The sequence below is a fragment of the Providencia rettgeri genome, assembly GCF_001874625.1.
Lineage (GTDB): Bacteria > Pseudomonadota > Gammaproteobacteria > Enterobacterales > Enterobacteriaceae > Providencia > Providencia huashanensis.
The window spans coordinates 57,672-288,357 of record NZ_CP017671.1 but is presented as its reverse complement, the minus strand read 5'-3'; the positions used below and the strand labels follow the sequence as shown (position 1 = coordinate 288,357).

Sequence of the window (230,686 nt, the reverse complement as noted above, 5' to 3'; positions counted from 1 at the left end):
TTCCGCTTGCTTACCACCTTTCTCATAGGCCCAGTTAAAGAAGTCGAGCGTTGCTTTGCCCTTTTCAGCATTAGCTTGCTCTTTGTGTACTAAAATAAAAGTTGTCGATGTGATTGGCCATGCATTGGCACCATCACGGTTCGTGAGGTCTTGAGCAAAAGATTTAGACCAATCAACTTTTTTCGCTGCTGCGCTGAAACTTTCACCTGTTGGCGAGACTGCTTCGCCATCCGCAGATATCAGTTTAGTATAAGCAAGATTATTCTGTTTTGCGTAAGCATATTCCACATAACCAATAGAACCTGGCAGACGCTGAACAAATGCTGCAACGCCATCGTTACCTTTACCACCTACGCTATTTTTTGGCCAGTTAACTGTTGAGCCCGCACCAATATCTGATTTCCAGCTTGCACTAACTTTCGCTAAGTAGCTAGTGAATACGAAAGTGGTACCTGAGCCATCAGAACGTCTGACGACTGCGATAGTTTGGTCTGGTAGGCTAACATTTGGGTTTAACTTAGCAATAGCAGGGTCATTCCACTTAGTAATTTTACCTAAATAGATATCCCCTAAAGTGTTGCCATCTAAAGTCAGTTGCCCTGACTCAATGCCTTTTACGTTGACAGCCAGGACAACACCGCCAATGACTGTTGGGAACTGGAATAAACCATCTTTTTTCAGTTTTTCGTCAGTTAATGGCGCATCAGAGGCACCGAAATCAACGGTTTTTGCATTAATTTGTTTGACACCACCAGAAGAGCCAATCCCCTGATAGTTTACTTTATTACCTGTTTCTTTCTGATAAGAGTCTGCCCACTTTGCATAAACAGGAGCGGGGAAAGTCGCGCCAGCTCCGGTCAGGCTGGTAGCAGCAAAAGAAGACATTGCGGTCAAAGATAAAGTTGCTGCCATTACGCTTGCTAAGGTGGTACGCGTCATTTTCATAATCCCTCCGGGGATGTATAGAAACAATCAAGTATAAAATTGTTGGGTGTATGTCACGGTAGGAAAAATAGGACAATTTAGTTACGACAACATGTCGTTTTTATGACAGTTTTATGACAATTGCTGATTTTTTCGCTGGCGAGAAAACAAAATCGAAGAAAAATACAATTTTACAACTTAAGATTCAATTAGTTATAAAAACAAAACTTCAAAACTAATATCAAAAAGAAAAATGACAGACTGTCATAAAAGCGAAAAATATTTTTATCCTGCAACTATAAAATAATACTCAAAATAATTTGTGTTGCAGCTAGGCGGCCAGAGAGGATATCTCGGGGAGCATACATAAGTATGTGACCCGAGTAGCCGAACGCAGCCAACAACGCTGCGGCGCAAAGTGTGAAAAGTAAAGGAATAGCGCTAAATAGTTCAAGTTGTAGGTAGCCCCTAAAAAAGAGAGCCTCTTTTTCCTACTTGATACAAATAATACTCAAAACAATTTGTGTTGCAGCTAGGCGGCCAGAGAGGATATCTCGGGGAGCATACATAAGTATGTGACCCGAGTAGCCGAACGCAGCCAACAACGCTGCGGCGCAAAGTGTGAAAAGTAAAGGAATAGCGCTAAATAGTTCAAGTTGTAGGTAGCCCCTAAAAAAGAGAGCCTCTTTTTCCTACTTGATACAAATAATACTCAAAACAATTTGTGTTGCAGCTAGGCGGCCAGAGAGGATATCTCGGGGAGCATACATAAGTATGTGACCCGAGTAGCCGAACGCAGCCAACAACGCTGCGGCGCAAAGTGTGAAGAGTATTTAGTCTTCTTTCTCTTTAAGGGGAAGCAAAGCCCTAATCGCAAACCCACCGCGCTCACTCTTATGGATTTCAATGCTCCCTTCATGGGCATCGACAATCCGGCGAATAATCGCCAAGCCTAAACCAGTCCCTTTATTACTACGTGCTTTTTCGCCTTGTACAAAGGGTTGGAATAACCGGTGAATATCTTCTTCTTTGATACCTACACCATCATCTTCCACTTGGAACCAAACAGAATCTTCCGTTTTACCACTACTTACTTTAATCCAGCCATTACCATAACGATATGCGTTGACAATCATATTCGTGATAGCGCGTTTGATAGCTAACGGGTTACCATTTACTATCATTGAGCCCGGCTCCACAGCGCTGTTTCGATTTCACCGATCACATTGCTTTCTGAATTAACCGCTTCCATAAGGATTGAATTAAGGTCGCAGAATTCCATATCCATTTCTTGCCCTGTTTTCAGGTAGGACATAAATTGACCGATGATCGCATCACACTCTTCAATATCTTTATTGATAGACTCCGCAAGGTAGCTATCTTCTGGGCTCATCATTTCTGTTGCTAAACGAATACGAGTTAATGGCGTTCTTAAATCGTGGCTAACCCCTGCCATTAAAACAGTTCGGTCGTTTTCTAGCGTTTTGATTCCAGCGGCCATATGGTTAAAGGAACGAATTGCCGCCCTTACCTCAGTCGCGCCTTTTTCTTGCATGGGCGGTAAAATAACCCCTTTTCCAACCTCACCAGCATGGTATTCCAACTCAAGCAACGGCTTGTTCTGATAACGAATATACAGCCACACTCCGGCAAAAATTGTCAGGAAAATAGTCAGTGTATAACGGAAAACGAGGGAAAATTGATTTTGACCTATCTCAGTCAAGGGGACTCGCACCCAGATATCAGGTGCGAGGTAAGATGTCAGCCACAAAATCGGATATTCACGGCCTAATTCGAGGTGAACATTTGCCTTACCACCTAAATAATCCGACATGTGTTCGCTTAAAAAATCATACTCTTTCGCCCAATTCAACCCTTCTTCCATTGCAGCTGAATGAGCGTAAAAGGTAATACCTAATTCATTATAGATTTTTTTACGTAACGCGGGTGATACCCGCACCGAGGTCCCATCCTGTAGAACCATTTTCTCTGTCATCAACGTCCTAACTTCATAAGCCAGTACTTTGTTAAACTGTTGTAAGCTAGGCATCACAACAAAATTCAACACGACCATATAGCTGGTCACTAGGCTTGCGAATAACAACGCAACGAACAAAAATAACGAGCGAGAAAATGTACTACGTCGTGAGAACCTCAGTCGCTTCATGCTTTACTTCCATCTGGAACAAACACATAACCCAAGCCCCAAACTGTTTGAATATAGCGTGGATGGGCAGGGTCTTCTTCAACCATACGGCGTAAACGTGAAATTTGAACATCGATAGAACGTTCCATCGCACTGTATTCACGGCCTCGCGCTAAGCTCATTAACTTGTCACGAGATAATGGTTCCCTTGGATAAGAAACCAACACTTTTAATACCGCAAATTCACCACTAGTTAATGGCATATTTTCATCACCTTGGAACATTTCACGAGTTCCAAGATTTAACTTAAATTTACCAAATGTAATGACAGCATCATCTTGAGATGGCGCTCCCGGTAGTTCATTTGCTTGGCGACGAAGTACCGCACGGATACGAGCCAGTAATTCGCGTGGATTGAAAGGTTTTGGAATATAGTCATCAGCACCAATTTCTAAACCAACAATGCGGTCAACCTCTTCACCTTTCGCGGTAACCATAATAATAGGGATTGGGTTATTTTGACTGCGTAAACGACGACAAATTGATAACCCATCTTCACCCGGTAGCATTAAATCTAATACTATCAGATGAATTGATTCCCTCGTCAGGATTCTGTCCATTTGTTCAGCGTTTGCGGCACTTCTTACCTGAAAGCCTTGCTCTGTGAGGTAACGCTCTAGCAGTGCACGTAAACGCATATCATCATCGACGACAAGAACCTTATAACTTTCCTGCATTTTGTAGCCCTCAAGATGTGCATCTTTCAAATTATTTTTTTAATCAAAGTAAGCAAAAAAATATTAATGCCTACTAATTTACCACTAACATAGGATTTAATGAATCATTTTACACTTCAGATGCTTAGTGGACGATAACTTATTTCTAATATGAAATAGGTTACTTGCCCTCCTGGAGTATTTACTATTATCTCATCATCAACTCGTTTACCAATCAGGGCTCGCGCCACGGGAGAGTCGATTGAAATCCATTGTTTTGTAGGGTTAAACTCATCAGCCCCGACTATCCGGAATATTCTGATATTTTCATTTTCATCTTCAAGTTTAACCCAAGCACCAAAAAAGACACGGCCTTCTTGCCGAGGGTCAGGTTCGATTATCCTTAGTTGATCCAATCTTTTAGATAAAAACCGGATACGCCGATCAATTTCACGTAACCTTTTTTTACCGTATATGTACTCTGCGTTTTCTGAACGATCCCCTTGGGCTGCTGCTTCAGAAACAGATTGGGTTACTCTAGGCCGTTCTTCTTTCCACAGATACTTTAGCTCTTTGTCTAACGCATCCCAACCTTCGCGCGTAATTAAAAGACTTTTTGTCATAACCTTAAAATATTCGTCAATAGAGACAGTGATTATAATAATTTATAGAACATAATCTGAGACTTTCCTACCAATAGGCTTAAATTCAGTCTGGAAATTATGGCTATCACCAAGTATAACAGTGCAGTAAATTTTTTTAATTGTTCTTTCAGTAGGTATTTAAACACGACATGAATGAAACTCTAAGCCAAATCATCGCAGCAGAACTGCATGCCCAACCGAAACAGGTTTTTTCTGCCATCACCTTATTAGATGAAGGTAATACTGTCCCGTTTATCGCTCGTTACCGTAAAGAGGTTACCGGAGGGTTGGACGATACTCAGCTTCGCCAGCTAGAAAGCCGCTTAGGGTACTTACGCGAACTGAATGACCGTAAGCAAACCATTCTGAAATCGATTGAAGAGCAAGGGAAATTAACCCCAGAGCTTGCCTCTGCGATTGATACTACCCTCAATAAAACTGAACTTGAAGACCTGTATTTACCGTATAAACCGAAACGTCGTACCCGTGGGCAAATCGCCATTGAGGCAGGGCTTGAGCCATTAGCGGATACCTTGTGGACAGACCCAAGCCAGTCTCCTGAAGAACTAGCCCAAGCTTACATCGATGCAGATAAAGGCGTAGCGGATATAAAAGCAGCCTTAGATGGCGCACGTTATATTCTTATGGAGCGTTTTGCCGAAGATGCCGCCTTATTGGCCAAAGTTCGTGACTATATTTGGAAGAATGCCCACCTTGTTTCTGTTGTTGCAGAAGGTAAGCAAGAAGAAGGCGTTAAATTTAGTGACTACTTTGAGCACCAAGAGCCTGTAGCTCAAGTCCCCTCGCACCGTGCACTTGCTATGTTCCGTGGTCGTAATGAAGGTATTTTACAGCTGTCATTAAATTGTGACCCACAATTTGATGAGCCACCAAAAGAAAGTTACTGTGAAGAGATCATCACTCGCCACTTAGATGTACATTTGAATAACGCCCCAGCTGACCAATGGCGTAAAGCGGTGATCAGCTGGACATGGCGAGTCAAAGTGCTTCTGCACTTGGAAACGGAAGTAATGAGTTCTCTGCGCGAAAAAGCAGAAGAAGAGGCTATTAACGTTTTCGCCCGTAATCTCAGTGATTTGCTGATGGCCGCCCCCGCAGGCATGCGTGCAACTATGGGGCTCGATCCTGGCCTGCGTACAGGGGTAAAAGTCGCAGTAGTTGATGCAACAGGTAAACTGATTGCAACCGATACTATTTACCCACACACTGGCCAAGCGGCTAAAGCAGCAACGATTGTTGCCGCGCTGTGTCAAAAACATCATGTGGAACTCGTGGCAATCGGTAATGGGACTGCATCGCGAGAAACTGAACGCTTCTTTGCAGAAGTCCAAAAACAATACCCTGAAGTAACAGCCCAAAAAGTCATCGTCAGTGAAGCGGGGGCTTCGGTCTATTCCGCCTCTGAGCTTGCTGCGCTTGAATTCCCAACATTGGATGTATCTTTGCGTGGTGCCGTATCTATTGCACGCCGTCTACAAGATCCTCTCGCTGAACTGGTAAAAATTGACCCTAAATCTATCGGAGTTGGTCAATATCAACACGATGTTAGCCAAACTCAGTTGGCACGTAAACTCGATGCTGTGGTTGAAGATTGCGTAAACTCCGTTGGTGTCGACCTAAACACAGCTTCAGTTGCCTTACTGACTCGCGTTGCCGGTTTAAGCAAGATGATCGCCCAAAATGTGGTGGATTGGCGTGATGAAAATGGCCAATTTAATGATAGAAAGCAGTTACTGAAAGTCACGCGCCTTGGGCCAAAAGCATTTGAACAATGTGCAGGTTTCCTACGTATCACTAATGGTAAGAACCCATTGGATGCTTCGACCGTTCACCCTGAGTCTTACCCAATTGTTGAAAAAATCCTTGAGTCTGTCCGTCAACCACTAAAAGAAATTATGGGTAACTCACAAGTGCTTAATGCCTTAAGCCCACGTGATTTCACCACAGAACAATTTGGTGTCCCAACCGTCACGGATATCATTAAAGAATTAGAAAAACCGGGTCGTGACCCTCGCCCTGAGTTTAAAACGGCCACCTTTGCCGAAGGGGTTGAGACCATGAATGACCTTGTCTCTGGGATGGTCTTAGAGGGCGCAGTTACCAATGTAACCAACTTTGGCGCGTTTGTAGATATTGGTGTTCACCAAGATGGGCTCGTTCATATTTCTTCTCTATCAAATAGTTACGTTGAAGACCCTCACAAAGTGGTAAAAGCGGGTGATATCGTAAAAGTCAAAGTGCTAGATGTCGATATCGCACGTAAACGTATTGCGCTAACGATGCGTCTGGATGAGCAAGCTGGTGATACGAATAGCGCACCTCGTCGAGCAGCTCCAACGCAAGACAAAAACCCACGCAAAGCAGCACAACCAAGGGGTAATGCACGCCAAAACTCATCATCTTCTGGTAACAGTGCGATGAGCGATGCACTGGCTGCCGCATTTGGCAAAAAACGTTAATTACGTTAAATAGGCATCGCTATAAAATAATTGCGATGCCTATTATTTTTAATTAATTCACTTCACACTCGTTAATACACTTCAAAATACTCTTATACCCCAGCGTTTCAACAGCCCCACCGATTAAGAAAACAGGGCTAACTCAATGCTTCGTTGATCCACATCAAGTCAAATTGACGAAAAAAGAGGCTAAATAGAACAAAAGTAGATGATTATAATTCTCATTGTTAATTAGATTAATTTTTGTTGGGTTACGCTATCAAGTTATTGATACCCATATTTCTAGCAATAAGTATTGATATCATTATAAATTGAATTAATAGGAAGACACTATGGCTATACTTCCTCAATGCAGCTATAAAATAATTGGTTTTTCACCAGAGATAAGCCCCGCTTACCGACAAAAACTTCTTTCCCTTGGTTTGCTACCGGGTTCTGTATTTAAAGTCGTGCGCTTAGCGCCATTTGGTGACCCTGTGCAGATAGAAACGCATCGCGTGAGCTTAGTATTACGTAAAAAGGATCTCGCCCTGCTTAACCTTGATGAAGCGCCTACCGCTTAAGTATTCTTTTTATATTATTGGCAAACACTATGAAACGATTGACTATCGGCTTAATTGGCAACCCCAATGCAGGCAAAACGACCCTATTTAACCAGCTAACGGGCTCGAGACAACGCGTCGGTAACTGGGCAGGTGTCACGGTTGAACGCAAAGTTGGTCGCTTCCACACAGACGACCATAAGATTGAGCTTGTTGACCTTCCAGGGACTTATTCCCTCACCACAATTTCCGAGCAAACCTCACTAGATGAACAAATTGCCTGTTACTTTATCCTAAGTGGCGAAGCTGACATGCTAATCAATGTGGTGGATGCATCAAACCTAGAGCGCAACCTTTATCTTACATTACAGTTAGTTGAACTCGGTGTTCCTTGTATTGTTGCTCTTAATATGTTGGATATCGCACAAAGCCAACATATTGATATTGATATTGCTCAATTGGAGAAACAACTGGGTTGCCCTGTCATTCCAATGGTTTCAACACGTGCGACTGGTATTAATGAATTAAAGAAAACCATTGATACTCATCCACAAAATAGCCAAAAAGCCCTTGTCGAATATCCACCTCAATTATTACAAGCGGTAGACTCACTGTCAGATCAAATATCATCACAGCAATTTAGCCACCAACAACGCCGCTGGTTAGCATTACAAATCCTCGAAGGGGATATTTACAGCCGCCAACGTGCAGAAATAACAGAAGAGCAATTACTTTCGACACGCCAACAACTTAAAGAGAGTTTGAATGAAGAACCCGAGTTACTCATTGCAGACTCTCGCTATCAGTCTATTGCGACTATTTGCCATGCCGCTATTAATAATAGTGCTGCTGAACCCAACAAATTAACGCAATCACTGGATAGATTTATTCTCAGTCGCTGGCTTGGTGTCCCGATTTTCTTGTTTGTCATGTACCTGATGTTTGTATTAGCAATTAATATCGGAGGAGCACTACAACCTTTCTTCGAGGGGGCATCAGAAGCCATATTTATTCATGGTCTCCAGTGGCTGGGAGATTATTTGAGTTTCCCTGATTGGCTAACCATCTTCCTTGCCCAAGGTGTTGGTGGTGGTATTAATACCGTTTTACCACTCGTACCACAAATAGGGATGATGTACCTATTTCTTTCAATACTCGAAGACTCCGGCTATATGGCTCGTGCGGCATTTGTAATGGACCGGCTCATGCAAGCACTGGGCTTACCCGGCAAATCATTTGTGCCCTTAATTGTTGGCTTTGGCTGTAACGTTCCTTCCATTATGGGCGCACGTACTCTTGATGCACCGCGTGAAAGGCTGATTACTGTTCTAATGGCACCATTTATGTCTTGCGGCGCAAGGCTGGCAATTTTTGCAGTATTTGCCGCGGCCTTTTTCGGTAAAAACGGCGCTAGTGTTGTCTTTTCCCTGTATATTTTAGGGATTGTGGTCGCTATCCTGACAGGATTGCTACTCAAACACACTTTAATGCGCGGTGAAGCCTCCCCTTTCGTTATGGAATTACCGGTTTACCACGTTCCTCACGTCAAAACGTTACTGATCCAAACTTGGCAACGCTTGAAAGGCTTTGTGGTACGTGCTGGTAAGGTTATCGTCGTTGCCAGTATCTTTATCGGTGCATTAAACAGCTTCTCCTTCTCAGGTAAACCCGTTGATAATATTAATGATTCAGCACTGGCTTCGGTCAGTAAAGTTATCACGCCTGCATTACAGCCAATCGGCGTTCACGCGGACAACTGGCAAGCCACCGTCGGATTAATCACGGGAGCAATGGCCAAAGAAGTGGTCGTGGGTACATTAAATACCCTGTATACCGCCGAAGCGATCACCGCCGAACCATTTGATGCTGAATCTTTCAATTTGTGGGAAGAGTTAGAGGATGCGGTATCCGATACTTGGGATAGCTTAAAAGAAACCTTTACATTAAGTGCGCTATCGAACCCTATCGAAGCCAGTAAAGGGGACGGTGAGATGGAGTCAGGCTCTATGGGTACCATGGCAGCGAAATTTGGTTCTGGCATCGCGGCTTATAGTTATCTAATTTTTGTCTTGCTATATGTGCCTTGCGTATCTGTGATGGGAGCTATCGCTCGCGAAACCAATAAAAGCTGGATGAGTTTTTCCATTCTTTGGGGGCTCAATGTGGCCTATAGCCTTTCTGCGCTGTTTTACCAAATAGCGACATTTAGTGAGCACCCACAAAGTAGCTTAATAACTATCATTGCGGTAGTTGCTTTCAATCTTATTTTATTTATGTTCTTACGCCGTGTCCGTAGTCGGGTCACATTGAATATAAAAAGTAAAACTGCGGCGCAATGCTCTGGATGTTCAGGCAATGCCTGCCACTAAGGAATAACGTGATGGTCAGCTTGTTACAAGTTCGAGATTTAATCGCCTTATATGGGCAAGCTGACATCACTTTACTGAGTGAACGCCTCAATACCCCAATTCCGTTGGTTCAAGCCATGGCTGAAAAGCTAGTGAGTCTAGGCAAAATTGAAAAAGTCAATGTGAGTGCTTGTTTGACAGGTAGCAGTTGCAAGGGTTGCCCCGAAAGCACCGACTGTGCGCACTTTGTGTATAAGATAAAGTGAGGCACCTTGAAGGAATGTCATAAACCTGCAATTCTTTTTATCGCATAGTTGAATTCTTAAAAAACCAGACCTCTGCCGGAATATTGGGGTTTAGTTTGTGTCAATAAATCATTAACCATCATCGCTTCCTTTTGAAGTAAGGGGATAACATAAAGTGCTGTAATAAAAAGCCTGCTATGGAACTATAGTTAGCAGAATATACGCTTTAAAAACCCCCTTAATGACTGATGGTTCTATTTACTCTTCCAATCGGCTTTGAAAGTCACATAAATACTCACAAAACTCATCAGGATGTGAAATAAACGGGGCATGAGCGCTATTGCGCATAATCACAGACGGAGAGTGTGGATAAAGCTCGTCCAATACGGGCACCACTTTACGTGGGACAAGCCCGTCAAGATAACCATAAATGCGTAAGAATGGCACTGGCAGTTTTTTCAATTCCTCACGCAAATCTTCGGTACGTAATGACTCAAGCCCCGCATTTAGCGTTTCTACCGTCGGAATAGGCTGCTCGAGAACAACTGATTTTAGCAACTTTGCATCATTTCTTGCGCTTTCTGTCCCAAGCGTTTGCAGTGCTAGAAAACGTTCAACGGTGCGGTGGAAATCAGCGGCGAGCTGATGCTCAAAACCTAATAAAACCTCAGGTCTGATCCCCGCCCAGTCACTACCATCGGCTTTAAAACAAGGGGATGATGCTACTGTTATTAGCCCTGTCACTTCATAGGGATGGTCAAGAGCGATACGACTTGCCACCAGCCCCCCCAATGACCACCCTAACCAAATGGCATTTTTCGGAGCCTGTGCCCATAAAATATCCGCCATAGATTGAATACTCATTGGCGGAAAGTCTTGGCTACGACCGTAACCAGGTAAATCAACCAAGTGAATACGAAAATGCGAAGCGACCCGCGGAATAATGGTTTGCCAAACTTGCGCATTCAGCCCCCATCCGTGTAGTAACACAATATCTTGCTTTCCATCGCCAACGGTCTGCCAATATAACTTTGTCATGGTTACACTCTCTTCGTTCATTTCTTAGTCGAATATTTTTAACAGGACATTACCATGCTAACAATGGAAGGGGTCTGTTGGCTATGCCACCAATCACTAAAATTAAGTCATCAGGGCATTTGTTCATTTTGCCTCAAAGGGTTACCGAAAATGCCGGTGAGTTGCTCTCGTTGTGCTTTGCCCTGTGAGCTGCCTATTAATGAATGCGGTCGTTGCCTAAAGAGCCCCCCAGCTTGGCACCAGTTGATCACTGTAACACCGTATCAAGCCCCATTACGTAAACTCATTCATTGTTTTAAATTTAATAAACAGCCACAACTTGCCTTTTCCTTAGCCCGAATTTTTGTTTTATTTTGGCTCACTGGTTACCGCCATCATCAATGGCAAAAACCCGATTTAATCATGACTATTCCCTTACATCGCCGTCGGTTATGGTTTCGCGGCTTTGATCACATGGCCTTAATTGGTGAAATATTGTCCAGATGGTTAAATATTCCCTATTCACAAAATTCATTATTACGCAGTCATGATACACTGGCACAGATTACACTAAAAAGAGAGCATCGCCGAGCTAACCTTAAAGGTGCATTTACCTTAGAAACGTCAGTTTCAGGCCTACATGTCGCTATTATTGATGATGTTATTACCACAGGTTCTACAATGAACTCCGCAGCAAAATTGTTGATTTGTGCGGGTGCGCATACTGTTGATGCGTGGTCACTCTGTCGCACCTTGTAGGAAAGGGGTAAATGGGCGTATTATAACCAACTAAAGCAGTCAACTATTATTGAGCAAATGATTATGATTAATATTACTGAAGCAGCACAGGCTCATTTTGCCAAGTTGTTGGAAAATCAAGAGCCAGGAACCCAAATCCGTGTATTTGTCATCAACCCAGGTACACCAACAGCAGAATGCGGTGTGTCTTACTGCCCACCGGGTGCCGTTGAAGCAACAGATAAAGAACTGAAGTTCGAAAAGTTATCTGCTTATGTTGATGAAATTAGTGCCCCATTCTTGGACGATGCTGAAATTGATTTCGTCACTGACCAACTGGGTTCACAACTAACGTTAAAAGCACCAAACGCAAAAATGCGTAAAGTCTCTGATGATGCGCCATTAATTGAGCGTGTTGAGTATGTTTTACAATCACAAATAAACCCTCAATTAGCCAGCCATGGCGGCCGTGTTTCTCTGATGGAAATCACCGATGATGGTTTTGCTATCCTACAATTTGGTGGTGGTTGTAATGGTTGTTCTATGGTCGATGTCACCCTCAAAGAGGGTATCGAAAAAGAATTACTGAAAATGTTTGATGGTGAGTTAAAAGGCGTTAAAGACCTAACTGAGCACCAACGTGGCGAGCACTCTTTCTACTAATTGCCATTGATGTCTGGCACCTGTTTTTCTGCTTACAGGTGCCTAATTTTATCTTTTATGGGGGTTTCCCCACTATATTCGGTATTTTATGGACCATTTCGAGACACTAACACCCGAGCAAGCCTATCAACATTGGTTAGAAGGCACTGCTATACTTGTTGATGTACGTGATCCACAAAGCTTCCGTGCAGGCCATGCAAGTGGGGCTTATCACCTTACCAACGAGTCACTCAGTCAGTTTTTGGAACAAACGGATTATGAACAACCCGTCATGGTCATGTGTTACCACGGGCATAGCAGTCAAGGTGCTGCACAATATCTAATCAACATCGGCTATGAATCTGTTTACAGCATTAATGGCGGGTTTGAAGCTTGGTTAAGGGAATATCCACAAGCCGTCACGGCGCTCTAGATGAGAAAACGTATTCATGATCCACATCACTTCTTTTGCTAACCCGAGAATGGCGCAAGCATTTGTTGATTACATGGCAAGCCAAAATATTCATTTAAAAATGCAGCCATCGCAGGAGCAACCGCTATTTGAACTTTGGTTAGAAGATGACCAACATCTTTCTCAAGTACGCAAAGAACTCGATATCTTTTTACAAGACCCTAACCACCCCCGCTATCTAGAAGCTAGTTGGCATACCGGTAGTGCAGATACCCAATTTCAGTACCGAAATTACCTCACATGGAATTACCTAAAAGAGCAATCAGGCCCTTTAACTATCGCTGTTATTGTGTTGTCGATTATTGTATATCTTTGGGTAGAAATAACAGATGCGCGTGAAGTTTTACGTTACCTAGCTTGGCCAATTGGCGACCAACAATCTGAACTTTGGCGCTGGTTTAGCCCTGTATTGGTGCATTTTTCGTTATCGCACATTGGCTTCAACCTTGCATTATGGTGGTTCCTTGCTGGGCAAGTTGAACGAAAACTGGGAACAGGGAAACTCTTCACCATTCTATTGGTCTCAGCCTTATTCAGTAATTGGGGTCAATCACTATTTAGTGAAAATAATTTTGGCGGCTTATCTGGTGTGGTATATGCCTTGGTTAGCTACGTTTGGTTAACCGGCGAACGCCGGCCAGAAAGTGGTATCAGCATCCCACGGGGGCTAATGATATTTTCAATTATCTGGCTCTTTTTCGGTTACTTCGATATTTTAGGGATGCATATTGCCAATGCCGCACATACTTCAGGGTTAATTATCGGCTTATTGATGGGAGTATGGGATAATAGGCAAAGTTTCAAACACCAGAGCTCCAGATAAAACATTTTAATAATTAGAGGCCAACGCTGTGAAACAAACCCAGAGACATGATGCAATCGTTGAACTTGTGCGTCTTCAGGGATATGTCAGTACTGAAGAACTTGTCGAACATTTTGAGGTTAGCCCTCAAACCATCCGACGAGACCTCAATGACCTCGCTGAACAAAATAAAATTCAGCGGCACCATGGCGGCGCGGCACTACCTTCAAGTTCCGTAAATGCCGCTTATAACGACCGTAAAATTATGTGGTCAGATGAAAAAGCGCGTATTGCACAACATGTCGCTAGTCAAATCCCTGATGGCGCCACATTATTTATTGATATTGGTACGACGCCTGAAGCGGTCGCCCATGCGTTAGTGAATCATAAAAATTTGCGAGTAGTAACCAATAACTTGAACGTTGCTACTCTATTGATGCCAAAAGAAGACTTTCGCTTAATTTTAGCGGGAGGTGAAGTCCGTTCCCGTGATGGCGGAATTGTTGGTGAAGCCACGTTGGATTTTATCTCTCAATTTAGGTTGGACTATGGCATTCTTGGTATTAGTGGTATTGATATGGACGGCTCCTTGCTTGAGTTTGACTACCACGAAGTTCGTACCAAACGCGCAATTATTGAGAATTCACGCTGTGTCATGTTAGTCACCGACCACTCTAAGTTTGGCCGTAATGCGATGGTTAATCTCGGTAACATGAACTTAATCGATTACCTATTCACCGACAAACAACCACCTGATAGCATTCTCAAAGTGATTGAGCAACATAACGTCCAGCTCGAACTTTGCTAATCAAATCATTATGTTCATGATGGCAGCGCACCAGCCTGCCATCATGCTTCTGAATATCTGCCCCTCGCTTTAATTTTTTATATCCTCCGTTCCTTGTTCTTTTTCGCTCGAAACTCAAATTTCCCTTTGTAAATAACATTATTTTAAATGTGGGTATTGAAAAAAGTTTGTTACCAATATCACGCACTTGTTATTTTTTCTTCATTATTAGTTGGCATACTAATGGAATTTGATTACAATCAAATGAGCGAAAACGAACATTATTGAAAGTGTTTCGAACATCTCAGGGGGATGCATGGAAACTAAAGACTTGATTGTCATCGGCGGCGGGATCAACGGCGCTGGTATTGCAGCAGACGCTGCGGGTCGTGGATTATCGGTATTACTGCTCGAAGCTCAAGACTTAGCGAGTGCAACTTCATCTGCGAGTTCAAAACTGATCCACGGTGGCTTACGCTACCTTGAACATTACGAATTTAGGTTGGTAAGTGAAGCATTAGCAGAGCGTGAAGTGCTGCTACGCTTGGCTCCGCATATTGCTTTTCCAATGCGTTTCCGTTTACCTCACCAACCCCATTTACGCCCAGCTTGGATGATCCGTATTGGTTTATTTCTATATGACCATTTGGGAAAACGCGTCAGTTTACCAAGCAGTAAAAGTTTAAAATTCAACCAAAACTCCGTATTAAAATCTGAATTAACCAAAGGTTTTGAATATTCGGACTGTTGGGTTGATGATGCGCGTTTAGTTGTATTAAACGCTCAAGAAGTAGTACGTAAGAATGGTGAAGTTCGTACTCGCACAAAAGTAACTCGTGCTTATCGCGAAAATGGCCTATGGGTGGTTGAAGCTCAAGACTTACGTACTGGTGAGACCCACACATGGAAAGCTAAAGGGTTAGTAAACGCGACAGGACCTTGGGTAAAAGAGTTCTTCGATGATGGCTTGAAACTGAAATCACCCTACGGTATTCGTTTAATCAAGGGTAGCCACATTGTGGTTCCTCGTGCACACGACGAACCACAGGCATATATTTTACAAAACGAAGATAACCGTATTGTATTTGTGATCCCTTGGATGGATGAATTCTCAATCATTGGTACCACTGATGTGGAATACAAAGGTGATCCGAAAGATGTCAAAATCGATGAAAACGAAGTTAACTATTTACTGAAAGTATATAATGACCACTTCAAAAAACAGCTAACGGTTAGCGATATCGTTTGGGATTACTCAGGTGTTCGTCCACTATGTGATGACGAATCTGATTCACCACAAGCCATCACTCGTGACTACACATTAGATATTCACGATGAACAAGGCAAAGCCCCATTACTGTCTGTATTTGGTGGTAAATTAACGACTTATCGAAAATTAGCCGAAGCCGCTGTCAATAAGCTCGCCACCTACTACCCGAATGCAGGTAGCCCTTGGACTAAAAATGGTCAATTACCTGGCGGGGATATTGAAGGTTGCGACCGTGACGGCTATGCACGTGTACTGCGCCAACATTATCAATGGCTACCTGAAGGCTTAGCCCTGCGTTTTGCCAGAACTTACGGTAGCAACAGTAAATTAATCCTTGAAGGTGCGAATTCACTCAGTGATCTCGGTGACGCCTTTGGTGCCAATGTTTACGAGGCTGAATTACGTTATTTAGTTAAACATGAATGGGTAACTGAATTAGATGATGCTATCTGGCGCCGTACTAAGCTCGGTATGTGGCTAAATGATGAAGAAAAACAACGTATTGCACAGTGGTTATCAGAGCATTCGCTATCTGAGCGTGCTTCTGTATAACGGCAAAATATCATGACTCGCTAAACAATGTTTCCCTAGATTAGGGGCTTTTAGTTAAGTGACTTGTAAGGCCTGATTTTACTGTTCAACAGGGGTCAGGCCTTTTAATTTGGCGCTATATCACTGACAAGGTAACTTTGATGATACCTTACTACCTTAGTTCCCTCTCATTTATGCCATGTCATCCGCTTTTTGAAACCTAATCCTAATAAAGTACATATCCCTATTGAATCAAAATACCCCTTAAATTTTACTCGTCACATCTAGGCCTAACGTCATCTTACGGGACGCGCACGCATGCTGTTAGTTTAGTGCGTAAGCAACCGTGAGTTCACTTTGACCTCAACCCCATATCTGATAATCTGTGCTTATAAATATCTATTGATAGTTAAATATAATGATAAGTAAGTTTAAAAACCTAAAGTTCTTTGAAAACGAACCACTAGTTCATCATTTAAACTACACACTGACAGAAACCGAGGTGAAGAACATACTGAATGGTTGGCTACCCTTATGTATGGAAGATAAATGGCTCTCTTATAGTGAAGAGGGTTATGTTTATGTTCATCGAAGCTGGACTGGGCATTTGATGTATAAGTTTGCCATCCGCAATAATGTTATCAATAGTGTGGAAATTGCGATGGATGATTTTGTCGATATGACCAACGAAAGAAAAATAGAGGTTTTCTTATCGCTCTTACCCCATTTATCAAAAGAGCATTCAAATGACTGGTCGTAGTATGAGGTTTCTGTAAAGGCGCTGCGGCTCTATCTTAGCCCCTAGAGAGGGAGTGGTGAGAAATCAACGCGCCTAAAGTCGCCAACAAAATTGGACACTTTATCGCTAAACAGCTTATAATACCCATTCACCTTACCAAATTACTCAACTTAGTAGGTACGTCCCACGATGAATTAAGCACTGCCAGAAAATATTTTCCAATACTAATTTGGTATTCATTTTTCTGTTCCTGGCAGGCAACCACTTTCATCGACGCTTATTGATAAGTCAACAACGTTGTCTGTCCTCGCAATTTTGGAGGTGCATATGACTGTTGCTTGTCACTTTTCACAACTTAATATTGAATTTAACCAAACCGCCCTATTTCCCCCACTGAGCGGGACTTTATCTTGCCAAAAAAACGCCTTAATCGGGAATAATGGCACTGGTAAGTCGGTTTTAATGCGACTTCTTGCACAAACTCTCCCCCCAACACAAGGTAACGTGCACTGGAATATTCCCTTTCTCCACGTCGATCAGTTAACTCGATTAGCGGGTGATACATTGGTTGATGCTTTAGGCATCTCTGAGATTTATTATGCATTTGCCCGCATTGAATCAGGAAATGGCACCTTTGATGATTTCGAACAGGTTGAAGATAAATGGCATTTGCCATCTCAATGGGAAAATCTATTGGACTCAGCCAGACTACCCGTTTCCATGGAAACCCCTATTGCATCTTTAAGTGGTGGCGAACGCACACGTCTCGCCCTTTGCCGTGCTTTTTTGCAGAAAAATAGTTTTCTATTACTTGATGAACCCGATAATCACTTAGATGCGCAGAGTCGACAATGGCTAAGTGAAAAGTTATCTGAACATACCGCTGGGTGCTTAGTTATATCGCATAATCGGGCATTGCTCGGGGAGATGGACGCCACCTTTGAGCTAACCGCTAAAGGGTTGTATGAATATGGAGGGAATTATGACTTATACGACACTCAGAAAAACTTCGAAATAGCGGCAATTGATGCACAAGCCGAACGTTTAGAAAAACAAATTAATCAAGAGAAAAAACAACAACAGATCACATTGAAAAAAGCGGCTCAACGTAAAAAACAAGGAGAGAAGATTCGCTATGGTGGTTCTCAATCCTTGTTACTACTTGATATGCAGAAAAATCGTGCTGAAAAAAGACAGTCAAAAGTTGCCGACCGCCATCAGCGCGTCATGGATAACTTACAAAATCAGCAACAAGAAAACCATGAAAAAATTCGCCATATCAAACCGCAAAAAATGGCGATTAACTACCAAAGTGAGGGAAGAAAAGTAACCGTTTTCGCTTCTGAATTAATGTTACCTTATGGCCATTCATCACCACTTTCATTCACTATATACAGTGGAGAACACTGGCATATTCAGGGCAACAATGGTTGCGGGAAATCCACGTTACTCAAAGTATTAATGGGGTATCTTCCGGCGGTCTCAGGAGAATATCGTTTAAGTGGCACAGTGTGTTATTTAGATCAGCATTTGAGTTTACTGGATAAATCCTTGCCGGTTGGGGAAGCACTTCATCAATACCAACCATTATTCTCCGTTGAACAATGGCGCACACAGCTTGGTATGCTACGCATTCGAGGGGAGAAATCATTACAGCCACTAACACAACTTAGTGGCGGTGAACAATTGAAAGCCACCTTGTTAGCGCTCACTCATAGCCCTAATCCGCCGGCTATTTTGTTACTTGATGAACCCGATAACCATCTGGACTTGGACTCAAAACAGTTACTTGAGGACTTACTCAACGATTATCAAGGTAGTTTATTACTGGTTTCTCATGATGAAGCATTCATTGAACGGTGCAATATCACCAACACGTTAAATCTCTCTGATGATTAACACTATTGGCCACCATAACCCACGGTGGCCAATTTTTAACGAATAAAGGTGTTTTTTACTCGGCTAGACACCAAAAAATAGGGGACCCATAAGGCGCAGTAGAAACTCCCATTAATCGCTGTAATCACATTCGAATAATTAACTTCAATACCGAATGTATAGGGGAAAACAAAGCGAGCCACAATAATCATCACGGTATACAGTAACATGGTAATGATAAATAACCATTTCGCGCTTTTTTTCCATTTTGCTGCAGCAATAAATGTCCACAGAAATAAGGCTATCAAAACCCCATAGCCTGTTTGTAACAGGTAAAACCCTGTCGAAAAACCAGCAACGTAAAAGTCAGAATCAGCTTGTGTCGCTAATGGCCAAACGGTTTTTACTTGTGCAATATCTAACAATAACATCATGACCGTTTTGTATAACATGTAAAATAACCCTATAACGGGTAAAATCAACCATCCACTGACCCCTTGTAGTGGTTTTTTCGCAACCGTCTGAGAAACACCTTGTACTATTGGCTGCCCTATTTGAGTGGTTGATTGGTGCGTATCCATTCCGATAACCTTTATGAGTTTTGCATTTTTTGTTCAATAAATGCTTTGAGTATAATAGCCTGATTATGTTGCGTGTCTTTTGCACTGTATAATAACGTTAAACTCCCCTGCTTTGCTTGTGAAACTAACGGCTGCCATGCCGTTGTATGGTTTAATTCTTGCAGGTAGTGCTCGGTAAATTGTACAAATTGATCAGTGTGTTGATGAAACCATTTTCGCAATTCATTTGTTGGTGCGACATCTTTATTCCATTCATCATGCTGTAAGTCGGTTTTTTTGATCCCCCTTGGCCATAGCCGGTCAACGAGTACCCGGTAACCATCGTCATCTGCAACAGGGTCATAGACTCTTTTACACTTAATCATCATGCCTCCTGCTTAATAAATTATCGTTGAAACAACACAAACTAGTTCACAAACGTATTTTTAACGCGTCTTGATACTAAGAAATAGGGTATCCAAATAGCGCAACCAATTAAACCTCTGAATATATCCTTAATATCTGAGGCATCCACCGCTATACCTAACAAACTACTCGCTAATAGAATATCTGTGATGGTCAAAGCTAAGGAAAAAAGCTGGAAAAAAATATACACTTTAATCGTCAACATTTTCTTAGTAAAAAAGACATAGCAAAGAAAAAGTAAGACAGCATATAAAATAACGTTACCTAGCACTTCGAAGTAAATCAGCTCTTTAAATAACGGAATAAATGAATCGGATTGTGGGTTAGTTAGTTCATGCCAATATTCGATCACTTGGGCATTTTGGCTATAAATTACAAAAGGGAGCACAATAAGAGACAGCACGATCCCTAACATAGGCAAAATTAGCCACCCACCAATCCCTTTTAGTTCAGGGGTAGGTTTTGGCGGTGGTGTCGAAGTACTATCTGGTAAACTCCCATTTTCAATTTTCATCTACACGTCCTTATTAGAGATAACCATCATGTCATTACAAAAATAATAGACTTAAGTAAGATAGCATATTTAATTAATAAAAAATGAGTAACTAAATGCGCTTAATCACAATATATAGTGAATAAAGAAAAATCCTATAAGGTCTTAATAATGAAAACATTTTTAGTTAAACTCCCCCTACCCTCACATTATCTTTCTAGTGATTTCTTCGCCTTTCATCTTAGAGACCAACAAAATGTCGCAGAAATTGTTGAAGGAAATACCTTGCACAAAGGATTAATCTGGCAACAACAAGCTGCAAAATTAAATTTAATGATTAAAAATCAGCAAGCAACGCTATCACTGGAAATTGACTCACCAACCGTTATACCTCAAGAGTCTGAGCTTCATTCTCTCGCAAAACATTTATTAGGATTAAACCAACCAGTTGAACAGTTTGAAGCGCAATACATGACAGACCCAATAATTGGGAAACTGATTAAAAAACAACAGGGATTAAGAATTTATCAATCAGCTAATGCCTTTGAAGCCTTAGTTTGGGCTATTATTGGTCAACAAATCAGTGTTCATGCTGCAATTGCAATTCGCCGAAGATTTATCCAAGCAGTTGGGCTTCAACATACCTCAGGAATTTGGTGTTTTCCGGATGTACTGCAAGTTTCTCAAGTTAGTGACGATACCCTTCGCCAAGCAGGGTTTTCAATTGGTAAAGTCGTTGCTCTGAGAGCGCTTTGTGACGCAATAGAGAACCAACAAATTGACTTATCACAGCAAATAAACCATGAGAACGTAAATTTCATCACTGAACAACTATTACAAATTAAAGGTATTGGTCCTTGGACGGTTAGCTATGCACTCCTTCGTGGATTTAATTACTTAAATGGCTCTTTACATGGCGATGTTGCGGTCAGGCGTAATTTGCAAACGTTGCTGACTAAACAAGAGCCACCAACGGCTAAGGAAACAGAAAAATGGCTAACACAGTTTTCTCCTTGGCGAGCCCTTGTTGCCGCCCATTTGTGGCGTAGTCAATCTGCTGCGGGTTATTAACCCTCAGCTAAAAGTTAAGGTGATGACCTGATTTAATTCATTTTGGCCTTATGTTTTATTATCTGAATCGCTTAAATTTTATCAGGTAATAATTATGGATAATTTCAATGTGGGTGCAAACCATTTACATCATGTTCAAGGTGACAGGCTTTTTGACGATGAACTACCTAACGAAGCCGACGAAATATGGGGCCATATAAGAGAATGGTTCTCTCCCAAATTAGAACCCCTTGCATATGAATGCCTTAATGATTTTTATCATGTTGATCTATTAGTCACACCGCCTGAGCAACTTGAAAGCTTTTTGACATTAAAATCATTAGCTTCACAAGGGCATCAAAACAATTTTACGACAGAATATGTAAGGGGAATGGAGGCCGCTGAGTGCACTATAATAAACGCCACTCATGGTCTAGCTGAGTCTGTCCTCATACCATTAAGTGAACCTGAATATTTGGGGAGTTTGGCAGACTTTACAGCAAGAAGGTAATTCCTTTTCACTTATTAAATATTTTTCTTGGAAGGCCATACCGCTTTAAATTTAAGGTCATCCCCTGATTTGATTTCTTATAACTTTATATTTATATCGCCCAGAAATAACCAGTATTTATAAGGGGGTAACATTGAATAATTTTAGCATTGGTCATAATAACAACCAAATTAATAGTATTAACAATCATATAGGTACATTCCAATTAAATACTCTATGGCAAGCGATAGAAGAATGTTTTCCACCAGAAACTCATGAACGAGCAAATGAACACTTTAATAATCTTTTTTCGAATGCTAGGTTACAACCGAATGAGCAACTAGCAATTTTTTTGACATTACAATCATTAGCTTCACCCAGTACCCAAAGTAATTTTAGAATTGGCTATTATTCAGGAACAAATACCGTTACCTGCACCATAGATACTTTTCGTCAAAATGGTTCCATGTGCATGGATATACCATTAATTGAACGCGATTATCATGCTGAACATCTTAATTTTGCTTTAAATAGCTGGGTAAATAACGCGCCGATAGGAGAGAACCGAAATGAGGCTGCCGATATAATACGACGATGTTTTGCGCAAAATAGCGATAATATTGATTTATCAAACCAGAATATTAGTAGTTTACCCACTTTTCTACCGCCTAATTTGCGTTCGCTTAATGTGGCTAATAATCAGTTAACCTCCCTGCCCATATTTTCAGACTCACTAATAACATTAAATCTTTCTCATAACCAGCTAACGAGTTTGTCGAGTCTTCCTGAAGATTTAGAACGATTAAATATCGCTAATAACCAGTTAACCAACTTACCAAGACTTCCACTTTATATGGTTAGCTTACAGGCCAATAATAATCAATTAACCAACATGCCAATGCTGCCATACGCTTTATCTGATTTAAACGTATCGAATAATCAGCTGACTTACCTACAAACAAGCCAAACACCGCTAATAACCTTAGATATTTCTCATAACCAGTTTACTCAGCTTCCCTATCTACCCCCTACCCTAAGGGAACTGTATGCATCCCATAACCCATTAGTTAACAGCCCTATCATTCCTGCTGGTTTAGATTCTGATTTATAACGCAGTACCAGAAACAACAGATTTACTGAGCTATAAAGTCGATATCTGAAGGGGAAATTTAATCCTAAAGCCACGTTACTCTGACTGACTCGTAAACAGTCACGGTGCCACAAACACAGAAGCCCAACTCAGGCGAATTGGGCTTCTGATGACTAACAATAACGTTTTAGCGTAACCAGTTAGTTTTCACTAATTGTACAACTTCGTCACCACGACCAGTCATAATCGCTTTTAACATATACAAACTAAAACCTTTTGCTTCTTGAGCTTCAATTTCTGGCGGCATTGACAGTTCCTGCTTAGCAGTCAGTACATCAACTACCACCGGACCATCATGAGCAAATGCGTCTTTCAAGGCTCCCTCTAGGTCTTCGCTTTTTTCAACACGGATCCCTTTGATACCGGCAGCATTGGCAATAGCGGCAAAATTAGGGTTGTGTAGATCAGTCCCTGCGGTTAAGAAACCTGCAACCTTCATCTCCATCGCGACAAACCCAAGCACCCCATTATTATGGATAATAATCTTCACTGGCAGTTGCATTTGTGAAAGGGAAATAAAGTCCCCCATTAACATACTAAAACCACCATCGCCACACATCGCAACGACTTGGCGTTTCTTATCAACCGCCTGTGCACCAATAGCCTGTGGCATCGCATTCGCCATTGAACCATGGTTAAATGAGCCGATAAGACGACGCTTGCCATTCATTTTCAAATAACGCGCAGCCCAAACGGTTGGAGTGCCAACATCACAAGTGAAAATAGCATCTTCCGCAGCAAGCTCACTGATTTTTGTTGCCAAATATTGTGGGTGGATCAACCCCTCATGCCCCGGTTTAGCAAGGTCATCCAACCCTTTACGTGCCTCTGCATAATGTTTTAAAGCACCGTCGAGGTGTTTTGTTTCCTGCTTGGTCTGTAAATGAGGCTGTAACGCATCAAGTGTCGCTTTAATATCACCAATTAACCCCATATCAATATGGCAGTGTGACCCTAAGCTACCTGCATTAATATCAATTTGAATGATTTTTGCTTCATTGGGGTAGAAAGGACGGTAAGGGAATTGAGTTCCTAATAATACAACAGTATCCGCATTCATCATGGCGTGGTAACCTGATGAAAAGCCAATTAACCCAGTCATACCAACGCTATACGGGTTATTCCATTCAATATGTTCTTTACCTCGTAAAGCATGTACAACAGGAGCTTTCAGTGTTTCAGCTAACTTAACCACTTCATCATGAGCACCCGCGCAACCATTCCCACAAAACAGGGTCACATTCTTAGATTGATTAAGTACCTGAGCTAATTTTTCAATTTCACTACGCTGAGGCATGATTAACGGAGCTTGAGGCTGATACCATGTTTCTTTTGCGGTTTCAGGTGCATCTTTTAATGCTACATCACCGGGTATCACAACAACAGACACCCCTTTATTCAAAATCGCTTTACGCAGGGCAATCCCTAAAACCTGTGGAATTTGTTCTGGATTAGACACCATTTCACAGTAGTGGCTACATTCGCGGAACAGTTCTGTAGGATGCGTTTCTTGGAAATAATTACTGCCGATTTCACTTGATGGAATATGCGCTGCAATCGCCAATACTGGCACTCGATTACGATGACAGTCATACAACCCATTGATAAGGTGCATGTTACCTGGTCCACAGGAACCTGCACACACTGCCAAGTTTCCTGTCAACTGGGCCTCTGCCCCAGCGGCAAAAGCAGCAACCTCTTCATGGCGGGTTCCTAACCATTCGATAGCACCTTGACGGCGTAAGCTATCGGTTAAGCCATTCAATGAGTCTCCAGTAACGCCCCAAATACGTTTAACACCTGCATTATCAAGTACTTTTGCAATATAGGATGCAACACTCTGTTTTTTCATATCGGCACTCTTTTAAATCGCATGTTATACACAGCATATTTTTTCCTAAAATAAACTGCATATTATTGAGGTAAGCAACAAAGTCCTTCTTTATATTCTGCCACTCTCGTTTATAACTAAGCATACAAATGACTGACTATTTAATTGATTGTAACTAAGTCAATTCTGCATTCCTACTTGTCTAGCTGATTATAAAAAAGAACAACATAATCCACCGTTATTATCAAAAGAAGAAGGTACTGACAGCACAAATTAATTAGCGAAGGGTTACAATACACTTTCAAATAAATAATTCTTAGAGAGTATTATTTGCTTTTTTGCTACCCATCTATATATGACTATCAACAATAAAATAATGATTCAATTATTTAATATTAGCCACCGAAACTTACCCGTGAAAATAATGATTCTGATCAAAATAGTGCCATTTATCCGCTAGGCTTACGCTTAAACGACCCTCTATTTTTTCTAAAATAATAGCTGTAGCTGTATTTCTGAATAATTTTGAACCTAATAATTTATTGGAGTTTACAGGTGATGAAAGGTGGTCAGAAAAAACAACAAGCGCTTTACGATAAGCGGATTTTGACTTAAGTAGCATTGTCGCTTGCTCAATAACTCCTTGTATTTCTAAGCAATATGTATTCACATCAATACATAAACAATTATTTTTAATATTCAATTTATTATGAATGACAGTTGCTTGAGTCGATGAAAAAGGCTTAATCATTGTAGAGGCAAGGATAAGAACATCAATATCATCATCCTTGATAATTGGTTTTGCCGCATTAATTAACATCGTTAACGCGTTTTTATTTGATGAAAACATAATGTGAGATTTCTTTGAATGAAGATTTATCCGTCTCTGATTGTCTCTTCTTGCACTCAGGCATTCCTCTACAGTGCAATTATTTTTACTTATCAAGAATGGTCGATAGATATTAATTGCTGAAATTCTTATTGTACAATTCATGATGCCCTCCTATGATGCACTAATATTTATCATAGACGGCTTTTCTTATTTTAAAATACAACACGTTGATTAATATGGTTTTAATAGTATCACCAAGAGGCTATTTAGCCAGTAAACTATGACAATACAACAGTAACAATCATAAAATACACTTTATGAAATTAGCGCTTAGCTTCCCCTTAGTAACTAGCATAAAATACCTATATTTTACATTTAAGCGATATTAATGTAATATTACCCTCGGATTTTATAACTTAAGGTGATCTTCTTGCTGTATTTACAGGACAAACTCTCTCATTACTCTACCCACAAATTCCCTGCTTTAGGCCTGTTATTCAGCGCTACATTAAAATATTAAAAACTTATCTATTACTTAAACAACGACTATTCTAAATAATAAGGTTTTGCATTTTATTCAGATATGAAAACCCACATCTTAAATGCAGTTGTTTTGGTTGTTCACATTCAAATAAGAGGATGGTTTCATGAAATTCAAGAAGAAAAAAGAAAAACCGTTAAATATTAGTGATATTACAATAATTGATGACGGGAAACTTAAAAAAGCAATTACCGCCGCTTCGCTGGGTAATGCGATGGAATGGTTTGACTTTGGTGTTTACGGCTTCTTAGCCTATGTCTTAGGTAAGGTTTTCTTTCCGGACGCATCACCGAGCGTTCAGATGATTGCAGCATTAGCGACTTTCTCAGTACCTTTCTTAGTTAGGCCTTTAGGTGGGGTCGTATTCGGGATACTTGGCGACAAATACGGTCGTCAGAAAGTGCTTTCAATGACCATTATTATTATGGCTGTAAGTACCTTCTGTATTGGTTTAATTCCCGCTTATGAAACGATTGGTATCTGGGCACCCATACTGCTATTAATTGCTAAATTAGCTCAAGGTTTCTCTGTGGGTGGCGAATACTCCGGGGCCGCTATATTTGTTGCTGAATACTCACCCGACCGTAAACGTGGGTTTATGGGAAGCTGGTTAGATTTCGGTTCTATTGCTGGCTTCGTATTGGGTGCCGGTGTTGTGGTGCTTATTTCCAGTATCGTTGGTGAGGCTAACTTCCATGATTGGGGGTGGAGAATTCCATTCTTCTTAGCATTACCATTAGGGATCATCGGCCTTTATCTGCGCCATTCCCTTGAGGAAACGCCTGCATTCCAACAACATATCGAATCATTAGAGCAACAAGATAAAGCTAATATTCAAGATCCACCAAAAGTCTCCGTGCGTGAAGTTGCATCTAAGTACTGGAAAAGCTTACTTATTTGTGTTGGATTAGTGATAGCAACTAATGTAACTTATTATATGTTGCTTACCTACATGCCAAGTTATTTATCACATAACTTAAATTACTCGACTGACCATGGTGTACTCATCATCATTGCAATTATGATTGGTATGCTATTTGTTCAACCGATTATCGGTTTAACCAGTGATAAAATTGGCCGCCGCCCATTTGTTATCACTGGTAGCGTAGGGTTAATTCTTTTAGCCTATCCAGCGTTTATGTTAATAAATAGCGGTTCAGTTGGCTTAATTTTCCTTGGCTTATTAATTCTAGCTGTTTTACTGAACTGTTTTACTGGGGTTATGGCATCAATTTTACCGGCGATTTTCCCAACGAATATTCGTTACAGTGCCCTTGCCATCGCATTTAATATTTCCGTGTTAATTGCGGGTGCCACTCCAACCGTTGCGGCTTGGTTAGTTGAATCAACTACCGACTTGTATATGCCTGCTTATTACCTGATTGTAATCGCACTAATTGGCTTATACACCGGTATTCGAATGCCAGAAACAGCCAATAAACCATTGCGAGGGGCAACACCTGCGGCATCAGATAAAGCAGAAGCAAAAGAAATTTTAAGTGAGCACTTTGACAATATTGAGCAAAGAGTTGAAGATATTGATCAAGAAATTGCTGAGCTTGAGAAAAAACGCCAATCTTTAATCAACCAGCACCCTAAATTAGATTAAACACTGTAGGGCCTGAAATATGGCCCTTCTGCTTTTTAAACACAACGAATAAAACTGAATATCCCAAGGAGGGAGGCGATGGCAGCCAAACAAGTTTGTCATCTTATCTGGTTCCGCAATGATTTACGGGTCACTGATAACAAAGCACTATCCTCTGCTTGTGCGGACCCCCAAGCCAATGTTATCGCCCTCTTCACTGCCACGCCGGAACAATGGCAACAACACGATGTATCGCCAAGGCAAATTTCGTTTATCCACCAGCATCTCATTGAATTACAACGTTCTCTTGCCAAATTAGGTATCCCATTAGTTTGCCAAACGGTGGCGAATTTTATGGATGCGGCCGAGTGGGTATTAAACTATGCTAAAACTCAGCAAGCTGATGCCTTGTTCTTTAATCGCCAATATGAATGGAATGAAAAACAAAGGGATGACTGGCTGGTAAAAAATGCTCATGGAGTGCATATTCATGCTTTTGATGATTTTTTGTTATTGCCGCCGGGTTCTGTGACCAACCAAAAGGGGGAAATGTACCAAGTGTATACCCCTTTTCGTCGTGCCTTTCTCACCCAATTAACCACCACAGACTGCCGTTCATTGCGTGTACCAAACAAAAGAGCCGACTCTTTAAATATCAAAGAAACCGCCCCTTTATTCCCACATGAGCACATAGCGGTTTCCCAGCAATTCCCTATTGGTGAACAAGCCGCCTTAAAACAACTAAGACAGTTCTGTACTCAACACGTCACACGCTACCAGCAAGATAGAGATATCCCCTCTATTCACGGGACCAGCCAATTATCGCCATATCTTGCCATTGGTGTACTGTCACCTCGGCAGTGTTTTAACCGGTTACAAGCAGAAAACCCAGATGTTTTAGATTACCCTGATAGCGGTGCATTCACTTGGTTAAATGAATTGTTCTGGCGTGAATTTTATAGCCATTTACTCGTCGCATTTCCACATCTTTGTCGCTATCAGCCATTTATTCAATGGACTCAACATATTCATTGGAATAATTCATCAACTGATTTCGACGCATGGAAAACCGGAAAAACAGGTTATCCTATTGTTGACGCCGCCATGCGACAACTTAATGAAACTGGTTGGATGCATAATCGCTTGCGTATGATTGTCGCAAGCTTCTTAGTAAAGGATTTGCTTATCGACTGGCGCAAAGGTGAAAAATATTTCATCAGCCAACTGATTGATGGCAGCCTAGCCGCAAATAATGGTGGTTGGCAGTGGTCTGCATCAACGGGGGTCGACGCTTGCCCGTGGTTTCGTATTTTCAACCCAACAACCCAAGGGAAAAAGTTCGATGCCCAAGGGAAATTTATACGCCGCTGGCTGCCAGAGCTAAATAACGTACCCGATAAATATATTCATACCCCCCATGAATGGTCTCTAATCAACAATACACCTCTCGATTACCCAGAACCGATTGTTGACCATAAGCAAGCCCGTTTAGCCACTTTAGAAGCTTTTGAAGCAGGGAAACGTAATAGTCTAAAACAGTAGGCTGTTTAAAATACGATAAATCGCAAAGTTATTATTTGCGTTAGGGGATATCATACGGCGCTAACAATAAGGAGTATATATGAACGTTATCTTACAAGTTGATTTCCCCTACCAAGGGCCTTGGGGCGCAGAAATGACCATAGCAATGGATGAATTAGCCAATTCGATTAACCAAGAACCTGGCTTTGTATGGAAAATTTGGACAGAAAACCAGCAAACCCAACAAGCCGGTGGGGTTTATCTGTTTACTTCTGAGGCTGATGCCAAAGCTTACCTACAAAAACACAGCACACGCTTGAAATCATTTGGTATTCCTGAAGTTCGTGGTGAAATTTTTGCAGTAAATACTGCGCTTAGCCAATTGAACCAAGCACAGTTTATAAGCGAGTAATTATTTACTGGCGCTGAAATTCGAATAGCATCACATCTGAGGTAAATGAGCCATCTTCCTGAACCGCAAAATGGCTTTTTACCTCATGACTTAATGTTTTTTGATATTGACGGATCGCATTAACCAAAAGCTCTGGAGTTCGCATCCGCTCAACCCAACTGGTAAACTCCAGCGGCAAACGAAAACTTTTGACCCCACTGACGAACAACCCTGCGTTATTGAGCATACCAGACCATTCACCCGCCGAATAATCTCGAATATGTGAAGTATCACGGAGAACTTCAACCGTTTGCAGATAAATGTCTAACAACGGGTGCCCCGGAGAAACAACATCAATAAAAATGCCTTTTCCTGCAGGCTGTAAAACACGATGCACCTCACGCAGCGCTTTTTCTACGTCATGCCAATGGTGCGCTGAATAACGGCTAATCACCATATCAAACGAATTATCTTCAAATGGTAATGACTCCGCAGTCCCTTTGCATGTCGTAATATTGTTGAGCCCGCGTTCCTGTGCATTTTTAGCGACCACATTGAGCATCGAATCCGATAAGTCATAGGCAACCACTGACTTTACTAACTGAGCCGCATGAAAGCTGGCATGACCCGCACCACAACCTAGGTCAAGCACATGTGCCTGCTGACTCGCTTGCAGCAATTGCTGTAAAATCTGTAAGTCTTCACCCTGCGCATGAACTTGGCTGGTTAAATACGAATTAGCCTGCTCGTCAAATTGTTGGTAAACCGCTTGGTGGTGCGTTTTCATTTCACTTTCCCTAGGTCAAATTAACAATAACTCAATAAAAGCAGAAAATGATTGAAAAAGCACCTATTTATTCAACCAATAGTTTGGCAACAAGTAATGACTAAAAATCCCCTTCCCGTCGTTCCACTAAGGTTAAAATACTGTATAACGCCACCACAGTGTTGTCCTGATTAAAGACTTGCACATCCCATTCAACCACGCCATTTGGTGTATCTTCAGCAAGTTTTTGCGCTTTTTAATCTTTTTCTTGCATGTTAGGCGAACTTGGATCGTATCACCAATTTTAACAGGTTCAATAAAACGTAGGTTTTCCATTCCATAATTAGCGATGACAGGCCCAACACCCGCATCTACAAATAACCCTGCCGCAGCCGAAACAACAAAATACCCATGAGCGATGCGTTCACCAAATAAGGATTGTGCCGCACCAATTTTGTCGACGTGTACATAGAAATGGTCACCACTCAGGCAAGCAAAATGAGTAATATCCGCTTCTGTCACTGTGCGTCTTGCTGTTAGCAGCGTATCGCCAATCACGAGGTCCTCAAAGTGTTTGCGGAATGGATGCACTACGTCAGTAACGGTATCTGCGCCCCTAACCCATTGTTTTGTAATAGAAGTTAACATCGATGGGCTGCCCTGAATGGCTGTACGCTGCATATAGTGTTTCACTGCCCGAAGCCCGCCAAGCTCCTCACCACCACCCGCACGCCCAGGCCCACCATGTACCAATAAGGGGAGTGGAGAACCATGCCCTGTTGACTCCAACGCTGAAGCTTCATTTAAAATCAGCATCCGGCCGTGAGCCCTTGCGCTCATACGGATTACCGATTGAGCTACTTGCGGGTCTGCGGTCACTAATGTCCCCGCTAAGCTTCCTCCCCCTAAAATGGCTAATTGTACAGCCTGCTGAATATCATCATTGTCATAGCACATTAAGGTTGCGACTGGCCCAAAAGCCTCGGTTTCATGTACCGCATGGTGTTTAAAAGGTTCCGCACAATAGAGTAAAGTTGGTGGATAAAATGCCCCATTCTTGGGGTCTCCCCCCATAATATCCAGTTGATTAAACTGCCCACCACACAAAACTTCACAGCCGTTTTGACGCAAATAGTCGACTTTGTCTTGCACATCTTGGCGCTGTTCTAAGTTAATCAATGCCCCCATACGAACCCCTTCAACCGCAGGGTCACCCATCGTCGTGCTCGATAAACGCTTAAGTAGCGCTTGCTTGACATTTTCAAGCTGATTTTTGGGCACAATAACCCGACGAATAGCGGTGCATTTCTGCCCTGCTTTTGCCGTCATTTCACGAACTACTTCCTTAATAAATAAAGCAAATTCAGGTTGTTCCGGATGTACGTCATTCCCTAATACCGCGCAGTTTAGTGAGTCTGCCTCCATGGTGAATGGAACCGATTTCGCAATAATTGTGGGATGTGATTTTAGCTTCTGCCCTGTCGCCGCAGAACCGGTAAATGTCACGACATCTTCAAAATCAAGGTAGTCAAACATATTACCCACACCACCACAAACCAACTGGATCGCCCCTTCGGGAACCAGACCACTCTCAACCATTAGCTTCACCATCGCTTGAGTCACCTGCGCGGATGCTGTTGCAGGCTTGATAATCGCAGGCATACCAGCCAACCACGTTGGAGCCAGCTTTTCCAGCATCCCCCAGCAAGGGAAATTAAACGCATTGATATGCAAAGCAACCCCACGACGAGATGTCAAAATATGACGACCAATAAATTGCCCTTGTTTCGATAGCGGGATCATTTCATCTTCTGGCCAAATAGTATCATCTGGTAATTCACGGTTTGCTAACCCTGAATAGGAGAATAAAGTGGCAATCCCCCCTTCAATATCAACCCAACTATCCGCTTTCGTCGCCCCGGTTTGTGCTGAAATAGCATAGAGGTGTGCTTTATGTTCTAGCAGGTACTTCGCCAATGATTTGAGCATTTGACCACGTTGCTGAAATGTGAGTGCAGACAAGGTTTCACCACCCACTTTTCGACCATATTCTAAGCTATCCGCTAATGGCAGCCCCTCGGTCGTTACCGTATATAAGGTTTCATTCGTCAGAGCATGGTAAATTTTCCGCCCTTCCCCCTCACCTTGTACCCACTTCCCCATAATATAACTTGTTAAATGTGACATATTCCTCTCCAGAAATAAAAACACTAAATAATATTTGATTTCAAATATGTATCATAAATATAAGCATAGATGCCAATTTAAATTTAACAAATTAAAAACATTTCCGCATAAAAACCATCTTTCATATTAAAACCACATAAAACATACTGAATATAACCAACTGTTTATATTGATTTAATAATTATTAATTGTGAAGCGCATCGCAAAAGCAGGTTAATAAACATTGACCTTTTTGTTAACCATTTCTAGCATTAATGTTAAATAAATATGATTCATCATTCAAAAATTACATTTAATTTTCGAATCACTTAATGGAAAAATCAATGAGCGAGCAAAATCAGGCTAACTTCGAAGCCAAAATCGAAGCCGATATTTCCATCGAGCCCAAGGACTGGATGCCCGATGCTTATCGGCAGAACCTTATCCGCCAAATAGGCCAACATGCCCATTCGGAAGTGATTGGCATGTTACCGGAAGCAAATTGGTTAACACGCGCACCAACACTGCGCCGCAAAGCTATCTTACTGGCCAAAATTCAAGATGAAGCAGGGCATGGTCTATATCTGTATAGCGCAGCAGAAACCCTCGGTTGCTCTCGCCAAGACATTTACCAAAAACTACTTGATGAAAAAATGAAGTATTCCTCCATTTTCAATTACCCCACATTAAGCTGGGCTGACATTGGTGTAATTGGTTGGTTAGTCGATGGGGCAGCCATTGTAAACCAAGTGGCTCTGTGCCGCGCATCATATGGGCCATATGCACGCGCCATGGTGAAAATCTGTAAAGAAGAAAGTTTCCATCAACGTCAAGGTTATGAAGCAGTTATGGCGCTTGCACAAGGAAGTGAAGAACAAAAAGCAATGCTGCAAGATGCAATAAACCGCTTTTGGTGGCCTGTACTGACCATGTTTGGCCCAAATGATTCAGACTCACCGCATAGCGCACAAAGTATGGCTTGGAAAATCAAGCGCTTCAGTAATGATGAATTACGCCAAAAATTTGTGGATAACACAGTTCCGCAGGTTGAAGCACTCGGCATGACTATTCCTGACCCTGATTTGGTTTGGGATGAAGAACTTGGTCACTACCGATTTGGCGAAATTGACTGGGAAGAATTTTATCAAGTCATTAAAGGTAATGGCATTTGTAATCACGAACGTGTTGGTGCGAAACGCAAAGGATGGGAAGACGGTGCTTGGGTACGTGAAGGCGCAATGGCACATAGTCGCAAACAAAAAGCCGTTAAATCTGCCGCTTAACTCATTTAACCACTGACTGAAAAGGAAAACCCCATGAGCAATCAAGATTGGCCACTGTATGAAGTTTTTGTCCGTAGCAAACAAGGGCTTGCTCATCGCCACGTTGGTAGCTTACACGCGGCCGATGACCAAATGGCGCTGGAAAATGCCCGCGACGCCTACACAAGGCGCAGCGAGGGCTGTTCGATTTGGGTGGTAAAAGCTGCACATTTAATCGCCTCACAGCCCGAAGACAAGAGCACATTTTTTGACCCTGCAGATACCAAAGTCTATCGCCACCCAACTTTCTATACCATCCCTGATGGTATCAAAAACATGTAAGGAGCTTACGATGGATCAACAACAACAGCTCCACCACTACACATTAAGGCTCGGTGATACCCCATTAATTCTTGCACAGCGCCTATGCGAATGGTGTGGCCATGCCCCTGAAATTGAAATTGACCTTGCACTGTCTAATATCGGCTTAGACTTATTGGGGCAAGCTCGTCATTTTTTAAGTTATGCAGCGCAATTAAAAGGGGCCGGATATGATGAGGACACCCTCGCTTTTTTGCGTGATGAAAGGGAATTTAGCAACCTATTACTCGTCGAACAACCGAATAATGACTTTGCCGATACCCTAGTGCGCCAATTCTTTATAGATGCTTATCACGTTCCATTATATGAATCACTGATTCATAGCCACGATAAACAACTCTCAGCGATAGCTGAAAAATCCTTAAAAGAAGCCCTTTATCATTTACGTTTTAGCCGTAATTGGATGATCCGCTTAGGGGATGGTAGCGAAGAGAGTCACAGGAGAATTCAGCGCTCCGTTGATGAATTATGGCGCTTTACCGGTGAACTCTTCCATGCAGACGCTATTGAAGTTGCACTCAGCGAGGTGGGCATAGCCGTTGACCCACGCAGCCTAAAAGAAACTTGGCTAAATACGGTCAATGAAACATTTGCCGAGGCGACACTCAACATACCTGAAAAAGAGGCCTATCGCATCGGTGGTAAGCAAGGTAGCCACACTGAACACTTAGGCCTGTTATTAACACAGCTGCAATTTATGCAACGTGCTTACCCAAATAGCCAGTGGTGACGTGATGGAACAGAGACTGCAACCTAACCAGCTTCAATCCCCCCAAGTTCATGTGATCTGGCAACAGCTTCAGCAAATTCCTGATCCTGAGCTGCCAGCACTCTCTATTACTGATCTTGGCATGATCCGCAATGTGGTACCTAACAAACAAGGGTGGAAAGTTATTTTTACACCTACCTATTCTGGTTGCCCAGCAACTGAATTTTTAATCAATGAAATCAAAACGGTTCTTGGTAAAGCAGGGTTCCAAAATATCGATATTGAAGTGATGCTGACCCCAGCTTGGACAACTGACTGGATGAACCAAGACGCCAAAAGGCGCTTACGGGAATTCGGTATCGCACCCCCGCAAGGAACATCCTGTGAACACCCTGAACACAAAGGTGCTGTCTGTTGTCCACGCTGTGATAGCCAACAAACAGAAAAAATTAGTGAGTTTGGTTCAACAGCCTGCAAAGCATTGTATCGCTGCACTGAATGTTTAGAACCGTTTGATTACTTTAAATGTATTTAGGGGCACCCTCATGACTGTATTCCATCGTTTAAATATTGCCGCTATTGAACGTGACACCCCTGATGCTGTCGCAGTGACATTCAGTGTTCCTGATGCGTTACGCGAGCAATATCATTATCGACCAGGGCAACACCTGACTTTAAAAGCCTCCATTCAGGGGGAAAATTTACGCCGTTGTTATTCTATTTGTAGCTCACCCGATGAAAACACACTGAAAATTGGCGTTAAAGCGATCTACGAAGGTCGGTTTTCCAATTTTATCAACCAACATCTAACTGTCGGTGATAGCCTTGAGGTGATGATCCCTCAAGGGCAATTTGGCTATCAACCTGAGCCGAATACTCAGGCGCACTATCTTGCTATCGCTGCCGGTTCAGGGATCACCCCCCTACTTTCGATTATTAAAGCCACATTACAGACGGAAACCAAAAGTCACTTTGTGTTGATTTATGGTAACCGCAATAGCCGTTCGGTGATGTTTAAAGAAAGCATTGCAGACCTCAAAAACCGGTTTGCACAGCGTTTTCAAGTGCTTTACCTATTTAGCCAAGAGCAACAAGATAGCGAGTTATTAAGTGGACGCATCAGCCAACAGCAGCTCAATGCATTAGGTAAAACGTTATTGAACTTTCAACAATTTGACCGCGCTTTTATTTGTGGTCCAGAAAGTATGATGGATGAAGTACACGACACATTAATCAATTATGGTATGCCGAAAGAGTTTGTTCATACCGAGCGCTTTAATACATCCGGTATCAAATTCAAGCCGACCTCCGCCCTCGCCACCGAAACTCGTCAAGTCAGTATCCACCTTGATGGTCGCACAATGAACATCAGCATGGATAGCCAAGATGACAGCATTCTTGATGCCGCTTTACGCCAAGGAGCCGACTTGCCCTATGCCTGTAAAGGTGGGGTTTGCGCAACTTGTAAATGCAAATTGCGTGCAGGAGAAGTCGAAATGGGCGTCAATTATAGCTTAGAGCCCGACCAAATTTCTGATGGTTATATTCTTAGCTGCCAGTCTTGGCCTAAAGGAGATGGCGTCGTTCTGGATTTTGATGTGTAGGAGCCACAATGGAAAACCCTTGGATTTTATCTCACCAAAACAACCGGGTACTGACACTGACACTCAATCGGCCAGAAGTACGCAATGCATTAAGTACCGATTGTTTAGAACTCTTAGTGCAAAACTTAGAGCAAGCAGCAGCCAATGATGAGATTGGCGCGATCGTTATCACTGGGAATTCACGTTTTTTTGCTGCTGGCGCTGACCTTAAAGAATTACAGCAACAAACCGTTGCTAACGCTATCACTGATAGACGCCCCCAAGTATGGCAGCGGCTCTCAATGATATCAAAACCTATCATTACCGCTGCTAATGGTTACGCCTTAGGCGCTGGGTTTGAACTACTGCTTGCTAGCGACATCATTATTGCGGGGGAGTCCGCACGTTTCGGATTGCCTGAAATAACACTCGGTCTAATACCCGGTGCGGGAGGGACACAACGGCTGATCCGCTCCGTTGGTAAGTCTCTTGCCATGCAAATGGTACTCACAGGGGAGCCTATCAATGCAAAACACGCTCTTCAGGCAGGGCTAATTAGCGAAATTTGTGTGGATGAATTAGTTGTTGAACGAGCTCAGAAAATTGCGCAACGCATTGCAATACATGCACCTTTAGCGGTTCGGGCGGCAAAAGCTTCGCTAATTCATTCCCAAGAAAATCATTTGGCTGAAGGTTTACAACTTGAGCGTCAGTACTTTGTCGCCTTAGCCGGCACCGAAGATAGACGCGAAGGGATCGATGCATTCTTTGAAAAACGAAAACCTCAGTTTACAGGGAAATAATTATGACAAACCAAGCGATGATCCTCGCAACGCAAGAGAATGGGGTCCTCACTATTACATTAAACCGCCCCGATCGACTTAATAGCTTTAACGATGAAATGCATCGTCAGCTTAGTGATGCTATCAAGCTTGCGGAGCGAGATGAAACGATACGTTGTTTAGTGATCACCGGAGCTGGTAGAGGGTTTTGTGCTGGTCAAGACCTTAACGACCGGAACGTCAGCGTAGGTAACGAAACGCCTGACCTTGGTTTCTCCGTTGAAACCTACTATAACCCGTTAATCCGCCGTTTAACCTCTTTGCCAAAACCAATCATCTGCGCCGTTAACGGTGTTGCTGCGGGCGCAGGCGCTGCCATTGCCCTTGCAGGGGATATCGTAATTGCAGCAAAAAGTGCGAGTTTTATTCAATCATTCTGTCGCTTGGGGCTAGTTCCCGATTCTGGTGGAAGCTGGTTTTTGCCCCAACTTGCAGGCCATGCAAGAGCCATGGGAATGGCATTATTAGGCGATAAAATTAGTGCAGAGCAAGCCTTGCAGTGGGGAATGATTTGGCAAGTCACGGAAAACGAAGAGCTATCCGATACCGTAAACCAGTTGGCTATGCATTTAGCTACTCAACCGACTTACGGTTTAGGGTTAATCAAAAAAGCGATTTACGCCGCGGCAACCAATACCCTTGATGAACAACTTGACCTTGAGCGTGATTTACAACGCTTAGGGGGGCGTAGTGAAGACTACCGCGAAGGGGTCAGTGCCTTTTTAAATAAACGCGAACCGCAATTCAAAGGGAGATAACCATGACATTACCTTTGAATACTCGCATCCAGACTGTAGCCGTAATTGGCGCAGGCACCATGGGCATTGGTATTGCGCAAGTGGCAGCTACAGCAGGCTTAACTGTTTTACTGTTTGATGTTAACCAACAGGTATTAACCCAATCAATATCAGCAATGACCCAACGTTTACGCAAACGGGTTACCCAAGGGAAAGCTGAAGCCAAAGCGACAGAAAGCATCATCGAAAACATTACTGTGGTGCAAAATTTATCTCAATTAGCGAATGCGCAACTGGTCATTGAAGCTATCGCAGAAAAATTAGAGATAAAACAAGCTATTTTTAACGATTTAGAAGCTATTTGTAGCGAAAAAACTATATTTGCAAGTAATACCTCATCGCTCTCAATTACTGCCATTGCCAGTCAATTAAAGCACCCTGAACGCCTTGCTGGGCTGCATTTTTTTAACCCCGCCCCCGTGATGAAGTTAGTCGAAGTAGTTCGTGGGTTAGAAACATCAGACCACGTTATTTCACAATTAAAAATATTGACCCAGTCATTCGGTAAAGTCCCTGTTATTTGCCGTTCTACCCCTGGTTTTATTGTTAACCGAGTGGCAAGACCATTTTACGCAGAAACATTACGAGCCCTTGAAGAGCAAATTGGCAGCCCCGCAACGTTAGATTGCGCAATACGCGATGCAGGTGGATTTGCCATGGGGCCATTACAACTTACTGACTTAATCGGCCATGACATCAACTATGCGGTGACTGAATCGGTGTTTAAAGCCTTCGGCTATGACCCACGATTTCAAACCTCATTAATGCAGTTAGAATTAGTTCAGGCAGGGCATTTCGGTCGTAAATCAAAACAAGGTTTCTATCATTACGATGATAACAAACCGCAACCTAAGCCATTATTTGCAGCAAAAGCCCTTCTTGACCAACCACAACAGGTCAAAGTATGTGGGAATTGGCAAATATTTCCTGAATTTGTGCAGCTTTTATCTGAAAGTGGGATCTCACTCGAAGGATCAACACAACAGCAAGAACAATCCCCAACACTCATTGTTAATGACGTTATTATTATGTTAACAAATGGTGAATCAACATCATCTCATGCGCAAAAGTTGGGGCAAGCTGTCGTGCAATTTGATTTATCTGCTAATTACCTTGCCGCAACGGCAGTCACTCTCAGCTGTGCTGCACAAAATAACGTGCAACAAAACCAGCAAGCAATTGCATTTTTTCAATCGCTTGGGAAAAACGTGATTGTACTACCTGACTACCCTGCACTCTTAGCAATGAGAACTGTTGCGATGTTATGTAATGAAGCGCTGGATGTCGTCAATAAAGGGATAGCAACCACACTGGATACAGATAACGCCATGCGTTTTGGTGTGAATTACCCCAAAGGCCCTTTAGCTTGGGGAGCGCAACTTGGCTGGCAACGAGTATTAACAGTACTTGAGCACTTAACACAGTTTTATGGGGATAGCCGCTATCGGCCCAACCCATTATTAAGGCAGTTAGCTGTAGGCCATCAATCTTTATCTTTCAAGGAGTTGCTATGATTTCCGTACCAAATGTTACCCTTGCTCAACAATCAGCCCACATGATGTACAAAGATGACGCATGCGCAAAAGCTATGGGCATGTCTATTGAAAAAGTAGAGGAAGGTTTTGCGCAACTAAAAATGCCGATTACAGCACAAATGCTAAATGGCCATAAAACCTGTCACGGGGGACAACTCTTTAGCCTTGCAGATACCGCCTTCGCCTATGCCTGCAACAGCCAAGGGCACGCTGCTGTTGCCTCTATGTGCTCTATCGATTTCATTCGCCCCGGTTTTGAAGGTGATTTACTCACTGCAATAGCGCAAATGAAACATCAAGGTAAACAAAATGGCCTATATGAAGTTGAAATAGTCAACCAAGACGGCAAAACATTAGCCTTATTTCATGGTCGTTCACATCGGCTGGGGCACCGTCTAGTAGGAGAACCATCATGATTGACGCCTATATTTGCGACGGTGTTCGCACACCTATTGGCCGCTATGGTGGTGCGCTTGCATCATTACGCCCCGATGACCTCGCCACTGTGCCTCTCAAAGCATTAATGGCGCGGCACCCACAGCTAGATTGGTCACTAGTCGATGACATTATTTTAGGTTGCGCAAACCAAGCAGGGGAAGATAACCGCAATGTCGCGCGTATGGCCAGTTTACTGTCGGGCTTACCAGTTTCTGTTTCCGGTACCACCATTAACCGATTATGTGGTTCAGGCCTTGATGCTATTGCGTTTGCGGCAAGAAGTATCAAAGCGGGAGAGTCTGGTTTGATGATTGCAGGTGGCGTAGAGTCAATGAGCCGCGCCCCTTTCGTAATGGGAAAACACGAATCGGCTTTCTCACGACAAGCTCAAGTCTTTGATACGACAATTGGCTGGCGGTTTATTAACCCGTTAATGGAACAACAGTTTTCAACTGACTCTATGCCAGAAACAGCTGAAAACGTTGCTGAAACATATCAGATCAGCCGTGAGGACCAAGATGCTTTCGCCCTGCGCAGCCAACAACGTACTGAAGCCGCAAGAATCAAAGGTTTTTTTGCGCAAGAAATAACCCCTGTCACCGTTAAACAACGCAAAAATGAGTTACTTGTCACTGAAGACGAGCACCCTCGTGCGGAAACAACTTTTGAACAACTACAAAAACTAAAAACCCCTTTTCGTGAAAACGGAACGGTCACCGCGGGTAATGCTTCAGGGGTCAATGATGGTGCTGCTGCATTAATCATTGCATCCGAAAGCATTGCTAAGCAGCAAGGGCTTACCCCACGAGCACGCGTTATCGCGACGGCGACTTGTGGTGTTGAACCAAGGTTGATGGGAATTGGCCCACTTCCTGCTGCATTAAAAGCCCTAGAGGTTGCCAGTCTAAGTATAGAGCAAATGGATGTTATTGAATTAAACGAAGCCTTTGCAGCACAAGCACTGGCTGTCTTAAGGGGGTTAGGTTTACCTGACGATGCCCCACATGTTAACCCCAACGGTGGGGCGATATCCTTGGGTCACCCATTAGGTATGAGTGGTGCAAGGCTGGCCATTGCCGCTGTCAACGAACTCCATCGCAAACAAGGTCGCTACGGGTTGTGCACCATGTGCATTGGTGTTGGTCAAGGGATAGCTATGGTTATTGAACGAGTCTAAACAACGTCTTAATACCAATAAAAACAGCCTGAACCCTACACCTGCTCAGGCTAAAACCAGAAACAACATCAATGTGAACTGGTAAATATAATAATTATGAGGACTGGCAATTATGAGCATGATACAAGACAACATCGACCCAATCGAATTTGCCTCACGCGATGAAATCGAGTCATTACAGTATTCTCGGATGAAGTGGACACTCACTCACGCATATGAAAATGTGCCTATGTACCGTAAGAAATTCGACGATGCAGGGGTACATCCTGACGACTTTAAACAACTTAGTGATATCGAAAAATTCCCTTATACAACAAAGCAAGATTTACGTGAAAACTACCCATTTAGTACTTTCGCAGTGCCAATGGACCAAATTATTCGTATTCATGCATCCTCTGGCACGACAGGCCGCCCGACAGTTGTTGGCTATACCCAACGGGATATCGATAATTGGGCTGATTTAATTGCCCGTAGCCTACGCTCAGCGGGGACTGTTCGCGGTGATAAAGTTCATGTCGCCTATGGTTATGGTTTATTTACCGGTGGTCTAGGTGCTCACTATGGTGCAGAGCGCCTTGGTGCTGCGGTGATCCCAATGTCTGGTGGCCAAACAGAAAAGCAAGCGCAACTAATCGCCGATTTTAAGCCTGATGTCATTATGGTAACCCCATCGTATTGCTTAAGTATCATCGATGAGCTTGAAAAAATCATGGGTGGAGATGCTAGTAAGTGCTCACTTAGATTAGGTGTATTTGGTGCGGAACCTTGGACTGAATCACTACGCTCAGAAATTGAAACTCGCCTTGGGATCAAAGCATTAGATATTTATGGTTTATCAGAGGTCATGGGGCCAGGCGTAGCTATGGAGTGTGCTGACGCAGGTGCTAGCGGCCCAACCATCTGGGAAGACCATTTTTACCCAGAAATCATTTCCCCTGATACACTTAAAACACTGGGGGATGGTGAACATGGTGAGTTAGTGTTTACTACCCTGACAAAAGAGGCTATGCCTGTTATTCGCTATAGGACTCGTGACCTGACTCACTTAATGAGCGGGGTAAATCGTAATATGCGCCGTATTGGTAAAATCACTGGTCGCTCTGACGATATGATGATTATACGTGGCGTAAATGTCTTCCCTTCCCAAATTGAAGAACAAATTATGCAATTCAAAGAGCTATCTCCACATTACCAATTAGAAATTGGTCGCCAAGGTAATATGGATAATTTGTCAGTCCGTGTGGAGCTCAAGCACCCTGAGCAACTTACCTATGATGAGCGCTGCAATATTTGCCATCATTTAAAACATCGTATCAAATCGATGGTAGGGATTAGCACCCGGATCAGTATTGTCAATTGCGGTGATATCCCCCGCTCCCAAGGTAAAGCGGAGCGTGTTATTGATACTCGAATTGCGATTTAATTCAACTCATTAAGGCATATTGAAGTTAGCTTATTTGGTATGCCTTAATGCCAAAAAATAGCACTAATTAAAGGTAATGGAAGACAACTTTTAAATTTATGTCTACTATTCAGTAAGCCTTCTGATACATAAATTTTATAGATGAAATATAAATGGATAATAAACTCAGCCAATTTATACAACATGCCATAGAAAGCCAACCCATTAGCGGGACCTCTCTGATTAGTTCACTCTACGGTGATGCTTTACATCACCGCGGAGGCGAGGTGTGGTTAGGCAGTTTAACCAAACTATTAGAGCCGATGGGGTTTAGCGATCGCTTTGTTCGCACTTCTGTGTTTCGTTTACAAAAAGAAGGCTGGCTAGATGTTGAGAAAATTGGTCGCCGTAGCTACTACCGCATTTCTGAACGCGGGCAAAGCCGATTCCGCCGAGCAGAAAGTAAAATCTACCTTGCTGAACAGCCTGATTGGGATGGGAAATGGGAACTACTATTATTGGAAGCGGCTGATAAAGATGAAAAAAACAGGCTAAAAAAAGAACTTAGCTGGCTAGGGTTTGGCCAATTTAATACCTCTCTCATGGCAGCACCGAGCTGCGCACAAGCTGATGTTCCTTCTCTATTAAATGAGCTCAATGCCACTGAGCACGCCATCTATTTTCATGCAGATTACCCTTATAGCCGTTCAGAAAAAAACTTGAAAGAGTTAGTATCACAAGCTTGGTCTTTGCAAGAAATATCAGAGCATTACCACCAATTTATTTCATTATTTAGGCCCTTGGCACTACTCCTTAAAGAGAATACTGAGCCACAAATATCCCCAGAACATTGCTTCCAATTACGTTTGTTGTTAATTCACTTCTATCGCCGAGTCACACTAAAAGACCCTTTGTTGCCTGATGAACTGCTTCCAGCACAATGGGAGGGCCATATTGCTCGCCACCTTTGTACCAATATTTACCAACGAATTGACCAAGCCGCAACACAATATGTTTCAGAACGATGTGAAACCACGGTAGGGGAACTTCCTCAACCTTCGAGCGCCTACTATCGGCGTTTTGGCGGAGTTTTAAGAGATATCGCCGCCTAAACTTATATTAAAGGAGCCTATATGCCTTTTTATCAAATTGATGGTATTACACCTGTCGTCAGCACTGAAAGCTTTGTTCACCCTACCGCGGTTGTCATTGGTGACGTAATCATTGGCAAAAATGTCTATATCGGCCCCAATGCCAGCTTACGAGGTGATTTTGGCCGCTTGATCATTAAAGATGGTGCCAATATTCAAGATAATTGCATCATGCATGGGTTTCCACAGTACGAAACCATCGTCGAAGAAGAAGGGCACATCGGTCATGGTGCGGTTTTGCATGGTTGCCATATCAAACGTAACGCTTTAATCGGTATGAATAGCGTGATTATGGATGGAGCAGTAATTGGTGAAAACTCAATTGTGGGCGCCTGTGCCTTTGTAAAAGCTGAGGCCATATTTCCAGAAAATAGCTTGATTGTTGGAACGCCTGCCAAAGTGTTACGTGCGTTATCAGACAAAGAAATTGCTTGGAAAAGCAGTGGGACAAAAGATTACCAAAATTTAGTGATCCGCTGCCTAAGTACCTTTAAAGAAGTTGCCCCTTTACAGGAAGTTGAAACCAACCGTCCTAAACTTAGCTTTGAGAACATCATTCCCAAATCTCAGCTATAGAATGAAAAAGGAGCAAACCTATTTGCTCCCTCTTTTGGGCCAAAACCAGATAACATCACTTCGCTTTATTACCAAATGGGGGTTTAGCGAACCACACTGTAATAATCAATGCGATAAATACCCAGCCACATAACCAGAAAATTTCATTAGCCGCGATAATCAGCCCTTGGTTGGTAATTTCCTTCGCAATAAAACCGGATGTTTGTTCTGTACTGAGCCCATGAGCGGCCATACCTTGGTACATATCTAAAGATTCAGGGTTGTAATCCGTAATATGCTCTGTCAGTTGACTATGATGAAGGGCTTCTCTATCGCTCCACATAGTCGTAGTAATTGAAGTCCCAATCGACCCTGCTAAGGTACGGAAAAAGTTGGCTAAACTAGAGGCAGAGGCAAGTTTTTCCGGAGGTAACCCTGATAACGTCAATGTCGTCAACGGCATAAAGAAACAAGCTACGGCCATGCCTTGCACTAACTGCGGCCATACTACCGCAGAAAACCCCATGCTCGGTTCAAAAGTATACGCCCGCCAAAAAAAGCAAATCGCATAAAACACAAAACTAAAGGTGACTATCCAGCGAATATCGAGGAAATCGGAGAGTTTTGCGACTGGTGCCGAAAAAAGTACAGGAAGCAAGCCTATCGGTGCTAAAGCAAGCCCAGCCCATGTGGCGGTATAACCATAAACTTCCTGTAAAAGTTGCGGCAACAATACAATCGCCCCAAAATATGCCATATAGGCCAAGCTAACTGACACCGTCCCTATCGTAAAATTACGCGACTTAAAGAGAGATAGTTCAACAATTGGATTTTTATCTGTTAGCTCCCAAATCACTAAGAACACCAGTGCAATGGCTGAAATCACGCCTAATATGACAATTTCATTTGAAGCTAACCAACCTAGCTCCTTGCCTTTATCTAACAACACCTGTAAACAGCCTACACCTACCGATAACAATGCTAAGCCAATCACATTAAACGGCACTTTCACTATGGTTGATTCCATTCCTCTTAAGATGATAGAACCGACAATAATCACAAAAATACCGAGTGGTATATTCATGAAAAAGATCCAACCCCAGTGGAAATTATCACTGATATAGCCACCAAAAATAGGGCCGAATACCGGCGCTAAAATAATCGTCATTGACCAAAATGCCAATGCCATATTTTGCATTTTAGGTGGATAACAACGCATGATCAGGCTTTGTGACAGTGGGATAACCGGCCCAGCAACCGCACCTTGTAAAACACGATACAGAATCAGCATTCCTAAACTATCAGAGAAACCACAAAGCAATGAAAATAAAGTAAAAAGTGCGGTTGCCCATAAGAAAACCCGTATTTCTCCAAAACGCTTGGCAAGGTAACCGGAAATAGCGATAGAAATTGCATTCGATACCCCAAAAGAAGTGATGACCCATGTCCCTTGAGACACGGAAACACCAAGATTACCGGCAATCGTTGGGATAGCGACGTTAGCAATTGTTGAGTCGAGAACCTGCATAAAAGTCGCAAGGGATAACGCAATGGTTGCCCATACCAGCTTCGCCCCCTTCAGCGGTTGAATATCTGCCACAATAGCTCCTTTCAGGCTAATCTGCGTTATTCGTAATAATGGTGTCGATTATCTGGTCAACATCATTAAGTTTTAAGACCAGCGCATCACTTTCAAATGCAGGTGTTGTGCGCTGAACTTCCGCTAAAACTGGGCCACTTTGGTCTTTAATATCAATAGTTACATTCATTGATAAGCCAATACGAAGTGGGTATTTTGCCACTTGTTCAGGGTCTAATTCGATACGTACGGGCAAACGTTGAACAACTTTGATCCAGTTACCCGTCGCATTTTGTGCAGGTAATAAAGAAAATGCACTCCCTGTCCCCATGTCTAGCCCCACAACGGTGCCACTGTACACAATATCTTCGCCATAAAAGTCACTATTAATAGTCGCAGATTGACCAATACGCGCTTTCTCTAACTGGGTTTCTTTAAAGTTGGCATCTACCCACACAGGCTGAACAGGGACAATTGCCATTAATGAGCTTTGTGGGCTAACTTGGGAACCCACTTGGACATTACGCCGCGAAACGTACCCTGTCATTGGGCTTTTAATTTCTGTCCGCTGCAAATTAATCCATGCACTGCGCACGCTATCAGCCGCTTGTAAAATTGCAGGTTGCTTTTTCAACTCGGTGTTGCGTAACAAAGCGCGATTTGCATTATATTGTTGAATGGAAATATCGAGCGCGGCTTGCGCAAGCTGTACGGCTTCTTGGGAGTGTTGTAAATCTTCTTTTGAGATCGTCCCACTACGCCCTAACGCTGCTCTGCGCTGATAGTCTTGTTGGGCTTGCGCAAGTGTCACCCGATTTTTTTGGATTTGTGCCTGATATTCATCGCCATTGATATATAACTCTTTGGTTTTGCGCACAGTAGTGGCAAGGTCATGTTTCGCTTGTTCGTAGGATAGTTGCGCATTGGTTTTGTCTAACACCACCAATACATCCCCAGCTTTAACTAAGTCGGTATTTTCGAAATTAACTTGGGTAACATTCCCTGTTGTTTGCGCAACAATGGGGATTTGTAGGCCTGAAACATAAGCATCATCGGTATATTCTTGAAAACGTAAAATGAGAAACCAATAAATACCATAAGCAACAAATAATAGAATGATAATAATTGTAGCAATAAGCATCCATATTTTTCTGCGCTTTTCATTTGTCGTTTTTTGATTATTTATTTCTGTCTGTGGCGATTGGATCATAATAAGTCTCAAATTCCAAATTCAATATTATGTTTTACTCTATATTTACGGAGTATATATAATAAAGCAATAGACAACACGTGCATTAAAATTAAAACCATTCCAAAATAAAAGTTAACATCATGATATTTAGACATAAAAAACACAACCCCATAGTATATGAGATTAATTAAAAACTATAAATCAATCTAATTAAACTAATCTTAATTAGATTGATTAATTTTATAAACATAACTGCACTAACTATTTTATATAAAAATAAAGTTAATTGCACCGACAAATAAAATAACTTAACCTATAATTAATCTTCTTTTTTAGATTAGATAAATACTCAATAGTAAAAATATATTGTGGTTACATTGAATAATAATCGTTTAATCACGACTTAGCCTCTGTAATATCCTCTTGCCCTTACAGATTCGTATATTCTGTTTTTCCCTTCCGTCAAGAACCATAAAGCGCTCACCCTTTGCTGCGGTACTCGTGAAATCATTGTTCTCTTTTTTCGTCACAAACACTCCGTCTACTGTACATTTACTTATCACAAATTTCCCTAACCCAATGTTAAATATTAATTTTATGTTAAGGCTGAAACATCAATGAGCTGTACAAGTTAAGAGTAAGTAAAAAAACTTATTCGAGATCAAATATTGACTATAAATTAGCTAGGCAATTATTTATTTTTGATATGTTTTAGTGATAGTATCCGCAAACAATATAATTATCATTCTCATTTATATTTACAGGGATAATCATGACTTCGAACTATCACTACTCTTTTATTGCCGCAGGGGTTTGTGCGGCATTAGCCACGTTTAATGCTACAGCAGCAGATAACAATTCAGATACCATGGTCGTCAGTGCTTCAGGCTACTCACAACAATTACGTGATGCCCCTGCCAGTGTGACCGTAATCAGCGCAAAACAATTGCAAAATAAACCGGTACGTGATTTAGCTGACGCCGTAAAAGATGTTGAAGGTGTCAGTGTAGTTGGTGCCGCTAATAAACAAGATATTAATATTCGAGGCTTACCCGGCGAGTATACGTTGATCCTTGTGGATGGTCGTCGCCAAAATAGCCGTGAATCGCGTCCAAATGGTAGCGGTGGTTTTGAAGCTGGCTTTATGCCACCAGTGGAAGCGATTGAGCGTATCGAAGTCATCCGCGGACCAATGTCCTCTCTGTATGGCTCCGATGCAATGGGTGGTGTGATTAATATCATCACCAAAAAAGTGACCAATGAGTGGCACGGTAGCGTCACCGCAGGTACCATTATCCAAGAAAATAGTGATAGTGGTAATTCGACTGACGGTAACTTCTACCTGTCGGGGCCATTAATTCAAGATAAATTAGGCTTGCAGTTATATGGTGGTGGTAATTATCGCCAAGAAGATAAAATTTTAGAAGGCCATCATCAGCGCGATAACCGTAGCTTAACCGCAAAATTAACCTTCACTCCACAAGAAAACCAAACCTTCTTACTTGAAGCAGGTCGCAGCACCCAAGAAAAAACCTCTACACCAGGTAAATCAGTTGGTGAGTATGAAATTCGTGGTGGTGATAAACAATATAACTCAAAAGACGAATGGCATAATGATCGCAACCATGCCGCCCTTACTTATAAAGGCGAATGGGATACTTTCCATACCGAATTGAGTGGTTTACCAAGAACAAACCAAACGTAAAATCAAGTCTCAAGATCGCAATAAAACAACAGGCTACTGGGAAGGTGGCTATGAAGCTCGTGTGCCTGAAATTACTAATACGGTCGTTGATGGAAAAGTGGTCGCTTTCTTGCCAGATAACATTCTTACTGTCGGTGGACAGTATCAATATTCCAAGCTAAAGGACAGTTCTTTAGTCGGAAAAGGCATTATGGAAAAAACCAGTATGTCGGTCGATCAGTCGGCTCTGTTTGTTGAAAATGAATTCACCGCAACTGACGATCTGATCCTCACCGGAGGGCTGCGTTTGGATCACCATGAAACTTATGGTAACCACTGGAACCCTCGGGGTTATGCCGTTTACTATTTAACGGATGAAATTACCATCAAAGGTGGTGTTTCATCTGCATTTCGCGCCCCAACGTTACGTGAAATCAGCAAAGGCTATGGTACCTCAACCCAAGGTGGTAACGGCATTATCTACGGTAACCCAGACCTAAAGCCTGAAAAAAGTATCAGCGAAGAAATCAGTATTGCTTATGATCATGAATCTGGTTTTAATGCCAGCTTAACGCTGTTTAATACTGATTTTAAAAATAAACTCACTAGCTATTCATTGAACAAACCTGATCCTGCACACCCTAAACTTACGTTATACACTTACGATAACGTCGGTAAAGCCAATACCAAAGGGGTTGAAGTTGCAACAGGTATTCCAATTGCCCAAGATTGGAAATTGAGCTTAAACTACACCTATACGGATTCAGAACGTAAAAGTGATGATGAAAAATTAGGTAACGGTATTTCACTCAAGGGCTATGCATTGGATAAAACGCCAAAACATATGGCTAACGCAAAATTGGACTGGCAGTACAGCGAAGATTTAAGCCTATATACCCGTGCACGCTATGAAGGCAAACAAATATGGGCAGCACAACGTAATGGTTCTAAGTACCCGCGTTATCGTAGCGGTTACACCACTATGGATGTCGGTGCAACTTACCAATTGTTTAAAAATACTAAGCTTAATTTTGCTGTGTTAAATATTGGTAATGAAAAAGGCCCTGCGATTGATAAAAATTATGGCAACTGGGACGTCGAAGACGGACGCCGTTATTGGGCAAACGTCAACGTCAGTTTCTAAGCGCTTATCTTGTTAATTTTTGACGGCTACCTTAATTGAGGTAGCCTCTTTAACTTAAAAAACCATGAATAAACTGTTAATTTCCAGCTTACTACTGTGTATGACAAGTTCCGCATTAGCACGCCCTAGCCAAACTATCCCTAGTATGGATGAGCGAGTCAGCCAGTTTTACGATATTCAACAAACGGATATGGCATATGGTGACCGCGCATTACGTATCTATAGCGCTGTACCTTATCACTCCACGGTCAAGCGCCCTGTACTGTACATGCTTGATGGCAATGGCCTATACCCCAAAGCGGTTAATCGCGCAGTTGAAAAGCTGCCAGCGGATAAACTACCGATTATTATAGGCCTTGGCTACCCTGTCGACGAAGCATTTCCCAAAGCGTGGCGAACTCTCGACTACACCCCACCCGTTTCAGGTGACGATTTTAAACAAGGTGGCGGTTCCCCTGCGCTATACCAATTTTTAACTCACACAATCCGTCCATGGGTTGAGCAACAGTTTCCTATTGATAAAAGCAAGCAAACCCTATTTGGCCATTCATTTGGTGGGTTATTTACCTTAATGGCTTATCAGCAGCAGCCTAATGATTTTCAATTCTACATCACGGCTAGCCCGTCTCTTTGGTGGGGCAAAGGGGAAATGGTCGATTTAGCAAAACTGACGCGCCCACAAGCCGCTGCGCCGCTTTTCGTCACATTAGGAGGATTGGAAGAAAGCCCTGATTTATCTAAGCTCAGTCAAGAGCAAATACAGAATTATCAAGAACGTAAAAGCTGGATCAACGCTCGCCAAGTGTGTGAGGAAATACAAAACCAGCAAAGAACCTGTGAATTTACCTTATTTGATGGAAAAACCCACGGTTCGGTGATCCCCGATGCTATTGATAAAGCACTCGAAGTTGCTAGCCAATAGCCGTTAATTAATGGGTTTTAGTAAGTCACTGTATAATTCTGTTAAAACCCCTTTTTCTGCGAATTCCTTACGGATCCATTGAGTCACAAGCCCAGTCGCTGAGTGCTGTGTCGCTAATAACATATGTGAATCCTGCCGCGGGTTTTGTATGTTTTTAGTGACTAACCGGCCAGTCTTTACATGTTCTTTCACCATATAATCAGGCAAAAAGCCAATCCCTTCCCCTAATATCTGACATTGGCATTTAGTATTGAAATCAGGAACTTGTATGGCTTCTTGCCCATGAAGCAGCCATCCTACACGTTTATTAATGGTATGCGCGGTGTCTTCGACCATAATATTGGGATACAGACGCAACTGGCTTTCAGCAATCGGTTCAGGCATTAATGCCAAAGGGTGCGTGGCAGCGATAGCGAATTGCCAATGGATGGCGCCAATTTCAGTGTAATCAATCCCCCCGCCATCCATCAGTGTTCCCGGAGCCCCAATCGCAATATCGGCATGGTTATTAATAATCGCATCCCACACACCATTATACACTTCGGTTGTCACCGTAATATGGCAAGTAGCAAACTGTTTTTTTAATATTTGCAGTAACTTAGCGGTATGGTAAGGCGTATATAATAACTGGTTAATACAAATACGAACTCGCGCTTCAATCCCCTGTTCAATGGAATAAATACTTTTTTGAATTAAATGAAAGTTATTCAGTAGGTCAGTTGCTTTACGATAAAAATAATAGCCAGCTTCTGTCAGCTCAATATTCCGCGTATTACGAATAAATAACGCGACATCCAAATAGGTTTCAATACGTTTAATCGTGTAACTCACCGCAGAGGTTGTCACCCCTAACTCCTCTGCCGCCTTACTAAAACTGGCAAATTTTGCTGCTGTCGTGTAAGTCAGTAAATTTTCTTCAGTGAAAATTGAGTTCATCGTTGTATTCCCAAATTGAACAAAAATAAACCAAACTGTTTTTTTTAAACTCTTAGCACTCAAAATATGACGACTATCTGTGAATAAAATTCAACAGGCTGAATAATAGACTATTTTTCGACCATATATTTATAGCTTAACAGAATTATTCATAACGAGAAGAGGTTTAATTCTATTTAGCTTTTTTAAATACAAAAGCACATTTTTAAATGTGGCTATTAATATTCAAAATACTTAATATTATTGAATTAAATACTCAAACCAAGTATTAACATTCAATGTTAAAATGATCAAACAATTCACAATCTTAACAAATTTAATACTTTCAAGTTGATGTCCATCACAGAACTGATCAAATCATTATTAGCCTGTTTAATTAACAAAAAAAATCACACTATTTTGGCTATAAAACACCCAAAACACATCAAAAAACGATGAAAAATAATGCTTACACGCACAAAAAAGGCTTATTGTTGAATTGAATTCAATAATCGAGTGCTTAATTGATGAATTAAATTTAAACGGATTCTTTTTATTAATGACAATTGCTATGCTTTGGACATCATAAATAATCTTTAAATTGTCTTTATCTATGTTGGTGATAACAATAAACCAACCTAAGGGGAAAATGATGACCTCCAATACTCTCGCTCACGAATTTTTAACTGCAGCTGAACAAGGACAATTAGAATTATTAAAAAATTGCCTTGAAAAAGGTGTGGATATTAACACCACCAACCGTCAAGGCCGCACTGCTATCGTCAATGCTAGCCTGAATAAACATTATGAATGTGTTTCTTTTCTGATTAGTGCAGGTGCTGACATTAATAAACAGGACCAAACTTGTTTTAACCCTTTTTTATTAAGCTGTTTAAATGATGATTTAACATTATTGCGCCTTGTATTACCTGCAAAACCAAATTTAGATTTATTGACCCGCTTTGGTGGCGTTGGAATTACCCCAGCAAGCGAAAAAGGGCATGTAGATATTGTTCGTGAGTTACTCGAAAAAACTGATATCAATGTAAACCATACCAACTTCGTCGGTTGGACACCATTACTTGAAGCAATCGTTTTAAATGATGGTGGCGAAAAGCAACAACAAATTGTCAAATTACTATTAGACCACGGCGCAAACCCGCATATGACCGATAAATATGGTAAAAAGCCGTTAGAGCTGGCTCGTGAAAAAGGCTATAACGAAATAGCTGAATTATTGATTGCCGCGGGGGCATAATCGAACCGTCCCGATCAGGAGGCATGTGAACGCATCCATATCTCATCGGCAAAGGTTATACGGGCTTACGGCTGATACACATTTTCTTCAGGTTTTACATCAGCCGCAGCTTACAGGAAAAGTAGAGCAGGTTTTCAATAAAGCGATAAATATCTCAATAGGCAATATTCTTTATACTTTATTAAGCTCTCAGTTAGACAATGCACCAAATAGTTGCCGATTAATAAATAAAGACTTTTCTCTTTTAACCTTAAAAGTAGGAGACCCAATTTATTTTTCAGATAATGAAATGGTTATTGGTGAAAATTATTTAATTTCATTTTCGTTATGTAAAAAATGGCAATCACCCATTATTATTTTTGATTATAAAAAATTAACTAACCCAGATTATTTATTATATATAGCAAACCAAATAAAAAGTTTGGACATAATTTTAAATCATAATGTGGATTCCCTATTTAATTATCAGGGAGATAACGTCTTTTATCTATCAATAGCTAAACAACTGGCTCAGTTACGGTTAAAACTGATTGAATTATTGATTAATAAAGACCAACAAAAATTACCCCATATCATTCGCCAATTTGTTGGCTTAGGTATCGGGTTAACACCATCCAGTGATGACTATTTAGTTGGGTTAATGGCATTTTTATTGTTAAAGGAGCACCCTGCTTTTGCTTTTTATCCTGGGTTTTATCAAGGGATTATTCAAAGCAAAAGCCAAACAACGCCTATAAGTGCCATAACCCTAGAGAAAGCCTTAAACCAAGAATATCGTGAAAATATGCAGCAATTAATTCAAATGTTAGTTGATGCGAAAGAGACAAATATTTATCCACAATTTTTAGAGATTTTAAATATCGGGTCAAGTTCTGGCAGCGACATGCTATTTGGCTTACGTGATGCCCTGTATCTCACCCATTATTTCGGAGAAAACTATGTCGACTAAAGTTGTCATAAAAAAGAATACTTATTTTGATTCCGTGTCACTGATGTCTATTTCAACAAAGGCCAATCAACTTGATAATGTTGAACAAGCCTTTGTTGCGATGGCAACAGAAATGAATAAAGGCGTACTCAGAAATTTAGGGCTATTAACCCCTGAATTGGAAGAGGCTAAAAATGGCGATTTAATGATTGTCATTAAAGGGCCAAGCGATGATGCTAACGATGCTACATTAATTGCCATTGAAGACTTATTTAATAAAAAAAACCAAGGTGGTGGCCAACACGAAGCCAAATATGCCACGGTTAATTCTGCGAAAACCCACATCCCCGATACTAACCTTGCGGTAATCTCTGTGAATGGCCAATTTGCCGCCCGTGAAGCCCGCATTGCATTAGAAAACGACCTCAACGTGATGTTATTTTCTGACAACGTTTCAATTGAAGATGAATTAGCACTCAAACAACTCGCTAGCAAGAAAGGTCTACTCATGATGGGCCCAGACTGCGGAACCGCAATTATCAATGGCACTGCATTGTGTTTTGGTAATAGCGTTCGCCGTGGCAGCATTGGGATCATCGGTGCATCCGGTACTGGTAGCCAAGAGCTTAGCGTTCGTATTCATGAATTTGGTGCAGGTGTTTCTCAACTAATTGGTACCGGTGGCCGCGATTTAAGTGAGAAAATTGGCGGGATCATGATGATTGATGCCCTAAAGATGTTAGATGCCGATGATGAAACCCAAGTTATTGCCCTCATTTCTAAGCCACCAGCCGCCGCTGTTGCAAAGAAAGTACTAGAACAAGCTGAAAAATGCCACAAACCAGTCGTTGTTTGTTTCTTAGGTAGCCAGCCTCTACCAGAAGATAAACCTGGGCTAACGTTTGCACAAAGCACCAAAGAGGCGGCACTAAAAGCAGTGCTATTAACGGGTATTCGTAAAGAAGATTTAGATTTACATTCTCTAAACTGGCCTTTAATTGAAGAAGTCAGAGCGAAGCTCAAACCTGAGCAAAAATATATACGTGGCTTATTCTGTGGCGGAACGCTATGCGATGAAGCGATGTTTGCCGCTTTGGAAAAATACGATGATGTTTACAGCAATATTCAACCAAACCCTGACTACCGCCTGAAAGACTTAAATCAAAGTATCGCTCACACTTTCCTCGACTTTGGTGATGATGATTTCACTAATGGTAAACCTCACCCAATGATCGACCCGACCAACCGTATCGAACGCTTATTACAAGAAGCTCGCGACCCTGAGGTCGGCGTGATTATGATGGACTTTGTTTTAGGCTTCGGTTCTCACGAAGACCCCGTTGGCGTCATGATTGATGCTATCAAAGAAGCTAAAAACATCGCTAAACAAGATGGTCGTGAACTTGAAATTTTAGGCTATGTACTCGGTACGGACCAAGATACTCCATCCATGGATGCACAAGTCAAAATGCTGACAGATGCAGGGGTCATCTGGGCAAGTAGCAGCACCAATACGGGTTTATTAGGACGTGAGTTTGTGTGGAAAGGGGAGAACGCATAATGACTTCATTATTTAAACAACCGCTAAATGTTATCAACGTTGGCATCGAGATGTTCAGTGATGACCTGAAAAAACAACATGTTCCAGTCACTCACCTAAATTGGACGCCTCCAGGACAAGGGAACGTGGCAGTGATCCGCGCCCTCGACCAAATTGAAGGTAATGCGGCATTACAAGAAAAAATTGCAGCGGCTAACGCACAAGCCCTTGAGCGCATTATTCAATCCCAACCAGTATTAGTTGGCTATGACCAAGCGATTAATGTGGTACCGGGCATGACTAAAAACACTATCCTACACGCCGGTCCACCCGTTGCTTGGAAAGACATGTGTGGAGCTATGAAAGGGGCAGTTACTGGTGCGCTGGTCTTTGAAGGGCTCGCGAAAGATTTAGCCGATGCAGAGCGCGTAGCGGCATCTGGTGAGGTTATTTTCTCCCCTTGCCATGAACACGACTGTGTTGGGTCAATGGCTGGGGTAACGTCTGCATCTATGTTTATGCATATCGTTGAAAACAAAACCTATGGCAACCGCGCATTCACCAACCTCAGTGAACAAATGGCGAAAATCCTACGCATGGGTGCCAATGACCAAAGCGTTATTGACCGTTTAAATTGGATGCGTGATGTATTAGGGCCAATGCTACGCGACGCAATGAAAATTGTAGGTGAAATTGACCTGCGTTTAATGCTAGCCCAAGCCTTACACATGGGGGATGAGTGCCATAACCGTAATAACGCTGGTACCACCTTACTGATCCAAGCATTAACGACAGGAATTATTCAAACTGATTTCTCTGTCGCACAACAAAAAGAAGTGTTTGATTTTGTGGCAAGTAGTGATTACTTCTCCGGCCCAACTTGGATGGCAATGTGTAAAGCGTCAATGGATGCAGCACATGGTATTGAATACAGTACCGTTGTCACCACCATGGCTCGTAATGGTTATGAATTTGGTTTACGTATCAGCGGATTACCGGGTCAGTGGTTTACAGGGCCTTCACAGCAAGTTATCGGCCCAATGTTTGCAGGTTATAAGCCTGAGGATTCTGGCTTAGATATTGGTGACTCGGCAATCACAGAAACCTACGGTATTGGGGGCTTTGCAATGGCAACCGCACCTGCCATCGTTGCGCTGGTTGGTGGTACGGTAGAAGAGGCGGTAGATTTCTCACGTCAAATGCGCGAAATCACACTTGGTGAAAACCCGAATGTGACTATTCCATTACTCGGCTTTATGGGTATCCCGACAGCCATCGATATTACCAAAGTTTCAGCCAGCGGTATTTTACCTGTTATCAACACAGCAATTGCCCACAAAGATGCAGGTATCGGTATGATTGGAGCAGGTATTGTTCACCCGCCATTTGATTGCTTTGAAAAAGCCATGTTGGCCTACGCACAGAAATATGCTTAGTTTTCAATCATAAAAAAGACGCCCAACTTCGGTTGGGCAATAAAAATAAAACAAATACCCTGAATATTCAGCAACACAGATAAACTGCAACTTTGAATATCATGATATACACCCTCTAGCGTGTATACCCTAAATAATTTGAGTTGCAGCAAGGCGGCAAACGAAGATATCCCAAGGAGCATACTCATGTATGTGACTTAGATAGCTAAGAGCAGCCAACACAGCTGTGGCTCAAAGTATGACGGGTATACAGGGGAATACTATATGAGTATATTTAATATAAAGTGGAAACGTGGGGACTTGGCTGCCTATTTTGGCTTAATGACCAATAACTTAACTAACCTACTCACCATGATGGGCTTATTAATTTTCGTTGTTGGTATCCCATCTGAACTTGTTTATGGTCGCATTGCACCCGCTTTTGGTCTCGCCGTTTTACTTGCCAGTATTAGCTATGCTTACTTTGGCCAGCAAATGATCAAACAAACAGGGCGCAGCGATGTAACCGCTCTGCCATCAGGGCCAAGTGCACCTTCTATCTTTACCGTGACCTTCTTAGTCATTATGCCGGTGTACCAAACCACGCAGAATGCTGAGTTTGCCATCCAAATCGCATTGGTTTGGTGTTTCGTTGAATCAATGATCCTCGTTGGTGGCTCATTCTTAGGCGAAACTATCCGTAAAATGATCCCTCGTACGGTGCTGTTATCTTGTCTTTCTGGGCTTGGGCTATTATTGCTAGCAATGAACCCAATGCTGCAAGCCTTTGAAGCACCAACCGTTTCATTTATTGTTTTATTATTAATTTTCATTAACTGGTTTGGTAAAAAGCCTATCTTTGCACGTATTCCTACCGGTTTATTATTGCTTATCGCGGGAACAGTACTTGCGTGGGCTTCTGGGCTGCAAAGTGCAGAGGCAATAAAAGACTCTATGGCGTCATTCGGCTTTAACCCTCCAGGGATTCATATTGACAGCTTCTTCCAAGGCTTACCGCATGCACTTCCATATTTAGCTTCTGCGGTACCATTGGGCTTAGCAAACTATATCTTTGACCTTGAAAACATTGAAAGTGCTCACGCTGCAGGTGATGAATACAATACCCGTAAGGTTATGTTAGCTAACGGCTTATCTTCAACTGTTGGCTGCTTCATGGGTAACCCATTCCCAGTCACTGTTTATGTTGGGCATGCTGGCTGGAAAGCAATGGGGGCCAGTGTTGGTTATACGCTAGCATCAGGTATCACCATGTTTATTGTCCCATTGTTTGGTATCGGTGCATTCATGCTCGCTATCATTCCAATGACAGCTATCGTACCAATATTGGTGTTTATCGGTGTTGTCACTGCCAACCAAGTGGTACGAGAAACACCGAAGATTGAAGTGCCTGTTATCTTTATCTGTCTATTCCCATGGATTGCTAACTGGGCGCTCACTATGGTCAACAGTGTGATGGGGGCCGCAGGGACGTCAGCAAGTGCAATAGGCGTTGAAACATTACTACACAAAGGTGTTTATTATCAAGGCCTTGTACACTTAGGTAACGGTGCGCCATTGGCAAGTATGCTATGGGGTTGTATCGCTATCTTCGCTATCCTCAACCAACCACTACGTGGGGCAATTGCTGCGGCAGCTGGCGCAATATTAGTATTCTTTGGAATTATTCACTCCCCAGCAGTAGGAATTGCAACCGGTTCAACCTTGATGTTTGTTTACGCTTACCTCATGATGGCAGCTTTATTTGTACTCAAATATTTTTTAGATAGCCGTAAATCGGTGGAAGAACAACAAGCTGAACAATCTGAGAAACTCAGTAAGTCAGTGTAATCAAACCAACCTTTTATAGCCGGTGTCTACAGTACACCGGCTGTGAGCTAAATCTCTGTATCAGGAAACATTAACAATGAAAGAACTCGTGGTTGTTGCCATCGGGGGCAACAGTATTATCAAAGATAACAACAGCCAGTCTATCGAAGCTCAAGAAAAAGCCGTTCAAGAAGTGGCACTGCATATTAGTGACATGCTTGAGGGCAACTACAACATTGTTTTGACCCATGGAAATGGACCCCAAGTTGGATTAGACCTACGCCGCGCTGAAATAGCCCATGAAACAGAAGGTTTGCCGTTAACCCCCCTTGCTAACTGCGTCGCTGATACTCAAGGTGGCATTGGCTATTTAGTTCAGCAGGCACTCACTAACGTGCTAGCGAAACGTCACAATCGCCAAGCTATTACAGTTGTTACACAAGTTGAAGTCGATAAGAACGACCCTAACTTTAGCGCCCCAACCAAGCCAATTGGTGCATTTTTTACAGAACAACAGGCTAAAGAATTACAACAAGCGAACCCGAGCTGGCATTTTGTCGAAGATTCCGGTCGAGGCTATCGCCGAGTAGTCGCATCTCCAGAACCAAAACGTGTGGTTGAATCAAAAGCGATCCGTACCTTAACGGAACATGACTACGTAGTGGTTGCAGCTGGAGGCGGTGGCATTCCTGTTATTCAAAATGGCGATGGTGGCTACCAAAGCGTTGATGCAGTGATAGATAAAGACCTCTCCACGACATTACTGGCGAAAGAATTAAATGCCGATATTTTGATTATTACTACCGGTGTCGAAAAAGTCTGCATTCACTTCGGTAAACCAGAGCAAAAAGCTCTTGGTGAAACGACCACTAGCGACATGCAACGCTATATGGAAGAAGGCCATTTCCCCGCAGGCAGTATGTTACCGAAAATCGAAGCGAGCCTGTCATTTATTGCCAATGGCGGTAAACGTGTGATTATCACCACACCAGAAAAACTACCGGAAGCCTTACGAGGTGAGACGGGAACCCATATCATCCAAGGGTAAGGGTTATTTACAACGTACCATTATTTTGGAACGCTAGAGTTTCTCGTTAATGTCTCAATATCACCCCCAGATCGCAAAATAGCGATCTGGATGGTGAACTGCTGATCAAAAACTGGAAATTCGACTCTATTTCATGATCACAAGGAGTTTCTATGAAAGCAGACCAATCATCCGGCAGAAGAGAGTTCCTTTCCACTAGCGCCAAAGTCGCCGCTGCTTGTACCCTTTTTGGTACCGTATCAGGTATTGCATCCGCGCAAAATCAACCCACAATGTCATCCGATATTACTCGCATTACCGACAGCCATTATTACCTTGACGATGTATTACTCGAAACAGGCTTTAATTTCCGCGATACTACGGTGATTGGCACTAAAACCGCATTGCAAACGGTTGAAATCGATCAAGGTAAAATTGTCGCCATTTTACCGAATAAACAACATGCTAATCACCAGCTAAATGCTTATAACGCTCAAGGCAAATTGATGCTACCGGCGTTTCGCGATATGCATATCCACCTTGATAAAACCTTCTATGGCGGGCCATGGCAAGCGCCACAGTCACGTGAAGGTAAAACAATTATGGATATGATCACCCTAGAGCAGAAACTGTTACCTGAACTGCAACCCTTCACCGAAGAAAGAGCCAATGCGCTGATCACGTTGATCCAATCCCATGGATCAACCATTGCCAGAAGCCATTGTAATATCGAACCCGTTTCTGGGTTAAAAAATTTAGAAACCCTACAAAAAGTACTTAATGAACACCAACAAGATTTAACTTGTGAAATTGTCGCTTTCCCACAGCATGGGTTATTGTTGTCAAAATCAGAACCCTTAATGCGCGAAGCCATGCAAGCTGGCGCCCATTATGTGGGAGGCTTAGACCCCACTAACGTTGATGGGGCAATGGAAAAATCTCTCGATACGATGTTCCAAATCGCTCTCGATTATAATAAAGGCGTAGACATTCATTTACATGAAACCAGCCCTGCGGGTTTTGCTGCCATCGAGTATATGATCAAAACAGTGAATGAAAACCCAAGTTTGCGCGGTAAAGTAACGATTAGCCATGCCTTTGCTCTTGCAACACTGAGCCCAGAACAAGCCGAAAAAACCGCAAGGCAACTGGCGGAACAACAAATTACTATCGCCTCAACAGTACCGATAGGTACATTACATATGCCATTGAAAATATTAAATAATAATGGCGTATTTGTGATGACCGGAACAGACAGCGTTATCGACCATTGGTCACCGTTTGGGCTGGGTGATATGCTCGAAAAAGCCAACTTGTATGCTCAGTTGTATACTCGCCCAGATGAACTGGCACTGTCTCGCGCTTTAGCAATTGCGACAGGGAATATTTTGCCATTAAATACCAAAGGCCAGCAAATTTGGCCCACCAAAGGCGATGATGCTAGCTTTGTTCTCGTCGACGCATCTTGCTCAGCTGAGGCCGTTGCGCGAATTTCACCAAGGCATGCCTCTTTCCATAAAGGCAAACTCGCCTACGGCACAATGCAAAAATCGATAGCTTAATGTCAGTTCATTGAACTAGCGCCGCATGGCGCTAGCTTCAGGCTGGCTTTGCAGTATATCGGCTAACCGAGGCAAAAATTAAACCCAGTAAACCTTGATTATCTACAGTTTGTAATACTGTAATCGGTTTTGCCATTGGCTCAGGAATACCGACTCGTAAACGTAACGCATCATAATAATAGCTTTTTCCACGTAATGCCCCTTGCAGCTCAATACCCACTTGTTTTTTCTCGTAGGTTACTAGGCTTTTATCTAATAGCCATGCAACGGTTAACACATCGTGAACCCAACACCCCGCCAGCTGACGCGTAGCCCGGGAATAATCAATCCACGGGCGCATAGTATTAACAAGAAATTGGCTCAATGTGGATTGAAGTACAGAAAACTTATCGAGGTCACTCTGTACCATCTGTGTTTGTACCGTAACATCCATTGGCACTAAAGTAATATTGGCACCACTATTCAAAACCGCATGGGCCGCCTCTGGGTCTAGCCCAAAATTGGTATCTTTAATATAACCAGGGACATTAAATACCGCTCCCATAATAACAATTTCAGCCACTTTCTCTGCCATTTCAGGGAACAATTGCATGGCCATGGCGATATTGGTTAAAGGACCAATCGCAATAATAGTGACCTGATGCGGGTTCTGACACACCCGCTCACCAATACGCCACGCAGCTTCTGGTGCTGATTTAGGTAAAGCAGGCACAGGGGGAAGGTTATCCCACAAATAGTTAAGTTGCGCCCGCTGTGCGCCATTATCTAATAATTCGCGCCATGGTCCGCTAGCTTCAATTAGTGCCGATGACGCCCCGCGGTAAACAGGAATGTCCTCATTCAGCGAGTTGACTAAATGGCTGGCCACATTAAAACCAACCTCACTAGGCGTATTCCCTGAAACGGTTGTGATCATCTCTAGTTGAATTTCTGGCGCTGCTATCGCAAGTGCAAGAGCAAGCCCATCATCAACATTCGCGCCTGCAACGCCGTTTCCCGGGTCACAATCAATAATTACACGCATAAATTTCCCTGAAATAATACATTATCAGCACCCGCAGGAGTGCCCAATTTGTAGCTCAAAATCCACCTCACAAATGGCTTCTTTATTTGGCCAGTTTTGTAGAATCTGTATCGCTTTTTCTGCTATTTTATCAACAGGTTGTCGAACAGTCGTGAGTGTAGGAACAGTATACTCCGATTGCACAGTACCATTAAAACACACCAGAGCAATGTCCTCTGGTACCCGCAGTTTTAGTTCAGCTAAGGCTTTCAAACAACCAAAAGCTTGTAACTCATTGGTTGCAAAAATGGCCTCAGGGAACCCTATTTTCTGCATTTGATAGATAGCTTGGTAACCCCAATCACGCGTATATTGCCCTGCAATAACCCATTTTTGCTGTATTTCAAGGTTGGCTTCTACCAAAGCGTTTTCCCAACCACTTAACCGGTCTTGGGTATTAAGCATTTCAATGGGCCCACAAATAATGCCAATATCTTTAAAACCATGCTCAATGAGATGGCGAGTGATTTTATAGGCTGCCAACTTTTCATTGACTTGAAGAGCACTGACGCCTTCGGTAGGGTCGACCCTATCTAACATCACACAAGGGGTACCCGAAGATTGGATCAGGTCAATGTACGGATGACGGTCAACACTGGTATAAATCAACCCTTCGACTTGGCGTAAAAGTAGGTTGTTAATCAGTTCTTTTTCACGCACACGGGAATCCCCTGCATCCCCTAATAACAAGACATGACCATGCTTGAAAGCTTCACGTTGCAATGCATGTGCAATAGAAGCCAAAAAAGGGTTAGAGATATCAGGGATCACCAACCCATAGGTTTGTGTACTGCCAGACGCCAGTGCTTTAGCGATACCATTCGGGCGATACCCCGTTTTTTTTATCGCCGCTAACACCTTCTGTTTCGTCGCCTCAGCAACAGGACGGGGACCGTTATTAATCACATAACTGACCACTGCAACAGAAGTTCCGGCTTCGCGGGCAACATCTACCCGCGTCACTTTACGATAGTTCACATCAGGCACGCAGCAATTCCTTTTTCACTTACTATTATCTTACGAAAGAATAGCAGCCACTCTGGTTTTTATATACCACCTGCGTTCACTTATATTGCATCTTCTGGCAAGTTAAGGTCACGGCCTCGCGTTTCTGGTGCAAAAAATGTGGTAACTAGACCAATACATGCCATCCCCATAAAATAAATAGCAATTGGCCACCAATGCCCAGTCCAAGATAATAACGCTGAGGCGACAAGCGGTGCTGTTCCCCCCGACAAAATAGAACCAAGCTCCTTAGCAAAGGCCATTTTTGTATAGCGATTACGTACCCCAAATAGCTCTACACCCCATGCCGCTTGCACGCCAAAAATCCCCAGAGATGCTAACCCCATTCCAACAATAATCGTTGGGATCACAACCAGCGGTTCCCGTGAATCCAGTAGCATAAAGGCGGGGACTGCATACAACATTAACAATAAGCAGAACCAGCGGTAAATAATACGGCGACCAAATCGGTCAGATAACCAGCCGGCAAAAGGGATAATGGCAAAACCGAGGATCGAGGCAATTAAAACCGCAGTTGTCGGTACCGATTTATCCACCAACAATATTTTGGTGACATAACCAATAATAAAACCTTGGGCTAGGTAAGACGGCCCATTTTCGCCAATCCGTAAGCCAACCATGGTCCAAAATGCACGCGTTCTCTGCCAAAAGGTACGGTTATCAACAGGGTGACTTACAGCATCAGACGCCAACGCTTGGCGACGCTCCTCTGCCAGTTGGGCTTTTTGCCGTTCAAATACAGGGGTTTCACGCATATGTTGGCGAATAAATAACGCTGCCAGCGCGATCAAAATACTACCAAGGAACGGAATACGCCATCCCCATGACATGAGGCTTTCTTTATCTAACTGTAAGACTATCAACCAAATCATTGAAGCCAGTAATGTTCCGCTGTTTGAACCTAGGGCAATAATCGAAGAGACTAACCCACGCCGCTTGACCGGAGCGTACTCCCCGAGCATCACAGTTCCACCAGATAGCTCAGCCCCAGCGCCAAGTCCTTGAGCAAACCGTAAAATAACCAAACAAACCGGCGCCCAAACACCAATCTGCGCGTGACTTGGAATTGCGCCAATTAGGGTTGTAGATATCCCCATCAGTGCAATGGTAATCACCATCACCATTTTTCTACCATGTTTATCACCTAGCCAGCCGAAAAATAATGCACCGATTGGGCGAGCGATAAACCCAACAGAATACGCGGCAAAACTGGATAACAGTGCCATAACCGGCGTCGCATCAGGGAAGAAAACATCACCGAAAATAATACCTGCTGCTAAACCATAGAGAGCAAAATCGGCATATTCCATGGTTGTCCCTAACCAACAGGAAAAAATCGCTCGGCGAAAATCTTTTTTCCCTTCAGGCGTATTTAACCGCTCTTGTGCGGCTTGTTGGTTAGCCTCGGTATTTAAATGTGTTGCCATAGTCATAAACCCTTGGTATTGGCGCAAAGCCTATTTGTAAAATAATCTAACTGGTATTTTTATTTACTTAAAGGATAGTCTACGCGCGTAGAATTAAGCAAACGAGGGAATGTTATTTTGTGAGCATTATCACTTGATGATAGAAATATGAAATTTATATGACTGAAAATAAAAGAAGAAATTTTGGGGGAAAACATAAAGAATCAGAAAATGTAAAATACCTCGATGTTAGTTATATTGATTACGGAAATAGAAAAGCCACTATTTATATGTAAGTGGCTTTTCATCTTCATTTCACGCTCAATAGGTAATTAACAATATCGCGTAAATAGCGCCATTTCATCCAGATTTCGTCTAGAAGGGGCAAACCAGTGTATCGCTCAATTTCCGTTATCAATTCCAGCATTTCTAATGAGTCAATATGCAGATCTTCGATAATACTTGAATCCATCGTAACCCGTAATTTAATACCTGAATAAGCCCGCAGCGCATAAATAGTATTTTCTAACCATTGTTGGTGAACTTGACTCATTGTGATCCACCTTTAGTCGCCGCGTTCTGATAGCCAATAATACCATTTAGAGGTTTCATCTGTTCTTCCGTTGCAACAGCATAACGCTCTTTTTCCGCTTGGCCTCGCGTCAGTGCACCACGCTCAGTTAATGTCACTAGCGACCCCGCATTAGGGAGATGTGAGCTAGTATCCACAACGACTTTTGTTGCTTCACGTTCACCACGATAAACCTCTTTATCTGACTGATTACGAGTCAGTGCTCCATTCGCCGTTAAAGTCACTGGTTTTTGTGCATCAGGCTTTTTCAGCACCCAATGATTATTTTCATCTTTCTGGTAACGGTTAACCGTAAAATCATTTTTTGGCTGAGTGTTAATGAAAAACTCCGTTGTTTTTGGCTTCGCCTCAATGGATTTTTCCCCTGATGGCAAACGAGACTCTTCCAAAGCTTCAGTCCTAATCAAGTGAGAGCTATCCTGTGGCTCCAAAGAGGTATTATTCAACGGTGATACCTTATTAGATGCCGTAACTGGCTTTTCAATAATAGGCTGTTTTACTTCAGTATTTTCCTGGTTTTTAGCATTGTCCATATCATAATCCACATCGGGCTCTTGTACTGGCTGGCTGAATACAACACGTGTTAGTGGTTTTTTCGATGGTGGTAATGCCGAATCCTTATCATTTGTAGCCTGTGTAGGCTCCTGAAACGATGTGTTACTTACTCCAGGTTCTTGATGACTTATCTGACTAATATTTTCGCTAAATGGAGAGCCTAAGTGATAGTGATATTCTGTATTATAACTATTTGTTATCTTGGATGATGGAGCACCCATTTTTTCTGTTGGATTATACATGCCATCAATAACGTCATCCTCTGTTTTCACTGATGGTGTTGCTGATTTTACAGGCTCACTCAATGCCATTTTTATTTTTAATGGGCTAATAATTTCTATCTTTTGTTCAATATAACGAAATAAATTATTTAAATGCTGATATTTATCACCATATTTTTTCTGTTCAAGGTTACTGTACTCCTTTATAGTATTTTCGATATCCCTTCCTTTTTGTATATTTAAATCACTCACCAAAAAGCTATCCGTTGAACGGCTATTAATCACCTCGTCAGAAAAAAACGCACTAAGTTGGTGTTTAATTGCAGAGTCAACATATTTTTCTTGATAACAAATAGCTAATTTCTCCAGTGTAATATTATCCGATAAGAATTTATCTAACTGTTTATCTAAATTTCCCTGTGTTTTTTTTAGCGTAACCTCAATATTCTCATCCGTATTTAAATCTTGTATTCCATCTATTTCTTTAATTAATTTTGCGGCTGCAGAAACTAATGCTGAGGGGAGTTCTTCAGGAGCAAATAACGTTAATGTCACTAGAGCCGTTTCTGGACGAAGGTTTAACTCTTGCTGAGTTGTACTGCCATGGTTACCTGCTCCTAAAACTTTCGCCACCATATTACGAGTAATGTTACTGTTAGACTTAATAACTAGCTGTGTTATATTGTCTATTTGCTGTTGGTGGTTATTGCTGTGTAAGTCACCAACATTACCAGAAATATTCATTTCGTTCTTAATATTATTTTTAGGTAAAACACTTTCGGCATCTAATGAATGAACATTATTTAAATTAGAAGCGAATACATTACCATCTTTAATAACGGAATTATGATGAAAAGAATTAGAGATATTATGAATCCCAGAGTTATTCTGAGTACTAATCATAGTTAGTCCTTATGATAATTAATATTTTTAATTTATACCAAGAAAGATCACATACTGATAAAACCACTATTATATTGGTTTAAATCTTTTATTAATTGAACTAGCAACTGAGTTAATGTATCAAAGTGGCTATTATCTTGACGGAATGTTTCTAATAAACGTGAAACAGAGTTATTAATCACATTTTTTTGTGCGTCAATCGCTGTTTGCATACTTTGTACGCTCTGTGCAAGCAAATTTACGCCTTTACTTGCCCACCCATCACCAGAAGAATCAATATCATAGATTGATTTCATAATTTCGCGTAGTGGCTTCAGGTCTGGATAAATTCGAATAACTTTACTATCATCAGAACCTCTTGTTTCGACTTTAAATCCCTGGCCGTCCAGTTTCTTTTTCCAAAATTCAAAAACAGGCTCACTATATTTGATTTCATAGATTTTTTCGGCGCTAGTTTCTGGCTTAGACCAATCTTCATAGTATTTAATGTTTGCCGCATCAGAATCTTTAATTGACGGTTTATTTCCTCTTACTTTTTTATGGTCGGTATAAGGCTCAAAAAGCTCATCTAGCCTATTTAATAAAGCTGTTCTTTGCAGTTTTATCTTTCCACTGTCTCCTGCTTTAATATATTCGGGTATTTTACCTAATGCCGTATTCACACCTTGCATATATTTTGTGGTTGCTTTTATTATTTCACCAAATTCTTTTTGGTAACCTTTATGAATATTATCAATCATGCCACTAATGGCACCAATGTGCTTTCTACCATCGTCAATCGGGGGTAATGTATTCGATGATTTCTTTCGCATCATCGTTGCGCCACTAGGTTCAAGTTCAAACTCTTCGTTTAAGCCTAATAGTACTCTCGACGCCTTATCTCCCGATATTTTTAACTCACGCAATAACGTTTTTACTTGCTCAGTGATTTGAGCAAGTTGGTTTGATTCTACTTGGGTGCGCACTGCAGGGCTTGGTACTTCATAACCCAACTGTTGAAAATAACTGTCCACTTGCTGGTAAATATCGGCATTCGGGTCAATAAGAATACCCGACCCAATAGGCGGGAAATCCATTTCTACAAAAGGCTTAACATAGGAAACTTGAGAATTGGCTAATACAGTTGAGAATATTACCTCCATTATTAGCTCCTATTAGCCTTTTACCACAGCTTGGAATGTGCGTATATTGCCATCGCGAACATCTCTTAGCGTCTCATTCATTTTCTTCAGCAATTCACCACTTTCACTAATCGCTTTATCCGCATTTTCAGACACTTTACGCGCAGCGGATGAAATGTCTTGCTCTATCATCGCGTTAGCACTTTGGGCTTTTGCTTCTGCCTGTGATGTTGATGCCGCCATATTCCCCGCACTATCGGATAAACGAGCGCCTTGCTCTGCAACACCACGCTTTATACTCTCTTTAGTAGCAATATTATTGTGTTCGTTAAGCTGATTTTGACCATAAGCTTTCGTACTGTTGGCGGCATCTTGACCATTTTTAGCGACTAATGCTTTTTGCCCCATTGTGGCTTGATCAGTTAGTTCAATAGACAATCCATCCTTGCCTTTTAACACAGCTCCACCATTGGTTTTACCCGTTAATGCATATGCTTGACCATTTAGCTGCGATAACCTGTCACCTGCATTGATATTGTTAATACCTGATTTTAAATTCGTATTAATTGATTTACTCTGGGTATGTAGCGATTTTGCTTGGAATGCTGCCCCTGCGCCACTCACGCCTAAAGAAACACTAAAATTGATAATAGCGCCTTCCATCATTTTTTTGCCTTCTTTAATTGTGGATGCGGCTGCTGCTTCTACCATTTTGCCACTCAACACATTAAAAGCGGTGCTTATTTGACGGTCAGAAATTTTTATCTCAGAGGCAACTTTACGAATAAGTTTTGATATTTCTACAATAATGTCACTACTTATAATTCCAAGAAATTGACGAGGCTTGGCTAAATCAACTTGCCCAATTGCCTTTTGCTCTGCTTGTTCAAAAATACGTTGCAATTCATTCGCAATTTTCGGTTGTAATAGGCTTGAGATCTGCTCAATATTTTCCATTTCTTGCACATCAAGGCTTGAAAGCGCATATATTAATTGCTCTGGCTTCATCTGCCCAATTACAGGTAGATTTAATATTGGCTTTTCAGATAGTTCATTCTCAATAAGTGATGGTAAATTAGACAAGCTGATTTCCTGACTTCCTCCTACCAACGTTGATGTAGGTATCTCTTTAGAGTTAGTTATTCCTCCAGTATTGAAGATAGTTTTATTTGAAATCGCTGGTTGCATAGTAATGGCTGTCATTTTAATTACTCCTTAATTTACGCATAACGCGCTGTTTTCATCATATCGACTTTGTTTTGGCTAGATTGCTGAAGACCGTTAAGCATGGTTGTGAACATTTCATCAAACTGTTCATAATTCTTTGACATGGCTTTAATTAACTGATTTAGCAACTCAGTAATGGCTTCTATCGCCGCATTGTTTAGCATCATCCCTGCAAGCATCTCCTTCATTTTTTCCCCCATAGATGCTGCATGTAAATTGAGTCCTCCTGTTGTTGCTGCACTGGCTACGGTTAGCGCAGCACCCGAGCCTTTTGCTACGACTTCCACTTTTGCCATCGCCACACTTTGATTCTTCACTTTCTCGATTTTTTGGGCTTTATCTATTGTTTTTTCAACAGTTTTTACCGTATCTTTCACATCATCAACTTTGTCAGCTAACTTAGTGAGTTTGCTTAATTTCGCAACGCTACCTGCACCATCCGCAACAGAATCACTCACTTTTACCATTTGCCCACCAATGGAGACTAAGTCTGAGGATTTCTCAGCTTTAGCCACCACTTGGCTAATCGCTTTGGTGACATGTTTTGCCTCATCAAACTTATCCGATAACTTAGCCAACTTAGATAGTTTCACCATACTGTCTGCGCTATCAGCAACTGAATCACTTACTTTGGCAGTATTATTTGCAATATTCCCTAATGCATTCGTTAGGTTTTTAGGCATTGCTTTAATAGTATTTTTTAGCAATGTCCCCACGTTTTTCATTAATAATTTAGCGGCACTTTTCACTGTGTTAACAATGTTTTTTATCATCGACCCCATTGAAATTAATGAGACAGCTAAGAACGCTACCGCGGCAACAATCATTCCAACAATGCTGCCGATCTGCTGCGCTTTATCTTTATCAACACCAAACTCAATCAGCATATCGGTTACTACAGAAGAAATTTCAGTTGCCAGCATTTGCATTAAGCTGCCATGTCCCGTTTCCTCCAGAACAATATCTGCAACTGACATCGCAATCCCAATGGCGGCAATAGCAAGCGTCAACGGTGCAGCAGCACCAAAAGTTGCCACCGTAGCAATCACTGAAACAGCCAATAAGACATAACTGAAAATTTTACTCGCACAAGAAGCGGCTTTATTTGATTCTGCCGCTTTACGTTCAGCTTCCGCGGCCTCTTTGGCTTTTTTCTCTGAGTCTTTCCGAGAGGCTTCATTGATTTTCATCATGACCTCTTCTTGCTCTTTCATGCTACGAATAGAGTCTTCGTTCATCGCTTTTTTAAGCTGGGCCGTTAGCATGGTTAAAAGTGCTAACGTGTTCTCCCATTTATCACCATCAATGTCAGGTCTGCGGGGCGCATTTTCAAAGAACTGGTTTAGCTTATGGCTATCTTCCTGTGCAATTTCCGCCTGTTTTGTTACCGACTCAGCTGTTGCCAGTACTTGAATATTTAATAGGTTGATTTGGTGATTTAGCGTGGCTATTGATTGGTTTAACTGTTGCTTATCTGCTAATAATTTATTGCTTTGGCTGGTTAACCCTTCAATTGTCTGAGTTAAAGATTGCTTTGCCTGTGACAATTTATTCAATGCTTCAATATCTTCTGCATCGGTGGAGTTGACTGGAGGTATGGTAATTAACTCATTGATTTCAGCTAATTGTTCCTGTGCAGTTTGTAGCTTAAGGCCAGCCTGTTCGAACTGTTCTTGTAAAGAATCAGATTGTCTGTTTAAGCTATTTAACTCCGCTCGCAGTGTTTTATCTTCTTTTTGCTGCTCCTCAAATTGGTCATGCAAGCGACTCAATGCATCGGTGTTTTTCTTAAAAGTATCTAAAAGGATATTACCTTGTTCTCTGATTGATTCAGACTCTACATTCAGTAGCTTTATTTTGTTACTCAACTCACTAATATTCCCTTCGTGCAACAATTGGCGTATTGTTGAAAAAGTTTCTATCAGTAACGACTTTGCATTAAAGCTTTTTTCTTGCTGAGGCGAATTTGCCCCTTGCGGGTTTGCTGTTTTAGCCATCGCCCGCATTTTTGGTGCATTTAATTGTGGCGAATTTTCAGCACGAGAACGTTTCATTTGTTCTGTTGAAGCTAATGCCCCGCAGGCTTCTTCTAAGACTAGAACTGATTTCGTGATATCTTCCGTCAAAGCTAACGGGTTCTCACCCTTCAGAAAAGTGTGAATATTTTTTATTCGTTCGCTATTTCCGCTATTTGAAATATCAACCATTTTTATATCCTTAAGTATTAGAGCTTGGGTCCTTGGGCTCTACTGTTGCAAGATTTTTCTTTAATGCCGTTAAATAAGCCTGTGATTTGTTTTGTAAATCAACATCAGTACTGCTTTCCAATACACTTTCAAAGCAATGCAGTGCCGCACTACTTTTCTTCATCATTAAATTACACTGCCCCGCATGGAATAACGGCCTGTAGTCGTCTTTGGCAAGAACAAACGCTAAAGCATACAATTCAGTGGCCTTGTCATAACGTTTCGTTAATTGATAAACTGCAGCAAGCCCCATGACATAATCTGTATTATAAAAATCATAAATACTTAAAAAGCGGAAAAAAGTTTCAGCCTCTTTTAATTTTCCTTGCTGATAAAATTCGTAAGCATAGGAATAGATACCGTCCATTGTACTTTGTGGGATACCATGGATATCTTTATAAGTCGCACCATCCATTAGTGCTGTTGTGATATTTCCGAGCAATTCGTCCATATCAATATTTTGTGATTCTTCATATTGGGTATTATTCATTTATTTACCTTTGCATTAATATTGAATATATGATGCATTTTTACTTTTGCATCATAATTAATCAGATTTTTTTTGGCTTTAAAAAAACGATTTATTCTATGAATTATTTAATTTCATTCGAGAAAATTATAAATCAATGTCTTTCCTTCCCCATTAATTCATTCAAAGCTTCATCCACATCTATTCCCATTTTCACTAATTCGACCCTAATTAACCAAGATATAATTTGCATGATTTCCTCTAACCCATTTTCATCTATAAAACTGTCTTTCTTATATAACCGCCAAATGTTCCTTGCTAAAGGAATATCCCTAACAACTGGGACACCTTGTTGCTCAGCATATTTAATAATAGCTTTAGCTTGCATACCTCGACTTTTTGACAGTAAAAAGGGTAATGGAGCAATATCTGAATCATAATAAATTAACATTGCAATATGAGTGGGGTTGGCCATAACAAATGTCGAATTACGGACATTAGATTTAACTTCTTCTGATAACAACTCTTGATGCAACCCTCTACGTGCACTTTTAATATGAGGGTCCCCTTCGTTATCTTTATACTCTTTTTTAACCTCTTGTTTTTCCATCTTTAAGTTTTTAATAAATAAGAAAAACTCAGTGATCATATCCACTAAAATAATCAACAATGCAACAGACAAAAATACCACAATAAATGTAGTCGATAAGCTTGCCCATTGATGGATCATCCCATCGATGACAGTACGATAAAGCATAAAAATATCGTGCCGCCAAAGATAAAAAAAGACCACTGCAGATACAATAAATACAATTAAATATAAAAATGCTTTGATCAGTTCTTTTAGTGAGTTCAAAGAAAATATTTTTTTTAAGCCCGCGATAGGATTTAATTTAGTAAAATCAAGCTTTATTGCTTCTGTTGCGAGCCTAAAACGGCTTTGTAATAATGAAATTATTGTTCCCGCTAAAAAACATGCTAGTAAAATAGGTAATAAAACACCAATAAAAATAACAAAAAACTCCCAGAGTAAAGTATCGATATTAATATTCGACGGTGATTGTAGTATTTTCCTCATTAAAAATGCCAAGTCTTCTAAACTTGTCATTCCATCGAATACAAAAGCACTTACGACTAATACAATCGCTGCTACTGAATCTTTACTTTTATAACTTTGCCCTTTTTTAGCGGAGTCTTTAATTTTTTTGTCAGTAGGCTTCTCTGTTTTCTCTGCCATAATTTTTCACCATAGTTCTTAGCCTAATTAAAATTAATCAGCAAGAAAAACACTTTGTAATGGTGACAATGAAATCATATTTACTAATATATCTGGCACTTCATTTTGAAAATAAAGTAAGAATACAATAAATGCAATTATTGATTTTATTGCCAATGATAATGAAAACGCATTTAATTGAGGACAAAAGCGGGAGTATAAACCTAGTGCAACCTCTGTAATAAATAAAGTTACAATAATCGGCGCAGCTAAAATAACACCTTTTAATACCATGTTATTCAACCATTCCCCCAGAGGCAGACTATTAAAAGAGGAAAACCCTTGCCCCAATGGCAGCAAATGATAACTTTGTGCAAAAATTACAGAAAGTTGATACATCCCTCCTTGCGCTAAAAATACCATACAAACAATGTAACTCAAGAAAACAGCAAGTTCAGACGCTTCCGTCCCACTTGCAGGGTCAACAATACTGCTAATGGTTTCACCACGCTGAGTGTCAATTAGCTCACCAATCACACTTGCGATCATAAAAGGTAAACCTAAGATGAAAGCCAATATTAAACCGACTACGATTTCATATAAAAAAATTTCAGCTAAATTTGTTTGATCCCATTGAATATTTGCCCCTGCAAAAAATGGCCATAACCCCAATGCAATATACATAACTACACAGTTTTTGATGACCCCTCCATTTAATAGCTTATTGCTAAAAAAAGGCAAAAAGAACATCACGGGCGCTATTCGTAACCATGCTAATGCTAGTTTTATGAGTTCTTGCTGAAACAAAAAAAACAAATATGATGCCAGCGAAACTAACTCTTGGCTCATTAGAGTAACCCTACCGCAGGAATCGCAATGGTAATTGCCTCTATTGTATAATTTATTACCTTATCGGCTAACCACCCGGAGATCATAAATAACGAACCAAATACAGCTAATAGCTTAACGCCAAAAGGTAGCGTTTGTTCTTGCAGTTGGGTCACGGTTTGTATTAACCCTACTAATAACCCGACAACCGTCGCAACAATGACAGGGATTGCTGATAAAACAACAATTAATAACATTGCTTTATTACTGATATATACAATTTCATCCATATCAATATCCCACGTCAATGCTGTGCAAGTTCAAAATATTGCATTACCAACCCTTTGGAAATTAACGTCCATCCGTCAATAGCAACAAACAAAATTAATTTCACAGGAACTGAAATAGTTACAGGGCTCATCATCATCATTCCCAATGCTAATAGAATGCTGGAAATAACTAAGTCGATAACAACAAATGGTAAGTACACATAGAAGCCAATTTCAAATGCAGATTTAATTTCACTTAACGCATAAGCAGGTAATAATGAAAATAATGTTGGTTCGGCTTCTGCTTTACTAATTTCGTCTTCAGTACGCCCCTGTTGAAGGGATTCGAAAAAAGTCACTAATTGTGGGTCAGAATACTTTTGCAAATACGTTTTATAGCGTCCTAGCCCGTCATCAACAAAGTTATCAATCGATTCAACATTACTAAAGTCGACGCTTTCTTGGCGCATATAGTTATTCACGTCCTGCAATACTGGCATCATCACAAATAGAGATAATAATAGAGCAATTGCATTCAATACCATGGTCGAAGGAACTTGCTGTACACCCATTGCATTACGAACCATAATTAATACAATCGATATTTTTAAATAGCACGTTCCTGCGGCAATAATAAAGGGTAATAATGTTGAAAATGCAACTAATGCTAATAAAGGGATTTCTTGTGGTACCGTTGGCATATTAAACCCTTGAGTCACCTAGGCTAATTATGCGAGTGATTTCCAAACCTAATTCACTATCATCACCTAAGTAAATAAGCTCACCTTCAGCAACGAGTTGCTTATTTGCATAGACTTTAACTTCGCGTTCTTTATTTTCCCCAATAGAAAAAATAGAACCTGGTTGGATATTATTAAGCTCAGTAACCGCAATATCACTATGACCTAATACAAATGTAAGTTTGACATTCATATCTGCTAAATTAAATGGGCGTTCAATTTCATCTTGATATTCTTCTGTCGGTTGGGTATCTGTACCGTCTTCTTGTAATAATATTTCTTCAATCATAAATAAGCCTTCTTCTTGTTTTTGGAACCGAGCAAATACACGCCCAGCGACCAACATGTGCAACTGTAGTTGCTGAATATAAAGTGCGTCTCCCAGTGCTAATGAACGCAGTAATGAGAGGCTAATATAACTGCCCCCTAACACCCAATCAGCGAGGAGTGAGAGGTTTTCCAAACCACCATTTGCTTGCTCACGTACTGCCAAACCGTCAATTGGAGCACAAAGAAAAGCCTTTCCAAGATGCTTTTCTTTCACAGACAAACTAAACTGGTTAATCGCGTTACCATCAATAACTTCAACCGATTGGTAATTAAACTGGCTATCAAAAAAGCATTTGTCCTTATTTTCGAAAGCAAAAATGTCACAGAGCATTTGGCTACTTAATGAACTCCATGCATAATGTGCCAAGTCAGGCCAGCGATACCGGCACCAATCCTCAACATGCGTCAACACATTCACCTGTTGCATTTCCTTCTGTAAACACACATTGAAATAACGCTGCTGTGAATGTGTACCGTGGGTAACCACCTCGACTTGGTATTGTTGCTGCCAAGTTTTTAACTGCCTTTCTCGCTGACTGACTCGCCGAATTTTCAACATATTTAATCTTCTTCTTGCTGATGCTGTTCCTGCTGACGCTGTTTTTGCTGTTGGTCATGCTGACCGCGTTCTTGTTCTTGGCGGAAATAAATATTTTTTTCACTACTTAATAAATGTTTATTGTCCTGCAACACATGCTGTACCTCGCGGCTATAGGTAGAGGCAATAACATCTGTTTTTGTCGCTAATTCAAACGTTACCGACGGTGCATTCTTCCATTGCTGAAAGGTATAAGTTAAGGTTCGCGGTGAACTCTCATTCACTTGAGCATTCTTAATTGCATTACTATGCTCAATCCATTGTTCCACCTTTTGCGCGGTCGAAGACAGCTCGCTAGCTGGGGTCCCCACGGCAACCTGAGCCTGTGGCGCCATCGCAACTTCAACAGGCATCGGGCTATTTCGAGCTATATTAGCGCCATCATTATTTGTGTTCTCTTGCAAAACGGACTGGTTTTTCTCACTTTTCGTCAGAATTTGCATAAAACGCTCTGTGGATATTCCTGCATGCTCATCAACACTCGGTTGGTGACCTTCTAGCATTGTTTCTAAGGCCGCTACCCCATGCTCATTACTGCTTTGCCCCTCACTACTTGTCTGTATTGACTCTGGTGACCCCATCATTTTTTCAGCGGTAATCACCTCTGAGATAAATGGCTTTTCGGGGGACAACAGGGTAGAAAAAACATGCTGTTGACCTTTATTCGCAACTGAAGCTTTCACATCATTTTCATTGTTGAATAAATTTAACACCGGTTGTTCAGTAGCCTCACCTTCCATTGCGCCGGATGAACGCAATAAGCTATTCGGCTTTAACACTGCATCAGAATTGTGTGTATGAAGAATTGGCATACCACTCATATTGATTAACGGAATATCATCATCTAACAGCGTATAATCTTCTAAATCGTCTTGAACATCGCCTAGAATCAATGTGCTATCTTCCTCATTCCCCTCTAATAACAACGGGTTAGACTCACCGTTAAGTAACCATGTGCCATCTATCTCTAATTGGGGAGTAAAATGTTCTACAATCAGCGCTTCCACTTGCAATACATTCTGCGGTTCAGTTTCCAACATCATGTGGTCTGTATTTTGGGGTAAATAGCGTAAAGGCATAGAAACGACCGGCTCCGCAATCCCCATAGAAGCAGTATATTGCCCCCCAAAACATAGGGTATTACTCGCAAAATCGGATTGTGTTTTTGGTTTAAGTAATGTCTTTTGTGCAAAAACATTTGCGACTTTCTTAGCGAGTCGCTGAAAAGAAAGAGCATTTACGTTTTCTTTACCTTGTTGGTTATAGCCATGTGTTGGTTTTACGATTGCTCCAACTAGCTCAGTGGTATTATTGATTACTTTTTCACTCGAAAGTGATTTAATTGCTGACATGAACAAATAGCTCCTCTATTTCATGTTGCTGCTGACGCTCTGATTTTAAACATTGTTTAGTACGTTGCTGTTTGAGATATTTTTGGAATTTTTCACACTTGTTGTGTAACAAAAGTGCCTGTGCTTTTATTTGTTCTGCTAATTGTTGGTATTTTTCTATTTGTACCGACATGCTGTCGATTTGATATTCAAATTGCGCAATATTTGCCAAAACTGCAGCTTTGAGGCGTTGGCGTTCCCAAAATGCAATCGGTTTTAGTTCTTGAGAATTTTCATATAAAATAACTTGTGCCGCTAAAATTCTGACCCGCTCCTGAACTTCGGAAATATTTTGCTGTAATTCATAGATAGCTAAGTTTATTTTTCCTTGTTCTTGCCGTGTTTTATCTAAGCGGCGCTCAGTGAGAAGTAATAAGTTTTTAACACTCATGACACTAATCGATTGAGTTGCGTCAATATATCTTCAGAACTTTCAGGCTGTTCCATCCCTTGTTTTAAAAACATTTCAATATCCGTTTGCTTTGCTAGTACCCTATCGTTATCCACATTTTCCCCTTCACGGTATTCACCTAAATCTAAATACAACTGAAGTTGCTCAAGTTTCCCAAGCATTTCACGTACTTCGCCCGCGGCTTTTCTATGCTCTGGTGAAGTGACTTTGGGGAAAACACGGCTGATACTTTGCAAAATATCAATGGCGGGATAATGACCCCGGCCAGCAAGTTTATGACTAAGATAAATATGTCCATCGAGGATTGAGCGAATTTCGTCACCAATAGGATCAGCCTCATCTTCACTCTCAAGCAAAACCGTATAAAAAGCCGTAATGGCACCTTGTTTCAAACGCCCGGGACGTTCGAGTAACATGGGTAATTGCTCAAATACAGAGGCAGGGTATCCACGCCTTGCCGGTAATTCCCCCGTTGCCAATGCAACATCTCGTAACGCCCTTGCGTAGCGTGTCATGGAATCAACATATAGCAACACGTTACGCCCTAAATCACGGTAATACTCCGCAATAGTCGTCGCTAATAATGCGGCATTGCAACGCTCTATTGGCGGACTATCCGATGTGGCATACACTAAAATAGTTTGTGCAGCATGAGGGGAATGCTTCAATTCCTCTATAAACTCAATAACTTCTCGACCTCGTTCCCCAATTAAAGCCACCACATGAATATCCGCACTAGCATGGTTAATGATCATATTCATCAATGACGTTTTTCCACTTCCCGCCGCAGCGAAAATACCAATTCTCTGCCCTAAACCACAGGTCAATAGCCCATCTATTGCACGGACACCTGTCATTAAAGGCTCATCAATTGGACGCCGTTGTGTAACGTTAGCCGGTGGACTATCAATCCGTTGCAAACGGTTATCAAGATAAGAAACTTCATCAGCATTCTCAGTTAATTGTCCAACTTGCTCACCCGCCGCATTAAAAATTTTCCCTGCCAACGATTCATTCACAGAAAAAACAAATGGGTAGCCACTTGGGCGAATAACCACCTCACGCGTTAAACCTTGAATACGCCCAATTAAACTTAATACAGTTAAACCTTCTTTAAAGCCCACAACTTGGGCTTTCGCAATAATCTCTGGATGCGAAATAGACCGTTCGATAAAACAAATTTCACCAATAAACACCCCTTGTAGGGGTGCTTCAATTAGGCATCCATGAATGCGCGCAGGATGCGCGCAGATATCAAAGAGTTTCATTTTTTATCTTGATAATTTAGGCTGAAAGTTGATCACGCAATACATTTGCGCGCTCAAAAAACTCTTCAAAACTATTTGAAAATAATGACATTTCATTCAAAGCTGAATTTTTTAAAACTGCAGATAAAATAAGCGTGTCATCAACCAAATTTAAAGCAGGCTGACCAACTTGGAAATTATTAGGCGGATACTCCATCATAGATTTCAATAATAAACCGCTCACCGAATCTAAACGGCTATAATTACACTCTGATAAAGCACACCAAATAATAATATCGTCCGATGTTAGGTCAATATTAATTGCCGGTGAATCATTCATTTCTAATTGAATATTCGAGTGGCAATCTAATTGGGTATTAATTAAATCATCACGTCCCATTTCACCTAAATATTCATTTAGTACTTCTACAAAACGGTATTTCATATTTTTATTCCTTATGTTTATTTGATAATGTTTTACTATCGGTAATTGCTATTGGTTATATTGTATTAATAACGTTAACTTTTACGGTCTCAGAAACTTCATTGAAAGAGAGCACTTCCAATTCAGGGAATCGAGCCTCTAGGATTTTTTTAACAAAACGGCGAATATCAACTGGCACTAACATGCTGATATCTCTAACAGACAAGTAGCTATTTTCTAACGCTAGCTCAGCTGCTTGAATCAACGCATTACTGGTTTCTGGTTCAAGGTGTAAATACACCCCTCCAGATGATTGGCGAATTCCTTGGCGGATCGTGTCTTCAGTCACTGAATTGACCATTAATACATTTAAACGCCCCTCGACGGCAAAACGCGAAGAGATATAACGCGCCATACCACTGCGAATATGCTCAACTAACATCAAACTATCTTTTTCTTTAGGTACCCATTGCACCAAATTTTCAATAATGAGCTTCATGTTCCGTACTGATATTTTTTCCATCAATAAACGCTGGAAAACCTCTGTAACCTTCTGTACTGTTACATGGCGATAACACTCTTTCAGTAGTTCAGGGTATTTTCTCTCAAGGTCGTCAAGTAGGTTTTTAGTTTCTTGGATACCAAAAAATTCATTAATATGACGCAGCATCAAGGTACTAACACAATCAATCATTTCCGTAATATCATCACGGCTATATAACCCTAGTTGTTCAATGCTTTGTTTCTCTTGGTCCGCAACCCAATGGCTCGTAACACCATATTCATCAGTGTACTTGGTTAATTCGATTCCAAGATGCTCCAACTCATCAGTTTGTGTTAATAGGCGATGACCATGAAAATAAATATCGTATTCACCCGCTTTAACTTCATTAATTAAAACCACAATTTTATTTTCGGGTACAATAGGAGAGTAATTAATCGCAATATCAGGAATACGATACCCATAACGAATAAACACATCTTTTTTCATTCGCGTTAGAAAACGATGTTCTTCTAAATGCGTTTTATAATCCTGATTAACAGAAATAATAATGGGTAGTGTTTCAGGAATATATTCTTCCTCAAATTCTTGATTTGCACGCTGAGTTTCCCCTTCGGTCACTTCAGGATTAACACACTGACTTTCTTGTTGGGTCTCATGAGTTTTCTTCTTACGGTTTTTGTAATGACGAACACCAAACAACCCAAAAAGAAGAGCAGAAAGAAGTAAAAATATACTCGTCGGGAAGCCCGGCAAAAAGCCCATGAAAAATACAATTAAACCAGTAATTAAAATAGTAAAATTGTTGGCAAATAGCTCAGAGACAATGTTTTCCCCTAAGTTTTTATCATTGCCCCCTACACGAGTGACAATAAAGCCCGCACTAATAGAGATCAGCAGCGCTGGAATTTGTGCAACTAAACCATCACCTATCGTTAATAATGAAAAAGTATTTAAGGCCGTTGATACATCCATACCTTGCTGGGCTGTACCAACAGAGATACCACCAATTAAGTTTACAAAAATGATAACAATACCGGCGATAGCATCCCCTTTAATAAACTTCATTGCACCATCGAATGAACCAAATAACTGGCTTTCTTTTTCTAAATCGCCTCGTTTCTCTTTAACGGTTGCCTCATCGATAACACCTGCACGTAAATCTGCATCAATACTCATTTGTTTACCAGGCATCGCATCCAAAGAAAAGCGAGCGGCAACTTCAGCAATACGTTCAGAACCTTTGGTAATAACGATAAATTGTACGATAGTCACAATGGCAAAAACCACCATCCCAACGACTAAGTTATCTTGAATAACAAACTCACCAAACGTGGCAATAATATCCCCAGCATCCGCCTCTAATAGAATCAAACGACTAGTACTAATTGATAGCGCCAATCTAAATAATGTACTTATTAATAATATGGATGGAAATGATTGAAAATTCAGTACCCGTGTAATATAGAAAGAGCTCATAAAAATGAGGACTGAAATCATAATATTTAAGCCAATTAATAAATCGACCAATATTGTAGGTAATGGAATAATTAACATCGCAATTACCATCACCATAATAACCAATACCATTAACTCTGGCCGTTGGCGGATTTGTAATAAAAATCCAGTTATGCTTTTCATAGAGTTATTTATTTCCTATTTTTATTTTTTGATAATTTCTTGTGCCACAATGTCATTCATTTGTTTTTTTAAATGTTCCAATATTTCATCCCTTGATTCCAATATAGGAAATACCGAAATCGGAATAGTAGAAAAGGCCAAAAATACTAATTGCAAAAACCTTGCTCGCGTCTCTGTGTGCATGAACCGTAATTCTTTATTCACAAATATGACAATTTGCTCTTCAAAATCAGCTAGCCCACGAATACCGCTAATAAATATTTGGCTGAGGGATTTCTCTAACACCAATTTTTGGTTATCTATTTGATAACGAAAAAAATCCGCTTGAAAAATTTTCTGGCTAAAGATGCAATCAAGAGATTGCAGTTCACGTAAACGACCAACTCGAATAAAAAAATTACCAAATTCACTGATATTCACATCACCAAGCGGCAATGCTTGTAGATCACACGCTAAAGCTCGAGCCAAATAACGCATCATATTTTCCCGCTCTTGGAGTTCCATGACTTCAACCCATTGTTCATATAAATATACGACAGGGCCGTCATAACCAATGAATTCACGGTAAACACTACGCAAGTTCCCTGCGCTTTGTTTCAATTTTTGAGCAAATGCCTTGGCAAGTAATGCCACGTTAGCGCCAGCTTGTGCACTACGCGCATTTTCTTCATTCAATAATTGCTCATAAAGTGTTTCGAGATATGCTATTTGCTCATTTTTAAACTTTTTGCGATGAATTAATGAAGCAAGCGCCATTAATAAATCACTAGGATCTGGAAAAAATTGCAATAATAAAGTGCGTAATTGCCGAGGATTCATTAACTGCTTATTTAGCAGAGCCTCAATTTGGGTAATTTTTCCATCTGCATTGCTATCTAAAATACGCTCAGCAAAGCGCATCCATTCTTCTTCAGGGTCTTTACGAGAACTTCCTCTGCGAATATGGCTTGCCGCTAACATGGCCATTGAGGCATATTCGCTGCTGCTGTCAATGACCCCTAACCCTCGGGTTACCTCGTCACTGTCGTCAGTATTACTCTTCGCTGACGCCCTGCTTTTATCTTGCGTACCAACCGAAAAACGGTTGCTATAGTTCAGTGGCGTTATTGCCATGACTCGCTCATATACTGTTGGAGAAATTGTACCGTGCCATGCAACTGACTATTGTGCTGTGTAATACGCGTTTTTTCTGAAAACTGACGCCCATCCCAAGCTTCGTTTTCATCTAATAAACGCGGTTGGATCAAAAACAACCTTACCATTTTTTGCTGATTAACTGACGAGCTACTAAATAAGCCGCCAACAAAAGGAATATCGCCTAGTCCAGGAATTTTGCTTTCATTTTCAATATATTGTTCACGCGTATAACCACCGATAAGTAAACTGCTGTCTTTCGCGATACGAGCAACAGTATTAATGGTCGTGCGGTTAATCGATGGCAACCCCTCAACACTTGAAGCTTTACCATCACTTCCATGACTTTGTGCACCGTCTTCAATGTTAACTTCCATTTCGACCTGATGACCCGCAGAAATACGAGGCATCACACTGATCATGGTTCCGTAAGTCACTTGCTCTAATGTCGCAATGCGCTCACCTTGTAACTTAGCGTAAAAACTGGTGTTGTTATCGAATAAAGCAGGAATGTTTTCTTGAGTCAGTAAAACAGGACGTGACACAATATGCCCATTTCCCTTTTTACTTAATGCATCAATCTGTAATAAAAAATCTTGGCTATTTGATAGTGTGCTACGGTTAAATGCGACAGCCCCTCGACCCGCTTTAAAGGTGCCAACTTCCCAATTCACCCCCAAGTTGTCTAACTCTGATCGTGTTATGTCAATAATCCACAAAGATAATTCGACTTGTCGACGACGAGTATCTAAGGTCCTAACCAGTTGCCTAACATAGTTAATTTGTTCTTGGCTACCTTTGACAATCAAACTATTGCTATCAGAGTGCGCCACCAGCGAGAGTACATTTCTCCCTGACGAGCTTTTCACTATCACTTGTTTCTGTGATGGAACACTTTCACCAATAGGAGCATCTAATAATTCATCAATTGAATCTTCTACTGAGTTCAATTTGGCTGGCTGAACATTAATCGTTTCTTCAACGGTGTTTCCGTTATCTTTAAATAAAGCTGAAATGACCGTTAACATGCCAGGTACCGTTGTACTTTGGCCGCGCGATGTATAGCTTCGGTCAGTAACTGAGGCATGTTTTAAAGAGATAACCACAACCTCACTGCCCACTTGTTCTTCTTGTTGAATCTGCTTATCTAAATACAGTGCCGCAGCCTTAATTAGCTCAACATATAAAGGCGGCCCCGAAACAAACAATAAGCTATCACCTCCTTGAGTACGAACAGGAAAGCGTTCATCATAAATGCCATTACGTTGAATATAATTGAGAACCTGCCCACTACTAACACCATGAGTCGGTATAATCGTACTGCGCATTTCACTATTATCGTAAACATAAATACTGGCACCATCGTCATACCACACTAATGCAATACGGCGAGTTAATGCTTTGAACATCTCATCCGCATTGGCTAGATTAAAATTGCCCGTTACTTTTTTCTGTGCCGCTAATTTACTTAAAATAATAGGCTTGTTTAATTGCTCAGCGACCGCCTCAAAAACTTTGCCAATAGCAATATTATTTGCAACAAATGTGTCATGGTTTTTTTCTTGAGCTACAGGTTGTGCAACAAAAATTTCAGACTGAGCTGAATAACCACTCATCGATAATAAAAGGAGTGCCAGTAATACCACTCCTCTTTTGTTACTGCTCATATAAATTGTCTCCAAGATGTCTTATTTCTGAAGGGGTAAGTCCCAACTCTTTTTTAAGATCATTGGTGAAGTGTGAGGCAGAGCAGTAACCCGCTTCTAATCCCACATCCAAAATTGAGCTTTCACTTTCAATTAATTGCAAAATAGCGTTTGCCATGCGAACACTCATAATCTTTCGCTTCGCTGTTTTATTAAAGTTTTCTCGATAAAGCTGTCTAAAATAAGAGGCTGAAACTCCATAACGAGCACAAAGCTGATTAATATTGGCATTTTTATCACTCTGCGCTGCAGAAAGAATAAATCGCATCATTCCGTAGGCTTCATATTTACGCAATATATTGCACCAAAACTCAAATTCAGGTTGCTCTCTAATGACTAAATCGATGACAACATTTTTAACTGATATGGTTGTAAAAAACTCTTCATCCAATGGAATATATTCTTGTACTATTTCATTACTAGAACCACATTTCGCTTTCTTAGAAAGGAAAGATTGCTTTGTTGCAGTATCAATAACAGCAAGAATTTCAACTAACTCTGATAACTCTATTGAGTAAATATCCCAGTTTGGGTTGTTATTAGTACTCAACACTGCATCATTGGCGATAAATATAGCGTTTTTTTCAAATTGAATATTTAAGTTTGAATATGGAGATTTATAACAAAAAGTCGCTGCTCCCTCAGAGGGAACTGCCAAAATCAGTTTATCCTGCAAAGAAAAACAGAGATCCCCATGTTTCAATAATGCAGCAATGTCTTTCTTTAGCATTATATAAGCCCTTTCTATTGATTAATATTTAGAATCAGGGTGCGGGATGCTCGCACAAAACACAAAGGAATAAAGCAGAATACTTCATACTTTGCCTCCTCACCCCTTAGTGTAAATGAATAAGATCTATTCAGCTGACTGAATAATATTTTCACTGTTTAATACGTTTAAATAATTTTATTGAGATTACATGTATGACAGACATAAATAACCGCACTTACATTATGAGGATCGCCAGTGGTGAAATGTGCGATCAGGAAATAATAATAAATTTAGATGCTAACTTGATTATTATTGGTGAGGATAATGATTACAAAACTAATATTTCTGATGAAGGGTTCACGAGTTACTCGATACCCAGCCATCAGGAAGCTTTTACCTTCTCAATCATTTCCTATGAAGACCAGATCGCGATTGACCTTCATACTAAAAATCAAAGTAAAATCATCCCAATCAATCTGCATGAGACTGTTTTAAAAGAGCTATTTCCTTTTGCGATTAAACGTATCGATACACCTTGGGAGCTCCCTCTTATGGAGGAAACTATTCCAGACAGTACTATTAAAACAGAAAAAATGAGGCATAAATTTAAAAAATCGCCATACGCCAGCAAAATAATAATCGGTATATCAATAATCACACTGGCATTTATCGGTTTCATGTCTATTCCCTATAATTCCGAAACAACAAAAACAATAGTAGAGAAAAAAAGACACGCTATTGAAGAGTTGATTAATGGAAACCATTACCCAGTCGTGGTCACTGAAGGCAAAAAAGATGAAATGCTGGTTTTAGTTAAAACTCAAAGGGATTTGGATTGGAGCATGCAACGTTTATTAAAATCTAAGTATCGAAACCAATTTAAAATTAATAAAATCAGTCATATCGAATATGAAATAGAAAATAAAATAGCAGAATTCATTCCTAATCTGTTAAAAATAAACATTGATAACCCATGTAACCCTACTATAAAACTATTAAATGGAAAAATATCAAGTAAAGAAACCGAATTTATTAACCAAACATTTTCAAGTTATTTTCAATGTTATAGTAAAAGTGAATTTAAAAATCTAAGCATCGCTGAATTAATAAAAAAATCCGAACTAGGATTAACAGAAAGTAATGTTCAATGGCATAAAATAACTGAAAACAATAAAACAATTTTTATTATTAAAGATAGCTTGAATGATAAACAAACTATTTCATTAATAACTTTTGCAAGTTCGTTTTATCAGCAATGGGGAGAAAGACAAATTCAATTTTCTATTTCATTAGCCAATAATGAATTAACAGGCAAGTCTTTTATCACAAAATCCAATGGTTATATTTTATTAGGTAACAACCATTGGTTATTCAATTCAAATAGATTTTAATATTAACAAAAAAGAGGAAATATTATGTCAACTAATGGTATGGCTGTAGATGCAAAGGGTAATTCAACTACGGGAGAATGGGTCTCATCGACTTTCGAAACCACCGACCCTATAAATAGTAAATATGGGATGATGTACCGTGCTTCCGCTGGCGTCAGTGCAAGAACAAAAGTGATTGCAGACGAATTACATACTATGCTTAATGATGGCAATCTTGAAGTAGATAACCCACTAGTGCTCGGTAAAATTACCGCATTAAGTGGTAACTATAATATGGCACGTCAATTACAAAGCAACGTCATGAAATCAATTAAAGACGCCGCTCAAGCAATCATTCGTAACGTTTAATAAGCATATAAGGGGCTGTTATGTACAGTACCCTTATTTTCTATAGGATAAATTTATGATTACCCCAATATCACTTTCTACATTGCCTAATATTACCGATGATATTAAAACAGCAGTACCTATAGGTTCATTTGAAGACAAAATAAAACAATTATTTTCAGAATATACAGCAGCAGTTAGTAATGAAAAAGCCAATTTAATTAATCAAGCTAATAATACAGATGTCAGTAATCCAACTAAATTACTTGAAATTCAAAATCAAGTCGGTAATTACAATTTAGCCATGAGCATGGTGAGTACACTAACACATAAGAGTGTTTCCGCGATTGATACGGTATTAAAAGCACAATAAACCATGAATATTTTAAAGAAACTACTGTTAATTAGCTTTGTAGGTTTATTACTGGGGTGTGATAACCAATTACTACTCAGTAACTTAAGCCAACGGCAAAGCAACGAGGTGCTAGCGATCTTGCAGGAGCATGGCGTTGAAGCTCACCGTAAACACGATAATAAAACAGGGGACTCCATCCAAGTCTCCCCCGACAACTTCGTGATTGCTGTCGACTTATTGCGCCAGTATAACTTGCCATCAAAAGACCCAGTCGAAATTATTCAAGCCTTTCCTGGTGATTCACTGGTCGCTTCTCCGCAAGCAGAGCGAACACGTTTACTTTCTTTGATTGAACAACGCCTTGAACAATCATTACTGTCTATTCCACAAGTCGTCAATGCCAGAGTACATGTCAGCTACCCATTAAATGGCAATGGTTCGGCTAAACAAGTACAAAAAATATCAAGTCTGGTGACATATTCAGGGAATGAAGACCCCAAGATGATGATGAATAAGATCAAACTGTTTTTAAACAGTAGCTTTGCAGAAACCACTTACGATAATGTTTCTGTGGTGATTGTTAACCGACCACCATTGCAATACCAAATTAAATCAGAACCGACAGGTTTAATTAACCCAATCATTCTGGGTGCCATTATTAGCATTATCGTTTTATTGTTTGGCTTATTAGTTTTTATCTGGAAGCGCCAAGCAAATAAAAAAGCCCCCATAAAAATGGTTGAGAATGCGCCCAATGCAGAGACTAAATAAACTCCTTATTCAACAGCAAGATATTTTTCTTGCACCTGGTAGCTATTTCCACTCGGAATTTAATGGTGATTTTTATCATCAATTACCCGTTTTATTACAGGAGCAGCATAACCACAAACTGATAGAACAATACGCATTACCCAGCGCAAACCCTCGTACTCCCTTATTGCCTAACGTACTATCCATACACTGGAAGCAATTACCCATTGTGGCAGTGCACATTGGAGGGGTAATGCAAACTGAGTCTCAGCAACAATCAAGGAAATTACCAAATAGTGAAACATTACGCCGATATTTCCGCAGGCCATTAAATGCCCAAGATATATTAAACAATAATGCACCTACCGCATTAATTGCATTAGGTGCTGCAAAGGTTTTATCGAGTTTAGCCCCTTTTGGCAGCGCTTATATCCTACGTGCTAAGTATATGTTTAATCGTGAAATTCAACAAATGATCCCAGCACATAGAGAAACAATGTTGCCTTGGAATATCATTGAAGAAATATGCCATTATATTAATAGAAACAAAAACAATGAAAATACCGCCATCAGTTAAAGAGACTTCACAAGAAAGAGTGTTAATTAAAAAACGAGCTTTAAGTGCCTCTCAATACCAAAAAAATGTAATTCAATATGCTCAATCTAAGGCAAATGATTACTACCAGCAGGCAGTAAGTGAAAAAGAAAGCATATACCAAACCGCTTATCAGCAAGGTTATAATGATGGTGCTAAACAATTACTTGCCGATTTCATTGAAAGCCTTAATAACAGCGAAATCGCATTACAAAAACGACTTAGCCAAAGTGCAGAACAACTTGAAACGTTACTCGTTAAATTGTTTAGTGACCCACGCATAAAGGATATTGTGGCAGATTATTTTCTTCATCAACAGGAAAACCCTTGTAATATAAACCTACACCTTCCCGCTGATATGCAACCCTTTTTGAAAGAGCAGCATTCTGGAATACAAGTTCAAACAAATACAAGTAGCGCAACCATTGCATTAGAGGTAGATAATAAAATTTGTTATTTTTCGCCATCAATTGCTGCCAAAAATACGTTACCGCAAATTTTTTCTGTCGCTAACCGCTGCCTAATTATAGAAAAACGGAAAAAAGCGTATCAAGCGCTAATTACATTATTGAACATTCATCGAGGCGAACATGACTCTATTAGTAAATAATCTAAACTCATCACCACTGTTGACGTTAACGCCAGAACTTACTTTGTCATCGAAGCAAGACATTCAACAAAAAATGACAGCGGCGTCAAACCCAACCTCTTCATATACTTTAAATGATAAAAAAACTACGGCTATCCCCATGTCATCGGAGGCAAAAATGAAAATTGATCTTTTCATTAATCAATTAGAACAAAAAGATAGCGAGAAAGAGTTCTTTGCCTACTTTTTTAAGACCATGATCCACTTAAGTAAAAATGAAAAAGAAGAGTTTATTGCTGGAGCTTCTCAAGCCCTTTCATCACGCCCAGATGAAAAAGTCCCGTCACTTAGTGACCGATTTAATAAAGCTTTAAAGCGTTATATCTCAATCAGCCTGATGAGTGCACCTATATCAGAACAACTAAACCGTAATATTGGTCAGATAAAATTAGAAACTGATGATGAGGATGATGTTGAGATCATTTAATTTTACCGCCCCCATCAATTTCAATTGTTGGGGGTATTATCAATCATTAATAAATTTCGTCTTAATTTTTAATAAAAAACATACGACCTGAACTCGCCCAACAAAAAAATAAAAAATATCACTATTTTTTTGATATATATCCCCACCATAAATGCCTTAAATTTACCCTGTTGTCATAATATGTCTTAATATAAAAAAACGACCTTATTTTTATGTAACATCATTTTTTTATATTGAAGCATATATTATCGCTAGTTAGGGTAGATATGACTTATTATCAATTTATTAATTATGGAAAAATGTATGAGTAGTGTTGATTACAATGAAATCGAGCCAACGGTCTTATTAGCTGAACAAGTCGTTTATGACCCATTAAAAAGAACCCTTTCACGAGGGAAAATATCCGCTAATCTTACCGAAAACGAGTCTTGTTTATTAAAAATATTATTAACTAAGACAAGCAACAAGAGAGAAGTTATGTATGAAATTTGGGAGAAAAGAGGAACTATTGTGACTGAAAGTAGCTATTACAAGCTAGTTAGGCAATTACGCCAATCTTTTAAAAAGGTTGAGTTAGACGAAAATTTGATTATGACCTTACCTAGAATTGGCATTTTATATACTGGGGAAAAATCAGAGATGCCTATTTTATCAAAATACAATTTAGGAAACACATTATATTCTTATATTAAATGTTTCTTCCAGAAAGTCTTTGTCCGTTCATTCCAATAAGTTGAGTTATTATCATGCTAATTATTAAAGCATTAAGAAAAGCATATAAGTCTCTGTTACCTATATTATTTATTAGCACATTGTTAGGCTGTAGCTATTTTCCTAAAAACTTTCTAAGCAACACAGACCACCAATTACAAGGGGAGATTTATTCACAGTCAATCATTCCTGAAAATTCAGAAATTACTTTATCTATCAGCCCAATAGATACATTAGCATCACCAAAAGAGAGTTTATTAAACTATCAACTACACACCAATGAAGCGAGCAAGGTCATTAGTTTCAAACTCGATTTACTTGAGGAGTTTGTTAATAATGCTCCAAATTTAGGCATTAGCATCCGAGTTGAAAAAAATGGTGAGTTAATCTTGATGAACAATAAAGTAACAGAATTACCTAGGAATTTGTCAGAAAAAATCACACTTTCAGTATCATCAACAAAATAAGTATATAAATAATAATTCAATTAAAATTCCGTGACGAGTTTATACAAAAAACAATATCATTAATGAAATAACCGCTCAAATAAAACCATAAAATAAATTAATTATCACTCTATGACGTTTATTTTAGCCCCAAGGATGGAGCTAGGTATTTCCATTGAAATACACCATAAACATATTCTTAATTTATTCTATTCGGAGCTATTTGATGAAAACCGGAGCACGGGCCCCTATTCCTAAACATTACAAAATAATAACTTGGCTAAATATTATTAGCCAAATTAGTTTTCCTTTGGCCTGTACCTTCACCCCGATTATGGCGAGTAGTTCAAATAACAATAACGTTAAATGGTTGCCAAACACCGCCTCTCTAAACTACCGTCAAACCCAACCCTATGTTTTAAAAGAGGGAGAAAGCACGGCGACCATCGCTAAACACTATAATATGTCCGTGGATTCACTAAGGAAATTGAATCAATTCCGTACCTTCGCCCATTCATTTGAACAATTAAAGCCGGGTGATGAATTAGATATCCCCATGGCTCCCCTCCCAACAATCCAGTGGGATGATATAAAACAGCCCCAACCGGCAGCAACGCCAACCCCCGAAGAAATGAAGTTCGCTCAATTCACCACTCAAGCGGGTAAATTTCTCTCAAATAAACCCAGTGTAGATTCAGCCGAAAAGCTAGCTCGCAATATGGCGATGTCAACAGCAAGTGATTCTATTCAACAATGGCTAAATCGAACTGGCAACGCTCAAGTTCGGCTCGAGGCAGACAAGGATTTTTCACTCAGCAAGATTCACGCATTGGCCTCAACATTAACTATTATTTAGGAAAAACGTGAAAACAACATATTGACTCAGAAGCTGTTAGTAAGCTTCGTTCATTAGTTGGCAGTCGCTACGATTTTGTTAACCGAAATAATAATATCATTCTACAATATCAAAAAAATGATGTGATCCACCTGTCATTCACTGATGTTATCACTGGTTTTGCGGGAGAGAAAAAACCTTTATCTTTCAATGTGAATAGCAAGAATGGCTTCGATCACGTCAAATCGTCAGCCCCTCAAGTCGTTGCAGCCGTCGGTCAAATTATTGATGAAAAAAATGGCAAATACAGCATCATAAAGCCCGACTATAAATTTGAAGTTAATAAAGATGATAGCAATAATAAATGTAAAGCGAATTTGGATATCTTTAGAAACCCGCGACATTTTATGATCCAGCCAATCACTAAACTGGATATAGGCAGTAAAAAATTACTGACGCCACTGCGTATTAACCATACCGTTGAACACGTCAAAAATAATGCAGATAATGTTGATTTTCATAACTATTTTGAATTTACCACGTCAGAACGATATAAATTCAATAGTATCGAGAGAAAATACTCTGTACTAAGTAATTGTTTACGCAGTGAGTATGGAACGGGGAATCTAAAAACTCATTTGAAATTTGGTGATAAATCAGCAACTGTTAACGAAATAGAGTTTTATTGGGAAGGAGGAAACCGATATCCTCATAAACCTAGTATTTAAATAACAACTTGATTTAACCACTAAGCCAGTTGCTAAACTCAACTGGCTTTTTATTGAGTCTCACTGCGTTTTCCCTTCGCATATCAAAGGAAAATCATCTGCTGAACTTTCAACCGCACGCTTAGCTAGGCTCTCCAAGGAAGCAAATAATTGCTGCGCTTCCAGTTCAGATAGATCAGCGGCTAAGTAGTCATTCCACTTATCTAACTTATCATTCAATTCACCCACGATAGTGTGACCAAGTGGCGTCAACGATATATGGTAAGCCCGTTTATCAGTTTGGCTATTGGTTTTCACTATCCAGCCTTTGTCTAAAAACTTACCGATCCCTCGCGTTGTTACCGATTTATCCACCACCATCGCTTTCGAAATTTGTTCTAGTGTAGAGGCATCATATTGATGAACATGTAAAATCATCAAACATTCAATCGCATTGAGCCCATAAGGCTCCCCCATCCATTTCATATAATGGTGAGCCGCTCGACTGATCACCCCAAATACCCGAGCCTGTTCTGTACGCATAAAACCCTCTTTAGTTGATTTTATCAACTAATTAGTCGATAATCACACCGCAATTGGTTGATTTTATCAACTACTAACCCATTTAACACGCCAAATTTATCGATAATCTATGCCACATAATACAAATTTACTGCTTCGCTTAGGGTTTAACCCTATGCGCTTTCGTTTTGCTATCATTACCGCTTGCGCATCGATTGCCGCCCTTTTTATTGCACAATATTTACAACTTGTTCACCCACAATGGGCCGCTATGACCGTCTGGGCCTCAGCACAACCTTGGCGTGAAAACCTACTGGAAAAAAGTTGGTGGCGTTTCGCGGGAACCGTGATAGGCGTATTAGCTGGGGTGGTATTAATTCAACTACATCTCATCAACCCCTTATTGTTTATCGTAGGATTAGCTATGTGGTTAGGTGCATGTAGTGGCATAGGCCAACTACAAAAAGGCTTCGTGGCCTATGGCACCTTTTTGGCAGGTTACTCTGCGGTGATGGTCAGTATGCTCAGTGTTCACAGCACCGATGACTTGTTTATGGTAGCTTGGGATAGATTGTGGACAATCCTTGTCGGAGTGCTTTCAGCGGTGGTATTCAATTTTTTGTTTACCCCAAAACGTGAACAAGAACCTGTGATTACCCTTAAAAACCAAATTGATACGCAGTTTTATCAAGTTATGCACCAAGCGATCGAGAAAAAAAAGCCTATCAAACAACAGGATATTGAACAACTGTGGCAGGCAATGGTGAGCTATGAAGATATTTTAGAAGCTAACCGTATTGGCTGGCGTTATCACCGTAAACAGGTCGCCAAAGCACGGCAAAAACTCATTTCCCAAAGCCAGATATTGCTACACTTAGAACAATTTCAATCCATGCCATCTTTCTATTTCCCATCACAGGAGCCCACGGATACCCAATGGAAACATATTTTATCTTTGTGCCCGAATGGTGCGCTCAAAACACTGCTAATCCCCCTTTACTACGCAATGTTAGGTAAATCAATCAAACGCACGAATCAAAATGACCCGCTAAAACTTCATCAAAATAAGATTTCTGCTTGGCATGCTTTTACGCGTTCCTTTGTTACCATAGGTGCCGTGGGGGTTTTGTGGCTATGGACACAATGGCAAGCTTTAGCCTATCTCACACTCGGTCTTTCCGTAATGTTAGCACTGTTTGCTTCTATCGATTACCCAGCAAAGTTTATGAAATACATCTTTACCGGGCAATTTTTTGGCGCGATTGTCGCATTAATTTGCACTTGGTGTTTATGGCCTTTCGCCTCATCATCATGGCAGATGACATTGTTAATCATCCCAGTAATCATCAGTGGCGTTGTGATTTATTCACACAATAAATTAATTCTGATCGCATTTGACTACATCATGGTTTCGCTGATTTTACTACAACCTAGCTACCCATTTCCCCTCACATTTACGCAAAATGTGGGTAATGCCATCGCAGTGGTATCCGGCCCGCTCGTCGCGATGGCGGCTTTTGCTTGGATTTTCCCAACCAACCCTAAAAAACGTTACCAGCAATTAATTCATCTCTCAGAACAGCAATTTAAGCAAGGGATAAATTTGCTATTAAAAGGCAACAAACCCTCAACAACCCAGATAATGCATCGCTTACTTAGCGGGTTATTACTAGCAAGGAAAAATAAACAACCTTTTACCTCTACAATACATTTTTTTGAAATCAACCATGGTATTTGGCTAAATTTATTTATCCTTAACAAAAAATTTGCCCATTCTCCATCCAAGAAACGTGCATTACTTGTCCTTGAAAAACGAATACAGCAAAATCGCTTAGAACCTAATAAGCTAAACCAACTTATTAATCGGTTACAAAACCAAAATAAGCCGATTAAAGAACTTGAACAATTGAAAGAATACTTAATCAAGAAAAACTCAATGCATTGTTTTCTCTCTCCCCCTGAAGGAGGTTAGAGATTAGCGACTAAAAGGGACAATATGATTCTCTGGGCTAGGTTTTAAAAAACAAATCAGTACAAGTACGATGATAGCAATGACGAAAATAAGACTAAATCCATCAATAAACGAGCCAACATATGATTCTCGATTAATTAACGATACTATAGACATAGTATTATTTTCAGTACTTAGCATTTGTTCACCTGTTTGAATAAACGCAGTTTTATGGCCAAAATGCTCATCAAAAGAAATACGTAAATACGTATTCATTAATGCCCCAGCAAGCCCGGGCATTAGTACTCTTGCAATTGAAACATAAGCACCTAAATGCAGCGCAAATTGCGGTTGCATATTCACGACAAATAACGAAATTAACCCGATTAATACTAAACATTCACCAACGGATTGTATGATCATTAACGGAATAAATTCATGTATACGCCATTGGTAATCAATTTGCATACCGAGCAGGCAACTATAACCCATTAATACAACACCAAGCGTCATTAGTAATCGGCCATCAACCCGCTTAGCAAACCAAACGGCAATTGGGCTAAAAATTAAATAAGCGATAAACGCAATATTCGTGACTTCACCAATTTGGAATGGTTTTAACCCCCCCACAGACGATAAAAATGAAGGAATAAATAGGGAATTAGTCAACATTAAGAAACCGTACAAACAAGAAATAATAAAACAAATACACAAATTTCGATTAGCTAACCAATTGGGATGAGCAAAGGTCTGCTCAAAATATAATGCTCGCACGATAAAAATAGTAAACAGTGAAGCACTCCCGATAAGACAAGAAATAATAAAGCCGGAATCCCCCCAACCCAACATCTCACCTTGTACAACACCTATATATAATAAAACCAAACTTAGAATTTTAAGGAGCATTCCTCCCCAATCTGTTTTCTCAAAAAGCCCATAATTTATTTCACTTAGCGGTAATCCTTTCCATGCGAATATGCATATCATTGCAGCAAACAATGCGCATCCCCAATACAGCCACTGCCAGCCAATAACCTCAATAAATGACCCAGAAACACCAACCCCCGCATCCATTCCTAAAGAAACCCTTAAGCTGTAAGCGGCCATGACAATCAACCAGACATTAGGTTGTAAATTTCTTAGTGCTAAAGAAATTGTCATTGGCAAATAAACACCTAAGCTCAAACCAATAATAAAATGAATAACTAGTAATTCTGTAAACCCATAATTTCCTCCAATAATAGGAAAAACAACAAAAACACCCAGTAAAATAGCACTTGTTGCCATCAATATCCTTTCAGCGCCTAAAATAACCATAAACCAAGGGGTTAATGTCATACTGGTTAATTGAGCTGCATTTAAAGCAATGTTTAACCAACTCCCCTCCTGAACACCAAGCGCAAAAACCCCCCGTAAATCACCTAATGAAAGGGAAAACATACGAGTAAATAATGTCGATAAAATAGCGCCAAGAAAAACAGAAACTACAGCTAATAAAGGTTTTGTTTCCTTTGCACCGTGAAATAAGCTTAAGAACATCTTATTTACCTTTTCTAGCCATACTTTGTGTATCAATATCCACAACTACTGACATACCTGGACGCAACCTATCTAAATGATTTTGTTCAGATAAAAAACTAATATAAACCGGTATACGTTGAACAACCTTAGTAAAATTCCCACTACTGTTATCCGCGGGAATTAATGCGGATTCCCCACTGCTTTGCGCTCCAATATCGCGCACAACACCTTTAAAAGTGGAATCTGGAAAAGCATCAACCATGATAGATACCGCTTGCCCCGCATAGACATTTTTCAGTTGTGTCTCTTTTAAGTTTGCAATGATATAAGGCTGCTTATTAGGTGTGACAGTAACAATCTCTGTGCCGGGTGTAACAAGGCTACCAATATTCAATTTAACTTTATTTAATTGCCCATCAAATGGAGCGGTAATAGTGGCATAAGAAGTTTGAGTCTCCGCTTGTTTTAAATTCGCAAAGGTAATATCCCGTTCTGCGACCCGTATTGATTCTTGCTGGCTTAATATATGTAACGATTGTTTGGCTTGTTCCCATTCCGCTTTCGCTGCTTGTTCTAATTTCATTAAGCGTTGTAGATCTGAATTGGCATCCAAATAATTTTGTTGGGTAATTGCGCCACTTTTAATTAATGCTTTACGTAGCAATGGGCTCCGCTTCATTTGCTGAACTTCAATACTCGCAGCTTGGTAACGGCTAAATAACATTTGAACAGTCAGGTCTTGCTCTTTAATTTCATCCGCTAGATTGCTGAGATTTTGTTGAGCCTTTTGGTAATTAGCTTGCGCTATTTGCTGCTTGAAATGCTCTTCTTGATTATTAATTTCTGCGATAACGTCACCACGCTTAACCAATTGATAATCATCAACTAAAATACGAGAAACATACCCTGTCATACGCGACTTTAAGATAGCTGAATCTGCTTTAATATAAGCATTATTTGATTCTTGGTAACGTTTAGTTCCCTGCCATTGGTCCCAATTCAAGGTTGCAAAAAAGATCAAAAAACCAATGCATAACACACTAAGCCACGGTGTTAAGGAAATGATTCTTTTTGATAATGTTTTAGATTCATTTGTCGTCATTTTATTAACCTCAATGCGGCCTAACAGTATGTTAAGCATTGCCGACTGGATGAATAATATTGATAATCTAACATTGTTAGGTTTATAAAATATGTTAAACTAACATTGTTAGATAATAAAGAACAAAATGAGAATTATTTATGAGAACGCCAAAAATCACACGTTTACAGGTACTTGAAACAGCCTTAACACTGCTTGAAACTGAGGGGATTGAAGGGTTAACCATGCGAAAACTTGCCGATGCCATAGGTATTAAGGCAGCTTCGTTATACTGGCATTTCAGTAATAAACAAGCCTTGCTTGAAGGAATGGCTGATCACATTGTCGCGACAGTGGCGATTAATTTTCAATATAAACAAGATTGGAAAGCGAATCTGATTACGCTCACATCTCAACTAAGAGATGCATTATTACAACATCGAGACGGCGCCCGTGTTTTTGCTGGAACCTATGTTATTTCCGATAACGTATTACGCATTAATAACGCGTTGATTAAAACATTTGTGCAATCAGGGGTTTCTGCCAATCAAGCCGCTAGCAGCACCATGACTGTTTTCTATTTTATTTTAGGTTGCTGTATTGAACAGCAAGCCGCTATTTTTTCTGCTGATAGCGATTTAATTAATAAAGAGTCTGAGTTTAATCAGTTGTCGCAAGACAAATTCCCCTACACATGGGAAGCAAAAGAAATGCTATTTTCTAACAACTACGACCAGCGATTTATTGATGGGCTAAATCTTATTATCAATGGGTTAGAGAAAATAAGCACCAAAGGCTAACAAACTCTCAGTATTCTAGAGCTTATTTAAGGCCTAGTCGTTTTGCTAATCGGTGTAAGTTGGCAATATCTAAAGAGAGCTCCCTTGCACAAGCAGACCAGTTTTGATGGTTTTGCTCTAATACCTGTGTGATCAGTTTGCGCTGAAAATCATCTGTCGCATCGCGTAAATTTTTTATCGTTGGAATTGCTAATGGAGCCGTAGTTGTTAATTCATGGTCATGGTAATCAAATGTGAAATGTTGTGGCTGTAAAATAATATCGCCAGTCTCACTTGATGCACGAGTCAAAACTATCGCACGATGTATCGCATGCTCTAGTTCACGGACATTGCCCGGCCATGAATAGTTAAGTAAATACTGCTGCAATGGCGAACTCAATACCACACTAGACAACCCAAATCGCAGCCGATACTGTTCACAAAAATAGCCTGCTAATAACATAATATCTTCGCCGCGCTCTTTTAGAGGCGGCACAAATAATGGGAATACACTTAAACGATGAAATAAATCTGCACGGAACCTTCCTGCCAAAACTTCTTCACGTAAATCTCTGTTCGTTGCAGCTAATACACGCACATTTACCCGTAAACTACTGTCATCCCCCACTCTTTGTATATCACCATATTGTAAAACTCGCAGTAATTTAGCTTGCAATGATGGTGACAATTCACCAATTTCATCTAAGAATAGAGTGCCATTATCGGCCATTTCAAATTTGCCCCTGCGGTGGGTAATTGCCCCCGTAAAAGCCCCCTTTACATGCCCAAATAATTCACTTTCTGCAACACTTTCTGGTAATGCCGCACAATTTAAATAAATTAATGGATGGTCAGCACGAAGGGATTTTTCATGGATGGATTTTACAACGAGTTCTTTGCCTGTTCCGGTTTCTCCCCCCACTAAAACATTTAATTCAGAGGTCGCAACAATCTCAATTTCTTTCTTCAACTGTTGCATACGGATTGATAAACCAATAATTTCAGTCTGACCTGTCGGTTTAAATAAAGCGGGCTGGCTGGGGAGTATATTTTGCTTTTCAAGCTGTTCAATCAGCAATGCATTATTTAATGCTCCTGCGGTTAGTGCGCTAACCAATCTTAACGCTTCATCACTAAATGCATCGAATTGGTCTGGCTCCATACCATCTAACGTCAACGCACCAATTAAATTTTGCCCTGCATACAAAGGTAAGCCGACACAAGCATGAACTTTAAGGTGTTGATGATGCGGTATTAGCCCATCGTAGGGGTCTGGAAGTTGGCTGTCGGCAGGAAAACGTACGACATCTCCGGCCCTTGCAATGGCTTCAAGGCGTGGGTGAGCGTCTAATAAAAACCGCCGCCCTAAAACATCAGGCATTAACCCATCAATAGCCAACGGAATAAATTGACCCGATTCATAACGCAACAAAGCACAGGCGTCACATTTTAGTGATTGCCTTAATGTGGTGATCAGGCGCTGAAAGCGGTCTGAATGCTCGATGCCACTTTGTAACTCTATTGCGATTTTTGCCAAGGCCTCTACGGAAAACCCCATCATGCATCCTTATAGTCAATTTGACTAAGATTATAGTCATAATGACAACTCTAAGTATAGTCATTATGACCTATATTTAATTCTCAAAACACAAAAAACGCATAAAATCAATAAATTATATTATTGGCATGAATATTGATTATGTATCTCTATATACCGAAAATATAGGGAAAATTAAGATGGCTATTCATGTAAAAAATAATATTCAATGGGTTGGGCAACGTGATTGGGAAGTACGAGACTTTCATGGAACTGAATACAAAACACTGAAGGGAAGCAGCTATAATAGCTATTTGATTTGTGAAGGAAAAAATGTACTCATTGATACCGTCGACCATAAATTTAGCCGTGAATTTGTTCGTAATCTCCGTGCACAAATAGATTTAAACACGATTGATTATATTGTGATTAACCATGCAGAGGAAGACCATGCGGGTGCATTGACTGAACTGATGAGCTATATCCCTCGCACTCCTATCTACTGTACCGCCAATGCCATAGACTCAATCAATGGTCACCATCATCACCCAGAGTGGAATTTCCAAATTGTTAAAACCGGTGACACCCTCGATATTGGCAATAATAAGCAATTAATTTTTATTGAAACGCCAATGCTGCATTGGCCAGATAGCATGATGACTTATCTTACTGAAGATGCAGTACTTTTTAGTAACGATGCTTTCGGACAGCATTATTGTGATGAACGCTTGTTTAATGATGAAGTTGACCAAAATGAACTTTTTGAACAATGTCAGCGTTATTACGCCAATATCCTGACGCCATTTAGCCGTCTTGTCACACCAAAAGTGAACGAAATTTTAGGCTTTAACCTACCCGTCGATATGATTGCAACCTCTCATGGTGTTGTATGGCGCGATAACCCAACACAAATTATTGAATTATATTTAAAATGGGCTGCAGACTACCAAGAAGATCGCATTACTATTTTCTACGATACGATGTCTAATAATACGCGTTTAATGGCAGATGCAATTGCCCAAGGCATCAATGAAGCAGATCCGAACGTTGCAGTTAAAATATTCAATGTCGCTCGCAGTGATAAAAATGACATTATTACTCATGTATTTAGGTCTAAAGGTACACTAGTCGGTACCTCAACGATGAATAATGTCATGATGCCTAAAATTGCAGGAATGCTAGAGGAACTTACGGGTTTACGTTTCTTAAATAAAAAGGCCGCGGCTTTTGGTAGTTTTGGGTGGAATGGCGGCGCTGTTGACCGCGTGCAAACTCGTTTAATGGATGCTGGCTTTAATACCGCCTTGTCTTTAAAAGCCAAATGGAAACCAGATACAAAAACGTTAGATGACTGCCGTGCATATGGACGAGATATTGCTCGTCAATGGGCGCTGTCAGCTTAAAACCGACTCACAATAACAACCTCAAGGCTGTATTATTTTTAAAGGACCCCAACATGCAATTAAGAGATAAAACACTCGGACAATTGGCGTTATCTATTCCAAGAGCCTCATCATTTTTTCGCCAATATAATATGGATTTTTGTTGTGGTGGAAAGCAAACACTAAGCCGTTCCGCGGAAAAGTTAAATTTAGATATTGAGCTGTTAGAAAACCAATTAGCTGAATTATCTACAGAGACATTAGAAAAAGATTGGCGAGAAGCACCACTTAGTGAAATTATTGATTTCATTGTTGTTCGTTATCATAACAGGCATAGAGAACAGTTACCCGAGCTCATATTACAAGCGCAAAAAGTAGAACGAGTTCATGCCAACAAACCCACGGTACCCAATGGGTTATCCAAATACTTAGAAGCTCTACTTGAAGAGCTTGCAAGTCATATGATGAAAGAAGAACGTATTTTATTTCCAATGATCAAAAATGGATTAGGGCAAAATGCAGCTGGCCCCATTAGTGTTATGGAGCAAGAACATGATGACGCTGGCGATTTATTAGAAGCGATAAAAAGCATTACTCATAATGTAACGCCACCACCAGAAGCCTGTACGACTTGGCGCGTTTTATATAATGGTATTAATGAACTAATCGATGATTTAATGAACCATATTAATTTAGAAAATAATTTATTATTCCCTAGAGCATTAGCTGGAAATTAAAATTATCGTCATAGCATATCGCTACTCAGCAGTGAGTAGCGATGGTTTTACGACGGCCAAAGCCCCTCAGATTCAATCGCTAACGAAACGATATCATAGGTATTTTTATTCCATTTATTTTCTGTACAAGTGAAAACGAGTTCAGTTGGAGGAACAAAGCCCGTTTTGGCATCAACCCCTTTTGAACCAAAAACAAAGGCGAGCAAAGCCGTAAATGGTGCTGAGTTTACGGCCAAATCAGTGAGATCTAATTTGATTTTTTTTATTTCCTCGTCATTATCAAAATAGCCCGTAGCATAAATATAAATAGTACTTTGTTTTTCTGAGGCGTGGTTAATACTCGGTAATAAGAAATCAATTTTTTTCGCAGTAAATCGATATTGTTTTAACATAGATAATATCCATCTTGATGAGATAATAATTACCACCAATTTAAAAAGTATATCTATATATAATGAATAAGTTTCTTATATTCAAACATATCAATTAACACAAACTATAAAATTATATAACAGCACTGTTATATAATTAAAAAGAGTTACCTAATAAAATAGGTAACTCTTTATTTAGAAATGACTAATGATTTTATTTATAGTGTTGCTTGATTTGTTGCGAAATAGCCAATCCACGCCTTGCTTCTTTTTCCGCGATTTCCACCGATAAACCAATATAGGATCTTGGGTCCAACATGGCTTTGATTTCGTCATCACTGAACGCTGCGGTGATCACACTATTTTTAGTCAGGTTGGTATAAAAATCTTCACCATCAGCTGCCGTCTTAATCGCTTCTTCGTATAACAGTGCGTGAGCTTTATCTTTACCTAATTTTTCTGCCATCTTCATCATGACGTACTCAGTATTATCTAATCCTTTATTTCTAAGTACGTTATGTAGCATTCTGTCCTCATGAGGAACGATGGTTCTAGACAGCTCTTCCGTCCTTAAGAGAATTTCTGTCGTCAATTCTAAAGCTTCTTCTATTAGCCCATCGAATAACATATAGGAACTACTGTCCCCTTCATATGGTCTTACTGCAGAATACATTCCTACACTTGGTAAGGAATAAAGTTTCTGCGAATTAGCAATAATTCCCTTGGCTAATTTTGGGTTAATTTTATGGGGCATCGTACTACTGCCAACGGTACCCTTAGTAAACCCTTCAGAAACTTCCGCTATTTCTTCTAAGGTTGTGCTATAAACTTCTTCGCCGATTTTATGACAAATGTTAGCCATCAGTGCCAAATTCGCCATATATTCTAATTTATGGGTACTGAGGTTTCTTGATGGCACTTCCATCGCTTCCATTCCAGTTAATTCAGCGACTCTTTTTTGCACTGCCATGCCAACTTCTGGCATCGAGTTAAATGCACCAACCGCCCCTCCCATCATAATGGTGAATACGCGTTTTTCACATTCTTGCATGCGCTGATAACAATCAATGAAATCACTGATCCAAACTGAAACCTTATAGCCATAGGTAATCGGAATAGCATGACGCCCATGAGTTCTTCCTGGCATGACCATATGTTTGGTTCTTTCGGCTAAATTCGATAAGTTCTCAATAATTTCGCTCAGCAACAACATAAATTTGTTGTGTACTGTTTTCATCATATACAGCTGTGAACTTTGCTGAATATTCTGCGTAGTAATACCGTAGTGAATGTATTTACCACTTTCTTCTGAGCAGGCGTTCACGAGTACCTTCAAAAAAGGTACAAAGCCATGGCCAATTTTTTGGTAAATACGGTTCATTTCTTCAAAATCAATATTCTCTATAACCGCTTTTTCTTTTATTTCATCTGCCGCAGACTGGGGAATAAACCCCAACTCTGCTTGCGCTTGAGCTAACATTGATTCAAACATTAACCAAGTTTTATATTTCGCTTCATTAGATAGCAGATCTTTTATACCACGGTCATCAATTGTTTTACTTTTAGAATCGTATAATGCTCTCATTTTGTGTCCCTTCTCTATTTCTTCATTGCTTCATCAACAGCATTGCGAACAAACTCAACCTTCGGTCCATAAACAACGTGGACATGGTTTGCCGATGGAAAGAAGAATGCGGTACATCCTGATTCCAACATTAAATCTTTATTGATTTTATTGACTTCTGCGACATCGATACGCATACGGGTAATACAGTTATCTACGTTACGAATATTTTGTTTACCGCCTAAAGCTTCAACCAGAATTTCCGCAATTTCCCCATAACGCTTTTCTTTAATTAATGTATTTTTCAAGTTACTCGATTCTTCACGTCCTGGCGTTTTAATATCAAATTTGATAATCGCCCAGTAGAAGATGAAATAAGTGACAACCGCTAAACAGCTCCCGATGATGACTAAGAATATCCAATTAGTGTGCTCGTACAGCAATCCAAAGATAGTAAAATCGAATACTGTTCCTCGAATATAACCAATAGCGACTCCAGCCAAAGACAGTAATACCGCGCCGATACCTACAATGATGGCGTAAATTAAATACAGTAAAGGTGCAATAAATACGAAAGTAAATTCGAGTGGTTCAGTCACGTTTCCGAGCATCGCAGTTAATACCATCGTAACTAACATGGATTTCACTTCTGCACGGTTTTCTTTTTTCGATGTTTTATAAATCGCTAATGCGATCGCTGGGAACAAGAACAAGGTCACTAACATTTGCTGCTGTGCCATAAAGCGAGTCAAGCTTGGCATCATAGCCCAATATTCACTGTCAGGGCCTTGTTTAAATAAGACTTCTGTTAATGCAGGAACAACACCGACAAAGGTTTGTCCATCAATAACATACGTACCACCCGCTTCTGTAAATCTAAATAATACGTTCCAAACGTGGTGTAAACCAAAAGGAATAAATAAACGCTCACCACCCGCAGTAAAGAACGGACCTACTGGGCTTAAAAAGACGGCTGATAGTTTCATTAATCCCATAACTAACACTTCCCAGATGAAAGGAAGTGTCGCACCAACTATGATCATCAAGCCAATCATAATGATGGAAACAGATTTCTTACCTGAGAAAAATGCAAATGCGGTTGGTAGTTCAAGGTTATAGTATTTTTCGGTTGCCCATGATGCAATTAACCCTGTAATGATCCCCCCCGCAGCACTGATATTTAAGGTTTGTATGCCAAGTACTTTTATCTGCCCCACTTGACTCATGATTGCTGCATCAGCAAGTTTACCTGTTAGAACTAACCAGATATTCATGGTAATCAACAAGGTCAAGTAACCGACTACGGAGGCAAAAACCGCAATCCCCTTATCTCTTTGGTTCATACCATAAGCAACCCCCATGGCGAACAAAAGAGGAATATTATCGAAAATTACCCCTGCAATAGAACGAATACTGATGAGTAATGCGTTAACAGTTTCATTTCCAAGGAATGGAAAACGCGCGATCATATAGGTTTGAACTAACGCGCCACTGATGCCCAATATCATACCAATAGGTGCTAAAACACCGATCGGAAGGAGTAATGTTCTCCCAAAGCGTTGAACAGATTCACCAAACTTTCTTCTGGCCATACTTTTTCCTTATGACTTCTATTATTAGAATTAAAGGCATACTAGCTCGGGGGTTTTATAAAAGAAATGATGTCTCGGTTTTAAAGATTATCTTAGGTCATAATTTATGACCTAGGTCATTTTGAAACGACACTTTTTAAAAGCGTGTTAAGTGAAAATTAAAACTAAGTGGAGCAGTAACTAAAGTAAGCTTTCTAGTTCATTAATCAGTAAATCGACGAGAATAAAAAAACCAATTCTCGATTTTGTGTCATCGCGCTTAGTGTCATAACTATCAGCAAAGCAGAAAAGCGAGTTATCAGTATAGGTGGTTAACTCATTCGTATTAAATGCAGTCATACTAATGATATTCGCCCCTTTTAACTGAACAATTTTAGCCGTTTCAATAATTTTTTTAGTCCCACCAGATAAAGAAATAAATATCACGGTATCATCTTTGCTGACTAACCGAGTGAAGGAATCAGAAAGATTGTAGTCATTGATAAAAAAGCAGTGTAAACCGAGTGCAAAAAGTAAATGCTCAAGGTAGTAGCCAACCGCTTTGCTTGTCCCTCTTGCAACAATAAAAATATTTCTAGAGCCATGCAGAATCTTAGCGCAATCCTTAATTTGTTCTTCATTTATTAAGGTAAAGCTCTTATTAATATTCTTTTCTAACTGTTTTTTATACGATGATATATTTACTTTTTCTATTTTATTTTGCTCTAAAATAGAGTTGTTAATTTGAAACTTAAGCTCTTTGAACCCACTAAACCCTAATTTTTGGGATAAATTAATAATTACCGTTTTTGATACAAAGGTTTTAGCAACTAATTCATTGATATTTAAATAAGGGATATCCGCTATATTATCTGTAAGATATTTTAATACTTTCTTTTCGCTAATGGTTAAATTATCGTAATTTTTCAAAAAATCTAGCATACCCCCTCCTATCAATGTGATGAGTTAACCCATCATATTATTGACCCAAAAATAACTTTAGTCAGTCACATTAAATCAATGTAGGTGCTCAATCCGCCGATTATACGATAGATCATAGTGCGATGGGGGAGTTAAAGAGAGTTTTTTGTGAGTTAGCCCGACAATTTAATGAAAGCAAAAAAATTACCTATCTTTTGCTTAGTATCGATGAATGAACATAAGCAAAAAATAGGTAAAAAATAAATAATAATGTGTCTTTTTAGCCCGTCTGACTACTGGCATTCCGCCGTTAAAGTTCTTACTGGCGAATCTGCAGTAACTGCAATCGTGTCTAATGCAGAATAGTTAATGGTACACTGACCCGATTGACCACCCCATTTAACGTTAATACGACCAGTGTTTGGTAACCCACTCATGTAAAGTTGGCCATTTGAACCCACAATTCCGGTATTGATATCGTTTTCATCGTCTTCTGATACTAACGTCGCGATCGCCCCAAAAGGTGGGATTTTCCCCGTGGCTTTCAGATTAATAATCGCTTGATAACCAATTTTGGTTTTAAACTTACGCTTAATAACCGCCCCTTCCGTTGGATATACCATCATCGAGGTGTCTTTAAAGGTCGTATCATCCGGTAATGTGTTCACATTAACCGCAATTTGGTTAGCCGTGTTACTGGATAACTGAGGAATAATGGCATTCCCAAAGCGGTCAAATTGCGCGCCAGAGGATAATGACGCCCCTTTTGCCCCCTCTGCGGTGATAATCGCAATCGTATCCCCCACGTTTGGCGACAATGTGATCCCATCTGAATGCGCAACTACACCGCCACTTAGGGTACCGTTCATTGAGCGGCTCATATCTGAATAGCTGTAACCGGCTGATAATGTTGCGTTGTTCGCGGAGTAAGTCCCATTCAGGCTTCCCCCGTAGTTGTTATTGTAACTGTCATAGTTCTGGTAGATACCATAACTAAAGCGACTCTTCATCGCGCTACCAGTTAACCCTGCTTGATGACGAGTTTCACCGTGCTGATCTACACTGACCCCATAACGCGCGCTCATGGTTTGTGCCATTTCACTGTTCGTCAATAAGCTGAGCGGCACAGACACATCAAAGGAAACCACGCGGTTCTCAGGCCAAGTATTGTTATAGCTCTTCACGCGGTCAACCATATAACTGAGACTATAAGAAACCCCTTTATAGTTATTGTTATAAGACACCCCAACCGAGGTATTTGAGTTTTGGCCGCCCCAATAAGTATTTTTTGACGCTCTTAAAGAAAGGGAACCATAAGAGTCAAAAGATTGGTTAATTGAGGTTTGGAAACTATAACGTTGACGCGCTCCCGTCCAAGGCGCTAAGTCATCTTTAATCGCATAACCGGCATTATTGTAATCTGAGAACGAATAGAAGTTCTCAGAGGTATAACGTAATGCCGTTAAGTCAAATGAGGTCCCCGTTGACAACAAACTTTTTGAGTAACGGATACGATAGGATTGCCCTTTGAGGCTTTTCCCTGAAAACCGAGCATCCGAGTGGGTAATATCGGTAGATAACGCCCCTAATACACCCAACGATAAGCCGACCCCACCCACAAAGGAGTTATACCCATTAGAAACTAACACCCCACCATAAGTGGTAATGTTATGTGGTAGCCCGATGCTGAAGGAACCAAGCGTAAAGTTTTTCCGCTCAGAGTCCACGGCAATTCCGCCATTGTAACGACCCGCGGAAATTTCATAATTATAAGCGCCTTGGCGCTCCATCATTGGCAGCGAGGAATAAGCCTGAGTGAAAACGGTTTGTTTGCCATTTTCTTCTTCAACCGTGACTTCCATATCCCCGGCTAAGCCGCTGGCAGGGATGTCACGAATAATAAAACGCCCTGGCGCCACAAAAGTTTGGTAGACCACACTGCCGTTCTGGCGCACAGTGACAGTCGCATTGGTGTTCGCCACCCCTTCCACTATAGGTGCAAACCCTTGCATGCTGCTAGGGTCAAGCTGAGGGTTTGATTTTAGCGTGGCGCCTTTCATAGGAATGGCGTCAAAAATATTCCCACCGGTCGAGATTTCCCCGGCTTTTAGCGTTGATTTAATCGCATTAATGGTGCGATAGATATAAGTATTGGAAAAGTTGGAGTCACTTGTGCTGGAAGACCCACTGCTTTTACTGTAGTTATATAAATAGCTCGTTCTTAGGCGCCATGGCCCCATGTTGATCCCTGCATTGATATTACTAAACAGAGAATCACTGGTACCTGCTTTTTGGTGATATTTGCCCAGTTGGCGGTTATTACTGTAGTTAAAGACATAGTCCATCACTAACGCGGTAACACCATCATCGCGTAATTCAGGCGGTACATAGCCAGCAAAGTTTGGCACCATGGCAATTTGAGGTACGGATAAATTCACCGTCAGCGTTTGTACATCAAAGGTGATGGCAGCATCGGCAATGTAACTGGATAAGTTTTCAATCTTCGTGTCTTCACTCAAATCTCTTAACTTGGGCAGAGATGCCGTATTAACACCCAGTTTTTTCAGTTCGCCGACTGTAAAGACGGGGGCAACATGACCATCTTGCTGTTTTTCAAATGCGAGATTAAATTCCCCTGACGGGATCATGTTAACATTAACGACCACGTCATAGACGCCGGGCGTTAATGTATTGTTATCTGCAAAGTCATTTAAATCGAGTTGAGAAACGTCTATCCCACTGCCGTGCATTAATAGGCCGGGGTCAAAATACGATTCGGCATGCATAAAAGAGGGGGCCATTGCATAGCAACAAATAAAGACCTCTAATGCAATTAATTTTATTTTCATCCCTTTCACTGCATCACCTTTCGTTATTTATTCTTGTTATTTATGTTTCAATCGATGTTTATTCTATGGATTGAGGAGGTAACTCCATTAAATTTTCATCGGTAAATCGCCATTCGATTTTTCCAGCCTTCGAATTAGGTAATGTAATGTCTTTGGTTGAAAAAGGCGTTAATGTTATTTCCCTACCTTCATTTTTGATACTATTTCCAGCCACTTTTAAATAATCAAATGATAGATAGAACGGGGTTGGATTTTCAATCTGTAATAAATTACCTTTGCGAGTTATCTTAACTTTTTTCGCTAATTCAGCTGTCTTAAGTTCTTCAATCGCTTTAGGGCGATAGATTAATTTAAAATAGAAATTCGGGATAATATTCAATTGGACGCTATTTTCTTTTTTATTTTTCCCTTCATCAGGAATAGCTCTAATCCCAATCCAATACAAACTTTCTCTATCTTTTGGTATATCAGTATTATTAATTTGATTACTAATTCGACGGATATTCCATGAGGTTTGAGTATTAGGGTCCATTTTCTTTAGCGGAGGTAAGATAATAAATGGAACTTGCTCATTTTTATTTTCACTTTTAGGAAGTAAGGTCGCTTCATCAATATTAGCAACCCAAGCTTCCATTAAATAGCTATTGGGGTTTGCATTAGTCATATCAACACTAATACCGCCTGAGTTGCTTTCATTATAAACATAACGCTTTAGTACAAAGTCAAATCCTGTTGAGTTATCCGCCGATGCAATTAGTGGATAAAGTAGAATAATAAACCAAAAGGACCATACGCTATTTTTAATCATGTTGAGTACCCTTTAAGATGAGTGGTTTTGCTTTTGTTTCTCCACCATAATCATTGATTATGCTCCACTCTAACTTTGATATTTTTCTATTTGTATTTAATTCAACTGTTGAGAATGGGGCTACCATTGGTGCTCTATCACTATCATAATCGATGTTATCCATCTTTATATTTACTAAGGTATAGTAATAAGGAGATGGGTTTTTAATTACAATTTTCTTTCCTACCTGAGTTGCTGTTAGTTTATTAATGTAATCATTAACATGACCATTAATTCCATTTGGACGGTAGAACATCTTTATTACAATTTTTGTTGATAAGTTGAATCTTGTGTTCACCTTATCACTATCATCATTATTCCTTTGTTGTGTCTCAGGAATAAAATTAGACATGAGATAAAATAAGGACTCTCTATCATTAGGTAAATCGCCTAATGATTTTGGTATGATTTTCAATGCGTTATTTGAATTTTCTTTTAGTGTTACAATTGGAGGTATGACTGTGAAATTTTCACTAGCCTCACCCTCCTTTTCTAAGGTTGAAAAAATTAAGCTTTGTACCAGATATTTTTTTCCACCACTATTATGTGCTGTAATACTTTGACTTTTATCATTCTGAGTAAAGATAACCCTTGAATGGTCGAGTGAAACCGCAGCAAATGAAGCTTGTGATACAAAAACTATGCCTAATAAGGCTTGTATTATCTTTTTCATTTAAACTTCCGCTATATTATTAATCGGCATAATAGCCAATAGTTAATGTTGCAGAGAAATCACCATCGCTAGGGTTACAATTGCTTTCAGCGCAACGTAATTTGGCTGTCACCATTTTTGTTTCACTGACACTTTGAATATTATCCCAAATTATTGAGGCTGCATCTGGCTTTAATAATGAGCTCTGATTAACATCAATAACCCGATTTCCTTCTAATAACTGAACACCAATGACACCATTTGGGTCATCATTGAAGAAGTTTTTGCTGCCATTTAATGTATTACCTGATGCTAAATAAACCGCCGCCGTTTTTTGATCCGTCGTAGTACAATTTCTTAAACCAATCGAGAAATTCTTTGCCACTGTATCCTTTTTAATTTCACTGACGGTTGTGACACCAGATGCATTACCAAATATAATTTCATTTGGGACATCGATTTCACAGGTCTTAGCTAAAAATAAAACAGAAAATTGGTATTCTACTTTGTAATCATCTGCCGCCATCACGGGGTAATGCATGAGGAGCATTAAAAAAGTCAGTAACCCCTGTTTTATTTTTTTCATGGCTCTTAATCCTGATAATATTCAAAAGTAACCGCAGCATTAGCATCGCCTGGCTTAACGTTATTCTCTCGTTTGACAAGGCTAACTTGGTAATTCACAACAATTGAATCGCTGGTTGTGGAAGGAAATGTGGAAATCCCTTCATCTTTCACCGCCTGACAATTTTGGTTGTTATTGTCGCAGGATTCAAGTAAAAAACCCGTTTTAGTTGTATCTGCTAATCCAAAAAAAATACCATTATTAAATGTTGTTGATGCGGCCGATTTAGATTTTATTTTAATTTTCTTTTCAGTACCTGCCGGGAAATTCTGACAAGTAATGGTATAAGAAAAACTTTCAGTTTTTATCGGTTGATTAATTGGGCTTTCGTCAACATCAGATGCTGTTAGCATTCCACTTTTATTAAAATCAATATATTTATCTAACTCACTGTTATCATCAAACTCACAAGTTCCTTTTATGATTTTGGTTTTGAACTGTATTTGCCCATTCTGAGCAATAATTGAGCCTGAGAATACAATGACACTTAGCGCTAATATCCCTTTACTCAACAGTCCCATGATATTCATTGTATCCTCCAAGGTCGTTGATAACAGCCCACTTAACAGCACCCACTTTTGATTGAGAAACAAAGTTCATTTCAGCAAATGGGGCAATAACATTATTTTGTTTATTAAGCTTAATCGCTTTGTTATTAACAGATAAACCAGCCAAATTGATATAGTAAGGCGAGTTATTGACTACCTTAACGCCATTGGAGGTACTTTTAGTTTTGATGCCTTTAAATGCTTCTTCTTGCTGCATCGGCAGATTAGCCGGTCGATAGAAAATTTTAATAACACTTTCTAACCCGACTTTTACCCCATCCGCTTTATCGGATTCAGGGACATTTCTTGAGTGAAAGTAATACATACTTTCACGATCTTTTGGAAACTTGTGTGTGAGCGCTTTTATTTTAATAATATTACGTTGTTTTGGCGCTAATTTAAAAATAGAAGGTGTAATGACAAAGTAACCTTCAGAAGGTGTTTTGCTGTCTAATTTTTGTGTAATAAAACTGGCGACTAAATACGATTTACTGTCTTCATTTCGTGCAGTAATTGCAGCAGAGTTTGTTGCTTCATCAATAACAATACGCGTTTGACTTAAACCGACACCCGCTTGAGAAGAAAACGAAAAAGCAAATAAGATAAAAAGTAAGGATTTTAATTTTAGCATTCTTTTTTCTCTTATAATTTGCAGGCAGCAATAAATCACTGCCTGCTTTACTAGCTAAATTAACGCACGACGGTGATTAGTCGTATGCTACGCTGAATGTTACTGGCACATTTAAGTTTTGTGCGACAGCATCAGAAGCCGTTGCGTACAGACCAGCAACAACTGGGATGATGTAGTCATTTTTACCGGTTACTTTCAGGTCAGTAATTTCGGTTGCAATGTTAGGTTTAACTTCAGTTTTTGCTTTACCAGCAGCTAATTTAACACCGATTTGTGATGCTTGAGCGTCAGCAAACATATCTGAGTGACCAGTTAATGCTTCACCAGTTGCTAAGATAGAAACAGTCGTTGCATCAGCAGCTTGGTTTGTAGAATCGTCATAAACTTTAGTACAGTTATTTAAAACTAAGTTAAAGTTTGCTTCAGATAATGCTTTAGTAGTGTCTAGGTTTTCAGTTGAGTGTGTACCTAAGCTAACTAAATCTTTAGAAGCGCTGATATCACAAGTTGCAGCAACTAAACGTGCATTAAAGTTAACAGTTGCATCTTGTGCAGCAAAAGCTTGAGAAGAAAGAGTAGCAACCGCGAATGCACCAACTAAAGCAAGTTTATTCAATTTCATAATAATCATTCCTAAGTATGTGAGAACGCCTTAATTTAAAGATTAAATTAATGGGTATATAAATTTTAGAATTACAGATTAAGTTTTTATTTTATTAATGTAGATTTAATATGATTTATCTCATTATTAAACCCAAACAAATAAATATATTTATTCGGCCATTTAATAAAAATTAAACTAGCTTATAAGTAAAAACTTAACTTTAAAATATCTTCATGTCTATTTAATTAACTCTTGTCTACCAGAGTTCGTGGATAATATTAATTCTACTCATATAGGTTGTCAAACCGGTGGGAAATCCATTTTTATGGTTTTTAAATAGTTTTCAAATTGTTATTTTCAATTGATATCAATAGGTTATGTTTTTTATATGTAGCTTAACTAATATTTCGAGTGGCATTTCAGTGTTATATGCCAAGAGTGCGTTCATTGTTGAGTTTATTCAGACATAAATGCTAAAATTAATATTTGTACATAATTTGTCGCTAAAAATAACACATGAGATGCGTATGCAGGCTAAATGTTACGAATAACTACGAGGTGTGATAAAAATACCTTTTATTGATTTTCTATTAACACTTAAATTAATCTTGATCATTTTTAATACTCATCCATCCGCTTGTTATTAAATCAAGCATCATTTAATAACTTAAGAATACTCTGATGCATTTAAGATTCAACGTATAAATTCTTTATTCTGTCATTCAATCTAAAGATATTCATACTAGATAAGCACTCTGATAGCTTTGCCACCTATTTTATCGGTGATCCAAACAAGCCTACTCCTTAAGAACCCACCTGCTTAACTGGCTTCTCAGGTTGATAAATTTTTTAGCGCTCTTCGAACTTTCGGCCAATACCCTCCGACGTACTAAATAAAGACAATTTTAGCTATTTAACTAAAAGAAGGGAGAGGTGAGATATGACATACTATATAGAAGGTGGAAGGTCAGTTGATAATGCTTAAACAAAAGAGCCGTAATTCACGGCTCTTTGATGATAAAATCAATTTTTAAATATAGAGTTAACCGAACAATTAAAACTTGAGTAGTTTTACTGCGTCATCAATGTCAATTTCATCTTCAGAGAAAGTTAACGTCGTACCATGTAACGTATGAATATCCAATTTTTTTAGTGAACGCATTTCACCCGGCTGAGTAGCAGATTTTGGCTTGATACTATTCATCAATGCACCGACAGATAACACAGTATTTTCTTTATCAATACGGGTATCCGCAGGAACTTCCTCGCTATAAACTCGATAAGACTTGATGGAGGTTATTTTAATGCGCTCACCCGCAATATATACATATTTGCTCTCAGGTATAACTTTTACCGAATAAGCAGATAACCCTTTTGTATTCGTGGTAGGTTCAAAAGTCACTAAAGCATCTTTCTTAATTAAGTCAGGATTGGCAACTTTAACCACATGAAAATAACGGTTATCGCCATTTTCATCTTTGATAAATCCAAAACCTTTATCTTCAAACCATGTTGTGATTGTTCCATTCATTGCCATTACCACCTAGTTAATCATTTATTGACTCAGTTTTTACAATGCGCAGTATAGAGCACAATACATGTGTAAACTACGGCTTTGCTTTTAGTCTGAGTGATAAATTTACGTGATGCAAGTGGCAAGCATTCGCCTGCCGACTAAAAATTGGTTATTATCAACCGCTATTTTTTGTTGGAAAGGCTAATGACTGAAATCATCGATACCTTTATTGCGCCGCCCTGTCACGATAAGATAGAAATTGTCTATCAGGATGAGTACCTTGTTCTTATTAATAAACCAAGTGGTTTGCTAAGCCTTTCAGGAAAAAACCCACAAAACTTAGATTCTGTGCACTACCGCTTAGCGCAAATATTTCCAAATTGCACCTTAGTGCACCGCCTCGATTTTGGCACCTCGGGGTTAATGGTTGTAGCGCGAAATAAACAGATAAACGCGGCACTTAACCAGCAATTTAGCCAAAGATCCGTGACGAAAAAATACCATGCACTCCTTTGTGAGCACTTAAATAATAACCATGGAGTAATAGACGCCGCAATCGCCAAAAAGCCTGAGCTTTTCCCTCGAATGTCCATTTGTGAACACCAAGGCAAGCCCGCGCGGTCGGCTTATCAAGTTATCGAACGCTTGACTCACACACTCGACAATGGAGCAACATTGCCATTAACTCGAGTACTATTAACCCCCGAAACGGGCCGAACCCATCAACTCCGTATTCACTGCCAACTATTAGGCCACCCTATTTTAGGGTGTGACTTATATGGTGGCTGCCTACTTGCCAATACAGAACATGCTCTGCGCTTAATGTTGCATGCGAGTGAACTGCATTTTATCCACCCAATTAGCAAGGAACGGGTCAAAGCATACAGCACGAGCCCCTTTTAAAAAGCAGTTAAATCATACTAATGTGGCAACTTAAAACATGGAAAAGTATTACCACATCAAATCATCGGGCACCTTAAAGTCAGCATATGGGTCGTCTTCATCTTGCTGCTCTTGGCTTAATGCATTGTTTAATACAATGCAATCTGCCTCTCTTTGTATGATTTTATCGGCTACACTCGCAGGAATAATGGCATATTCACATACATCCGTGTTATCAATTAGTAAGCGTGCAATTGCGAGACGACCATTAATCAGCTGAGTTTGAGTGGTTTTATCTACAACGATTTGTTTTATTACATTATTATCTGTGAAATTAAAGTTAATATCGCCCTTTGCAATATTAATCCTATTCATTTCAATCAATTGTTTCACTTGCGCCTTATATTCTTTTGCTAACAACGCTTGTTTCTGTTGCTCATTTAGCTGTTTATCACGCTCTAGTTGTGCCTTTTTATTTTCCTCAACAGCCTCTCTGGCTTCGCGAGCTTGGACCCGTGACTTTTTTGTTGTTCTTTGGACTTTGGCCATTTTCTTGCTTGTCACCAATCCCGCTTTTAACATTTGCTCTTGTAAGGTAAGTTTTGCCATCTTTGCCTCTAAATCTATCAGATAATTATGTGATTATACCTGTAGCTGCTGAGACCTGATAGGTTTTGAGCTTCATTGGTGGAGAAATTATGTGATGATATTTAAGAAAATATAATAACGATGACAATTCAAAATTTGGTGTATTTAACTTATTTTGTCTAATCCAAAATGTGTCTATAAAAAATTATTTTCTTATACACACAATTTACTCAGTAACCATAGGGAGTTGACGAGAAAAGTTAGAGGCTTTCATCAACATAAAAACCTCTCTACTTTAATTGCTACGGAGTGGACATAATAATGGTCGCTGCTGAACTAAACTGGCCTTCTATCAATTCATTTGGAGATAAATTAGGTTTTTTAACTAGCGTAAACATTAATGTATCTCTACCATGCCCATTTTCTATTTTTGAATCGAAGTGCCCATTCATAGGGGAAACTCTTTGCCCTTGATGATAAATCTCAACACCCAATCCAGGCATAATAGGACCTTGGCTACCAATATCTCCAGTTCTAACAAGTAAAGCATCAGATGAAAAAGTCGACGTTTCTCCGCTAATAATCATCTTTATTGGCGCTGTCAGATTATTATCTTCGCAACTATAAGTGATTTCTGCGTTACGTTGAAAACGGCTTGCACTCCCCACCGTTGAAATACCCGATGCATTTACTGTTTCAAAATCAACAATGATGATTTGGTTATCATTAATATCACATGTACCTGTTCCAACAACCACGTCGTTACCTGCATAAAAATTCCATTTAAAATAAGCGTGGTCAATATGCTGATTACTATTTACAAATGTCGCATATTTATGGAGATCTAATGTCATCAGCAAATCGCCTTTTCTAACCAATACTGATGGCGTTGGTTTAACATTTACCTGTAAATATAATTTAATTTGTAAAGGTTCACTTGCTGTAGTTAAACGAAATACTTGAATTTCTTTACCGCTAAATGGTGCTAAATAATAAGCACCGCGCACGACGACACCCGCTTTTAATTCAGGGTTATTCTTAAATACAGGGCCAAGGTCAGCACCAGTCACATTTAAATAATCGACATAAGCATTGGGGGCTTCATTACGGCAGGTCATAAAATCACTCACATCCGCGAATTCATTTATACGATTAGGTACAGCAAAAATATCATTATCGAGAGGAACATCATAAATGCTTTGCGTTCCCCCACCAACTTCTTGTCCCCCATTAGTTTTACACTGGAATGCAAAAATGGCCGGAGAAAATAATAAGGTTGCGAGAAGTAATATTAATATCTTCATTGTTACTGATACCTTAATCATAAATTAAACTAAAAACAGCGGTTGCAGTAAAATGGCCAAACGCAATACTTTTATTTTTTATTGCGTCGGGTTCCCCTTGTACATTTGCATTAAAACTTAAAATATTCGTACCATTCTCTAGATTGTATGCAGATGTCGAACTATTAATGGGGATTTTTTTACCACTATATTCTAAGATTTCAATTCCGATCCCCGAAGCCATGCTGCCAGAATCTAATGCAAGAAGGCCAGGTAAATGAGTATTTTCGCTTCCTGTAAATTTAACGGTCACTGTTTTAAAAATACTATTATCACAATCATCTAAATGAATATTAAAATTTTCAAGTGGCGTTTTTTGGTTAATATAGAGGTACTTATTAACGATAGTACCAAAGTCCACAATGATATTTTCATCACCAGGCCTTACTGTACAAGCTTCAGCGACAAGCTGCCCTCGTATTTTAATTTCACCTATTTGGCCATTTTTGGCATGGCTCGGTAACGAAAAAAATAACAAACTAAATAGCATGGAGAGTATTATTTTTTTAAATTTATAAAAATTGAAATTTAAGTTATTCATATAAATACCTTCAATGCTATATCAGACAATCTATTAAGATTATTCATACGTTATTTGAAAAGAAATAACACTTCGATAAGCCCCTGCTTGTAATTTCTCTGCAATTCTTACGGGTGCTACATAATAAGTTAAAATATTTTGCCCCGTAGAAATAAGCTCAGGTTCACTATACTCACCAAAAGCAATTTCTTTCCCTTTAGGATTAGTTATCTGTAATCCAAGTCCATTCACACCTTCAACTTTCGCTATGTTCGGCCTAAAAGGAACAACTGGCGTGATAAACCTAATTTTCATGCCAGGCTGAGAAATACTCCATGTAACATTACCTGATTTATTGTTTCGCAAAACAGTTGGGGTTTCGATACAATCCAATAATTCGATGTTTATCGGTGTCTTGTGGCCTTGAGCCCCAATTGTTTTTAATGATGCCGTTTCAATGTTACCTAAATCAACAGATTGAAATGCAGAATCCATCGATAAATGGCAGGCGCTTTCCGTTAACGAGCCATAAACGAAAATTTTGCCATTTGCACCTTCAACATCCCAATTTCCTGTCGTGTTATAAAAGGCATTATTTGATGCCGCATATATAACAGATGAATGAAATATGAGAGATAATCCAAAGAGTAGGGAAAAGCTTTTTTGATTAATCATCATTTTCCTCTCTATTTATTTTCAGGAACAACCTGACATGTGTTTGCTTGGCATTTAAATTGAAGTTTTGGTCGGCCGCCATAATCATTTATATAGGTCAATACTGGGTTTGATCCCACAGTAGAACTTGGAACCCCTAATTTTTCTTCACTAAATGGTGCAACCATAACTGCCTTAAAATTCTGATTTACTGGTGAATCTTTACGTTCAGCTGCACCAATAATCGTGATATAAAAGGGAGTTGGATTTTTAATGATATATTGGTCACCTTGCTTAATAAGCTGTGTTTTTTCTTGCCAAGGGTTATTCAGCATTTCTGTTTCACTTAGCATGATACTTTTAGGGCGATAAAATAATTTAATTTTGCTTTGTAACGCCAATTGCAAAACATTCGGCTTATCACTTTTTGGTGGGATCTCCCTTAAATTAAAGTAATAAACACTTTCTCTGTCCTGAGGTAACTGACTAATTTCAGGGAGCGCTTCAATACGGACTTGGCTTGATTTTTCGGGTTCAACTCTTTGCACCGGAGGTAATACTGCAAACGGTGAAGTAATTTTTACCCCTTGAATATTTTCAACCCACCCTTGAGCCAAATAAGGCAGTTGATTATTTTTATTAGTAATAGTAATTGAAACGCTTTTTTGATCGCCATTAAAAATAACTCGGGTTCTATCTAAAGCAATTGCCGAGAATGCGCTTCCGCTAACTAAACAACTTAGTAAAATAGTACTGATATATAAATTAGTTAATTTTTTCATAGCAATCACTCATCTACAGATTATTATCTGCTTCATTACGTTTATTTGATAATGGTTTACAAGGAATAAATAATCCTTGATGAATTGTTTCTAAATTTTCTGGAAAATTAATTTCACATTGTGCTTCGCCACCCCAATGAATAATCATGACTTCATTTGGGTTGATACCACTAACATAGGCATATCCATTATCGGTGACTATTCCCGTTTCTTTTCCTTTCAAATTCGTAATCTGAGCACCAAATGGCGGTGCAGAACCGTCAGACATACGCATTGAAAGCATCATCTTTTCACCAGACAGTACATTAAATTTGCGATAGCCAATCGCACCTTCTGTTAATGTCGCTTGAACAATAGAATCCGTTACTTCGGCATTATTCGGTAATGCGTTTAAATCAACTTTAACTTTACTGCGGTAGTAACTATTTAAGTCAGGAACAACCACTTTACCAAATGCATTTGATGCAATAGGGATACCTCGGTCTGATACAGGGATCTTAGCCACACCATCGGTGTCAATCAGTAAACGAGTTCCGCCAATATTTGAGACTCGGTGAGCATCCGCACCATTTAAAGTCATGGTAAACCCGCCTTGTGCCCCTACCCCAAATGACGTGTAATTATTGTGAATATAGCTGGCATTTGCAGTTAACTTAGTATTATCACCATAATGGGTAATATAGGTGCTTGCGGTTCCACCTTTGTTGGTCGAACCTGCACTGACTTGATAATTGGTTCTATCGGACAATTTGTCATAATAGGTTGCTCGATTAACGGTATCATCACGTGTTGCTTGCAATGAATAACCAATATTTGCACCATTTCCCCAAGGCATTGACGCTGAGATATACAGGCCATCATCATTTGTTTCATTATATTTATTGCGATAAGCCGATAACGAAATATTAATGTTCTTCAGGCTTCCCCAATCTAAGGTTTTTGTCACCATTAAATTGTAGCGATTACTTTCTGGCTTATCCCAATAAGTCTGGTGCGAGTAGTTTAAATAAGCTGTAATTCTCGATTCCCTAAAGTTTTTATTTAAAGAAATCACATACATTTCTTTATTACTACCTTGACGCTCACCTGAATCTTTAACCGTTAAAAAATCGGTTACAGTCATAAAGCTGCGTTCTGAGAATCGGTAACCCGCGAATTGAACTTGGCTATCATAGTCATCAAAACGTTTTGAATAGTTTATTCGATAAGAATTACCCGTGAGTTTTTTATCATTAGGAATATTTGCAATTGAATGCGTAATATCGAAAGATAAGGCACCAAATGCCAGTAAGTCTCGGCCTACACCCACGTTGAATGCATTATAGTCTTGGCTATTTAATGAGCCTGCAAGCAATGACCAACCATTAGTGACACCCCACGACATTTCACCACTCGCAAATGTATCTCCATTGACATGATGATCCATATCCGTTGGACGACCCATCGCTAATTTATATCGAATACTACCTGGTCGAGTTAAATAAGGGATATTGGCTGTTTCAACCTGATATTCTTGAACCGAACCATCCTGCTCTTCGATTCGAACATCCAGTTTTCCCGTCGTCGCATCACTTAAATTTTGGATACGGAAAGGACCCGCAGCGACTTGTTCTTGATAAATAATCCGCCCTTGTTGGCTAACAATCACCGTCGCATTTGTCGTCGCAACACCCGTTATTTCAGGTGCATAGCCACGTAAATTAGGCGGCAACATTAAGATATCAGAGCGTAAGCCAATACCTGTAAATCGAAAACTGTCGAATAAATCCGTGTTAAAATAGTCCTCACCTAAGGTCAATTTCGCTTTAATACTGGTTAACGCTTTATAGGCGTATAGTCGGCTCCATTGAAAATCATGCTCATTTTTACTGTTCGAGCCATTTTCTCGTTGAGCACGTCCCTGCCAATCTCCCCTGAAACGCCATGCACCAAGGTTCACACCTGCGACACCATTTGCTGTCACATTATAGTTGCTATTGTTATCATGAGGCTTATTCGCTCTTGCGTTTATATTGTAGTCTAAAATAGCCCCTGAAACCCCTTCATCCCACAGAGAGGGCGGGTCCCAATTAGCTGTTCTATATTCAAGGTAGGCTTGAGGTATACTCAGATACAATGTTGAGTCAGATAAATCCCCTCGAGCTTGAAAGCCGGGTAAGCTGGATAAATCAAGACACTCATTATTATGCCACCACGTAATTTGCTTCAACGAACTGGCTGTTAACCCTAGCTGTTGGACTTGTTCTGGTGTGATACAAACGAGGCTATCTTCAGGGTCATTCTCTGGCGCATAGAATGAAAACCGTTGCTCAGGTAAAGTTTCTTTATTGACTTGTACTTTGAGGGGATAGGTGCCAGGCATAATATAGCCAGCACGTGAAAATTGCTTAATATCAATGTTTTTTTTGTCTTCTAAATCAAATAACGCCGTATTAAATTGTATAGTATCAGCAGCATATAACTGAGCGGATAATGTTCCAAATGTAATCATTATCGTTGTCGTTATTATGTTTATTTTGTGTTGTTTAAAAAACATAAAAAACATCCCTAAAACACCAATATAATTTCTTAGAATTAATAATAATCGACCTTGAACCTTAATAAGGTTTGGTAATTACCCGCTTTAACAGGATGATAATTGGTGACTAATTGCATTTGATATTTCAGGATCATTGTCCCTGGCGTAATTCCTAATACAGGTAATGGCTTTCCTGGTGTAATGGAATATCCAGATATATCATGCAATGCCAATTGCACTCCTTTTGCTTCACCCGAGAGTGTGAAAAAATCACCTTCAGATGGGCCATCAAAAGTGACTTCGAGTGAATTCCATTCGTTATTATCTTTCGAATATTTTTCCCAACGACAATCAATGAGCTTAATATTGAATTCTTTTATGGGGCCTTTCCCAACTTCACGAATATAGCTTGTTGGAAGCACCCCCATATTAATGGTCTGATCCCTAGACCCAATATCTATTGCGCAGGCAGTATCGACTATTTCGCCATTCATCGTGACTTTTCCCCATCCATGAGATGATGCTGCCATTTGTGGCGAAAGAAATAATGTTAGAAGAAATAGAGAAGATGCTTTTCTTCGCAAATAGATAAATCCTTTCACTTTAACCTCTGACTTAGTTTGGTGATTAATAGAGGAACACAAAGGTATTCCTCTTAAACTAATCAATTAGTTATAAGTTAAGGTAAAGTTAGTTACGCCTTCAAATTTACCTAATGGAATTTTATCAACCGCAACATTCGCACCTTGTACATAAGCGCTATAACGCAATGTATTATCACCCGCTTGTAATTGGTGTTCTTGAGCTGTTGCAACTCCCATATCTAATGCTGCACCATTAGTATCCGTTAATTGAATACCTACGTTGCCAGCAATAGTTGGGTCTGTTGCATCTAAACCTGTTACACCCAATAATTTAGAGTTGAAAGCAGCGCTAGAACCAGAGAATGTGATACTCACTTTATCGTTGTACACTTTGTCATCTGCATCTTTCGGGAATACACAGTCTTCCAATTCAATATTGAATTGTTTAGCGCTAGAAGTACCACCATTCGCTAAAATAGAGTTAGCGATTTGGCCTAACCATACTGTTTGGTCAATAGAATCTGAACTAATTGAGCAAGGTGCATCGATAATTTCACCTTTAAAGGTGACTTTACCATGTCCTTGGTCAGCCAGTGCTGGAGATGCAATAGCGGCAGAAACTAGTGCGGCTAAAAATACTTTTTTCATTTGAACCTCATTTATATATAACAACGTGATGATTACCCGACATGATGTAGGGCATAGTTAGAATTTATTATTTTTAAAATAACTATTTGCTGTATAAAGAATTTAAAATAACTTCTGTTTGTCGATTAAAAATATAATGGTAGTTATCCTTTCCATCGGACAAACACTCACTATTATGAATAAATGAATTAGCACTAGGATGTTTTTCATTTATTTTCAATGATACACTTTCAAAAAATGCACTCGGGCTGATTTCTAGATAGAATAAAATTGAAAATAGCATTCCACAGTTAATGCTACATATTCCTCTTTCATAACGAGATATTTGTTGTTGTGATATCTTTAATTTTTTAGCTAACTCACTACCACTAAGCCCTTTCTCCTTTCTAAGATAGGATAATTCCATGCCAATTTGTTCGGTTAGTATTTTCTGAAAGCTATCTATACTGGTCTTTAATTTATTACTTTTCATATCTCACCAATAAAGCCTTGTGTAATGTGGCAAAACAATCAGAGCTGCTCATAAAACAAACAATTCATTTTTTACATGAAAAAAAACGCAACAAAATAAATCAAAATGTTGCGTTAAATAAGTTTTAGACAAATTGTTTTTTATATAAGAATCGTCAGAATTAAAATCTTTAATATATCTACTAAACTGGTAGAGTTAGATTATTTGACTGGTTGGTTTTATTGCATATAAAAATCATGAATGATAACTTTTTGTTGTTAATGACAATTTTTTACATTAATTAATAATTACCTCTAAAATGCATTACAGTAACAGAATTTTATGCTATTTGATTTTGGTTAGCCTGATAATTATACTTATTAGGTAATTTAAACATTTTGATTTATTATGTTGCGTTGTAGCTTGATTTTTATAGGCATTTTATTCATTCAGTTGATTATCATCGATAATTGATTAATTTTCTTATTACATACTGCGTCAACACATCAAAAACCACAAACTATAGATTTTTAATCTTACAAAAACAAAAAATATAAATTTATCATCTAAAAAACCTCGCTTATAACACGCCATTTAACAGAGAAACTTTATTAGACAATCCAAAATAGACTATCACTGTAAAAGAAATGATTAAAATATGATAACAATTAGTTAACAACGCAAGCGGGTTACTGATACCCTTAATTGGAGTAATTAAATTATGATAATTCAAAAAAAAGAATAGATGAAATTATTAACTAATTTTATTTTTAGAGGTTGGAAAATAAGTCATTTGAACATCTTATTTATGGCTTTAAAAATAATTTTTGCCCTTAATATGCATAAGAATACCTCAGCTTTATCATATCAATTGCCTAAATAACTGAGGTATTCTTGGTGTTTAGTTCATATTATTATGTTTAATGTTAGCTTTATGTTGACACAAGTCATTAAATTGCTTATTTATTCGACCAAATACCGCTAAATCTTTTTTCATTACTAGCAGTATAAATGACAGTATGAGCGATATTTCGATGCCCTAAATAGTCTTGGATTAATCGTGTATCCCTACCTAAATCAGCTAATGCATAACCACATGCGTGCCTTAGCATATGAGGATGAAGCTTTACAGGAAGCCCTGCTATTTTTCCATACTGTTCAAATAAACGATAAATTTGATAACGAGAAATTTGGCTTCCTTTCTGTGAAATGAATAAACAATCTGATCCTGCTGTTTTCCAAGAGTTTCGTTCAACTAGCCATTTTTCAATCACAGTAAACTCTTCGGGAATTATAGGCTGTACGGTAGACAACCCTCCTTTTAGTCTCCTAATAAATATCACTTTCTGCACCAAATCAATATCAGACATTGTGATATGAGTGAGCTCACTCACTCTTAGCCCATGCAAAAAGCTCATTAATAACAAACAATAGTCGCGATTAGGATAGCGACCTTGCTTTGTAGCCTCCAATAAAGAATTAACTTCTGTACGTGTAATAAATTTACGTTTAGTCATTATGATCTCATCTATACCTCGTTATATTTCGCTATATACCAACGATAAATTAACTAAAAATAATAATTTTTTAGAAAATTAAATATAATATGTCAGAAAGGGCAGTGATGATACCGCAATGCAAGCACTTAATCATGATGTCACTAAGACATAAAAGAATAAAATACGATGGATAGTTGAGTGATAAGTTGATTTATAAGGTAGTTATGTTGTTTTCATCACATGGATGATGAACGATAAAGGTAACTTCAAAGGGGCATTAGCCAGCATCTCTTTTCCCTCTCTTTCCCGCAATAGTGTATACTTGCCCACAATAAAATTTATCCACGGTTAATAAATAATGAAAGAAATCGAAAAAACACAAATTAAGCTTCTTAGCGACCGTTTAGACCTTATTCGTCACCAAATGACCAGTATGCAATTGACGAATGAAGCAGAAAAATACGCCGAGCTAGAGAAAGAAAAAGCGACGCTGGAAATTGAAATCGCTCGTCTAAAAGAGGTACGTAACAAAAAATTAAGTAAAGAAGCGCAAAAATTGGTTGATATGCCATTCAAACGCCCTATTACGAAGAAAGAACAAGCTGATCTTGGTAAGCTGAAAAAAACCGTGCGAGGGCTGGTCATTGTCCATCCCATGACGGCATTAGGTCGTGAAATGGGGCTGGATGGTATGACTGGTTTTTCTAAGACTGACTTCTAGTGAGAGAAGCCCCTCTTTAACATACTTTGCCAATTTATGATTTACTGCCTAAGCGCTCTAACTCTGAACGTAATACAGCAGTAGATAAACTCTATTTTCATGCTAAAGATATCAATTGAAGTCAATGACTCAGTCGTTAAAATCACCCTCAATAAGCTTAAGTATTATCATTGGGCGAATATACATGTCATGTAACTTCATTGATAATCGAGTAAACAATGTAAACTCTAATAGTTAACCGCTATAGCAAAATTCATCATAGCTAGTAGTAACGGCAATTATCATACTCTACGAAAAATGAAAAGAAGAGAATTTAAATAGAGAAACTATTAAACCCGAATAAAACTCATATAAAATCTAAGCTTTATGTTATAGAGGACTACATTAATTCTAAAAACATCTATAACTCTTTCATTCTATTTAACACTCTAAAATGTAAAATGTATATACTATTATGTTAGTTAAAAAGACAAACGATACTAAGAATAATCTTACCCTAATATAAAATCAAAATAACCCTAACGTTATAGTTTTTACTGTAATTAATTTAAAATGTAACAATATTATTATGAAACAAAATATAATAAATACGTACTTATATGTAACAAAATGTTTTTTATTTAATACGTAAGTTGTAATGTAAATAAATAAATTATAGTCCTGCTCGAAATTAACAACATAATATCGAATCAAAAAAAAACCATAAAATCATATTGTTATGTTCTTTAAATAGTAGTTAAAGTCACATTTTGATCCGAATAACCGATCAATAACAGCATTTTGATAGGGTTAGCCTATCAAAGTTAACTAATCGATCGATATAAACATCTTTAAATAAATAAAAATAAAAGCTAGATTAAATGAAAATTAAATCAGTAAGAAATTATAACTTCACTAGTTTAATTAAATAAATTATTGAGGAATTTATTATGATTAGCACCCAAAAAAATTTCATTGTAAAAAATATAAACCTAGAAATTGGTGATTTTATAAGAAAAACCAGACTTAAAAATGGATTAACTGGTGCACAATTAGGTAAATTAGTAGGAGTAAGTCAACAGCAAATATCACGATATGAACGAGGTTCAAATGGCCTATCATTACCAGATTTGATATTTATTTTATCAATTATGAATGCATCATTTTCAGATTTTGTTTCATACTCATCCTATTTGAAATGAGAGAAATAAAATTTTAGTAATGAGTAAACACTACATTATCAAATAATAATACATTATTCATATTCCTGTATAATAAAGAAATTTATATAGCAAAAACTCTTTCTTATACAGATATACTTATCTGTGTTAGTCAATGAAATTAATATAATTCCATTCTCAAAAACATAAATATTAACATCTTAACAATGATATTAGGAAATAGTATGAAACATAACAAATATATGTCTGTATTAGTAGCAGCAATGTTAACAACGTCATTTGCTTCAATTGCAGATACTAATACTGGTACTGTTACTTTCAAAGGTGAAGTTCGCGATACGCCTTGTAACTTAGATGCAGGACAAGGTGGTACTGCTACAATTGTTGATTTTGGCCAACTATCATTAAGTCAATTAAATGATGGAGATTCAAAGTATAAAAACTTCGATTTAAATCTGAAAGGCTGTAAATTAACATCAATTGATAACAGCGATCCACAAAATCCAACTACAGTAACTAAAACAGCAACTATTACTTTTGATGGTGTAAGTAAAATTGCAGGTCAAAATCTTTTAGCAACTACAGGCAGTGCTGCAAACGTTGCTGTAGGTATTAAAGATATTACTTTTGGTACTCCTGCTAACTTAAATTTGCGCGATGGTGACAATACATTAACTTACTCTGCTTTTGTTAAAAAAGCAGGTGCTGCTGCTGTAACAGCGGGCGATTTCACAACTATTTCTACTTTCGAAATCGCATACCAGTAAGTTATATACACTCCTTCACTATTATGTGGAGGAGTATATTACCTGAAAAAGAATATTATTATGAAAAACTTGTTAATTATTGCCACTTTTTTTGCTCATTTTTTTAGCATTCCAGCATTTGCAGCAATGAATTGGGGACAAGCAACAGTTAAAGGTGAAATATTAGCCTCGGGTTGTTCAATGCAACTAACAAGTAAAGATCAAATTATTCAATTTGGTGATTACCCTTTAAGTAGAATTAAAGATAAAAAGATAATCAAACCATTTAAAATAATATTAAAAAACTGTCAGCTATCAAATTCTTATTTTGAGAATGAGAAATCACCTATAAGAATAAAATTTTCAGGTTCAGTAACAAGCAACTTTAATGGATTTAAATTTAATGATGCCGATGGTTTGGCTATTTATATATTAAACGGAAATAACATTGTCAAGCCTAATGAATATTATCCCATTTATGATTTAAAAAGAGTTGCAGGCAAAACGAAATCAGTCAATGAACAACAATTAAACTTTTTATCTGAAATTGTTGTTGATGATGGGCTTAGGCCACAAGTAGGAGAATTTTCAAGTATCATTACATTTGATATTGATTACTATTAATTTAATGAGTATTTACGATGTTATCAATAAAAGAAAAAATGACCATTTTAATGGTGTCGATGCTTTTTTTTAACAAAGTATCCTATTCTGTAGAGTTCAATACAGATATACTTGATAGCACAGATAAAGCGAATATTGACGTATCAAGGTTTCAAAATCCAAATTTTATTCTTCCTGGAACTTATTTTTTTAATATAATTATTAATAGTACTCAATTAACTCAATCGGCCTCTCCTATTAAAATTATAGCTAATGATAATGATGATTCTGTGAGTGATATATGTATTGATAAAGACTATATTAATAGTTTAGGCCTTAAAGAAAAATATGTGAAAGAACTGACCTATTGGAATAACGGGGAATGTATTAATTTCTTGGCTTTGAAGGGTGTTAGTGTTACTCCTAATTTACCTGAGGGAACGGTAATCATAAATATACCTCAATTATATTTAGAGTATATGGATGTAAACTGGTTACCCAAAACCCTTTGGGATGAAGGGATCAGCGGGTTATTATTAGATTACAATGCCAACTATCAATATAGCGATAATGACAGTTTAAAAAATCAAATTGCATCGATCAGTGGATATCTTGGTGCTAATATGGGTGCTTGGCGTTTACGAAGTGAATATTATGGTAATTATCAAAGACAAGAGTCAAATAGCCAAACATCAACAATTCGTAATTTTTTATTTAATGCAATTTATTTATATAGAAATATTAAAGCATTAGATGCTAAATTAGTCGTGGGTGAAAGTACAACACCATCACAGATACTAGAACCTTTTAGATTTACAGGATTATCTTTATTTACAAACGATTCAATGTTACCTCCTAGACTAAGAGGATATGCTCCTGAAATTACAGGAATAGCTAAAACTAATTCTCGCGTTGTTATTACTCAATTAGGAAGGGTAATATATGATGGCAATGTACCTGCTGGTCCATTTAAAATTCAATCATTGAATAGTGGTACTCGTGGTGAATTACACGTAAAAATTATTGAGCAAGATGGATCTGAACAACAGTTTATTGTTAATAGTTCCAATGTGCCTTATTTAACTCGTCCTGGAACTACTCGATATAATGTAACTGCAGGGCAACCAATTAAACGAGACCATTCAGTATATAGAGGTGTTTTTTTCTTCAGAGGAGAAGTCTCACATGGTTTAAATAATAATTGGTCATTAAATGCAGCCTCAGATATAAGCCAAGGTTATCAACAAGTTTCATTAGGCTTTGGCCGATTTATGAATCAGTTTGGTGCTTTATCTGTAAATATAGCTCGCTCTTTTTCGCAGTTAGATCATGATAGTCCATCAGGTAACTCATATAGTATTAATTACTCTAAAACTTTTGATGATTACGATATGGATCTAACTTTTGCGGGGTATCGTTTTACTGATAGAAAATTTTATACTATGTCTCAATATTTAGATTTAAGAAATAATAAATTTATTGATAATGAAAAAGAACGCTATCAAATAAGTCTTTCAAAGCGTCTAGGTGAATTTAATATAAATTTAAATTATCAATTACAACAGTATTGGGATCGAGGTCAAACTCATCAATACGGCCTAAATATAGGTAAAAGCGTTAATATTCCTTATTTAAATTTACAAGGAGGAAGTATAACGCTATCAGCAAATAGAAGTTATTACCAAAATAAATATGATGACCAAATTAGCTTGATGCTTTCAGTTCCATTTGGCAAGCAGTTCTACACTTTTGACACAATGAAATATAATGACACCTATAATTCGCGTGTTTCTGTATCTACCTTAACTGAGGATAATGATTACTATAACTTAAGCGCATCAACAAGTTATGGTAAGGATGCTAAAAAACAAAGTACGCTAGCTGGTATGTATGATTTATCAACTCGTTATGCGTCTTTAAATAGTAATATTTCAATCTCAGATAAAGGTGATTCTAGCTTAGGTATGGGGTTAAATGGTGGTGTAACATTAACACAGCATGGTATTGCTTTACATAGCTCATCATATTCATCTGCAGCTAGGTTAATGATAGATACAAATAATATCGCTGATGTTCCTTTAAATAATGGTTCAACAGTAACAAATGGAATAGGGATCGGAGTTATTCCGAATATGACCAGCTATTACAAAAATAGCTATAATGTTGATATGAGTAAATTACCAGATAATATTGAGTCATCAAATACGATATATGATATTGCATTAACAGAAGGTGCAATTGGATACAGAAAAATAAGTGCAGATAAGGGATTCAAATTATTTGCAACTATTAAAATGGCAGATAATTCAGGTTCTCCTCCATTTGGTGCTCAAGTACTAAATGAAAAAGGTAGAGAAGTCGGGATAATTAGCGATAACGGATTAGTATGGTTAACAGCTGTTCAATCTGAAGAAAGGCTAAATATCAATTGGTCTAATAAAAATCAGTGTAATACAACATTACCCAATTTAGATAATGCAAACCAAATTATTTTAATTTGCAAAAAGTAGAGAATTTTATGAAAAATAAATTTTTATTACTTCCGCTATTATTGGTAGCACAAAATAGCATAGCGGCAGTATCTCTTGATAGAACCAGAGCAATAGTAGAAGGTGATTCTACCCCTGTAATTATTAATATCGAAAACCAGAGTGACACCTTGCCATATTTAGCTCAAGCTTGGATTGACGATAAAGATGGAAATAAAATTACAACAGGACCATTAATTGCGACACCGTTAGTTCAGCGCTTAGAACCGAATATAAAAAGCATGATTAGAATTTCAACTACGGATGTATCTAAATTACCTAAAGATAGAGAGTCCATTTATTATTTTAATTTAAGAGAGATACCACCGAAAAGCGATAAGCCAAACGTAATGCAAGTTGCATTACAATCAAGAATTAAATTATTTTATCGCCCAGAGCCTATTTTAGATAAAGCAAAAACTGATTGGGCCTTAGATCTAGAGCTGAATACAGTAAATGATGGGTATATTATTAAAAATACCTCTCCATTTTATTTAACGGTCATTGGGTTAGCGGGTGACAAAAACAAATCTGAAAATGGCGCATTTGATTCATTTATGATTGACCCTTTTGGAAGTCATCAAGTTAAAAGTACACATTTCCAGAAACCGTACTTAACCTACATAAATGATTACGGTGGTAGACCAACTGTTTCCTTTAACTGCAAATCATCAGTATGCAAAGCTGATAGTCAACAATAGCCAGTTATAAAATGAGGGTACAATGAAATATTTTTCTGTAGTATTTTTCTCACTTTTTATTTCATTAAGCAGTGTAGCTAGTCAATATGATGAAAATCGTTCTTTTCCATCACATGATGTAACATCGGCTATTAAAATGGATAGTTTAAGTGGAAAACTGCATTTTAAAGTAGGATTAATGTACTCTCCGTGCGTTATTTTGGATGATGAATATAATAACGATATTTTTTTTATTGAACTAGAACAATGTTTAGTAAATAATCAAAATATTAAAATACCTTTACAAGCCAAGGCTAAATTGATCGAAAAAAACAACATAACAACTACAGTATATGATATTTATCATCCACTTTATTCTGGTAAAAACATACTTTATATACAAAATAAAAATACTAAAGGCAGCTCAGCTATCATGGAGTTAAATTATGATTAAATTCATATTTTCCATATTAATTATTACTATGACTCCTATTGCTTTTTCGAGTGATTTGCTTATTAATTTCAATGGAAATCTAATTGATAAAAAATGTGAAATTAAACAGTCAGAGATAACCATTCAATTCATTCCTTATTCACTAGGTTATATTGAGGTTAATGGCAATATTTCAGATAAAAAACCATTAAAAATTGAATTTGAAAACTGTACGCCTACTATGATGGATAAAATAATAAAAATTTCATTATCTTCTACAAATATATATAAACAAAATGGAATTGATTATTTAACAACACAAGGAGGAACAGGTCTAATCGTTGGTCTTGAGAGCCTTGATGGCGAACTAATTTCGTTTAATCAACCACTTGAGGTTAGAGTGAGTTCAGAAAATAAAGCAGAGTTAGTACTGAATACATATCTAAAAAAAGGTGACGTTGCTAGACCAGGAACCGTACATGGAACTGCAAGCATTATGGTTAATTATAACTAATAATAGGAAGTTATATAATGAAAATAAGAAAGTCGCTCTTATTATTATTACTTTTTTCTAGAGTAGTAACTGCTGCTGATTTTAATAATGGCCGTGCTGATGTAAAAATTAATATTACAGCAACTATAGTTGCTCCTGTTTGTACTATTTTAGGTGAAAATAATGAATCACCATTATTTATAAATTTTGATAATGTTGACTTCTCTGAAGTTGAAAATGGAACAGCCTATAAGGATATTCAGTTAAAATATAACTGTACAGGAAGTTCAGTTCCAGCTAATAAAGTTATGAACTTGTATCTATATCCAACTAAATATGGTGTCTATACACAAGTTGGTAACAACGTATTACGAACATCAAAGAATGGACTGGGAATCTCTTTAACCAAGAGTAATGCTAATCTTGATTTAAATAAATGGATTCCTTTTGGTAGTAATGAGCTACAAGGCTCATTTATCCTTCGAGCTTCGTTAATTACCCCCAATAAATTACTATTAACGGAAGGTAGCTTCGATAGTACTGTTGCTATCCTAATGAGTTATTTATAATTTGGATTATATTTTATGATGAAAACCGTTTTTTATTTGTTACCTGCTTCACTACTGGCTATTTCTAGTATTAGCAATGCTGGTGATCCAGATGACTGGACAGTCATGGGGTATAGTGGTACTCAATTTACAGCTGATACAACTTGGACGGGCGCTAACTTTAATGGTGTCAATTTAACGTTAAGAGCTAAGCTAAGTAGTATGGGAGGAAAAATGACTGAGTATGCATGGGGATCTCGTGCATGTCCTCCATACGGGAATTCACCTAATTCAACTAATATGCAATATGTGATTGCACCAAATACAGTGGATTATGTAGATCCTATTACCAATGAAAAATTTACTTTTAGAATTTTATTACCCCAATCATTAGGTACAATCAATGGATATCCAAATACACAATATGCACAGATAGGGCAAAGCTCAGGTAATGTTGGCCGTGCAACCTGTTCGCGAACCCCTTATACGCCACAATCATTTAGTGGAGAAACTCCTATTACATTAATCAGTAATACTAATCTCCCAATTAGAAATACACCGCATATTATTAAAGTAAACACGACTTTATTTGGTGTCAGAAACCCAAATATACCAGCTAAATGGTTAAGTTCTGTTGCGCTTATCCAACCTAAAAACTCAGCTGTACTTACTTTTAATGTAACCGTTATTAATACTTGTCGTGTAGATAAGACTCAACTAGATTTTAATTTTGGTTCTTTACCACAATCAATAGCTGATGGAGTAAATCTAACTAAAAGTGTAACCGTTAGCTGTACTTATCCTGGAAATATTAAAGTAACTTACCAGCCCTCAAAACCTATTGATAGTGCAAATCCAACTCGTACAAGTTTAGATTTAGGAAATGTGTCATCTGGTTGGTACGGTGAGTTGGCAGTTGATGGTAAAAAGCAATTAATCACGACACTTCAAAGTATTACTAATAAAACACTAGATATAGGAATTACATTAGGAAAAAGTAGATCCAATGTATCTTTTGGCAACATCAGTGGTGGTGGGGTCTTAATTTTTGAGTATATTTAATATTAACTTATTTAACATACTTTAATTTTTAAATAATTAAAAATATGCAGAAGTATATAATACAAGTGTTTTTAGATAAAAATCGAACCTGTAGATAATTTTATATCAGCATAGTTCACTTTTATGGTAAATTCATGCCTGTTAAATACCCAAAAAAAATTACCCGATGATTTTTTAATCGGGTAACGAACAACACTATTTAATAATTCTATCATGTTCGTAGTATAAATTTCTTTACGTATATCGATAAGTTAATAAAACAGGATTCTTAAATTAGGGCGGTGTTAGTTATAAGCCCCTCTATTTTGTGTGTTTATATTTAATATTATTTATCAAATATATCTAAATCTGCATTGAATTTAAAGGATTTAATTGCCTTCAATGGAGGTATATTGAACTTGAATGGCTATTACAGGAGTCGTATTTAATAGGTAATGACGTTGATATTAAATGGGTTTACTTAGTTGGATAAATAGCATTGCCCTCATTAATGCCCTCAAGACAAAAATCATACCTAAATTCATAATCTGATTAAGAGGTTAATGAGTGAGTTGTGGGTATGGTTATTATACAAAAACAATATTTTTAACTAACTCACATCTAGTAATCATAACCCATCATAATACACAGTAGATTATACGTTTCAAAAAATCATATAATCTACCTGCATACTCACTATTTTTCTCTTAATAGTATTTCGGTTATTTCATTCGCTCTTTAAACGAAGCCTATTAAGGTTATCGCCTCGCTCAGACGAGGCGCTTGCTTATGAAAACATACATGGCCAGTTGGTTATAATAATTCTCTATACTTTTCTCAAGATTTTCATGGCGCGATAGGAATATTATCCTAAAAAAATTGCCAATACCAATCCATGATAGTACCTAACAACTACTTATAAATAGGAAAGTAAGCACTAGGAAGTTCAACAAAATAGAACTTTTTGGTATTTAACCTTATTTTTTATTGTATTGTGACTCTTAAAATCCCTGCTCCTTGAAATGAGCCTGTTTTGGTTTTATCGTCAGGGTGAAATGTTGAATTAATAAGGTAGTCTTTTTTCCCTGTGACTTTCTCCTCACTGATTGTTTTTCCATCGCTAAATTGTAACTCACAATCTCCTTCACCACATTTAGTGAAGTTAGCACTTTTCCCTGTGGGTTTATTTGTCCCAATTAATTCCATTTTTACTGGCGTTGATGCACTGCAAGAGATACTGTAATTTGTTACGTTACTTTTATAGCTAGACTCATCCCCTAATGTAATATCATGAGTTAATTGCAGTTGGTTACTGTTGAAATCACACTTAGATTTTACATCAATAATTAATGTAAATGAATCACGTCGGCCAAGGCCTCCTACGATTAAATTGGGCACATCTGCTGAGGGGCCTTTCTCTTCAGGAGTTGTAAATTTATTTTCTTCAAACGCATAGTAATAGGCCACGGGAACCCTATAGATCCCTGGAGCGAGGTTACCTTGCGATAAGGTTGCTGTTATTCTTGCACTACGCCAATGAAAGTCTACAGGTATCATTGAGCCAAGAGTCCAACAGCCCCCGACATCGGTCTTAATTGTAATTTGGTTTATCTTGGAAATATATCCTGAAATTTGCGACTGTGCTGGATAAGTCCAACTGTTATAAGAGTCGATATTCAATGAAATAGGGACATTATTTACGTACACTCTATTTTGCATAATAAGCCAAGCGGTTTTTTCTTGGGTTGCACTTAATTTGTCATTAGTTCCTTTACATCTTGTATAGACACTTCTTGCATTATAAAGGCCATTCAGCCCACCAGACATTATTGATGATGCAGAGGTAGTCATATCATTATAATTAATCAACATATCGTTTGTTTTTACTGGACTTGTCATTGTCCAAATAAAATGGCGATAATCCCCAGCAATACTGGTGACAGGGAAAAATAATATGTTTAATAAAATTAAGATAAAAAAATGAGGTTTAAGTATCATGTCAATTCCAAGTCATTATTAATTGTAGGTGATGACTATTTTTGCAGTAGATTCAAATTTACCCGGTGCTAAATTACTAGTATTTAATGCATAGGGAACTGCAGTTATAGAAAAGATCCCATTTTTTTGACCTTTTCCACTTAATCCATTAATAATTTCATTTCCTAGGCTGTTTATATTGTTTCCAATAATAAGCGGGTAAGTATTATTAACTGAATTTCCTTGATATAAAGCAATCCCTAACCCTGTATTTCCTTTAGTATTTAATACATTATTAGGCGCATTCGCTAATTTATCACCGACAACATTGATATAAGGCTTTCCTTGGTAATATTGGCAATCAATAGATATTTCTTTAGTGATTGAGTTATCATGGTTATTAACTTTATCTATTTGTACGGTTTTAAAGTTAAAAATAATTTTTTCATTCTTATTAATAATACAAGGTGGTACTTTGACAGTACCTGATATTTTTATTGGAACATCAACAGCAAGGGAAGAGAAGGTGCAGAAATAAAGTATACCAACCCAGAATTTAAAATATTTTTTAATGATATCCATTATTCATACTCCACAGTAAAGGTTACTGAGGCTAAAAAATCACCTGTCTTTGCATCTCCGGATTTAGGCTTACGAACAAAAACACCAAAATTAAGTTCTTGTGTATTTCCTACTTCAGGCACGATACCAAAGTTAATTTGTTGATTCCAAACAATTAAAGAATCATCTTTATCTGTTATCCCCAATAAAACACCGCTATCACCCTGCGTATTTAAAAAAGAATCACCATCAATATTGGTTAATTTATTACTTTTCCATGTTAACTTGATTATTTTTTTTAAATCTGTTTCGCTGCATTTTTCAATAAAAATTGAAAAAGGTTCTGTTGCGCTCGGTATTCCTTCATTAATTGTCTTTAAGCGTAGGTTATAAATTTTTATTTTTTGATTTAAAGATTCGGTTGTAACTTGACAAGCTGTATTGACAAGCTCACCGCGAAACTCCATATCAAGTCCTTCCTCGCTATAAGCTAATGCAGGGAAAGTGAATAACAAGAGATAAAATACCCAATTCAATCGGCTTTTTCTATTCATAGCTCACCTCAAATCTTAAGGTATTGTGGTAATCAATTTGCTGTGGTAAGGCTATTTTATTATCACCGTTTGTTAAATAAGTGAGATAGCTTGGGTAAAATAACGATTTTTCGGTATCGTAAAATTGTAAGGTGACAGGGGTATGTACAGCTGAATTGATTAAATTAAGATCATCAAATGCACTACCAGCACCACAATTTGTCAGCGTGACCTCTTTTGCACCGCGTATACTTAGGTTACAAGCTGTATTCATCAATTGCGCGTATACTTGAATCTGGCCGTAACTGATTGAGTTAGTTGGCAAGCTAGCAGCGACATGTTTTATGCTAGAAAGAAAACACAGTACTATCATGATAATAAACAGTCCTAGAGGTGTTTTTCGCGGGCTGCTCATGTTTGTTTTCCTTATTAATATGCTAGCTTTCACTCAATGTTACTCCTCTCCAGAAACAGTACAGATTGAACCTTGGCATTGAAATACGAGCGTAGGTTTACCACCATAATCATTAATATAAGTTAGATAAGGCGTTGATAATGATGGTGATATAATGTCGTGGTCAGATTTTGGTGGCACCATGACAACATTAAACGCATTTTTTTCTGCTTGATTTTTGCTATTGCCAAAGCCAATCACAGTTAAGTTGAATGGGGTGGTATTATTGAGACGATAGCCATTAGCGATTTTTGTTAAAGTGACTTTATGTGCCCACTTAGTTTCTGATTCCGATAAAATGCTTTTTGGGCGATAAAATAATTTCACTCGGGATTGCAATGCGATTTGCAATATATTTCCGTCATTCGATTTAGGTGGCACTTCGCGTAAGTTAAAATAAAAAACAGATTCTCTATCTTGCGGTAATTTGCTCAGCTCAGGCGTGGTGCTTAAACGGACCAAACTGTTACTCGTCGGCTCAATGCGCTGTAATGGCGGTGTCGCTAAAATTGCGCCTTTAGTCAATTTATTCCCTTCAATATCTTCAATCCAGCTTTGTGCAAGATAAGCTTCTTCTGGATTATCATTTGTAATGGTGACATTAATTGATTTATCGGATGCAGGAAAAATAATTCGTGTCCTATCCAATGTCACAGCGCTGTGTGCGCTAACGGATAAAAATACTGTCGTAAGCAGAAAAAAGGGAAATACCCACGAACGTAAAAACAAACTCAACATAATAAACCTCATAAATAAATTAAATGTGTGCAGCTAATCCGAATGGTTTTAAATAGATTCGAATAGTTATTTCTTTATTGATACACAGGGCAGTAACAACATATTGGTTGATGTATCTAAATTTTCAGGAAGTGACAATTGGCACTGTGCTTGCCCTCCCCAATAAACAAGTAAATTTTCCTTAGGCGATATTCCCACTAACCAAGTCACACCATCTTCCCCGACAATGCCTAATTCAAGGTTATTGTGGTTGCGAACACTGGCACCAAATGGCGGCGTTTTATCATTGCCCAATGATAAAATAGCGAAGAGTTTTTCTCCTTTCATTACGGATAAACTCCGGTAGCCAATCGCACCTTTTGTGAGAGTGATGTCCGTTGATGCCCCCAACGTTTCTAAATTATCGGGCAATTTACTGGTATTAATTGATGCGTTAGCTTTACGGTAACTGCTAACATTAGGGATAACAGCTAAACCGAATCGATTCGTTTTTATCGTGCCATTATCGAGTGGCACATCACCAACACCGGGAGTTTCAATCATTAATCGAGTATCTCCACTTGAACCTCGGTGCAGTGCAGCACCATGTGAAGTCGCGGTTATCCCACTATTAATAGACAGACCAACACTGCGATATTGTTGAGGGACATAGCTTGCATTTGCTGAAATATTAGCTTGGGAGAGATCTCGGGAGTAATAACCACTGATGCTCGATTCGCTATCATATAATTGCCCATGGTTATAACCCACAGTGACATTGTAGCTATCACGATCGTTATAGCCGCTATAACTAGCGCTATGGTTATGTTGGTTATACTCTCCCGTCTTAGTATAAGATTCAGACAATGACACACTGTGACCGTTATAAAGTGGAATACTTAAATAAAGGTTCACTGCATCATCTTTATAGCCACTGTCTCGCTCAGTGCGAATTGCAGATAACGATATCGTCGCATCTTGCTGGGAAAGTGCAGGAAGACTGATATTGGTACTTGCATATAAGCCATATTGCATTTGTGATTTGTCATGCCAATACGTGCTATATTGATAATTCAGTGAAAAATTAAAATTATCGAAATATTTATTCAAATAGATTTGATAATTTTCTTTTGGTGCACGAGAGACATAACCTGAACTGACTTCATCCATAAATTGGCTGAGTGTTCGGTAGTTTTTATCTGCGAAGCGATAACCCGCAAAGGTAATATCTGTGCGTAATGCATCAAAAGATTTTGAGTAATTTAACCTATATGAGCGGCCTTGCAGGGTTTCTTGAGTAAAGCGTGCAACTGACTGTGTCACATCGAATGACAGTGCCCCAAACGCGAATAGGTCTCGCCCAATACCAATAGCAGCGGTTTGGTAATCAGTATTAAGTTGGGAGCCACCATAAAGTGACCATTCATTTGATAAACCATATGATAATTCCCCACCTGCAACAGGGTTTCCTGTTAGCTGATGACCGCTAAGTCGCGTTTTACCTGCAACAAATTTATAAATGAGTCGCCCTGGACGGGTTAAATAAGGTAGTGAGGCCGTATTTAAACTGAATTTCTTTTCTTCACCGTTTTCTTCACGGACGGTGATATCCAAAACCCCACGAACTCCACTATCCAGTGTTTGGATACGGAATGGCCCAGGTGGTACGGTTGTTTCTAACAGAACACGTTCTTTGCTGCGAACAATAACTGTTGCATTGGTATTTGCAACCCCAATAATTTCTGGGGCGTATCCCACCAGTTTCGGGGGTAGCATACGGTCATCACTTTCTAATGAAAGTCCGGTGTATTGCCAAGACTCAAAGACGTTAGAATAAAAATAGTTTTCACCTAACGTCAAAATAGCCGATAAAGACTTAATAGAAGTAAATGCATACAAGCGACTAAAATCAAATTGCTTTGTTTCTTGTGATGATTGGCGATTTCCTTGCTGCTTCTGGTAAGTGCCATTATAATCACCGCGAAAACGCCAAGCGCCTAAATTTATGCCAGCGGTTCCACTCGTCGAAGCATAAGTGCGTTTGCTTCCTGTATTTTCTTTTGTGACAGAAATGTTTGCACTGTAGTCGATTAAGGCACCATTAACACCCTCTTCCCATAATGCAGGTGGCACCCAGTCAGGATCACGATATTCCATCCAAAACTGAGGGATTGTCATTTTTAAGGATAATGTTGCGAGTTCAATTTTTAGTTGGACTCCTGTTAGGGCTGATAAATTCAAGCACTGGTCATTATTCGAAAGATGGACTTTTTCTTTTGCTGTCTCTTTTAGCCCAATGAGATCAAGCAAATCAGCAGGTAGACACGTTGTTTGTAGCAAGGTTTGCTCGGGGGTGCTTTGTTCAAAAACCGTAATATCCCGAGGTGCGCCTAAACGCTGCCCATTAACAAAAATAGTTAGGACATAATTATCTGGGGGGACATACCCCGCGACAGCAAATTGGCTCATATCGACGTTTTGGAGATCTTCAGCATCTAATACATCCGTATTAAACTCTGAGGCATAAGCAGTCAACGTGCTAAAGTTTAATGCCACTAAGATGGCCAGCCCAACTTTACAATATGTGAACTTCATGCTTATACCACTCCGAGAACAACAAGAAATACTAGCCAATGCAATAGGATTGACTGTTTTTATCTTTGTTTTATTGATAATCGATGAAAAAACGAATTAACCCTTGATAACGGCCTGCTTGGAGAGGCTTTCCCGTTAGCTCAAGTTGTAAAAAATAGCGAAGCACAAGTGATTGTCCTGCCTTACCTTGTCTTAATACGCTGCCGAATAGTGAATAGCTTTCCCCAGGGATTAAGGCTTGCATTGTGCTGTCAAGAACAGAAACGCCTAGTCCTTCAGAGGGGCCTTGTAAGACAAAAGCATTCATCTGGTTTGCACGATGGCCATCAAAACGTATTACCCATGTTTTGCTATCAAGAGAGGAAAACAGGCTACCGCAATTACTTAATTCAATCTCAAAAAGCTGGTTGCGTTCTTCTCGGGATACCTTTGTTGATAATAAATTCAATGCTAATGATGAAAAATTTACCGTTTGAAAACGATCTTTCATCATAATCGAACAAGGTGTCGCTATAACGCTGCCAATCATCTGAGTCGTTCCTTCATGTCGTACCCCTATGTCCTTTTCTGCAAATACGGTGAAGCATCCACAAAAATAGATGAGTAGAACAGGCACAAATTTTCGAATATCAAATAGATAAGTAAGCACTTTGTTTTCCTTTATATGCATTAAGTAGCCGCCAAAAATTGGCGGCTATTCAAAGTGCTTACTGATAAGTAATACGGAAGTTTGAAACAGCGGTAAATTTACCTTCTGCAACATCTTTAGTTTTATCAATTGCTTTAGCTAATGCTTTGAAAGATAAAGTCACATCGCCATCAGTGTTACCGGTAGGTAATACATCTTTTGCAACACCAAATTTGAAGCCATCAATCACGATACCTAAGTTATTTGCGTTACCTGTTGATGTAGAAAGCATTTCACCGCCATTCACATAGTTTTGGCCAGTAAATACTAAGTCCATGGTTTTAACACCAGCAGCATTACCGCTTTCGCTATCAACTTCGCCGAAATTAGCGAAATCACAACCAGTTAATTTAATATCAAAGTTTGCTTCTGCCGCTTTACCGCTTTGTAAGGCTTTGCGAGATAATTGGCCGAAATCAACAGTTTGTTTTAATGATGATTGTTGGATGTTACATGGTGTATTCACAACTGAACCAACAAAATCAATTGTTCCTGTGTTATCAGCCATTGAGCTAAATGGAATAACAGATGCAGCAAATACAGTAGCAACAGCTAATTGAGATAATTTCATTATTATTTCCTTAATATGTAAATAGATTTAATATATTGAACGCTTACTAATATCAAATGACAAAGTCACTCATAAAATGGGAAAGGTTTCCCTTGCCTAGACTTAAAGAAAAGGCGACTAATAAATAGAAGGCTAACCTTCTAATTTAAATTTTTTAATTAAAATTGTTTCTAATGGTAACTTATTTTTAATTTTTCTTATTTAATCAGAACGATCAGCCATTACCTTGAAAAGTAATTCCGACCAATTTCTATCTAATGCAATTAAAAAATTTCAACATCTCGACACTAATTATTGTAATACCAAGTTCATAGAGAGAAACCTGCTGCTAACTTAAATGAACTAGATAACCAACTTGATTGAAGAATAATGATTTTTTACGGGTATACCTTAAAAACAAACCAATATATTTTCGTAAATAGCCTTTAATTTTCATTGTAATAGGCTCCAATTCATTAAGCTTTAACACATGGTGTTGTATGATTTTTATTCATCAAAAAAATAGCTAACATCAACATTAAAATAAATTGAAATAATCATTATTTTTGATGTTGATATATCACTTTGACCATTCTCATACCGAGATAATTGTTGTTGCGATATGCCAATAACCTTAGCTAAATTAGAGCCACTTAAGTTATATTTCAATCTAAGTTTTTTTATTTTTTTTCCAATGTTTTTTGATACGACATTAACTATGTTATCTCTATCACTTAGAATAGAAAGTGAATTGAAAATTTCATTTCTCATTAAAGCACCATTGACGTTGACGTATTAAATGAAATAAGACACCAATCGTTTAACTCAATATAGGATACAAAAAATCTGAGTTAAACCAAAACAAAAAAATAAATTAATTATTTAAAAAAATTAGCTACAAAGTTAATAGGTATTTTTTTACTAATTAAGGTTGTTAAAAATAAAAAGGTATAAAAAAACAATTATTAAACAACAATATACAAATAACCATGTTAAATTTTTGTTAATAAAACCCTCAGGCTTTACTTACGCTAAATATTGTAAGGAATTGTAACTCCAATAAAAATAAGTCGCTATATGGCTAGTTATTTAGTGATTATTTAAATGTAGCCACCACTTTTTCTAGTTTTGGGTCGAGTATTCAATGTATTAATTTGGTTAAATGTAATGTTCTCTTTCAATGAAAGTACCAATGATTTTGTCAATCATTTCAACAGTTCTTGAATACCTCTATATTTTTCTGTTCAGCCTTTTTATCTTGTTTCTTAAGTTCAAATTTTGATGTTTTATTCCCTGTGTAAATCGTTTACCAATCGAGTGAGTTTCCCTTGGTAATAACTGGTATGCTAGGTAATTATCGGTACACCAAAACTGAATATCAAACTTAGAAAGCCACCTTAATAATTTTTGCTGGCTCTTACGGCTCCTTGAGCCCAAGACATGCGCCACTATATGTTTTAACTGAAGTGACCAGACATACCATAACCATCGTTGCCGCTGCTACAATAGCCATAAGAGTTTTATTTAATTTCACTGGGTAAATCCTCAACTAAGTCGTAATTTAAAGAAAAAATTAAAAAGAAGCCCTGTGATTAAATATTAATAACAATAGAATTAAATTTTAGATACGAACTATAGCTAAATTTACCTAGATAAAACCACTATATATTTATGAATACGGTAATTAAATCTTTTTGTCTTTTGAACTCTAGCTCACATAAATACTATAATTACTCACATAGGCTGTAAAGCAGGAGAAATCTATCGAATATACCAAGTTTAATAGTCAGTTATTTCTTGTCATATTTATTCATACTACAATTATTTTTACCCGATAAAAATCAATAGGTTAAAAATAATGTGTTATTAATTCATACTTAACAACATTTCTTTCACATACATCAACCATTACTTTTTTGCAATTACTTACACTTGTTACGCGTGTTAATAATTTCATCTAACTAAACCGCCCCCTTAAATCTCCAGACAGTTGGTGTCATTTGACTTATTGATAATCTTAATACTCGTTTTTAGGCTAGTTCTTGAAAAATGAGATGAACGCATCCCAACTATTTGAGAGCGGTGAAGGGTTCGGCTGATGAGGTGAAGATCCTCACACACTTCTGACATCATTGTGCCCAGTACGAAATGAATAAAGCTCCCTAATGACTAGAGGGCCCACAACATGAAATCCCCCGTTGTCGCCGATATCGCAAAACATCTTATACAGGTTCACTTCATTGAAGAACATATAGGTGAAGTTATCGATAAATAAAGCACGGTACCCTGTTGGAACACTTTAGCAATCATAAGCCTAGCCTTATCGGTACTGATGGGCTAACCAGCTTTCCTGATGCTATTAACTGTATCTATCCTCAAACGAAAGTTCAGTTGTGCGTCATTCACAAAATCCGCAACTCAATAACCTGATTTACGCTTTCCTTACTGATTGGTTTTCTATGGTCATTACGGCCTATAAACACAAGCTCATAACACTCTGATAGTAATTTGAGTGAATTAAATAGCTCGATAACCTGCTTTGATAACGGTACAACATGCGGTCGCTTTATTTTCATTACTTCAGCTGGTATCTCCCAAACCCCTTTTTCTAAATCAATATCCTGCCAACGAGCAAAGCGGAGTTCTTGCGTTCTAACAGCCGTTAGCAAAATAATTTCAGTCGCTGTTTTGGTGATGATACTGCCAGTGTAACCAGCTAAATCTTTTAGGAAATATGGCAGTTCTTGATTTGTTAAGAATGGGAAGTGTTGCTTTTTAGGTGGAGTTAGAGCAGAAGCCAGATCAGGAGCTGGGCTATATTGCGCTCGACCCATAATAATGGCATAGCGAAAGACCTCACCGCAGCGCTGGCGGACTTTGCGCATCTTCTCTAAGGCTCCGCGTTTTTCCATCTTATGTAAGGTTTCAAGTAGCTCTAGGGGTTTAATCTCTGCTATCGGATGCTCACCAATATAAGGAAAGATATCCTTTTCAATAGTATCAATAATTTCATCACGATAACGTAGTGACCAGAGATCTGCTTTAGAAGTGTGCCATTCACGAGCTACTGCTTCAAAGGTACTTTCAGAGGCTAAATGTTTTTATTTACTTGAACTTTATTTTGAACCAGCAATTTTTTCGTGCATCAGCTAATGAAACTAGTGTGTCCCCCCTCCATCGGTCATTTTATAGGGGGTTACCATTGGCCTTGAGGCCGCTACCTGGCAGGCGTAAAGCTTCATTGTGGGGGCATCCAAAAATAGGGGAAAATTATGCCCCCAATTTTGCCCCCAAACAGGGGTAGAAACCAGTAAACAAGGGGAGAATCAGACAGACTTCGAGATGATTAATCTTATTGATTTAAAAGGGAAATATAGACTTTGGGAGAAATTTAGAAACTGCGTTTGGCGGAAGATCACAGGAGTCGAACCTGCCCGGGACTGCTGGCAGCCCCAACTGGATTTGAAATCCAGCCGCCTCACCGGAGACGACGATCTTCCTCTATAATCTATAGATTGGAGCATGATTATAGACTGAATCCATTATTTTCTAAAGCATTGAAACTGCAACTATCACCTTTATTGATAAAAGCTAATAAAAACCCCACTTATTGATAAGCGCTGATAAGAAAAAACGTTATCTTGATATTGAGGTTTACATTTCTGCCCCCATATACTTTCTTATATTCATAATGGTGCGCTAATTTTATGCCCCATACACCAATCGTATTTGGGTATAAATTCACCATTTAACTTTTATTGTCAACACAGTAAGCCTTGGCCTACGAGCACAAGCCTGCAATCACAGGATGTTTTATGACAAATGCATTATTAACCGATTCTGCCCTACCTCGCTTTTCTACTATAGAGCCTGCACATGTTTTTCCTGCTGTCGAGCACGTACTCACCGAGTACCGTCAAACAGTTGAAAACCTCCTTGATGCCACAGACCAATATACTTGGGATAACCTGTGCCAACCGTTAGAAGAAGCCAGCGATAAACTCTCCAGAGTTTGGTCGCCAGTGAGCCACCTGCATTCGGTAAAAAATAGCCCTGAGTTGCGTGAAGCCTATGAACAATGTTTACCGCTGCTGTCTGAATTCAGTACGTGGATGGGTCAGCACGAACCTTTATATCAAGCCTATAAATCATTAAAAGAAGGCGCTGAATTTAACTCACTCAGCCAATCACAGCGGAAATCTATCGAGAATACTTTACGTGATTTCGAGCTATCTGGAATTGGCTTACCCTCTGAAAAACAGCAACGTTATGGTGAAATTGTTGCGCGTTTGTCAGAGATTGCCTCTAAATTTAGCAATAATGTGCTTGATGCCACCATGGGGTGGACGAAACTCATTAAAGATGAAAAAGAATTAGCGGGTATGCCAGAAAGCGCCATCGCGGCAGCTAAAGCCATGGCAGAAGCCAAAGGTGAAGAAGGTTATCTATTAACCCTCGATATGCCAAGCTACCTACCTGTCATGACTTACGCCGACAACGCAGAATTGCGCCGTGAAATGAGCCATGCATATAGCACTCGTGCTTCAGACCAAGGGCCAAATGCCGGTAAATGGGATAACAGCGAACTCATTGATGAGTTAATGGCATTACGCCATGAACTTGCTCAATTATTAGGTTTTAAAAACTACGCTGATAAATCTCTGGCAACAAAAATGGCAGAATCACCAGAGCAAGTATTAGGCTTCTTAAATGACTTAGCACAACGCGCCCACCAGCAAGGTAAAGATGAACTTGCTGAATTAACCGCCTTTGCAAAACAGCATTATGGTGTCGATACCCTAGAGTCTTGGGACTTAGCGTATTATAGCGAAAAGCAGAAACAGCATAAATTCTCATTAAGTGATGAGCAACTACGCCCTTATTTCCCGGAGCAACGTGTCCTTAATGGCTTATTTGAAGTCGTTCACCGTATTTATGGGTTAACGGCAAAAGAACGCAATGATGTAGAAACATGGCATAAAGATGTGCGTTTCTTTGAGTTATACGATGATACCAATACTTTACGCGGTAGCTTCTACCTAGACCTCTATGCACGTGAACACAAACGTGGTGGAGCTTGGATGGACGACTGCATGGGCCGTATGGTGCATAAAGATGGTTCATTACAAAACCCAGTTGCTTATCTAACCTGTAACTTCAACAAACCATTAGGTGATAAGCCAGCACTCTTTACCCATGATGAGGTGATCACACTATTCCACGAGTTTGGTCATGGCTTACATCATATGTTAACGAAGATTGATGTTGCTGATGTTGCAGGGATCAATGGGGTACCATGGGATGCGGTAGAACTACCAAGTCAGTTTATGGAAAACTGGTGCTGGGAACCTGAAGCACTCGAGTTTATTTCAGGGCATTATGAAACAGGCGAACCATTACCTGCAGAAATGCTAAGTAGCATGCTGGCTGCGAAAAACTACCAATCTGCAATGTTTGTGCTACGCCAATTAGAGTTTGGTTTATTTGATTTCACCTTGCATGCTGAATATGACCCAGCTAAAGGGGCTCAAGTTATGCCAACCTTATACGCCATTAAAGATAAAGTCGCGGTAGTGCCTTCACCTAAATGGGCACGCTTCCCGCATGCCTTCAGCCATATCTTCGCAGGGGGTTATGCTGCGGGTTATTACAGCTATTTATGGGCAGATGTTTTAGCCGCAGATGCATATTCGCGTTTCAGTGAAGAAGGTATTTTTAATCGCCAAACTGGTCAGTCATTCCTTGACAATATTTTAAGCCGCGGCGGCTCTGAAGAACCAATGGCGCTATTTGAGCGCTTCCGTGGCCGTAAACCAGAACTAGACGCGATGTTAAAGAGCTATGGTATTCATGGCTAATAGCACTGCGATCCAATTGATCTGTGAAGAGGGTGCCGATCGCGGCGCCCTTTCCCAACTTTCTGAAAAATGGCAGCTTTCTCATACCCCTAACGCGGTGATGGCTCTGGTACTAACCCCTGAAAACTTACAACTACGTAAACTGGATGAACCCAAACTCGGGGGGATTTTTGTGGATTTTGTGTCAGGAGCCATGGCTCATCGACGAAAGTTTGGTGGTGGTCGTGGTGAAGCTGTCGCCAAAGCTGTTGGAATTAAAAAAGATTATCTTCCTGACGTGATAGATGCGACGGCTGGCCTTGGCCGTGATGCCTTTGTTTTAGCCTCTCTAGGCTGCCGTGTCCGTATGTTAGAACGCCACCCTGTTGTGGCTGCATTATTAGATGATGGCCTACAGCGAGGCTATCAAGACGCTGAAATTGGAGAGTGGTTAAAAGAGCGTATGTCTTTGATCCATGCTTCTAGCATTACCGCTTTAAAAGAAGTGACTCACGCACCCGATGTTATTTACCTTGATCCAATGTATCCACATCGGCAAAAAAGCGCTTTAGTTAAGAAAGAAATGCGAGTGTTTCAGTCATTGGTAGGGGCTGATGATGATGCGGATTCCTTACTCGCACCAGCTATCGCCTTAGCAAAACGAAGAGTGGTTGTTAAACGCCCTGATTACGCAGAGCCCCTAGCGGGACAAAAAGCGCCTTCAGCAATTACGACAAAAAGCCATCGATTTGATATATATCCGTGCATTAAAAATAGTGACTAAAACGTAACGGCGAAGGGCGTATGTACAGGTGAAATTATCAATATAATACAGCCGCCCTTTCGCGTACGTTTACAGGTCAGAGAATTACAACACACCCTGCCCAAGCATTGCATCTGCGACTTTCACGAAGCCTGCGATGTTAGCGCCTTGAACATAGTTTGTTTGTTTCTCCTCACCCCCAAATTCAACACAGTGTTGGTGAATATCCAGCATGATGTGATGTAAGCGAGCATCTACTTTTTCAGCTTTCCAACTGAGACGAGCCGCATTTTGCGCCATTTCTAAACCTGACGTTGCCACCCCACCCGCATTCGCGGCTTTACCTGGCGCAAACAAAACACCCGCTTCTAGGAACAACTCCGTTGCCGGAATGGTTGTTGGCATATTCGCCCCTTCTGCGACTGCTTTGACCCCATTTTTAATCAACACTTTTGCAGCATCAATATCTAGCTCATTTTGTGTTGCACAAGGTAACGCAATATCCACTGGCACATTCCACGGTTGCTGACCCGCTAAGTAAGTTAAACCAAACTCTTTGGCATACTCTTCAATGCGACCATAGTTATTTTTGATTTCTTCTAAACGAGCCAGTTTTTCTGTTGTGAAACCAGCTTCATCCACCACAGTACCGCCTGAATCAGAAGCTGTGACAACTTTAGCACCCAGTTCCATGCATTTATCAATCGTATACTGTGCTACGTTACCTGAACCAGAAACAGCAACTCGCATACCATCAAAACCTAAGCCATGGCGTTTTAACATCGCATTAGTAAAGTAAACTAAACCATAGCCAGTCGCTTCTGGGCGGATCAAACTCCCACCGAAAGACAGACCTTTACCCGTAAATACACAAGAGGTGTCGTTAGACAGTTTTTTCATCATACCGGTCATGAAACCGACTTCACGTCCACCCACACCAATGTCCCCAGCAGGTACGTCAGTGTTTGAGCCAATATGGCGATATAATTCAGTCATCAAGGCTTGGCAAAAACGCATCACTTCACCATGGCTTTTCCCTTTAGGATCGAAGTCAGACCCCCCTTTACCTCCGCCCATCGGTAATGTTGTTAACGCATTCTTCAGTGTTTGCTCAAAGCCTAAGAACTTCAGAATTGATAAGTTAACGGATGGGTGAAAGCGCATTCCACCTTTGAATGGCCCAATGGCTGAACTGAATTGAACACGCCAAGCACGGTTCACTTGCACTTTGCCGTGGTCATCAACCCAACATACGCGGAACTGAATAACGCGCTCAGGTTCAACGAAGCGTTCAAGTAATGCTTGGTCACGATACTTTGCATTTTGTTCTAAAAAAGGCCAAAGAGAAGTGAATACTTCCCGCACAGCTTGTAAAAACTCAGGCTGTGAAGGATCTCTTTTTTGGACAGACTCCAAGAACGAAGATAGTGATTGTGTCATCTATGTCTTCCTTTTTAACATGTAGTTGTTGTGATGTGCCTCACTCTTTCTTGTCATTATTTTTAGGAAATGTGAGGTTGATTTGTGTTTGCCTATTGAATATATCATTAGTTTGTATTCTAAATTCAAGGTTTTTTTTCACTGTAATGCAAAATAAATCGCTTGACCTGCCAATAACCACCTCGAAGTACATATTTTGTAACAAAAAAAACGCCTGCATAAGCAAGCGTTTTTAGTGAATAATTTTTCTAATTTAGCGATGTGACTTATTCTTCATCGTCATTTAATGGCACAATCAACATATCCACATGAACTGTATTGATTAGCTGACGAGCAGATGACATTAACTTGCTCCAGAAATCTTGGTGATGACCACAGACGACTAAATCCATATTATATTTTTTAATCGCATCAACCAGTACTTGGCCTAAATCACCACTACCGCTAAGAGTTTCTTGGATTTCATAATCTGCACCTGCAGACAAGTCCTTCAGAGCGTTACGAGTTTCATCCGTAATACGCTGTTGCATGTCACCAAGGTTGACATCAATAAGACCTGTGTAGAGGTCCGAATAGTTCACATCAACATGGATCATGGATACTTTGGCCCCGTAAGGTTTTGCCATAGAGACAGCCTTATCCAGTAATACTTTACTTTCAGGTGATAAATCTACCGCCACAAGAATATGTTTGTAAGCCATAAGTAAACTCCTTCCAAATGCTGATTATCCAGTGGTTATGCCTTCACCACATCTTTATGAATACTATACCTGCAAATTGTGATTATTAAGTGTTGCTTTGATCACATCTAAGCAGATTAACCTTTAAATCATCAGTTCATATAACATTTTATAAAACAATAACATCATTCATTCAATATTAATATATTTGCCTAAACAATTTGAGCTAAGGATACACTAAAATTGCGTAAAACATTCTCCCATGCTCTTTTATATTTTAGACGAACATACATAGAAACTACTGACAATTTTCTCAATATAAACAAATAGTCATCATAATTTTGTGCCCGCTGCACTTTTTTTAAGCAAGAATATATCCTACAATAAAAAAACTTAGTTTAAGTGCAACGTTTTGCTGTATTTCCTTTGTGACAATTGCAGTGAGCTAGGCGCAGTTGAACTTTGCTGGTCACTTCTCATTAATACAAGGCATGAAAATCAATAGCATTACGGTAAAGCGATAGCTTTGCTGCTGAGAGAACCAATCAAAAGGTCAATAGCCCCTAGGTTCTAAGGAGGGGATTATGTTCAGTATGATTGCATTGTTTTGGGCATTATGTATTTTATGTATCTTGAATATGATGCGGTATTTTTCTTCAATTCGTGTTTTATTGTCCATTTTAAGGGATTCAGACCCTCTGCTCTACCAATCCGTTGATGGTAATGGGTTTTTTACCACCCATGGTCAACTGAACAAACAGCTGCGATTGGTTAGGTACATCAATAATAAACAATATATTGACCACTACGACCCAGAAGTCATTTTACGCTGTGAGCGAATTCGTAAGCAATTTATGATGATAAGTAGACTTAGCATTCTTGTTGCTGTAAGCCTAATCTACTTATTAGTGACAGGTTAATAATATTCACCCACCTAACGATAAAAAAAGAGTGATGGCCGTAAGGCCATCACTCTTTCGTATATTTATATTACTATGTTCATGTAACGTTTAAAGGCCCCATACAAACGATATGAAGCCAAGTTAAGCGCTGTTAGATAAACAGCAATGATAGCCAGTACAAACCGCCAGATAACACAATTGAGACAGGCAGAGTCAGTAGCCACGCTAAAGCAATGCTCTTGATGGTTTTAGTTTGCACACCACCACCGTCGACAACCATGGTACCAGCGACTGCTGAAGATAAAACTTGCGTCGTTGAAACAGGCATCCCAGTGTAACTTGCAACACCGATGGAAACCGCCGCCGTGACTTGCGCGGAAACACCTTGCGCATAAGTCATGCCTTTCTTACCAATTTTCTCACCAATGGTAACAGCAACGCGCTGCCAACCAAACATGGTACCTAACGATAACGCTAAGGCAACAGCAATGATGATCCAAAGTGGCGCATACTCAACGGTATACAGCAAGTCATTACTCAATTTTTTCAGTAAACTCGCATCTTTCGAACTCGTTTCTGGTAACTTAGCAACAGCATTTGCGGTATCAGAGATACACATCAATAAACGACGTGCATGATTACGTTGATCAGGCGTTAGCTCTTCATAGCTTTGAATGCCATCCAGCATGGTTTGCGCTTGATTTAAAATCGCACCAGTACGGGAACTATCACAGTGGAATTCACCACCGGGCTCATCGCTGCTTTCAGCCACCACAGGGGCATTTTCTATCGCATGGTTTAACGCTGGTTTATGTGTTTCATAGTATTGTTGCAGGTGGACAACCGCATCATGCGTTTTAGCGATATCATAGCCGTTTGAATTCATATTCATCACGAAGCCCGCTGGCGCAACACCAATTAGCACCAGCATGATAAGACCGATGCCTTTTTGGCCATCGTTCGCACCATGGGAGAAACTGACACCAACCGCAGATAAAATCAATGCAGTACGCGTCCAAAATGGTGGCTTACGCTTCCCATCTTTTTTCTCACGTTCTGCTGGGGTTAAGTGAATTCGACGACGTTTCTTTGTGCCACTCCAATAACGGCGCAAAAAGAAAATCATCAAACCAGCTATCACAAAACCAATTGCGGGAGATAAAATCAATGACATGAAAATACTGATCATTTTCGGTACGTTCAAGGCATCAACTACAGATGAATCAGTTACAATCGCGTTGGTTAAACCCACCCCGATAATCGCCCCGATCAGCGTATGTGAACTTGAAGCAGGGATACCTAAGTACCACGTTCCAAGGTTCCAAATGATTGCAGCCAGAAGCAATGAAAAAACCATTGCAAGGCCGTGAGCTGAGCTCACATTAAGCAAGAGGTCTGTTGGTAAGAGGTGGACAATTGCATACGCAACGCTCAACCCTCCCAGCAAGACACCGAAAAAGTTAAAAACCCCTGCCATGACAACTGCGAACTGAGCCCGCATTGCTCTGGTATAAATAACCGTTGCTACCGCGTTAGCGGTGTCATGGAAGCCATTTATAGCCTCATAGAACAGCACAAATAACAGTGCTAGAACTAATAATAGACCTGTATGAAATTCTAAACCTGTAAAAAGATGTAGCATAGACGTTAAGCCATTATATGTTGGACATGAACGCGGCGCATTATCAGTGACAAACGCTGGCGGTGGAAGCAAAATCTAACCTTTTTTTGATTTAACTACCCATCAAAAAAGTACCTCATAGTAATTACCCCATATATTTCAATAGATTGGCTTAAACAAATTTATTCTGAATTTTTGCAACTTTTTAACGATGTTTCCAGAAAATAATCATCATTTGCTATTTTTTGCCGAATTTCTCTAATTATAATACGTCCTACATACTTTTCATCAGTTCTACCTCAAAGCTTTACATTACAATCATGACAAGATGACGTAAAATATCTATGTTCATAATGTAATTATGCTTAAAATCAAATATATAGAGAACCTTATTGTGAAAAATATTGACGTTATTATTTTAGGTGCAGGTGCAGCAGGTTTATTTTGTGCCTCACTCGCTGGCAAACGAGGCTTAAATACGCTGGTGCTTGATAACGGAAAAAAACTCGGCAGAAAAATATTGATGTCCGGGGGTGGCAGGTGCAATTTTACAAACATGTACACAGAACATAGCAATTACCTTTCAAGTAACCCTCACTTTTGTAAGTCAGCACTTGCTCGCTACACACAATGGGATTTTATTGCCTTGGTCGCAAAATATAATATTGCTTACCATGAAAAAACATTAGGGCAGCTTTTTTGTGATAATAGCGCACAAGATATCGTCGATATGCTAAAAACTGAATGTGATTTACCAAATGTGGCTATCAAGCTACGCAGTGAAGTCACCGCCGTCGAAAAAACAGATAATGGTTTCTTAGTTACTATCAACGGGGAAAATGTGAGTGCCCACTCACTCGTTGTTGCAACCGGAGGGTTATCTATGCCCGGTCTCGGTGCAACACCCTTTGGTTATCGTCTCGCAGAACAGTTTGGGCATACCATTATTCCTACACGCGCAGCATTAGTGCCCTTTACTTTACACAAGCCACTGTTAGAAGCATTACAAGTACTTTCAGGTATATCCGTTCCTGCTGAGGTTACAGCAATGGATGGGACCGTATTTAAAGAAAATATCTTGTTTACCCACCGTGGTCTCTCTGGGCCTGCAATTTTGCAAATTTCTAGTTACTGGCTTCCTGGCGAGTATGTAAGTATTAACTTACTTCCTAACCTTTCATTAACTGACTTTATTATGGTGGAAAAACAAAAACACCCTAACCAATCACTTAAAAATACACTGGCTAAATTATTACCAAAACGGTTAATCGAGGTATTACAGGCGCTAGGGCAAATCCCTGAGTGTCCACTAAAGCAACTTAATCACCCTCAGGTTGAAGCACTACATAACACCTTACATCAATGGCAGGTACAACCTAATGGAACTGAAGGCTATCGTACCGCTGAAGTTACACTTGGTGGAGTGGATACACATGAAATTTCATCTAAAACGATGGAATCGCTTAAAGTATCTGGCTTGTATTTTATTGGTGAAGTCATGGATGTGACGGGTTGGTTAGGCGGCTATAATTTCCAGTGGGCATGGAGTTCAGCAGCAGCATGCGCTGAAAATTTACCTTAAGATGAACACATAAAAATACGGTCATCCGAATTGGTGAGCGTGATATTGCTCACCATCAACCAAAACAATCTGCTCATTGCTTGATTAAAGCCATCACCGAAAAGTCCCAAGCGCGGCCGAGGTCATGGTCGAATTAAAATAAGCAATCATCTCGGAAGACAGAACCGCCGTACACTTAACCCCCAATTTAAATTTTTCGAAATTGAAATTTATAATTAGATAGCTCTAATAATTCTAAACGCTTTAAGGTGGTTAGGTTACGCCATAGAACTCGGGTTTTTAATTCTCACTATACTCAATCAGCACTGTCTAAGACAGCCAATAAAGCCCTTACTTAACAAAGAACCATATTCATAACTATCCTTGAGATTTTCCCATGAAACTCTTTTTTAACCTTTCATGTTAGGAAGTCATGTAAAAAACCATTATCTATATTATTCCTTTATTATATATAACCTAAAGACAGTTCTATAAGTTTAGATATTTTTTTATATTCAAACTTTCGTTCATTACTTGGGTGCTTAACCAGCTTTAAACTCACAGCGGTTGAACTATTAAAAATGTGTAATCTACACATACAGTAAAAAACCATTTACACCCTATTTAAATTATAAATAAGAGTGAGATTTCTAGACATTAACTTATTATCAATAATATTTAGTTAGTTTAAAATATGTTTTTTAGATATTAAATTTATATTTTTTATATTAAATGGCCCCTTTCGGGGCTATCGGTGTCATTATAAAATACTGAGATAGTATTATCGAGTTAGAGTAATTCGAGTGCGCGATTTTAACATTTCATTTTGATCCTCTACTTTGTTTTCATCAAGTGCTTTTCTAGTTGCCTCAATAATAAAGGAACTAAGAGATAAGGAAGTATATCCGTTTTTTTTAAAGTATTGATATTTTTCTATATATTCAATTGGAATATTGATTAACTTTGCTTTTTTTAACATAAAATCACCATTGCGTTGATTTATAACCTTGTATGTATCTGTGTAGAAATGTGACTAACATCATCTAAATTTAAGGTGAAACAATATAAAACGATTAACAGTTCTAAACAAAAAATAAAAAGTAACAAATATTAAATATCAATATTATTCATACATTTAGGAGAAGCTATCCATCTTCCCTAAAATCAACCGAATAGCTAGATTAGATACACACATTACCATAACTGGCTTTACATCTAACTCACTTTTAAAAATAGACCTCAGCCATTAGCAGCAATCATTAAATTATCTTTCATATCATAAACGAATAGTTAGTGTGCTTGATTTAATATTATAAATATATTTATAACCACTATAGAAATATTGATTTATATCCGAACCCCTTATCGGATATCAATACCGGTTCATTACCCGCACGGATAGCCCATTTATCAGGCACAGGCCCTCACAAGGTTCCTGCCTTTAGTGCTCCTTTCTGCGGTTTCCTATCTCTCTTAAGATTTCATTAAAGATACGGTCGAAACTATTTCTCATAGTATTAGTTTTTGACTCACTAACTATCTCACCTTTTGGTAAAAAATCGGCTGAGTCAAAATCTATCACAAAGAACTCGCCATTATTATATATGATGTTCCCCTTATTTATGTCGTTATGTGAGATCCCATGACTTTGCAATAAAGAAGATAGTTTCTCAGATGGTTTACTCGTTTTAATTGCCGTCTCTATTTCTTCTAATAACACAGGGTTAGATAAGTCTTTAATACTACTTAATACATACCCATCTATTTTCTTCAATTTCACTGACACCGTTGCAGAACCATCTTTGTATGGAGTAACTCTTACTGTACCTGAACCTTTTCCATAATACCGATTAAATCCTTCTGCATTTTTTTTTGCTGAAGAGAGCCTACTTTTGTGAGTCTTATTAATTCTGCTCTTATAGATTTTGCTAACAAACCCATCCCCTATATCATAAACCTCACTTAAACTTCCTGTACCAATGACTACTGGTTGTATCTTAGATTGGTTTTTTATATGAGACATTGCCACTTTTTCTGGCATGCCAACACTTTCCATCATATTTTCTAGAGGCGTATTTATATAATTAAATCCTCGTTCCCTACTAAAACAAACAGGGGTTATTTTCTTACTACCAAATATTTTTTTACCCGTAACCATAAACTGTGGCTCATCTATCCAACCCTGTGAGCTAATTAACTTGAAATAAACATTATCGTATTTTAGATAAAGTGTCCCTTTTTCCGACTCATATAATCCAGGATTAGTTTCAGATGGTTTAATCCCTCGGATTCGTCTTTCGGGGACCCCATTATTCCTGTTCTCATTAAGCTTGCTTATCAGCCCGTCAGAAAAATGTAAGCACGAAGAACCCGGTGATCGCCCCAGTCGACATGGTGAGTAGTTTACGGATAATTTCTTCTTTTCATTGACAATGAAATATCTTTTACCGAACCGAGACACCTTTATGTCAGCACTGTCAGTTTTTATAACACCACTTAAACTCGCACTCCTTCCATTTTCTGGGATGTAACGATAGAACTCATAACCAATTTTTATTGCATGAAAGGATCCTGCAGATGTTTGACTTGTTACGGTATAGATACCATGCTGATTTGGGCTTATTGAAACCAGTGTTTTTTTGTCTATGCTCCCATTTAATAGTTTACCTATCCTAAATGGGAAGTAAACTTTTTCACCTGATGTTTTAATGTACTTGGGAGTTCTTACCCATTGCTTATTTTTCAAAGAGTAAGATATTCTTCGGTGCTTACCATCGATATTAGTAAAATATCTACCATTTTTAATAATAAACTCTCTGTCAGTCCCTTTAATATTAACTGACAATTTGTTATTTTTAAAAGATAAGCCCTCAGGCACCCTTAACTGACCTTCAATTGTTTGTCCTTTTGAATCTTTTGGGGAGATAGCTACGATGCTTTTACCCAAAGTAATAAGTTGGTCATTTACTTCAAATAAATCATCCGTATTCAGTTGTTTATTATCGATGCTATCCGCTATCATTCTGAATAGAGCCCCACCCAATCTTTGTGTAACCACAAGTGGCTGACTACCAGGTAGCAATGCTGTAATTGCCGATATCGTTTTGTCTACCTTTGAGGTTATCGATAAAAGATTTACCCTTTCTTCTGGGGTTGGGCATCCGTAATTATTATTATAATAATGAATAACCTGAGATTCCTTTGCAAGTTCACTTACTGGGTTCCTTAAAGTTTCACCAATCTGTCTGAATACATCTGGGCGGGATAAGTTTTGTCTTTTTTCAAAACACGAAGAATCCAACTTTACGGTTTTAACATCATCAGGTTCAGGTGGAGGGGTCGTCGTTTTCTGTTTAAAAACCGCATATCTAGATGACCGATTTTTTATAGGCAGCTTTTTTTCTTTATCTTGATATCCTGCTGCAGGTAATACACTGGCCTCTTGGATGGTCTCCCAGAAGTGATTACTGTTAGCCGATTGCTCAACATTTTCAGACATTGAAGGTTTCATTTCGCTCTCGGATACCGTTGTTGGGCTAGTTGCAACAACAGGGGTATAGGTTAACTGAACTTCGGTTAGCAACATTAGCAGTGGGGCTGCTATACCCTGTCGCGGATTTGTAGTCTGATACGATGATCTGCTCAACTGTTCATGAGAATTGACAACTCTGCTAATACTTCGTCCTAAAAGGTGTGTTTCATCCGGAATGGCTGAATGGTCAGAGTTTATGCCCCGAGTCTGTTCTATAGGGTTCATCCTAAAACTATTGTGCAGCTTATTCTGATAAGCTCCTGCTGTAACTCTGTACTGCAACGCTGATATTGGCATAATTAGTCCTTTTAATTAAAACGGCGTGCTTATCGGTATTTACGATTTTTGATTGCAGCCCCAAGGCATACGTTTTTAATATCCTTTGAGAAATTTATAGGCAGCATGACGATTACAGATTGGTGAATAATAGACATCTACTGTCTCCCTATTTTTATCAATCACACGGTAAAGATAAAAGCATTTACCCGTTATCCTTCATATAGGTTTTATTAAGTTGCCATAAAAAGACAGTACAAATAAATTGATATGTTTTGATGATATCGTTCCAATCACATATTTAATCTAAAACTTATCATGAAAAGCCAGTGGAATGTCTATAGACCCTATATATTTAAGATAATAATTTATAGTGAAATATTTTTTGCTAATCAGAAAGTTAATTAATATTATATTTTTATACTAAAAAATAAAACTGGCTGAAATATAAATAAATATAATTCAGGGTATTACCTTATATCTTAAATTCTAAAACGCTTCAAAATACGCTTCTATTTTTATCATTGTAGAGGTTATATGAAACTCCCAGCTCCATTCATAGCCCAAGAAAACATAAAACAGATAACTTCACTAACCGATAGAGTGCTCCTTGATATTAATGGTACCCCAGCGTGGGTGGGGAACTATGCTTATGGTATGTGCTTAGCGATAGATACTGGCTTACAAAATATAAATACAAAATGGCTAATGCATGTTTGTTTATGGCTGGCATCTAAGTGCAGTTTTACTGATGATAGCCTTATTTTAGAATCTAACCGTTTATATTTACTACGTCATTACAGCAAAGAACTAAATCATCAGCAGTATAAAAAGCTAATATATCAACAGACTAAACTAGTTAAATGGCTATTTAAACACTATACAAACACGATATTAACCGATAATTAGAACTAATATAATGATAAGAATATTATTTGTTTTTATAACAATAGCTGCCTTACATTGCTATGGGGCTTTAGCATCGACAATACCATGGAAAAATGACTCACTTTTTTTTATTTCGAGTAGAGGAAGTAAGCTTTCAGAAGTCCTACGTGATTTCGGAGCAAATTATAATATTCCTGTAATTGTGAGTAATCAAATAGATGATATTTTTGTCGGGACCATCCCTAAAATGCTCCCTGAATTAGCATTAAATAAGATTTCTCGTATGCATAAGCTCGCTTGGTACTATGATGGACAAGCACTTTATTTCTACAAAGCTCAAGAAGTAAGCTCCGAACTTATAGCTCCAACTTATTTAAATATAAATACTTTTATTCAGCAATTAAAAAACAGTAATATATTAGGTCAACCTTACTGCCAAGCTAGTATTATTTCTGCATCTAATACCCTACAAATACAAGGTGTTCCCATATGTATTCAACGCATTGAGGCAATGGCAACCCGTATTGATGCACAAAAATTAAATCAAGACCAAAACCAAGAAGAGATCCGTGTATTTCCTCTCAAGTACGCTAATGCAGCGGATGGAAATTATGAATATCGAGGCCAAAAAATTATTGTCCCCGGCATTATTAGTGTCCTAAAAGATATGGCTCAGGGCCGAACATTACCATTATTACAAAACCAAGGGCAACCATCTCCAACAGATAGCAATCTTCCTATGTTTTCTGTAGATCAAAGACAAAATGCAATTATTATTCGTGATAGAAAACTAACAATGCCACGCTATGCCTCACTCATAACTCAATTAGATAAAAAACCAGTTATTATCGAAATATCAGTGCTCATTGTTGATGTTAATGCCGAAGACTTAAGTACATTGGGCATTGATTGGTCAGCATCCGCCCAAATTGGCGGTGGAAATATAAGCTTAAATAATAACGGAATACCTGATACCAGCAGCTTCTCTTCTATCGTTTCTAATACTAGTAATTTTATGATTAAACTCAATGCACTTCAGCAAAATGCTAAAGCACAAATATTATCTCGCCCTTCAATTGTAACATTAGATAATAACCAAGCTGTTCTAGATAGGAGTATCACATTCCATACAAAACTCATAGCTGACAATACAGCAAAATTGGACTCGATATCAACAGGCTCATTATTACGGGTAACACCTCGGCTAATTGAAGAGCAGGGAAAAAAAGAAATCATGCTAACCCTATCAATTCAAGATGGTAGGCAAATCCATTCAACTAGTGAATTAGAACCACTACCTCAAACACTAAGTTCTGAAGTTTCTACCCAAACTCTTTTGCAAGCTGGGCAAAGCTTATTATTAGGTGGTTTTGTACAAGATGAGCATAGTGAGGGTGAACGCAGAATCCCATTGCTTAGTGATATTCCTATTATTGGAGGTTTATTTAACTCTTCTCAAAAAAATAATCGTAGCACAATACGCTTGTTTCTTATTAAAGCACAGCCAGCCAACCTATACCAATGATGAAACCTCTTTATAAATTAAAATGGCTAAGTGGAATATTAGCGGGTCGAGAATTAGCACTCCCACTCGGTGAAATTCGCTTAGGGGGAGAAACACCTGATATCGCCTTACCACTAGAGTTAAATGCGGAAACACTATTGATCGTGAATGAACAAGGCATTCGCTTGTCTCAGCCTGTTCCCCTTTGGGTAGATGGGTTGCCTTGGGAAACTAATGAGCTATTGCCTCAAAAAAGAGTGATAGACCTCGCTGGATTAGTCTTTATATTTGGAGATATAGAACAACCATTACCAACATTAGCAATTCCGCTAAGAAGAAATAAAAATAAAACTCACGTTGTTACACTAACAATAGCCATCATTTTTTTATTCTTAGTACTCCTTGCTATAGGGATCTCAACTGACATATCTCCAGAAAATGAGGAGCCATTTGATAAAGTTATTTGGTTAGAGCAACAAATGAAACAACCAGATCACCTAGGTTTGCAAGCAAGCTTTGATAATAATGGCATAATTCATCTCAGCGGCGTATCAGTTTCAAAAAATACGATTTATCAACTACAAGAGCAATTCGCCCAATTTGGTTTCTCCTTTTATAATAAAAGCATCGATGTTAGCACACTACATAACCTAGTTCGTCAAACACTAGAAATGAATGGTTATCATGATATTGATATTACTCAAGGTAATAGCTTAGATAGCGTGAAAATTTATGGTGATATTCAATTTGATAATCATTGGCAGCAAACACAAGCTCAAATAAATCAAATTAGTTTATTAAAAAGTTGGGTTGTCATTAATGACCGCTCAGAAGAATTTAAAAAAACACTCCATTTTCTTGATTCAGAATCACTTTTAGAGGGACTGAATATTTCAATTGAAAATAATAAATTATTAGTTAGCGGAAAAGTTCCAGATAAAGATTTAGAAAAATTAAATATTATCATTAGTGATTTCAATAAGTCACAAAAAACAAGAATGAAAATAAACTATCAAAACATTCCTAACAAAAATATTATTGATGAATTTTTACCTGGGAAAATTATAAGTATTGGAGGTAATGATGAATATATTTACCTACAACTATCTAACAATATGAGACTATATAAAGGAAGTATTTTACCAAATGGCTATAAGGTGTATTCTCTCAGTATGAATACTCTAATGTTAATATATAAACAAAATTTTTTATCAATTCCAATTAACCTTTAAATATAAAAAAATGTCACAGTTAACGAGTTTAGAACGTAAATTAAAACAAGATAAATCAGGTGGTTATCGTGATGGCCTATTATTCAGAATCAATGCTTCTAAAGAAGACCTGACTAATAGACTGAATGAAACAAACAATTCAATATTGAGAGAGAAAATATACCATATCTTAAACTCTCATTACCAAGTAGAAGAAATCATTGTCATAATATGGAAACGCTATCATCCGGAGGTACTGAATGTATATTGATTTAGCTGAATTAGTTACTAGTGCAATTAGCCATATAGGGCGTGAAGATATACTTCAAAATAATAAAATTGATAACCACTCTGCAATCACTATTAGTTTACATGAGATGCCTGACATTAATATATTCACGGTAGATGAGATGCCCATGATATGGTCAGTATTAAGCCCCAAAGATGAGCTGAATACTGCTTTACATAGTGAAATAATATTGTCAAAATTAATGGATAATACTAACCAATATTTTTACTTTGGGCAGCCTGCCTTATTAAATATTAATGACTATATAGAATTGAGAGCTGTTTTTTCACCTTTTGCTTTAAAAAATGGAGAATCCGCAGCAGATGCAATAAATACTTTCGTCTCTTTCATGAGTAAAATTATTAATTTATGTAAACAGTAAAACAAAATAGAAATTTCATTATAACTTCGCCCGTTTTTTATATTTAAAATATAAAAATACATTTAAAATGATAAATGATTAGTCGATAAATCATTTATCATTTATCATTTATCATTTATCATTTACATATTAATTTAAATAAATAAAAATTAGCAATAAAGAGATATTTGCTCTAATAAAATATGCTTATCTTTCTCAGACCATTCACCAATTTTAACTTTGCTCTCTAAGTACTGGCAAGCATCATAAATACCATTTATACCTGTCAACGCTGCGCACCCTTTTATTGAATGCAATACTGCTAAAATTTTATTTCCCTGTTTTTCATGCCATGCAATTTCAATTTGCGTTGAAAACTGTTCAAATGTTGATTTAAACCTAGACCTCAAATCATCACATTCATTGATATTAATTATGGCATCATTTTTTCTTTTATTTTGAGCTAATTCAATCCCCCTTCCCAACTGAATCATAATAACTTTTTCAATAAGATCAGACAATCTATCAATATTAAATGGCTTCAATAAACAATCATTAAACTTCACATTTGTATTATCATTATACTGTATACCTCTATCCCCCGCTGTTGTGGCAATAATAGGAGTGTCATTGTCTAATATTTCATTTTCTAATGTTCTCCAACGTAAAAGCGTTTCAAACCCATTTTGCATTGGCATATTCAAATCCATTAGAACCATGTCATAAATGTTTTTTTTGCCTAAATCAATAGCTATAGAACCAGAACTTGCTAAATCTACTTGATGCCCCATATTTTCCAATATTATTTTTATTATATTTTGATTCAGGGAAACATCATCAACAACCAAAATTTTTAATGACCATAAAGTAGAAGACGCTAAGTTATGTTGCTTCCCTTTATGTTTCCTATTAAATCCAGATGAATTATTACAAAAAAAGCCAGATGGGACATTAAAATCTGAATAGTCTAATAACTTGCTCTTTCCTAAGTTCAGATTAATTTCCCATAAACGTAATTGTTGACCAAAGCCAATATATTTTATAGCTGATGAATTAAACACTTTCCTTAAACACTCATCGCTTTTCATTGGAATATATAATTTAAAATGAGTTCCTTTCCCTAACTGACTTTGTATTTTTATTTTACCATTCATTAGCTTAATAAGATTTGCTGATATGCTTAACCCTAACCCACTGCCATTTTCATTTAAATTCACCTTAAAGAATGGTTTAAATATTTTATTTTGTTGGCTGATATCAATACCTATTCCAGTATCAATAATATCGAAAACTAAATTAGATTTATCTATACCTACTTTAATCTTTATAGAACCTTCAGTTGTAAATTTAATCGCATTTCCAATTAGATTAATAAGTATTTGCATTAAACTTATTTGGCTTACCCTTACCTTTTTAGGAGTATCTGGATAAATATACGTTGATAACGCTAATCCTTTTCTTTTTGCCTCAAAACTAACAATGACCATGACCTTATCAATAAGCTCAAATAAATCAACCAATTCATAACCTAAGTTATAGTTTATCTCTTTAAAATTGAATGAATTATTAATAACATCTAGCATATAATCAGCAGATGTACGCATGATTGCTAATAAATTTTGTTGCTGATGTGTTGGTGATGTCTGTTGCAATAACTCTAAAGCACCAATAATACCATTCATCGGGGTTCTTATTTCATGAATAATACTTTCGCTTATTTCAGCCATATGATCTTTTTTCATTGGTTTACCTATAATTTTACAGACAGAGATTATAAAAATATCATCTAATAATCTATAGCCCTGAGATATTCAGTCAGAATTAATTTTTCTCCCATACATTTTTGGTATAATACAAAACAATAAATCATTCACAAATACAAATAGTAACAAAACAAAATTAAATAATATGTCACCCGCCAGATAATTTTCTTGATAAATATCATTCCTTGTAAAAAAATGAAATTATCAATAAGTATACAACATGAATTTTAATTATGATTAAATTTAAAAAAGCAACAAAAAAAGTAATATTTGAATATACTTGAAATATCACTAATATAACTTATCAATATAGAAATGATAAAATTAATTTCGTAATTACTTTATTGAAACACACAAAACAATTACTATATTTAACTGTTAACTATAATTACATTCACCTCATAAACATTTTAATCAGGATAATATCACAAATAAAACATGGAATTATTTCTAGCATAAATAAAAATACGATATTTATATTAATATACAGTTACACTTTAGCGTAACCAACCATATAAATTAACAACTTATCCATAAAAAATAAACATTGAACAATGGTGAGGGAACTAAAAGCCTTATAAACTCAGGCTTTTACCTTATACTCAAAAACAGCATCCAACCTCATAATATCATTCACATGATATTTCTGGAATTTTTAGATGCCTTTATTAGACCAGCCATTACAATTGATTCTTATATTATTTATGCTATCTATTTTTCCTTTAGCTCTCGTATTAGGTTCGTCATTCCTAAAAATAGCGATTGTATTTTCTTTACTGCGTAATGCATTAGGTATCCAGCAAACACCACCAAATATCGCAATCTATGGCTTAGCACTCGTCTTAACCTTATTTACAATGGCCCCTATTATTCTTGCTATCCAAAGTAATTTAATTAATGAGCCTATAGAAATAGAATCACCGCTATTTATTCAGAAAGTTGAAAGAAATATATTATTACCTTATAGAGAGTTTCTTAAAAAAAATACAGACCCTGAACAACAATTTTTTTTTGCCAATATCGGTCATCAAATTTGGCCTGAAAAGGATCATGATAAAATTCCAGATGAATCTTTACTTATCCTACTCCCCGCTTTTACCGTTAGCCAACTTATTGAAGCCTTTAAAATAGGTTTATTGTTATTCCTACCGTTCATTGCAATCGACTTAATTGTTTCCAATGTATTACTCGCAATGGGAATGATGATGGTTTCGCCGATGACAATATCTATGCCCTTAAAACTATTAATTTTTGTATTGATGGGGGGCTGGGAAAAATTACTTAGGCAACTGATTCTTTCATTTTCGTAACACTAAGGCCATAAATAATGAGTGAAACTATGGTAATCCAATTAGCAAAACAAATGATGTGGCTTGTTTTACTTTTATCTTTACCTGTCGTCGTCGTCGCATCATGTGTGGGAATTTTAATTAGTTTGTTACAAGCATTAACCCAAATACAAGAACAGACAATTCAATTTCTTGTCAAGTTAATTGCTGTTTCTATTACACTTGCAATCAGCTATCGCTGGATGGGTGACGTAATTCTTACTTATGCAGATCAAGTTTTTGACATGATACTTCATATGAGGGAGTAAGCTCTTGACCATCTGGATTGAATACCTACCCATCCTTGGACTAAGCATGTTACGCTGCTTAGGTGTTTTTCTTCTTGTTCCTTTGCTGAATAGCTCTAACCTAGGCGGTACTTTAGTTAGGAACTCACTACTTTTAGTGATTATATTACCTATTGCTTATATGTACCCCAATTGGACCCAATCTAACCTTAATATTAGTGGATACTTATGGTTAATTATTAGTGAGGTGAGCATTGGGTTAATACTCGGTTTTTGTGCTGCAATTCCCTTTTGGGCAATGGATGCAGCAGGAACAATAATAGATACCATGCGCGGTTCTTCAATGGCAAGTATCATTAACCCATTATTAGGGCAACAATCCTCGCTATTTGGAGTGTTATTTAGCCAAGTATTTAATGTTATTTTTCTTATTAGTGGAGGTTTTAACCAACTAATAGCGGCTATCTATAATTCCTATATTTCTATCCCACCAGCCAGTACATTAAATTATCATATTGATGCTTTTTCTTTTATCTCCAGTTTATGGCAACTCATGTATGAACTAGGTATTCGCTTTGCAATGCCAGCCATAGTCGTCATCGTCTTAGTTGATATGGCTTTAGGGTTAATTAACCGCTCAGCGCAACAACTTAATGTTTTCTTCTTAGCGATGCCAATCAAAAGTGCATTCTCCTTATTAATGCTGATTATCTGCTTCAGTTTTGCGTTCCAACATTTATTGGCCTATAGCCTAGACTATTTGAATATCAGCCTAAATTTATGGGACTTTTTCAATGAGTGAGAAAACAGAAAAGCCCACATCGAAGAAAATCAAAGATGCGCGAAAAAAAGGCCAAGTAGCGAAAAGTAATGAAATAACCAGCGGTATGCAGCTAGTCATTTTACTGACTTATTTTAGTTTTGAAGGCCCTGAACTTTGGAATGCCTTAAAATTGATGATTAATACTAATATTAATTTTATTAACAATGATAGTCATTTAGCGATTGGCCAGTGGCTAAATACTTTCTCTTCTATCGTGATCCGTTTTACTGGTGGTTTAGCCGGCGTTATCATATTGACGTCTGTTTTTACCATAATGGCTCAAGTTGGGCCATTATTGGCAACAGAAGCGTTAACACCATCATTTAAAAAACTCAATATATTATCTAATTCAAAACAGATGTTCTCAATGCAGAATCTATTTGAATTTGTTAAATCTATATTTAAAACAGTAACACTAGCACTTATTTTTTACTTGTTACTAGCTCAAAACACTAATTCAATACAGTTTTTACCTTTGAACCCTGTTATTAATGGCGTTATTTTATGTATTCATTTACTTTACTGGATGATTTTAACTCTAATTGGATTCTATATTATATTTGGTATTGCTGACTTCGCATTTCAGAGATATAACAACACCAAGAAATTGATGATGTCTATTGATGAAATTAAAAAAGAATATAAAAATAGTGAAGGTAACCCTGAATTAAAAAGCAAACGGAAAGCAATACACCGAGAAATTCAAAGTGGGAGCTTATCTAAAAATGTCGCTAAATCAACGGTCGTGATTAAGAACCCAACACATGTTGCAGTATGTCTGTATTATAAAATTAATGAAACACCATTACCGAAAGTCATTGAAGTCGGCTTTAATAGCCGAGCCTTAAATATTATTAGGTTTGCAGAGAAATCAGGAGTACCTATTGTAGAGAGTATTGATTTAGCCCGTGCATTAGCGAAGAAAACCTCAGTAGGTCATTATATTCACCCAAGCTTATTTGAACCTGTCGCTAATATTTTGCGTATGGTTATGAATTTAAGCTATGAAAAAGAAAACCCCAAAAATGAAGATTAAACTCATTCTTTTAATAATACCGTGTATGGCGCTAATCGCTTGTACTACCGTAAAAAAAGAGCCTAATAATGAGCGTCCATTAATTGATGATAACATATTGAATTTAAACAATAAAAATACAGAAAACACTTTAACCTGGAGTGAGTTTTTTGACGAAATCTCTTCCAACTCCGAATTGAAAATTATGGAGTCAAATTTAGATGAATATAATAATAGCCTTGAAAATAAAATAAACAATACATTGATTAATAAAGAAAAAAACATCGAAAATATAAATCTAAATAAGGTTTCAGAGGAGAGAAATGATATATATAAATTTAATGAAGATGACGAAGCAGATGAATTACTTGATATTGAACCAATATCAGAAAATAACACTAATATAGCAAATAAATTAATTTCATTATTTTTATCATCACCGCCCACAGACAATCATCATTTATCACCTGATGATGAAATTTAATTTATTGACTGCTTGTTAGCCTATTGCCTCAACAAGCAGTCAAGCTTAACCTGCCACTATAAAATCAATTAGCATAATGTATCTATTCTAACCGCTAATCGTTCCCCTATGCGTAATAGTGTACCAAAAGCAAAAATACGATGACCAACTTTTAATGAAACAGGTGTATTATATTGTTTTTCACTTTCAAATAAGTACCCCGGCCGGATCTGGCTTAGCTCATTAATTGAAATATTCAAATTAGCAACTTCCACTGAAACAGGAATCAATGTATTTGAAATTTGATTATCTGTATTGGCTAAGCTATCTGTAGGTATATCAATCCAGTCATCAAAAGTATCCATTAATGTCTCCACGCTAAATATGCCTGACTCGCCATCTTGACAAACAATGGCAAGTGGACGATGAGTAAAAAGAAAAAACTCTCCACGGGTAATCTCTGCTTGCTGTTGAAGCACCAGCGCATTACCTTCTTGTATAGAATATATTTGCTGACTATTTAATAAACACCAACCCGCCACTAACTTTGCCCCAATCATAATTGGCGAGCTTATTTCTTGTTCATCAGTTATCGAACCGTTCTCTATGAGTACCTCTAACCAGCTATCAGGGGCTTCAATAACGTGAAAATTAAGTATTCTATTATGATGTTTCGCACACAACTGCCACCCCACGCCTTGCGGTAAAGAGCCCGTGCTTATCTGTTTAACTGTTGGCCACTGAAAATCATCAATATCAATGCATGCCTTGAGAGTATCTATTGTCCATATCGCGAGTACGTCCTTAAACTCATCAGAAACCATAGAAAATGATGGAATAGCAAGTACTGGACTAACCCATTGACACCATTCATTTTCATCTACCCAAAAATCAATAGAATTACCATTTATACAAGTTGTCAGTAACAAACCGATTGCCAAATTCCGATGCTCAAATGTTAAAGATAGAGTTCCTTCATCGCCGATTAATTGACAACCTGTACCTACTGCACGAATAAGTTTTGTTGTTCTATTATTAATTTCAGGTATCGGCATGATTAACCTTTAAAAAAATCGAGCAATTAAATTTTATCGAAAGCCCCCTTTTTATTTGCTCAATAATTTTATTCAACTCTTGATTATATAAAGAAGTATTCAAATAAAGACAAATAGATATACCTACCTCATTATAATCAGCCTCAATAATCATCCCTGCTAATGGGCCATTTGTTAAACACCACTTTAATTGATTATTTTGATTGTTAGAACAATTCAACGATAATTTTTTCAGTAACTGCTCACATAATTCAGCGCTATTTGACACATCAATATAACTTAAACACTTTCGTTCTTGTGTTATATCATTATTATTGACCCCTCCTTTTATTGGAATAGTCAATAATTCTTCAAACTGATGTTGAGCATCTTGGTGAGATGCCGTATCGTCCATACCATTATTTAATATAATAACATTGCGGCGTGATGACATTACTTTAGTACACATAGTTTATTCCATTAGGAGTTTTAGTTTTTCTTGCTCGATTATATTTTCTTGTAATAAACTTAATTGTTGTTCTTTTTCTATCTGTAATTCACTGTATATTCTTTTAGCCATACTACTTTTTTGTAGAATTGCCTGATCTTGCAGGTAATAATTTGTCAACGTAGTGCGATACTCTCTAATAGCACTGGGTGTCAGTAATTGTTCATGTGAACCATAATGTTTCCATTGCTCACAGAGTTCCTCCCTGAGTTTCATCAAACTTTCATTAACCTGAATTTGCTCACTTATCTGTTGATTTAATTGCGTTAAAATAGAACGAAGTCGCGTTTCACGGCGCTTTTTTAAAGCAAATAAAGCCGTTAAGGTTGTTTGATAATTTTGCATAACATATCCAGTGTATCTTGGAACTTAACCCGCTCATCGGTTGGTTGGCAAAGAAACTCCCTGATTATTGGCCTTTTCATTAATGCTTCATCGGATTCAGGGTCTTGCCCTGTTTGATACTCACCAACACGGACTAACAGTTCAATGTCTTTCCAAGCAGCTTGTAATTTTCTCAATTTCCCTGCATTTTTACGGTGCTGCTCACTGGTAACCTGCCCCATAACTCGGCTAATACTCGCATTGATGTCAATCGCAGGGTAATGATTTTCCTGCGCTAGTTTTCGTGAAAGAACTATATGTCCATCTAGAATTGAACGAACCTCATCTGAAACGGGCTCATTCATGTTATCGCCCTCAACAAGGACAGTATAAATAGCGGTAATACTTCCTGATTCAGCTCGCCCAGCTCGCTCTAATAGACGGGGTAATTGAGCATAAAAACTGGGGGGATATCCACCCGATGTAGCGCACTCCCCCGCAGCAAGCCCTATTTCCCTTGATGCGCGGGCAAAACGTGTTAATGAATCCATCATTAACAACACATTTTTCCCTTGGTCGCGAAAATATTCAGCGATTGTTGTTGCCGTATATGCAGCTTTCAAACGCTCTAGCGCAGATCTATCAGAGGTCGCAATAACTATCACACAACGCTTCAATGCTTGCGGGGTTAAAGTGTGCTCTAAAAACTCACGAACTTCTCGTCCCCTTTCACCAATCAAAGCCAATACAATAATGTCAGACTCACACCCTTCACTAATCATGCCTAACAAGGTACTTTTGCCACACCCTGCCGCCGCAAAAATACCTATTCGCTGCCCTATCCCACAAGTCAATAACCCGTCAATCGCACGCACACCTAATGGCAAGTGCGTGTCAATAATTTGCCGAAGGAGAGGATTGGGTACATCAGCGTTCAGAGTTCGATACTCTCCATATTGAGGTAGATTGGAGTGATCAAGCGGTCGACCTAAACCATCAAGTACACGGCCAAGCAAAAAGTCACCAACACAAATTTGGTAACAATGCCCTGTAGGAATAACATCCGACCCAACGGTAACTCCCAGAGGCTCAGAAAAAGGGGATAACAATGCATAATCACCATCAATAGAAACGACCTCAGCATCAATACCGCTAGGTTTTAAGTGGCAAAACTCAGCAAGGCTGACACCTGGTAATGATGCACGTAACAATGTTGGGCCAATTTTAACGATTTTCCCCGTTAGTCGAACACTTAAGCTTTCGCTATTTACAGGGAACTTTAAACGTTCAAACAATGTATTATAAATAATATTATAATCGGGCTGACGCATTACTCATGTTCCCCAATAAGATCAATATTACCAATAATACGTAGTTCAGCATCTTCACCAATCTCTTGGAATGAGAGTACCTTTAACCCATAAAACTCCCGTTCAATAACTTTACGGAGGAAACGCCTCACATCAATTGTCGTTATTAGCACATTTTGAGTTTGATAATTATTCTGAGTCACCTCTTTAATCTTTTCTATTAGCCTTTCACTAAAGTTAGGCTCTAATGAAGAATAAGAACCTGAAGCAGTTTGCCGAATAGCTTCACGAATATGATTCTCAATATTATCACCAATAACCCAACCACTGATCCACGGCTGCCCTATACTATGTCTAGCGATAATATGCCTACGTAAGCCAATTCGCACATACTCAGTTATCATGACAGGGTCTTTTTCTCGAGGGCTCCACTCAATCAATGACTCAAAGATTGTGCGTAGATCACGAATAGATATATTTTCTAAAACTAAACGCTGAAGTATATCTGCAATACGCCCAATAGGTAATTGCCTCTGTATTTCCTTAACTAAATCAGCATATTTCCCTTCCATTGCATCCATCAGAAAACGTGTTTCCTGCACACCTATAAATTCTTTTGCATTGCGGTCGACTACAATTGATAAACAATGAATAATTGTCGCTTCATCTTGATAAAGCGTAATATTCATGGCTGATAATACGTCTTTATTATCAGGTGAAACCCACTGTAATGATTGATTACCACCGAACGATAGTTTATCTCTCTGTTTAGCTTGGGTAATATCTGGTGAACTAATATCGGCTAACATCAGGCCTTTAGGTAAAATGATATCGAGGACAACCTCCTGATATAATAAAATCTTTAAAGAACCAGAGGGTAAATTATTATCTACTTGTAAATTAATCTCCGGCAAAGGGATACCAATTTGCTCAAACTTTTGGAAACGGAAGATATCAATTTGAGAAGCCAATATATTCTTATTGCAACAATCTTTAGCCATCCGGATAATTAATGGGGTTGAACCGGGGCTGATAGTTTGGTTAGCTGAACTACCACTTAAATCTGAATTGATATATTCATCCTGTTCTGTCGCCGTTCTTTTTTTAGTAAAAAATGAAATTGCAAAGACAATAGCTGATAGAATAAAGAAATAAACCGTTGGGAAACCAGGTAAAAAACCAAATACCAGTAAAATAGCACAAGTTAATACGACTGCTTGCGATTGCTTACTTATTTGCATAACCAAATCACCCGCAAGGTTATTTTTTTCTTCTCCAGATATACGGGTCACAATAATCCCAGCAGTAATCGATATTAATAAAGCAGGTATTTGGCTGATCAAACCGTCACCAATAGAAAGAATCGCATAAGTAGAAAATGCAGTACTAGCACTCATATCATGCACCATCACACCAACAGCTGTTCCTCCTAATATATTCACCAATATAATGATAATACCCGCGATAGCATCGCCCTTAACAAATTTCATAGCACCATCCATAGCACCAAAAAGCTGACTTTCTTTTTGGACTAAACCGCGTAACCTTCGTGCCTCATCGGCATCAATAGTGCCTGCACGTAAATCACCATCAATACTCATTTGTTTACCTGGCATTGCATCCAATGAAAAACGAGCACTAACTTCGGCAACACGCTCAGAGCCTTTAGTTATCACGATAAACTGCACGATAGTAATGATCATAAAAACAATAAGCCCTACGCCTAAATTACCACCAACAGCAAATTTACCAAATGTATCAATAATATCGCCGGCGTCTGCTTGTAAGAGGATCAGCCTAGTCGTGCTAATTGTTAAAGATAAGCGATACAAAGTGGTAATTAATAACACCGCAGGAAAAGTCGAGAATTCTAATGGGCTTTTAATATAAATGGCCATCATCATTAAGAGAATGGATATCATTAGGTTCAGTGCAATAAGGAAATCAATTAGCCCTGTTGGTAACGGGATAATCATCATAAATATAGCGACTAACAACAAAATAACGAGAAAAATATCTTGTCGGCGAGAAATAACGATTAAAAATTGCCTAATAAATTCCATTATTTTAATCCGATAGCCTCATCAAGTAAGCGTTGCATTGTTTTAAAACAATAAACCCAATGAGAAATAGAGCTCGTTGTATTTAATTTACAACTTAGCATTTGATAACCTCCCCCTACCCAAGGACGTAATAATGTCCCCTTAGTCCTCGCAGGGATGCATTGTGTTAATAATTTCTCTAATATATTTTCTTGATAAACAAGCTCTACCTTTTTACCTACGGTAAGAATGATATTATTGTTGATATATTCAATATAAAAACGATAACATGGATGTAAAAACTCCATTTTTGCAGAAATACCATCACTAGGTAATTCAACCAGCTGCAAAAACCTTTCTAACCACCGTTTTGTTTGTAATTCCATCTACATTCTTAAAAAGAAATTTAAAATAAAGGTATTTTTCATTATGATTAACATATTCTAATAAAACTTAGATAGATATAATCAGGTATTTACCTGATAAAAACGAAAAAAGTCACTATTCTAATTCATTTAATTGTTGTAAGTATTCAATAAATACACTAATAACCATTTCTCGTTGGTCGTAATCCGAAAAGCAGTCATCCGGTAATAATTTGATTAACTCCATTAATCCTCTAGCATATTTATACTGTTTTTCTGATGTCTGTAAACTAATTTTACTTTCTAGCCAATCAGAATATAACCAAGATTGTTGTACTATTTCCAATAATAAGCAGGTCACATGCTTATCTGTTATATTTGGTAAATCTAGGGAGTTTGCTAAATGTTTGCTTTGTACTTCGATAGTTAAAAACTGCAATAACCATTTTAAATCAGTAATCACTGCCGCTAGGCGAATATCCGTTGCCTTATAACCTGCTGAGAGCTCAAAAGATAAAGTACGAATAAGTGTTCTTAGCTGTTGTTGACTACCTTCAAATTGACTAAATTGTTTAAACCAATAAAGCAATTCAGGTTGGTTACTTGTTGCTTGCTGATATAAAAAACGTAATTCACCTAATGCTTGTGGGGTAACAGCACCGCACTCTAAATGCGTAAATAGTTTTAAAACCCACTCATTATCTCCTGCCATCACTTTTTCTAGTGTTTGTTTCAGTACATGGCTAGAGGATTGATCATTTTCTTTTTCATTTAACATACTAGCAAGTAGCAAAATACATTCGGCAGTATCTAAATGATGCCGTTGAAAACTATTCAGAAGGTCGTCAATCTCTTCAACCTTAGTTACTCCGCCAATTCGATGGCGCAACTCTCCCACACTTGTAGGGTCTGAATCCTCTAAGTTTTTGGCTAGACGCTGCAACATGCTGCGGGTTGGACGTTCAGATACTCTAGGGTTATGACCACCTCTCATTCGCACAAAGTTGCCAATGGCTAACCCAATATTTCCTTGGGTTTCTTGTATCAAATAACCATCAGAGAGATAACTATCAAGTTCAGGAACTTCTGTATTCAATTGATTTTGCGCTATTTCAAGAGCTGATTGTGCAGGGATGACTTGCGTCACTAATTTTCTTTGTTCATTTTGGCGCGTCAACTCAATATTTTGTTGGGCCAATTGCTGGTTTTTCACTAAAGAGAGTCGCGGGTCTATAGATTCTACTTTAACAGACATTACATGTTTCCTCTTCAGCTAATAACAAATGTGCACAAATTGATTCTAATTGTTCTTTCAGATTAATATGGAGATTAAATAAAGATGATGAAAGCAATGCCTCATCTTTGTCTTTCGTCTCATCAACTTGAATATGTAGCCACGGGTAACCAGAAAAAAGCTTTATTAATTTATTGTACTGACTAGGATGAATATAAAGCGTTGCTGACTTTTCATTCTTTATTTCCTCTAGTTTAGCGCGAAGCTGATTGAACAATAACCCAGTACTATCATTTTCAATAAAAAACATATCAAGCACGCTAACTAGCACTTCCCTTAAACGTGGTTCCAAGCACATTAAAATGTTTTGTTCTAGTTGATGTTCTGACACTAACCACTCAATAGACTCAGTAGCAATCTTCTGCCTAATCAATGGAGCTTCCTCTTCCAATAAAGCCATGCCTTCTTGATAAGCTAGTTCTCGTAAGCTCTGACATTCCTGTTTTGTTTCATCTAGATATTTTTGAGACTCTTGATAGATAATTTGAGCTTTTTGTTGGGCTATTTCTATAATATTGTTTGCAGAAAAACAGTTTATTAACTCCTCTGTCGGAATAATAGGCCCAAATACAGGTAAGTCAGGCAATGAAATTACAGGAACTGAAATCACCTTCATAAAAAACGCCCAATACGTAATAGCCAAGGAAAAATACTACCAAGACGGGGGGCTTCTTGGGGCGGGTAATTTGGAAAGGTTGTTTTCAACGCGTGATAGACCACACAATCGGTTTTCTCTGCATACCACCAACTTAGTCCTATCCCTTGGGCTTTCTCGATGAAATCCTCTTCAGAATAAATAACCTGAGAAGGAGAATGATAGAAGGTCCCTATTGCCAATAGCTGCTCACAACCCTGCTCACCGAAAATATCCGTCAAACGGCAACGATATCGACGAAGTACCAGATAATCAGGGCAAGCTAATACCAGAATCCCCATCGCAAGAAACAACTTCATTAAACGTGTTTCTAATGCCAAAATTTGATACTGACGTGGTTCAAGCTGCTTTAATATAGGAGAAAAAGATAAGTCTTTGCGGCGAAGAATCATGTTATCTATTGCGCCTTGGCAAGATGGAGATTGCTGATACACCTGTTGCCATTGAGATAACTCGAATGCTCTCCACCAAGATGCATGCATCCATTTACCTGGACGCCATACCAACTCATGTAATCGTTGTTGTTCAACCTCAATAATATTATTCATATATTAGGTCTATTTCTTAATACAATTAATAATACAATAGCACTGGTCATTATGGCTGCCACAACTATCCAGAGAAGGTACTTTCGCCATTCCCAGCCATTTTTGGTCTTATCCAGAAACTTCGCCTGTTTATGTCGATAATCAGCCATTTGCATAACGATACTGATATTTTCTACTGTTAAATTTGAGATGGATTTTTGGACCATTCTACGAATTTCTGGCTCTCTACTTTGCATATTGATACCCGGCGCATGCTTAATAAATATTGAAGCGGTAGGCGGCGGTATTTCACGACGATTTACATTGGTACTTTCCGATATAGCAACTTGAGCAATAATAATCCCATCCATACTCAGTAGCATTTTTTCTATATTTTGTTCTTTTAAATAAGTTATTTTTGCCTGTTCTTGTGCTGGAGAAGTGACTAACTGCCCCGGAGGAAATAAATCAGCAATATTTTCTGTTCGTTTATTAGGTAGACCTTGCTGGCGTAATACTTCAACTGCATTGGCAAAATCATCTTTTTCTACATTAATAGTAACGCCGCTTCCCTTAATAATGCTTTTTTCTGCATCAATATTTCTCAGCATCAATAAAGCAATCATCTGATTTGCTTCTTCTTCAGATAAGTCACTATAAAGCTCAACTTTACAACCCGTTAAAAAAAATAAAATTAACACGATAGAACTAAAACGAATAAAAAACTTCATTATTGCATACTTACCAGTTTATTAATTCCTTGAGATAGCTGCCCTGTCACTTTTGCAATTAAATCCACTTCCACCATAGCATTTTTAAGAAAAGATTGTGCCGTTAACATAGTTGCCGGGTTATTCAGAACATCGACAGTTGCTCGTGCATTATTAATTGTATTTGAAATTGACAATGATTTATCTTGTAATGAAGCGATTATCATCTCTTCTGGGTTAAGTGTGGGTTGTTCAAAAAGCATATTTGTAAATAAATCGACATCCTCAGCTCGTTCAATGGAGGGGAGTTTTTCTGTTAATGTTTGTACACCGACAGTAGATACAGATGTAATATCCATCATATTAATATCCTATTTTTAATATATTATGAGTATAACAATCAATTATTGCTTATTGTTATATATTCAATAAATTGCTTTAGTAGCTCTGCTTCTGGAGACTTATCACTCTGTAATTTTTCTTCGGCAAGATATAAATTATTCATTCCAATAAGTATGGTTGCATCAATAATATTACAGGCACTTTCATTTTCCGTCAGATATGGCAATACATGACGAATAGCTTCAGCTTGAATATAAAGCCCATTATTTACAGCCGCTAATCCACTTTCAATAATAAGTTGCCTCATACTGAAATCTAATAAATTCATATCTTCTGAATTATCCCTGACAACATATCTTTCACTGCCCGCATAATCGCACTTTCATAACTCACAAAAACAGAATATTGTTGTATCGCAAATTGTGCCTGTAACATCCTTGCTGGGTCATTAAGGTCAGCTGCAGTCACCTTTGATTGCACTTCATTACCCGCTTTATCAACGAGTTGCGAAAGTTGGTTAGTAATCGCTTCTATGTCCATAGTTACTCCCTCGTGTTATAGCTGTTTATTTGAAGCGAACGATTGCGAAATTGCTTTGGACTACAATTTATGTAACGACGGAATCTATCCGTAAAATGAGCATGACTTGAAAACCCGCATTCTATGGCAATATCAATGACTCTCATGGATGTTGTACTTAACAGTTTCTTTGCATGTTTTATCCGTCGCTCCAACAACCAGCGTTTAGCTGTTTGACCATATGTACATAAAAATAACTCATTAAACTTACGCACAGGTAAATCAAATTCCTGAGCTAAGCGAACAACGGACCACTGACGCATAAAATGGTTTTCAATAAAACTACAAAAGTCTTTATTACCTGAAATATATTTATAAAGTAGAGAGGAAAAATATACGTTATCTAACCCTAAACAATAAGTATAAGCAAAGTGTAAAAAATTATCCTCTGAAAGCTGCAATAGATAGGTAAAAACATCCAATACATTCCTTTCTGCTCGAATAATTCTAATGGGTTCAATTGAATAAGTTATTTTTTCTTGAGGAAGCAATAGGTTAATTATTTCAGGGTAAACCTTATGTAAACTGCTCGAATCAAAGTCTACAGATAATAGCTGATTCTTTAATATCGACTCTACTATAATTGCCTCATCATTGGTAATGACTAAACAATTTTCTGGGAATGTATAGGTTTTTCCATTCAAAGATAACTGACCTGAGTTTTTGCTGATAATAAACTTTATCGCAGACATACATTACCCTTATTAATAAAAAGACATTCGTTTATTTTCTAGTAAAAACGCATGAGAAAATATAAGGTATTAACCTGACATCATTGTTCCTCATTAAAACAATAATTAAGCATATAAATTACATATAACATCATAATTGTAAAATCAAAAATGATAGTTTCCATGTAAATTTGAAAAAATTCAAAATTAAAATATTTATTATCTAACCTCTAAATTAAGAAATTTTTATATTTTAACTTTAACAAAAAGGGTAATAACATGGTTTATATAGATTTCGATCAAAACGGGTATTATGAAGGTCAAAATAGCTATTATACACCAACCACTCCCTCAACAGGTGATGTGATAGTAAATAATGGTGATAATGGCATTCAAAATAATAACAATAACAGTATTCAAAATAATAATTATCGAAGTGCCATGACAAATCATTCTCTTATGGGAACAGCCATGGTCACAATGGAAAACATTATGTTGTTATTTACTGAATTAGCAAATTCTAAATTTGAAGCCATGTCAAAGAAAACAGAAGTTTCTCGTGATGCACAAGATATGGCGAATCGAGTTGACCGTATTATTGCTGATTTAGATAAACCAGACTCTACTGGAGAGCTTCCACCTGATGTCATTCATTATATGCGCGTTAACAATATCATGATTGATGGCAACCAAAATATTGATGACTTTATGCAAGGAAAAAATGGCAAATTAGATAAAGGTGACCTCACTGCCGTTAAATCAGCTTTAGAATCAGCTTCCGGTCGTGCTTCTGATTTTGTTCAACAAAGCCAACTTAAACTACAGCAACTCATGCAAAACTTTAATACCGCAGTCACAATGGCAAACAGTATCCAAAGCATGAATGCTGAATCAACTAAATCAATCGCTCAATCTATTCGTTAACAGCCTAAAAATAAATTGATAGCTATCTATAAAACCAAATATCGTAGGATTAAAGATGCAACAATTAGATCAATTTCAAAGCATGCTTAACGAACTGCAACGTTGCAGAATAAATGTTAAAAAGCAAATTAATGAATTCAAAGTACTACAGAATGAAATTAGCGAGTTACATAAAAAAGCAGATAAGGACCCAATTGCTTTACGTAAGTTAGCGAAATTTAATGATGTAATGCAAAGTGATATTGGAGCAGAAAAAATCATTAAAAAATCAGAAGAAGTAAAACTGATTTTTAATCAATTAAGCAAACAATTTAAACAACTTTCTGTTGAAAATACGGGTCAAAACAGAGACCTTTTTTCACCAGAAAAAAACAAAAGTGTAGTTAAAAAACAGTATCGTACTTTCGTCTAATTAACGTTTTGATACTTTTATCATCATGAGATTTATATGCCAAAAACAGTTAGCACTCTGTCACAAAATGAAAATAGCGACAATTTGCAGCATTTTTTAGCGCGTGGTGGTTCTTTAAAACTAATTGCTGGCTTAGATAGCCAGCAATTAGAACGACTCTATGCATATGCCAACCAATTGTTTAATGCCAATGATTTTTCCGCTGCACGCAATATTTATTATCTATTAACTTGTTTAGAACAATGGAACCCCGAAAATTTACTTGCTCTAGGGTTATGCCATCAACGTTTAGGTGAACATGAAAATGCCATAAATAACTTCGTAAGTGCAGGGACGATTAAAATAGATGACCCTCGCCCTGCCTTTTTTACAGGCCTCAGTTATCACTTACTGGGTAATACTGAATACGCAAATAAAGCATTTCATGCTGCCATTCGCTGGTGTAATGACTTAAAAGAGTATCAAGAAATCAAACAAAGTGCTCAAAAAATGCTAAATCCAATATCGGAGATATCACAATGACAATGCTTCTTGAGCGTTCTCTTTATCGAACAGATATATCTACAGAAAATAGGTTACATGATATATCGACCACTTTACCTAAAAGTACTCATCAGACAACCCCTTTGCAATTTGGTGAGTTAAATAATGTTGCTACAGCGCAAAATACACCAATGATAAAACTGGCAACTCCACGAGCCAGTAAAGAAGAGGTTTCTCAAACACAAGCTGCTTCTGATCTAGAAGAGGTATTCCAAACATTACAGCAGCTCTCTCCTGATAATGAAAGAAATAATACATCTAACCCTATGCTAAATATGTCTTTAGCCAAAATTGAAGGGTTACCAATGAACTCAATGTTTGCCGCATCATTACTACTCGTTGGTCAGGTTTTAGGGGACATTGCCTCAACTAAAGGGGAAATGCTTGAAATTCTGGCTAAAAAACAAGACATGCTACGAATGGAAGAAGTCAAAAATATTCGCGAGCAAATGGAAAAAGCCGTTGAACAACAAGATAAAGCCAGAAAAGCCGGTGTTTTTGGTGTTATTTTTGACTGGGTTATTGCCGCAGTAGAAGTTGTCGTCGGTGTGACCAAAATGGTTGGTGGCTTCTTATCAGGTAATGCCATGATGGCTGCAAGTGGAAGCATGGACTTCATGGCTGGGCTTGCAGGTATTGGCAAAGCGGTAGCCAATACCATGGCGCTGATAGACCCCAATAACGCTGAAAAATATCATGCTGCGGCCAACAAGTTTGCTATCACACAGATGTCATTTGAACTTATGGGGGCGGCTATTGATATTACCAGTGCAGTGCGTAATGTAATCGCGACTAAAATTGTTCCAAAAGTGGCAACTCAAGTCTTAAAAGAAGGAGCAGGAGAAGCACTAAATGTGGCAATAAAAGAAGGCAGTCAAACAGCCATTAAAGGGATAGCTAAATCAGTTGGCCAAGAAGTCAGTACGCAAATTGGTAATCAAATTATCAATCAACTAGGGAAGCAAGCTGCTGAAAAAGCAGGGAAAACAATATTTAATAAAATGATTGATTCATTTTCACAAAAAGCAATAGAAGAACTTGTCACTAAATCCGTTGAAAAAGCGGCAAAGAAAGCAGCTAAAAAAGTGGCTAAAGATGGAATAGAACTAACCACAGAGCAATTGATTAGCAATACTACCAGACAAATACAAAAAGATGTTTTAAAAGCCGTCAGTAAAGCATCAGTATCTCGCGTTGATATGTTTTTGCAAACATCCCGAGGTGTGATATCAGGCGCACAGCAAGTAACGATGGGGTCTTTAGAAATCCAAAAGGCAAAATTACAAAAACAAATTGACCAATTAATGCTAGATCAAACTTGGCTGCAAAATATGTTTGAATTCTTTGAAAGAGAAAAAGAAGAAACCGTAAAAAAAGTACGCTCATTGCAAGAAGACAAAGCCGCTGTAGTTCAAGATGGTACTAAATTACTAAGTACGATAGCATCAACCCAAGCACATATCGCTTCTTCAATGGTTTAATGCTATGCATACCACTTCAATAACTCATGAGCACCCGAATAGTGAATTTATTGATTATTTTTCAACGAAAAGAGAGGAAAATCAATCAAACGCAATATTCGTTTCTAACGGGAGCTTATTAGCACCTTTACTTAGAAACTTAAGCGAAAAACCATTAAGTTCAGAACTTATCGAGGTGGCACTGAGTGAAGTCGCTATTGCATTAAATACTGTCAGAAACAACCTTCCCCAACAGCAAATATTATTATCTCAATTAGAAGAGGCGGCTCCCGGTAGTTTTTCCAACTGTATACCCGAAAATGCAGATTGGAACGATGCCATTAAACCAATAAATTCACATTGTAATAAAACAAGGTTTACAGATATCACTTCATTATTAATTGAATTAATAGGAAAAGTTGGTGAAAGTATGCGCAAAAGAGGAGAGCAAGTGCTACCTCTTTTATGTACTGTATATATGGTAAATTATACATTAGGCCATATGAGTGCCGAGTTAATTAACCAGAGTACAATAAATTCCAGTAAACAAGTATTTACTGATGCACTAAAACAAATATCAACCTCAGGAGTGAATTATCATTACTCCCCAGAAAATAAAAACCATCCAACAGTGACTATTCCAGAAATAAATAAAACGACTTCATGCAAAAGTGAAGTTTTAAATGAGGGGGTGAGTTCCATACAACAAGTATTCGCCCAACAATTAAATGACTATACTGAATTAGGTAATCAAATTACCAACATCAGTCATTCCATACTAGACTCGTTAGAGTCTATTGACTCTAATACAATTAAGTCATTAATTAATGACACAAGCTGTTTTATTAACATAGATGACGGGTTAATTGCATCAGCAATTAGCAATAATGATAACGCTTATTTAAATTTCTCTAGAAAATAACTAATTACCTTAAATAAGGATTAAAAATGAATAACATCAACTCAAATACAATAGATATAGAACAAATATGTCCAAATCAATCTGATATAAAAAACGCTTCGATATCCTCATCAACGAATGTTTATGCCATGATGGATGCCATCATTTCAATGCTACAAAAAATGAATAGTGACATTCGCGATATGCAACGTGACTTCTTTGCATCTCAACAAAGCACCGCATTCAAAAAAGAGCTCACGGCAATATCGACCAAACAGGATTCAATACAACTTAATTATAAAGCAGCTTTATCCAACGCTATTGCAAAAACAACTTCAGGCGTCGTCAGTATCGGTGGTGCAGGCTTCGGCATGGCTAAGGGGGCAAGTCTAGGTGGTGAGTTTATTTCCGCAGGGACTAACGGGATTGGAAAAATGGTAGAAGGGTCGGTATCAGTAAGTATGGCGAGTACAACTCGTGATGCACAAAAAAAACAATTATTAGGCGATTTTCAGTCTAACTCAGCGATTGAGTACCATAAATTGCTCTCAAATACAGCCGATAAAGCCTCTGAAGCGTCAAAACGTATGTTAGATATAACACGCGAAATTATATCATTACAAGAAAGAATTACATCCTCTGTAAGAATGTAAATATTGCAAATAGAATAATGACTATACTAAATTAAGAAAGAATACAAAATATGGCTCAATTAGATGCAGTCACCGAGTATTTATATAGAAAAGGGAAGCAGCCTCAAAAAGCTTTCTTTAATAATAGCAGTGTTTTTATTGGTTGGAAGGTTGAGTTCACTCATTTTGAATTAACTTATAGGTTAAATGATAAAGAACTAATAATTTGTGACTTTTCCTCCACAGCACATTCAAAAAATAAAAGAATGGCAACTATTTCATTTATTAAATTTATTCACGAATTAGAATCTTGCTGTTTTGATTTTAATTCCATTCGTGGGTTACTGTTAGCTAGCCCGAACCCTGAAGTTACGGAACTCAGAGAGCGGTTAGCTCAATCACTTTTATCACAAGGTGCAACGTGGGAGATGATTAATGGTGATAATTGGCTAGTATATTTATTAAATAAAAATAGAATATAAATTAAATATTTTATTTATATATATTAATTTAAATAAAAAATATTATTTGACATCCATAGCTATTTATCGATAAAAATGTAATCAATAATAATTGAATCTATAATTTTAATATGAAGAAAAAAGTTTTATTAGTCGAAGACCATGAACTATTAAGTGCTGGTATTAAGCATTTTCTTTCATATCTTCCTGAGTATGAAGTTATCGGTGTTGTCTGTAATGGCTTACAGGTCTATGAAACCTGTCAGAAATTAAATCCCGATCTTGTTATATTAGACTTAGGCTTACCTGGCATGGATGGTATTGACGTCATTTGTCGGCTAAAACAACGTTGGCATGACCTCAATATTATTGTACTGACAGCAGATCGGGTGGAGCATCGGGCCTGTTCTGCACTGAATGCGGGCGCTATGGGGTATGTTTTAAAGAATAGCTCGCAGCAAACCTTATTATCAGCCTTGCAATCTGTTGTCTTTATGAATCGAGTTTTTATTGACCCTTCTTTAAGTGAAGCTCAAATATTTGAGTTAACCCAAACTAAAGAACCAGTACGACTAACAACTCGGGAAAGGCAAATATTAAAGCTAATCTCAGAAGAACGCCGTAACCGCGATATTGCAGAAGATTTAAAAATCACCATAAAAACAGTTGAAACACACCGTCTTAACTTAATGAGAAAACTAGGTACACACAGCTCCGTGGGGCTCGTCAAATGGGCATATCGATTAGGTATTTGCTAATTCAAGATATTTTAAATAGAAAATTATTTTTTACGACTAATACTAATATACTTAATCCATTGAAAAATAATGGTTAAATTTTTAATCTCATATAAATCATATAATTGCGTTATTAATTATAAGATATATCATTTTGGTCAAAAATAATGCTTTACAAACGATAGTGATAACTATTATCATTATCATCACCTCCTCAATACGGTTACTTAGTCACCTTTTGTTGGGGGTACGACATTGCTCACATTGCTTCCAGTGTTTACTTTAGCCAGCCTTGCGCTGGCTATTTTTTTACCTGATACAGCAGTTCTGTAATATGTTCACTATCGAATCTTCCTCATCTAACGATTTATCTCATCCAACAATGGCATACTTATTCAAATTATTTGAACTCTATGGTTAATGGTAGCTACTTTTCTCTAAGTGAAAACAGGTTAAACTGTCATCAATACATTAAGAGTGAGTTCAACCAAAGTTGAAGTCCGTAAAGGAGATAACACTATGATCTATCTACGTAAAGCAAATGAACGAGGTCATGCTAATCATGGTTGGCTCGATAGTTGGCACACTTTCTCATTCTCTAGTTACTATGATGAAAATTTTATGGGGTTCTCAGCACTAAGGGTGATTAACGAAGACTTTATTGCTGCAGGCCAAGGTTTTGGGACACACCCGCACAAAGATATGGAAATTTTAACCTATGTGTTTAATGGCACGGTGGAACATAAAGACAGCATGGGCAATATGGAGCAAATTCCCGCAGGTGAATTTCAAATTATGAGTGCAGGCACCGGTATTCGTCACTCAGAATATAACCCGGACAATGAAAAAGAACTGCATTTGTACCAAATTTGGATTATCCCTGAAAAAACAAGCATTGAACCACGTTATGAACAAAAGCGTTTTGATTCAAAAGATGGCAAACAACTTGTGCTTTCACCAAATGCGCAAGATGGTTCATTAAAAGTCTATCAAGATATGCAATTATGGCGTTGGGCATTGCCCGCGGATCAAATACAAACTCACAACATTGCAGATAAACGAGTTGTATGGATTCAAGTGGTAAAAGGGACTGTAGAAGTCAATGGGCAACAAGCCACAACTAGCGACGGCTTAGCAATTTGGCAAGAAAACAGCCTAACGATTAAAGCAGATGAAGACAGCGAAATCTTATTATTTGATTTACCTGCCGCTGAATAACACGCCTAAAACAACAAAGGCTCTACCTAAGGTAGAGCCTTTTTCATGAAAATATACATTCAACGATTACAGTTTCGGACCTGCTTTAACTAATGCTTCACCCGCTGGGGTATCCGTATATTTATCGAAATTCTTCACGAAACGCTCAGCTAAATCTTTGGCTTTTTCATCCCACTGTGCTTTGTCTGCATAAGTATTACGAGGGTCAAGGATATTAGTATCCACACCAGGTAATGCTGTTGGGACTTCTAAATCGAAGACTGGCAATTTAATCATGTCAGATTTTTCAATATCACCGCTTAAAATAGCATCAATGATTGCACGGGTATCTTTAATTGAAATACGTTTACCCGTACCGTTCCAACCTGTATTCACTAAATATGCTTTCGCACCTGCTGCTTCCATACGTTTAACTAATACTTCTGCATATTGTGTTGGGTGCAACGATAAGAATGCAGCGCCAAAACATGCTGAGAAAGTAGGCGTTGGCTCAGTCACACCACGCTCTGTACCCGCGAGTTTGGCGGTAAAACCAGAAAGGAAATGGTATTGAGTTTGTTCTGGCGTCAAACGAGAAACTGGTGGTAAAACCCCAAATGCATCCGCCGTCAGGAAGATAACTTTTGTCGCATGGCCTGCTTTAGAAACAGGTTTTACAATGTTATCAATGTGGTAAATCGGGTAAGAAACACGGGTGTTTTCTGTTTTTGAACCATCATTGAAATCAACCGTACCATCTGCTAACACCATGACGTTTTCAAGCAGTGCATCTCGTTTGATAGCACCATAGATATCTGGCTCTGCTTCTTTAGACAGATTGATAGTTTTCGCGTAGCAACCGCCTTCGAAGTTGAATACGCCGTCATCATCCCAGCCGTGCTCATCATCACCGATTAACTTACGTTTTGGATCAGTCGACAGTGTGGTTTTACCTGTTCCTGATAAACCGAAGAAAATAGCAACATCGCCTTTTTCGCCGACGTTAGCAGAGCAGTGCATAGAAGCAATACCTTTCAACGGCAGAAGGTAGTTCATCATTGAGAACATACCTTTTTTCATTTCGCCGCCGTACCAAGAGCCGCCGATCAACTGCATACGCTCAGTCAGGTTGAACGCTACAAAGTTTTCAGAGTTTAGCCCCTGCTCTTTCCAGTTAGGGTTAGTACATTTAGCACCGTTCATCACAATGAAGTCAGGCTCAAAACCTACTAACTCTTCATCTGATGGGCGAATGAACATGTTTTTAACGAAGTGTGCCTGCCAAGCAACTTCAGTGATGAAACGGACTTTTAGACGAGTGTCGGCATTAGCGCCACAGAATGCATCAATGATAAACAAACGTTTACCTGACAGCTGTTCTGTCACGATATGCTTGAGATCCGCCCAAACTTCTTGTGACATTGGCTTATTGTCGTTTTTACCTTTACCTTGGTCTGCCCACCACACTGTATCGCGAGTCACATCATCACGAACAATGTACTTATCTTTTGGTGAACGACCGGTAAAAATACCTGTATCAACCGCAACTGCACCTAAGGTGGTCACAGTACCGCGCTCATAACCTTCTAGCCCGGGCTTAGTTTCTTCCGTGAATAATAGCTCGTAACTTGGGTTATAAACCACTTCAGCCACATCATGAATACCGTACTTTTCAAGTTCCTTCAGGGTAATGCTTTTAGCGCTCATTATATTGCTCCTGGTAAACATAATTAATCTGCGGATGATCATAATTCTTTACGACTAATTAACAGCGATTGCTATCAAAGAATTGAAAATGTATAATTTTTTTTAATTCATAATGAGACTTAGAGCACGTAATAATGCTTTAAAATTATAAAAAAAAGGTGCAGAATTGCACCCTTGTCACATAATTAGGTTGCTAAATCGTATCAGTGAAGTTGCTGATTTAGCTCATTATTTAACCCTTGAATATCGGATTCAATAAATACATAGTGTGAGCCACAAAATTCACACTCCATATCAATTTTCCCATCTTTTTGCAAAATATCCTTAACATCTTCCTTTGGTAAAGTTGCTAATGTACTTTCGCAACGCTCCCTTGAACATGTACAACGAAACTCCACAGTTTGAGGGTCATACAAGGTGACATCTTCTTCATGATAAAGACGATGTAAAACCTCTTTCACATCTAATGTGCTGAGCTCTTGACCTTTAATTGTCGCAGTGAGTTGCACAAGATGGTCAAAAATATCATGGCTGGTTTCGTCAGCCGCGGGTAAAACTTGCAACAACATCCCACCAGCAGTCGCTTTACCGTCTACCTCACCTACACGAATAAATAAACGAGTCGGTAGCTGTTCAGATTGGCGGAAATAAGCATCAATACTTTCCTCAATAGAGTCGCCTTCAATCGCAACAATACCTTGATAACGCTCACCTTGGGTCGGTGTAATGGTGATCACAATAAACCCGTTGCCAACCATTTGCTTCAGTGTGCTACCAGCAACAACAGGGCCATCAATACGGGCAACGCCACGCATTTGCTGTAAGTTATTACCGTTGATAACCGCTAGCTTAACTGGCCCATCACCTTGGATTTGAACAGTAATATCACCATCAAACTTTAATGTTGCTGTTAATAAGCTAGTTGCAACGAGTAATTCACCTAATAAGCCTTTTACTGCGGCAGGATAGTCATGATTTTCTAAAATACGTTCAAAAGTGTCATCGACACTGATCATTTCCCCACGAACAGAATGTTGTTCAAATAGAAAACGATGGAGTAAATCTTGCTTTGCCATAATATCTCTCTATTACTCTGGCCATCATTAAGACGGCTCATGAGAATTTGTATGTTTAAACTTTAACAGAGTGCGCCGTTCTTTTTTATCCGGGCGCCGATCTGGGTGTGGCATCGTCAGCGCATTCATTTTCCGCGCTTGCGTTAATTTTTCCCGTTGAGCAATACTTTCTGTTGTTTCACAGTAAAGTCGCTGTGCGTCCGGAGCTCCTCGGCGCTGACTGCTAATTTCAATAATTTCAACTATTCGCTCATCATTACCTTGCCTAAGCTTAATTAACGCTCGCAGTTCAACAATTTTGCCAGGTTTTGTTCTCTGCCCATTGTAATGTACTTTGCCGCCTTCAATCATCTCTCGAGCAATTGCACGGGTTTTATAAAATCGCGCAGCCCACAGCCATTTATCGAGGCGTACAGGTTCTACAGAAGGTTGATTCATAGTGCCTCCTCAAAATCAGTCTGAATCAAACTAAGTTGAGGCTCCCACTATTTTCGGGATAACACTATCGACGATAGGAAGGATTATTAGCCTCAAAGCACTTATCATAATATTGTGTGATATTACGCAAACGCTTCTTATTATTCAAAATACGCAGCACAATCAGTGAGCCATTGAGCAATGCACAAGCCATCAAAAACAGTACAAAAAGCGAGCTACATACATACTGGGATACCACAGCTGCATTTGGCTCCTCATGTAAAGTAATGTGCAATGTGCCATTAGCATCCGTAGACAGATTGGTAATTATACCTTCAATATTAAAAGGTGTATTACTCAGAAGGCTCGATAACCTTTGTAGTTCATACCAACGCTGCAACGGTGACAGTTCATTAAAGGAAGCCCCTGATATCAAATCAACTAAAGGCTTATTCTCATCGCTAATCAATAACACGCCTCCAGGTGGCGGACTATTAATTTTCCGTACTTCTCTGTCTATTTCTGCCTTAATAAATTCATATGTGGTGTCTTCTACGATGTTTTCCAAGGCCTCTGCACTTCCTGCGCGTAATAAAACATGCGCTCCGTTCAATTTTCCAGCTGAAGCTTTACTCACCAGAGTTGGCCAATCCTCAGTGCTTCCAAGATTCATTAAGGCACTTTTTAGCTTTAGGCAGCGATTAGAAGTATGACACAGCTGTTCGGTATTCAGAATAATGGCAGAGAAATCAAAGATAATATTCATACCTGATTTCATGATATCACGCTGTAATCTAGGGTTAACACCAACGGCGTTTTTATCCGGGTGTAATTGGCTTTTAACCGTATTGAGTAATAAAATTGACTGTTCAACCACCTCAGACTGGGGCTCTGTTAGTAAGCGGACATCGCTCCAATAAAGACCTGAACAATCAAACGGCACAAACTGTGCTTGGTTTTCTTTATTCAAATTAGGAGGTCGGTAACACATCCCTTTCCCTTGAGCCACTAACGTATCCCCAATTTTAAGTTGGCGGGAAGCGAGGTCACTTGGGTTTTCAACGGTAATTTCTTCTGTGCCGCCAAACCAAGCAAAACCTAGTTTTATAGGTAAACTCATTGATTGATATGAGAAAACTAATACTATGGCAAACAAGGCACCTATTAGCATCAACACATTTTTTTTGAATCGTTTGTAAGGGTAATAACGTTCTTCTTCATGCAAAGAAAGGTATTTTCCATGTCTGACAACCTCACCCGATGCATAAAAATCAATATTAACAGGTTGATTTGATTCATATTTTAAATAGTTTTCCCAATGAGCTGGATAATGTAAATCAATACCGCCAATTGAGGTGTTCGTAGAATATTTTTTATCTAACTCACCATAGAGTTCCCAACGCTTTGGTTCCCCGTGAATACACTGAATATCTTGGTATTTACGAGGAAACATTCTTGAGCGAAATAAGACCAGCAGCCCGCTAACAAAACAAATAATCGTAATCACCAAGCCCCACTCCTGTAACAAAGGAATAGAAATCAGCGTTAAATAGCCAAACAAAAAGCTTAAACAAACAATCGCGGCACCAAGCCAGCCTGTAGAATTATGAAGTCGATGCTCTTCAACTGTTTCCTTACGAACCCGTAGCCGCTCGATATTTTGTTGACCACGTTCTTGAATAGCTGCCTCAGGCCAGTCTGAACCCAAACTTTGTTCTTCCTGCCACTCGTGACTAAAATCCCTTAAGGAATGACTATTGATGGAGATAATTAACGGTAAGTGATCGGTCTCCACAATTTCCATAACATTTTGACGTTGTAAGAAAGGTTCGAGCTGTGAAGGTAACTGAACCTCAATCGTATCAATAAAATAGCGCCAACTATTCCCTTGCTCTTGGCGTAAATTAAAACGCGTCAGTGAATGGCAAACGGTCGCAATAATCGAGTTTTTTTTGATTTGCCACGGAAGTTGAGAGGGAGTCATTGATACAGATAAACAATAATTTAAGTACTGGGATATTATCTGGTAGTCTGAATCAATCATTTTTCTGAAGGAAGGAGCTGCTACTGAGGGTATTTGATAGACAGCAGAACGCCGCCCCCGCCTGAAATAAAGGAAGGAAGCCATTATAGTTAGGCTAATAACAATTATAGCCGTTATAATGACATGGTTTAGCATTGTTTCCCCAATGAAAAATGAATAAGAAAAGCATAGCAACCCTGCTGCTTTCTCAAAATAAGCCAATTCCTATTCTATTTATGGTTTTTGTTTTAAATTACAATATGTTGTAAAAAAATATTTTATTTATTTATCTGTGCTATGTTTATGCGATGGTTATACTAGCAGCATTTTATCTACTCGATAATATCTATCATTTTTTTTTGATATAGGTCATAGTTAGAGTACTAGGTAAATGTGCCACATAAATAAATGAAATACGCTTTTAGCAATAGATTTCACTCATCCTGTTCGGAAATCGTTATGACAGAGTTAAAAAAACCTAAAATCTTGAATATTCAAGATGTTGCTCAATCAAAATTATTCAGCATCCAGTCAGTTGATCTCGAATTTAGCAACGGTGAAAAACGAGTCTATGAAAGAATGCGCCCAGCAAAACGCGAAGCTGTTCTTATTATTCCTATTATGGGTGATAACCTAATCCTAATCCGCGAATACGCAGTCGGGATTGAAAACTATGAATTAGGGTTCCCTAAAGGCGCTATAGACCCCGGCGAAGTCGCTCTAGAAGCTGCACAGCGTGAGCTTAAAGAAGAAATTGGTTATGGTGCTAATAATATTATTCAGCTAGCCAAGCTCACCATGTCCCCCTCTTACTTTTCAAGTAAAATGAATATCCTCGTAGCTGAAAACTTATACCACGAAAAACTCGAAGGTGACGAGCCGGAACCACTACAACAAATAATCTGGCCTATATCACGCATGATGGAGTTGCTAGAGCACCCTGACTTCAACGAGGCAAGGAATATTAGCGCACTTTTCTACCTTGAGCGTTACTTAAAAAGTAGTAAGTAATAATACATATATTCTGTATTTTTTTCATGCCTACCTTAACTTTCATGATAAAAAACACCCCATGTTCTTAGTCAACAATGGGGTGCGTTAAACAAGGCAATAACCCTAAAATAACTCTTGAGTAGAGCCACTTTCTGTTGAAATTGTTGTTCCAACTTCTTGTATTGCATGTTCTTTCGGTTCGGTTCCTTCAATAAAGTATTCTCTACGGGAAGAGCCTAATTTACCTGTACGACTATCAATCGATACCGAAATCACACCTTTAGGTGGCTTCATTGTTTTCACTGGCACCCCCTCTAAGATGGATTTCATAAAATCATCCCACATCGGCTGGGCACTTTTCGCCCCTGCCTCACCGCGACCGAGTGTTCGTTTATTATCATCAAAACCAATCCACGTCGATGCGACTACATCCGGGCCATAACCAGAGAACCAAGCATCTTTTGAGCTATTGGTTGTTCCTGTTTTCCCACCAATATCACGGCGACCACCTAAATCTCTTGCCGCACGCCAGCCAGTTCCAGACCAGCCAGGTTCCCCATAGATATTCGTCATCATCGCATCCCTAATTAAGAAAGCGAGAGGCGTATTTATCACATGCGGTGCATACCGGTCATCAGAATTTGCGTCAGTATTCCCAGCAGTCGCCAGCTCCATTGTAGGCTCTTGTACCACTGCGTTATTACCGGATTGTGTCACTTCCTCTGTTGATTCATCATCAATGCCTTTAATCGCAATCGTACGTTCTGTATCACCATAAATAACTGGAATATGAGTGCAATCTGGGCAAGCTAATTTTGGTTTCGCTTCAAAGATGACTTCATCATTATGATTTTCGATCTTCAAAATATAATATGGGTCAATAAGGTAACCCCCATTCACCATAACAGCATAACCACGTACCATTTGCATTGGCGTAAATGAAGGTGCACCTAATGCCAACGCTTCTGTACGGTTAATATTCTCAGGTGGGAAACCAAAGCGAGTCAAATAATCGGCTGCATAATCAACGCCCATAGCCCTCATTGCTCGCACCATAACTACGTTTTTAGATTGCCCTAACCCTTGACGCAAACGGATAGGACCATCATAACGAGCAGGGGAATTTTTTGGACGCCAATCTGAGCCCGCACCCGCATCCCAACGGCTAATCGGTACATCATTTAATAATGAAGATAACGTCAAGCCTTTATCCATTGCTGCGGTATAAAGAAACGGCTTAATATTTGAACCAACTTGGCGTAAAGATTGAGTAACGCGGTTAAATTCACTCATATTAAAATCAAACCCACCAACAAGGGCAATAATAGCCCCATCGTTAGGATTCAATGCAACAAATGCGGCATTAACATCTGGTACTTGCCCTAGCCACCAGTTGTCTTTAACTTTACGCACCCAAATTTGTTCGCCAGCTTGTACCACTGCATTAACGGCTCTTGGTGAGGCGCCTTGTTGCGTATCCGATATAAACTTACGAGCCCAACGTACACCAGCCATCGTAATTGAAATTTGCGAACCATCAGCCAACATGACCTGAGCTTCAGACCCTGTTGCCGATACAACAACCCCTGGCATCAAAGGGCCATAGACTGGCATCTTTTTCAATTTTTCAATAATTTTATCTGATGCCCAAGCTGTTTCTGTTGGTTTCCATAACACATCAGCAGGGCCACGATAACCATGGCGAGTATCATAATCGATCAAGTTATTACGTACCGCGGTTGTTGCCGCTTCCTGATCTTTACGGATCACCGTGGTATATACTTTATACCCGTCAGTGTAGGCGTCTTCACCGTATTTATCATACAGTGTTTGGCGAGCCATCTCGGCTAAATAAGGTGCGGAAAAATCTATTTTTGGTGCATGATAAGAAGCAACTATTTTCTCATTTTTCGCTTGTTCATACTGATCTCGCGTAATATATTTTTCTTCAAACATACGAGAAAGTACGACATTACGGCGGTTTACCGCGCGATCATACGAATAAAGAGGGTTAAACGTTGATGGTGCTTTAGGCAAACCTGCAATCATTGCAATCTCACTGAGCGTCAACTCATCAACAGTTTTACCAAAATACACATAAGCAGCAGCCCCAACACCATAAGCGCGGTTACCCAAATAAATTTTATTTAGGTATAGCTCCATAATTTCATCTTTAGTAAAAAGCTGCTCAATACGAATCGCCAAGAAAGCCTCTTTAGCTTTACGCATAAGGGTTTTTTCAGGGCTTAAATAAAAATTCCTCGCCAGTTGCTGAGTAATCGTACTCGCCCCTTGAGATGCATGACCCGATGAAGCCATCACCGAAACAGCCCGAAAAATACCAATTGGGTCGATGCCGTGGTGGTCATAAAAACGGCTATCTTCGGTTGCGATGAATGCTTTTACCATCAATGGTGGAATTTCTGTCAGCGGTAATGGAATACGACGTTTTTCACCGTATTGCGCAATCAGTTCATTATCAGCGCTGTATACCTGCATTGGAATTTGCAGACGGATGTCTTTCATTGTTGCTACATCAGGCAACTCACCTTCAACATATTTATACATGCCATATATCGAAGCGGTTCCCAAAAAAATGCAACAGAAAACAAGAATAAAAAAATATTTTACGAACTTCACCTGAAAATTCCCATGCCTGGCAAACAAGAGGGTTTAGATATCACTAACGCATAGTATAAAGCTTATACAGCACAATAGAAAATGTAATTTATTGGTTAATGATAAGGAAATTAACTATGTACACATCAAAATGGAACATTGGAATCGACCTATATCAAAGCAAAATTCAGCTAGTTGCCGCTAAACGTCGCAAGAAACACTGGTCTTTGTGTGAATGCTGGCAACAACAACTTCCCTTCGAAATTGCTGACAAATCAGACCATGAACAATACAAGATTCTACTGAATATTTTAATACAATGGCGTCAGAAATTACCTAAAAACTGTTCTGTATCTATCGCATTACCTGCAGTTAGGACACTAAAACAACAATTTGCATTACCTAGCCAAATTAATCTACAGCAACCAGAATTAGGTTGGTACCTACAACTGCAAGCTGAAAAACGTTTTCCTATGCATGCTCAAGAACTGGCAATGGATTATAGAGTAATCAATCAACAAGTTTATTTTAATGGGGCTCGAAAATCAGAAATTAACTTTTGGCAAAAATTATTAGCAGAAAGCGGATTCAATCTACTGGCAATTGATGTCGCCCCCGTTGCGCTGCGTTATGTTGCTCGCCATGCGGGCTTACCCGATGAAAGCTGGCTAGTTCACTATAGGCAAGGTGAGTGGCTGTGGTCTGGCCCTATTAGTCAACCCGCCAACTATAACCATCTACCCGACACCGAAACCCCGACGCTATCTGCATTATTGTCTTTACTCAACCAAGAAGAGTCATCACCGATATTACCCATTTACCTCATTACCGACCATCAAAACATTCATGATAAACATAGCATTGAAGCAATACATAGCTGGGAGTTACGCCAAGCTTTTCAGCATAACAATCTTAAAATCCCCCATCAGTTAGGGGATTTTGTGATAGCGGCAGGGCTAGCATTACGGCATGGAGATATTTAACTCATGGGGTTATCAAAACTATATCAAGTTAACTTTCTGCCTTGGCGGCAGCAGCAAATTGTGAAGAAACAACGGTTATTTATTGTTTTTTCTCTGGTTGCTGGTTGCTCAGTGCTTATCACTTGTTGCTTTTTAGTCTTTTTTCACCAATTGGAAATTGAAAAGCAACAAAAAATAAAATATCACCATCAACAACAATATGAGCAAACGCAACAGTTAGCACAACGAGTATCTCTCCAGAAAAAACAACTCCTCGAATTGATTAGCCAAAAAAACAGATTGGATGAGGTTATGAACAATAACCAGTTTTTACTCAAATTATTACAAGACTTGCCATTAATCACACCATTAAAAAGTTGGCTTACTACCGTCCAATTAGTTGATAATAAAATAGAAATAAAAGCCCGCAGTTATGACTTCCAAAATGTTAGCTTACTAAGCCCTAAGCTTAAAGAGCGAGGGCTAAACCACATCCAATTAAAAAAGCTCAGCCGTACAAACCAAGTACACCGGTTACATTTAACCGCTATACGCCAAGGAGAAGCTAATGAGTGAATCACTTCATGCTTTTTGGTATCGCCCTTTTTGGCAGCAAACCATACCCATTTGGCTATTTATTAGTTTATTTTTATTTGCAGGCTATTTTTTATACTGGAAAGAAAATGAAATACTACGTCTTGAATTAGAATCGGAAAACAATAGTTTAATTGAAAAAATAACAAAAGAAACCAGACAATTACAGCACTTTCCGCCCTTACATCTATTAGAACAGCAAGCAGATGTTCTAAAGCAAATTGTCGATGCTAAAGGTGAACCACTAGAACTACTTTCACAACTTAATACATTACTGAACCATTCAACTGTCATATTAAACCAACTACAACCAACGAGTAGCCATGGCTATTTCCTCGAAGTTCAAGGGGATTTCATCAGTGTCTATCGCTTTATAGAGCAACTTCTCACTTTGCCTAATACTCAACGATACCGTTACTCAGATATAAAATTAACTTCAAAGCAAGGTGCCATACTCGCATCAGTCACTTTTTCATCAATTAACCACACTTTCGCTATCAAGGATGATAATAGTAATGAATAGAAAGTTAATTAACACACCGATACTCGTAGCTATCATAGGGTGTTTCTTTTTGCCTGCTTTTTGGCTATCAGCTCAAGAAATACGAGACCCATTTGCGCCTTTACATCCCGTAGAGGAACAAACACAGTCTAGTCCAGTGATGGCTACGAGCCAATCTTCTCAACATACAGACCCTTTAATTGAAAAAATTTTTCAATTAATTTCAATCGATGCTCTAGAAATACGCACTCAACTAGAGCACCCCAAAACTTTATTGTTATCAAAAAATGCATCTATTCATCATGACCACACCACAAATAGTGTGATAGTCAAAGATAATCAACAGCGAATAGCCTTACTAGAAGAGTGGATAAAACAAAAAGATAAACCCAATAAACAAGTTCAAATAACAGCGCATATTATTAGTAGTAGCCGAACCGCATTACAAGAATTAGGGCTTGAGTGGGGAATATTAGCGGGGAATACAGCCAACAGTCATCTTAACCGTTATAACCGTTATCATTCCGCACCGGGGCAATTTTCGTTTAATGTGTTAAAACTAAGCGATGGGTTACTTGAATTAAAATTAAACGCTTTAGAAAAAGAAAATTTACTCTCCATTATTGCTAGCCCTCGGTTAATCGCCTCACACCAACAACCTGCGAGTATTCAACAAGGTACAGAAATACCCTATGTCACAAGCAATGAAAAGAAAACTCACGTACAATTTAAAGATGCTGTACTAGGTATGGATGTCACCCCGACCATTATCCGCAATGAAAAAGTAGAGTTGAACCTAAAAATTAGCCATAACTCGCCAGATACCGCACTAACCAGTAGCCAAAGTCACCATTTAGCAATAAATAAGCAAGAAATATCAACATCCGTCACTATTAAAAATAATGAAACCCTAATATTAGGTGGCATTTTTCAGCAAAAACAAGAAAAAACAGAGACAGGTTTACCATTTATCTCTCAAATTCCTCTCTTAGGGTCATTATTTACAAATACTGCGGAACATATAGATAGAAGGGTTCTTATTGTTTTTATAACGCCAAAACTTATCAATATTTAACGCGAATAAAATAACGCATATACTTCAATGAGTTGAACAAACAATAAGCCAAAGATTAGTCAAAAAAAATATTTTTATGCTATAAACCTACCGGATAAATTTGACGCTGGCGTCGTTTTAGCATACAAGGTTATCCATTGAGTGTTCTAACTATCCGTAGATTAAAGAACAAGCTGTCAGTCGCTTATAAAACAGCCACAACAATTTTGCTCTAAAAATAACAGAAATCATGCGCTACTACCTATAGGCAAAACCTGTTAAAACTATGCTAAACAATGCATTAGGCAATATAGACGGCTCAAACATTGAGACCTGTAATTTTAAATGTGGCACTTTGTTCGCTTAGTGCCGCATTTATATAGTTGCAATTCGGGTTGATGTATTGAGATAATTTTCTTATCTGATCTCACATCATCACTAATGAGGTTTCAGTTTATAGGTCCCGCCGCTAATTCGATTGGCGGGGCGGGTGATCATTAACGAATAATCGTAGTAATACCAAAAAACATGGCAGAGAAACGCAATATCTTTCTGGTTGGACCGATGGGTGCTGGCAAAAGCACTATTGGCCGTCAGTTGGCTCAACAGCTTAATATGGAGTTTTTCGACTCTGATCACGAGATAGAAAAACGTACTGGCGCAGATGTAGGCTGGGTATTCGACCTTGAGGGTGAAGAAGGCTTTCGCGATCGCGAAGAAAAAATCATCAATGAGCTCACTGAGAAACAAGGCATCGTATTAGCAACGGGTGGCGGTTCTGTTAAGTCCAAAGAAACCCGTAATCGCTTGTCCGCTCGTGGAGTCGTTGTCTATCTTGAAACGACCATTGAGAAACAATTATCCCGTACACAACGTGACAAAAAGCGTCCTCTATTACAAGTTGACGAACCGGCACGTGAAGTACTGGAAAAACTGGCTGACGAGCGCAATCCTATGTATGAAGAAATTGCTGATATTACCATTCATACTGATGAACAAAGCGCTAAAGTTGTCGCAAGCCAAATCATTGAGCTATTAGAGAAAAACTAATTAATCATGGTGTTATTTTCATAAAATAATGAACTCAAGGTAAAGCAAGATGGAAAAAGTCACTGTTACTCTGGGCGAACGTAGTTATCCAATCAATATCGCGCCAAGTTTATATAACGAACCTGGGGCATTTTGGCCATTAGCTACTGGGCAACGCGCAATGATAGTGACAAATGAAACGCTTGCACCAATTTATCTTGAAAAGGTAAAACACGCTCTTGAATCTTCTGGCGTAAAGGTTGACAGCATCATTCTTCCTGATGGCGAACAATACAAATCGCTATTCATCATGAACGATGTTTTTACCGCACTACTTGAAAAGCACCATAACCGAGATACTACCCTCATCGCTCTTGGTGGGGGGTTATCGGTGACCTTACGGGTTTCGCTGCTGCTAGCTATCAGCGCGGAGTACGTTTTATCCAAATTCCTACCACCTTATTATCTCAAGTGGACTCTTCTGTTGGCGGTAAAACCGCAGTAAACCATCCTCTAGGGAAAAATATGATTGGGGCATTTTACCAACCTGCCTCGGTAGTTATTGACCTTGATTGTTTAAAAACCTTACCCAAAAGGGAATTAGCCTCCGGCTTAGCAGAAGTGATTAAGTATGGAATAATTCTTGATGGTGACTTTTTTACATGGTTAGAAAACAATATTGATGCTCTGGTCGCGCTAGATAACCAAGCGATGGCCTACTGCATACGTCGTTGTTGCGAATTGAAAGCACAAGTCGTTGCTGCTGATGAAAAAGAAACCAGTGGGTTACGTGCGCTTCTCAATTTAGGTCACACCTTTGGGCATGCCATTGAAGCTCATATGGGCTATGGTGTCTGGTTACATGGTGAAGCCGTTGCAGCAGGTATCGTTATGGCAGCAAGAACTGCTGAATTGATAGGCCAATTTACACCGGAGCAAACCCAACGGGTGATAGCACTTTTAGAACGTGCATCACTTCCTGTCAAAGGCCCTTCACAAATGAAGCCAGATGATTATCTACCGCATATGATGCGCGATAAAAAAGTAATGGGTGGAAAACTGCATTTAATTTTACCTACCACTATCGGGCATTCAGAAATGCGCGCGGACATCGATGCGCAAACTGTCATTGCAGCGATATCTTCCTGCATGCCATAAAAATATGACAAAATGGTCAGATACGTTACCAAAAACAGAGAAAACCCTGAATTTTTACAAGCGTTTTAAAATGTTACTGGTAGATGTACGCTAAAGTCGTTAAATTATAAGGTATGCCTACGCCTAGATACAATAATCTGGAAATGCACAATACCAATATGGCTAGCACGGTATTACGAAAGCATATATGCTTTAAAAATAAGCATCGATATTCTGCTTGGTCGCTAACAGGTTGTACTGATAAGAGACATTTTATCTCTACTATAGGCAAATTTTATTCGGGAGAGGAAGATGGACGAATTTAAACCAGATAATCAAGGCCAAAATGATCTTAGGCCAGATACATCAGATAGACCGACAGGGCGTTCACGCCAATCCGCTGCTACAAAGCCTAAATTAGCACTCTCACGCCAACATATTATGATTGGTGTCGGTGTTTTAGTTTTATTACTACTCATTATTGCGATCAGTTCTGCGTTAAAAGCGCCTACTGAGCATGAAAAGTTGCAAACAACCGGCACTAACAACCAACAAAATATTGATTTGTCTAACTCATCCTCTTTGACAAACTCACAAGAGCAAGCTCAGACGGGTCAGGCACAAGAAATCTCAGGATCTCAAATCACACCGACACCAACTCAAGGTGAGCCAAAAACTCAACCTAATGGCTTGGGTGAGCGGATCGAAATCCCAGGTGATGTGGTAGATGCTTTAAATCAAGGCCAAACACCAACCGCTGGAACAACACAACCACAAAATGTAACACCGCCAGCAATCAAACCTGCAGAACAGCAACCTGTGGCACCGCCAACAGCACCTGAAAAAACCCCTGCGAAAGTGGTTGAGCCAAAACATCCGGTACAACCTAAGCAACCGACTAAGGCTGCGGCCAATAACCATGGCAGCAATGTCATGTCAGCTCCTGCGGGTACCTACACTCTGCAACTTAGTAGTGCAAGCCGTTCAGATACGCTGGAAGCATTTGCTAAAGAAAACAAACTTGCCAATTACAAGGTCTACAAAACTATTCGTAATGGGCAAACTTGGTATGTTCTCATTCACGGTAATTATAATTCAGTCACTGACGCAAAAAATGCAATAGCAACTCTACCTTCTGCTGTTCAAGCGAAAAAGCCGTGGGTTAGAAATATGAAACAAGTCAAACAGGATCAAAAATAACAACGTTTTTCCCCGGGCGCATTGTGTTGTCCTGACAGAGTATGAATGTTTTTACTCTAAACGATTGTAATAATAAGACGGCATGAAAAAAAAACGCGCTTTTTTAAAATGGGCTGGGGGTAAATACCCCCTTGTGGAAGAAATAAAAAAACATCTTCCACAAGGTGATTGCTTAATTGAGCCTTTTGTTGGTGCAGGGTCAGTGTTTTTAAATACTAGCTATGATTCTTACATGCTGGCAGATATCAACAGTGACCTCATCAACCTCTATAATACTGTTAAAGACCATGCTGATTCTTTTATCGAAGAGGCCCAGCAAATCTTCACACCTGAATATAATACTTCAGAACAATACTATTTAATGCGTGAAGCCTTTAACCAATCCAATGACACTGAAAGACGTAGTATCCTTTTTTTATACTTAAATCGTCACTGTTATAATGGGTTATGCCGTTATAATTCACGCGGTGAGTTCAACGTGCCTTTTGGTCGCTACAAAAAGCCCTATTTCCCTAAAGAAGAATTACTGTGGTTCGCTGAAAAATCGCAAAAAGCAACATTTATTACCCAGCACTATGGCGAGACCTTGCTCAATGCTAAAGAAGGGGCCGTCATTTACTGTGACCCGCCTTATGCTCCTTTATCTGATACTGCCAATTTTACGGCTTATCATACCAATTCCTTTAATGCGAGCGAGCAACAAAATTTAGCGATTTTGGCACAGAAGTTATCAACGGAAAACAGGATCCCAGTGCTGATATCGAATCATGATACCCCGTTAACCAGAGAGTGGTATCATCAAGCTCAATTACATATTGTAAAAGTACGTCGTACCATTAGTAGAAATATATTAAACCGTAGCAAAGTCAATGAATTACTGGCTTTATATACGGGGGAACCTAATAGCCCTTCTCCTAGAAAAACTGACAAAAAAATGCAAAGCCTTGTGACTAGTGCTGAATGGCTCTCAGATAACGATTAATAATCGGAGACGATAATGAAAAACTTTCTCATTGCCCCATCTATTTTATCTGCTGACTTTGCTCGTTTAGGCGAAGATACCGCCAATGTTCTTGCAGCTGGCGCTGATATCGTGCATTTTGACGTAATGGATAATCATTATGTTCCTAACCTAACTTTTGGTGCTCCAATTTGTAAAGCCCTGCGTGACTACGGTATTACTGCGCCGATTGATGTCCACCTCATGGTAAAACCTGTTGATAGGATTATCCCTGACTTCGCCAAAGCAGGTGCAACTCATATAAGCTTCCATCCTGAAGCCAGTGAACATGTTGATCGTTCATTACAACTCATCAGAGAACATGGCTGTACCGCGGGGTTGGTATTTAACCCAGCAACACCACTGAGTTACCTTGATTATGTAATGGATAAAGTGGATATGATTTTACTGATGTCAGTTAATCCAGGCTTTGGTGGTCAATCCTTTATCCCACAAACCCTCAATAAATTGCGCCAAGTCCGCAAACTTATTGATGAAAGTGGCTATGATATTCGTTTGGAAGTCGATGGCGGTGTGAAAGTGAACAATATTGCAGAAATCGCGGCGGCTGGAGCGGATACCTTTGTTGCAGGCTCAGCCATCTTCGATCAACCAGACTATAAAACAGTCATCGATGCGATGCGTAACGAACTACAAAAGGTATCTCAATGACTCAAGTTGTATTAGAAGATATTAAAGCGATTGCCTTTGATTTAGATGGTACTCTCGTTGACAGTGCCGGTGGCTTAGCTGAAGCCATCGATAATATGCTCAAAGAGTTTGGTTTTCCTCCAGCAGGTAAAGAGCGCGTCTCTATTTGGGTAGGTAACGGGGTTGATGTTCTCGTTGAACGCGCGCTTTCTTGGGCAGGAGCCGACATCACAGCTGAATTACAAAAAAAAGCTCGAGCCAGTTTTGATAAATTCTATGCAGTTTCTGTCACAACAGGTAGTCAGCTATTCCCTGAAGTAAAAGAAACCTTAGAACAATTAGCAAAACACAACATACCGATGGGGATCGTCACAAATAAAGCTACGCCGTTTATTGCTCCACTACTAAAAAAATTAGGCATTGATAGCTATTTTTCTCTTGTATTGGGTAGTGACGATGTAAAAGCCCTAAAACCGCACCCTGCTCCCCTTTACTTAACAATGGGCACATTCGGTTTACGTAAAGAAGAATTGCTTTTTGTCGGCGATTCCCGTAATGATATTATTGCAGCACAAAGCGCGGGATGCCCGAGTGTCGGGCTGACATACGGCTATAACTACGGTGAATCTATTGCTTTGAGCGAACCTGACTGTGTCTTGACACACTTTGCAGGCTTGTTACCCACAATTGGTTTATCTGAAATAAAATAAGCAAGGACATAACAAACATGAGCACTCCCACTGAAAATTTACAGCAACCCCAAAAACCTATCGTATTCAGCGGCGCACAGCCTTCCGGTGAATTAACCATCGGTAACTATATGGGTGCATTACGTCAGTGGGTACAAATGCAAGACGACTATGACTGCATTTACTGTATCGTTGACCAACATGCTATCACTGTTCGCCAAGACCCTGTCGAACTGCGTAAAAGAACCCTCGATACACTTGCGCTCTATTTAGCCTGTGGGATTGACCCGAAAAAAAGCACCATTTTTGTACAGTCTCATGTCCCACAGCATGCACAATTAAGTTGGGCATTAAACTGCTATACCTATTTCGGCGAATTAAGCCGTATGACCCAATTTAAAGATAAATCAGCGCGTCACGCAGAAAATATCAACGCAGGCCTGTTTGACTACCCCGTTTTGATGGTTGCTGATATCTTGCTTTATCAAACTAATCAGGTTCCTGTTGGGATTGACCAAAAACAGCATCTTGAACTAAGCCGTGACATAGCCCAACGCTTCAATGCAATTTATGGTGATATATTTACTGTTCCTGATCCTTTCATCCCTACAGGTGGCGGTGCACGAATTATGGCACTGCAAGACCCAACCAAGAAAATGTCTAAGTCTGATGACAACCGCAATAACGTCATTGCTCTACTCGAAGACCCAAAATCGGTTGTGAAGAAAATCAAACGGGCCATGACGGACTCAGAAGAGCCACCACGCATTCGTTATGATTTAGAAAACAAACCTGGCGTTTCTAACCTGTTAGATATTATGTCAGGTGTCACCGGTAAAAAAATTGCAGAGCTAGAAGCTGAGTTTGAAGGCCAAATGTACGGTCACCTAAAAGGTGCTGTTGCAGAATCCGTCTCTGGCATGTTGACTGACTTACAGACTCGTTATCATGAATTCCGCGATAATGAAGCGCTTCTGAATCAAATCATGGATGAAGGAGCGACTAAAGCGTCTGCTCGTGCACAACAAACTTTAGATAAAGTGTATGAAGCTATTGGTTTTGTAAAACGCCCATAACGCTAATCAAATAAAAAGCGCTTACTCATCAATGGGTGAGCGCTTTCTTTCATTAACACATAGCCAACTATTTTCACAAACTCCTTCTACTTTTCTATCTGGAGTCTATCCTCTTTTATCTATTAAATACCTTATTTAGTGATTTTTAAATTATTTAACTAATAAGGTCATTCTATGTTATTCAAAAATAAACATGCTATTGTCCAAGGCGGATCACGTGGTATTGGCGCTGCTATAGTAAAAAAACTAGCCAAAGAAGGTGCAAATGTTGCTTTCACCTACGCCTCATCAGATAAAAATGCAAAATTGTTGATCACTGAAACAGCCCAGTATTCCGGTACAGTCATGGCAATAAAAGCCAATAGTGCAAATGAATATGAAATTACAGCTGCAATCAAACAATCATTTGATAAATTTGGTTCTATTGATATTTTAATTAACAGTCTTGGTATTCTTGAATTTGGCTCAGTAGAAACTCTCCCTCTAGAATCATTTGATCGCTCCTATTCCCTAAATGTACGCAGCTTATTTATTGCTAGCCAATCAGCCCTAACTGTTATGAATAATAATGGACGAATAATTCACATTGGTAGTGTTAACTCAGAACGGGTTCCATTCGAAGGTGGAGCTGCCTACGCAATGAGTAAATCAGCTATTATTGGCTTAACAAAAGGTATGGCTCGAGATGTAGCTGCTAGAGGGATCACTGTCAACAATGTTCAGCCAGGTCCTGTAAACACTGATATGAATCCAGAACAAAGCGAGTTCGCAGATAGTCTAAAACAAATAATGGCTTTAAAACGCTATGCTAGCGCTGATGAGATTGCTGATTTTGTATTGTACCTAGCTAGCCCAGCTGCTGCTTATATAACGGGAGCAAATTTAAATATCGATGGTGGGTTTACAGCTTAGATATTGGTTTATTAATGAATAAAAAAACGGGAAAATTTTCCCGTTTTTTATTAACCAATGAGTTTGACTTTAATTATTGAAAATCTTTGTCGGTATACAACTTCGTCGCTTTAACTCCTTCAATATTTTTGGCCCCGCCTAGCATCATATTGATAGAAAGTTCTTTATTCAGTTGCTGGATCACCGAGTTTACGCCTTCAGCACCACCTAAATTTAAGCCATATAAAATAGGACGGCCTACAGCCACAACATCTGCCCCACTTGCTAAGGCTTTAAATACGTGTGAACCGCGACGCACACCACTGTCAAATACAATTGGAACACGTTTATTAACGACCTTAGCAATTGACGGCAATACATCAAAAGACGCGGGACCACTGTCTAACTGGCGACCACCGTGATTAGAGACCCAAATCGCATCAGCACCTGCTTTGATCACAACATCAGCATCTTCGGGCGATTGAATACCTTTAACTATTACTGGCAATCCCGATAACTTTTTCACGTATTGAATATCTGCTGGTGTAAAGGCTTGTTTTGCTTGCGCATAAATTTCACTGATCCCTGCACCTTTACCTGTTTTTGAACCATCACTATTTTGCTTAGCAAATAGCTCTAAATTGGCAAAGCCTAGTGGGAATTGGAAGTTATTACGAATATCATCTTCACGATACCCACCAACTGGAGAGTCAACGGTTAAAATAATCGCTTTAGCACCACTTGCTTTGGCTCTCTTCAACGTGAATTCGTTAAATGCATTATTTTTACTCATATAAAGCTGGAAAAAGAATGGGTTTTCCCCTGAAACTTCAGCCACTTCTTCAATTGTTTTATTACCGTAGGTACTTAACGAGAAAATAGAACCTGCTTTAGCCATACCTTTTGCTGTCGCAATTTCCCCGTCTTTATGTGCTAATCCTTGGGCCGCCATCGGCGCTTGAATAATAGGGGTTTTTAGTTTAATTCCTAAAAAATCAGTTGAAAGGTCGATATCTGAAATTTCAATTCCCTGCATCACTCTTGGCATAATATATTTATTATCAAAATGTTGCGTATTTTTCTTCAGATTCAATTCATCTTCAGCACCACCACGAATATAACCAAAAGCACCTTTATCCATACTTTTGGCAACTTGGCTTTCTAATTCATCCAAGTTCACAATTTTAATTGGGCCTTCTTTATCGCTAGCTTTATATTCTGCCGCCTGTGCGGTACCAAGAGTCAGTGCAACAGCAAATAATGTCGATGTCACAAACGTATTTTTTCGTGTAAAACTCAACATAATAAATCTTTAACTCCCCATCAATTACTGTTTAATAGCCTCGGCTTGAATTTGGATAGTGACATTTTTGGCCATGCCATCCTTCACTAGGAAATCAACCCCCCATTGCGTACGGTCAATAGTGGTTTCGAAATCACCACCACACACATCAGCATTAAAAATTGGACTGAAATAGCAACCGAATTTGGTAGTTTTTAACTGAACTGGATGTGATTGGCCTTTCATAGTCAACACACCATCAATAGAAACAGGTTTGTTGTCTGCAAAATTCCATTTAGTCGATTTGAACTCAATGGTCGGATATTTTGCAACATCTAACATATCTTCACTTTTAATATGATTATCAAATGCTGATAACCCAGTATTTAAGGTCTCCGCTGGAATTTTTACACTGACGCTACCAGTTTGTTTTTCCGGAGAATAACTCATATCTCCAGTGATATTGTGAAAACCGCCACTATTGGTAGAAGTATTAAAGTGGTCAATATAAAACACGGCTTTAGTATGAGTTGCATCTAATTTATAGTCTGCGGCCTGTGCTGTACCAAGCGCAAACAAAGAAACCAGCAAAGGTAATGTAAGCTTTTTCATCATATTTCCTTAAAATTCAATTACAAATAGGCAGCTTTATCAGTCATTAAGCTGCCTGAATTAATTTCGTAAGTTAAATGTGGGGGTTATCGCGAATTAACGTTCAGAATCTAATTGCTCATTATTTTTCAGAACATCTTGCGCTTTGCTGTAGCTTTCAATTAATAATTGATAAGCAGGGAAAATTTGCGTGTAGGCCATTGCCCATTCAGCAGCGTCTTCACGGTTCCAAGTGCCTTGTAACTCAGAAGCAACCGCGGCTGTATCCATAGGGACAACCCCTGCTTGAACCACACGAGCCAAGGTAATTTCTTGTGCCATCTTGCTATAAGTACCTGATGCATCGATAACAACAAATACTTGGTAACCATCCATCACCGCACTAATCGCAGGGAAAGCCATACAAACACTAGTAATGGTACCTGCAATAATCAGTTGTTTTTTGCCTGTCGCTTTTACCGCTGCCACAAACTCAGGGTTATCCCATGCATTAATTTCGCCACGACGTGCAATATATTGTGCATGTGGTGCATTTTGGTGAATTTCTGGGATCAACGGACCATTGGGGCCTTGAGGTACAGAAGCCGTAGTGATCACTGGGATTTTTGCCAGTGAAGCCATTTTAGCCAGTACAGATGCGCGAGCACGCAATTCAGTCATTGGCATATCACCTACAGTTTGGAAAAGCCCACTTTGGTGATCAATTAATAACATCACAGCATCGTTTGGGTTAATAACAGGGCGCTGGCCATTAAAGTTTGCTGGAATACTCATGATAAAACCTCTCAATCGATGAAGTCAGAAATTTATTTAGAATCAAAAATAGAACGATAACCGCTCCGTTTTCGTGTTATTTAGATTAATTCATCAATTTTAAGCTGAGTAGTCTGGATTTTGATAAACTCTGTTCTATAAATAGGATAATAACCTCAACCTTGATTGTTCTTTTATTGGAACAATGAAACCTATTTTTGCCCCTACTGCCGAATGATTTGCTCCTTTATTATTCAGTCATCAAAACAGTTTAGGAGCAAAACCATGAAAAAAATTATTGGTATCTATCAATCTCCTCGTAGCCATTGGGTAGGAGACGGCTTTCCTGTCCGTTCAATGTTTACTTACGATAACCATGGGAAATACCTCAACCCATTCTTATTACTCGATAGAGCAGGTCCTTTCAATTTCCCCAGCTCAGAAGCAAAGAATCGAGGAGTTGGTGAGCACCCTCATCGTGGGTTTGAAACCGTTACGATAGTGTATGATGGGGAAGTAGCTCATCATGATTCTACTGGTGAAGGCGGTGTGATAGGTCCAGGCGATGTTCAGTGGATGACTGCGGCATCGGGTATTTTGCATCAAGAATATCAGTCTGATGCCTTTATGAAAAAAGGTGGCACTCTTGATATGGTGCAACTGTGGGTCAATTTGCCTGCAAAAGACAAATCAGCGGCACCCGGCTACCAGTTATTGGAAAGCCAAACTATGCCAAAAGTCACACTGCCGAACGAAGCAGGCACACTGCGTGTGATTGCAGGGGATTATTTAGGCCACAAAGGGGCAGCCAAAACCTATACCCCGTTAGATGTTTGGGATTTACAACTCAATCAGGGAAAAACTGTTGGCATACAGACAAAATCAGGTCGTAACGTAGGGTTAGTCATGCTACGCGGTTCAATATTTGTTGATGGGCGTTCTGCCTTAAATGAAGGTGAACTGATGATCCTTGATAATACAGAAAGCAACATTGTGCTAGAAGCAACAGAAGATGCCTTAGTATTACTGCTAAGCGGTGACCCGATTGACGAACCGGTTGTTGGTTACGGCCCATTTGTTATGAATAGCATGGACGAAATTAATAAAGCTGTAAATGACTTCAACAGCGGCAAATTTGGCCGTATTCCTGAAACACAATAAATAATGTATGACCCCTCGATAACCTTAGGCTATTGGGGGGTTATTTTACTGACGGTGAAATGTTATCTGCTAAATAATTCAATAATAATTGTACTGATGGTAACAACCCTTTGCGAGATGGATAAACCGCATGAATAATATCTTCAGGGAAACGCCATTCAGGTAATACCTCCACCAAGTCCCCTGAGGCAATTTCCTTTTCCACCACGCCATAAGGCAACCTTGCAATGCCAATCCCTTTAAGTGCCGCGCGGTATAACGTTAACACATCAGTTGTGGCTAATTTAGGGGTGAAATGCTGTGTAAAACTCAGGTCATCGCTATTTTTCAGTGTTAACGTATAGTTTTGCGAGTGCTCTGTATTCGCTAACATCGGGTAATCCACCAGCTTTTCAGGCTCAATGAGTGCCCCTCGTTCTACAAATAACTGCGGACTTGCAACCAATATCCTGCGAGAATACCCCAGCACTTTCATCATTAGACCGGAGTCATCAAGAGGTAAAGAACGCACCCTAATTGCCAAATCCAGCCCTTCACTGATCACATCAACAGGGCGATTAACTGCCAATATCTGAATATCGATATCTGGGTATTGCGCCATAAAATCAACAAGTAATTCATTAAGATACACTTGCAACAATGCAACAGGACAAGACAGTTTTATCGTACCTTTCGGGTGAGACTGAACAGAACAAATCAATTCGTGAGCAATTTCGGCTTCATCCACCACATTTTTACATTGCTGATAAAAAACCTGCCCTACATCTGTGACATGAAATTGGCGAGTTGAACGATAAATTAAAGAAACATTTAGCTTTTTCTCTAAATCTGCAATACGTCGGCTTAACTTAGATTTAGGAACCCCAAGAGCTAAACCCGCTTGGGAAAAACCACCATGCTCAACGACTTTCACATAGTAATAGAGATCATTTAAATCATATTGCAGCATACGTTTTTACCAACCTTTGTGTTTGGAGGTTTGAAATCGTTATCTTACTCAAAATTCAAAAAATGTCCTCTTCGATATTTATTCTTTCACACCTATATTCAGCTTTATCGTACGAGCCAACAAAGACCCTATTATAAAAAACAGATAATTTTGGGGTATTAATGAAAGCCTTTTTTAATAATTTTATGTAAACATGAAAATTATCCTCTACCGTTAAAATGAGAATATCATGCGTACAGAATTACCACAGACTCCATCAACTTCATCACTTGAGTGTTTTTTTGAAACCGCTGTTAACCAAGCGGATAAAAAAGGAAAAATCAGCCATTCTGATATAAAAAAACTCCTAAAGAACATCTCCAATTCATCTGAAAAACTTACCGTTAACAATTACTATAATATCCAAGAGTCTGTTAGTAGACTAAATAAAACCTTAACACTTCAGCATTCTAACGTTATTGAAAACAAGTCTCTCTGTATCCATAAGGCATACACAATGGCATTTAATAAATTATCTGATGCCTCTATTCATGAGCTCAGACGCAATGCGCCACAAAGAGCCAATACGCTCAATATCATTGAACTAATGACCAAAAATAAAACGATAAAGCAAAAAAGAGTTATTGAACTTAAGGAAAACACCCAGAATATAAAAGCTAAAGTTGATATATTTATTAATGACTTATATAAAGAACCGTATTGGAGACCAAATGATAAAGAATATTCAGGGCTAATGGCGAACCTATCGAAATTAAAAAGTGATATAGAAAAGTCGAGAAATAATATACTCAGTTCAAGTTATCAACATAACCCAAATAAATTTAAAGCATTAACTCAGTTAAAATCACAATTAACACAGCTTACAGAGAAATTACAAAACGATTATGACAAGCTAATCCGTGGTAGTACCTCAAATAATCAGCGTATCTTGAGCGATAATGAAATGCCTTCAATCTATAAATTAGAGCTAGCTCATTTAAAAAGGGCAATACCTATAATTGAATCAGAATTAGCGCAATTACAAAACGAACTACAAAGTAAACGTAGTGAATTGAGTAAACAATAAAGTAAAAAGTTAACGGAACGCCAAAAAAAGAAAAACGCCTAATTAAAAATTAGGCATATCTAACTTTGAGATACGGCAACCTAGCCCCGTTTTCCAAACAAGCGGTGGCTAAATTCTTCAATCTGGTGGTGTTCTAAGCGATTTTGCATGGTTAAACTCCAGCTTGCGGATAACCCAGCTGCACTTAGCAACCGCTGATAGAGTTGTTCATCATAGGGGGCATGAAAAGCAATCATAATCGCTTCTTGTACTGAAACGTCACTATTACGGCTTAATAGCGTTAATGGTTCGTTTTCGCTGACATTTCCTGTTTTTATCACCCGATAAAGCCACCCACAGCAACCACGCTCTTGCATCAACTGTGCAAAGTTTTCGATCCCCGTAAGCCCATTAAGCTTATAACATGGAGAGCGAGGCTGCGTGACCTGTATCCGCGCATTACCCCATGCAAAAATATCCCCGATAAATACGTTTTCTTCGGTCATACCCTGTGTTGATATATTTTCCCCAAATGCAGAGGCAACAAATAAATCCTCAAGCTCAGGGTAAGCGTTCAACCAATAATGATAATGCTCACGTGGATAATGACATAGGGCTCTATCTGGCCCACCATGGAAACGTTTTTCTGCCTGTTCATCCCCTTCTAGCCCTAATTGCCCTAAAGCCAGCAAACCATCCGCAGCCTGTTTATGGATCGCACTTTGACCACAAGATTGAGTCTCTTGGACTTTACCGATAAAAACTTGGGGTAAACATGACATTGACGATATTCTCCATTTGAATAGCGATAGAGACTTCATCATAAAGAATGCCAAGACAGATAACAATCCAATACACCGGAAAATAAAAAGGCGTAGCACCTATGATGCTACGCCCACTCGTTATTTAATTAAAAAATTAATTATTTAGCTTTTGCTGCAAAACGTGCGGCAGCTTCGTCCCAGTTAACAACGGACCAGAACGCTTTAATATAATCAGGACGGCGGTTTTGGAATTTCAAGTAATAAGCGTGTTCCCACACATCTAAACCAATGATAGGGTAGCCTGAAGCACCTGAGATAGCTTCACCCATCAATGGGCTATCTTGGTTAGCTGTAGAAACAACAGCTAATTTACCGTCATCTTTCAGAACCAGCCATGCCCAACCTGAACCAAAACGAGTTGCAGCAGCTTTTTCAAATACTTCTTTAAATGCATCAACGCTACCGAAATCGCGTTCAATAGCCGCTTTCAGTTCGCCTTTTAATTCAGTACCTAATTTCAAACCTTTCCAGAACAGACTATGGTTTGAGTGACCACCAGCGTTGTTGCGTACAAAAGTGCGCTGATCAGCTGGAATTTGATCTAATTTTTGAATCAGAACATCGATGTCCAAACCTGCTAATTCTGGCTGTTTTTCTAACGCTGTATTTGTGTTAGTCACATAGGTTTGATGGTGCTTAGTGTGGTGGATTTCCATGGTCTGTTTGTCAAAATGTGGTTCCAACGCATCATAAGCATAAGGTAAAGCAGGTAATGTATAACTCATATTATTGTCTCCAGTGACGTAAATACCGCTATGTTTCTCATTTTTCACCACAAGGCTCATAGGGTATGCACTTGCTTAACTTCGCACCTTGTGAATTACTATCTATTATAGTTATTTTACTGTTAATGAAAATCATTATCAAATCCATAAAAAAAATGTGGGTTTTCTCATTCGCTACAAGAACTCCCTTATACAGTAACTAATACCAATATCACCGCCTTTTATTTTTCTTTAATTCTAACATTTGCTATATTTTAAGGTTAATACACTAATTTAATATTTAGCATCAAATGATAATTCTGCAAATCCCATTACAATTAATACGTGATCTTCCGCGCAAAAGAAAAACAAATTTATATTTCGTGCTTTAGTTAACCATTTTTTGACATAGTATTAACATCTGCAAGGAGATAATAATATGACTCAAATAACTAAACATCCCGTTCCTGCTGAAATTGCAAAAAATGCCCTGATAAACGAACAACAGTATAACGATGAGTACCAACGCTCGATTCAAGACCCTGAAGGATTTTGGGGCGAAAAAGGAAAAATCGTTGATTGGATTAAACCGTACACCCGTGTCAAGAACACGTCTTTTGACCCCGGACATATCGATATCCGTTGGTTTGAAGATGGCACTTTAAATTTAAGTGCAAACTGTTTGGATCGTCATCTGGCTGAAAAAGGCGACCAAGTAGCTATTATTTGGGAAGGCGATGACCCATCATCGTCAAAAAATGTCACTTACCGTGAATTGCATCAAGATGTTTGTCAGTTTGCAAATGTGTTAAAGCAACAAGGTATCCGCAAAGGCGATGTCGTTGCTATCTATATGCCAATGGTTGTAGAAGCCGCTGTAGCCATGCTAGCTTGTGCTCGTATTGGTGCCATCCATACAGTCATTTTTGCGGGTTTCTCTCCTGAGGCAGTCTCTGGTCGTGTCATTGACTGTAAAGCCAAGCTTATCATCACTGCTGATGAAGGCCTACGCGCAGGCCGTGCAATCCCCCTGAAAAAAAATGTGGATGATGCACTAGCCAACCCACATGTAACCACCGTATCCAATGTGATCGTCTATCAGCGTACCGGTAATCCACCGAGTTGGGTTGAAGGACGTGACTTATGGTGGCATGACGTGGTTAAAGGTGTCAGTACAGACTGTCCTCCTGAAGAAATCAGTGCTGAAGACCCCCTATTCATTCTGTATACCTCTGGTTCTACAGGTAAACCTAAAGGTGTCCTCCATACCACTGGGGGCTATTTAGTTTATGCAACGCTCACGTTTAAATACACTTTCGACTATCACCCAGGTGAAGTCTATTGGTGTACTGCTGATGTGGGTTGGGTTACCGGCCATAGTTACTTGTTATATGGGCCATTATCCAATGGGGCAAAAACCTTAATGTTTGAAGGTGTGCCTAACTATCCATCAGTAAACAGAATGAGTCAGGTTGTTGATAAACACCAAGTCAATATCCTCTACACTGCACCAACTGCAATCCGTGCGTTAATGGCTGAAGGTGATAAAGCCATTGAAGGCACTGATCGTAGTTCTCTGCGCATCTTAGGCTCTGTGGGGGAACCCATTAATCCTGAAGCATGGGAATGGTTCTACAAAAAAATTGGTAATAGCCGATGCCCTGTGGTTGATACATGGTGGCAGACAGAAACTGGTGGCTTCATGATCACACCACTTCCCGGTGCAACAACATTGAAACCCGGTTCCGCAACTTTACCTTTCTTTGGTGTTCGACCTGCATTAGTTGATAACCTTGGTGAGCCTATCGAAGGGGCTACAGAAGGTAATTTAGTGATTGTCGATTCATGGCCGGGGCAAGCCCGTACTTTATTTGGCGATCACGAGCGTTTCGAGCAAACTTATTTCTCAACCTTTAAAGGTATGTACTTTAGTGGAGATGGTGCTCGCCGTGATGAAGATGGCTATTATTGGATCACAGGTCGTGTTGACGATGTATTGAATATCTCAGGTCACCGTTTAGGTACCGCAGAGATAGAATCAGCCCTCGTTGCACATCCAAAAGTGGCTGAAGCCGCAGTAGTTGGTATTCCTCACAATATTAAAGGCCAAGCAATTTATGCTTATGTCACATTAATATCAGGGGTTGAGCCATCTCCAGAGCTATACACAGAAGTTCGCAATTGGGTTCGTAAAGAAATTGGTCCAATTGCAACACCGGATGTTCTTCACTGGACGGATTCATTACCAAAAACCCGTTCCGGTAAAATCATGCGTCGTATCCTACGAAAAATTGCATCAGGAGATACCAGTAACTTTGGAGATACCTCCACTCTGGCAGATCCAGGTGTTGTCGAAAAACTACTCGAAGAAAAACAGTCTATGAGTATGTCATAACGCCAAAAGGGCCGCCTTTACCGGGTGGCCTTACATACATCCCAATAAGACGATTTACTCTAAATAATTTGAGGTGCAACTAGAAGGCAAGTGAATGAGTCACTAAGAGCATATATAGATATGTGACTAGTACGAGTGAACACCGCCAACGACACTGCAACTTGAAGTATGACGAGTATAACAGAGGAGAACTCTGATGAATGCTACTGCTTACGAAAAGGTAGAGGATAACCCTCGCTTCAAGGAATTGGTCAGGAAACGTAGTCGCTTTTCATGGTTGTTATCGATAATAACGCTCGTGTTGTATGTAGGTTTTATTTTTCTTATCGCTTTTGATCCAAGCTGGTTAGGTACACCTATCTCTGAAGGCTCTTACATCACAAGGGGGATCCCTGTCGGTGTAGGGCTAATCGTCATTTCATTTGTATTAACTGGGCTATATGTTATTCGTGCCAACGGTGAATATGACCGTTTAACGGCAGAAATCTTAAAAGAGGTAGAAAAATGAAAATATTGCTCTCACTCATTCTCTTTTTTACCTCATCAATCGTGTTTGCAGACGCATTGACAGGGGATGTGGAACGTCAGCCTATCAATATTCAAGCAATTATCATGTTCTTACTTTTTGTTGGCTTCACGTTATATATCACCTACTGGGCATCAAAAAGAACACGTTCTCGCTCCGATTACTATACTGCCGGTGGGAAAATTACAGGGTTCCAAAATGGGATGGCAATTGCAGGGGACTTTATGTCTGCAGCTTCTTTCTTGGGGATCTCCGCTCTTGTTTATACTTCTGGCTATGATGGCTTAATTTACTCGATTGGCTTTTTAATTGGCTGGCCGATCATTCTATTCTTAATTGCCGAGCGCTTACGAAATTTAGGTCGCTACACTTTTGCTGACGTAGCATCTTACCGATTAAAACAAAGACCAATTCGTATTTTGTCTGCTGTTGGCTCACTTGTCGTTGTAGCACTCTATCTCATTGCCCAGATGGTTGGGGCAGGTAAACTGATCGAATTATTATTTGGCTTAAATTATCATGTAGCCGTGGTTATCGTTGGTATTCTCATGGTGTTGTACGTATTATTTGGTGGGATGCTAGCAACTACATGGGTACAAATCATCAAAGCCATTCTCTTACTTGCTGGTGCAACATTCATGGCGGTTATGGTCATGAAACATGTAGGCTTTAATTTCAATACATTATTTAAAGAGGCTGTAGAAATCCATAAGAATGGCATTTCTATTATGAGCCCTGGAGGCCTAGTATCTGACCCGATATCCGCCTTATCGCTTGGCTTGGCATTAATGTTTGGTACCGCCGGTCTTCCTCATATTATTATGCGTTTCTTTACCGTAAGTGATGCCAAAGAAGCGCGTAAGAGTGTGTTCTATGCAACAGGATTTATCGGTTATTTCTATATACTGACTTTCATTATTGGTTTCGGCGCTATTGTGCTTGTCAGTTCAAATCCTGCATTTAAAGATGCTGCTGGGGCGCTCATTGGCGGAACTAATATGGCTGCAGTTCACCTTGCTGATGCTGTTGGGGGCAATTTCTTCCTTGGCTTTATTTCTGCGGTTGCCTTCGCCACCATCCTTGCGGTTGTTGCTGGATTGACACTCGCAGGCGCTTCTGCGGTATCTCATGACCTTTATGCGATGGCAATGAAAAATGGTAAGGCTGACGAAAAAGATGAATTACGCGTTTCAAAAATTACGGTTGTCATCTTAGGTTTTGTTGCAATTGGCCTTGGTATTTTGTTTGAAAAACAAAATATTGCTTTCATGGTCGGCTTAGCATTCTCCATCGCTGCAAGCTGTAACTTCCCTATTATTTTACTATCAATGTACTGGCGCAAACTCACGACTCGCGGTGCATTAGCAGGAGGCTGGTTAGGGCTGATTACCGCCGTTGTCTTAATGATCCTAGGTCCAACTATATGGGTCAGCATTCTTCATCATGAAAAACCAATCTATCCATATGAATATCCTGCTTTCTTCTCCATGATTGTTGCATTCGTTGCCTCATGGTTATTCTCTGTTACTGACAATTCAGAACAAGGGAAAATGGAAAGAGAACGCTTTAAAGAGCAATTTATTCGTTCACAAATTGGTTTGGGTATTGAACAAGGTAAGTCTCACTAAATCTGACTTTATTACCACAACAAACGGTTCAGTGTATCGAGCCGTTTGTTATTGTCAGACTAAAACCACGCAGTGATTGCTCCAATAAGGATGCAGGCTAATAGTGTAACCCTATCAGCAATCTTTCGAGTAAAACTTATCTACCTCTTTTTCTAGACGTCAGCTTCACGATAACATTAGCTACCGTGGTGCCTAGATAAACAGCGATATTACATAATGCTCTTTCCCATTTATCACCTTCTTTTTCTTTGTAAGGTCATTTTAAACCCTTACAACGGATATCTCAGGTCTTTCGACCATCTTTATTGTTCAATTAACCTGATAACATTAAGTGTTTTAGGAGCAAACAACAAAAGGCTATGAGTAAGCAAACCTCGATGATGATTACCTTGGTTCACATACCCTAAATCTGCTTGAGTAGGACGATGATTGTAGCTTGGTAGCATCTTCTATCGCGAGAAGAAAGGAATAGCAGTGACCAGTTTTACTGTCGCACTAAAAATGGCTTCACTAATATTCTCTGCGGGTATGTTAACGTTCCTATCTCCCTCCATACTGGCCAGTGAGCTAAACGATTTTACTACCGATTTACTTGGATACCGAGCCAAGTTTGAGGCCATTTATTACAAACCTGACCGGTCTTTTTGGTTCTCCAAGTTTAGTATGTGCACGTTGTTCTTTAGCCCGCTCATTATTACTTTCCATCATCTCAGGAGCCCCAATTAAATCCGTTGAAGAGCTGATCGTAAGCTAAGCATTTAGTTCAAAAAAATTTCTCAGATAATGTGAAGGACTTATGTATAAAAGACAGCCTCATAAGGAGGTGGGTGGTTTAGGTCAGACAAAAAAAATCCTTCTTTCTGCGTAGAGAAAAGAAGGATATTAATAATATTTAAGAATATTTTTATTATCGTTATTCGGTTCTATCTTGCATAGTATTGTTTTTCTACATTAACCCAATCTTCTACAAGAGAATAAAAATCGGCAGATTTTGTTTTTCTTTCCTCTTGTAATTGTTGGAATTCTTGTTTATTTTTCGGTGTGTAACGAGAAAGCAATCGGTCTAAAACAATATGTTTATCTGCAAATTGAGAGCTAATTTTTAATGTCTTAAACAGTGCGATAGTAATAATCCCACTAATTGCCAGCATCCCAATAACAGAAGCAAAACTATAATCAATCCCAATAGCATTTCTTACGACATTTAGCAGTAAAAATGGAACAAAGAACATCACAAGTAAGGAAAGGATCGTGGCGCCATCTTGGCCATTGTTAAATTCATTCTCTTTCTGCTTATTCACAGAAAGGATCTGATCAAAAATTTTTTGATTCGCACTTTTTGTTTTATTCATCTGATCCACCTTTGGTACACAGACATTGTTAACCAGAAATACAGCGCGCTTAGTCGATTATCTTTCGTATCAGAACGCTAACTATTTCCTTTGATAATTTCATTTATAAGCAAACTTCATCTATAACGTGATAACTTGAAATGATATTAACTACTTTAAAATAGTATAAATGTAAGTAAATGAAACATCAATTTAACAATTTTTATATAAAAAAATAAACAATTGCGTTTTTTTCTATCGTAAACTGGCTAAAGGAATATTTATTTTCTATATGAGTAAAATTGATTAGTTTATTTTTATCTATTGATATTTATGAGTTTATTTATGAAAAAACAGACGTTATTAATGAACTAATTAACACCATAAAAACCATTAAACCGATAGATATTTTATGGCAAAAGAAGGAAAAACAAGTAAAGTAGTTTCATTTAGTCATTATTATTTTTAATCAATTATAAATAATCTATCTCTCAATAAAGCAAGCTAGCGGCATATCAGCAGTAAAGACAAATAATTTTCCTCATTCCTGTTACTACATTAGAAATGTGAATTGTTACTCACTACTTTAGATCCGACACACCTATTCACCACACCAATATCATTACACTTTCCGCATAAACTAGTGCCAAACTTCTCTAGCTCCAGCTTAGCCTTTCCCTAGCTGATTAATTTATTCTTATTTTTTCAGTGGATTAAACCAACCTCGATAAGTGAGTTGTTACTCACTACTTTAAATACGACACACCTATTCACCATACCAATATCATTACACTTTCCGCATAAACTAGTACCAAACTTCTCTACTCCCAGCTTAGCTCCTCCCGTAGGTAATTGATTTAATTTTATTTTTCAGCATATTAAACTAACCCCGATAAGTGAGTTGTTACTTACTACTTTAAATCCGACATGCCCATTCAACACATCAATATCACTGTGCATTCAGAGTGAACTGATGCCCAACTTCCTCATGCCTTGCTCAGTCCTTACTCTACAGCCAAACTCACGCTAGCTTCACACTGCATTTGATCCCCCAACTCAGTGAGTTGTTACTCACTACTTTAAATACGACACTCCTATTCACCACACCAATATCATTACACTTTCCGCATAAACTAGTACCAAACTTCTCTACTCCCAGCTTAGCTCCTCCCGTAGGTAATTGATTTAATTTTATTTTTCAGCATATTAAACTCACCCCGATAAGTGAGTTGTTACTTACTACTTTAAATTCCACACACTTATTCAACATAACAATGTTATTGCACCGTTGAGGGAGGATTAACACCGCCTCAAATCACGACCAACCGAAAGCTTGAAGATTGAGGAATAAATAAGTTAAAACGAGATGGGCAGGAAAAGAATATCTCTGTAGTAATGAGGGGTTAACCTAGTCCTCTGCTAATCAGACTGTTAATTTAAAAGCTAGACATTAGCAGTTAGCAGTTAGCAGTTAGCAGTTAGCAGTTAGCAGTTAGCAGTTAGCAGTTAGCAGTTAGCAGTTAGCAGTTAGCAGTTAGAAGTTAGAAGTTAGAAGTTAGAAGTTAGCAGTTAGAAGTTAGCCTACAGGATAATAAAATATGCAGTGGTCTCAATGCCTCATTACCCTAGGCAGAGCCCTCACAATCAGAGTCGCCCTGAGACTGAACACCTCACTCTTCGCTCCACACTGCCACGCCTCATCACCTACCCCCCAAACGCAAAAAAGCCACCCAATGGGTGGCTTTCTCACTAATTTAATGTCTGGCAGTTCCCTACTCTCACATGGGGAGACCCCACACTACCATCGGCGCTACGGCGTTTCACTGCTGAGTTCGGCATGGGGTCAGGTGGGACCACCGCGCTATTGCCGCCAGACAAATTCGGTTTGTTCCCGTTTAGCGCATTTCGTCACTAAACCAGAACTGCAATCTTGAACAAGCTGCTGTGTCCCTCGCCTCTCGGCTTCTCACGCTCATTGAATCAACCTCATCTCTCAATCTCTAAAACACCTTCGGTGTTGTCAGGTTAAGCCTCACGGTTCATTAGTATTGGTTAGCTCAACATATCGCTATGCTTACACACCCAACCTATCAACGTCTTAGTCTTAAACGTTCCTTTAGGACCCTTAAAGGGTCAGGGAAGACTCATCTCAAGGCAAGTTTCCCGCTTAGATGCTTTCAGCGGTTATCTCTTCCGCACTTAGCTACCGGGCAATGCCATTGGCATGACAACCCGAACACCAGTGGTGCGTCCACTCCGGTCCTCTCGTACTAGGAGCAGCCCCTTTCAATCTTCCAACGCCCACGGCAGATAGGGACCGAACTGTCTCACGACGTTCTAAACCCAGCTCGCGTACCACTTTAAACGGCGAACAGCCGTACCCTTGGGACCTACTTCAGCCCCAGGATGTGATGAGCCGACATCGAGGTGCCAAACACCGCCGTCGATATGAACTCTTGGGCGGTATCAGCCTGTTATCCCCGGAGTACCTTTTATCCGTTGAGCGATGGCCCTTCCATTCAGAACCACCGGATCACTAAGACCTACTTTCGTACCTGCTCGAGCCGTCACTCTCGCAGTCAAGCTGGCTTATGCCTTTGCACTAACCGCATGATGTCCGACCATGCTTAGCCAACCTTCGTGCTCCTCCGTTACTCTTTGGGAGGAGACCGCCCCAGTCAAACTACCCACCAGACACTGTCCGCACCCCGGATAACGGGGCAACGTTAGAACATCAAACATTAAAGGGTGGTATTTCAAGGTTGGCTCCATGCAGACTGGCGTCCACACTTCAAAGCCTCCCACCTATCCTACACATCAAGGCTCAATGTTCAGTGTCAAGCTATAGTAAAGGTTCACGGGGTCTTTCCGTCTTGCCGCGGGTACACTGCATCTTCACAGCGAGTTCAATTTCACTGAGTCTCGGGTGGAGACAGCCTGGCCATCATTACGCCATTCGTGCAGGTCGGAACTTACCCGACAAGGAATTTCGCTACCTTAGGACCGTTATAGTTACGGCCGCCGTTTACTGGGGCTTCGATCAAGAGCTTCTCCTTACGGATAACCCCATCAATTAACCTTCCAGCACCGGGCAGGCGTCACACCGTATACGTCCACTTTCGTGTTTGCACAGTGCTGTGTTTTTAATAAACAGTTGCAGCCAGCTGGTATCTGCGACTGGCTTCAGCTCCATGGGTAAACCACTTCACCTAGCGCCAGCGTGCCTTCTCCCGAAGTTACGGCACCATTTTGCCTAGTTCCTTCACCCGAGTTCTCTCAAGCGCCTGAGTATTCTCTACCTGACCACCTGTGTCGGTTTGGGGTACGATTAGTGATAATCTAGAGCTTAGAGGCTTTTCCTGGAAGCGGGGCATGAGCTACTTCGCCACCGTAGTGACTCGTCATCAGACCTCAGCATATAGTGAACCGGATTTGCCTAATTCACCTGCCTACATCCTTAAACCGGGACAACCGTCGCCCGGCCAGCCTAGCCTTCTCCGTCCCCCCATCGCAATTATCACCAGTACGGGAATATTAACCCGTTTCCCATCGACTACGCATTTCTGCCTCGCCTTAGGGGTCGACTCACCCTGCCCCGATTAACGTTGGACAGGAACCCTTGGTCTTCCGGCGTGCGGGTTTTTCACCCGCATTATCGTTACTTATGTCAGCATTCGCACTTCTGATACCTCCAGCATACCTCACAGTACACCTTCACAGGCTTACAGAACGCTCCCCTACCCAACAATATTTACATATCGCTGCCGCAGCTTCGGTGCATAGTTTAGCCCCGTTACATCTTCCGCGCAGGCCGACTCGACCAGTGAGCTATTACGCTTTCTTTAAATGATGGCTGCTTCTAAGCCAACATCCTGGCTGTCTGAGCCTTCCCACTTCGTTTCCCACTTAACTATGACTTTGGGACCTTAGCTGGCGGTCTGGGTTGTTTCCCTCTTCACGACGAACGTTAGCACCCGCCGTGTGTCTCCCGTGATAACATTCTTCGGTATTCGTAGTTTGCATCGAGTTGGTAAGTCGGGATGACCCCCTAGTCGAAACAGTGCTCTACCCCCGAAGATGAGTTCACGAGGCGCTACCTAAATAGCTTTCGGGGAGAACCAGCTATCTCCCGGTTTGATTGGCCTTTCACCCCCAGCCACAAGTCATCCGCTAATTTTTCAACATTAGTCGGTTCGGTCCTCCAGTTAGTGTTACCCAACCTTCAACCTGCCCATGGCTAGATCACCGGGTTTCGGGTCTATACCCTGCAACTCATTCGCCCAGTTAAGACTCGGTTTCCCTACGGCTCCCCTATACGGTTAACCTTGCTACAGAATATAAGTCGCTGACCCATTATACAAAAGGTACGCAGTCACCCTGATAAATCAAGGCTCCCACTGCTTGTACGTACACGGTTTCAGGTTCTATTTCACTCCCCTCGCCGGGGTTCTTTTCGCCTTTCCCTCACGGTACTGGTTCACTATCGGTCAATCAGGAGTATTTAGCCTTGGAGGATGGTCCCCCCATATTCAGACAGGATAACACGTGTCCCGCCCTACTCGTCGAGTTCACAACACTAATATCTTCAGATACGGGGCTATCACCCTTTACTGCCGGACTTTCCAGACCGTTCTCCTGATACTAATGCTGATTAAGACTCTGGGCTGCTCCCCGTTCGCTCGCCGCTACTAGGGGAATCTCGGTTGATTTCTTTTCCTCGGGGTACTGAGATGTTTCAGTTCCCCCGGTTCGCTTCGTTTGACTATGTATTCATCAAACGATAGTGCAACGAATTGCACTGGGTTTCCCCATTCGGAAATCGTCGGGTATAACGGTTCATATCACCTTACCGACGCTTATCGCAGATTAGCACGTCCTTCATCGCCTCTGATTGCCTAGGCATCCACCGTGTACGCTTAGTCGCTTAACCTCACAACCCGAAGGTGTCTTCTTATCAGACGACACTTAACGTCATGGCTGTGCGTGGTGAACTTCTTCGTTGGGTAGTGCTCGCAATGCTCACGTACTATTGTACGCTGCGCTTGCTGTGCGCTAGCCGCCTTGGATTTCACACTGCTCGCTCATGCCACTCGTTTGTGTGTTTGAAAAACACTTCAAGTTGAGATTTTTGAGAGACTCTCACATTGTTTAAGCGATAAACAATGTGCGTTGTTTTCAATTTTCAGCTTGTTCCAGATTGTTAAAGAGCATAATTATTCGCAATAGACTATTTAACTAATCTATTCTGAATAATCAGAAAAATTTATGGTGGAGCTAAGCGGGATCGAACCGCTGACCTCCTGCGTGCAAGGCAGGCGCTCTCCCAGCTGAGCTATAGCCCCATAAAGGTAATTTCAGTATCAATCTCAGTCATTAAAATGACAAATCGGATTTAGGCAAGGCATAAATTGGCGACGTTTACTTTTGAGTAAACGAGCTGATTTATAACGCTGCATCAATTCGATTTTGGTAGGCCTGAGTGGACTTGAACCACCGACCTCACCCTTATCAGGGGTGCGCTCTAACCACCTGAGCTACAAGCCTATTGATACTGCTACTCTATTTCATCAGACAATCTGTGTGAGCACTTCACAAAAACACTTCAATGGTAAGGAGGTGATCCAACCGCAGGTTCCCCTACGGTTACCTTGTTACGACTTCACCCCAGTCATGAATCACAAAGTGGTAAGCGCCCTCCCGAAGGTTAAGCTACCTACTTCTTTTGCAACCCACTCCCATGGTGTGACGGGCGGTGTGTACAAGGCCCGGGAACGTATTCACCGTAGCATTCTGATCTACGATTACTAGCGATTCCGACTTCATGGAGTCGAGTTGCAGACTCCAATCCGGACTACGACGTACTTTATGAGTTCCGCTTGCTCTCGCGAGGTCGCTTCTCTTTGTATACGCCATTGTAGCACGTGTGTAGCCCTACTCGTAAGGGCCATGATGACTTGACGTCATCCCCACCTTCCTCCGGTTTATCACCGGCAGTCTCCTTTGAGTTCCCGACCGAATCGCTGGCAACAAAGGATAAGGGTTGCGCTCGTTGCGGGACTTAACCCAACATTTCACAACACGAGCTGACGACAGCCATGCAGCACCTGTCTCAGAGTTCCCGAAGGCACCAAAGCATCTCTGCTAAGTTCTCTGGATGTCAAGAGTAGGTAAGGTTCTTCGCGTTGCATCGAATTAAACCACATGCTCCACCGCTTGTGCGGGCCCCCGTCAATTCATTTGAGTTTTAACCTTGCGGCCGTACTCCCCAGGCGGTCGATTTAACGCGTTAGCTCCGAAAGCCACTCCTCAAGGGAACAACCTTCAAATCGACATCGTTTACAGCGTGGACTACCAGGGTATCTAATCCTGTTTGCTCCCCACGCTTTCGCACCTGAGCGTCAGTCTTTGTCCAGGGGGCCGCCTTCGCCACCGGTATTCCTCCACATCTCTACGCATTTCACCGCTACACATGGAATTCTACCCCCCTCTACAAGACTCTAGCTGACCAGTCTTAGATGCCATTCCCAGGTTAAGCCCGGGGATTTCACATCTAACTTAATCAACCGCCTGCGTGCGCTTTACGCCCAGTAATTCCGATTAACGCTTGCACCCTCCGTATTACCGCGGCTGCTGGCACGGAGTTAGCCGGTGCTTCTTCTGTCGGTAACGTCAATCGTTGATGATATTAGCATCAACGCCTTCCTCCCGACTGAAAGTACTTTACAACCCTAGGGCCTTCTTCATACACGCGGCATGGCTGCATCAGGCTTGCGCCCATTGTGCAATATTCCCCACTGCTGCCTCCCGTAGGAGTCTGGGCCGTGTCTCAGTCCCAGTGTGGCTGATCATCCTCTCAGACCAGCTAGGGATCGTCGCCTAGGTGAGCCATTACCCCACCTACTAGCTAATCCCATATGGGTTCATCCGATAGCGCAAGGACCGAAGTTCCCCTGCTTTGCTCCTAAGAGATTATGCGGTATTAGCCACCGTTTCCAGTGGTTATCCCCCTCTATCGGGCAGATCCCCATACATTACTCACCCGTCCGCCGCTCGTCAGCGAGAAGCAAGCTTCCCCTGTTACCGCTCGACTTGCATGTGTTAGGCCTGCCGCCAGCGTTCAATCTGAGCCATGATCAAACTCTTCAATTAAAAGTAGCTTGATGCTCAAAGAATGTTTACTGTCGCCTGATTTCCGAAGAAACCAGATTACCTATTAGTTCATATATATGAATTAACGTGTTAGTCACTCTTCAAGACTTAAAATCAAATATTTTTTTGATAGTGTCCTGTGAGTGCCCACACAGATTGTCTGATAAATTGTTAAAGAGCGTTGCGACATTTCTTTTGGAAATTCGACTCAGTTTTTATTAACTTAGGTCGTTGTCGCGAGGTGACGTATATTACGTTTTTTATTTAGAAAGTCAAGCGTTTATTTTCAACTTTTTCTTTCTCACCTCTGTTATCACAAGGCTTCGAGGTTTTCTTCGAGCCGGTTTATCGTGACAACGGATGCGCATTATAGGGAGCCCAGAAAATCTAGCAAGTGTTTTTTTGTTTTTTTATTTTGTTCGCGTTTTTTTTAGCCAAAACAGGCTTTATAAGTTAAATAAGGTCTGTATATTGACTATTTCAGCAGCAATTATTCATTTACTCGCGTAATATAAGTATCTAAGAAATGCGTATTGAGATGAATTATGGAATTAAGTAAGCAACAAACTGCCTCACAGAAGAACCGCTCTTATATTATTGCAGAGAATCTTGGACAGTTAATTTTAAGCAGTACCTATTTACCTGACTCCATTTTACCCAATGAATTAGATTTATCAGAACAATTCCAAGCAAGCAGAACAGCAATAAGAGAAGCAATAAAAATACTCGCGGCAAAAGGAATGGTATTAGCCCGCCCTAAAATTGGTACTCGTGTGATGCCTTCTTCAAATTGGAATTTTTTGGACCAAGACCTTTTAAAGTGGTGGTCGAATAGCGAAGAACAGTCCGTTGTTATTAAACATTTTAAAGTTGTTCGTCTCGCAATTGAGCCCCAAGCTTGTTATCTTGCTGCATTACATGCAACACAAGAACAAAAACAATCTTTACAACTTTTAGCGAGTGAAATGCAATTACTAGCAAAAGAATTTGATAGAGAACGATGGATAAAAATTGACTACCATTTTCATTTAACTATCTATAAAGCTTGCGCTAACCCTTTTTTGATCTCTTTTGCTAATCTGTTTCGCTCTATCTATCAGCGTTATTTTGATGTAATCACTGATAATGAAGTAATTGAAGTTGATACACATCAACAGCTCGCGAATGCAATTATTGAAGGCAAAAGTGCAGATGCCCTTAATTTTTGCTATAGCTTATTAACGAATACTCAGAAATAAAACTAACGAGATAACTCACCGATTTTGGAATTCAATTTTTTAGATAGGTAACTGATGTTCAAGACAGCCAAAAATATGTCTGGTCTTCCATGGATTGCGGCCATGGCCTTTTTCATGCAAGCACTTGATGCCACTATTTTGAATACGGCTTTACCTGATATTGCCAAGAGCCTTCATCACTCCCCCTTGCTATGCAATCAGCAGTAGTCAGTTACACATTAACTGTTGCCTTATTGATCCCTGTAAGTGGGTGGTTTGCCGATAGATTTGGGACACGGCGTGTTTTTATTTTAGCAGTTTCATTATTTTCTTTAGGTTCTTTATTGTGTGCACTTTCACCCTCCCTAGATTTTTTAGTAACGTCAAGGGTTATTCAAGGGGTTGGTGGGGCAATGATGATGCCAGTTGCACGTTTAGCGCTAATTAGAGCCTATCCACGTAGTGAATTATTGCCAATATTAAACTTTGTCACAATACCGGGGTTAGTTGGGCCAATCTTAGGGCCTCTGCTAGGTGGTATATTAGTGACCTACGCCACATGGCATTGGATATTTATTATTAATATTCCTATTGGCGTTTTAGGTATTTTTTATGCGTTAAAACATATGCCTGATTTTAAAATGCCGAAGCGAAAATTTGATACCCTCGGTTTCTTATTGTTTGGATTCGGTTTAGTAATGCTATCTGTCAGCCTCGATTTCTTTGGTGATAAATCGCTACCTACATCTATACCAGTATCTCTTGTTGCAATTGGGTTTCTTTTCCTATTTCTTTATATTTTCCATGCAAGGCGAATTAAGCACGCCATTATTCCTTTAAATTTATTTAAAACTCGCACTTTTTCTATTGGTATCAGTGGGAATGTTGCAACTCGACTAGGTACTGGCAGTATTCCATTTCTAATGCCATTAATGCTACAAGTTGGTTTTGGCTATGAAGCTGTTGTTGCTGGTATGATGATGGCACCATTAGCGATTGGTTCAATCACAGCAAAATCCGCTGTTACAAAAATACTCACTAAATATGGGTACCGTAATACATTATTTGTTATCACCATCATTATTGGATTAATGATTGCTCAATTTTCCTTGCAGTCACCAAGTATGTCGATTTATCTGTTAATTGTCCCTTTATTCATTTTAGGTATGGTAATGTCTGTACAATTTACCGCAATGAATACGATATGTTTGGCTGACCTAACAGATAATAATGCGAGTGCGGGGAACAGTATGTTAGCCGTGACTCAACAGCTATCGATAAGTTTCGGTATTGCAGTGAGCGCAGCAATATTGAACTTCTATGGTGGACAGCCTAACAGCAATACCGTCGATAATTTCCATTATACCTTTATTACTGTCGGTGCTATCACCTTAATATCCGCTTTTGTCTTTTTATTATTAAGTAAGACTGATGGGGATAACTTAATAAAAAATAAAGCAAAAAAGGCTAAAAATTAGCATTTCCTGACCGATTGACGCTCAATAAGTTCAGGTGTTAATACTAAAACACTGGCATCTGCTTCAGGGTTATCCATACGATAAATAAGTTGGTCAACAGCCTGTTTGCCTAGTTTATCTTTTGGTTGATGGATCGTCGTCAATGGTGGGATCATATAAGGTGAAAGGTCGATATCATCATAACCAATAATTGAAATATCATCAGGCACTTTGATTCCTTTTTGGAATATAGCCTGATAAGCCCCAACAGCCATGGCATCATTCCCTGCAAAAATAGCTTGTGGAGGCGTTGATAGCTCAAGCAGTTTATTCATTGATTCAAAACCACCAGCAAATTCGAAGTCACTGAAAATAATATAATCTTCATTAACTTCAATTTTAGCCTGTTCCATCGCTTGAATAAAACCTTGATAACGAGCCCTTGCTGGAGACTTATCTTGAGGCCCCGCAATACAGGCTATTCGGGTAAAACCCGAATCAATAAGATAACGGGTAGCAATTTCCCCCCCAAGAAATGAGTTATCTTGAATCACATCTCCTACTGAATCAAATGGTGACCAATCCATCATAACGGTCGGAACGCTAGGGTAGCGAGTAAACACATCCTTCGATGGGCCTTGAACTTCTGTACACATAATTAATAGCCCATCAACACGTTTTTGTAATAACGTTTCTAAGCTATGGTTCATACGTTGAAGGTCACCTTCAGTATTACATAAGATCAAACTATAACCGCGCTCGTAGCAACTACGTTCAACACCACGTACTACTTCTGCATAAAATGGGTTATTACTTGTTGTTAGTAACATCCCTATTGTATTAGTGCGATTCATTTTTAAGCTTCTAGCTAATGCTGAAGGGGCATAGTTTAGCTCTTCTATCGCATTTTTGACGCGCAGAGTTATACTTTCGCTAACATAGCGATTTTGATTAATCACGTGAGAGACTGTGGATGTCGACACCCCCGCTAAACGTGCCACATCTTTCATTGTTGCCACAAGCTAATCCTGTTGAGTCAAAAATTGTTCAATTTCTTTACGCCAAGGTACCGATGGCTGCGCGCCAGGACGAGTTACAGCAATTGCTGCGGCAGCATGAGCAAAAATAATTGCGTCTTCATCTGCCTTACCTTCCAATAGTGCAGTGACATAAGCCCCATTGAATGTATCACCTGCCGCAATAGTATCTACTGCTTTTACGTTAAATGCAGGAATTATTTTCCCTTGTGAGCCTTGTTCACTATACCAAACCCCTCGGGACCCTAGCGTTATCATCACTTTGCTGATCCCTTTTTCGTGCAACACCTGTGCAGCTGCTTGTGCTCCTTTATTATCATTAACAGCAATCCCTGTTAGATGCTCAGCTTCGGTTTCATTTGGTGTAATGATATCGACTAGTGTTAATAATGAATCTGGCAATGACTGGGCTGGTGCTGGATTTAAAATTACCT

General features: G+C 39.0%; 210 protein-coding genes, 3 tRNA genes, 3 rRNA genes and 9 pseudogenes (2 of these 225 only partly in view). 109 read left to right on the top strand and 116 right to left on the bottom strand.

Annotated features, from left to right (window positions below; all coding sequences use genetic code 11):
* The 4 genes and pseudogenes from pstS to greB all read right to left on the bottom strand — a co-directional run.
* Window positions 1–945, bottom strand: the 5' portion of a protein-coding gene (gene pstS / locus RB151_RS01335) for a phosphate ABC transporter substrate-binding protein PstS (protein WP_042847746.1). 99 nt of this gene lie to the left of the window's left edge; 945 of the gene's 1,044 nt are visible here — the first part of the coding sequence; the start codon lies at window positions 943–945; the stop codon falls past the left edge of the window.
* Between the two features lie 812 nt (window positions 946–1,757).
* A pseudogene (gene envZ, locus RB151_RS01330) lies at window positions 1,758–3,091 on the bottom strand (two-component system sensor histidine kinase EnvZ).
* On the bottom strand, window positions 3,088–3,807 hold the full coding sequence (gene ompR / locus RB151_RS01325; RefSeq protein WP_042847751.1) for a two-component system response regulator OmpR: 720 nt from the start codon (window positions 3,805–3,807) through the stop codon (window positions 3,088–3,090). The pseudogene envZ and the gene ompR overlap by 4 nt, the downstream one beginning before the upstream one ends.
* Window positions 3,808–3,923: 116 nt before the next feature.
* The gene (gene greB, locus RB151_RS01320; protein ID WP_042847754.1) at window positions 3,924–4,409 is read right to left on the bottom strand and encodes a transcription elongation factor GreB; all 486 of its coding nucleotides are present in this window, start codon (window positions 4,407–4,409) and stop codon (window positions 3,924–3,926) included.
* Between the two features lie 170 nt (window positions 4,410–4,579).
* Between greB and RB151_RS01315 the strand changes: the two genes are divergently transcribed.
* The 4 genes from RB151_RS01315 to RB151_RS01300 all read left to right on the top strand — a co-directional run bounded on the left by RB151_RS01315 (window position 4,580) and on the right by RB151_RS01300 (window position 10,066).
* On the top strand, window positions 4,580–6,910 hold the full coding sequence (locus RB151_RS01315) for a Tex family protein (RefSeq protein ID WP_042847756.1): 2,331 nt from the start codon (window positions 4,580–4,582) through the stop codon (window positions 6,908–6,910).
* A gap of 332 nt (window positions 6,911–7,242) precedes the next feature.
* Complete coding sequence (gene feoA / locus RB151_RS01310; RefSeq protein ID WP_048605471.1) at window positions 7,243–7,473, top strand: ferrous iron transporter A; 231 nt, start codon at window positions 7,243–7,245, stop codon at window positions 7,471–7,473.
* 29 nt (window positions 7,474–7,502) lie between these two features.
* Window positions 7,503–9,821: a Fe(2+) transporter permease subunit FeoB gene (gene feoB / locus RB151_RS01305; protein ID WP_042847761.1), complete on the top strand. Its 2,319-nt coding sequence runs from the start codon at window positions 7,503–7,505 to the stop codon at window positions 9,819–9,821.
* A gap of 11 nt (window positions 9,822–9,832) precedes the next feature.
* Window positions 9,833–10,066, top strand: a complete 234-nt coding sequence (locus RB151_RS01300; RefSeq protein WP_034784224.1) for a FeoC-like transcriptional regulator — start codon at window positions 9,833–9,835, stop codon at window positions 10,064–10,066.
* Window positions 10,067–10,303: 237 nt separating this feature from the next.
* Here the strand turns inward: RB151_RS01300 and bioH are convergent, their stop codons facing one another.
* The gene (gene bioH / locus RB151_RS01295) at window positions 10,304–11,083 is read right to left on the bottom strand and encodes a pimeloyl-ACP methyl ester esterase BioH (protein ID WP_071547609.1); all 780 of its coding nucleotides are present in this window, start codon (window positions 11,081–11,083) and stop codon (window positions 10,304–10,306) included.
* Window positions 11,084–11,137: 54 nt separating this feature from the next.
* On the opposite strand from bioH, the gene RB151_RS01290 reads away from it, so the two are divergent.
* The 8 genes from RB151_RS01290 to RB151_RS01255 all read left to right on the top strand — a co-directional run bounded on the left by RB151_RS01290 (window position 11,138) and on the right by RB151_RS01255 (window position 18,942).
* Window positions 11,138–11,821: a phosphoribosyltransferase family protein gene (locus RB151_RS01290; RefSeq protein ID WP_042847768.1), complete on the top strand. Its 684-nt coding sequence runs from the start codon at window positions 11,138–11,140 to the stop codon at window positions 11,819–11,821.
* Between the two features lie 63 nt (window positions 11,822–11,884).
* Window positions 11,885–12,463 carry a Fe-S biogenesis protein NfuA gene (gene nfuA / locus RB151_RS01285; protein WP_042847770.1) on the top strand — a complete coding sequence of 193 codons (579 nt, stop codon included), beginning with the start codon at window positions 11,885–11,887 and terminating at the stop codon, window positions 12,461–12,463.
* Between the two features lie 88 nt (window positions 12,464–12,551).
* A complete protein-coding gene (gene glpE / locus RB151_RS01280) occupies window positions 12,552–12,875 on the top strand; it encodes a thiosulfate sulfurtransferase GlpE (protein WP_042847772.1) in 324 nt (107 codons plus the stop codon).
* A 16-nt stretch (window positions 12,876–12,891) separates the two neighbouring features.
* Window positions 12,892–13,737, top strand: coding sequence for a rhomboid family intramembrane serine protease GlpG (gene glpG, locus RB151_RS01275; RefSeq protein WP_071547608.1), 846 nt, complete (start codon window positions 12,892–12,894; stop codon window positions 13,735–13,737).
* Between the two features lie 28 nt (window positions 13,738–13,765).
* Window positions 13,766–14,524, top strand: coding sequence for a DeoR/GlpR family transcriptional regulator (locus tag RB151_RS01270; RefSeq protein ID WP_004262881.1), 759 nt, complete (start codon window positions 13,766–13,768; stop codon window positions 14,522–14,524).
* Between the two features lie 295 nt (window positions 14,525–14,819).
* Window positions 14,820–16,325 (top strand): glycerol-3-phosphate dehydrogenase, encoded by a 1,506-nt coding sequence (gene glpD, locus RB151_RS01265; protein ID WP_071547607.1) that lies wholly within the window; start codon window positions 14,820–14,822, stop codon window positions 16,323–16,325.
* Between the two features lie 397 nt (window positions 16,326–16,722).
* Window positions 16,723–17,064: a hypothetical protein gene (locus tag RB151_RS23500; RefSeq protein ID WP_173424831.1), complete on the top strand. Its 342-nt coding sequence runs from the start codon at window positions 16,723–16,725 to the stop codon at window positions 17,062–17,064.
* Window positions 17,065–17,370: 306 nt separating this feature from the next.
* Window positions 17,371–18,942 carry an ATP-binding cassette domain-containing protein gene (locus RB151_RS01255; RefSeq protein ID WP_048605476.1) on the top strand — a complete coding sequence of 524 codons (1,572 nt, stop codon included), beginning with the start codon at window positions 17,371–17,373 and terminating at the stop codon, window positions 18,940–18,942.
* A 35-nt stretch (window positions 18,943–18,977) separates the two neighbouring features.
* On the opposite strand, the gene RB151_RS01250 is transcribed toward RB151_RS01255, so the two are convergent.
* The 3 genes from RB151_RS01250 to RB151_RS01240 are packed head-to-tail and all read right to left on the bottom strand — an operon-like array spanning window position 18,978 to window position 20,421.
* Window positions 18,978–19,502: a DUF2569 family protein gene (locus tag RB151_RS01250; RefSeq protein WP_080750921.1), complete on the bottom strand. Its 525-nt coding sequence runs from the start codon at window positions 19,500–19,502 to the stop codon at window positions 18,978–18,980.
* A gap of 11 nt (window positions 19,503–19,513) precedes the next feature.
* Window positions 19,514–19,867 carry a DUF488 domain-containing protein gene (locus tag RB151_RS01245; RefSeq protein ID WP_042847782.1) on the bottom strand — a complete coding sequence of 118 codons (354 nt, stop codon included), beginning with the start codon at window positions 19,865–19,867 and terminating at the stop codon, window positions 19,514–19,516.
* Between the two features lie 41 nt (window positions 19,868–19,908).
* Window positions 19,909–20,421, bottom strand: coding sequence for a DUF2569 domain-containing protein (locus RB151_RS01240; RefSeq protein WP_048605477.1), 513 nt, complete (start codon window positions 20,419–20,421; stop codon window positions 19,909–19,911).
* A gap of 150 nt (window positions 20,422–20,571) precedes the next feature.
* On the opposite strand from RB151_RS01240, the gene RB151_RS01235 reads away from it, so the two are divergent.
* From RB151_RS01235 to RB151_RS01225, 3 genes are all read left to right on the top strand, one after another.
* On the top strand, window positions 20,572–21,471 hold the full coding sequence (locus RB151_RS01235) for a DNA-3-methyladenine glycosylase family protein (RefSeq protein ID WP_071547606.1): 900 nt from the start codon (window positions 20,572–20,574) through the stop codon (window positions 21,469–21,471).
* Between the two features lie 94 nt (window positions 21,472–21,565).
* Window positions 21,566–21,961 carry a hypothetical protein gene (locus RB151_RS01230; protein WP_071547605.1) on the top strand — a complete coding sequence of 132 codons (396 nt, stop codon included), beginning with the start codon at window positions 21,566–21,568 and terminating at the stop codon, window positions 21,959–21,961.
* A 133-nt stretch (window positions 21,962–22,094) separates the two neighbouring features.
* Window positions 22,095–23,051: a leucine-rich repeat domain-containing protein gene (locus tag RB151_RS01225; protein WP_071547604.1), complete on the top strand. Its 957-nt coding sequence runs from the start codon at window positions 22,095–22,097 to the stop codon at window positions 23,049–23,051.
* 166 nt (window positions 23,052–23,217) lie between these two features.
* Here RB151_RS01225 and poxB read toward each other — a convergent pair whose 3' ends face one another.
* Both poxB and RB151_RS01215 read right to left on the bottom strand, forming a co-directional pair.
* Entirely contained in the window at window positions 23,218–24,942 is a 1,725-nt protein-coding gene (gene poxB / locus RB151_RS01220) for a ubiquinone-dependent pyruvate dehydrogenase (RefSeq protein WP_042847788.1), read from the bottom strand.
* 388 nt (window positions 24,943–25,330) lie between these two features.
* On the bottom strand, window positions 25,331–25,915 hold the full coding sequence (locus RB151_RS01215) for a hypothetical protein (protein WP_145927294.1): 585 nt from the start codon (window positions 25,913–25,915) through the stop codon (window positions 25,331–25,333).
* A 485-nt stretch (window positions 25,916–26,400) separates the two neighbouring features.
* Here RB151_RS01215 and proP point away from each other — a divergent pair, with 485 nt between their 5' ends.
* From proP to RB151_RS01200, 3 genes are all read left to right on the top strand, one after another.
* Complete coding sequence (gene proP / locus RB151_RS01210; RefSeq protein WP_071547602.1) at window positions 26,401–27,903, top strand: glycine betaine/L-proline transporter ProP; 1,503 nt, start codon at window positions 26,401–26,403, stop codon at window positions 27,901–27,903.
* A 78-nt stretch (window positions 27,904–27,981) separates the two neighbouring features.
* Window positions 27,982–29,424 (top strand): deoxyribodipyrimidine photo-lyase, encoded by a 1,443-nt coding sequence (gene phrB / locus RB151_RS01205; protein WP_071547601.1) that lies wholly within the window; start codon window positions 27,982–27,984, stop codon window positions 29,422–29,424.
* Window positions 29,425–29,503: 79 nt separating this feature from the next.
* Window positions 29,504–29,815 carry a monooxygenase gene (locus RB151_RS01200; protein ID WP_071547600.1) on the top strand — a complete coding sequence of 104 codons (312 nt, stop codon included), beginning with the start codon at window positions 29,504–29,506 and terminating at the stop codon, window positions 29,813–29,815.
* Window positions 29,816–29,819: 4 nt separating this feature from the next.
* On the opposite strand, the gene RB151_RS01195 is transcribed toward RB151_RS01200, so the two are convergent.
* Window positions 29,820–30,581, bottom strand: coding sequence for a class I SAM-dependent methyltransferase (locus RB151_RS01195; RefSeq protein ID WP_048605480.1), 762 nt, complete (start codon window positions 30,579–30,581; stop codon window positions 29,820–29,822).
* Window positions 30,582–30,681: 100 nt separating this feature from the next.
* A pseudogene (gene paaZ, locus RB151_RS01190) lies at window positions 30,682–32,747 on the bottom strand (phenylacetic acid degradation bifunctional protein PaaZ).
* Between the two features lie 323 nt (window positions 32,748–33,070).
* On the opposite strand from paaZ, the gene paaA reads away from it, so the two are divergent.
* The 13 genes from paaA (at window position 33,071) to paaY (ending at window position 44,579) form a co-directional block, all read left to right on the top strand.
* Window positions 33,071–34,009, top strand: coding sequence for a 1,2-phenylacetyl-CoA epoxidase subunit PaaA (paaA, locus tag RB151_RS01185; protein WP_042843391.1), 939 nt, complete (start codon window positions 33,071–33,073; stop codon window positions 34,007–34,009).
* 33 nt (window positions 34,010–34,042) lie between these two features.
* Window positions 34,043–34,330, top strand: a complete 288-nt coding sequence (gene paaB, locus RB151_RS01180; protein WP_004262911.1) for a 1,2-phenylacetyl-CoA epoxidase subunit PaaB — start codon at window positions 34,043–34,045, stop codon at window positions 34,328–34,330.
* Between the two features lie 10 nt (window positions 34,331–34,340).
* Window positions 34,341–35,099, top strand: coding sequence for a 1,2-phenylacetyl-CoA epoxidase subunit PaaC (gene paaC, locus RB151_RS01175; protein WP_071547599.1), 759 nt, complete (start codon window positions 34,341–34,343; stop codon window positions 35,097–35,099).
* 4 nt (window positions 35,100–35,103) lie between these two features.
* Window positions 35,104–35,613, top strand: a complete 510-nt coding sequence (gene paaD / locus RB151_RS01170; RefSeq protein WP_042843389.1) for a 1,2-phenylacetyl-CoA epoxidase subunit PaaD — start codon at window positions 35,104–35,106, stop codon at window positions 35,611–35,613.
* A gap of 10 nt (window positions 35,614–35,623) precedes the next feature.
* Entirely contained in the window at window positions 35,624–36,682 is a 1,059-nt protein-coding gene (gene paaE, locus RB151_RS01165) for a 1,2-phenylacetyl-CoA epoxidase subunit PaaE (RefSeq protein ID WP_042843388.1), read from the top strand.
* An 8-nt stretch (window positions 36,683–36,690) separates the two neighbouring features.
* The gene (gene paaF, locus RB151_RS01160; RefSeq protein WP_048605483.1) at window positions 36,691–37,464 is read left to right on the top strand and encodes a 2,3-dehydroadipyl-CoA hydratase PaaF; all 774 of its coding nucleotides are present in this window, start codon (window positions 36,691–36,693) and stop codon (window positions 37,462–37,464) included.
* A gap of 2 nt (window positions 37,465–37,466) precedes the next feature.
* Window positions 37,467–38,261, top strand: coding sequence for a 2-(1,2-epoxy-1,2-dihydrophenyl)acetyl-CoA isomerase PaaG (paaG, locus tag RB151_RS01155; protein ID WP_042843386.1), 795 nt, complete (start codon window positions 37,467–37,469; stop codon window positions 38,259–38,261).
* Window positions 38,262–38,263: 2 nt separating this feature from the next.
* Entirely contained in the window at window positions 38,264–39,814 is a 1,551-nt protein-coding gene (locus tag RB151_RS01150) for a 3-hydroxyacyl-CoA dehydrogenase (protein ID WP_071547598.1), read from the top strand.
* On the top strand, window positions 39,811–40,251 hold the full coding sequence (gene paaI, locus RB151_RS01145; protein ID WP_042843383.1) for a hydroxyphenylacetyl-CoA thioesterase PaaI: 441 nt from the start codon (window positions 39,811–39,813) through the stop codon (window positions 40,249–40,251). The genes RB151_RS01150 and paaI overlap by 4 nt, the downstream gene beginning before the upstream one ends.
* Window positions 40,248–41,450 (top strand): 3-oxoadipyl-CoA thiolase, encoded by a 1,203-nt coding sequence (gene pcaF, locus RB151_RS01140; RefSeq protein ID WP_048605485.1) that lies wholly within the window; start codon window positions 40,248–40,250, stop codon window positions 41,448–41,450. Before paaI ends, pcaF begins: the two co-directional genes overlap by 4 nt.
* A gap of 112 nt (window positions 41,451–41,562) precedes the next feature.
* Complete coding sequence (gene paaK / locus RB151_RS01135) at window positions 41,563–42,873, top strand: phenylacetate--CoA ligase PaaK (protein WP_042843380.1); 1,311 nt, start codon at window positions 41,563–41,565, stop codon at window positions 42,871–42,873.
* Window positions 42,874–43,025: 152 nt separating this feature from the next.
* Entirely contained in the window at window positions 43,026–43,964 is a 939-nt protein-coding gene (paaX, locus tag RB151_RS01130) for a phenylacetic acid degradation operon negative regulatory protein PaaX (RefSeq protein WP_048605486.1), read from the top strand.
* Between the two features lie 21 nt (window positions 43,965–43,985).
* Entirely contained in the window at window positions 43,986–44,579 is a 594-nt protein-coding gene (gene paaY, locus RB151_RS01125; RefSeq protein WP_042843378.1) for a phenylacetic acid degradation protein PaaY, read from the top strand.
* A gap of 55 nt (window positions 44,580–44,634) precedes the next feature.
* Here the strand turns inward: paaY and RB151_RS01120 are convergent, their stop codons facing one another.
* Both RB151_RS01120 and emrA read right to left on the bottom strand, forming a co-directional pair.
* Window positions 44,635–46,158 (bottom strand): DHA2 family efflux MFS transporter permease subunit, encoded by a 1,524-nt coding sequence (locus tag RB151_RS01120; RefSeq protein ID WP_048605487.1) that lies wholly within the window; start codon window positions 46,156–46,158, stop codon window positions 44,635–44,637.
* Window positions 46,159–46,174: 16 nt separating this feature from the next.
* Complete coding sequence (gene emrA, locus RB151_RS01115) at window positions 46,175–47,347, bottom strand: multidrug efflux MFS transporter periplasmic adaptor subunit EmrA (RefSeq protein ID WP_071547597.1); 1,173 nt, start codon at window positions 47,345–47,347, stop codon at window positions 46,175–46,177.
* Window positions 47,348–48,101: 754 nt separating this feature from the next.
* Here emrA and RB151_RS01110 point away from each other — a divergent pair.
* A pseudogene (locus tag RB151_RS01110) lies at window positions 48,102–50,157 on the top strand (TonB-dependent receptor domain-containing protein).
* 64 nt (window positions 50,158–50,221) lie between these two features.
* Entirely contained in the window at window positions 50,222–51,079 is an 858-nt protein-coding gene (locus tag RB151_RS01105) for an alpha/beta hydrolase (protein WP_071547596.1), read from the top strand.
* Window positions 51,080–51,082: 3 nt separating this feature from the next.
* Here the strand turns inward: RB151_RS01105 and RB151_RS01100 are convergent, their stop codons facing one another.
* On the bottom strand, window positions 51,083–52,015 hold the full coding sequence (locus RB151_RS01100) for a LysR substrate-binding domain-containing protein (RefSeq protein WP_042843373.1): 933 nt from the start codon (window positions 52,013–52,015) through the stop codon (window positions 51,083–51,085).
* A 631-nt stretch (window positions 52,016–52,646) separates the two neighbouring features.
* Between RB151_RS01100 and RB151_RS01095 the strand changes: the two genes are divergently transcribed.
* From RB151_RS01095 to RB151_RS01065, 7 genes are all read left to right on the top strand, one after another.
* Window positions 52,647–53,252 (top strand): ankyrin repeat domain-containing protein, encoded by a 606-nt coding sequence (locus tag RB151_RS01095; RefSeq protein WP_048605491.1) that lies wholly within the window; start codon window positions 52,647–52,649, stop codon window positions 53,250–53,252.
* A 25-nt stretch (window positions 53,253–53,277) separates the two neighbouring features.
* Window positions 53,278–54,201 carry a DUF2877 domain-containing protein gene (locus RB151_RS01090; protein ID WP_071547595.1) on the top strand — a complete coding sequence of 308 codons (924 nt, stop codon included), beginning with the start codon at window positions 53,278–53,280 and terminating at the stop codon, window positions 54,199–54,201.
* On the top strand, window positions 54,191–55,741 hold the full coding sequence (fdrA, locus tag RB151_RS01085; RefSeq protein WP_042843367.1) for an acyl-CoA synthetase FdrA: 1,551 nt from the start codon (window positions 54,191–54,193) through the stop codon (window positions 55,739–55,741). The genes RB151_RS01090 and fdrA overlap by 11 nt, the downstream gene beginning before the upstream one ends.
* Window positions 55,741–57,156 carry a DUF1116 domain-containing protein gene (locus RB151_RS01080; RefSeq protein ID WP_042843366.1) on the top strand — a complete coding sequence of 472 codons (1,416 nt, stop codon included), beginning with the start codon at window positions 55,741–55,743 and terminating at the stop codon, window positions 57,154–57,156. The genes fdrA and RB151_RS01080 overlap by 1 nt, the downstream gene beginning before the upstream one ends.
* A gap of 264 nt (window positions 57,157–57,420) precedes the next feature.
* Window positions 57,421–58,983 (top strand): xanthine permease, encoded by a 1,563-nt coding sequence (locus RB151_RS01075; protein ID WP_042843365.1) that lies wholly within the window; start codon window positions 57,421–57,423, stop codon window positions 58,981–58,983.
* 76 nt (window positions 58,984–59,059) lie between these two features.
* Window positions 59,060–60,010 (top strand): carbamate kinase family protein, encoded by a 951-nt coding sequence (locus RB151_RS01070; RefSeq protein ID WP_042843364.1) that lies wholly within the window; start codon window positions 59,060–59,062, stop codon window positions 60,008–60,010.
* Window positions 60,011–60,162: 152 nt separating this feature from the next.
* Window positions 60,163–61,551 carry an amidohydrolase family protein gene (locus tag RB151_RS01065; RefSeq protein WP_071547594.1) on the top strand — a complete coding sequence of 463 codons (1,389 nt, stop codon included), beginning with the start codon at window positions 60,163–60,165 and terminating at the stop codon, window positions 61,549–61,551.
* A 37-nt stretch (window positions 61,552–61,588) separates the two neighbouring features.
* Here the strand turns inward: RB151_RS01065 and RB151_RS01060 are convergent, their stop codons facing one another.
* From RB151_RS01060 to RB151_RS00955, 22 genes are all read right to left on the bottom strand, one after another.
* Window positions 61,589–62,575, bottom strand: coding sequence for a nucleoside hydrolase (locus RB151_RS01060; protein WP_042843362.1), 987 nt, complete (start codon window positions 62,573–62,575; stop codon window positions 61,589–61,591).
* Between the two features lie 24 nt (window positions 62,576–62,599).
* Window positions 62,600–63,601 (bottom strand): LacI family DNA-binding transcriptional regulator, encoded by a 1,002-nt coding sequence (locus RB151_RS01055; protein WP_094301194.1) that lies wholly within the window; start codon window positions 63,599–63,601, stop codon window positions 62,600–62,602.
* Between the two features lie 80 nt (window positions 63,602–63,681).
* Window positions 63,682–65,067 carry an MFS transporter gene (locus RB151_RS01050; protein WP_042843359.1) on the bottom strand — a complete coding sequence of 462 codons (1,386 nt, stop codon included), beginning with the start codon at window positions 65,065–65,067 and terminating at the stop codon, window positions 63,682–63,684.
* A gap of 289 nt (window positions 65,068–65,356) precedes the next feature.
* Window positions 65,357–65,599, bottom strand: coding sequence for a phosphopantetheine-binding protein (locus tag RB151_RS01045; protein ID WP_071547593.1), 243 nt, complete (start codon window positions 65,597–65,599; stop codon window positions 65,357–65,359).
* A complete protein-coding gene (locus RB151_RS01040) occupies window positions 65,596–67,317 on the bottom strand; it encodes a hypothetical protein (RefSeq protein WP_071547592.1) in 1,722 nt (573 codons plus the stop codon). Before RB151_RS01040 ends, RB151_RS01045 begins: the two co-directional genes overlap by 4 nt.
* A 47-nt stretch (window positions 67,318–67,364) precedes the next feature.
* Window positions 67,365–68,459 carry an IpaD/SipD/SspD family type III secretion system needle tip protein gene (locus RB151_RS01035; protein WP_071547591.1) on the bottom strand — a complete coding sequence of 365 codons (1,095 nt, stop codon included), beginning with the start codon at window positions 68,457–68,459 and terminating at the stop codon, window positions 67,365–67,367.
* A gap of 12 nt (window positions 68,460–68,471) precedes the next feature.
* Complete coding sequence (locus RB151_RS01030) at window positions 68,472–69,641, bottom strand: hypothetical protein (protein WP_071547590.1); 1,170 nt, start codon at window positions 69,639–69,641, stop codon at window positions 68,472–68,474.
* 17 nt (window positions 69,642–69,658) lie between these two features.
* Complete coding sequence (gene sctE / locus RB151_RS01025) at window positions 69,659–71,872, bottom strand: type III secretion system translocon subunit SctE (protein ID WP_071547589.1); 2,214 nt, start codon at window positions 71,870–71,872, stop codon at window positions 69,659–69,661.
* 10 nt (window positions 71,873–71,882) lie between these two features.
* Window positions 71,883–72,401: a type III secretion system translocator chaperone SicA gene (gene sicA, locus RB151_RS01020; protein WP_042843355.1), complete on the bottom strand. Its 519-nt coding sequence runs from the start codon at window positions 72,399–72,401 to the stop codon at window positions 71,883–71,885.
* A gap of 133 nt (window positions 72,402–72,534) precedes the next feature.
* The gene (locus RB151_RS01015; RefSeq protein ID WP_071547588.1) at window positions 72,535–73,617 is read right to left on the bottom strand and encodes an EscU/YscU/HrcU family type III secretion system export apparatus switch protein; all 1,083 of its coding nucleotides are present in this window, start codon (window positions 73,615–73,617) and stop codon (window positions 72,535–72,537) included.
* Window positions 73,618–73,650: 33 nt separating this feature from the next.
* Window positions 73,651–74,445, bottom strand: a complete 795-nt coding sequence (gene sctT, locus RB151_RS01010; protein ID WP_071547587.1) for a type III secretion system export apparatus subunit SctT — start codon at window positions 74,443–74,445, stop codon at window positions 73,651–73,653.
* Entirely contained in the window at window positions 74,445–74,714 is a 270-nt protein-coding gene (gene sctS, locus RB151_RS01005) for a type III secretion system export apparatus subunit SctS (RefSeq protein ID WP_042843351.1), read from the bottom strand. The genes sctT (RB151_RS01010) and sctS (RB151_RS01005) overlap by 1 nt, the downstream gene beginning before the upstream one ends.
* A 14-nt stretch (window positions 74,715–74,728) precedes the next feature.
* The gene (locus RB151_RS01000) at window positions 74,729–75,394 is read right to left on the bottom strand and encodes an EscR/YscR/HrcR family type III secretion system export apparatus protein (protein ID WP_071547586.1); all 666 of its coding nucleotides are present in this window, start codon (window positions 75,392–75,394) and stop codon (window positions 74,729–74,731) included.
* Window position 75,395: 1 nt separating this feature from the next.
* A complete protein-coding gene (locus RB151_RS00995; protein ID WP_042843349.1) occupies window positions 75,396–76,322 on the bottom strand; it encodes a FliM/FliN family flagellar motor switch protein in 927 nt (308 codons plus the stop codon).
* Window positions 76,323–76,324: 2 nt separating this feature from the next.
* Window positions 76,325–77,713 carry a hypothetical protein gene (locus RB151_RS00990; RefSeq protein WP_071547585.1) on the bottom strand — a complete coding sequence of 463 codons (1,389 nt, stop codon included), beginning with the start codon at window positions 77,711–77,713 and terminating at the stop codon, window positions 76,325–76,327.
* Window positions 77,700–78,143 carry a hypothetical protein gene (locus RB151_RS00985; RefSeq protein WP_048605517.1) on the bottom strand — a complete coding sequence of 148 codons (444 nt, stop codon included), beginning with the start codon at window positions 78,141–78,143 and terminating at the stop codon, window positions 77,700–77,702. Before RB151_RS00985 ends, RB151_RS00990 begins: the two co-directional genes overlap by 14 nt.
* Window positions 78,140–79,432, bottom strand: a complete 1,293-nt coding sequence (sctN, locus tag RB151_RS00980) for a type III secretion system ATPase SctN (protein WP_071547584.1) — start codon at window positions 79,430–79,432, stop codon at window positions 78,140–78,142. Before sctN (RB151_RS00980) ends, RB151_RS00985 begins: the two co-directional genes overlap by 4 nt.
* A gap of 16 nt (window positions 79,433–79,448) precedes the next feature.
* Window positions 79,449–79,856 (bottom strand): type III secretion system protein, encoded by a 408-nt coding sequence (locus RB151_RS00975; protein ID WP_048605518.1) that lies wholly within the window; start codon window positions 79,854–79,856, stop codon window positions 79,449–79,451.
* Between the two features lie 55 nt (window positions 79,857–79,911).
* Window positions 79,912–81,978: an EscV/YscV/HrcV family type III secretion system export apparatus protein gene (locus RB151_RS00970; RefSeq protein WP_042843342.1), complete on the bottom strand. Its 2,067-nt coding sequence runs from the start codon at window positions 81,976–81,978 to the stop codon at window positions 79,912–79,914.
* A gap of 21 nt (window positions 81,979–81,999) precedes the next feature.
* Window positions 82,000–83,091, bottom strand: coding sequence for a type III secretion system gatekeeper subunit SctW (gene sctW / locus RB151_RS00965; protein WP_048605520.1), 1,092 nt, complete (start codon window positions 83,089–83,091; stop codon window positions 82,000–82,002).
* The gene (gene sctC / locus RB151_RS00960) at window positions 83,082–84,779 is read right to left on the bottom strand and encodes a type III secretion system outer membrane ring subunit SctC (protein WP_071547583.1); all 1,698 of its coding nucleotides are present in this window, start codon (window positions 84,777–84,779) and stop codon (window positions 83,082–83,084) included. Before sctC ends, sctW begins: the two co-directional genes overlap by 10 nt.
* On the bottom strand, window positions 84,769–85,548 hold the full coding sequence (locus RB151_RS00955; protein ID WP_042843339.1) for an AraC family transcriptional regulator: 780 nt from the start codon (window positions 85,546–85,548) through the stop codon (window positions 84,769–84,771). Before RB151_RS00955 ends, sctC begins: the two co-directional genes overlap by 11 nt.
* 194 nt (window positions 85,549–85,742) lie before the next feature.
* Here RB151_RS00955 and RB151_RS00950 point away from each other — a divergent pair, with 194 nt between their 5' ends.
* From RB151_RS00950 to RB151_RS00900, 11 genes are all read left to right on the top strand, one after another.
* On the top strand, window positions 85,743–86,921 hold the full coding sequence (locus RB151_RS00950) for a PrgH/EprH family type III secretion apparatus protein (RefSeq protein ID WP_071547582.1): 1,179 nt from the start codon (window positions 85,743–85,745) through the stop codon (window positions 86,919–86,921).
* A 24-nt stretch (window positions 86,922–86,945) separates the two neighbouring features.
* A complete protein-coding gene (locus tag RB151_RS00945; protein WP_042843337.1) occupies window positions 86,946–87,269 on the top strand; it encodes a type III secretion apparatus needle protein in 324 nt (107 codons plus the stop codon).
* 55 nt (window positions 87,270–87,324) lie between these two features.
* Entirely contained in the window at window positions 87,325–87,621 is a 297-nt protein-coding gene (gene sctI, locus RB151_RS00940) for a type III secretion system inner rod subunit SctI (RefSeq protein ID WP_048605523.1), read from the top strand.
* Window positions 87,622–87,624: 3 nt separating this feature from the next.
* A complete protein-coding gene (sctJ, locus tag RB151_RS00935; protein WP_048605525.1) occupies window positions 87,625–88,374 on the top strand; it encodes a type III secretion system inner membrane ring lipoprotein SctJ in 750 nt (249 codons plus the stop codon).
* The gene (locus RB151_RS00930; protein ID WP_071548810.1) at window positions 88,358–88,930 is read left to right on the top strand and encodes a hypothetical protein; all 573 of its coding nucleotides are present in this window, start codon (window positions 88,358–88,360) and stop codon (window positions 88,928–88,930) included. The genes sctJ (RB151_RS00935) and RB151_RS00930 overlap by 17 nt, the downstream gene beginning before the upstream one ends.
* Window positions 88,908–89,558: a hypothetical protein gene (locus tag RB151_RS00925; protein WP_042843333.1), complete on the top strand. Its 651-nt coding sequence runs from the start codon at window positions 88,908–88,910 to the stop codon at window positions 89,556–89,558. The genes RB151_RS00930 and RB151_RS00925 overlap by 23 nt, the downstream gene beginning before the upstream one ends.
* A complete protein-coding gene (locus RB151_RS00920) occupies window positions 89,539–90,024 on the top strand; it encodes a hypothetical protein (RefSeq protein WP_048605527.1) in 486 nt (161 codons plus the stop codon). The genes RB151_RS00925 and RB151_RS00920 overlap by 20 nt, the downstream gene beginning before the upstream one ends.
* A 303-nt stretch (window positions 90,025–90,327) precedes the next feature.
* Window positions 90,328–90,756 carry a winged helix-turn-helix domain-containing protein gene (locus RB151_RS00915; RefSeq protein WP_048605529.1) on the top strand — a complete coding sequence of 143 codons (429 nt, stop codon included), beginning with the start codon at window positions 90,328–90,330 and terminating at the stop codon, window positions 90,754–90,756.
* Window positions 90,757–90,770: 14 nt separating this feature from the next.
* A complete protein-coding gene (locus RB151_RS00910) occupies window positions 90,771–91,202 on the top strand; it encodes a hypothetical protein (RefSeq protein ID WP_048605530.1) in 432 nt (143 codons plus the stop codon).
* Between the two features lie 205 nt (window positions 91,203–91,407).
* Complete coding sequence (locus tag RB151_RS00905; protein ID WP_071547581.1) at window positions 91,408–92,037, top strand: LysM peptidoglycan-binding domain-containing protein; 630 nt, start codon at window positions 91,408–91,410, stop codon at window positions 92,035–92,037.
* Window positions 92,038–92,159: 122 nt separating this feature from the next.
* Window positions 92,160–92,744: a hypothetical protein gene (locus tag RB151_RS00900; protein ID WP_071547580.1), complete on the top strand. Its 585-nt coding sequence runs from the start codon at window positions 92,160–92,162 to the stop codon at window positions 92,742–92,744.
* 60 nt (window positions 92,745–92,804) lie between these two features.
* Here RB151_RS00900 and RB151_RS00895 read toward each other — a convergent pair whose 3' ends face one another.
* The gene (locus RB151_RS00895) at window positions 92,805–93,266 is read right to left on the bottom strand and encodes a MarR family winged helix-turn-helix transcriptional regulator (protein WP_042843327.1); all 462 of its coding nucleotides are present in this window, start codon (window positions 93,264–93,266) and stop codon (window positions 92,805–92,807) included.
* 109 nt (window positions 93,267–93,375) lie between these two features.
* On the opposite strand from RB151_RS00895, the gene RB151_RS00890 reads away from it, so the two are divergent.
* Window positions 93,376–95,217 carry an FUSC family protein gene (locus RB151_RS00890; protein ID WP_071547579.1) on the top strand — a complete coding sequence of 614 codons (1,842 nt, stop codon included), beginning with the start codon at window positions 93,376–93,378 and terminating at the stop codon, window positions 95,215–95,217.
* Between the two features lie 3 nt (window positions 95,218–95,220).
* Here the strand turns inward: RB151_RS00890 and RB151_RS00885 are convergent, their stop codons facing one another.
* Window positions 95,221–96,735: an MFS transporter gene (locus RB151_RS00885; protein ID WP_042843325.1), complete on the bottom strand. Its 1,515-nt coding sequence runs from the start codon at window positions 96,733–96,735 to the stop codon at window positions 95,221–95,223.
* Window position 96,736: 1 nt separating this feature from the next.
* Window positions 96,737–97,819 carry an HlyD family secretion protein gene (locus RB151_RS00880; RefSeq protein ID WP_042843324.1) on the bottom strand — a complete coding sequence of 361 codons (1,083 nt, stop codon included), beginning with the start codon at window positions 97,817–97,819 and terminating at the stop codon, window positions 96,737–96,739.
* Between the two features lie 140 nt (window positions 97,820–97,959).
* Here RB151_RS00880 and RB151_RS00875 point away from each other — a divergent pair, with 140 nt between their 5' ends.
* Window positions 97,960–98,598: a TetR/AcrR family transcriptional regulator C-terminal domain-containing protein gene (locus RB151_RS00875; RefSeq protein WP_071547578.1), complete on the top strand. Its 639-nt coding sequence runs from the start codon at window positions 97,960–97,962 to the stop codon at window positions 98,596–98,598.
* 22 nt (window positions 98,599–98,620) lie between these two features.
* Here the strand turns inward: RB151_RS00875 and norR are convergent, their stop codons facing one another.
* Complete coding sequence (gene norR / locus RB151_RS00870; protein WP_042843321.1) at window positions 98,621–100,135, bottom strand: nitric oxide reductase transcriptional regulator NorR; 1,515 nt, start codon at window positions 100,133–100,135, stop codon at window positions 98,621–98,623.
* 179 nt (window positions 100,136–100,314) lie between these two features.
* Between norR and norV the strand changes: the two are divergent.
* Together norV and ytfE are read left to right on the top strand one after the other, a co-directional pair.
* Window positions 100,315–101,511: pseudogene (gene norV / locus RB151_RS00865) on the top strand (anaerobic nitric oxide reductase flavorubredoxin); the annotation flags it as partial.
* Between the two features lie 59 nt (window positions 101,512–101,570).
* Window positions 101,571–102,233 carry an iron-sulfur cluster repair protein YtfE gene (ytfE, locus tag RB151_RS00860; protein ID WP_042843317.1) on the top strand — a complete coding sequence of 221 codons (663 nt, stop codon included), beginning with the start codon at window positions 101,571–101,573 and terminating at the stop codon, window positions 102,231–102,233.
* Between the two features lie 47 nt (window positions 102,234–102,280).
* Here ytfE and RB151_RS00855 read toward each other — a convergent pair whose 3' ends face one another.
* The 12 genes from RB151_RS00855 to RB151_RS00800 form a co-directional block, all read right to left on the bottom strand.
* Window positions 102,281–102,625, bottom strand: a complete 345-nt coding sequence (locus tag RB151_RS00855) for a hypothetical protein (RefSeq protein WP_042843316.1) — start codon at window positions 102,623–102,625, stop codon at window positions 102,281–102,283.
* 193 nt (window positions 102,626–102,818) lie between these two features.
* The gene (locus tag RB151_RS00850; RefSeq protein ID WP_042843315.1) at window positions 102,819–104,189 is read right to left on the bottom strand and encodes a class-II fumarase/aspartase family protein; all 1,371 of its coding nucleotides are present in this window, start codon (window positions 104,187–104,189) and stop codon (window positions 102,819–102,821) included.
* Between the two features lie 14 nt (window positions 104,190–104,203).
* Window positions 104,204–105,760, bottom strand: coding sequence for a PTS transporter subunit EIIC (locus tag RB151_RS00845; RefSeq protein ID WP_042843314.1), 1,557 nt, complete (start codon window positions 105,758–105,760; stop codon window positions 104,204–104,206).
* Between the two features lie 180 nt (window positions 105,761–105,940).
* Entirely contained in the window at window positions 105,941–106,681 is a 741-nt protein-coding gene (locus RB151_RS00840) for a MurR/RpiR family transcriptional regulator (RefSeq protein ID WP_042843313.1), read from the bottom strand.
* Between the two features lie 272 nt (window positions 106,682–106,953).
* Window positions 106,954–109,509 (bottom strand): fimbria/pilus outer membrane usher protein, encoded by a 2,556-nt coding sequence (locus tag RB151_RS00835; protein ID WP_151457913.1) that lies wholly within the window; start codon window positions 109,507–109,509, stop codon window positions 106,954–106,956.
* A gap of 58 nt (window positions 109,510–109,567) precedes the next feature.
* Window positions 109,568–110,317 (bottom strand): fimbrial biogenesis chaperone, encoded by a 750-nt coding sequence (locus tag RB151_RS00830; protein ID WP_042848887.1) that lies wholly within the window; start codon window positions 110,315–110,317, stop codon window positions 109,568–109,570.
* Window positions 110,310–111,029, bottom strand: a complete 720-nt coding sequence (locus RB151_RS00825) for a fimbrial biogenesis chaperone (RefSeq protein WP_042848886.1) — start codon at window positions 111,027–111,029, stop codon at window positions 110,310–110,312. The genes RB151_RS00830 and RB151_RS00825 overlap by 8 nt, the downstream gene beginning before the upstream one ends.
* Window positions 111,030–111,048: 19 nt before the next feature.
* Entirely contained in the window at window positions 111,049–111,594 is a 546-nt protein-coding gene (locus tag RB151_RS00820; protein ID WP_042848885.1) for a fimbrial protein, read from the bottom strand.
* 5 nt (window positions 111,595–111,599) lie between these two features.
* Window positions 111,600–112,163: a hypothetical protein gene (locus tag RB151_RS00815; RefSeq protein WP_042848884.1), complete on the bottom strand. Its 564-nt coding sequence runs from the start codon at window positions 112,161–112,163 to the stop codon at window positions 111,600–111,602.
* Entirely contained in the window at window positions 112,138–112,812 is a 675-nt protein-coding gene (locus RB151_RS00810; RefSeq protein WP_048609192.1) for a fimbrial biogenesis chaperone, read from the bottom strand. Before RB151_RS00810 ends, RB151_RS00815 begins: the two co-directional genes overlap by 26 nt.
* A 76-nt stretch (window positions 112,813–112,888) precedes the next feature.
* Window positions 112,889–113,434, bottom strand: coding sequence for a fimbrial protein (locus tag RB151_RS00805; protein WP_071547576.1), 546 nt, complete (start codon window positions 113,432–113,434; stop codon window positions 112,889–112,891).
* A gap of 1,036 nt (window positions 113,435–114,470) precedes the next feature.
* Complete coding sequence (locus tag RB151_RS00800; protein ID WP_042848554.1) at window positions 114,471–114,953, bottom strand: cold-shock protein; 483 nt, start codon at window positions 114,951–114,953, stop codon at window positions 114,471–114,473.
* Between the two features lie 183 nt (window positions 114,954–115,136).
* Here RB151_RS00800 and RB151_RS00795 point away from each other — a divergent pair, with 183 nt between their 5' ends.
* Window positions 115,137–115,835, top strand: a complete 699-nt coding sequence (locus RB151_RS00795; protein ID WP_071547575.1) for an RluA family pseudouridine synthase — start codon at window positions 115,137–115,139, stop codon at window positions 115,833–115,835.
* A gap of 48 nt (window positions 115,836–115,883) precedes the next feature.
* Here RB151_RS00795 and RB151_RS00790 read toward each other — a convergent pair whose 3' ends face one another.
* The 10 genes from RB151_RS00790 to RB151_RS00745 form a co-directional block, all read right to left on the bottom strand.
* Window positions 115,884–116,423 (bottom strand): DUF2058 domain-containing protein, encoded by a 540-nt coding sequence (locus tag RB151_RS00790; protein WP_042848556.1) that lies wholly within the window; start codon window positions 116,421–116,423, stop codon window positions 115,884–115,886.
* Between the two features lie 281 nt (window positions 116,424–116,704).
* On the bottom strand, window positions 116,705–117,706 hold the full coding sequence (locus RB151_RS00785; RefSeq protein ID WP_225833140.1) for a fimbrial protein: 1,002 nt from the start codon (window positions 117,704–117,706) through the stop codon (window positions 116,705–116,707).
* A 13-nt stretch (window positions 117,707–117,719) separates the two neighbouring features.
* Window positions 117,720–118,286: a fimbrial protein gene (locus RB151_RS00780; RefSeq protein ID WP_042848558.1), complete on the bottom strand. Its 567-nt coding sequence runs from the start codon at window positions 118,284–118,286 to the stop codon at window positions 117,720–117,722.
* 39 nt (window positions 118,287–118,325) lie between these two features.
* The gene (locus RB151_RS00775) at window positions 118,326–118,943 is read right to left on the bottom strand and encodes a fimbrial protein (RefSeq protein WP_048605542.1); all 618 of its coding nucleotides are present in this window, start codon (window positions 118,941–118,943) and stop codon (window positions 118,326–118,328) included.
* An 8-nt stretch (window positions 118,944–118,951) separates the two neighbouring features.
* A complete protein-coding gene (locus RB151_RS00770; protein WP_048605543.1) occupies window positions 118,952–119,701 on the bottom strand; it encodes a fimbria/pilus periplasmic chaperone in 750 nt (249 codons plus the stop codon).
* A 13-nt stretch (window positions 119,702–119,714) separates the two neighbouring features.
* Window positions 119,715–122,246, bottom strand: a complete 2,532-nt coding sequence (locus tag RB151_RS00765; protein ID WP_081363924.1) for an outer membrane usher protein — start codon at window positions 122,244–122,246, stop codon at window positions 119,715–119,717.
* A 29-nt stretch (window positions 122,247–122,275) separates the two neighbouring features.
* The gene (locus tag RB151_RS00760; protein WP_237071501.1) at window positions 122,276–122,803 is read right to left on the bottom strand and encodes a fimbrial protein; all 528 of its coding nucleotides are present in this window, start codon (window positions 122,801–122,803) and stop codon (window positions 122,276–122,278) included.
* An 84-nt stretch (window positions 122,804–122,887) separates the two neighbouring features.
* Window positions 122,888–123,451 carry a fimbrial protein gene (locus RB151_RS00755; protein WP_042848561.1) on the bottom strand — a complete coding sequence of 188 codons (564 nt, stop codon included), beginning with the start codon at window positions 123,449–123,451 and terminating at the stop codon, window positions 122,888–122,890.
* Window positions 123,452–123,533: 82 nt separating this feature from the next.
* Complete coding sequence (locus tag RB151_RS00750; protein ID WP_042848562.1) at window positions 123,534–123,923, bottom strand: helix-turn-helix domain-containing protein; 390 nt, start codon at window positions 123,921–123,923, stop codon at window positions 123,534–123,536.
* A 938-nt stretch (window positions 123,924–124,861) separates the two neighbouring features.
* Window positions 124,862–125,419: a tyrosine-type DNA invertase gene (locus tag RB151_RS00745; protein ID WP_042848563.1), complete on the bottom strand. Its 558-nt coding sequence runs from the start codon at window positions 125,417–125,419 to the stop codon at window positions 124,862–124,864.
* 340 nt (window positions 125,420–125,759) lie between these two features.
* Between RB151_RS00745 and RB151_RS00740 the strand changes: the two genes are divergently transcribed.
* The 10 genes from RB151_RS00740 (at window position 125,760) to RB151_RS00695 (ending at window position 134,375) form a co-directional block, all read left to right on the top strand.
* Window positions 125,760–126,122 (top strand): YibL family ribosome-associated protein, encoded by a 363-nt coding sequence (locus RB151_RS00740; RefSeq protein WP_042848564.1) that lies wholly within the window; start codon window positions 125,760–125,762, stop codon window positions 126,120–126,122.
* A 929-nt stretch (window positions 126,123–127,051) separates the two neighbouring features.
* A complete protein-coding gene (locus RB151_RS00735) occupies window positions 127,052–127,303 on the top strand; it encodes a helix-turn-helix domain-containing protein (protein ID WP_042848568.1) in 252 nt (83 codons plus the stop codon).
* A 203-nt stretch (window positions 127,304–127,506) separates the two neighbouring features.
* Entirely contained in the window at window positions 127,507–128,049 is a 543-nt protein-coding gene (locus RB151_RS00730; protein WP_042848569.1) for a fimbrial protein, read from the top strand.
* Window positions 128,050–128,109: 60 nt separating this feature from the next.
* Window positions 128,110–128,652, top strand: a complete 543-nt coding sequence (locus RB151_RS00725) for a fimbrial protein (RefSeq protein WP_042848570.1) — start codon at window positions 128,110–128,112, stop codon at window positions 128,650–128,652.
* A gap of 17 nt (window positions 128,653–128,669) precedes the next feature.
* Window positions 128,670–131,141, top strand: a complete 2,472-nt coding sequence (locus RB151_RS00720) for a fimbria/pilus outer membrane usher protein (RefSeq protein ID WP_042848571.1) — start codon at window positions 128,670–128,672, stop codon at window positions 131,139–131,141.
* Between the two features lie 8 nt (window positions 131,142–131,149).
* Window positions 131,150–131,860: a fimbrial biogenesis chaperone gene (locus tag RB151_RS00715; RefSeq protein ID WP_042848572.1), complete on the top strand. Its 711-nt coding sequence runs from the start codon at window positions 131,150–131,152 to the stop codon at window positions 131,858–131,860.
* A 22-nt stretch (window positions 131,861–131,882) separates the two neighbouring features.
* Window positions 131,883–132,293, top strand: coding sequence for a hypothetical protein (locus RB151_RS00710; RefSeq protein WP_042848574.1), 411 nt, complete (start codon window positions 131,883–131,885; stop codon window positions 132,291–132,293).
* A complete protein-coding gene (locus tag RB151_RS00705) occupies window positions 132,286–132,786 on the top strand; it encodes a fimbrial protein (RefSeq protein ID WP_048605549.1) in 501 nt (166 codons plus the stop codon). Before RB151_RS00710 ends, RB151_RS00705 begins: the two co-directional genes overlap by 8 nt.
* 17 nt (window positions 132,787–132,803) lie before the next feature.
* Window positions 132,804–133,334, top strand: a complete 531-nt coding sequence (locus tag RB151_RS00700) for a fimbrial protein (protein WP_208292499.1) — start codon at window positions 132,804–132,806, stop codon at window positions 133,332–133,334.
* Between the two features lie 15 nt (window positions 133,335–133,349).
* A complete protein-coding gene (locus RB151_RS00695; RefSeq protein WP_048605551.1) occupies window positions 133,350–134,375 on the top strand; it encodes a hypothetical protein in 1,026 nt (341 codons plus the stop codon).
* 963 nt (window positions 134,376–135,338) lie between these two features.
* On the opposite strand, the gene RB151_RS00690 is transcribed toward RB151_RS00695, so the two are convergent.
* The 10 genes from RB151_RS00690 to RB151_RS24570 form a co-directional block, all read right to left on the bottom strand.
* A complete protein-coding gene (locus RB151_RS00690; protein ID WP_042848580.1) occupies window positions 135,339–136,352 on the bottom strand; it encodes a hypothetical protein in 1,014 nt (337 codons plus the stop codon).
* An 18-nt stretch (window positions 136,353–136,370) separates the two neighbouring features.
* On the bottom strand, window positions 136,371–136,913 hold the full coding sequence (locus tag RB151_RS00685) for a fimbrial protein (RefSeq protein WP_042848581.1): 543 nt from the start codon (window positions 136,911–136,913) through the stop codon (window positions 136,371–136,373).
* The gene (locus RB151_RS00680) at window positions 136,913–137,446 is read right to left on the bottom strand and encodes a fimbrial protein (RefSeq protein ID WP_042848582.1); all 534 of its coding nucleotides are present in this window, start codon (window positions 137,444–137,446) and stop codon (window positions 136,913–136,915) included. The genes RB151_RS00685 and RB151_RS00680 overlap by 1 nt, the downstream gene beginning before the upstream one ends.
* Window positions 137,439–137,840 carry a hypothetical protein gene (locus RB151_RS00675; protein WP_048605554.1) on the bottom strand — a complete coding sequence of 134 codons (402 nt, stop codon included), beginning with the start codon at window positions 137,838–137,840 and terminating at the stop codon, window positions 137,439–137,441. Before RB151_RS00675 ends, RB151_RS00680 begins: the two co-directional genes overlap by 8 nt.
* 39 nt (window positions 137,841–137,879) lie before the next feature.
* On the bottom strand, window positions 137,880–138,617 hold the full coding sequence (locus tag RB151_RS00670; RefSeq protein ID WP_048605555.1) for a fimbrial biogenesis chaperone: 738 nt from the start codon (window positions 138,615–138,617) through the stop codon (window positions 137,880–137,882).
* Window positions 138,618–138,683: 66 nt separating this feature from the next.
* The gene (locus RB151_RS00665; RefSeq protein WP_071547574.1) at window positions 138,684–141,191 is read right to left on the bottom strand and encodes a fimbria/pilus outer membrane usher protein; all 2,508 of its coding nucleotides are present in this window, start codon (window positions 141,189–141,191) and stop codon (window positions 138,684–138,686) included.
* Window positions 141,192–141,261: 70 nt separating this feature from the next.
* On the bottom strand, window positions 141,262–141,840 hold the full coding sequence (locus RB151_RS00660; RefSeq protein ID WP_220129034.1) for a fimbrial protein: 579 nt from the start codon (window positions 141,838–141,840) through the stop codon (window positions 141,262–141,264).
* Window positions 141,841–141,898: 58 nt separating this feature from the next.
* Window positions 141,899–142,450 (bottom strand): fimbrial protein, encoded by a 552-nt coding sequence (locus RB151_RS00655; RefSeq protein ID WP_042848585.1) that lies wholly within the window; start codon window positions 142,448–142,450, stop codon window positions 141,899–141,901.
* Between the two features lie 486 nt (window positions 142,451–142,936).
* Window positions 142,937–143,200 carry a helix-turn-helix domain-containing protein gene (locus tag RB151_RS00650; protein WP_042848586.1) on the bottom strand — a complete coding sequence of 88 codons (264 nt, stop codon included), beginning with the start codon at window positions 143,198–143,200 and terminating at the stop codon, window positions 142,937–142,939.
* Window positions 143,201–143,659: 459 nt separating this feature from the next.
* A complete protein-coding gene (locus RB151_RS24570) occupies window positions 143,660–143,878 on the bottom strand; it encodes an IS1 family transposase (protein WP_423810732.1) in 219 nt (72 codons plus the stop codon).
* 882 nt (window positions 143,879–144,760) lie between these two features.
* On the opposite strand from RB151_RS24570, the pseudogene RB151_RS24565 reads away from it, so the two are divergent.
* Window positions 144,761–144,853 (top strand): annotated as a pseudogene (locus tag RB151_RS24565) (transposase); the annotation flags it as partial.
* On the opposite strand, the pseudogene RB151_RS00640 reads toward RB151_RS24565, so the two are convergent.
* Window positions 144,844–145,512: pseudogene (locus RB151_RS00640) on the bottom strand (tyrosine-type recombinase/integrase); the annotation flags it as partial. The pseudogenes RB151_RS24565 and RB151_RS00640 sit on opposite strands and share 10 nt — an antisense overlap.
* Window positions 145,513–145,834: 322 nt before the next feature.
* Window positions 145,835–145,929: transfer RNA gene (locus tag RB151_RS23265), tRNA-Sec, on the bottom strand.
* A gap of 315 nt (window positions 145,930–146,244) precedes the next feature.
* On the opposite strand from RB151_RS23265, the gene prlC reads away from it, so the two are divergent.
* A complete protein-coding gene (gene prlC, locus RB151_RS00630) occupies window positions 146,245–148,287 on the top strand; it encodes an oligopeptidase A (protein WP_048605558.1) in 2,043 nt (680 codons plus the stop codon).
* Window positions 148,280–149,050, top strand: coding sequence for a 16S rRNA (guanine(1516)-N(2))-methyltransferase RsmJ (gene rsmJ, locus RB151_RS00625; protein ID WP_048605560.1), 771 nt, complete (start codon window positions 148,280–148,282; stop codon window positions 149,048–149,050). The genes prlC and rsmJ overlap by 8 nt, the downstream gene beginning before the upstream one ends.
* Window positions 149,051–149,134: 84 nt before the next feature.
* On the opposite strand, the gene gdhA is transcribed toward rsmJ, so the two are convergent.
* Both gdhA and uspA read right to left on the bottom strand, forming a co-directional pair.
* Window positions 149,135–150,469, bottom strand: coding sequence for an NADP-specific glutamate dehydrogenase (gene gdhA / locus RB151_RS00620; RefSeq protein WP_048605562.1), 1,335 nt, complete (start codon window positions 150,467–150,469; stop codon window positions 149,135–149,137).
* Window positions 150,470–150,735: 266 nt separating this feature from the next.
* A complete protein-coding gene (gene uspA / locus RB151_RS00615; RefSeq protein ID WP_042848590.1) occupies window positions 150,736–151,170 on the bottom strand; it encodes a universal stress protein UspA in 435 nt (144 codons plus the stop codon).
* A 563-nt stretch (window positions 151,171–151,733) separates the two neighbouring features.
* Here uspA and uspB point away from each other — a divergent pair.
* On the top strand, window positions 151,734–152,069 hold the full coding sequence (gene uspB, locus RB151_RS00610) for a universal stress protein UspB (RefSeq protein ID WP_042848591.1): 336 nt from the start codon (window positions 151,734–151,736) through the stop codon (window positions 152,067–152,069).
* 133 nt (window positions 152,070–152,202) lie between these two features.
* Here the strand turns inward: uspB and pitA are convergent, their stop codons facing one another.
* On the bottom strand, window positions 152,203–153,693 hold the full coding sequence (gene pitA / locus RB151_RS00605) for an inorganic phosphate transporter PitA (RefSeq protein ID WP_042848657.1): 1,491 nt from the start codon (window positions 153,691–153,693) through the stop codon (window positions 152,203–152,205).
* A 373-nt stretch (window positions 153,694–154,066) separates the two neighbouring features.
* Here pitA and RB151_RS00600 point away from each other — a divergent pair, with 373 nt between their 5' ends.
* A complete protein-coding gene (locus RB151_RS00600) occupies window positions 154,067–155,254 on the top strand; it encodes an NAD(P)/FAD-dependent oxidoreductase (RefSeq protein WP_042848658.1) in 1,188 nt (395 codons plus the stop codon).
* 760 nt (window positions 155,255–156,014) lie between these two features.
* Here RB151_RS00600 and RB151_RS00595 read toward each other — a convergent pair.
* The 3 genes from RB151_RS00595 to RB151_RS24560 all read right to left on the bottom strand — a co-directional run bounded on the left by RB151_RS00595 (window position 156,015) and on the right by RB151_RS24560 (window position 159,227).
* A complete protein-coding gene (locus RB151_RS00595) occupies window positions 156,015–156,212 on the bottom strand; it encodes a hypothetical protein (RefSeq protein WP_042848593.1) in 198 nt (65 codons plus the stop codon).
* 462 nt (window positions 156,213–156,674) lie between these two features.
* Window positions 156,675–159,062 carry a hypothetical protein gene (locus RB151_RS00590; RefSeq protein ID WP_071547573.1) on the bottom strand — a complete coding sequence of 796 codons (2,388 nt, stop codon included), beginning with the start codon at window positions 159,060–159,062 and terminating at the stop codon, window positions 156,675–156,677.
* Window positions 159,063–159,137: 75 nt separating this feature from the next.
* Window positions 159,138–159,227 (bottom strand): hypothetical protein, encoded by a 90-nt coding sequence (locus RB151_RS24560; RefSeq protein ID WP_220129033.1) that lies wholly within the window; start codon window positions 159,225–159,227, stop codon window positions 159,138–159,140.
* 351 nt (window positions 159,228–159,578) lie between these two features.
* Here RB151_RS24560 and RB151_RS00585 point away from each other — a divergent pair, with 351 nt between their 5' ends.
* From RB151_RS00585 to RB151_RS00570, 4 genes are all read left to right on the top strand, one after another.
* Window positions 159,579–159,950: a hypothetical protein gene (locus RB151_RS00585; protein ID WP_042848594.1), complete on the top strand. Its 372-nt coding sequence runs from the start codon at window positions 159,579–159,581 to the stop codon at window positions 159,948–159,950.
* 10 nt (window positions 159,951–159,960) lie between these two features.
* A complete protein-coding gene (locus tag RB151_RS00580) occupies window positions 159,961–161,454 on the top strand; it encodes an EscC/YscC/HrcC family type III secretion system outer membrane ring protein (protein ID WP_042848595.1) in 1,494 nt (497 codons plus the stop codon).
* Window positions 161,451–162,665, top strand: a complete 1,215-nt coding sequence (gene sctD, locus RB151_RS00575) for a type III secretion system inner membrane ring subunit SctD (RefSeq protein WP_071547572.1) — start codon at window positions 161,451–161,453, stop codon at window positions 162,663–162,665. Before RB151_RS00580 ends, sctD begins: the two co-directional genes overlap by 4 nt.
* Before the next feature lie 239 nt (window positions 162,666–162,904).
* Window positions 162,905–163,315 carry a hypothetical protein gene (locus RB151_RS00570; protein WP_048605565.1) on the top strand — a complete coding sequence of 137 codons (411 nt, stop codon included), beginning with the start codon at window positions 162,905–162,907 and terminating at the stop codon, window positions 163,313–163,315.
* Between the two features lie 149 nt (window positions 163,316–163,464).
* Here RB151_RS00570 and RB151_RS00565 read toward each other — a convergent pair whose 3' ends face one another.
* Window positions 163,465–165,036 (bottom strand): ATP-binding protein, encoded by a 1,572-nt coding sequence (locus RB151_RS00565; RefSeq protein WP_048605566.1) that lies wholly within the window; start codon window positions 165,034–165,036, stop codon window positions 163,465–163,467.
* Window positions 165,037–165,716: 680 nt separating this feature from the next.
* Here RB151_RS00565 and sctR point away from each other — a divergent pair.
* The 5 genes from sctR to RB151_RS00540 are packed head-to-tail and all read left to right on the top strand — an operon-like array spanning window position 165,717 to window position 168,955.
* Window positions 165,717–166,367 carry a type III secretion system export apparatus subunit SctR gene (gene sctR / locus RB151_RS00560; protein ID WP_048605568.1) on the top strand — a complete coding sequence of 217 codons (651 nt, stop codon included), beginning with the start codon at window positions 165,717–165,719 and terminating at the stop codon, window positions 166,365–166,367.
* A gap of 17 nt (window positions 166,368–166,384) precedes the next feature.
* Entirely contained in the window at window positions 166,385–166,654 is a 270-nt protein-coding gene (gene sctS / locus RB151_RS00555; protein WP_042848600.1) for a type III secretion system export apparatus subunit SctS, read from the top strand.
* Window positions 166,655–166,658: 4 nt separating this feature from the next.
* Entirely contained in the window at window positions 166,659–167,435 is a 777-nt protein-coding gene (gene sctT / locus RB151_RS00550; RefSeq protein ID WP_042848601.1) for a type III secretion system export apparatus subunit SctT, read from the top strand.
* Window positions 167,428–168,492, top strand: coding sequence for an EscU/YscU/HrcU family type III secretion system export apparatus switch protein (locus tag RB151_RS00545; protein ID WP_042848602.1), 1,065 nt, complete (start codon window positions 167,428–167,430; stop codon window positions 168,490–168,492). The genes sctT (RB151_RS00550) and RB151_RS00545 overlap by 8 nt, the downstream gene beginning before the upstream one ends.
* Window positions 168,461–168,955, top strand: coding sequence for a hypothetical protein (locus tag RB151_RS00540; protein WP_048605571.1), 495 nt, complete (start codon window positions 168,461–168,463; stop codon window positions 168,953–168,955). The genes RB151_RS00545 and RB151_RS00540 overlap by 32 nt, the downstream gene beginning before the upstream one ends.
* Window positions 168,956–169,023: 68 nt before the next feature.
* Here RB151_RS00540 and RB151_RS00535 read toward each other — a convergent pair whose 3' ends face one another.
* From RB151_RS00535 to RB151_RS00470, 14 genes are all read right to left on the bottom strand, one after another.
* Window positions 169,024–169,989, bottom strand: coding sequence for a FliM/FliN family flagellar motor switch protein (locus RB151_RS00535; RefSeq protein WP_048605572.1), 966 nt, complete (start codon window positions 169,987–169,989; stop codon window positions 169,024–169,026).
* Window positions 169,976–170,437, bottom strand: a complete 462-nt coding sequence (locus tag RB151_RS00530; protein WP_048605574.1) for a hypothetical protein — start codon at window positions 170,435–170,437, stop codon at window positions 169,976–169,978. Before RB151_RS00530 ends, RB151_RS00535 begins: the two co-directional genes overlap by 14 nt.
* Window positions 170,438–170,440: 3 nt before the next feature.
* Window positions 170,441–170,821, bottom strand: a complete 381-nt coding sequence (locus RB151_RS00525) for a hypothetical protein (RefSeq protein WP_048605576.1) — start codon at window positions 170,819–170,821, stop codon at window positions 170,441–170,443.
* Window positions 170,797–172,131: a type III secretion system ATPase SctN gene (sctN, locus tag RB151_RS00520; RefSeq protein ID WP_042848607.1), complete on the bottom strand. Its 1,335-nt coding sequence runs from the start codon at window positions 172,129–172,131 to the stop codon at window positions 170,797–170,799. Before sctN (RB151_RS00520) ends, RB151_RS00525 begins: the two co-directional genes overlap by 25 nt.
* The gene (locus RB151_RS00515) at window positions 172,131–174,173 is read right to left on the bottom strand and encodes an EscV/YscV/HrcV family type III secretion system export apparatus protein (RefSeq protein WP_048605578.1); all 2,043 of its coding nucleotides are present in this window, start codon (window positions 174,171–174,173) and stop codon (window positions 172,131–172,133) included. The genes sctN (RB151_RS00520) and RB151_RS00515 overlap by 1 nt, the downstream gene beginning before the upstream one ends.
* Window positions 174,173–174,538, bottom strand: a complete 366-nt coding sequence (locus tag RB151_RS00510) for a hypothetical protein (RefSeq protein ID WP_042848609.1) — start codon at window positions 174,536–174,538, stop codon at window positions 174,173–174,175. Before RB151_RS00510 ends, RB151_RS00515 begins: the two co-directional genes overlap by 1 nt.
* A 115-nt stretch (window positions 174,539–174,653) precedes the next feature.
* The gene (locus RB151_RS00505) at window positions 174,654–175,772 is read right to left on the bottom strand and encodes a TyeA family type III secretion system gatekeeper subunit (RefSeq protein WP_071547571.1); all 1,119 of its coding nucleotides are present in this window, start codon (window positions 175,770–175,772) and stop codon (window positions 174,654–174,656) included.
* Window positions 175,762–176,427 (bottom strand): HrpE/YscL family type III secretion apparatus protein, encoded by a 666-nt coding sequence (locus RB151_RS00500; RefSeq protein ID WP_042848610.1) that lies wholly within the window; start codon window positions 176,425–176,427, stop codon window positions 175,762–175,764. The genes RB151_RS00505 and RB151_RS00500 overlap by 11 nt, the downstream gene beginning before the upstream one ends.
* Complete coding sequence (locus RB151_RS00495; protein ID WP_048605583.1) at window positions 176,424–177,014, bottom strand: type III secretion system domain-containing protein; 591 nt, start codon at window positions 177,012–177,014, stop codon at window positions 176,424–176,426. The genes RB151_RS00500 and RB151_RS00495 overlap by 4 nt, the downstream gene beginning before the upstream one ends.
* On the bottom strand, window positions 177,011–177,724 hold the full coding sequence (sctJ, locus tag RB151_RS00490; protein WP_071547570.1) for a type III secretion system inner membrane ring lipoprotein SctJ: 714 nt from the start codon (window positions 177,722–177,724) through the stop codon (window positions 177,011–177,013). The genes RB151_RS00495 and sctJ (RB151_RS00490) overlap by 4 nt, the downstream gene beginning before the upstream one ends.
* Window positions 177,724–178,065, bottom strand: a complete 342-nt coding sequence (gene sctI, locus RB151_RS00485) for a type III secretion system inner rod subunit SctI (RefSeq protein ID WP_197679466.1) — start codon at window positions 178,063–178,065, stop codon at window positions 177,724–177,726. The genes sctJ (RB151_RS00490) and sctI (RB151_RS00485) overlap by 1 nt, the downstream gene beginning before the upstream one ends.
* A gap of 38 nt (window positions 178,066–178,103) precedes the next feature.
* The gene (locus RB151_RS00480; RefSeq protein WP_042848613.1) at window positions 178,104–178,373 is read right to left on the bottom strand and encodes an EscG/YscG/SsaH family type III secretion system needle protein co-chaperone; all 270 of its coding nucleotides are present in this window, start codon (window positions 178,371–178,373) and stop codon (window positions 178,104–178,106) included.
* The gene (gene sctF / locus RB151_RS00475) at window positions 178,370–178,585 is read right to left on the bottom strand and encodes a type III secretion system needle filament subunit SctF (RefSeq protein WP_042848614.1); all 216 of its coding nucleotides are present in this window, start codon (window positions 178,583–178,585) and stop codon (window positions 178,370–178,372) included. The genes RB151_RS00480 and sctF overlap by 4 nt, the downstream gene beginning before the upstream one ends.
* Window positions 178,586–178,587: 2 nt before the next feature.
* Window positions 178,588–179,316, bottom strand: coding sequence for a helix-turn-helix domain-containing protein (locus RB151_RS00470; protein WP_042848615.1), 729 nt, complete (start codon window positions 179,314–179,316; stop codon window positions 178,588–178,590).
* 258 nt (window positions 179,317–179,574) lie between these two features.
* Here RB151_RS00470 and RB151_RS00465 point away from each other — a divergent pair, with 258 nt between their 5' ends.
* From RB151_RS00465 to RB151_RS00425, 9 genes are all read left to right on the top strand, one after another.
* The gene (locus RB151_RS00465) at window positions 179,575–180,219 is read left to right on the top strand and encodes a hypothetical protein (RefSeq protein WP_080750936.1); all 645 of its coding nucleotides are present in this window, start codon (window positions 179,575–179,577) and stop codon (window positions 180,217–180,219) included.
* Window positions 180,220–180,274: 55 nt separating this feature from the next.
* The gene (locus RB151_RS00460) at window positions 180,275–180,631 is read left to right on the top strand and encodes a hypothetical protein (protein WP_048605587.1); all 357 of its coding nucleotides are present in this window, start codon (window positions 180,275–180,277) and stop codon (window positions 180,629–180,631) included.
* Window positions 180,632–180,667: 36 nt separating this feature from the next.
* The gene (locus tag RB151_RS00455; RefSeq protein ID WP_081363923.1) at window positions 180,668–181,153 is read left to right on the top strand and encodes a SycD/LcrH family type III secretion system chaperone; all 486 of its coding nucleotides are present in this window, start codon (window positions 180,668–180,670) and stop codon (window positions 181,151–181,153) included.
* Window positions 181,150–182,655, top strand: a complete 1,506-nt coding sequence (gene sctE, locus RB151_RS00450) for a type III secretion system translocon subunit SctE (RefSeq protein WP_071547569.1) — start codon at window positions 181,150–181,152, stop codon at window positions 182,653–182,655. Before RB151_RS00455 ends, sctE (RB151_RS00450) begins: the two co-directional genes overlap by 4 nt.
* A gap of 4 nt (window positions 182,656–182,659) precedes the next feature.
* A complete protein-coding gene (locus RB151_RS00445) occupies window positions 182,660–183,556 on the top strand; it encodes a hypothetical protein (protein ID WP_071547568.1) in 897 nt (298 codons plus the stop codon).
* A 26-nt stretch (window positions 183,557–183,582) separates the two neighbouring features.
* Complete coding sequence (locus tag RB151_RS00440) at window positions 183,583–184,188, top strand: hypothetical protein (protein ID WP_042848618.1); 606 nt, start codon at window positions 183,583–183,585, stop codon at window positions 184,186–184,188.
* A 50-nt stretch (window positions 184,189–184,238) separates the two neighbouring features.
* Complete coding sequence (locus RB151_RS00435; RefSeq protein WP_071547567.1) at window positions 184,239–184,649, top strand: hypothetical protein; 411 nt, start codon at window positions 184,239–184,241, stop codon at window positions 184,647–184,649.
* A 110-nt stretch (window positions 184,650–184,759) separates the two neighbouring features.
* Window positions 184,760–185,386: a two component system response regulator gene (locus RB151_RS00430; RefSeq protein WP_042848619.1), complete on the top strand. Its 627-nt coding sequence runs from the start codon at window positions 184,760–184,762 to the stop codon at window positions 185,384–185,386.
* Between the two features lie 498 nt (window positions 185,387–185,884).
* Window positions 185,885–186,583 (top strand): pirin family protein, encoded by a 699-nt coding sequence (locus tag RB151_RS00425; protein WP_071547566.1) that lies wholly within the window; start codon window positions 185,885–185,887, stop codon window positions 186,581–186,583.
* Window positions 186,584–186,649: 66 nt separating this feature from the next.
* Here the strand turns inward: RB151_RS00425 and pckA are convergent, their stop codons facing one another.
* From pckA to RB151_RS00405, 4 genes are all read right to left on the bottom strand, one after another.
* Window positions 186,650–188,269, bottom strand: a complete 1,620-nt coding sequence (pckA, locus tag RB151_RS00420; RefSeq protein WP_042848621.1) for a phosphoenolpyruvate carboxykinase (ATP) — start codon at window positions 188,267–188,269, stop codon at window positions 186,650–186,652.
* A 203-nt stretch (window positions 188,270–188,472) separates the two neighbouring features.
* Window positions 188,473–189,345 (bottom strand): Hsp33 family molecular chaperone HslO, encoded by an 873-nt coding sequence (gene hslO, locus RB151_RS00415; protein WP_042848622.1) that lies wholly within the window; start codon window positions 189,343–189,345, stop codon window positions 188,473–188,475.
* Window positions 189,346–189,372: 27 nt separating this feature from the next.
* Entirely contained in the window at window positions 189,373–189,783 is a 411-nt protein-coding gene (gene hslR / locus RB151_RS00410) for a ribosome-associated heat shock protein Hsp15 (protein ID WP_042848623.1), read from the bottom strand.
* Between the two features lie 64 nt (window positions 189,784–189,847).
* On the bottom strand, window positions 189,848–191,941 hold the full coding sequence (locus RB151_RS00405; protein WP_042848624.1) for an IgaA/UmoB family intracellular growth attenuator: 2,094 nt from the start codon (window positions 191,939–191,941) through the stop codon (window positions 189,848–189,850).
* 303 nt (window positions 191,942–192,244) lie between these two features.
* Here RB151_RS00405 and nudE point away from each other — a divergent pair, with 303 nt between their 5' ends.
* Complete coding sequence (gene nudE / locus RB151_RS00400) at window positions 192,245–192,796, top strand: ADP compounds hydrolase NudE (protein WP_071547565.1); 552 nt, start codon at window positions 192,245–192,247, stop codon at window positions 192,794–192,796.
* Window positions 192,797–192,901: 105 nt separating this feature from the next.
* On the opposite strand, the gene mrcA is transcribed toward nudE, so the two are convergent.
* Window positions 192,902–195,418 (bottom strand): peptidoglycan glycosyltransferase/peptidoglycan DD-transpeptidase MrcA, encoded by a 2,517-nt coding sequence (mrcA, locus tag RB151_RS00395; protein ID WP_071547564.1) that lies wholly within the window; start codon window positions 195,416–195,418, stop codon window positions 192,902–192,904.
* Window positions 195,419–195,534: 116 nt separating this feature from the next.
* Here mrcA and pilM point away from each other — a divergent pair, with 116 nt between their 5' ends.
* The 12 genes and pseudogenes from pilM (at window position 195,535) to RB151_RS00335 (ending at window position 206,203) form a co-directional block, all read left to right on the top strand.
* Complete coding sequence (gene pilM, locus RB151_RS00390; RefSeq protein WP_071547563.1) at window positions 195,535–196,380, top strand: pilus assembly protein PilM; 846 nt, start codon at window positions 195,535–195,537, stop codon at window positions 196,378–196,380.
* 3 nt (window positions 196,381–196,383) lie between these two features.
* Entirely contained in the window at window positions 196,384–196,935 is a 552-nt protein-coding gene (locus RB151_RS00385) for a PilN domain-containing protein (protein ID WP_071547562.1), read from the top strand.
* Window positions 196,928–197,476 carry a hypothetical protein gene (locus RB151_RS00380; protein WP_042848630.1) on the top strand — a complete coding sequence of 183 codons (549 nt, stop codon included), beginning with the start codon at window positions 196,928–196,930 and terminating at the stop codon, window positions 197,474–197,476. Before RB151_RS00385 ends, RB151_RS00380 begins: the two co-directional genes overlap by 8 nt.
* On the top strand, window positions 197,469–198,530 hold the full coding sequence (locus RB151_RS00375) for a secretin N-terminal domain-containing protein (RefSeq protein ID WP_071547561.1): 1,062 nt from the start codon (window positions 197,469–197,471) through the stop codon (window positions 198,528–198,530). The genes RB151_RS00380 and RB151_RS00375 overlap by 8 nt, the downstream gene beginning before the upstream one ends.
* 507 nt (window positions 198,531–199,037) lie before the next feature.
* On the top strand, window positions 199,038–199,559 hold the full coding sequence (gene aroK, locus RB151_RS00370; RefSeq protein ID WP_004906592.1) for a shikimate kinase AroK: 522 nt from the start codon (window positions 199,038–199,040) through the stop codon (window positions 199,557–199,559).
* 49 nt (window positions 199,560–199,608) lie between these two features.
* A pseudogene (gene aroB / locus RB151_RS00365) lies at window positions 199,609–200,696 on the top strand (3-dehydroquinate synthase).
* A gap of 291 nt (window positions 200,697–200,987) precedes the next feature.
* Window positions 200,988–201,875 (top strand): SPOR domain-containing protein, encoded by an 888-nt coding sequence (locus RB151_RS00360; RefSeq protein ID WP_042848632.1) that lies wholly within the window; start codon window positions 200,988–200,990, stop codon window positions 201,873–201,875.
* Between the two features lie 82 nt (window positions 201,876–201,957).
* A complete protein-coding gene (gene dam / locus RB151_RS00355) occupies window positions 201,958–202,857 on the top strand; it encodes an adenine-specific DNA-methyltransferase (protein WP_042848633.1) in 900 nt (299 codons plus the stop codon).
* Window positions 202,858–202,872: 15 nt separating this feature from the next.
* On the top strand, window positions 202,873–203,547 hold the full coding sequence (gene rpe, locus RB151_RS00350) for a ribulose-phosphate 3-epimerase (protein WP_004263207.1): 675 nt from the start codon (window positions 202,873–202,875) through the stop codon (window positions 203,545–203,547).
* Entirely contained in the window at window positions 203,544–204,236 is a 693-nt protein-coding gene (locus RB151_RS00345) for a phosphoglycolate phosphatase (protein ID WP_042848634.1), read from the top strand. Before rpe ends, RB151_RS00345 begins: the two co-directional genes overlap by 4 nt.
* A gap of 17 nt (window positions 204,237–204,253) precedes the next feature.
* A complete protein-coding gene (gene trpS / locus RB151_RS00340) occupies window positions 204,254–205,291 on the top strand; it encodes a tryptophan--tRNA ligase (RefSeq protein WP_042848635.1) in 1,038 nt (345 codons plus the stop codon).
* A 174-nt stretch (window positions 205,292–205,465) separates the two neighbouring features.
* Window positions 205,466–206,203, top strand: a complete 738-nt coding sequence (locus RB151_RS00335; RefSeq protein WP_042848636.1) for a 3-oxoacyl-ACP reductase family protein — start codon at window positions 205,466–205,468, stop codon at window positions 206,201–206,203.
* Between the two features lie 73 nt (window positions 206,204–206,276).
* On the opposite strand, the gene RB151_RS00330 is transcribed toward RB151_RS00335, so the two are convergent.
* The 3 genes from RB151_RS00330 to RB151_RS00320 form a co-directional block, all read right to left on the bottom strand.
* The gene (locus RB151_RS00330) at window positions 206,277–207,485 is read right to left on the bottom strand and encodes a lactate oxidase (RefSeq protein WP_071547560.1); all 1,209 of its coding nucleotides are present in this window, start codon (window positions 207,483–207,485) and stop codon (window positions 206,277–206,279) included.
* Between the two features lie 24 nt (window positions 207,486–207,509).
* The gene (locus RB151_RS00325; RefSeq protein WP_042848638.1) at window positions 207,510–208,076 is read right to left on the bottom strand and encodes a YceI family protein; all 567 of its coding nucleotides are present in this window, start codon (window positions 208,074–208,076) and stop codon (window positions 207,510–207,512) included.
* A 96-nt stretch (window positions 208,077–208,172) separates the two neighbouring features.
* Window positions 208,173–208,850 carry a hydrolase gene (locus RB151_RS00320; protein ID WP_042848639.1) on the bottom strand — a complete coding sequence of 226 codons (678 nt, stop codon included), beginning with the start codon at window positions 208,848–208,850 and terminating at the stop codon, window positions 208,173–208,175.
* Window positions 208,851–209,114: 264 nt separating this feature from the next.
* On the opposite strand from RB151_RS00320, the gene RB151_RS00315 reads away from it, so the two are divergent.
* Window positions 209,115–209,990: a pirin family protein gene (locus tag RB151_RS00315; RefSeq protein WP_042848640.1), complete on the top strand. Its 876-nt coding sequence runs from the start codon at window positions 209,115–209,117 to the stop codon at window positions 209,988–209,990.
* 40 nt (window positions 209,991–210,030) lie between these two features.
* Here the strand turns inward: RB151_RS00315 and RB151_RS00310 are convergent, their stop codons facing one another.
* Complete coding sequence (locus tag RB151_RS00310; RefSeq protein ID WP_042848667.1) at window positions 210,031–210,936, bottom strand: LysR substrate-binding domain-containing protein; 906 nt, start codon at window positions 210,934–210,936, stop codon at window positions 210,031–210,033.
* A gap of 232 nt (window positions 210,937–211,168) precedes the next feature.
* Here RB151_RS00310 and RB151_RS00305 point away from each other — a divergent pair, with 232 nt between their 5' ends.
* Window positions 211,169–212,005 carry a hypothetical protein gene (locus RB151_RS00305; protein WP_048605603.1) on the top strand — a complete coding sequence of 279 codons (837 nt, stop codon included), beginning with the start codon at window positions 211,169–211,171 and terminating at the stop codon, window positions 212,003–212,005.
* An 80-nt stretch (window positions 212,006–212,085) separates the two neighbouring features.
* On the opposite strand, the gene yiiM is transcribed toward RB151_RS00305, so the two are convergent.
* Together yiiM and sodA are read right to left on the bottom strand one after the other, a co-directional pair.
* A complete protein-coding gene (gene yiiM, locus RB151_RS00300; protein ID WP_042848643.1) occupies window positions 212,086–212,766 on the bottom strand; it encodes a 6-hydroxyaminopurine reductase in 681 nt (226 codons plus the stop codon).
* Window positions 212,767–212,906: 140 nt separating this feature from the next.
* Window positions 212,907–213,533, bottom strand: a complete 627-nt coding sequence (gene sodA / locus RB151_RS00295; RefSeq protein WP_071548806.1) for a superoxide dismutase [Mn] — start codon at window positions 213,531–213,533, stop codon at window positions 212,907–212,909.
* A gap of 418 nt (window positions 213,534–213,951) precedes the next feature.
* On the opposite strand from sodA, the gene acs reads away from it, so the two are divergent.
* The 3 genes from acs (at window position 213,952) to actP (ending at window position 218,061) form a co-directional block, all read left to right on the top strand.
* Window positions 213,952–215,907, top strand: a complete 1,956-nt coding sequence (gene acs / locus RB151_RS00290) for an acetate--CoA ligase (protein WP_042848644.1) — start codon at window positions 213,952–213,954, stop codon at window positions 215,905–215,907.
* A 196-nt stretch (window positions 215,908–216,103) separates the two neighbouring features.
* Window positions 216,104–216,415 carry a DUF485 domain-containing protein gene (locus tag RB151_RS00285; protein WP_004906633.1) on the top strand — a complete coding sequence of 104 codons (312 nt, stop codon included), beginning with the start codon at window positions 216,104–216,106 and terminating at the stop codon, window positions 216,413–216,415.
* Window positions 216,412–218,061: a cation/acetate symporter ActP gene (gene actP / locus RB151_RS00280; protein WP_048605606.1), complete on the top strand. Its 1,650-nt coding sequence runs from the start codon at window positions 216,412–216,414 to the stop codon at window positions 218,059–218,061. Before RB151_RS00285 ends, actP begins: the two co-directional genes overlap by 4 nt.
* A 169-nt stretch (window positions 218,062–218,230) precedes the next feature.
* Here the strand turns inward: actP and RB151_RS23550 are convergent.
* The 7 genes and pseudogenes from RB151_RS23550 to RB151_RS00250 all read right to left on the bottom strand — a co-directional run.
* Window positions 218,231–218,769, bottom strand: a pseudogene (locus RB151_RS23550) (IS4 family transposase); the annotation flags it as partial.
* 215 nt (window positions 218,770–218,984) lie between these two features.
* Window positions 218,985–219,413 (bottom strand): hypothetical protein, encoded by a 429-nt coding sequence (locus tag RB151_RS00275; RefSeq protein ID WP_042848646.1) that lies wholly within the window; start codon window positions 219,411–219,413, stop codon window positions 218,985–218,987.
* A 1,738-nt stretch (window positions 219,414–221,151) separates the two neighbouring features.
* Window positions 221,152–221,267, bottom strand: a 5S ribosomal RNA gene (gene rrf / locus RB151_RS00270).
* Window positions 221,268–221,413: 146 nt separating this feature from the next.
* A 23S ribosomal RNA gene (locus RB151_RS00265) occupies window positions 221,414–224,322 on the bottom strand.
* 336 nt (window positions 224,323–224,658) lie between these two features.
* Window positions 224,659–224,734 (bottom strand) — tRNA-Ala (locus RB151_RS00260).
* 125 nt (window positions 224,735–224,859) lie between these two features.
* Window positions 224,860–224,936, bottom strand: a tRNA-Ile gene (locus RB151_RS00255).
* Between the two features lie 65 nt (window positions 224,937–225,001).
* Window positions 225,002–226,541: ribosomal RNA gene (locus tag RB151_RS00250) — 16S ribosomal RNA — on the bottom strand.
* Together the 16S, 23S and 5S rRNA genes with 2 tRNA genes alongside form the textbook arrangement of a ribosomal RNA operon.
* A gap of 545 nt (window positions 226,542–227,086) precedes the next feature.
* On the opposite strand from RB151_RS00250, the gene RB151_RS00245 reads away from it, so the two are divergent.
* Both RB151_RS00245 and mdtD read left to right on the top strand, forming a co-directional pair.
* Complete coding sequence (locus RB151_RS00245; protein WP_042846819.1) at window positions 227,087–227,779, top strand: FadR/GntR family transcriptional regulator; 693 nt, start codon at window positions 227,087–227,089, stop codon at window positions 227,777–227,779.
* 54 nt (window positions 227,780–227,833) lie between these two features.
* Window positions 227,834–229,236: pseudogene (mdtD, locus tag RB151_RS00240) on the top strand (multidrug transporter subunit MdtD).
* Here mdtD and rbsR read toward each other — a convergent pair.
* Both rbsR and rbsK read right to left on the bottom strand, forming a co-directional pair.
* Window positions 229,233–230,234 (bottom strand): ribose operon transcriptional repressor RbsR, encoded by a 1,002-nt coding sequence (rbsR, locus tag RB151_RS00235; RefSeq protein ID WP_164975540.1) that lies wholly within the window; start codon window positions 230,232–230,234, stop codon window positions 229,233–229,235. The pseudogene mdtD and the gene rbsR overlap by 4 nt on opposite strands.
* 3 nt (window positions 230,235–230,237) lie before the next feature.
* Window positions 230,238–230,686 carry the 3' end of a ribokinase gene (rbsK, locus tag RB151_RS00230; protein WP_042846817.1) on the bottom strand. It continues 481 nt past the right edge of the window, so 449 of the gene's 930 nt are visible here — the last part of the coding sequence; the start codon falls outside the window, past its right edge; the stop codon is at window positions 230,238–230,240.

Excerpts from the sequence above, each read along its gene's own strand:
- RB151_RS00800 (WP_042848554.1), bottom strand. The coding sequence starts at position 114,953 with ATGGCAATGAATGGAACAATCACAACATGGTTTGAAGATAAAGGTTTT.
- sctW (WP_048605520.1), bottom strand. The coding sequence starts at position 83,091 with ATGGCAATAACGCCACTGAACTATAGCAACCGTTTTTCGGTTGGTACG.
- RB151_RS00950 (WP_071547582.1), top strand. The coding sequence starts at position 85,743 with ATGACAGACATAAATAACCGCACTTACATTATGAGGATCGCCAGTGGT.
- RB151_RS00480 (WP_042848613.1), bottom strand. The coding sequence starts at position 178,373 with ATGAATTTATTAGATTTCAGTATGAGGCAACTTATTATTGAAAGTGGA.
- RB151_RS01235 (WP_071547606.1), top strand. The coding sequence starts at position 20,572 with ATGAAAACATTTTTAGTTAAACTCCCCCTACCCTCACATTATCTTTCT.
- RB151_RS00440 (WP_042848618.1), top strand. The coding sequence starts at position 183,583 with ATGAATAACATCAACTCAAATACAATAGATATAGAACAAATATGTCCA.
- RB151_RS23500 (WP_173424831.1), top strand. The coding sequence starts at position 16,723 with ATGATAAGTAAGTTTAAAAACCTAAAGTTCTTTGAAAACGAACCACTA.
- RB151_RS00285 (WP_004906633.1), top strand. The coding sequence starts at position 216,104 with ATGAATGCTACTGCTTACGAAAAGGTAGAGGATAACCCTCGCTTCAAG.
- RB151_RS00510 (WP_042848609.1), bottom strand. The coding sequence starts at position 174,538 with ATGGAATTACAAACAAAACGGTGGTTAGAAAGGTTTTTGCAGCTGGTT.
- RB151_RS00875 (WP_071547578.1), top strand. The coding sequence starts at position 97,960 with ATGAGAACGCCAAAAATCACACGTTTACAGGTACTTGAAACAGCCTTA.
- RB151_RS00695 (WP_048605551.1), top strand. The coding sequence starts at position 133,350 with ATGATGAAAACCGTTTTTTATTTGTTACCTGCTTCACTACTGGCTATT.
- RB151_RS00590 (WP_071547573.1), bottom strand. The coding sequence starts at position 159,062 with ATGCCAATATCAGCGTTGCAGTACAGAGTTACAGCAGGAGCTTATCAG.
- RB151_RS01240 (WP_048605477.1), bottom strand. The coding sequence starts at position 20,421 with ATGAAAATTGAAAATGGGAGTTTACCAGATAGTACTTCGACACCACCG.
- proP (WP_071547602.1), top strand. The coding sequence starts at position 26,401 with ATGAAATTCAAGAAGAAAAAAGAAAAACCGTTAAATATTAGTGATATT.
- RB151_RS00770 (WP_048605543.1), bottom strand. The coding sequence starts at position 119,701 with ATGAAAAAATTAACTAATTTATATATCAGTACTATTTTACTAAGTTGT.
- fdrA (WP_042843367.1), top strand. The coding sequence starts at position 54,191 with ATGTCGACTAAAGTTGTCATAAAAAAGAATACTTATTTTGATTCCGTG.
- glpG (WP_071547608.1), top strand. The coding sequence starts at position 12,892 with ATGATCCACATCACTTCTTTTGCTAACCCGAGAATGGCGCAAGCATTT.
- RB151_RS01040 (WP_071547592.1), bottom strand. The coding sequence starts at position 67,317 with ATGATTAGTACTCAGAATAACTCTGGGATTCATAATATCTCTAATTCT.
- RB151_RS00880 (WP_042843324.1), bottom strand. The coding sequence starts at position 97,819 with ATGACGACAAATGAATCTAAAACATTATCAAAAAGAATCATTTCCTTA.
- RB151_RS00275 (WP_042848646.1), bottom strand. The coding sequence starts at position 219,413 with ATGAATAAAACAAAAAGTGCGAATCAAAAAATTTTTGATCAGATCCTT.
- paaB (WP_004262911.1), top strand. The coding sequence starts at position 34,043 with ATGAGCAATCAAGATTGGCCACTGTATGAAGTTTTTGTCCGTAGCAAA.
- RB151_RS00505 (WP_071547571.1), bottom strand. The coding sequence starts at position 175,772 with ATGTCTGTTAAAGTAGAATCTATAGACCCGCGACTCTCTTTAGTGAAA.
- ytfE (WP_042843317.1), top strand. The coding sequence starts at position 101,571 with ATGCAATTAAGAGATAAAACACTCGGACAATTGGCGTTATCTATTCCA.
- pcaF (WP_048605485.1), top strand. The coding sequence starts at position 40,248 with ATGATTGACGCCTATATTTGCGACGGTGTTCGCACACCTATTGGCCGC.
- RB151_RS01015 (WP_071547588.1), bottom strand. The coding sequence starts at position 73,617 with ATGGCAGAGAAAACAGAGAAGCCTACTGACAAAAAAATTAAAGACTCC.
- glpD (WP_071547607.1), top strand. The coding sequence starts at position 14,820 with ATGGAAACTAAAGACTTGATTGTCATCGGCGGCGGGATCAACGGCGCT.
- sodA (WP_071548806.1), bottom strand. The coding sequence starts at position 213,533 with ATGAGTTATACATTACCTGCTTTACCTTATGCTTATGATGCGTTGGAA.
- RB151_RS00780 (WP_042848558.1), bottom strand. The coding sequence starts at position 118,286 with ATGAATAACTTAAATTTCAATTTTTATAAATTTAAAAAAATAATACTC.
- RB151_RS00735 (WP_042848568.1), top strand. The coding sequence starts at position 127,052 with ATGATTAGCACCCAAAAAAATTTCATTGTAAAAAATATAAACCTAGAA.
- feoB (WP_042847761.1), top strand. The coding sequence starts at position 7,503 with ATGAAACGATTGACTATCGGCTTAATTGGCAACCCCAATGCAGGCAAA.
- RB151_RS00515 (WP_048605578.1), bottom strand. The coding sequence starts at position 174,173 with ATGGAATTTATTAGGCAATTTTTAATCGTTATTTCTCGCCGACAAGAT.
- trpS (WP_042848635.1), top strand. The coding sequence starts at position 204,254 with ATGAGCACTCCCACTGAAAATTTACAGCAACCCCAAAAACCTATCGTA.
- RB151_RS00995 (WP_042843349.1), bottom strand. The coding sequence starts at position 76,322 with ATGTTGAAAATTCGGCGAGTCAGTCAGCGAGAAAGGCAGTTAAAAACT.
- RB151_RS01000 (WP_071547586.1), bottom strand. The coding sequence starts at position 75,394 with ATGCCAACGGTACCACAAGAAATCCCTTTATTAGCATTAGTTGCATTT.
- RB151_RS00535 (WP_048605572.1), bottom strand. The coding sequence starts at position 169,989 with ATGCCGATACCTGAAATTAATAATAGAACAACAAAACTTATTCGTGCA.
- pckA (WP_042848621.1), bottom strand. The coding sequence starts at position 188,269 with ATGAGCGCTAAAAGCATTACCCTGAAGGAACTTGAAAAGTACGGTATT.
- RB151_RS01030 (WP_071547590.1), bottom strand. The coding sequence starts at position 69,641 with ATGACAGCCATTACTATGCAACCAGCGATTTCAAATAAAACTATCTTC.
- sctS (WP_042843351.1), bottom strand. The coding sequence starts at position 74,714 with ATGGATGAAATTGTATATATCAGTAATAAAGCAATGTTATTAATTGTT.
- RB151_RS00245 (WP_042846819.1), top strand. The coding sequence starts at position 227,087 with ATGGAATTAAGTAAGCAACAAACTGCCTCACAGAAGAACCGCTCTTAT.
- rpe (WP_004263207.1), top strand. The coding sequence starts at position 202,873 with ATGAAAAACTTTCTCATTGCCCCATCTATTTTATCTGCTGACTTTGCT.
- RB151_RS00405 (WP_042848624.1), bottom strand. The coding sequence starts at position 191,941 with ATGCTAAACCATGTCATTATAACGGCTATAATTGTTATTAGCCTAACT.
- aroK (WP_004906592.1), top strand. The coding sequence starts at position 199,038 with ATGGCAGAGAAACGCAATATCTTTCTGGTTGGACCGATGGGTGCTGGC.
- sctT (WP_071547587.1), bottom strand. The coding sequence starts at position 74,445 with ATGAGCCAAGAGTTAGTTTCGCTGGCATCATATTTGTTTTTTTTGTTT.
- RB151_RS00945 (WP_042843337.1), top strand. The coding sequence starts at position 86,946 with ATGTCAACTAATGGTATGGCTGTAGATGCAAAGGGTAATTCAACTACG.
- sctN (WP_071547584.1), bottom strand. The coding sequence starts at position 79,432 with ATGAAACTCTTTGATATCTGCGCGCATCCTGCGCGCATTCATGGATGC.
- paaE (WP_042843388.1), top strand. The coding sequence starts at position 35,624 with ATGACTGTATTCCATCGTTTAAATATTGCCGCTATTGAACGTGACACC.
- RB151_RS00650 (WP_042848586.1), bottom strand. The coding sequence starts at position 143,200 with ATGAGAAATGAAATTTTCAATTCACTTTCTATTCTAAGTGATAGAGAT.
- RB151_RS00720 (WP_042848571.1), top strand. The coding sequence starts at position 128,670 with ATGTTATCAATAAAAGAAAAAATGACCATTTTAATGGTGTCGATGCTT.
- RB151_RS00785 (WP_225833140.1), bottom strand. The coding sequence starts at position 117,706 with ATGAAGATATTAATATTACTTCTCGCAACCTTATTATTTTCTCCGGCC.
- sctI (WP_197679466.1), bottom strand. The coding sequence starts at position 178,065 with ATGATGGATATTACATCTGTATCTACTGTCGGTGTACAAACATTAACA.
- hslR (WP_042848623.1), bottom strand. The coding sequence starts at position 189,783 with ATGAATCAACCTTCTGTAGAACCTGTACGCCTCGATAAATGGCTGTGG.
- emrA (WP_071547597.1), bottom strand. The coding sequence starts at position 47,347 with ATGATCCAATCGCCACAGACAGAAATAAATAATCAAAAAACGACAAAT.
- RB151_RS00775 (WP_048605542.1), bottom strand. The coding sequence starts at position 118,943 with ATGATGATTAATCAAAAAAGCTTTTCCCTACTCTTTGGATTATCTCTC.
- RB151_RS00710 (WP_042848574.1), top strand. The coding sequence starts at position 131,883 with ATGAAATATTTTTCTGTAGTATTTTTCTCACTTTTTATTTCATTAAGC.
- RB151_RS00905 (WP_071547581.1), top strand. The coding sequence starts at position 91,408 with ATGAAAACCGGAGCACGGGCCCCTATTCCTAAACATTACAAAATAATA.
- phrB (WP_071547601.1), top strand. The coding sequence starts at position 27,982 with ATGGCAGCCAAACAAGTTTGTCATCTTATCTGGTTCCGCAATGATTTA.
- RB151_RS00585 (WP_042848594.1), top strand. The coding sequence starts at position 159,579 with ATGAAACTCCCAGCTCCATTCATAGCCCAAGAAAACATAAAACAGATA.
- gdhA (WP_048605562.1), bottom strand. The coding sequence starts at position 150,469 with ATGACACAATCACTATCTTCGTTCTTGGAGTCTGTCCAAAAAAGAGAT.
- uspA (WP_042848590.1), bottom strand. The coding sequence starts at position 151,170 with ATGGCTTACAAACATATTCTTGTGGCGGTAGATTTATCACCTGAAAGT.
- RB151_RS00790 (WP_042848556.1), bottom strand. The coding sequence starts at position 116,423 with ATGGCAAAACTTACCTTACAAGAGCAAATGTTAAAAGCGGGATTGGTG.
- RB151_RS00690 (WP_042848580.1), bottom strand. The coding sequence starts at position 136,352 with ATGATACTTAAACCTCATTTTTTTATCTTAATTTTATTAAACATATTA.
- RB151_RS00930 (WP_071548810.1), top strand. The coding sequence starts at position 88,358 with ATGCAGAGACTAAATAAACTCCTTATTCAACAGCAAGATATTTTTCTT.
- RB151_RS00330 (WP_071547560.1), bottom strand. The coding sequence starts at position 207,485 with ATGTTGAGTTTTACACGAAAAAATACGTTTGTGACATCGACATTATTT.
- RB151_RS01075 (WP_042843365.1), top strand. The coding sequence starts at position 57,421 with ATGAGTATATTTAATATAAAGTGGAAACGTGGGGACTTGGCTGCCTAT.
- yiiM (WP_042848643.1), bottom strand. The coding sequence starts at position 212,766 with ATGTCATGTTTACCCCAAGTTTTTATCGGTAAAGTCCAAGAGACTCAA.
- RB151_RS00680 (WP_042848582.1), bottom strand. The coding sequence starts at position 137,446 with ATGAATAGAAAAAGCCGATTGAATTGGGTATTTTATCTCTTGTTATTC.
- RB151_RS01050 (WP_042843359.1), bottom strand. The coding sequence starts at position 65,067 with ATGGCAACACATTTAAATACCGAGGCTAACCAACAAGCCGCACAAGAG.
- paaY (WP_042843378.1), top strand. The coding sequence starts at position 43,986 with ATGCCTTTTTATCAAATTGATGGTATTACACCTGTCGTCAGCACTGAA.
- RB151_RS00435 (WP_071547567.1), top strand. The coding sequence starts at position 184,239 with ATGGCTCAATTAGATGCAGTCACCGAGTATTTATATAGAAAAGGGAAG.
- uspB (WP_042848591.1), top strand. The coding sequence starts at position 151,734 with ATGTTCAGTATGATTGCATTGTTTTGGGCATTATGTATTTTATGTATC.
- paaC (WP_071547599.1), top strand. The coding sequence starts at position 34,341 with ATGGATCAACAACAACAGCTCCACCACTACACATTAAGGCTCGGTGAT.
- RB151_RS00725 (WP_042848570.1), top strand. The coding sequence starts at position 128,110 with ATGAAAAACTTGTTAATTATTGCCACTTTTTTTGCTCATTTTTTTAGC.
- sctJ (WP_071547570.1), bottom strand. The coding sequence starts at position 177,724 with ATGAAGTTTTTTATTCGTTTTAGTTCTATCGTGTTAATTTTATTTTTT.
- RB151_RS01245 (WP_042847782.1), bottom strand. The coding sequence starts at position 19,867 with ATGATTAAGTGTAAAAGAGTCTATGACCCTGTTGCAGATGACGATGGT.
- RB151_RS01105 (WP_071547596.1), top strand. The coding sequence starts at position 50,222 with ATGAATAAACTGTTAATTTCCAGCTTACTACTGTGTATGACAAGTTCC.
- RB151_RS00855 (WP_042843316.1), bottom strand. The coding sequence starts at position 102,625 with ATGTTAAAACAATATCGATTTACTGCGAAAAAAATTGATTTCTTATTA.
- sctE (WP_071547589.1), bottom strand. The coding sequence starts at position 71,872 with ATGGTTGATATTTCAAATAGCGGAAATAGCGAACGAATAAAAAATATT.
- sctN (WP_042848607.1), bottom strand. The coding sequence starts at position 172,131 with ATGCGTCAGCCCGATTATAATATTATTTATAATACATTGTTTGAACGT.
- paaF (WP_048605483.1), top strand. The coding sequence starts at position 36,691 with ATGGAAAACCCTTGGATTTTATCTCACCAAAACAACCGGGTACTGACA.
- RB151_RS00885 (WP_042843325.1), bottom strand. The coding sequence starts at position 96,735 with ATGTTCTTAAGCTTATTTCACGGTGCAAAGGAAACAAAACCTTTATTA.
- RB151_RS00320 (WP_042848639.1), bottom strand. The coding sequence starts at position 208,850 with ATGAGTATTCCAGCAAACTTTAATGGCCAGCGCCCTGTTATTAACCCA.
- sctC (WP_071547583.1), bottom strand. The coding sequence starts at position 84,779 with ATGAGCAGTAACAAAAGAGGAGTGGTATTACTGGCACTCCTTTTATTA.
- RB151_RS00925 (WP_042843333.1), top strand. The coding sequence starts at position 88,908 with ATGAAAATACCGCCATCAGTTAAAGAGACTTCACAAGAAAGAGTGTTA.
- paaD (WP_042843389.1), top strand. The coding sequence starts at position 35,104 with ATGGAACAGAGACTGCAACCTAACCAGCTTCAATCCCCCCAAGTTCAT.
- RB151_RS01290 (WP_042847768.1), top strand. The coding sequence starts at position 11,138 with ATGCTAACAATGGAAGGGGTCTGTTGGCTATGCCACCAATCACTAAAA.
- RB151_RS00325 (WP_042848638.1), bottom strand. The coding sequence starts at position 208,076 with ATGAAAAAGCTTACATTACCTTTGCTGGTTTCTTTGTTTGCGCTTGGT.
- greB (WP_042847754.1), bottom strand. The coding sequence starts at position 4,409 with ATGACAAAAAGTCTTTTAATTACGCGCGAAGGTTGGGATGCGTTAGAC.
- norR (WP_042843321.1), bottom strand. The coding sequence starts at position 100,135 with ATGGGGTTTTCCGTAGAGGCCTTGGCAAAAATCGCAATAGAGTTACAA.
- ompR (WP_042847751.1), bottom strand. The coding sequence starts at position 3,807 with ATGCAGGAAAGTTATAAGGTTCTTGTCGTCGATGATGATATGCGTTTA.
- RB151_RS00685 (WP_042848581.1), bottom strand. The coding sequence starts at position 136,913 with ATGGATATCATTAAAAAATATTTTAAATTCTGGGTTGGTATACTTTAT.
- RB151_RS00890 (WP_071547579.1), top strand. The coding sequence starts at position 93,376 with ATGCCACATAATACAAATTTACTGCTTCGCTTAGGGTTTAACCCTATG.
- pilM (WP_071547563.1), top strand. The coding sequence starts at position 195,535 with ATGTACACATCAAAATGGAACATTGGAATCGACCTATATCAAAGCAAA.
- RB151_RS00525 (WP_048605576.1), bottom strand. The coding sequence starts at position 170,821 with ATGCAAAATTATCAAACAACCTTAACGGCTTTATTTGCTTTAAAAAAG.
- RB151_RS00465 (WP_080750936.1), top strand. The coding sequence starts at position 179,575 with ATGGTTTATATAGATTTCGATCAAAACGGGTATTATGAAGGTCAAAAT.
- RB151_RS00705 (WP_048605549.1), top strand. The coding sequence starts at position 132,286 with ATGATTAAATTCATATTTTCCATATTAATTATTACTATGACTCCTATT.
- RB151_RS01200 (WP_071547600.1), top strand. The coding sequence starts at position 29,504 with ATGAACGTTATCTTACAAGTTGATTTCCCCTACCAAGGGCCTTGGGGC.
- RB151_RS00830 (WP_042848887.1), bottom strand. The coding sequence starts at position 110,317 with ATGATTAAAAATAGCGTATGGTCCTTTTGGTTTATTATTCTACTTTAT.
- RB151_RS00375 (WP_071547561.1), top strand. The coding sequence starts at position 197,469 with ATGAATAGAAAGTTAATTAACACACCGATACTCGTAGCTATCATAGGG.
- sctE (WP_071547569.1), top strand. The coding sequence starts at position 181,150 with ATGACAATGCTTCTTGAGCGTTCTCTTTATCGAACAGATATATCTACA.
- paaK (WP_042843380.1), top strand. The coding sequence starts at position 41,563 with ATGAGCATGATACAAGACAACATCGACCCAATCGAATTTGCCTCACGC.
- RB151_RS00825 (WP_042848886.1), bottom strand. The coding sequence starts at position 111,029 with ATGAAAAAGATAATACAAGCCTTATTAGGCATAGTTTTTGTATCACAA.
- RB151_RS01195 (WP_048605480.1), bottom strand. The coding sequence starts at position 30,581 with ATGAAAACGCACCACCAAGCGGTTTACCAACAATTTGACGAGCAGGCT.
- RB151_RS00595 (WP_042848593.1), bottom strand. The coding sequence starts at position 156,212 with ATGTTAAAAAAAGCAAAGTTAATCAATATTCCAATTGAATATATAGAA.
- RB151_RS01215 (WP_145927294.1), bottom strand. The coding sequence starts at position 25,915 with ATGAATTGTACAATAAGAATTTCAGCAATTAATATCTATCGACCATTC.
- RB151_RS00765 (WP_081363924.1), bottom strand. The coding sequence starts at position 122,246 with ATGTTTTTTATGTTTTTTAAACAACACAAAATAAACATAATAACGACA.
- RB151_RS00700 (WP_208292499.1), top strand. The coding sequence starts at position 132,804 with ATGAAAATAAGAAAGTCGCTCTTATTATTATTACTTTTTTCTAGAGTA.
- pitA (WP_042848657.1), bottom strand. The coding sequence starts at position 153,693 with ATGCTACATCTTTTTACAGGTTTAGAATTTCATACAGGTCTATTATTA.
- paaI (WP_042843383.1), top strand. The coding sequence starts at position 39,811 with ATGATTTCCGTACCAAATGTTACCCTTGCTCAACAATCAGCCCACATG.
- RB151_RS00850 (WP_042843315.1), bottom strand. The coding sequence starts at position 104,189 with ATGAGAGCATTATACGATTCTAAAAGTAAAACAATTGATGACCGTGGT.
- nfuA (WP_042847770.1), top strand. The coding sequence starts at position 11,885 with ATGATTAATATTACTGAAGCAGCACAGGCTCATTTTGCCAAGTTGTTG.
- RB151_RS00795 (WP_071547575.1), top strand. The coding sequence starts at position 115,137 with ATGACTGAAATCATCGATACCTTTATTGCGCCGCCCTGTCACGATAAG.
- RB151_RS00750 (WP_042848562.1), bottom strand. The coding sequence starts at position 123,923 with ATGAAAAGTAATAAATTAAAGACCAGTATAGATAGCTTTCAGAAAATA.
- RB151_RS00920 (WP_048605527.1), top strand. The coding sequence starts at position 89,539 with ATGACTCTATTAGTAAATAATCTAAACTCATCACCACTGTTGACGTTA.
- paaG (WP_042843386.1), top strand. The coding sequence starts at position 37,467 with ATGACAAACCAAGCGATGATCCTCGCAACGCAAGAGAATGGGGTCCTC.
- RB151_RS00810 (WP_048609192.1), bottom strand. The coding sequence starts at position 112,812 with ATGCTAAAATTAAAATCCTTACTTTTTATCTTATTTGCTTTTTCGTTT.
- RB151_RS01065 (WP_071547594.1), top strand. The coding sequence starts at position 60,163 with ATGAAAGCAGACCAATCATCCGGCAGAAGAGAGTTCCTTTCCACTAGC.
- rsmJ (WP_048605560.1), top strand. The coding sequence starts at position 148,280 with ATGGCTAATAGCACTGCGATCCAATTGATCTGTGAAGAGGGTGCCGAT.
- RB151_RS00990 (WP_071547585.1), bottom strand. The coding sequence starts at position 77,713 with ATGTCAGCAATTAAATCACTTTCGAGTGAAAAAGTAATCAATAATACC.
- RB151_RS01060 (WP_042843362.1), bottom strand. The coding sequence starts at position 62,575 with ATGCGTGTAATTATTGATTGTGACCCGGGAAACGGCGTTGCAGGCGCG.
- RB151_RS01080 (WP_042843366.1), top strand. The coding sequence starts at position 55,741 with ATGACTTCATTATTTAAACAACCGCTAAATGTTATCAACGTTGGCATC.
- RB151_RS01250 (WP_080750921.1), bottom strand. The coding sequence starts at position 19,502 with ATGGATACGCACCAATCAACCACTCAAATAGGGCAGCCAATAGTACAA.
- RB151_RS00470 (WP_042848615.1), bottom strand. The coding sequence starts at position 179,316 with ATGTCTGCGATAAAGTTTATTATCAGCAAAAACTCAGGTCAGTTATCT.
- prlC (WP_048605558.1), top strand. The coding sequence starts at position 146,245 with ATGACAAATGCATTATTAACCGATTCTGCCCTACCTCGCTTTTCTACT.
- RB151_RS00835 (WP_151457913.1), bottom strand. The coding sequence starts at position 109,509 with ATGAAAATAAAATTAATTGCATTAGAGGTCTTTATTTGTTGCTATGCA.
- RB151_RS00840 (WP_042843313.1), bottom strand. The coding sequence starts at position 106,681 with ATGCTAGATTTTTTGAAAAATTACGATAATTTAACCATTAGCGAAAAG.
- dam (WP_042848633.1), top strand. The coding sequence starts at position 201,958 with ATGAAAAAAAAACGCGCTTTTTTAAAATGGGCTGGGGGTAAATACCCC.
- bioH (WP_071547609.1), bottom strand. The coding sequence starts at position 11,083 with ATGACAAAGTTATATTGGCAGACCGTTGGCGATGGAAAGCAAGATATT.
- RB151_RS00910 (WP_048605530.1), top strand. The coding sequence starts at position 90,771 with ATGCTAATTATTAAAGCATTAAGAAAAGCATATAAGTCTCTGTTACCT.
- RB151_RS00670 (WP_048605555.1), bottom strand. The coding sequence starts at position 138,617 with ATGTTGAGTTTGTTTTTACGTTCGTGGGTATTTCCCTTTTTTCTGCTT.
- RB151_RS01070 (WP_042843364.1), top strand. The coding sequence starts at position 59,060 with ATGAAAGAACTCGTGGTTGTTGCCATCGGGGGCAACAGTATTATCAAA.
- RB151_RS00425 (WP_071547566.1), top strand. The coding sequence starts at position 185,885 with ATGATCTATCTACGTAAAGCAAATGAACGAGGTCATGCTAATCATGGT.
- sctD (WP_071547572.1), top strand. The coding sequence starts at position 161,451 with ATGATGAAACCTCTTTATAAATTAAAATGGCTAAGTGGAATATTAGCG.
- RB151_RS00915 (WP_048605529.1), top strand. The coding sequence starts at position 90,328 with ATGAGTAGTGTTGATTACAATGAAATCGAGCCAACGGTCTTATTAGCT.
- actP (WP_048605606.1), top strand. The coding sequence starts at position 216,412 with ATGAAAATATTGCTCTCACTCATTCTCTTTTTTACCTCATCAATCGTG.
- RB151_RS00955 (WP_042843339.1), bottom strand. The coding sequence starts at position 85,548 with ATGCTAAAGAAAGACATTGCTGCATTATTGAAACATGGGGATCTCTGT.
- paaX (WP_048605486.1), top strand. The coding sequence starts at position 43,026 with ATGGATAATAAACTCAGCCAATTTATACAACATGCCATAGAAAGCCAA.
- RB151_RS00730 (WP_042848569.1), top strand. The coding sequence starts at position 127,507 with ATGAAACATAACAAATATATGTCTGTATTAGTAGCAGCAATGTTAACA.
- RB151_RS00335 (WP_042848636.1), top strand. The coding sequence starts at position 205,466 with ATGTTATTCAAAAATAAACATGCTATTGTCCAAGGCGGATCACGTGGT.
- RB151_RS00895 (WP_042843327.1), bottom strand. The coding sequence starts at position 93,266 with ATGCGTACAGAACAGGCTCGGGTATTTGGGGTGATCAGTCGAGCGGCT.
- nudE (WP_071547565.1), top strand. The coding sequence starts at position 192,245 with ATGACAGAGTTAAAAAAACCTAAAATCTTGAATATTCAAGATGTTGCT.
- RB151_RS00580 (WP_042848595.1), top strand. The coding sequence starts at position 159,961 with ATGATAAGAATATTATTTGTTTTTATAACAATAGCTGCCTTACATTGC.
- RB151_RS00655 (WP_042848585.1), bottom strand. The coding sequence starts at position 142,450 with ATGAAATTATCTCAATTAGCTGTTGCTACTGTATTTGCTGCATCTGTT.
- RB151_RS00970 (WP_042843342.1), bottom strand. The coding sequence starts at position 81,978 with ATGAAAAGCATAACTGGATTTTTATTACAAATCCGCCAACGGCCAGAG.
- sctS (WP_042848600.1), top strand. The coding sequence starts at position 166,385 with ATGAGTGAAACTATGGTAATCCAATTAGCAAAACAAATGATGTGGCTT.
- RB151_RS01100 (WP_042843373.1), bottom strand. The coding sequence starts at position 52,015 with ATGAACTCAATTTTCACTGAAGAAAATTTACTGACTTACACGACAGCA.
- sicA (WP_042843355.1), bottom strand. The coding sequence starts at position 72,401 with ATGAATAATACCCAATATGAAGAATCACAAAATATTGATATGGACGAA.
- RB151_RS00455 (WP_081363923.1), top strand. The coding sequence starts at position 180,668 with ATGCCAAAAACAGTTAGCACTCTGTCACAAAATGAAAATAGCGACAAT.
- paaA (WP_042843391.1), top strand. The coding sequence starts at position 33,071 with ATGAGCGAGCAAAATCAGGCTAACTTCGAAGCCAAAATCGAAGCCGAT.
- RB151_RS00745 (WP_042848563.1), bottom strand. The coding sequence starts at position 125,419 with ATGACTAAACGTAAATTTATTACACGTACAGAAGTTAATTCTTTATTG.
- sctF (WP_042848614.1), bottom strand. The coding sequence starts at position 178,585 with ATGGACATAGAAGCGATTACTAACCAACTTTCGCAACTCGTTGATAAA.
- RB151_RS00665 (WP_071547574.1), bottom strand. The coding sequence starts at position 141,191 with ATGAAGTTCACATATTGTAAAGTTGGGCTGGCCATCTTAGTGGCATTA.
- RB151_RS00985 (WP_048605517.1), bottom strand. The coding sequence starts at position 78,143 with ATGAGTGTTAAAAACTTATTACTTCTCACTGAGCGCCGCTTAGATAAA.
- feoA (WP_048605471.1), top strand. The coding sequence starts at position 7,243 with ATGGCTATACTTCCTCAATGCAGCTATAAAATAATTGGTTTTTCACCA.
- RB151_RS01095 (WP_048605491.1), top strand. The coding sequence starts at position 52,647 with ATGACCTCCAATACTCTCGCTCACGAATTTTTAACTGCAGCTGAACAA.
- RB151_RS00315 (WP_042848640.1), top strand. The coding sequence starts at position 209,115 with ATGAAAAAAATTATTGGTATCTATCAATCTCCTCGTAGCCATTGGGTA.
- sctJ (WP_048605525.1), top strand. The coding sequence starts at position 87,625 with ATGAATATTTTAAAGAAACTACTGTTAATTAGCTTTGTAGGTTTATTA.
- poxB (WP_042847788.1), bottom strand. The coding sequence starts at position 24,942 with ATGAAAAAACAGAGTGTTGCATCCTATATTGCAAAAGTACTTGATAAT.
- RB151_RS00545 (WP_042848602.1), top strand. The coding sequence starts at position 167,428 with ATGAGTGAGAAAACAGAAAAGCCCACATCGAAGAAAATCAAAGATGCG.
- RB151_RS00715 (WP_042848572.1), top strand. The coding sequence starts at position 131,150 with ATGAAAAATAAATTTTTATTACTTCCGCTATTATTGGTAGCACAAAAT.
- RB151_RS01315 (WP_042847756.1), top strand. The coding sequence starts at position 4,580 with ATGAATGAAACTCTAAGCCAAATCATCGCAGCAGAACTGCATGCCCAA.
- acs (WP_042848644.1), top strand. The coding sequence starts at position 213,952 with ATGACTCAAATAACTAAACATCCCGTTCCTGCTGAAATTGCAAAAAAT.
- RB151_RS01045 (WP_071547593.1), bottom strand. The coding sequence starts at position 65,599 with ATGAGTCAAGTTCACCAACAATGGTTAGAAAATACTATTTATGCGCTG.
- RB151_RS00540 (WP_048605571.1), top strand. The coding sequence starts at position 168,461 with ATGAAAAAGAAAACCCCAAAAATGAAGATTAAACTCATTCTTTTAATA.
- RB151_RS00380 (WP_042848630.1), top strand. The coding sequence starts at position 196,928 with ATGAGTGAATCACTTCATGCTTTTTGGTATCGCCCTTTTTGGCAGCAA.
- RB151_RS00385 (WP_071547562.1), top strand. The coding sequence starts at position 196,384 with ATGGGGTTATCAAAACTATATCAAGTTAACTTTCTGCCTTGGCGGCAG.
- glpE (WP_042847772.1), top strand. The coding sequence starts at position 12,552 with ATGGACCATTTCGAGACACTAACACCCGAGCAAGCCTATCAACATTGG.
- RB151_RS00305 (WP_048605603.1), top strand. The coding sequence starts at position 211,169 with ATGCGTACAGAATTACCACAGACTCCATCAACTTCATCACTTGAGTGT.
- RB151_RS00530 (WP_048605574.1), bottom strand. The coding sequence starts at position 170,437 with ATGTGTACTAAAGTAATGTCATCACGCCGCAATGTTATTATATTAAAT.
- RB151_RS00740 (WP_042848564.1), top strand. The coding sequence starts at position 125,760 with ATGAAAGAAATCGAAAAAACACAAATTAAGCTTCTTAGCGACCGTTTA.
- RB151_RS00565 (WP_048605566.1), bottom strand. The coding sequence starts at position 165,036 with ATGAAAAAAGATCATATGGCTGAAATAAGCGAAAGTATTATTCATGAA.
- RB151_RS00460 (WP_048605587.1), top strand. The coding sequence starts at position 180,275 with ATGCAACAATTAGATCAATTTCAAAGCATGCTTAACGAACTGCAACGT.
- RB151_RS00430 (WP_042848619.1), top strand. The coding sequence starts at position 184,760 with ATGAAGAAAAAAGTTTTATTAGTCGAAGACCATGAACTATTAAGTGCT.
- RB151_RS01300 (WP_034784224.1), top strand. The coding sequence starts at position 9,833 with ATGGTCAGCTTGTTACAAGTTCGAGATTTAATCGCCTTATATGGGCAA.
- RB151_RS00345 (WP_042848634.1), top strand. The coding sequence starts at position 203,544 with ATGACTCAAGTTGTATTAGAAGATATTAAAGCGATTGCCTTTGATTTA.
- RB151_RS01230 (WP_071547605.1), top strand. The coding sequence starts at position 21,566 with ATGGATAATTTCAATGTGGGTGCAAACCATTTACATCATGTTCAAGGT.
- RB151_RS00445 (WP_071547568.1), top strand. The coding sequence starts at position 182,660 with ATGCATACCACTTCAATAACTCATGAGCACCCGAATAGTGAATTTATT.
- RB151_RS00360 (WP_042848632.1), top strand. The coding sequence starts at position 200,988 with ATGGACGAATTTAAACCAGATAATCAAGGCCAAAATGATCTTAGGCCA.
- RB151_RS00495 (WP_048605583.1), bottom strand. The coding sequence starts at position 177,014 with ATGAATAATATTATTGAGGTTGAACAACAACGATTACATGAGTTGGTA.
- RB151_RS00820 (WP_042848885.1), bottom strand. The coding sequence starts at position 111,594 with ATGAAAAAAATAAAACAGGGGTTACTGACTTTTTTAATGCTCCTCATG.
- RB151_RS01035 (WP_071547591.1), bottom strand. The coding sequence starts at position 68,459 with ATGGAGGTAATATTCTCAACTGTATTAGCCAATTCTCAAGTTTCCTAT.
- RB151_RS00845 (WP_042843314.1), bottom strand. The coding sequence starts at position 105,760 with ATGGCCAGAAGAAAGTTTGGTGAATCTGTTCAACGCTTTGGGAGAACA.
- RB151_RS00675 (WP_048605554.1), bottom strand. The coding sequence starts at position 137,840 with ATGAGCAGCCCGCGAAAAACACCTCTAGGACTGTTTATTATCATGATA.
- sctR (WP_048605568.1), top strand. The coding sequence starts at position 165,717 with ATGCCTTTATTAGACCAGCCATTACAATTGATTCTTATATTATTTATG.
- RB151_RS00755 (WP_042848561.1), bottom strand. The coding sequence starts at position 123,451 with ATGAAAAAAGTATTTTTAGCCGCACTAGTTTCTGCCGCTATTGCATCT.
- hslO (WP_042848622.1), bottom strand. The coding sequence starts at position 189,345 with ATGGCAAAGCAAGATTTACTCCATCGTTTTCTATTTGAACAACATTCT.
- RB151_RS01255 (WP_048605476.1), top strand. The coding sequence starts at position 17,371 with ATGACTGTTGCTTGTCACTTTTCACAACTTAATATTGAATTTAACCAA.
- RB151_RS01150 (WP_071547598.1), top strand. The coding sequence starts at position 38,264 with ATGACATTACCTTTGAATACTCGCATCCAGACTGTAGCCGTAATTGGC.
- RB151_RS00815 (WP_042848884.1), bottom strand. The coding sequence starts at position 112,163 with ATGAATATCATGGGACTGTTGAGTAAAGGGATATTAGCGCTAAGTGTC.
- RB151_RS00570 (WP_048605565.1), top strand. The coding sequence starts at position 162,905 with ATGTATATTGATTTAGCTGAATTAGTTACTAGTGCAATTAGCCATATA.
- sctI (WP_048605523.1), top strand. The coding sequence starts at position 87,325 with ATGATTACCCCAATATCACTTTCTACATTGCCTAATATTACCGATGAT.
- RB151_RS00805 (WP_071547576.1), bottom strand. The coding sequence starts at position 113,434 with ATGAAATTGAATAAACTTGCTTTAGTTGGTGCATTCGCGGTTGCTACT.
- RB151_RS00500 (WP_042848610.1), bottom strand. The coding sequence starts at position 176,427 with ATGAAGGTGATTTCAGTTCCTGTAATTTCATTGCCTGACTTACCTGTA.
- RB151_RS00975 (WP_048605518.1), bottom strand. The coding sequence starts at position 79,856 with ATGAAATACCGTTTTGTAGAAGTACTAAATGAATATTTAGGTGAAATG.